The sequence below is a fragment of the Mesorhizobium sp. ESP-6-2 genome (assembly GCF_020164675.1).
GTDB lineage: Bacteria > Pseudomonadota > Alphaproteobacteria > Rhizobiales > Rhizobiaceae > Mesorhizobium.
In genome coordinates this window covers 112,817-335,993 of record NZ_JAIUGT010000001.1, presented here as the reverse complement: position 1 = coordinate 335,993, position 223,177 = coordinate 112,817, and the positions used below count along the sequence as shown (strand labels likewise).

Annotated in this window: 218 protein-coding genes, 1 tRNA gene, 1 other RNA gene, 2 pseudogenes and 1 riboswitch (2 of these 223 cut by a window edge); of the genes and pseudogenes, 130 read left to right on the top strand and 92 right to left on the bottom strand. The window is 64.1% G+C overall.

The features are described from left to right. Together LB532_RS01645 and LB532_RS01640 are read left to right on the top strand one after the other, a co-directional pair. Positions 1 to 3,486, top strand: partial view of an NAD-glutamate dehydrogenase gene (locus LB532_RS01645; RefSeq protein ID WP_140641111.1) — the 3' portion only. Its footprint begins 1,347 nt before the window's first position; the window shows 3,486 of its 4,833 coding nt (coding positions 1,348-4,833); its start codon lies beyond the left edge, outside the window; it ends in the stop codon at positions 3,484 to 3,486. Between the two features lie 279 nt (positions 3,487 to 3,765). Beyond that, the gene (locus tag LB532_RS01640; protein ID WP_140641113.1) at positions 3,766 to 5,142 is read left to right on the top strand and encodes an MFS transporter; all 1,377 of its coding nucleotides are present in this window, start codon (positions 3,766 to 3,768) and stop codon (positions 5,140 to 5,142) included. Positions 5,143 to 5,182: 40 nt separating this feature from the next. Here LB532_RS01640 and purH read toward each other — a convergent pair whose 3' ends face one another. The 4 genes from purH to htpX form a co-directional block, all read right to left on the bottom strand. Continuing rightward, positions 5,183 to 6,799, bottom strand: a complete 1,617-nt coding sequence (gene purH / locus LB532_RS01635; protein WP_140641116.1) for a bifunctional phosphoribosylaminoimidazolecarboxamide formyltransferase/IMP cyclohydrolase — start codon at positions 6,797 to 6,799, stop codon at positions 5,183 to 5,185. Between the two features lie 90 nt (positions 6,800 to 6,889). Next, positions 6,890 to 8,614: a heparinase II/III family protein gene (locus tag LB532_RS01630; protein WP_140641118.1), complete on the bottom strand. Its 1,725-nt coding sequence runs from the start codon at positions 8,612 to 8,614 to the stop codon at positions 6,890 to 6,892. Positions 8,615 to 8,863: 249 nt separating this feature from the next. Then, a complete protein-coding gene (locus LB532_RS01625; protein ID WP_181169418.1) occupies positions 8,864 to 10,246 on the bottom strand; it encodes an RsmB/NOP family class I SAM-dependent RNA methyltransferase in 1,383 nt (460 codons plus the stop codon). Further along, positions 10,243 to 11,256: a zinc metalloprotease HtpX gene (gene htpX, locus LB532_RS01620; RefSeq protein ID WP_140641122.1), complete on the bottom strand. Its 1,014-nt coding sequence runs from the start codon at positions 11,254 to 11,256 to the stop codon at positions 10,243 to 10,245. The genes LB532_RS01625 and htpX overlap by 4 nt, the downstream gene beginning before the upstream one ends. A 118-nt stretch (positions 11,257 to 11,374) precedes the next feature. Here htpX and LB532_RS01615 point away from each other — a divergent pair, with 118 nt between their 5' ends. Beyond that, positions 11,375 to 11,593, top strand: coding sequence for a DUF1674 domain-containing protein (locus LB532_RS01615; protein ID WP_140641124.1), 219 nt, complete (start codon positions 11,375 to 11,377; stop codon positions 11,591 to 11,593). A 164-nt stretch (positions 11,594 to 11,757) separates the two neighbouring features. Here the strand turns inward: LB532_RS01615 and LB532_RS01610 are convergent, their stop codons facing one another. After that, positions 11,758 to 12,423, bottom strand: a complete 666-nt coding sequence (locus tag LB532_RS01610; protein ID WP_140641126.1) for an HAD-IA family hydrolase — start codon at positions 12,421 to 12,423, stop codon at positions 11,758 to 11,760. A gap of 214 nt (positions 12,424 to 12,637) precedes the next feature. Here LB532_RS01610 and LB532_RS01605 point away from each other — a divergent pair, with 214 nt between their 5' ends. From LB532_RS01605 to LB532_RS01595, 3 genes are all read left to right on the top strand, one after another. Further along, complete coding sequence (locus LB532_RS01605; RefSeq protein ID WP_140641128.1) at positions 12,638 to 13,507, top strand: transglutaminase-like domain-containing protein; 870 nt, start codon at positions 12,638 to 12,640, stop codon at positions 13,505 to 13,507. Between the two features lie 289 nt (positions 13,508 to 13,796). Continuing rightward, a complete protein-coding gene (locus LB532_RS01600) occupies positions 13,797 to 15,275 on the top strand; it encodes a TadE/TadG family type IV pilus assembly protein (RefSeq protein WP_140641130.1) in 1,479 nt (492 codons plus the stop codon). A 365-nt stretch (positions 15,276 to 15,640) separates the two neighbouring features. Beyond that, the gene (locus LB532_RS01595; protein ID WP_140641132.1) at positions 15,641 to 16,903 is read left to right on the top strand and encodes an SAM-dependent methyltransferase; all 1,263 of its coding nucleotides are present in this window, start codon (positions 15,641 to 15,643) and stop codon (positions 16,901 to 16,903) included. Here LB532_RS01595 and LB532_RS01590 read toward each other — a convergent pair whose 3' ends face one another. Continuing rightward, entirely contained in the window at positions 16,904 to 17,644 is a 741-nt protein-coding gene (locus LB532_RS01590; protein WP_140641134.1) for an MOSC domain-containing protein, read from the bottom strand. A gap of 8 nt (positions 17,645 to 17,652) precedes the next feature. Then, complete coding sequence (acs, locus tag LB532_RS01585; RefSeq protein WP_140641136.1) at positions 17,653 to 19,608, bottom strand: acetate--CoA ligase; 1,956 nt, start codon at positions 19,606 to 19,608, stop codon at positions 17,653 to 17,655. Positions 19,609 to 19,911: 303 nt separating this feature from the next. Between acs and LB532_RS01580 the strand changes: the two genes are divergently transcribed. After that, the gene (locus LB532_RS01580; RefSeq protein ID WP_140641138.1) at positions 19,912 to 20,184 is read left to right on the top strand and encodes an usg protein; all 273 of its coding nucleotides are present in this window, start codon (positions 19,912 to 19,914) and stop codon (positions 20,182 to 20,184) included. A 232-nt stretch (positions 20,185 to 20,416) separates the two neighbouring features. Here the strand turns inward: LB532_RS01580 and LB532_RS01575 are convergent, their stop codons facing one another. Beyond that, on the bottom strand, positions 20,417 to 21,451 hold the full coding sequence (locus LB532_RS01575; protein WP_140641140.1) for an aldo/keto reductase: 1,035 nt from the start codon (positions 21,449 to 21,451) through the stop codon (positions 20,417 to 20,419). A gap of 58 nt (positions 21,452 to 21,509) precedes the next feature. Next, positions 21,510 to 22,691: an MFS transporter gene (locus tag LB532_RS01570; protein WP_224556310.1), complete on the bottom strand. Its 1,182-nt coding sequence runs from the start codon at positions 22,689 to 22,691 to the stop codon at positions 21,510 to 21,512. Between the two features lie 124 nt (positions 22,692 to 22,815). Between LB532_RS01570 and LB532_RS01565 the strand changes: the two genes are divergently transcribed. Further along, positions 22,816 to 23,721: a LysR family transcriptional regulator gene (locus tag LB532_RS01565; RefSeq protein ID WP_140641160.1), complete on the top strand. Its 906-nt coding sequence runs from the start codon at positions 22,816 to 22,818 to the stop codon at positions 23,719 to 23,721. 115 nt (positions 23,722 to 23,836) lie between these two features. Here the strand turns inward: LB532_RS01565 and LB532_RS01560 are convergent, their stop codons facing one another. After that, complete coding sequence (locus tag LB532_RS01560; protein ID WP_140641162.1) at positions 23,837 to 24,886, bottom strand: aldo/keto reductase; 1,050 nt, start codon at positions 24,884 to 24,886, stop codon at positions 23,837 to 23,839. Between the two features lie 389 nt (positions 24,887 to 25,275). Continuing rightward, positions 25,276 to 25,926: a YggS family pyridoxal phosphate-dependent enzyme gene (locus LB532_RS01555; protein ID WP_140641164.1), complete on the bottom strand. Its 651-nt coding sequence runs from the start codon at positions 25,924 to 25,926 to the stop codon at positions 25,276 to 25,278. A gap of 153 nt (positions 25,927 to 26,079) precedes the next feature. On the opposite strand from LB532_RS01555, the gene leuS reads away from it, so the two are divergent. From leuS to LB532_RS01540, 3 genes are all read left to right on the top strand, one after another. Next, entirely contained in the window at positions 26,080 to 28,704 is a 2,625-nt protein-coding gene (leuS, locus tag LB532_RS01550; protein WP_140641166.1) for a leucine--tRNA ligase, read from the top strand. Next, positions 28,691 to 29,269, top strand: a complete 579-nt coding sequence (lptE, locus tag LB532_RS01545; protein ID WP_140641168.1) for an LPS assembly lipoprotein LptE — start codon at positions 28,691 to 28,693, stop codon at positions 29,267 to 29,269. The genes leuS and lptE overlap by 14 nt, the downstream gene beginning before the upstream one ends. Before the next feature lie 261 nt (positions 29,270 to 29,530). After that, the gene (locus LB532_RS01540) at positions 29,531 to 32,077 is read left to right on the top strand and encodes a DNA translocase FtsK (RefSeq protein ID WP_140641170.1); all 2,547 of its coding nucleotides are present in this window, start codon (positions 29,531 to 29,533) and stop codon (positions 32,075 to 32,077) included. Between the two features lie 78 nt (positions 32,078 to 32,155). Here the strand turns inward: LB532_RS01540 and fsa are convergent, their stop codons facing one another. Further along, positions 32,156 to 32,812 (bottom strand): fructose-6-phosphate aldolase, encoded by a 657-nt coding sequence (gene fsa, locus LB532_RS01535; RefSeq protein WP_140641172.1) that lies wholly within the window; start codon positions 32,810 to 32,812, stop codon positions 32,156 to 32,158. Between the two features lie 90 nt (positions 32,813 to 32,902). Between fsa and LB532_RS01530 the strand changes: the two genes are divergently transcribed. From LB532_RS01530 to LB532_RS01495, 8 genes are all read left to right on the top strand, one after another. Beyond that, positions 32,903 to 35,086 carry a primosomal protein N' gene (locus LB532_RS01530; protein WP_140641174.1) on the top strand — a complete coding sequence of 728 codons (2,184 nt, stop codon included), beginning with the start codon at positions 32,903 to 32,905 and terminating at the stop codon, positions 35,084 to 35,086. A gap of 47 nt (positions 35,087 to 35,133) precedes the next feature. Then, on the top strand, positions 35,134 to 35,829 hold the full coding sequence (locus LB532_RS01525; RefSeq protein ID WP_140641176.1) for an aspartate/glutamate racemase family protein: 696 nt from the start codon (positions 35,134 to 35,136) through the stop codon (positions 35,827 to 35,829). Between the two features lie 95 nt (positions 35,830 to 35,924). Beyond that, positions 35,925 to 36,320, top strand: a complete 396-nt coding sequence (locus LB532_RS01520; RefSeq protein ID WP_140518245.1) for a DUF4345 family protein — start codon at positions 35,925 to 35,927, stop codon at positions 36,318 to 36,320. 235 nt (positions 36,321 to 36,555) lie between these two features. Further along, positions 36,556 to 37,116, top strand: coding sequence for a F0F1 ATP synthase subunit delta (locus tag LB532_RS01515; protein WP_140641178.1), 561 nt, complete (start codon positions 36,556 to 36,558; stop codon positions 37,114 to 37,116). After that, positions 37,116 to 38,645: a F0F1 ATP synthase subunit alpha gene (gene atpA, locus LB532_RS01510; RefSeq protein ID WP_140550779.1), complete on the top strand. Its 1,530-nt coding sequence runs from the start codon at positions 37,116 to 37,118 to the stop codon at positions 38,643 to 38,645. The genes LB532_RS01515 and atpA overlap by 1 nt, the downstream gene beginning before the upstream one ends. 46 nt (positions 38,646 to 38,691) lie before the next feature. Next, positions 38,692 to 39,576 carry a F0F1 ATP synthase subunit gamma gene (locus LB532_RS01505; protein ID WP_140641180.1) on the top strand — a complete coding sequence of 295 codons (885 nt, stop codon included), beginning with the start codon at positions 38,692 to 38,694 and terminating at the stop codon, positions 39,574 to 39,576. A 70-nt stretch (positions 39,577 to 39,646) separates the two neighbouring features. Beyond that, positions 39,647 to 41,233 carry a F0F1 ATP synthase subunit beta gene (gene atpD / locus LB532_RS01500; protein ID WP_181169419.1) on the top strand — a complete coding sequence of 529 codons (1,587 nt, stop codon included), beginning with the start codon at positions 39,647 to 39,649 and terminating at the stop codon, positions 41,231 to 41,233. 112 nt (positions 41,234 to 41,345) lie between these two features. Further along, the gene (locus LB532_RS01495; RefSeq protein ID WP_140641182.1) at positions 41,346 to 41,753 is read left to right on the top strand and encodes a F0F1 ATP synthase subunit epsilon; all 408 of its coding nucleotides are present in this window, start codon (positions 41,346 to 41,348) and stop codon (positions 41,751 to 41,753) included. A gap of 53 nt (positions 41,754 to 41,806) precedes the next feature. Here LB532_RS01495 and LB532_RS01490 read toward each other — a convergent pair whose 3' ends face one another. Beyond that, positions 41,807 to 43,297: a mannitol dehydrogenase family protein gene (locus LB532_RS01490; protein WP_140641184.1), complete on the bottom strand. Its 1,491-nt coding sequence runs from the start codon at positions 43,295 to 43,297 to the stop codon at positions 41,807 to 41,809. A gap of 359 nt (positions 43,298 to 43,656) precedes the next feature. Here LB532_RS01490 and LB532_RS01485 point away from each other — a divergent pair, with 359 nt between their 5' ends. The 7 genes from LB532_RS01485 (at position 43,657) to LB532_RS01455 (ending at position 49,332) form a co-directional block, all read left to right on the top strand. Continuing rightward, positions 43,657 to 44,634: a TRAP transporter substrate-binding protein gene (locus LB532_RS01485; protein WP_140641186.1), complete on the top strand. Its 978-nt coding sequence runs from the start codon at positions 43,657 to 43,659 to the stop codon at positions 44,632 to 44,634. Positions 44,635 to 44,713: 79 nt separating this feature from the next. Further along, on the top strand, positions 44,714 to 45,265 hold the full coding sequence (locus LB532_RS01480; protein WP_140550947.1) for a TRAP transporter small permease: 552 nt from the start codon (positions 44,714 to 44,716) through the stop codon (positions 45,263 to 45,265). Further along, positions 45,266 to 46,546 carry a TRAP transporter large permease gene (locus tag LB532_RS01475; RefSeq protein ID WP_140560745.1) on the top strand — a complete coding sequence of 427 codons (1,281 nt, stop codon included), beginning with the start codon at positions 45,266 to 45,268 and terminating at the stop codon, positions 46,544 to 46,546. 8 nt (positions 46,547 to 46,554) lie between these two features. Beyond that, positions 46,555 to 47,331 (top strand): FadR/GntR family transcriptional regulator, encoded by a 777-nt coding sequence (locus LB532_RS01470; RefSeq protein ID WP_140525004.1) that lies wholly within the window; start codon positions 46,555 to 46,557, stop codon positions 47,329 to 47,331. A 22-nt stretch (positions 47,332 to 47,353) separates the two neighbouring features. Continuing rightward, positions 47,354 to 48,205: a 5-dehydro-4-deoxy-D-glucuronate isomerase gene (gene kduI / locus LB532_RS01465; protein WP_140641188.1), complete on the top strand. Its 852-nt coding sequence runs from the start codon at positions 47,354 to 47,356 to the stop codon at positions 48,203 to 48,205. Next, on the top strand, positions 48,202 to 48,966 hold the full coding sequence (kduD, locus tag LB532_RS01460; protein ID WP_140641190.1) for a 2-dehydro-3-deoxy-D-gluconate 5-dehydrogenase KduD: 765 nt from the start codon (positions 48,202 to 48,204) through the stop codon (positions 48,964 to 48,966). Before kduI ends, kduD begins: the two co-directional genes overlap by 4 nt. Before the next feature lie 27 nt (positions 48,967 to 48,993). Then, positions 48,994 to 49,332, top strand: coding sequence for a cupin domain-containing protein (locus LB532_RS01455; protein ID WP_140525007.1), 339 nt, complete (start codon positions 48,994 to 48,996; stop codon positions 49,330 to 49,332). 238 nt (positions 49,333 to 49,570) lie between these two features. On the opposite strand, the gene LB532_RS01450 is transcribed toward LB532_RS01455, so the two are convergent. Then, positions 49,571 to 50,992, bottom strand: a complete 1,422-nt coding sequence (locus LB532_RS01450) for a coniferyl aldehyde dehydrogenase (protein ID WP_140641192.1) — start codon at positions 50,990 to 50,992, stop codon at positions 49,571 to 49,573. Positions 50,993 to 51,183: 191 nt separating this feature from the next. On the opposite strand from LB532_RS01450, the gene recQ reads away from it, so the two are divergent. After that, the gene (gene recQ, locus LB532_RS01445; RefSeq protein WP_140641194.1) at positions 51,184 to 53,025 is read left to right on the top strand and encodes a DNA helicase RecQ; all 1,842 of its coding nucleotides are present in this window, start codon (positions 51,184 to 51,186) and stop codon (positions 53,023 to 53,025) included. Positions 53,026 to 53,130: 105 nt separating this feature from the next. On the opposite strand, the gene LB532_RS01440 is transcribed toward recQ, so the two are convergent. Next, positions 53,131 to 53,220, bottom strand: a tRNA-Ser gene (locus LB532_RS01440). Between the two features lie 574 nt (positions 53,221 to 53,794). Here LB532_RS01440 and LB532_RS01435 point away from each other — a divergent pair. From LB532_RS01435 to LB532_RS01425, 3 genes are all read left to right on the top strand, one after another. Then, positions 53,795 to 54,463: a 50S ribosomal protein L21 gene (locus tag LB532_RS01435; RefSeq protein WP_140517511.1), complete on the top strand. Its 669-nt coding sequence runs from the start codon at positions 53,795 to 53,797 to the stop codon at positions 54,461 to 54,463. 100 nt (positions 54,464 to 54,563) lie between these two features. Beyond that, positions 54,564 to 54,833: a 50S ribosomal protein L27 gene (rpmA, locus tag LB532_RS01430; protein ID WP_140493012.1), complete on the top strand. Its 270-nt coding sequence runs from the start codon at positions 54,564 to 54,566 to the stop codon at positions 54,831 to 54,833. Positions 54,834 to 54,970: 137 nt separating this feature from the next. Next, positions 54,971 to 55,558, top strand: a complete 588-nt coding sequence (locus LB532_RS01425; protein ID WP_181169420.1) for a GNAT family N-acetyltransferase — start codon at positions 54,971 to 54,973, stop codon at positions 55,556 to 55,558. Between the two features lie 151 nt (positions 55,559 to 55,709). On the opposite strand, the gene LB532_RS01420 is transcribed toward LB532_RS01425, so the two are convergent. Continuing rightward, positions 55,710 to 56,579 carry an endonuclease/exonuclease/phosphatase family protein gene (locus tag LB532_RS01420; protein ID WP_140641218.1) on the bottom strand — a complete coding sequence of 290 codons (870 nt, stop codon included), beginning with the start codon at positions 56,577 to 56,579 and terminating at the stop codon, positions 55,710 to 55,712. A 128-nt stretch (positions 56,580 to 56,707) separates the two neighbouring features. Between LB532_RS01420 and obgE the strand changes: the two genes are divergently transcribed. The 5 genes from obgE (at position 56,708) to LB532_RS01395 (ending at position 62,349) form a co-directional block, all read left to right on the top strand. Then, entirely contained in the window at positions 56,708 to 57,739 is a 1,032-nt protein-coding gene (gene obgE, locus LB532_RS01415; RefSeq protein WP_140641220.1) for a GTPase ObgE, read from the top strand. A gap of 7 nt (positions 57,740 to 57,746) precedes the next feature. Then, the gene (gene proB / locus LB532_RS01410; protein ID WP_140641452.1) at positions 57,747 to 58,886 is read left to right on the top strand and encodes a glutamate 5-kinase; all 1,140 of its coding nucleotides are present in this window, start codon (positions 57,747 to 57,749) and stop codon (positions 58,884 to 58,886) included. A gap of 3 nt (positions 58,887 to 58,889) precedes the next feature. Beyond that, entirely contained in the window at positions 58,890 to 60,176 is a 1,287-nt protein-coding gene (locus LB532_RS01405) for a glutamate-5-semialdehyde dehydrogenase (RefSeq protein ID WP_140641222.1), read from the top strand. 185 nt (positions 60,177 to 60,361) lie between these two features. After that, complete coding sequence (locus tag LB532_RS01400) at positions 60,362 to 60,949, top strand: nicotinate-nucleotide adenylyltransferase (protein ID WP_140641454.1); 588 nt, start codon at positions 60,362 to 60,364, stop codon at positions 60,947 to 60,949. Positions 60,950 to 61,050: 101 nt separating this feature from the next. Further along, positions 61,051 to 62,349: an MFS transporter gene (locus LB532_RS01395; RefSeq protein WP_140641224.1), complete on the top strand. Its 1,299-nt coding sequence runs from the start codon at positions 61,051 to 61,053 to the stop codon at positions 62,347 to 62,349. On the opposite strand, the gene LB532_RS01390 is transcribed toward LB532_RS01395, so the two are convergent. Further along, entirely contained in the window at positions 62,350 to 63,201 is an 852-nt protein-coding gene (locus LB532_RS01390) for a mechanosensitive ion channel family protein (RefSeq protein ID WP_140641226.1), read from the bottom strand. It lies immediately after the preceding gene. Positions 63,202 to 63,443: 242 nt separating this feature from the next. Between LB532_RS01390 and rsfS the strand changes: the two genes are divergently transcribed. The 10 genes from rsfS (at position 63,444) to LB532_RS01340 (ending at position 73,022) form a co-directional block, all read left to right on the top strand. Then, positions 63,444 to 63,821 carry a ribosome silencing factor gene (gene rsfS / locus LB532_RS01385; RefSeq protein WP_135902362.1) on the top strand — a complete coding sequence of 126 codons (378 nt, stop codon included), beginning with the start codon at positions 63,444 to 63,446 and terminating at the stop codon, positions 63,819 to 63,821. Positions 63,822 to 63,896: 75 nt separating this feature from the next. Then, positions 63,897 to 64,379 carry a 23S rRNA (pseudouridine(1915)-N(3))-methyltransferase RlmH gene (rlmH, locus tag LB532_RS01380; protein ID WP_140641228.1) on the top strand — a complete coding sequence of 161 codons (483 nt, stop codon included), beginning with the start codon at positions 63,897 to 63,899 and terminating at the stop codon, positions 64,377 to 64,379. 167 nt (positions 64,380 to 64,546) lie between these two features. Next, complete coding sequence (locus LB532_RS01375; RefSeq protein ID WP_140641230.1) at positions 64,547 to 65,896, top strand: murein hydrolase activator EnvC family protein; 1,350 nt, start codon at positions 64,547 to 64,549, stop codon at positions 65,894 to 65,896. A 1-nt stretch (position 65,897) separates the two neighbouring features. Further along, a complete protein-coding gene (locus LB532_RS01370) occupies positions 65,898 to 67,229 on the top strand; it encodes a S41 family peptidase (RefSeq protein WP_181168618.1) in 1,332 nt (443 codons plus the stop codon). 198 nt (positions 67,230 to 67,427) lie between these two features. Next, positions 67,428 to 68,603, top strand: a complete 1,176-nt coding sequence (locus tag LB532_RS01365) for a divergent polysaccharide deacetylase family protein (RefSeq protein ID WP_140641232.1) — start codon at positions 67,428 to 67,430, stop codon at positions 68,601 to 68,603. Between the two features lie 30 nt (positions 68,604 to 68,633). Continuing rightward, the gene (locus tag LB532_RS01360; protein ID WP_140641456.1) at positions 68,634 to 69,155 is read left to right on the top strand and encodes an RNA pyrophosphohydrolase; all 522 of its coding nucleotides are present in this window, start codon (positions 68,634 to 68,636) and stop codon (positions 69,153 to 69,155) included. 91 nt (positions 69,156 to 69,246) lie between these two features. Beyond that, the gene (alr, locus tag LB532_RS01355; protein WP_140641235.1) at positions 69,247 to 70,386 is read left to right on the top strand and encodes an alanine racemase; all 1,140 of its coding nucleotides are present in this window, start codon (positions 69,247 to 69,249) and stop codon (positions 70,384 to 70,386) included. Positions 70,387 to 70,661: 275 nt separating this feature from the next. Further along, positions 70,662 to 71,084 carry a nucleoside diphosphate kinase regulator gene (gene rnk, locus LB532_RS01350; RefSeq protein ID WP_140641237.1) on the top strand — a complete coding sequence of 141 codons (423 nt, stop codon included), beginning with the start codon at positions 70,662 to 70,664 and terminating at the stop codon, positions 71,082 to 71,084. A 14-nt stretch (positions 71,085 to 71,098) separates the two neighbouring features. After that, the gene (locus LB532_RS01345; RefSeq protein WP_140641239.1) at positions 71,099 to 71,641 is read left to right on the top strand and encodes a nucleoside-diphosphate kinase; all 543 of its coding nucleotides are present in this window, start codon (positions 71,099 to 71,101) and stop codon (positions 71,639 to 71,641) included. Between the two features lie 124 nt (positions 71,642 to 71,765). Then, positions 71,766 to 73,022 carry a D-amino acid dehydrogenase gene (locus tag LB532_RS01340; protein ID WP_140566787.1) on the top strand — a complete coding sequence of 419 codons (1,257 nt, stop codon included), beginning with the start codon at positions 71,766 to 71,768 and terminating at the stop codon, positions 73,020 to 73,022. A gap of 237 nt (positions 73,023 to 73,259) precedes the next feature. Here the strand turns inward: LB532_RS01340 and LB532_RS01335 are convergent, their stop codons facing one another. Beyond that, on the bottom strand, positions 73,260 to 74,141 hold the full coding sequence (locus LB532_RS01335) for a LysR family transcriptional regulator (protein ID WP_140550806.1): 882 nt from the start codon (positions 74,139 to 74,141) through the stop codon (positions 73,260 to 73,262). A gap of 222 nt (positions 74,142 to 74,363) precedes the next feature. Here LB532_RS01335 and LB532_RS01330 point away from each other — a divergent pair, with 222 nt between their 5' ends. Continuing rightward, entirely contained in the window at positions 74,364 to 75,860 is a 1,497-nt protein-coding gene (locus tag LB532_RS01330; protein ID WP_140641241.1) for a CoA-acylating methylmalonate-semialdehyde dehydrogenase, read from the top strand. A 582-nt stretch (positions 75,861 to 76,442) separates the two neighbouring features. Further along, complete coding sequence (locus tag LB532_RS01325; protein WP_140641243.1) at positions 76,443 to 76,739, top strand: hypothetical protein; 297 nt, start codon at positions 76,443 to 76,445, stop codon at positions 76,737 to 76,739. Positions 76,740 to 76,823: 84 nt separating this feature from the next. Here the strand turns inward: LB532_RS01325 and LB532_RS01320 are convergent, their stop codons facing one another. Next, positions 76,824 to 77,468: a GntR family transcriptional regulator gene (locus tag LB532_RS01320; RefSeq protein ID WP_224556308.1), complete on the bottom strand. Its 645-nt coding sequence runs from the start codon at positions 77,466 to 77,468 to the stop codon at positions 76,824 to 76,826. Positions 77,469 to 77,584: 116 nt separating this feature from the next. Between LB532_RS01320 and LB532_RS01315 the strand changes: the two genes are divergently transcribed. The 13 genes and pseudogenes from LB532_RS01315 to LB532_RS01255 all read left to right on the top strand — a co-directional run bounded on the left by LB532_RS01315 (position 77,585) and on the right by LB532_RS01255 (position 92,473). Then, positions 77,585 to 78,478, top strand: coding sequence for a dihydrodipicolinate synthase family protein (locus LB532_RS01315; protein ID WP_140641247.1), 894 nt, complete (start codon positions 77,585 to 77,587; stop codon positions 78,476 to 78,478). 48 nt (positions 78,479 to 78,526) lie between these two features. Beyond that, positions 78,527 to 79,819 (top strand): NAD(P)/FAD-dependent oxidoreductase, encoded by a 1,293-nt coding sequence (locus tag LB532_RS01310; RefSeq protein WP_181169422.1) that lies wholly within the window; start codon positions 78,527 to 78,529, stop codon positions 79,817 to 79,819. Between the two features lie 16 nt (positions 79,820 to 79,835). Then, the gene (locus tag LB532_RS01305; protein ID WP_224556307.1) at positions 79,836 to 80,837 is read left to right on the top strand and encodes a 4-hydroxyproline epimerase; all 1,002 of its coding nucleotides are present in this window, start codon (positions 79,836 to 79,838) and stop codon (positions 80,835 to 80,837) included. Positions 80,838 to 81,172: 335 nt separating this feature from the next. Then, on the top strand, positions 81,173 to 82,075 hold the full coding sequence (locus LB532_RS01300) for a branched-chain amino acid ABC transporter permease (RefSeq protein WP_140493067.1): 903 nt from the start codon (positions 81,173 to 81,175) through the stop codon (positions 82,073 to 82,075). 91 nt (positions 82,076 to 82,166) lie between these two features. Further along, a pseudogene (livM, locus tag LB532_RS01295) lies at positions 82,167 to 83,678 on the top strand (high-affinity branched-chain amino acid ABC transporter permease LivM); the annotation flags it as partial. Beyond that, positions 83,678 to 85,180 carry an ATP-binding cassette domain-containing protein gene (locus LB532_RS01290; RefSeq protein ID WP_140641255.1) on the top strand — a complete coding sequence of 501 codons (1,503 nt, stop codon included), beginning with the start codon at positions 83,678 to 83,680 and terminating at the stop codon, positions 85,178 to 85,180. The pseudogene livM and the gene LB532_RS01290, both read left to right, overlap by 1 nt. Then, on the top strand, positions 85,180 to 85,908 hold the full coding sequence (locus tag LB532_RS01285) for an ABC transporter ATP-binding protein (RefSeq protein ID WP_140493077.1): 729 nt from the start codon (positions 85,180 to 85,182) through the stop codon (positions 85,906 to 85,908). The genes LB532_RS01290 and LB532_RS01285 overlap by 1 nt, the downstream gene beginning before the upstream one ends. A gap of 17 nt (positions 85,909 to 85,925) precedes the next feature. After that, positions 85,926 to 86,273: a DUF6867 family protein gene (locus LB532_RS01280; RefSeq protein ID WP_140493080.1), complete on the top strand. Its 348-nt coding sequence runs from the start codon at positions 85,926 to 85,928 to the stop codon at positions 86,271 to 86,273. A gap of 137 nt (positions 86,274 to 86,410) precedes the next feature. Next, the gene (locus LB532_RS01275) at positions 86,411 to 87,529 is read left to right on the top strand and encodes a branched-chain amino acid ABC transporter substrate-binding protein (protein WP_140641257.1); all 1,119 of its coding nucleotides are present in this window, start codon (positions 86,411 to 86,413) and stop codon (positions 87,527 to 87,529) included. 266 nt (positions 87,530 to 87,795) lie between these two features. Then, a complete protein-coding gene (pyc, locus tag LB532_RS01270) occupies positions 87,796 to 91,254 on the top strand; it encodes a pyruvate carboxylase (RefSeq protein WP_140641259.1) in 3,459 nt (1,152 codons plus the stop codon). A gap of 166 nt (positions 91,255 to 91,420) precedes the next feature. After that, a complete protein-coding gene (locus LB532_RS01265; RefSeq protein ID WP_140493089.1) occupies positions 91,421 to 91,681 on the top strand; it encodes a DUF2312 domain-containing protein in 261 nt (86 codons plus the stop codon). A gap of 32 nt (positions 91,682 to 91,713) precedes the next feature. Next, complete coding sequence (locus LB532_RS01260; protein ID WP_140641261.1) at positions 91,714 to 92,154, top strand: DUF4268 domain-containing protein; 441 nt, start codon at positions 91,714 to 91,716, stop codon at positions 92,152 to 92,154. 7 nt (positions 92,155 to 92,161) lie between these two features. Continuing rightward, a complete protein-coding gene (locus LB532_RS01255; RefSeq protein ID WP_140641263.1) occupies positions 92,162 to 92,473 on the top strand; it encodes a hypothetical protein in 312 nt (103 codons plus the stop codon). 63 nt (positions 92,474 to 92,536) lie between these two features. Here LB532_RS01255 and msrB read toward each other — a convergent pair whose 3' ends face one another. The 5 genes from msrB to LB532_RS01230 form a co-directional block, all read right to left on the bottom strand. Continuing rightward, entirely contained in the window at positions 92,537 to 92,941 is a 405-nt protein-coding gene (msrB, locus tag LB532_RS01250; protein ID WP_140641265.1) for a peptide-methionine (R)-S-oxide reductase MsrB, read from the bottom strand. Between the two features lie 113 nt (positions 92,942 to 93,054). After that, entirely contained in the window at positions 93,055 to 93,852 is a 798-nt protein-coding gene (locus LB532_RS01245; RefSeq protein ID WP_140641267.1) for an MBL fold metallo-hydrolase, read from the bottom strand. Between the two features lie 24 nt (positions 93,853 to 93,876). Beyond that, entirely contained in the window at positions 93,877 to 95,067 is a 1,191-nt protein-coding gene (locus tag LB532_RS01240) for a vWA domain-containing protein (protein WP_140641269.1), read from the bottom strand. A 7-nt stretch (positions 95,068 to 95,074) separates the two neighbouring features. Then, positions 95,075 to 95,521, bottom strand: a complete 447-nt coding sequence (locus LB532_RS01235; protein ID WP_140628055.1) for a GNAT family N-acetyltransferase — start codon at positions 95,519 to 95,521, stop codon at positions 95,075 to 95,077. A gap of 92 nt (positions 95,522 to 95,613) precedes the next feature. Continuing rightward, positions 95,614 to 96,453: an AAA family ATPase gene (locus LB532_RS01230; RefSeq protein ID WP_140641271.1), complete on the bottom strand. Its 840-nt coding sequence runs from the start codon at positions 96,451 to 96,453 to the stop codon at positions 95,614 to 95,616. Positions 96,454 to 96,612: 159 nt separating this feature from the next. Between LB532_RS01230 and ssrS the strand changes: the two genes are divergently transcribed. From ssrS to LB532_RS01210, 4 genes are all read left to right on the top strand, one after another. Then, positions 96,613 to 96,768, top strand: a non-coding RNA gene (gene ssrS, locus LB532_RS01225) — 6S RNA. A gap of 95 nt (positions 96,769 to 96,863) precedes the next feature. Continuing rightward, positions 96,864 to 97,451 (top strand): 5-formyltetrahydrofolate cyclo-ligase, encoded by a 588-nt coding sequence (locus tag LB532_RS01220; RefSeq protein ID WP_140641272.1) that lies wholly within the window; start codon positions 96,864 to 96,866, stop codon positions 97,449 to 97,451. A gap of 62 nt (positions 97,452 to 97,513) precedes the next feature. Continuing rightward, a complete protein-coding gene (locus tag LB532_RS01215) occupies positions 97,514 to 98,338 on the top strand; it encodes a YmdB family metallophosphoesterase (protein WP_140641274.1) in 825 nt (274 codons plus the stop codon). A gap of 71 nt (positions 98,339 to 98,409) precedes the next feature. Further along, positions 98,410 to 99,171, top strand: a complete 762-nt coding sequence (locus tag LB532_RS01210) for a TerC family protein (protein ID WP_140641276.1) — start codon at positions 98,410 to 98,412, stop codon at positions 99,169 to 99,171. Positions 99,172 to 99,221: 50 nt separating this feature from the next. Here LB532_RS01210 and LB532_RS01205 read toward each other — a convergent pair whose 3' ends face one another. From LB532_RS01205 to LB532_RS01195, 3 genes are all read right to left on the bottom strand, one after another. After that, positions 99,222 to 99,689, bottom strand: a complete 468-nt coding sequence (locus tag LB532_RS01205) for an SRPBCC family protein (protein WP_140641278.1) — start codon at positions 99,687 to 99,689, stop codon at positions 99,222 to 99,224. Positions 99,690 to 99,893: 204 nt separating this feature from the next. After that, positions 99,894 to 100,283: a VOC family protein gene (locus tag LB532_RS01200; protein ID WP_224556306.1), complete on the bottom strand. Its 390-nt coding sequence runs from the start codon at positions 100,281 to 100,283 to the stop codon at positions 99,894 to 99,896. A gap of 17 nt (positions 100,284 to 100,300) precedes the next feature. Continuing rightward, positions 100,301 to 100,783 carry an SRPBCC domain-containing protein gene (locus tag LB532_RS01195; RefSeq protein WP_140641280.1) on the bottom strand — a complete coding sequence of 161 codons (483 nt, stop codon included), beginning with the start codon at positions 100,781 to 100,783 and terminating at the stop codon, positions 100,301 to 100,303. 51 nt (positions 100,784 to 100,834) lie between these two features. Here LB532_RS01195 and LB532_RS01190 point away from each other — a divergent pair, with 51 nt between their 5' ends. From LB532_RS01190 to LB532_RS01180, 3 genes are all read left to right on the top strand, one after another. Continuing rightward, the gene (locus tag LB532_RS01190; protein ID WP_140493140.1) at positions 100,835 to 101,158 is read left to right on the top strand and encodes an ArsR/SmtB family transcription factor; all 324 of its coding nucleotides are present in this window, start codon (positions 100,835 to 100,837) and stop codon (positions 101,156 to 101,158) included. A gap of 207 nt (positions 101,159 to 101,365) precedes the next feature. Further along, on the top strand, positions 101,366 to 102,115 hold the full coding sequence (locus tag LB532_RS01185; RefSeq protein ID WP_140493143.1) for a YebC/PmpR family DNA-binding transcriptional regulator: 750 nt from the start codon (positions 101,366 to 101,368) through the stop codon (positions 102,113 to 102,115). 12 nt (positions 102,116 to 102,127) lie between these two features. Continuing rightward, positions 102,128 to 102,424, top strand: coding sequence for a SelT/SelW/SelH family protein (locus LB532_RS01180; protein WP_140641282.1), 297 nt, complete (start codon positions 102,128 to 102,130; stop codon positions 102,422 to 102,424). A gap of 248 nt (positions 102,425 to 102,672) precedes the next feature. Here LB532_RS01180 and LB532_RS01175 read toward each other — a convergent pair whose 3' ends face one another. Continuing rightward, positions 102,673 to 103,152 carry a DUF1772 domain-containing protein gene (locus tag LB532_RS01175; protein ID WP_140641284.1) on the bottom strand — a complete coding sequence of 160 codons (480 nt, stop codon included), beginning with the start codon at positions 103,150 to 103,152 and terminating at the stop codon, positions 102,673 to 102,675. Between the two features lie 220 nt (positions 103,153 to 103,372). Between LB532_RS01175 and LB532_RS01170 the strand changes: the two genes are divergently transcribed. Then, positions 103,373 to 104,029 (top strand): TetR/AcrR family transcriptional regulator, encoded by a 657-nt coding sequence (locus tag LB532_RS01170; RefSeq protein WP_140641286.1) that lies wholly within the window; start codon positions 103,373 to 103,375, stop codon positions 104,027 to 104,029. 73 nt (positions 104,030 to 104,102) lie between these two features. Here LB532_RS01170 and rpmE read toward each other — a convergent pair whose 3' ends face one another. Continuing rightward, positions 104,103 to 104,324, bottom strand: a complete 222-nt coding sequence (rpmE, locus tag LB532_RS01165) for a 50S ribosomal protein L31 (RefSeq protein WP_006327661.1) — start codon at positions 104,322 to 104,324, stop codon at positions 104,103 to 104,105. A 208-nt stretch (positions 104,325 to 104,532) separates the two neighbouring features. On the opposite strand from rpmE, the gene LB532_RS01160 reads away from it, so the two are divergent. After that, complete coding sequence (locus tag LB532_RS01160) at positions 104,533 to 106,332, top strand: ABC transporter transmembrane domain-containing protein (RefSeq protein WP_140641288.1); 1,800 nt, start codon at positions 104,533 to 104,535, stop codon at positions 106,330 to 106,332. Between the two features lie 18 nt (positions 106,333 to 106,350). Here the strand turns inward: LB532_RS01160 and LB532_RS01155 are convergent, their stop codons facing one another. Then, positions 106,351 to 107,838 (bottom strand): carboxypeptidase M32, encoded by a 1,488-nt coding sequence (locus LB532_RS01155; protein ID WP_140641290.1) that lies wholly within the window; start codon positions 107,836 to 107,838, stop codon positions 106,351 to 106,353. Between the two features lie 142 nt (positions 107,839 to 107,980). Here LB532_RS01155 and LB532_RS01150 point away from each other — a divergent pair, with 142 nt between their 5' ends. Continuing rightward, positions 107,981 to 108,334, top strand: coding sequence for a DUF1304 domain-containing protein (locus LB532_RS01150; RefSeq protein WP_140641292.1), 354 nt, complete (start codon positions 107,981 to 107,983; stop codon positions 108,332 to 108,334). A gap of 77 nt (positions 108,335 to 108,411) precedes the next feature. On the opposite strand, the gene LB532_RS01145 is transcribed toward LB532_RS01150, so the two are convergent. The 9 genes from LB532_RS01145 to LB532_RS01105 form a co-directional block, all read right to left on the bottom strand. Then, on the bottom strand, positions 108,412 to 108,837 hold the full coding sequence (locus LB532_RS01145; protein WP_140641294.1) for a hypothetical protein: 426 nt from the start codon (positions 108,835 to 108,837) through the stop codon (positions 108,412 to 108,414). Positions 108,838 to 109,087: 250 nt separating this feature from the next. Then, a complete protein-coding gene (locus tag LB532_RS01140) occupies positions 109,088 to 110,119 on the bottom strand; it encodes a peptidoglycan -binding protein (RefSeq protein ID WP_140641296.1) in 1,032 nt (343 codons plus the stop codon). Position 110,120: 1 nt separating this feature from the next. Then, positions 110,121 to 111,146, bottom strand: coding sequence for a MotA/TolQ/ExbB proton channel family protein (locus LB532_RS01135; protein WP_140493167.1), 1,026 nt, complete (start codon positions 111,144 to 111,146; stop codon positions 110,121 to 110,123). Positions 111,147 to 111,250: 104 nt separating this feature from the next. Next, positions 111,251 to 111,937: a PAQR family membrane homeostasis protein TrhA gene (gene trhA / locus LB532_RS01130; RefSeq protein ID WP_140641298.1), complete on the bottom strand. Its 687-nt coding sequence runs from the start codon at positions 111,935 to 111,937 to the stop codon at positions 111,251 to 111,253. Positions 111,938 to 112,061: 124 nt separating this feature from the next. After that, positions 112,062 to 112,862, bottom strand: a complete 801-nt coding sequence (locus LB532_RS01125) for an inositol monophosphatase family protein (RefSeq protein WP_140641300.1) — start codon at positions 112,860 to 112,862, stop codon at positions 112,062 to 112,064. 87 nt (positions 112,863 to 112,949) lie between these two features. Next, entirely contained in the window at positions 112,950 to 113,516 is a 567-nt protein-coding gene (gene efp, locus LB532_RS01120; RefSeq protein ID WP_140493174.1) for an elongation factor P, read from the bottom strand. 146 nt (positions 113,517 to 113,662) lie between these two features. Continuing rightward, entirely contained in the window at positions 113,663 to 114,703 is a 1,041-nt protein-coding gene (locus LB532_RS01115; protein ID WP_140641302.1) for a tetratricopeptide repeat protein, read from the bottom strand. A gap of 1 nt (position 114,704) precedes the next feature. Continuing rightward, complete coding sequence (locus LB532_RS01110; protein WP_140641304.1) at positions 114,705 to 115,352, bottom strand: thiamine phosphate synthase; 648 nt, start codon at positions 115,350 to 115,352, stop codon at positions 114,705 to 114,707. A gap of 130 nt (positions 115,353 to 115,482) precedes the next feature. Beyond that, the gene (locus LB532_RS01105; RefSeq protein ID WP_140641306.1) at positions 115,483 to 116,388 is read right to left on the bottom strand and encodes a DMT family transporter; all 906 of its coding nucleotides are present in this window, start codon (positions 116,386 to 116,388) and stop codon (positions 115,483 to 115,485) included. A gap of 128 nt (positions 116,389 to 116,516) precedes the next feature. Between LB532_RS01105 and LB532_RS01100 the strand changes: the two genes are divergently transcribed. The 3 genes from LB532_RS01100 to LB532_RS01090 all read left to right on the top strand — a co-directional run bounded on the left by LB532_RS01100 (position 116,517) and on the right by LB532_RS01090 (position 118,660). Next, positions 116,517 to 116,957, top strand: a complete 441-nt coding sequence (locus LB532_RS01100) for an Lrp/AsnC family transcriptional regulator (protein ID WP_140641307.1) — start codon at positions 116,517 to 116,519, stop codon at positions 116,955 to 116,957. An 87-nt stretch (positions 116,958 to 117,044) separates the two neighbouring features. After that, positions 117,045 to 117,773, top strand: coding sequence for a class I SAM-dependent methyltransferase (locus LB532_RS01095; protein WP_140641309.1), 729 nt, complete (start codon positions 117,045 to 117,047; stop codon positions 117,771 to 117,773). Between the two features lie 116 nt (positions 117,774 to 117,889). Next, a complete protein-coding gene (locus LB532_RS01090) occupies positions 117,890 to 118,660 on the top strand; it encodes a sulfite exporter TauE/SafE family protein (protein ID WP_140641311.1) in 771 nt (256 codons plus the stop codon). Between the two features lie 21 nt (positions 118,661 to 118,681). Here the strand turns inward: LB532_RS01090 and LB532_RS01085 are convergent, their stop codons facing one another. Further along, positions 118,682 to 119,233 (bottom strand): DUF2269 family protein, encoded by a 552-nt coding sequence (locus LB532_RS01085; RefSeq protein ID WP_140641313.1) that lies wholly within the window; start codon positions 119,231 to 119,233, stop codon positions 118,682 to 118,684. A 328-nt stretch (positions 119,234 to 119,561) separates the two neighbouring features. On the opposite strand from LB532_RS01085, the gene LB532_RS01080 reads away from it, so the two are divergent. The 5 genes from LB532_RS01080 (at position 119,562) to ruvB (ending at position 123,179) form a co-directional block, all read left to right on the top strand. After that, positions 119,562 to 119,942, top strand: a complete 381-nt coding sequence (locus tag LB532_RS01080) for a cbb3-type cytochrome c oxidase subunit I (protein WP_140550847.1) — start codon at positions 119,562 to 119,564, stop codon at positions 119,940 to 119,942. Positions 119,943 to 120,325: 383 nt separating this feature from the next. Next, positions 120,326 to 120,859, top strand: coding sequence for a DUF1465 family protein (locus LB532_RS01075; protein ID WP_140641315.1), 534 nt, complete (start codon positions 120,326 to 120,328; stop codon positions 120,857 to 120,859). A gap of 92 nt (positions 120,860 to 120,951) precedes the next feature. Beyond that, entirely contained in the window at positions 120,952 to 121,464 is a 513-nt protein-coding gene (ruvC, locus tag LB532_RS01070) for a crossover junction endodeoxyribonuclease RuvC (RefSeq protein WP_140641317.1), read from the top strand. 13 nt (positions 121,465 to 121,477) lie between these two features. Further along, positions 121,478 to 122,098, top strand: a complete 621-nt coding sequence (gene ruvA, locus LB532_RS01065; RefSeq protein ID WP_140550849.1) for a Holliday junction branch migration protein RuvA — start codon at positions 121,478 to 121,480, stop codon at positions 122,096 to 122,098. Positions 122,099 to 122,141: 43 nt separating this feature from the next. Beyond that, complete coding sequence (gene ruvB, locus LB532_RS01060) at positions 122,142 to 123,179, top strand: Holliday junction branch migration DNA helicase RuvB (protein WP_140641319.1); 1,038 nt, start codon at positions 122,142 to 122,144, stop codon at positions 123,177 to 123,179. Positions 123,180 to 123,285: 106 nt separating this feature from the next. On the opposite strand, the gene LB532_RS01055 is transcribed toward ruvB, so the two are convergent. After that, positions 123,286 to 124,554: a glycoside hydrolase family 5 protein gene (locus LB532_RS01055; RefSeq protein ID WP_140641321.1), complete on the bottom strand. Its 1,269-nt coding sequence runs from the start codon at positions 124,552 to 124,554 to the stop codon at positions 123,286 to 123,288. A gap of 57 nt (positions 124,555 to 124,611) precedes the next feature. Here LB532_RS01055 and ybgC point away from each other — a divergent pair, with 57 nt between their 5' ends. The 10 genes from ybgC to ftsH all read left to right on the top strand — a co-directional run bounded on the left by ybgC (position 124,612) and on the right by ftsH (position 134,994). Further along, positions 124,612 to 125,082: a tol-pal system-associated acyl-CoA thioesterase gene (gene ybgC, locus LB532_RS01050; RefSeq protein WP_140641323.1), complete on the top strand. Its 471-nt coding sequence runs from the start codon at positions 124,612 to 124,614 to the stop codon at positions 125,080 to 125,082. 268 nt (positions 125,083 to 125,350) lie between these two features. Further along, positions 125,351 to 126,061 (top strand): protein TolQ, encoded by a 711-nt coding sequence (gene tolQ, locus LB532_RS01045; protein ID WP_140550852.1) that lies wholly within the window; start codon positions 125,351 to 125,353, stop codon positions 126,059 to 126,061. Positions 126,062 to 126,072: 11 nt separating this feature from the next. Beyond that, positions 126,073 to 126,525: a protein TolR gene (gene tolR / locus LB532_RS01040; protein WP_140493239.1), complete on the top strand. Its 453-nt coding sequence runs from the start codon at positions 126,073 to 126,075 to the stop codon at positions 126,523 to 126,525. Positions 126,526 to 126,532: 7 nt separating this feature from the next. Next, a complete protein-coding gene (locus tag LB532_RS01035; RefSeq protein ID WP_140641325.1) occupies positions 126,533 to 127,687 on the top strand; it encodes an energy transducer TonB in 1,155 nt (384 codons plus the stop codon). A gap of 41 nt (positions 127,688 to 127,728) precedes the next feature. After that, complete coding sequence (tolB, locus tag LB532_RS01030) at positions 127,729 to 129,039, top strand: Tol-Pal system beta propeller repeat protein TolB (protein ID WP_140641326.1); 1,311 nt, start codon at positions 127,729 to 127,731, stop codon at positions 129,037 to 129,039. 163 nt (positions 129,040 to 129,202) lie between these two features. Then, on the top strand, positions 129,203 to 129,457 hold the full coding sequence (locus tag LB532_RS01025) for a four helix bundle protein (protein ID WP_246674452.1): 255 nt from the start codon (positions 129,203 to 129,205) through the stop codon (positions 129,455 to 129,457). A gap of 220 nt (positions 129,458 to 129,677) precedes the next feature. After that, positions 129,678 to 130,184 carry a peptidoglycan-associated lipoprotein Pal gene (gene pal, locus LB532_RS01020; RefSeq protein WP_140641328.1) on the top strand — a complete coding sequence of 169 codons (507 nt, stop codon included), beginning with the start codon at positions 129,678 to 129,680 and terminating at the stop codon, positions 130,182 to 130,184. A gap of 212 nt (positions 130,185 to 130,396) precedes the next feature. Next, positions 130,397 to 131,518, top strand: coding sequence for a tol-pal system protein YbgF (ybgF, locus tag LB532_RS01015; protein WP_140641330.1), 1,122 nt, complete (start codon positions 130,397 to 130,399; stop codon positions 131,516 to 131,518). A gap of 58 nt (positions 131,519 to 131,576) precedes the next feature. Then, positions 131,577 to 132,935 (top strand): tRNA lysidine(34) synthetase TilS, encoded by a 1,359-nt coding sequence (gene tilS, locus LB532_RS01010; RefSeq protein WP_181169426.1) that lies wholly within the window; start codon positions 131,577 to 131,579, stop codon positions 132,933 to 132,935. A 133-nt stretch (positions 132,936 to 133,068) separates the two neighbouring features. Next, positions 133,069 to 134,994, top strand: coding sequence for an ATP-dependent zinc metalloprotease FtsH (ftsH, locus tag LB532_RS01005; protein ID WP_140493260.1), 1,926 nt, complete (start codon positions 133,069 to 133,071; stop codon positions 134,992 to 134,994). Positions 134,995 to 135,434: 440 nt separating this feature from the next. Here the strand turns inward: ftsH and LB532_RS01000 are convergent, their stop codons facing one another. After that, on the bottom strand, positions 135,435 to 136,277 hold the full coding sequence (locus LB532_RS01000) for a hypothetical protein (protein WP_140641332.1): 843 nt from the start codon (positions 136,275 to 136,277) through the stop codon (positions 135,435 to 135,437). A 368-nt stretch (positions 136,278 to 136,645) separates the two neighbouring features. Here LB532_RS01000 and glmM point away from each other — a divergent pair, with 368 nt between their 5' ends. The 5 genes from glmM to serA all read left to right on the top strand — a co-directional run bounded on the left by glmM (position 136,646) and on the right by serA (position 143,164). Continuing rightward, positions 136,646 to 137,998: a phosphoglucosamine mutase gene (glmM, locus tag LB532_RS00995; RefSeq protein WP_140550858.1), complete on the top strand. Its 1,353-nt coding sequence runs from the start codon at positions 136,646 to 136,648 to the stop codon at positions 137,996 to 137,998. 246 nt (positions 137,999 to 138,244) lie between these two features. After that, positions 138,245 to 139,078, top strand: a complete 834-nt coding sequence (locus LB532_RS00990) for an outer membrane protein (protein WP_140493269.1) — start codon at positions 138,245 to 138,247, stop codon at positions 139,076 to 139,078. Positions 139,079 to 139,263: 185 nt separating this feature from the next. Further along, positions 139,264 to 140,028, top strand: a complete 765-nt coding sequence (locus tag LB532_RS00985) for an outer membrane protein (protein WP_140641334.1) — start codon at positions 139,264 to 139,266, stop codon at positions 140,026 to 140,028. 202 nt (positions 140,029 to 140,230) lie between these two features. Next, positions 140,231 to 141,406: a phosphoserine transaminase gene (locus tag LB532_RS00980; protein WP_140641336.1), complete on the top strand. Its 1,176-nt coding sequence runs from the start codon at positions 140,231 to 140,233 to the stop codon at positions 141,404 to 141,406. Between the two features lie 159 nt (positions 141,407 to 141,565). Further along, positions 141,566 to 143,164, top strand: coding sequence for a phosphoglycerate dehydrogenase (gene serA / locus LB532_RS00975; RefSeq protein WP_140641338.1), 1,599 nt, complete (start codon positions 141,566 to 141,568; stop codon positions 143,162 to 143,164). Between the two features lie 334 nt (positions 143,165 to 143,498). On the opposite strand, the gene LB532_RS00970 is transcribed toward serA, so the two are convergent. Then, entirely contained in the window at positions 143,499 to 144,401 is a 903-nt protein-coding gene (locus LB532_RS00970; protein WP_140641340.1) for a DMT family transporter, read from the bottom strand. Positions 144,402 to 144,614: 213 nt separating this feature from the next. On the opposite strand from LB532_RS00970, the gene LB532_RS00965 reads away from it, so the two are divergent. Together LB532_RS00965 and LB532_RS00960 are read left to right on the top strand one after the other, a co-directional pair. Beyond that, positions 144,615 to 145,913: an adenylosuccinate synthase gene (locus LB532_RS00965; RefSeq protein ID WP_140493285.1), complete on the top strand. Its 1,299-nt coding sequence runs from the start codon at positions 144,615 to 144,617 to the stop codon at positions 145,911 to 145,913. A 74-nt stretch (positions 145,914 to 145,987) separates the two neighbouring features. Further along, a complete protein-coding gene (locus LB532_RS00960) occupies positions 145,988 to 147,673 on the top strand; it encodes a hypothetical protein (RefSeq protein ID WP_140641342.1) in 1,686 nt (561 codons plus the stop codon). Here LB532_RS00960 and LB532_RS00955 read toward each other — a convergent pair. From LB532_RS00955 to LB532_RS00940, 4 genes are all read right to left on the bottom strand, one after another. Continuing rightward, positions 147,642 to 147,884: a CcdB family protein gene (locus LB532_RS00955; protein ID WP_246674453.1), complete on the bottom strand. Its 243-nt coding sequence runs from the start codon at positions 147,882 to 147,884 to the stop codon at positions 147,642 to 147,644. The genes LB532_RS00960 and LB532_RS00955 overlap by 32 nt on opposite strands. An 83-nt stretch (positions 147,885 to 147,967) precedes the next feature. Further along, positions 147,968 to 148,210: a type II toxin-antitoxin system CcdA family antitoxin gene (locus LB532_RS00950; RefSeq protein WP_140641344.1), complete on the bottom strand. Its 243-nt coding sequence runs from the start codon at positions 148,208 to 148,210 to the stop codon at positions 147,968 to 147,970. A 57-nt stretch (positions 148,211 to 148,267) separates the two neighbouring features. After that, on the bottom strand, positions 148,268 to 150,085 hold the full coding sequence (locus tag LB532_RS00945) for an ABC-F family ATP-binding cassette domain-containing protein (RefSeq protein WP_140641346.1): 1,818 nt from the start codon (positions 150,083 to 150,085) through the stop codon (positions 148,268 to 148,270). 1 nt (position 150,086) lies between these two features. Further along, the gene (locus LB532_RS00940; protein ID WP_140641348.1) at positions 150,087 to 150,731 is read right to left on the bottom strand and encodes a thiamine diphosphokinase; all 645 of its coding nucleotides are present in this window, start codon (positions 150,729 to 150,731) and stop codon (positions 150,087 to 150,089) included. A gap of 88 nt (positions 150,732 to 150,819) precedes the next feature. Further along, a riboswitch (TPP riboswitch) is annotated at positions 150,820 to 150,935 on the top strand. Between the two features lie 42 nt (positions 150,936 to 150,977). Here LB532_RS00940 and thiB point away from each other — a divergent pair. The 4 genes from thiB to LB532_RS00920 all read left to right on the top strand — a co-directional run bounded on the left by thiB (position 150,978) and on the right by LB532_RS00920 (position 156,330). Beyond that, positions 150,978 to 151,976: a thiamine ABC transporter substrate binding subunit gene (gene thiB / locus LB532_RS00935; RefSeq protein WP_140641350.1), complete on the top strand. Its 999-nt coding sequence runs from the start codon at positions 150,978 to 150,980 to the stop codon at positions 151,974 to 151,976. A gap of 237 nt (positions 151,977 to 152,213) precedes the next feature. Then, on the top strand, positions 152,214 to 153,827 hold the full coding sequence (gene thiP / locus LB532_RS00930) for a thiamine/thiamine pyrophosphate ABC transporter permease (RefSeq protein WP_140641354.1): 1,614 nt from the start codon (positions 152,214 to 152,216) through the stop codon (positions 153,825 to 153,827). Then, a complete protein-coding gene (thiQ, locus tag LB532_RS00925) occupies positions 153,827 to 154,609 on the top strand; it encodes a thiamine ABC transporter ATP-binding protein (RefSeq protein WP_140641356.1) in 783 nt (260 codons plus the stop codon). Before thiP ends, thiQ begins: the two co-directional genes overlap by 1 nt. Before the next feature lie 257 nt (positions 154,610 to 154,866). Continuing rightward, positions 154,867 to 156,330, top strand: a complete 1,464-nt coding sequence (locus LB532_RS00920) for a M48 family metalloprotease (RefSeq protein ID WP_140641358.1) — start codon at positions 154,867 to 154,869, stop codon at positions 156,328 to 156,330. Positions 156,331 to 156,375: 45 nt separating this feature from the next. Here the strand turns inward: LB532_RS00920 and LB532_RS00915 are convergent, their stop codons facing one another. Then, positions 156,376 to 157,242 (bottom strand): RNA polymerase factor sigma-32, encoded by an 867-nt coding sequence (locus tag LB532_RS00915; RefSeq protein ID WP_140641360.1) that lies wholly within the window; start codon positions 157,240 to 157,242, stop codon positions 156,376 to 156,378. A gap of 319 nt (positions 157,243 to 157,561) precedes the next feature. Between LB532_RS00915 and LB532_RS00910 the strand changes: the two genes are divergently transcribed. The 3 genes from LB532_RS00910 (at position 157,562) to LB532_RS00900 (ending at position 159,912) form a co-directional block, all read left to right on the top strand. After that, positions 157,562 to 158,335: an amino acid ABC transporter substrate-binding protein gene (locus LB532_RS00910; protein WP_140641362.1), complete on the top strand. Its 774-nt coding sequence runs from the start codon at positions 157,562 to 157,564 to the stop codon at positions 158,333 to 158,335. Positions 158,336 to 158,443: 108 nt separating this feature from the next. Next, entirely contained in the window at positions 158,444 to 159,124 is a 681-nt protein-coding gene (locus tag LB532_RS00905; protein WP_140550874.1) for an ABC transporter permease subunit, read from the top strand. Next, entirely contained in the window at positions 159,121 to 159,912 is a 792-nt protein-coding gene (locus tag LB532_RS00900) for an amino acid ABC transporter ATP-binding protein (protein ID WP_140641364.1), read from the top strand. The genes LB532_RS00905 and LB532_RS00900 overlap by 4 nt, the downstream gene beginning before the upstream one ends. A 186-nt stretch (positions 159,913 to 160,098) precedes the next feature. On the opposite strand, the gene LB532_RS00895 is transcribed toward LB532_RS00900, so the two are convergent. The 6 genes from LB532_RS00895 to LB532_RS00870 form a co-directional block, all read right to left on the bottom strand. Next, complete coding sequence (locus LB532_RS00895) at positions 160,099 to 160,680, bottom strand: CarD family transcriptional regulator (protein ID WP_006327799.1); 582 nt, start codon at positions 160,678 to 160,680, stop codon at positions 160,099 to 160,101. A gap of 367 nt (positions 160,681 to 161,047) precedes the next feature. After that, positions 161,048 to 161,386 carry a ferredoxin FdxA gene (fdxA, locus tag LB532_RS00890; protein WP_140493333.1) on the bottom strand — a complete coding sequence of 113 codons (339 nt, stop codon included), beginning with the start codon at positions 161,384 to 161,386 and terminating at the stop codon, positions 161,048 to 161,050. Positions 161,387 to 161,593: 207 nt separating this feature from the next. Then, a complete protein-coding gene (locus LB532_RS00885; protein WP_224556303.1) occupies positions 161,594 to 161,989 on the bottom strand; it encodes an RNA-binding S4 domain-containing protein in 396 nt (131 codons plus the stop codon). 14 nt (positions 161,990 to 162,003) lie between these two features. After that, positions 162,004 to 165,336, bottom strand: a complete 3,333-nt coding sequence (locus tag LB532_RS00880; RefSeq protein ID WP_140641366.1) for a helicase-related protein — start codon at positions 165,334 to 165,336, stop codon at positions 162,004 to 162,006. Positions 165,337 to 166,053: 717 nt separating this feature from the next. Continuing rightward, positions 166,054 to 166,779 carry an acetoacetyl-CoA reductase gene (gene phbB / locus LB532_RS00875; protein WP_140627981.1) on the bottom strand — a complete coding sequence of 242 codons (726 nt, stop codon included), beginning with the start codon at positions 166,777 to 166,779 and terminating at the stop codon, positions 166,054 to 166,056. 119 nt (positions 166,780 to 166,898) lie between these two features. Next, a complete protein-coding gene (locus tag LB532_RS00870; RefSeq protein ID WP_140641368.1) occupies positions 166,899 to 168,083 on the bottom strand; it encodes an acetyl-CoA C-acetyltransferase in 1,185 nt (394 codons plus the stop codon). On the opposite strand from LB532_RS00870, the gene LB532_RS00865 reads away from it, so the two are divergent. Together LB532_RS00865 and phaR are read left to right on the top strand one after the other, a co-directional pair. After that, positions 168,064 to 168,261: a hypothetical protein gene (locus tag LB532_RS00865; protein WP_140641370.1), complete on the top strand. Its 198-nt coding sequence runs from the start codon at positions 168,064 to 168,066 to the stop codon at positions 168,259 to 168,261. The genes LB532_RS00870 and LB532_RS00865 overlap by 20 nt on opposite strands. A 117-nt stretch (positions 168,262 to 168,378) precedes the next feature. After that, positions 168,379 to 168,987: a polyhydroxyalkanoate synthesis repressor PhaR gene (phaR, locus tag LB532_RS00860; RefSeq protein ID WP_140493348.1), complete on the top strand. Its 609-nt coding sequence runs from the start codon at positions 168,379 to 168,381 to the stop codon at positions 168,985 to 168,987. A 24-nt stretch (positions 168,988 to 169,011) separates the two neighbouring features. Here phaR and LB532_RS00855 read toward each other — a convergent pair whose 3' ends face one another. Then, a complete protein-coding gene (locus LB532_RS00855; protein WP_140641372.1) occupies positions 169,012 to 170,154 on the bottom strand; it encodes a citrate synthase in 1,143 nt (380 codons plus the stop codon). 91 nt (positions 170,155 to 170,245) lie between these two features. Between LB532_RS00855 and LB532_RS00850 the strand changes: the two genes are divergently transcribed. The 5 genes from LB532_RS00850 to LB532_RS00830 all read left to right on the top strand — a co-directional run bounded on the left by LB532_RS00850 (position 170,246) and on the right by LB532_RS00830 (position 178,124). Next, on the top strand, positions 170,246 to 171,334 hold the full coding sequence (locus tag LB532_RS00850) for a citrate synthase/methylcitrate synthase (protein ID WP_140641374.1): 1,089 nt from the start codon (positions 170,246 to 170,248) through the stop codon (positions 171,332 to 171,334). Positions 171,335 to 171,545: 211 nt separating this feature from the next. After that, positions 171,546 to 172,676: a patatin-like phospholipase family protein gene (locus LB532_RS00845; protein WP_140641376.1), complete on the top strand. Its 1,131-nt coding sequence runs from the start codon at positions 171,546 to 171,548 to the stop codon at positions 172,674 to 172,676. A 769-nt stretch (positions 172,677 to 173,445) separates the two neighbouring features. After that, positions 173,446 to 174,618: an efflux RND transporter periplasmic adaptor subunit gene (locus tag LB532_RS00840; protein ID WP_140641378.1), complete on the top strand. Its 1,173-nt coding sequence runs from the start codon at positions 173,446 to 173,448 to the stop codon at positions 174,616 to 174,618. A gap of 75 nt (positions 174,619 to 174,693) precedes the next feature. Then, a complete protein-coding gene (locus LB532_RS00835) occupies positions 174,694 to 177,870 on the top strand; it encodes an efflux RND transporter permease subunit (protein WP_140641380.1) in 3,177 nt (1,058 codons plus the stop codon). A 95-nt stretch (positions 177,871 to 177,965) separates the two neighbouring features. Next, positions 177,966 to 178,124, top strand: a complete 159-nt coding sequence (locus LB532_RS00830; RefSeq protein ID WP_140493366.1) for a DUF3309 family protein — start codon at positions 177,966 to 177,968, stop codon at positions 178,122 to 178,124. Positions 178,125 to 178,180: 56 nt separating this feature from the next. Here the strand turns inward: LB532_RS00830 and LB532_RS30295 are convergent. From LB532_RS30295 to LB532_RS00805, 4 genes and pseudogenes are all read right to left on the bottom strand, one after another. Then, positions 178,181 to 178,701, bottom strand: a pseudogene (locus LB532_RS30295) (oxidoreductase); the annotation flags it as partial. Between the two features lie 37 nt (positions 178,702 to 178,738). Next, the gene (locus LB532_RS00815; protein ID WP_140641382.1) at positions 178,739 to 179,920 is read right to left on the bottom strand and encodes an MFS transporter; all 1,182 of its coding nucleotides are present in this window, start codon (positions 179,918 to 179,920) and stop codon (positions 178,739 to 178,741) included. A gap of 129 nt (positions 179,921 to 180,049) precedes the next feature. Then, positions 180,050 to 180,358, bottom strand: coding sequence for a DUF1244 domain-containing protein (locus LB532_RS00810; protein WP_140641384.1), 309 nt, complete (start codon positions 180,356 to 180,358; stop codon positions 180,050 to 180,052). A gap of 10 nt (positions 180,359 to 180,368) precedes the next feature. Next, positions 180,369 to 181,166 (bottom strand): N-formylglutamate amidohydrolase, encoded by a 798-nt coding sequence (locus LB532_RS00805; protein WP_140641386.1) that lies wholly within the window; start codon positions 181,164 to 181,166, stop codon positions 180,369 to 180,371. Positions 181,167 to 181,436: 270 nt separating this feature from the next. Here LB532_RS00805 and LB532_RS00800 point away from each other — a divergent pair, with 270 nt between their 5' ends. Together LB532_RS00800 and pyk are read left to right on the top strand one after the other, a co-directional pair. Beyond that, positions 181,437 to 181,901: a DUF1036 domain-containing protein gene (locus LB532_RS00800; RefSeq protein ID WP_404928014.1), complete on the top strand. Its 465-nt coding sequence runs from the start codon at positions 181,437 to 181,439 to the stop codon at positions 181,899 to 181,901. Next, positions 181,898 to 183,331: a pyruvate kinase gene (gene pyk, locus LB532_RS00795; protein ID WP_140641388.1), complete on the top strand. Its 1,434-nt coding sequence runs from the start codon at positions 181,898 to 181,900 to the stop codon at positions 183,329 to 183,331. Before LB532_RS00800 ends, pyk begins: the two co-directional genes overlap by 4 nt. A gap of 6 nt (positions 183,332 to 183,337) precedes the next feature. Here the strand turns inward: pyk and LB532_RS00790 are convergent, their stop codons facing one another. The 14 genes from LB532_RS00790 to LB532_RS00725 form a co-directional block, all read right to left on the bottom strand. Further along, complete coding sequence (locus tag LB532_RS00790) at positions 183,338 to 183,808, bottom strand: hypothetical protein (RefSeq protein ID WP_140641390.1); 471 nt, start codon at positions 183,806 to 183,808, stop codon at positions 183,338 to 183,340. Between the two features lie 51 nt (positions 183,809 to 183,859). Then, complete coding sequence (locus LB532_RS00785; RefSeq protein ID WP_140641392.1) at positions 183,860 to 184,927, bottom strand: alpha/beta fold hydrolase; 1,068 nt, start codon at positions 184,925 to 184,927, stop codon at positions 183,860 to 183,862. A gap of 90 nt (positions 184,928 to 185,017) precedes the next feature. Next, complete coding sequence (locus tag LB532_RS00780) at positions 185,018 to 185,656, bottom strand: tetratricopeptide repeat protein (protein WP_140641395.1); 639 nt, start codon at positions 185,654 to 185,656, stop codon at positions 185,018 to 185,020. A 109-nt stretch (positions 185,657 to 185,765) separates the two neighbouring features. Continuing rightward, positions 185,766 to 185,891 carry a type B 50S ribosomal protein L36 gene (ykgO, locus tag LB532_RS00775; RefSeq protein ID WP_040974291.1) on the bottom strand — a complete coding sequence of 42 codons (126 nt, stop codon included), beginning with the start codon at positions 185,889 to 185,891 and terminating at the stop codon, positions 185,766 to 185,768. Positions 185,892 to 186,164: 273 nt separating this feature from the next. Next, complete coding sequence (locus LB532_RS00770; RefSeq protein WP_140641398.1) at positions 186,165 to 187,241, bottom strand: 5-(carboxyamino)imidazole ribonucleotide synthase; 1,077 nt, start codon at positions 187,239 to 187,241, stop codon at positions 186,165 to 186,167. Beyond that, positions 187,238 to 187,735: a 5-(carboxyamino)imidazole ribonucleotide mutase gene (gene purE / locus LB532_RS00765; protein ID WP_140641400.1), complete on the bottom strand. Its 498-nt coding sequence runs from the start codon at positions 187,733 to 187,735 to the stop codon at positions 187,238 to 187,240. The genes LB532_RS00770 and purE overlap by 4 nt, the downstream gene beginning before the upstream one ends. A 94-nt stretch (positions 187,736 to 187,829) precedes the next feature. Beyond that, positions 187,830 to 188,726 carry an anti-sigma factor family protein gene (locus LB532_RS00760; RefSeq protein WP_140641402.1) on the bottom strand — a complete coding sequence of 299 codons (897 nt, stop codon included), beginning with the start codon at positions 188,724 to 188,726 and terminating at the stop codon, positions 187,830 to 187,832. Continuing rightward, a complete protein-coding gene (locus LB532_RS00755; protein WP_140641404.1) occupies positions 188,723 to 189,262 on the bottom strand; it encodes a sigma-70 family RNA polymerase sigma factor in 540 nt (179 codons plus the stop codon). Before LB532_RS00755 ends, LB532_RS00760 begins: the two co-directional genes overlap by 4 nt. Positions 189,263 to 189,667: 405 nt before the next feature. Beyond that, the gene (locus LB532_RS00750) at positions 189,668 to 190,873 is read right to left on the bottom strand and encodes an aminotransferase class V-fold PLP-dependent enzyme (RefSeq protein ID WP_140641406.1); all 1,206 of its coding nucleotides are present in this window, start codon (positions 190,871 to 190,873) and stop codon (positions 189,668 to 189,670) included. 24 nt (positions 190,874 to 190,897) lie between these two features. Then, positions 190,898 to 191,359, bottom strand: coding sequence for a RidA family protein (locus tag LB532_RS00745; protein ID WP_140550900.1), 462 nt, complete (start codon positions 191,357 to 191,359; stop codon positions 190,898 to 190,900). 38 nt (positions 191,360 to 191,397) lie between these two features. Then, positions 191,398 to 192,192: an amino acid ABC transporter ATP-binding protein gene (locus LB532_RS00740; RefSeq protein ID WP_140641408.1), complete on the bottom strand. Its 795-nt coding sequence runs from the start codon at positions 192,190 to 192,192 to the stop codon at positions 191,398 to 191,400. Positions 192,193 to 192,194: 2 nt separating this feature from the next. After that, positions 192,195 to 192,845 (bottom strand): amino acid ABC transporter permease, encoded by a 651-nt coding sequence (locus LB532_RS00735; protein ID WP_140641410.1) that lies wholly within the window; start codon positions 192,843 to 192,845, stop codon positions 192,195 to 192,197. Between the two features lies 1 nt (position 192,846). Next, positions 192,847 to 193,512 (bottom strand): amino acid ABC transporter permease, encoded by a 666-nt coding sequence (locus LB532_RS00730; protein WP_140500485.1) that lies wholly within the window; start codon positions 193,510 to 193,512, stop codon positions 192,847 to 192,849. A 97-nt stretch (positions 193,513 to 193,609) separates the two neighbouring features. After that, entirely contained in the window at positions 193,610 to 194,491 is an 882-nt protein-coding gene (locus LB532_RS00725; protein ID WP_140550903.1) for a transporter substrate-binding domain-containing protein, read from the bottom strand. A 128-nt stretch (positions 194,492 to 194,619) separates the two neighbouring features. Between LB532_RS00725 and LB532_RS00720 the strand changes: the two genes are divergently transcribed. After that, positions 194,620 to 195,414 (top strand): IclR family transcriptional regulator, encoded by a 795-nt coding sequence (locus LB532_RS00720; protein WP_140641412.1) that lies wholly within the window; start codon positions 194,620 to 194,622, stop codon positions 195,412 to 195,414. Positions 195,415 to 195,416: 2 nt separating this feature from the next. Here the strand turns inward: LB532_RS00720 and LB532_RS00715 are convergent, their stop codons facing one another. Continuing rightward, on the bottom strand, positions 195,417 to 195,620 hold the full coding sequence (locus tag LB532_RS00715) for a YdcH family protein (RefSeq protein ID WP_140550905.1): 204 nt from the start codon (positions 195,618 to 195,620) through the stop codon (positions 195,417 to 195,419). Positions 195,621 to 195,859: 239 nt separating this feature from the next. On the opposite strand from LB532_RS00715, the gene LB532_RS00710 reads away from it, so the two are divergent. The 4 genes from LB532_RS00710 to LB532_RS00695 all read left to right on the top strand — a co-directional run bounded on the left by LB532_RS00710 (position 195,860) and on the right by LB532_RS00695 (position 199,529). Next, positions 195,860 to 196,039 (top strand): YdcH family protein, encoded by a 180-nt coding sequence (locus tag LB532_RS00710; RefSeq protein ID WP_097571999.1) that lies wholly within the window; start codon positions 195,860 to 195,862, stop codon positions 196,037 to 196,039. A 562-nt stretch (positions 196,040 to 196,601) separates the two neighbouring features. Next, a complete protein-coding gene (ispG, locus tag LB532_RS00705) occupies positions 196,602 to 197,852 on the top strand; it encodes a flavodoxin-dependent (E)-4-hydroxy-3-methylbut-2-enyl-diphosphate synthase (protein WP_140517596.1) in 1,251 nt (416 codons plus the stop codon). Between the two features lie 5 nt (positions 197,853 to 197,857). Beyond that, positions 197,858 to 198,706 carry a lytic transglycosylase domain-containing protein gene (locus tag LB532_RS00700; protein ID WP_140641414.1) on the top strand — a complete coding sequence of 283 codons (849 nt, stop codon included), beginning with the start codon at positions 197,858 to 197,860 and terminating at the stop codon, positions 198,704 to 198,706. A gap of 85 nt (positions 198,707 to 198,791) precedes the next feature. Beyond that, positions 198,792 to 199,529, top strand: a complete 738-nt coding sequence (locus LB532_RS00695) for a class I SAM-dependent methyltransferase (protein WP_140641416.1) — start codon at positions 198,792 to 198,794, stop codon at positions 199,527 to 199,529. A 106-nt stretch (positions 199,530 to 199,635) separates the two neighbouring features. On the opposite strand, the gene LB532_RS00690 is transcribed toward LB532_RS00695, so the two are convergent. The 5 genes from LB532_RS00690 to LB532_RS00670 all read right to left on the bottom strand — a co-directional run bounded on the left by LB532_RS00690 (position 199,636) and on the right by LB532_RS00670 (position 204,587). After that, positions 199,636 to 201,975, bottom strand: a complete 2,340-nt coding sequence (locus tag LB532_RS00690; RefSeq protein ID WP_140641418.1) for a response regulator — start codon at positions 201,973 to 201,975, stop codon at positions 199,636 to 199,638. Positions 201,976 to 202,154: 179 nt separating this feature from the next. Then, positions 202,155 to 202,397 (bottom strand): hypothetical protein, encoded by a 243-nt coding sequence (locus LB532_RS00685; protein WP_140641420.1) that lies wholly within the window; start codon positions 202,395 to 202,397, stop codon positions 202,155 to 202,157. A 13-nt stretch (positions 202,398 to 202,410) separates the two neighbouring features. Beyond that, positions 202,411 to 202,629, bottom strand: a complete 219-nt coding sequence (locus LB532_RS00680; protein ID WP_140517598.1) for a hypothetical protein — start codon at positions 202,627 to 202,629, stop codon at positions 202,411 to 202,413. Between the two features lie 214 nt (positions 202,630 to 202,843). Continuing rightward, entirely contained in the window at positions 202,844 to 203,599 is a 756-nt protein-coding gene (locus LB532_RS00675) for an SDR family oxidoreductase (protein WP_140641422.1), read from the bottom strand. Between the two features lie 70 nt (positions 203,600 to 203,669). Beyond that, positions 203,670 to 204,587 carry a polyprenyl synthetase family protein gene (locus LB532_RS00670; protein ID WP_140641424.1) on the bottom strand — a complete coding sequence of 306 codons (918 nt, stop codon included), beginning with the start codon at positions 204,585 to 204,587 and terminating at the stop codon, positions 203,670 to 203,672. A 78-nt stretch (positions 204,588 to 204,665) separates the two neighbouring features. Here LB532_RS00670 and LB532_RS00665 point away from each other — a divergent pair, with 78 nt between their 5' ends. The 8 genes from LB532_RS00665 (at position 204,666) to LB532_RS00630 (ending at position 210,455) form a co-directional block, all read left to right on the top strand. Then, positions 204,666 to 205,427, top strand: a complete 762-nt coding sequence (locus tag LB532_RS00665) for a biosynthetic peptidoglycan transglycosylase (RefSeq protein WP_140641426.1) — start codon at positions 204,666 to 204,668, stop codon at positions 205,425 to 205,427. Positions 205,428 to 205,569: 142 nt separating this feature from the next. After that, positions 205,570 to 205,752, top strand: coding sequence for a 50S ribosomal protein L32 (gene rpmF, locus LB532_RS00660; protein WP_008834724.1), 183 nt, complete (start codon positions 205,570 to 205,572; stop codon positions 205,750 to 205,752). Positions 205,753 to 205,977: 225 nt separating this feature from the next. Continuing rightward, a complete protein-coding gene (locus tag LB532_RS00655; RefSeq protein ID WP_224556411.1) occupies positions 205,978 to 206,595 on the top strand; it encodes an Lrp/AsnC family transcriptional regulator in 618 nt (205 codons plus the stop codon). A gap of 2 nt (positions 206,596 to 206,597) precedes the next feature. Then, positions 206,598 to 207,455, top strand: coding sequence for a transporter substrate-binding domain-containing protein (locus tag LB532_RS00650; protein ID WP_140641430.1), 858 nt, complete (start codon positions 206,598 to 206,600; stop codon positions 207,453 to 207,455). Between the two features lie 102 nt (positions 207,456 to 207,557). After that, entirely contained in the window at positions 207,558 to 208,217 is a 660-nt protein-coding gene (locus LB532_RS00645; protein WP_140641432.1) for an amino acid ABC transporter permease, read from the top strand. After that, positions 208,214 to 208,888: an amino acid ABC transporter permease gene (locus LB532_RS00640; protein ID WP_181169424.1), complete on the top strand. Its 675-nt coding sequence runs from the start codon at positions 208,214 to 208,216 to the stop codon at positions 208,886 to 208,888. Before LB532_RS00645 ends, LB532_RS00640 begins: the two co-directional genes overlap by 4 nt. Before the next feature lie 31 nt (positions 208,889 to 208,919). Then, positions 208,920 to 209,873: an agmatinase gene (locus LB532_RS00635; RefSeq protein WP_140562415.1), complete on the top strand. Its 954-nt coding sequence runs from the start codon at positions 208,920 to 208,922 to the stop codon at positions 209,871 to 209,873. Positions 209,874 to 210,053: 180 nt separating this feature from the next. Then, positions 210,054 to 210,455 (top strand): hypothetical protein, encoded by a 402-nt coding sequence (locus LB532_RS00630; protein ID WP_140641436.1) that lies wholly within the window; start codon positions 210,054 to 210,056, stop codon positions 210,453 to 210,455. Between the two features lie 2 nt (positions 210,456 to 210,457). On the opposite strand, the gene LB532_RS00625 is transcribed toward LB532_RS00630, so the two are convergent. The 3 genes from LB532_RS00625 to LB532_RS00615 form a co-directional block, all read right to left on the bottom strand. Beyond that, on the bottom strand, positions 210,458 to 210,889 hold the full coding sequence (locus LB532_RS00625) for a GlcG/HbpS family heme-binding protein (RefSeq protein ID WP_140562417.1): 432 nt from the start codon (positions 210,887 to 210,889) through the stop codon (positions 210,458 to 210,460). Positions 210,890 to 211,078: 189 nt separating this feature from the next. Then, positions 211,079 to 211,312 (bottom strand): hypothetical protein, encoded by a 234-nt coding sequence (locus LB532_RS00620; protein WP_140500515.1) that lies wholly within the window; start codon positions 211,310 to 211,312, stop codon positions 211,079 to 211,081. Between the two features lie 76 nt (positions 211,313 to 211,388). Next, positions 211,389 to 211,910, bottom strand: a complete 522-nt coding sequence (locus LB532_RS00615) for a winged helix-turn-helix transcriptional regulator (protein WP_140641438.1) — start codon at positions 211,908 to 211,910, stop codon at positions 211,389 to 211,391. Positions 211,911 to 211,999: 89 nt separating this feature from the next. Here LB532_RS00615 and LB532_RS00610 point away from each other — a divergent pair, with 89 nt between their 5' ends. Both LB532_RS00610 and LB532_RS00605 read left to right on the top strand, forming a co-directional pair. Beyond that, complete coding sequence (locus tag LB532_RS00610; protein ID WP_140641440.1) at positions 212,000 to 212,884, top strand: alpha/beta fold hydrolase; 885 nt, start codon at positions 212,000 to 212,002, stop codon at positions 212,882 to 212,884. 50 nt (positions 212,885 to 212,934) lie between these two features. Then, positions 212,935 to 213,591 carry a glutathione S-transferase family protein gene (locus LB532_RS00605; protein ID WP_140641442.1) on the top strand — a complete coding sequence of 219 codons (657 nt, stop codon included), beginning with the start codon at positions 212,935 to 212,937 and terminating at the stop codon, positions 213,589 to 213,591. A 35-nt stretch (positions 213,592 to 213,626) separates the two neighbouring features. On the opposite strand, the gene LB532_RS00600 is transcribed toward LB532_RS00605, so the two are convergent. From LB532_RS00600 to LB532_RS00590, 3 genes are all read right to left on the bottom strand, one after another. Beyond that, positions 213,627 to 213,890: an ArsR/SmtB family transcription factor gene (locus LB532_RS00600; protein ID WP_140641444.1), complete on the bottom strand. Its 264-nt coding sequence runs from the start codon at positions 213,888 to 213,890 to the stop codon at positions 213,627 to 213,629. A 31-nt stretch (positions 213,891 to 213,921) separates the two neighbouring features. Beyond that, the gene (locus LB532_RS00595; protein WP_140500523.1) at positions 213,922 to 215,169 is read right to left on the bottom strand and encodes an MFS transporter; all 1,248 of its coding nucleotides are present in this window, start codon (positions 215,167 to 215,169) and stop codon (positions 213,922 to 213,924) included. Positions 215,170 to 215,253: 84 nt separating this feature from the next. Continuing rightward, a complete protein-coding gene (locus LB532_RS00590; RefSeq protein ID WP_140500525.1) occupies positions 215,254 to 215,448 on the bottom strand; it encodes a DUF1192 domain-containing protein in 195 nt (64 codons plus the stop codon). Positions 215,449 to 215,569: 121 nt separating this feature from the next. Between LB532_RS00590 and LB532_RS00585 the strand changes: the two genes are divergently transcribed. From LB532_RS00585 to LB532_RS00575, 3 genes are all read left to right on the top strand, one after another. Next, positions 215,570 to 216,580, top strand: coding sequence for an NAD(P)H-quinone oxidoreductase (locus tag LB532_RS00585; RefSeq protein WP_140641446.1), 1,011 nt, complete (start codon positions 215,570 to 215,572; stop codon positions 216,578 to 216,580). A gap of 196 nt (positions 216,581 to 216,776) precedes the next feature. Next, the gene (locus LB532_RS00580) at positions 216,777 to 216,917 is read left to right on the top strand and encodes a DUF1127 domain-containing protein (RefSeq protein WP_140500528.1); all 141 of its coding nucleotides are present in this window, start codon (positions 216,777 to 216,779) and stop codon (positions 216,915 to 216,917) included. Positions 216,918 to 217,242: 325 nt separating this feature from the next. Continuing rightward, positions 217,243 to 217,938 (top strand): DUF1013 domain-containing protein, encoded by a 696-nt coding sequence (locus LB532_RS00575; RefSeq protein WP_140550924.1) that lies wholly within the window; start codon positions 217,243 to 217,245, stop codon positions 217,936 to 217,938. Between the two features lie 63 nt (positions 217,939 to 218,001). Here LB532_RS00575 and LB532_RS00570 read toward each other — a convergent pair whose 3' ends face one another. The 4 genes from LB532_RS00570 to LB532_RS00555 form a co-directional block, all read right to left on the bottom strand. Continuing rightward, positions 218,002 to 218,721, bottom strand: coding sequence for a helix-turn-helix transcriptional regulator (locus LB532_RS00570; RefSeq protein ID WP_140500532.1), 720 nt, complete (start codon positions 218,719 to 218,721; stop codon positions 218,002 to 218,004). An 89-nt stretch (positions 218,722 to 218,810) separates the two neighbouring features. Continuing rightward, complete coding sequence (locus LB532_RS00565) at positions 218,811 to 219,248, bottom strand: hypothetical protein (protein WP_224556300.1); 438 nt, start codon at positions 219,246 to 219,248, stop codon at positions 218,811 to 218,813. 55 nt (positions 219,249 to 219,303) lie between these two features. Then, the gene (locus tag LB532_RS00560; protein ID WP_140644399.1) at positions 219,304 to 219,894 is read right to left on the bottom strand and encodes a type 1 glutamine amidotransferase family protein; all 591 of its coding nucleotides are present in this window, start codon (positions 219,892 to 219,894) and stop codon (positions 219,304 to 219,306) included. A 149-nt stretch (positions 219,895 to 220,043) separates the two neighbouring features. Then, positions 220,044 to 220,211: a hypothetical protein gene (locus LB532_RS00555; RefSeq protein ID WP_140550927.1), complete on the bottom strand. Its 168-nt coding sequence runs from the start codon at positions 220,209 to 220,211 to the stop codon at positions 220,044 to 220,046. A 149-nt stretch (positions 220,212 to 220,360) separates the two neighbouring features. On the opposite strand from LB532_RS00555, the gene LB532_RS00550 reads away from it, so the two are divergent. Then, positions 220,361 to 220,540, top strand: coding sequence for a hypothetical protein (locus LB532_RS00550; RefSeq protein WP_181165425.1), 180 nt, complete (start codon positions 220,361 to 220,363; stop codon positions 220,538 to 220,540). Between the two features lie 76 nt (positions 220,541 to 220,616). On the opposite strand, the gene LB532_RS00545 is transcribed toward LB532_RS00550, so the two are convergent. The 3 genes from LB532_RS00545 to LB532_RS00535 form a co-directional block, all read right to left on the bottom strand. Beyond that, positions 220,617 to 221,333, bottom strand: coding sequence for an SGNH/GDSL hydrolase family protein (locus tag LB532_RS00545; protein ID WP_140644397.1), 717 nt, complete (start codon positions 221,331 to 221,333; stop codon positions 220,617 to 220,619). Between the two features lie 99 nt (positions 221,334 to 221,432). Further along, entirely contained in the window at positions 221,433 to 222,164 is a 732-nt protein-coding gene (locus LB532_RS00540) for a DUF899 domain-containing protein (protein ID WP_140644395.1), read from the bottom strand. Between the two features lie 166 nt (positions 222,165 to 222,330). Beyond that, positions 222,331 to 223,177: the 3' portion of a class I fructose-bisphosphate aldolase gene (locus LB532_RS00535; protein ID WP_224556297.1), read on the bottom strand. It continues 179 nt past the right edge of the window; 847 of the gene's 1,026 nt are visible here — the last part of the coding sequence; its start codon lies off the right edge, out of view — the gene reads right to left on this strand; the stop codon is at positions 222,331 to 222,333.

Sequence of the window (223,177 nt, the reverse complement as noted above, 5' to 3'; positions counted from 1 at the left end):
CCGGCCTTCCCGGAAGGCGGGCTGGCGCGCGTGCATTTCATCATCGGCCGCTCCGGCGGCAAGACGCCGAAGGTCGAACAGGCAACAATCGAGGCGGCGATCCGCGACATCGTGCGAACCTGGGAGGACGCCCTCTCCGAGGCGGCGGAAACCAGCGGCAGCGATCCGGCGCTGAAGAGGATCGCGGCACGATTTCCGGAAAGCTACCGGGACTCCTTCAGCGCCGGTGTGGCGCTGGTCGATGCCGGGCGTATCGCCAAGATCAGCGCCAGCAATCCGATCGCCATCGATTACTATCGCCATGCCGAGCAGAAGCCGCACCAGGCGGCATTGAAAATCTATCACCATGGCAGCCCGGTGGCGCTGTCGCGGCGCGTGCCGGTGCTGGAAAACATCGGCTTCCGCGTCATCAGCGAGCGCACCTTCGAGGTCGGCGACGACAAGGCCGGGACTAGCGGCCAGCCCGGCATGATCAATAGGGATCAGCCCGGCACCGTGTTCATCCACGACATGGAGCTGGAGAACAGCTACGGAAAGCCGATCGACCTCAGCAATGGCGGCGCGCTGTTCGAGGACGCATTCCTGTCGGTGTGGCGCGGCGACGTCGACAATGACGGCTACAACGGCCTTGCCCAGACCGCAGGCCTGTGGTCGGGCGAAATCACCATCCTGCGCGCCTATGGCCGCTATTTGCAGCAGGCCGGAATTCCGCAGAGCCAGGATTTCATCGCCGCGGCCCTCAACCGCTATCCCGAGATCGCACGCGGCCTGCACGCGCTGTTCATCGCCCGGCTCGGGCCGACGGCCGAGACGGAAGGCGTGGTGGCGGCAAAGCATCTCAAGGCCAAGATCAGGGACGCACTGGAAGACGTTCCCAACATCGATGACGACGCCATCATCCGCCGCTACCTCAATCTCATCGAAGCCTCGCTGCGCACCAATCATTTCGTTGCCGATACGAAAGCCAAGGGCCAGTCGCTGGCGATCAAACTCGATTCGCGTTCGGTCGACGGATTGCCCGAGCCGCGACCGTGGCGGGAAATCTTCGTCTATGGCTCGGAGGTCGAGGGCGTGCATCTGCGCTTCGGTCCGGTGGCGCGCGGCGGCCTGCGCTGGTCGGACCGCGCCCAGGATTACCGCACCGAGGTGCTCGGCCTGGTCAAGGCACAGCAGGTCAAGAACGCGGTCATCGTGCCGGTCGGCGCCAAGGGCGGTTTCTATCCGAAGAAGCTGCCGATGAGCGCCGGCCGCGACGCCATCTTCGAAGCCGGCACCTCGGCCTACAAGAACTTCGTCTCCAGCCTTTTGTCGATCACCGACAATATCGGCCTCGACGGCGTCATCCCGCCGGCCGGCGTTGTCAGGCGCGACCAGGACGACCCCTATTTCGTCGTTGCCGCCGACAAGGGCACGGCAACTTTCTCCGACACCGCCAACGCCATCAGCGAAAGCCATGGCTTCTGGCTTGACGATGCCTTCGCCAGCGGCGGTTCGGCCGGCTATGACCACAAGAAGATGGGCATCACCGCCAAGGGCGCGTGGGAGGCGGTCAAGCGACATTTCCGCGAGATGAACCGCGACATCCAGACCACGCCCTTCTCCGTCGTCGGGGTGGGCGACATGTCGGGCGACGTGTTCGGCAACGGCATGCTGTTGTCGCCGAAGACAAGGCTGATAGCCGCCTTCGACCACCGCGACATCTTCATCGATCCCGATCCCGACATGGCGGCATCAATGGCCGAGCGCCAGCGCATGTTCGCTCTTCCCCGTTCGAGCTGGCAGGACTACGACAAGAGCAAGCTGTCCGAGGGCGGCGTCATCGTGTCGCGCGGCCAGAAATCGATCACCTTGCCGGCCGCTGCTGCTGCTGCGATCGGCCTCAACAAGACGACCGCCACGCCGGTCGAGATCATGAGCGCCATCCTCAAGGCGCCCGTCGACCTCTTGTGGTTCGGCGGCATCGGCACGTATTTGCGGGCCTCGACCGAGACCAATGCCGAGGTCGGCGATCGCGCCAACGACGCCGTCCGCATCACCGCGCTCGACGTGCGCGCCAAGGTGATCGGCGAGGGCGCCAATCTCGGCGTGACGCAGCGCGCGCGCATCGAATTCGGCATGAATGGCGGCCGTTGCAACTCCGACGCCATCGACAATTCGGGCGGGGTCAACTGTTCCGACGTCGAGGTCAATATCAAGATCGCGCTGGCGTCCGCCATGCGCAAAGGGTCGCTGACCCGCCCGGCGCGCGACAGGCTTCTCGCCGAGATGACCGGCGAGGTCGGCGAGCTGGTCCTGTCCAACAACTACCAGCAGACGCTGGCGCTCTCCATTGCCCGCAAGCGCGGCCTCGCCGACATCGCTCACCAGGCCCGCTTCATGTCGGCGCTGGAAGCACGCGGCCTGCTCGACCGCACGGTCGAGACGCTGCCCTCGCCGGCGGCCCTTGCCGAACGCGAGGCGCGCGGCGAGCCGCTGACCAGGGCCGAGCTCGGCGTGCTGCTCGCCTATGCCAAGATCGTGCTGTTTTCCGACATCGTCGCAAGCGACGTGCCTGACGAGCCACATTTCGACCGCGACCTGATGGGTTATTTCCCCGACCGGATGGCGAAGAAATATGCCGCCGAGATCCACGGCCATCGCCTGCGCCGCGAGATCATCGCCCGCGTCGTGGCCAATGAGCTGGTCAACCGGGGCGGTCCATCCTTCGTCAACCGGTTGCGGGAAGCGACGGGGCGCACCGCCGCCGACGTGGTGCGCACCTTCGCCGTGGTGCGCGACGGCTTTGCCTTGCCGGCGCTCTACCGCGAGATCGACGCGCTCGACAATCAGATCGACGGCCAGATGCAGCTCGATCTCTACCAGGCGGTCAGCCGGCTGATCTACGTGACCAGCGGCTGGTACTTGAAGAACGACGCCGGCACGGCGCCGCTTGCCCAGCGCATCGCCGAATTGCAGGAGGCGCGCAAGGCGCTGGAGCCGAAACTCGTTTCGCTGCTCCCCGATTATTCGCGCGAACGGATCGACGAGAAGCGGCATGGACTGTTCAAGGCCGGAGCGCCGGACAGGCTGGCAGCGCAGCTGGCGCTGGCCGATGTGGCGGAGCTGATCCCCGACATCGCGCTGACGGCGCGAACGGCAGGCGCCGACATCGTCGCCGCGGCGAAGGCCTTCTTCGCGGTCAGCGACGCCTTCCGTATCCCGCGCGTCGAGGAGGCGGCCCGCTCCATCACACCGGCGGACTATTACGACCAGCTCGCCCTGTCGCGCGCCACCGACACGATCGGGACCGCGCGGCGCGGCATCGCGGTGGCGGCACTCGTGAACCACGCCGGGGCAGCCGACCCGGTGGCGGCGTGGCTGGAGGCCGGCGGGGAGAGGATCGGCCGCACCCGCGAACGGCTGCAGGCGCTGACCGAGGGCGGCGACATCACCGTGTCGCGGCTGTCGGTGGCATCGGGCCTGATGAGCGATCTGACAGGGATGTGAGTCATAGCTTGGTAGGTCGGCGCCGCCCCTCATCCGCCTGCCGGCACCTTCTCCCCGTATAGGACGGGGAGAAGGGAGCTTGCCGTATCGCCGGCACCCTTCTACGGAGTTGGCCGTTGGCGAAAGTCGCGAATGAGAGTCTTTCTGCCCGTTCTGTACGGGGAGAAATGCCCGGCAGGGCATGAGGGGCTGGGCGGCGCTTGTTCGTTTGCATGACCAGCGGAAAACATGCAGACATGGGGTGAACCGCCCAACGAAACGAAGGCGACCGGAGGGGACATGGCCGAAGTAGCAGTGCAGCGGGCGTCCGGGCGCGGCATCTGGGGGTGGATGTTGTTCGACTGGGCTGCGCAGCCCTTCTTCACGGTCGTCACCACCTTCATCTTCGGCCCCTATTTCGTTTCGCGCATGGCCAGCGATCCGACCACCGGCCAGGCCGTCTGGGGCTACGGCATCGCCGCGGCCGGACTGGTCATCGCCGTGCTGTCGCCAATCCTCGGCTCGATCGCCGACCAGACCGGGCCGCGCAAGCCGTGGATCGCCTTCTTCGCCGCGGTCAAGATCGCCAGCCTGGTCCTGCTCTGGCTCGCCGCGCCCGGCTCGAACCTGTTCCTGATCGTGGCATTGTTCTCGCTGGCCTCGGTGGCGGCTGAATTCTCCACCGTCTTCAATGATTCCATGATGCCGCGCCTGGTGCCGAAGAGCGAGATCGGCCGCATCTCCAACATGGCCTGGGGGCTTGGCTATCTCGGCGGCATGATCGCGCTGATCTTCGTCGTGCTGTTCCTGGCCGGATCGCAGGAGACCGGCAAGACCATCATCGGCCTCGACCCGTTGTTCGGACTGGACCCGAAGCTCGGCGAGGATGCTCGCGCCACCGGGCCGCTATCGGCCGGCTGGTATTTCCTGTTCATCCTGCCGATGTTTCTCTTCACTCCCGATGCCATCAAAGGCATCCCGATCAGGCCTGCGGTGCGCGAAGGCCTGTCGGAGCTGAAGTCGACCTTGGCCGAGGTGCGCAGGCGCGGCGGCATCTTCCGCTTCCTCGTCGCCCGCATGATCTATCAGGACGGCGTCAATGCGCTGCTGGCGCTCGGCGGCACGTTCGCGGCCGGCATGTTCCACTGGTCAATCACCGAGATCGGCATGTTCGGCATCATCCTCAACGTCGTCGCCATCTTCGGCTGCTGGATCGCCGCGCGGCTCGACACCGCGCTCGGCTCCAAGGCGGTGGTGATGATCACGCTGGTCATGCTTTCCGTGGCCACCATCGGCGTGGTCTCGACCGGCCCCGGCTTCACGCTGCTCGGGCTTATCCAGCTCTCGACCACCGATTCCGGGGGCCTGTTCGGCACCGCTGCGGAAAAGGCCTACATCCTCTACGGATTGCTGATCGGGCTCGCCTTCGGGCCGGTGCAGGCGTCATCGCGGTCCTACATGGCGCGCAGCGTCACGGCGTCGGAATCCGGCCGCTATTTCGGCATCTATGCGCTGGCCGGGCGCGCGACCAGTTTCCTGGCGCCGTTCCTGGTGGCGACCATCACGGCGGTGAGCGATTCGGCGCGGCTCGGCATGGCGGTTATCATCCTGTTCCTGGCCATAGGCATGGCGATCCTGATCAGGACGCCGTATCCGGCGGACCGGGCGGCGGAGTAGCGCTCTTCCTTCTCCCGCAAGGGGAGAAGGGAAGAAGTGCTCAATGCCTGAAGTGTCTCACGCCGGTGAACACCATCGCGATACCGTGTTCATCCGCAGCGGCGATGACGTCGTCGTCGCGCATCGAGCCGCCGGGCTGGATGACGGCGGTGGCGCCGGCCTCGATGGCCGACAGCAGGCCGTCGGCGAAGGGGAAGAAGGCATCGGAGGCGACGACAGAGCCTTTGGTCAGCGGCTCTGCCCGGCCTGCCGCTTCCGCGGCGTCGAGTGCCTTGCGGGCAGCGATGCGCGAGGAATCGACGCGGCTCATCTGGCCGGCGCCGATGCCTACCGTGGCGCCGTCCTTTGCGTAGACGATGGCGTTCGACTTGACGTGCTTGGCGACGCGGAAGGCGAATTTCAGGTCGGCCAGTTCGGCCGGCGTCGGCGCCCGTTTCGTCACCACCTTGAGTTCGAGGTCGTCGACGACGGCATTGTCCCTGCCCTGCACCAGCAGGCCGCCGGCAACGGATTTGACGGTTGTGCCGATCGCGCGCGGATCCGGCAGGCCGCCGGCGACCAGCAGGCGCAGGTTCTTCTTCGCGGCTACGATCGCTGCCGCTTCGTCGGTGGCGCCTGGCGCGATAATGACTTCGGTGAAGGTCTTCACGATCTCTTCGGCCGCCTCGGCGTCGAGGACGCGATTGACAGCGACAATGCCGCCATAGGCCGAGACCGGATCGCAGGCCAGCGCCCTGGCGTAGGCGGCTTTCAGCGTCGAACCCTCGGCGACGCCGCACGGGTTGGCATGCTTGATGATGGCGACGGCGGCCGAGCGCGCCGGGTCGAACTCGCCGGCCAGCTCGAAGGCGGCGTCGGTATCGTTGATGTTGTTGTAGGAAAGCTGCTTGCCCTGAAGCTGGCGCGCGGTGGCCACGCCCGGCCGCTTGTCGCCATTGACGTAGAAGCCGGCGCCCTGGTGCGGGTTCTCGCCATAGCGCATCACAGTCTCCAGCCTGCCGCCGAAGGCGCGCCAGGTCGGGTGCTCGATCTCCAGCGCCTCGGCGAACCAGCCCGAGATTGCGGCGTCATAGCTGGCGGTGCGGGCAAAAGCCTTGGCCGCGAGCTTCTTGCGGAAATCCAGCGAAAGCGAGCCGATATTCATCTCCAGCGCATTGAGCACGGAGGCATAGTCGCCGGGATCGGTGACTATGGCGACATAGGCGTGGTTCTTGGCCGAGGCGCGGATCATCGCCGGGCCGCCAATGTCGATGTTCTCGACGATCGCCGCGTAGTCGGCGCCGGAGCGGCGGACTTCCTCGAACGGATAGAGATTGGAGACGACCAGGTCGATCGGCTCGATGCCATATTTGTGCATCGCCGCGGCGTGCTCGGGATCGTCGCGCACGCCGAGCAGGGCGCCATGTACCGACGGATGCAGGGTCTTGACGCGGCCATCCATGATCTCGGGAAAGCCGGTGAGCTCGGAAACGTCGCGAACCGCCAGGCCCGCATCGGCGATCGCTTTTGCCGTGCCGCCGGTCGACACCAGCTCGACGCCGGAAGCGGCGAGCGCCCTGGCGAGATCGATGAGGCCGGTCTTGTCGAAGACGGAGAGCAGCGCGCGACGCACGGGAACGAGGTCGGGAGCGGGAATGTTCTTGGCGGCGACGGCCATGGGCGTGCTTTCACGGCTGGAGGGGCAGGCCCGCGCCGTATCATATGAGATCAGGAAATCAAGGCGCAAGCTCGGTCAGCGCAGGCGCGGTCAGTCGTTTTCGGGATACCCGGCGATAGAGGTGCGGGTGAGCTGCCAATGGATTTCGGCGATGTCGGACGGCTTGAAGGCAAGCACGATCTGCCGGCTGCGGCGCGGGCCGCCGAGACCGGCGAAGTAGATCGATTCCTCGACCTCCGGCACCATCTCGGTGCAGGTGAACACCCAGCTGTCGGCCTGCTCGGCGGTCAGCACCAGGCGGTCATGCTCGTCCTGCAAAAGGTTGATGTCGGGATGGACGTGGAAGCGCACGGTGACGAAATCGCGGCCATTGTTGCGGATCGCCGCACCTCCAGGACGCAGGAAGCGGTCCCTGCCGGTCAGCACATTGCCGTTCGAGGACAGTTTCAGCTCGCGCTCGTGGAGGAAACCGAAGCGCTGGATATAGCCGTCATGGCGGGCGATGAAGCCTTGAACGCCCTTCTGGTCGATACGCTTGCACTGCACATGCTGCGGGCCGCCGATCAAAGGTGACCCCAGAAGATCGTTGATGCGCAGCGAATGGCTGAACCGCGCCGACGAGGTGTCGTTGATGGTGGCGGTCGAGTGCGCGGCAGTGGCGCGGGCCAAGGGCCGGAATTCGGCGGCGCCATAGGTGTCGATGCCGGCATTGACGATGTAATGCTGGCGGCCCGACGACAGCTCGAACGCAAGGCAGCTGGCATGGGCGGCATTGGAGACGTGGACGGGCGGCGGCAGGCCGGTGTCGGCGATGACGGTGACGCCACCCATGGACAGCCGCTCATAGCCCGAATGCGGTGCATGCAGCAGCGGCGAGCCGGCGGTGTCGTCGTGGCGCAGGATGCTGGCGATGCGGTCATGGATGGTGGCGCCCATGCCGTTGAAGCGGGCGAGGCTGCCGTCCTGGTGGCGAAAGAAGCGCAGCGCCGGCAGCATCCTGTCGATGGCGCCGATCAGGGCCTGTGGCGGCGCTTCCGCCTGGTTGGCGTAGGTCTGCCGCAGCGGCAAAAGGTCGGCGAGGATTTCCAGCACCGCCATCGGGTTGCGCGAGATGTGGCCGCCATCGGGAAGGATCTGGCGGTCGAGTTCCTCGGCGAGGTTGCGGGTGGCGCCGCGCAGCGCCGATGCGGGCGCCGGCAGCGACAGGGCGGCGAAGGCGAGGGCGATGCGGGCGCGCAGCCTGTCCTTGCCGTCAGGCATTTCGCGCGCCATCGACCTGAGGTAGCGGATCTGGACGGCCAGCGATTTCAGGAAGGCGCGGTAGAACGGGAATTCAGCGCCTTGCAACACGATAGAGGAATGCTGCAGCCAGGCGATGATGCGCTTGGCGGCCGTGCCGGGCTCCCAGGCGATGCCGGAAATGTTGTTTCCATGCGTGGCGATCCAGTCGGACACCAGCGCACGCGCATTGGCGGCGGCAAGCTCCGTGCCGGCGGCGCGCATGTGTCGCAGCCAGCGAAAGCCATGCAGCGTCTTCTGCCAGCCGTAATTGGGAACGCTGATCTGGAAGGGCGACTTGCCGCCGGTCTCGACCATATGTCCCGACAAGGGATAACGGCCATAGTAGATCTCGAGCGCGATCTGGGGATCGGCCAGCCGCAGGTCCGGCGGCGCGATCAGGACCCGTTCGGGGGTGCGGCCGGAATAGCGCCAGCGATAGACCGGTCCGGCACGCAGGCGCCGGCGCGTTTTGCGCCAAAACTCCTTCGCGACAAGCGCCCACAGACGCGTCGTGTTGCCGGCAGCAAGTGCCAAAACCCCTCCTGATCGTCCTCTATCCCAACGGCAAGCTTATCTGATTCAACGATTCATGCGAAGGCGAATTCCCGCGAGCGGTGACGCTCCGCCTGGCTTGGCCGCGGATGCTCCCCAAAAAAGTCAGCAACTTCCTAGGCTTAACCCCCAGAGCGGTTCAGCGCCCGATGGGCATCCATACTCCGCTCCAGATCCTTGTTCCACGCAATTCCGGGCGGAGAATCGTCACGCAGCTTTCATGGACCTGCCTTAGCCGGCGCGGCGCATGCGCGCGGCGAAAAAACCGTCGAGACCGGAACGTTGCGGCGAGCCGAGATCGAGGTCGGCTGGTGTGGTGCGCAGCGTCCCTTCCTGCGTCAGGAAGGGATCGATGCCCGCGATCTCTCCGGCGCGAAGCGGGTCGGCAACGACGCCAGGCGTGGCGGCGAGGAAGGCACGGTAAAGCTCCTCGCCTTCGAGCGGGTCGAGCGAACAGTTCGAAAAGACGATCTTGCCGCCCGGCTTGACCAGGGTGACGGCGCGCGCGAGCAGCCGGCGCTGGAGATCGGCGAGCTTCTCGACATCAGCCATCGTCTTGGTCCATGGCACGTCGGGATGCCGCCGCACCGTGCCGGTCGAGGAGCAGGGCGCGTCGAGGAGGACGGCGTCGAACAGCTCGCCCGGCTCGTACTGGAGAAGGTCGGCCTGCACGATATCCGCCGACAGGTGGAGACGTTCGAGATTCTGCGCCAGCCGCGCCAGCCGGTTCTTCGAGGTGTCGACCGCGGTGACGCGTGCGCCGGCCACGATCAATTGGGCGGTCTTGCCGCCGGGCGCGGCGCAGAGATCGGCGACGCGAAGCCCGCCGACATCACCGAGCAGCCGGGCAGGCAGGCCGGCTGCGGCATCCTGGACCCACCAGGCGCCTTCGGCGAAGCCGGGCAGTTCGGTGACCGGGCCGGCAAGCTTCTCCACCCGAATCGTGCCGGTCGGCAGGACAATACCGCCGAGCCTTTCGGCCCAGTGCTCCGGATCGGCCTTGACCGAGAAGTCGACCGGGGCCTCCTGGCGGTGGGCGGCGAGTATCCGTCTGGCCTCGTCCACGCCATAGGCGGCCTTCAGACGGTCGGAAAACCATTTCGGCGCTTCGTCGGTGGTAGCAAGGGCCTCTGGAAGTTCAGATTCCTTGACCCGCGCGAGCGTGCGCAGCACACCGTTGACCAGGCCGGCAAAGCGCAATGTGCGCGGATCGGACTTGGCATGGGTGACGGCGAGGTCGACCGCGGCGCTGTCGGGAATGTCGAGGAACAGGATCTGCGCGGCCGCCACATGCAAAATATGCGACAGCGCAGTGGCATTGGCCGGCAGCGGTTTCTCCAGACGCCGCGCCAGCAGCCCGGCAATGGTCATGCGGTAGCGCAGCGCGGTGACCAGAATGGCGCGCACGAGACCGCGATCGCGCAGGTCTAGCGCCTTGTATTGCGGATGGCCGTTCTCATGGTCGGTCAGGCCATCCAGAGGCGTCCTGGCATCGACGACGGCGGCCAGCAGCCGCGCAGCCGCCTTGCGGGCGGCAAGGCCGGCAACGAACTCGCCGTCCTTGTTGTGTTCCTGACCACCTGTGCGTCGAGGTGCTCTGCCCGCCACGCTCACGACCACGGGCCCTTGGGCCCGGTCGGATTGCGACCCCACGGATTGGATTTGGGCTCTGCCGGCGGTTCCGGCGCGGCCGGCTTGCCCCACGGTCCTGCCGATTGCGGCTCGTCGGCCTGCGGCGGCACTGGCGCCTGGCGCTGCGGGGACCGCGATGCGCCCCCGCCCATGCGCTGCGCCATCGCTTGCAGCGCGGCGATGCGATTCTCGGTGCTCGGGTGGGTGGAGAACAGACTGTCCATGCGCTCGCCGTGCAGCGGGTTGATGATGAAGAGATGAGCCATCGCCGGGTTACGCTCGGCATCCGGGTTGGGTATGCGTTCGGCGCCCCGGGCGATCTTGTCAAGCGCCGAGGCCAGCCAGAGCGGGTGTCCACAGATTTCGGCGCCGCGCCGGTCGGCCTCGTATTCGCGGGTGCGGCTGACCGCCATCTGCACGATCATCGCGGCAAAGGGCGCCACGATCATCGCCGCCAGCACGCCGACAAAGCCGAACGGGCTGTTGTTGTCGCGGTTGCCGCCGAGGAAGAAGGCGAAATTGCCAAGCATCGAGATGGCACCGGCGAAGGTCGCGACAATCGTCATCGTCAAGGTGTCGCGGTGCTGGACGTGGGCGAGCTCGTGCGCCATCACCGCGGCCACTTCCTCATGCGTCAGCCGTTGCAAAAGGCCGGTGGAAGCGGCGACCGCCGCGTTCTGCGGGTTGCGGCCGGTGGCGAAGGCGTTGGGCTGCGGATTGTCGATCAGGTATGTCCTAGGCATCGGCAGGCCTGCCTGCTTGGCCAGTGCCTGCACGATGGCGTAATATTCGGGCGCGTTCTTCTCGTCGACCTCGACGGCGCGGTTCATCGACAGCACCATCTTGTCGGCGTTCCAGTAGCTGAACAGATTGGTGGCGGCGGCGATCAGGAAGGCGATCATCATGCCGCCCGTGCCGCCGATCAGGAAGCCGACGCCCATGAACAGCGCGGTCATCGTGGCAAGAAGCATGGCGGTGCGAAGTGTGTTCATCGTCTGCTCCCGTCCAAGTCGTGATGTAAGGGGGTCGATCCTCGTGGGCTCATCGCTATATGATGGGAAACGCCGGTACCCGTTTCAATCGGCCTGTTTCAATCCGCCGGAATATCGCATGAACAACGAGACCAGTAAAACGCCTGCCACGGATGACGACGCGCGGCTGAAGACGCTGACGCCCGCCGCCCGCCGCGCGCTTGAAGAGGCCGCGGCGCGGCGCGAGAACTACCGCCGCAAAGAAGCGGCGGTGCCGAAGGAAATCGGCGGCCGCGGCGGCAAGGAGCCCGGCCGCTACGGCGACTGGGAGGTCAAGGGCCTGACCAGCGATTTCTAAGATATGCTGAGATTCAGGTGAGGCCGGCCTGCAAGCGTTGGTTTCCTGCGCTTCCGGTGCTCACGTACTTTAGTACGCTCCGCTCCGCTTCTCGGAAACCATCGCTTTCGACTCGGCCTGACCTGAATCTCAACACACTTCGAGAGGGCGTTGCATTACAATCTTTAGGCGGCGCTGAGTTGCGGCTCGAGCGCGATCCAGCCGCGCTCGTCGACGGTGACGCCGATGGCGTCGTAGCCAGCGATCGCGGCATGCTGCGTCGCCAGGGGATGCCGGTGCGTAGCGTTTATGACCATGACCGCTGCGCCCGCCGCCTCGGCCGCCGTGATGCCCGCCGGGGCATCCTCGAACACGAGGCAATCGCGCGCATCGACGCCGAGCCGCGTCGCGCCGAGCTGAAAGCAGTCGGGCGCCGGCTTGCCGCGCGAAACATCTTCCGCCGCGATCAGCACGGCCGGGACGGGGATGCCGGCAGCCCTCATGCGCAAGAGCGCCAGTTCCCGCGGCGCCGAGGTTACGATCGCCCAGCGCTCCGGCGGGAGCGCGTTGAGAAACGCGGCGGCGCTGGCGATCTGAACAATGCCCTCCAGATCGGCGGCTTCGGCCTTGAGCAAGAGGTCGGCCTCATGCGCCGGATCGACGCCGGGGAGCGCCAGACCCGCGATCGTCTCGATCGCCCGCACGCCATGGATCGTCGGCAGGAAGGCGGCGACGTCGAGCCCTTGCCGCCGCGCCCAGTCGCTCCACACCCGTTCGGCCGAGGCAATGGAATTGATGAGCGTGCCGTCCATATCGAAGAGGAAGGCGGCGAATTTTCTGCCTGCGTACATGATTTTCCTTGATTTCGGGGAGGGTCTTTCGAGGGAGCGCCGATAGTAACGTCCCGGCACCGGCATTGGAAGCCGCGCGGCCTCCTTTTCGGCCATTTCCCCTTTTCGGCCAGTCCCCTTTTCGGCAAGTCCCTTTTCCGCAAGTCAGGGAACCGCGATCCGCCTCCGGCGTTTCAACTTCGCTGCTTTTCCACGACCATCGAAGGGGGACGCGATGCTGATTCGGCTCGGCTACGAAATGGCCATTGAATGCGCTGGAGCCACGCCGGTGATTTCGCTGCTCGAGATTCACAGGGACAGGCAGGCCGACATCAAGCGGCAGACGCGCATGCTGACGTCGCCCGCGGTTTCGACCAGGCTCTACAGCGATCTGCATGGCAATTCGTGCCGCCGCTTTACCGCACCCGCCGGCACTTTTCGCATCCTCTACGATGCCGTGGTCGAGGACAGCGGCGAGACGGACGAGGTCAACACGCTGGCACGCGAGGTGCCGGTGGCCGAGCTGCCCGACGAGGTGCTGTTTTATCTGCTGGGCAGCCGCTATTGCGAGACCGATCACCTGAGCCAGCTCGCCTGGGAGCTTTTCGGCCGTTTGCCGTCCGGCTGGGCGAGGGTGCAGGCGATCGTCGATTACGTCCACAACCGCCTGTCCTTCGGCTATGGCTATGCCCGCTCGACCCGCACCGCGGCGCAGGCCCATGAGGAGCAGGTCGGCGTCTGCCGAGACTTCGCCCATCTGGCGATCACGCTCTGCCGCTGCATGAACATTCCGGCACGCTATGTGAATGGCTATCTCGGCGACATCGGCGTGCCGGCCGATCCGGCGCCGATGGATTTCTCGGCCTGGATGGAAGTGTTTCTCGACGGCAAGTGGTACACGTTCGACCCCCGCCACAATGTTCCGAGGATCGGCCGCATCGTCATCGCGCGCGGACGCGATGCCACCGACGTGCCGTTGCTGCACAGTTTCGGCCCGCACCGGCTCAGCCTGTTCAAAGTGTGGACCTACGAACAGGAGAACAATCTGTTCAACCCGCCCTACCACGCCATCGACAGGACGGTCACCGCGCAGATGCTGGCCTGATCCAGGTTTCCATGCATCCATACTGCCTCGCATTGGCACAGGTGCCGCTGTGCCGTGGCGGGACACGGCGCGCGCCCTGTGCCGCCACATGCAGGATTTAGGTAAGCGCTTGGTAAATGCCGCCCGAACGCAAGCATCGGCGTTTACCGATCATTTACCTTTCCATTCTTGAAAGCAAAGCAAAAACAATAATCTAGTCCCTCATGCGCGGCCGCTGACCGCGCCCGGCCGGAATCCTGCATCGATCCGGTTGCCCGGCGACGAGGCCGGGGCGAGCGGAGAGAGAACGATGCGGATTTTCGGGGGCCTTGTGGACGCGGCTGGCGATTTTGCCAGGCATCGCGGCGGGAATTTCGCCATCCTGTTCGGATTCGCCGCCTCGGTCCTGGCACTGGGCGTCGGCTTCGCCGTCAACATCACCCAGCTCTACAATGCCAAATCGAGTCTGCAGAGCGTGGTCGACGCCGCGGTGACGTCGACCGCGCGGGACCTGACGACCGGCGTCATCAAGGAAGCCGATGCCAACAAGTCGGTGCAGGCCTTCCTCGACGCCAACAGCACGGCCGGCATCCTGCAGGCTAACCAGATCGTGCTTGACAGGCTGACAGTCGACAGGACCGCCAGGACGGTGCAGGCGGACGCCCATGTCGACGTCGCCTTCTATTTCCCGCTGTTCGGCACGCGCGACATGCAGCGCGTTCCCGCCTCGACGACGGCGCTCTATTCCGACAAGCAGATCGAGGTGGCTATGATGCTCGACATCACGGGCTCGATGGCGAAGCGGGGCAAGGTCGACAAGATCGGCGATCTGAAAGCAGCTGCGAAAAACGCCGTCCGGACGATGCTCCAGAACCAGGATCCGAAGAACCCCCGCATCCGCGTCGCGATTGTGCCTTACGCATCCGGCGTGAATGCCGGCAAGCTGGCCGAAAACGTCTATGCCGAGAAGCCGGCGAGCTCTGAGCTGCCACCCGTGGCCGGCAGTTCGCTTCTTGTCGCCAAGACGGGCAAAAATTTGCTGCCGTCCTTCAGCGACTACATTTCCATTGTTGGCGCGGCGATGCCACGCCCCGATAATTGCGCCACGGAGCGCAAGGACAAAAATGGCGATGCGGATTTGACTGCCGACGGCCCAGATACGGTTCGCACGGACAAGAACGGCAAGAAGTACTACGCCCTGGTCAACCGGGATGATCATCTCGATGGCGGCGGAATGAACAAGTGCCCCGATGCGGAAGTGATCCCGCTGACCGCCGATTCCGGCGCATTGCTTGATTCGATCGACGACTTCCAGGCTGAGGGTTATACCGCCGGCGCGATCGCCATTCAGTGGACCTACTATATGCTGTCGCCGCAATGGCGCGCTGCGATCAAGAATGCCGGCCTCGGCAACGGCGCCTCGGACGTCAACGCGAAGAAGATCGCCAAGGTCGCGATCCTGATGACCGACGGCCAGTTCAATACCGCCTTCGCCGGTGCCGGGGGCCGCTACAACAGCCAGGGCAATCTTGCGCGCGGCAACGCCGAAACGCTGTGCGGCAACATGAAAAATGACGGCATCGAGATTTTCACCATCGGCTTCGACCTGAACAACAAGGACATGTCGGCACCCGAGCGGGATCAGGCAAAGGCGGTGCTGAAGGACTGTTCGTCGAAAGATGCCTCCACCGCTCAAAAACATTATTTCGAAGTGTCGACCGGGGTGGAATTGGACGCCGCCTTTCAGGAAATCATCCGCAACACCGAAAAGGTCGCGCTGACCCAGTAAGCCGCACAAGGAAAAGGCCGCCGCTTCTTTCGAAGCAGGCGGCCTTCCGTGTTTCCGTCCATGGCGCGGCTCCTGGCGGCAACCCGAGGGGTCGCCCGCCGCGCATCTCGCGCCTTAACGGGAAGACTGCTTCCCGAAAGTGCAATCCGCTGAGGCCACGTTCTGGAAAACGAAATCACTCGACATCGGATCACCTCCTTTCAGTTTGTTGAACATGCACTGATGATGGGGTGCGTTGCAGCAAAAGACAAGACGCCGGATGGAAAAAGACGTTTTCCCGGCTTGGCCGCGTCCTTTCGTGCAAGCGGGTTGCGGCCAGCGGTTCAAGCGGACAAGATCGGCCTACCGAATTCAGGGGGGACGGCATGGACGCTACCGAAAGAGCAGCACGCATCGTTCGCACGGTCGTCGAGGCGTTGAAGCCGGGCTTTGCCGTCAGGCTTTGGACCGGCGAGCGCATCGGTCCGGCCGGCGGCCCGGTGCTTGCCATCAACGACCAGGACATCGTCTGGCAACTGGCCCGCCGGCCAAATTTCTCGACGCTGGTCGAGATGTGGATTTCCAAGGCGGTGGATGTGGAGGAGGGGTCGCTGTTTGATCTCTATGCGCTGCCTTCGCAGGGCAAGCTGCGGTTCAACGCGCTGCCGAAGCTCGCGATCATGCGCGACCTGCCGGCCGTGCTGTTCTCGCGAAGGCAGATGACGCAACGCGCCGATCTCGCCGGGCAAAATCCCTTTGTCAGCGGCTCCAACAAGCAGGCGATCCAGCATCATTACGACATATCGAACGCCTTCTACGGGCTCTTCCTCGACGAGCGCATGGTCTACAGCTGCGGGTATTTCAAGGATTTCGCCAACGACATCGACCAGGCTCAGGCCGACAAGCTCGAGCATATCTGCCGCAAGCTCCGGCTGAAGCCCGGCGACCGCCTGCTCGATATCGGCTGCGGCTGGGGCGCGATGCTGATCCATGCGGTGAAGCATCATGGCGTCATCGGCCATGGCGTCTCGTTGTCGGAGGCCCAGACCGGGCTCGCGCGCGAGCGCATTCGGGCCGAGGGGCTGGAGGACCGGATCACCATCGAGATAAAATCCTATGCCGAGCTCACCGGAAGCTTCGACAAGATATCCTCGATCGGCATGTTCGAGCATCTGGGGCTGGCCAATCACGCCGCCTATTTCTCGACCGTCCATCGCCTGCTCAAGCCGGGCGGCATCTATCTGCATCATGCCATCACCAGGCGCAGCAAGGGCAGCATTAAAAAGACCTTGCGCAAGGGCTCGGAATACAAGGCGCTGATCAAATACATCTTCCCGGGTGGCGAGATCGACACGATCGGCATGACGTGCGGCAACCTGGAAGCACACGGCTTCCTCGTCCACGACGTCGAGAATCTACGCGAGCACTATGCCCGCACCTGCCGGCTGTGGGCAGAGCGCCTGCATGCGCGCTTCGACGAGGCCATCGCCGAGGTGGGAGAAGCCAAGGCGCGGCTGTGGCTGCTTTACCTGGCCGGCTGTTCGATCGCCTTCGATCGCGCCTCGGCGCAGATTTTCCAGACGGTCGCCACCAGGCGGACGCGGGGCCCGAGCGGCCTGCCGCCGACGCGGGCGGACCTTTACCGCTAGTCAGGCGAATCGCATCCCGTCGCCGACCTTGACTTTGGCCGCGCGGTCGACCGTGCAGTAGACGCCGAGATTGTGCGCGTTATGACGCACCAGATTGCGCAATATCGCCGGATCGTTGTCGAAACCGTCTTGGGCGATGATGGTGAAGCCGCAGCGGCGGCACGGCTCGGAGATGGTCAACAGCAGGTCGCCGACGGCCAGCTTCCTGCCGATCCATTCGGTTTCGGGAAACGAGCCTTCCACCGCCGCCATGTCGACGACGATGTTGGGGCGAAAGCGGCGCGGGTCGGGAGTGCCTTGCGGGTGCAGCGCCTTTAGGCGCGCCAGGGAGGCGGTGGTCAACAGATGGATCGGCGCCTTGCGGTAGCGCGCCTCGGTCAACGGGCCGGTATAGGCCGGCGGAGCGTTCTCCAGGCCGAACGGACGGATCGAGGCCGGAAAGCCTAGATAGTCGGAAACGGCACGGTCGCTTTCGGCGCCGGGCGCCGCCAGCCAATCTGCGCCGGGAATCGCGATCTCGAGCCTGCGGTCGCCCGTCAGCCGGGTGCGGATGCGCGGCACGTTGTGCCACTTCGGCTCGCGATCGGGACGGGCGATCTCATTGTCGGAGGCATCGACCAGGCCGAACATGCGGTCGCCTTCGATGCTCTCGGTGCCGACCGCGATCGTCTCCAGGCGTTCGCCGGCAAGCGAACTCGCCGGATAGCGCCAGAGTTCGGCAACGCTGCCTATCGCGGCCATGGCCGGCGTCAGCCTTTCTTGTTCTGGCGGTTGGCGACGAGGTCGTCGACGACGGCCGGATCGGCGAGCGTCGAGGTATCGCCAAGGGCGCCGAAATCGTCCTCGGCAATCTTGCGCAAGATGCGCCGCATGATCTTGCCCGAGCGGGTCTTGGGCAGGCCCGGTGCGAACTGGATCTTGTCGGGCGTGGCGATGGCGCCGATCTCCTTGCGGACATGGGCGAGGAGTTCCTTGCGCAAGTCCTCGCTCGGCGTCTCGCCGGCCATCAGCGTGACGTAGCAGTAGATGCCCTGGCCCTTGATTTCGTGGGGATAACCGACGACGGCGGCTTCCGAAACCTTGTCGTGGCTGACCAATGCGGATTCGACCTCGGCCGTGCCCATGCGGTGGCCGGAGACGTTGATGACGTCATCGACGCGGCCGGTGATCCAGTAATAGCCGTCGGCATCGCGGCGGCAGCCGTCGCCGGTGAAGTACTTGCCCTTGTAGGTCGAAAAATAGGTCTGCACGAAACGGTCGTGATCGCCATAGACGGTGCGCATCTGGCCGGGCCAGGACTCGGTGATGCACAGATTGCCGTCGGCCGCCCCTTCAAGCACCTTGCCCCCGCCGTCAACCAGTTGCGGCTTGACACCGAAGAAGGGCCGCGTGGCCGAGCCGGCCTTGAGGTCGGTGGCGCCCGGCAACGGCGTGATCATGATGCCGCCGGTCTCGGTCTGCCACCAGGTGTCGACGATCGGCACCTTGGCGTTGCCGACGACGTTGAAATACCACTCCCATGCCTCCGGATTGATCGGTTCGCCGACCGAGCCCAGCACGCGCAGCGATTTGCGCGACGCCTTTTTCACGTGGTTGTCGCCGGCGCCCATCAGGGCGCGCAGCGCCGTCGGCGCGGTGTAGAAGATGTTGACCTGGTGCTTGTCGATGACTTCCCAGAAGCGCGACTGCGAGGGGTAGTTGGGCACGCCCTCGAACATCAGCGTGGTGGCGCCGTTGGCGAGCGGCCCGTAGACGATGTAGCTGTGGCCGGTGACCCAGCCGACATCGGCGGTGCACCAGTAGATGTCGCCATCATGATAGTCGAAGACATATTGGTGCGTCATCGAGACGTAGACGAGATAACCCGCCGTGGTGTGCAGCACGCCTTTCGGCTTGCCGGTCGAACCCGACGTATAGAGGATGAACAGCGGGTCCTCCGCCTTCATCTTCTCCGGCTTGCACTCAGCCTTAACGGTCGCGGCCTCTTCGTGGTACCAGACGTCGCGACCCGGCGCCCAGCCGATCTTGCCGCCGGTGCGGCGGACCACCACCACCTTTTCGACCCTGGTGCCGGCTTTTGCCGCGATCTCGATTGCCTTGTCGGTGTTCTCCTTCAAGGGGATCGGCTTGCCGCCGCGCAGGCCCTCGTCAGCGGTGATGACGATGGTCGACTTGCAATCGTCGATGCGGCCGGCGAGCGCGTCAGGCGAGAAGCCGCCGAAGACGACCGAATGGATGGCGCCGATACGCGTGCAGGCGAGCATCGCATAGGCCGCCTCCGGGATCATCGGCATGTAGAGGGTCACGCGGTCGCCCTTCTTGACGCCGTGCTTCTTCAGCACGTTGGCGAAGCGGCAGACATGCGCATAGAGCTCATTGTAGGTGATCTTGCGGTCGTCGTAGGGGTTGTCGCCTTCCCAGATGATGGCGGTCTGCTCGCCGCGCTTCTTCAGGTGGCGGTCGATGCAGTTGTAGGAAACGTTGGTCTGGCCGTCCTCGAACCATTTGATCGAGACCTTGCCGTCGAAGGAGGCGTTCCTGACCTTGGAGAAGGGTTTGAACCAGTCGATGCGCTTGCCGTGCTTGCCCCAGAACCTGTCCGGATTCTTCACGCTGTCGGCGTACCATTTGAGATAGGTGTCGTTGTCGATCAGCGCATTCTTCTTCCAGGCCGGCTGAACGCGGTGGACATGAACCTCGGACATTCCTGCTTTTCCTCCCGAAACCGACGCCGGCTTGAAACGCCAGCGGGATCGCGGCGACGCGGCCGCGAATTCGCGCGCATTATTAACAGTTCCGCGATGACGGCAACATTAGACGTTGGGTTTGCGCGGCGGGATGCCGCACATGGGCCCGCGGCTGCTGTCAGCACTTGCACCGAACGGCTGCTAACTTCATGTTTTCGCGGGCTAAAGCCGGTTTCGATCAAGAAAAAATCAATAGACGGTTAAGCAACCGCGCGCACAATCGGTTGTTGGGAGGAAGGAGAATCAACCCGGGGAGCAAAAATGCGCGACCAGCTTGAAATGGACCTGATGCTGCGGGGCTATGGCCTGACCACGGCCAATATCCTTTATCATTTCCCAGACCATCCGCATCTCTTGCAGAGCTTCATATGGCAGGACTACGACATCGCGCCGAAGTTTCCGGTGCTGGTCCGCTTCATCGAGTTCTGGAAGACCAAGCTCGAGGGGCCGCTGCATTCGATCAGCTACACGCACCAGAAGCTGATCGCGCCCAACGAGTGGCGCAAGGTCGACGGCGAGTTCGTGCTGCATTAGGGGCGCTGCTTCGAGGTCGTGACATCGGCGCTCTACGGCGCTCCCCTCTGTCCTGCCGGACATCTCCCCCCCACATGGGGAGATCGGCAGCTTTGCTAACAGCGCTATCCCTTCACGTTGGAAATTGGCGAAAGCCGAGGTGACATCCAATCTTCCCCTTGTGGGGGAGATGTCCGGCAGGACAGAGGGGGGCGCTGCCCCGCTAACCTTCGGCTCTAGCGGTCGGACACGCTCAAACCGCTGGCGGGCTCAGCCGGGCAAAGCCCTCCTGGCGGCGATAGGGAAAATAAGGGTAGGGCGCGGTGACTTCGCTTGCCGCATCGAGTTTCCCGATCTGCTCCGGCGTCAGGGTCCAGCCGACGGCGCCCAGGTTCTGGCGCAACTGCTCCTCGTTGCGGGCGCCGATGATGACGGATGACACGGTCGGGCGCTGCAACAGCCAGTTGATGGCGATCTGCGGCACGGTCCTGCCTGTCTCCTGCGCCACCGCATCGAGGGCCTCCATGACCCGGTAGAGGTGCCCGTCCTCGACCGGCGGTCCGAAGCTCGCGGTGTCGTGCAGCCGGCTTTTGTCGGGCAATGGCTGGCCGCGACGGATCTTGCCGGTCAGGCGGCCCCAGCCGAGCGGGCTCCAGACCAGCGCGCCGACGCCCTGGTCGAGGCCGAGCGGCATCAGCTCCCATTCATAGTCGCGACCGACCAGCGAATAGTAGACCTGATGCGCGACATAGCGCGGATAGCCGTGCCTGTCGGCCAGCCCGAGCGACTTCATCACCTGCCAGCCGGAGAAATTGGAGACGCCGACATAGCGCAATTTGCCGGCGCGCACGAGGCCGTCCAGCGTCGACAGCACTTCCTCGATCGGCGTGCCGGCATCGAAGGCATGCAGCTGCAACAGGTCGATGTAATCGGTGCCGAGCCGCTTCAGCGCGGCGTCGACGGCCTTGATCAGCCGCGAACGCGAGGAGCCATAGTCGGCCGGCCCGTCGCCCATCGGCAGCGAGGTCTTGGTCGAGATCAGCACGCCATCGCGCCGGCCCTTGATCGCCTCGCCGAGCACGTCTTCCGAGGCGCCGTTCGAATAGACATCGGCGGTGTCGAATAGATTGACGCCGGCCTCAAGGCAGATGTCGACCAGCCGCCGCGCTTCCCTGGCGTCGCTGTTGCCCCACGCGCCGAACAGCGGGCCGGAACCGCCGAAGGTTCCCGCTCCGAACGACAGCACCGGCACTTTCAGGCCCGATGCGCCAAGATTTCGATAATCCATTTTCTTACTCCTGATGGTTTGGAAAGAAGTCGAATCGATCCGGCTTTGCCGGCGAGCTTCACGACCGGACGCAGACAGGCGCGCCGAGCGCGGTGCCGCGGTCGAGACGCAGGGCCAGTCCCCCCACGGCGAGTGCCGCGACCGGCAGCAGCGCGGCGACCCAGGTGAGCGAACCCAGGCCAAGACCTTGGGCGATGACCACGCCGCCGAGCCAGGCGCCGGTGGCATTGCCGAGGTTGAAGGCGGCGATGTTGAAGGACGAGGCGAGGCTCTGGCCAGCACCTTGTGCCTTTTCCAGCACCCACATCTGCAAAGGCGCCACAGTGGCGAAAGCGGCGGCGCCCAGCAGGCCGACATAGATCACGGCAAACACCTGGCTGTGGATAGCGACGCTCATGGTCGCCAGCACCAGGGCGAGCACCACGAGACTGCCGAGCACCGCCGGCACCAGCCAGCGGTCGGCGATCTTGCCGCCGGCGATATTGCCGGCGATGAGGCCGCCGCCGAAGACGAGCAGGATCGGCGAAACGGCCGCTTCCCTGAAGCCGCTGATCTCGGTCAGCAACGGCGCGATGTAGGTGAAGACGGCGAAGACGCCGGCATAGCCGAGAACGGTGATGGCGAAGCCGAGCAGAACCGGCGTGCGGCGCAGCACGGCGAGATCGGCGCGCAGGTCGCTCTTCTCGGGAGTTGCTTGGCTGCGCGGCACCAGTGCCAGGATGACGGCAAAGGCCGCGAGACCGACCGCGGTCACGGCCCAGAAGGTGGCGCGCCAGCCGAAGGCCTGGCCGAGCCAAGTGCCAAAGGGAACGCCGAGAATGTTGGCGATGGTCAAGCCGGTGAACATGAGCGCGATCGCCGACGCCTTCTTGTTGGGCGCGACCAGTCCGGTGGCGACCACCGAGCCGACGCCGAAGAAGGTGCCATGGGCAAAGGCGGTGATGACGCGCGCGCCCATCAGCGTCCAATAATCAGGCGCCAGCGCACAGGCCAGATTGCCAAGGGTGAAGATCGCCATCAGCGCCAGAAGCACCGTCTTGCGCGGCCAGTTGCCGGTGGCGATCGTCAGCAGAGGTGCTCCGATGACGACGCCCAGCGCATAGCCGGAAATCAGTTGGCCGGCGGCCGAGATCGAGACGCCGAGATCTTTGCTGACGTCGATGAGCAGGCCCATGATGACGAATTCGGTGACGCCGATGCCGAAGGCGCCGGCGGCGAGAGCATAGAGAGCGAGAGGCATGATGTTTCCACTTCGGCGGTGACGGGCGCGCTGTCCAGGCCGCGCCCCGACCGGGAAGATCGTGTGGCCATGCGATGTGAACCAGACTTGCTCCAGGCATACTTTCTGTGAAATAGATTCACAGATGGCGAGATCCGACATCAACCGTTCCGGCGAGATCGAAGTGTTTGTGCGCGTCGTCGAGGCGGGCAGCTTTTCGGCGGCGGCACGTGCCTTGCGCATGACTCCGTCTGCGGTGAGCAAATTGATCGCGCGGCTGGAGGCCAGGCTCGGCGCGCGGCTGGTCAGCCGCTCGACGCGCAAGCTGCAACTGACGCCGGAAGGCACTGCTTTCTACGACAGCGGCATGCGCATCCTCGCCGACTTGGACGCAGCCGAGCGCGAGGCGGCCGCCGGGGCGGCGCCGCGCGGCCGGTTGAGGGTCAACAGCTACGTGCCGTTCGGCCACCACCGGCTGATGTCGTTGCTGCCTCGGTTTCTCGAACGTTATCCCGAGATTTCCGTCGACGCCGTGCTGACAGACAGCGTGATCGACCTTCTGGAGGAGCGCGCCGATGTGGCGATACGCGCCGGACCCTTGCGCGAGTCACGGCTGGTGGCGCGCAAACTGGGGCAGAGCCGGATGGTGCTGGTAGCAGCACCATCCTATGTCGAAGCGCGTGGGACGCCGCGCACGCTGACCGATCTCGGACGTCACAATATGCTGGCCTTCGGCTTTGCGCGGCATATAGACGGCTGGCCTTTTGTCGAGGCGGCAGGTGCGCCGGTCATCGTCCCGGTTGTCGGAAACGCAACGCTGACCGACGGCGAGGCGATGCGGCGGATGGCGCTGGCGGGAGGCGGAATCGCTCGGCTGGCGCGCTGGCATGTCCAGCCGGACATCGACGCGGGGGCATTCGTCCCGTTGCTGGAGGAATTCAACCCAGGCGACGAGGAGGCCACCCATGCCGTCTATGTCGGCCAAGGCAAGCATCTGCCTGCGCGGGTGCGGGCCTTTCTCGATTTTCTCTCGGAGGTCGTTCGCCTCTAACTCTTTGTTTTGACGCGATTCTGGACAGAAAAACCGCACACACTTTTCTTGGAATTGCTCTAACCGAGAAGCCGCGTACCTAAGGCACGCGGCTTCGAAGCAGGCTCGAAAACGATCAGGCCTTCGGCACGAACGGCACCGGACGCCGGCCGGCGGCCTGCCGCTCCAGCATCCAGCCAGGATATTCGGCCGGCAGCGCGCTCACCTCGTCCAGTCTGGCAAGATCATCGGTATCAAGTTTGAGGTTCGTGGCGGCAAGATTCTGTTCGAGCTGATCCATGCGGCTGGCGCCGATGATCACGCTCATCACGAAGGGCTTGGCCAGGACATAGCCGAGCGCCACGGTGGCGACGCTGACGTCATGCTTTTTGGCGATCTCGCGCATGACCGCGACCGCCGCCCAGGCGCGGTCCTCGTTGACCGGTGGGAAGTTGAAGGAGGCGCGGCGGCCCTCGCCATTGCCTGGCGCGCCGGGGCCGTATTTTCCGGACAGCAGGCCGCCGGCCATTGGCGACCAGACCATAAGACCGAGCTTCTCTTCGTTGATCAGCGGTACGATCTCGCGCTCGAGATCACGACCGGCGATCGAGTAATAGGACTGGATGGTTTCAAAACGGGCAAAGCCCTTGCGGTCGGCTATGCCGAGCGCCTTGGCGATGCGCCAGGCCTGCCAGTTGGAGACGCCGACATAGCGGACCTTGCCGCTGGCAACGAGATCGTCCAGTGCCCGCAACGTTTCGTCGATTGGCGTCACCGCGTCGGTTCCGTGCAGCTGATAGAGATCGATATGATCGAGCTGCAGCCGTTCCAGGCTGGCATCAACCGAATCCATGATGTGGCCGCGCGAGGAGCCGCGCTGGTTCGGGCCTTCGCCCATGGCGCCGTGAACCTTGGTGGCGATGACCACGCTCGACCTGGCAACGCCGAGGTCCCTGAGCGACTGGCCGAGCAGGCGCTCGGATTCGCCGAAGGAATAGACATCGGCCGTGTCGAAGAAATTGACCCCGGCGGCGAGCGAGCGGCCGACGATCTCGTTGACGCCTTTCTGGTCGAGGCTGGCGATCAGGCCCCATTGGGCATTCTGGCCGGCCGCGCCGAAGGTCATGGTGCCGAGGCAGAGTTCGGAGACGAACAGGCCGGTATTTCCGAGCTGGTTGTAGCGCATGGCGAAAGCTCCAGAGATTTGTGATGACACAAAACAAATAGGAACGGTACGTTTCGTTTCCAGCACTGGCATAATCAGCCAGTTGAACTGGACCACTCTTGCCGGTGATAGGAACTATCGGAGAATGGACCGCTCGGATCATTGGGTTCGGGCGGCGATTGACCTCCTCGACAAATTCGTCATCCCAGACGGGGCCGGAGAGAAGATATTGCGGTTTGCGGCCCCTTTTTCGCGCGACTGTCTTACCAGCTTCGAGAGATTGTTTCTTGCGTCCCGCAAGTGCCTGTTCAAGAAGACTCCTCGCTTAATTCGCAAGATGTGTTCAGTCCGTCTGTGTATCATAGGCTTAGTACTCACAGACGACAGGACCACCCCACGGCGGCCGGTGTTTATCGACTGCCGAAGATCGCCGAACCAACCCTGACACTGGTGGCGCCGAAGGCTATAGCCGTCTCGTAATCGCCGGACATGCCCATCGACAGTTTGGCGACGCCTGCCTCCCGCGCCAATTTTTCCAGCAGGGCGAAATGCGGGCCGGGGTTCTCGTCCGCCGGCGGAATGCACATCAGGCCTCCGATGGCGAGGCCGTGGACATCGCGGCAGCGGGCGACGAAGGTCATGGCCTCGCGCGGCTCGATGCCGGCCTTCTGCGGCTCGGAGCCGGTGTTGACCTGGACGTAGAGTTTCGGTGCCCGGCCTTGCCGGGCGATCTCCTTGGCGAGTTCGGCGGCAATCTTCTCGCGATCGACCGTCTCGATGACGTCGAACAGCGCCACGGCTTCCCTGGCCTTGTTCGATTGCAGCGGTCCGATCAGATGCAGTTCGACATCGGGGAAAGCCTCTTTCAGCGCTGGCCACTTGCCTTGCGCTTCCTGCACGCGGTTCTCGCCGAAGACGCGCTGGCCGGCCTCGATGACGGGCCTGATGTCGGCGGCGTCAAAGGTCTTGGAAACGGCGACCAGCGTCACTGCGCCAGCCTCGCGCTCGGCGGCGGCGATCTTCGCCTTGACCGCGAAAAACTGCTGAACGGCATCGCCCATGTCCAAATCCCGCTGTTTTGACCGCGTTTTTTCCAGACGCGATACCCATATGGTTGACGGGTTTGCCAAACCATGGTGAACACCCGGACCACATCCAATGGACTGCCGAGCTGTCGCCCGCAGTCCGCATGCTTTTTAAGTGAAAAACGTCCCATGGCAACCGAACGATACAATCCGCGCGCGTCAGAGCCCAAATGGCAGAAGGCTTGGGCCGACAGGAAGCTTTTCGAGGCGCACAACGATGATCCGCGCCCGAAATACTACGTGCTGGAGATGTTCCCCTATCCATCGGGACGCATCCATATCGGCCATACGCGCAACTATACGATGGGCGATGTGGTGGCGCGCTACAAGCGGGCCAAGGGTTTCAACGTGCTGCATCCGATGGGCTGGGACGCTTTCGGCATGCCGGCCGAGAACGCGGCGATGCAGAACAAGGTCCATCCCAAGGAATGGACCTATCAGAATATCGCCACCATGCGCGAGCAGCTCAAGGTCATGGGCCTGTCGCTGGACTGGGCGCGCGAATTCGCGACCTGCGATGTCGACTACTACCATCGCCAGCAGATGCTGTTCCTCGACTTTGTCGAGAAGGGCCTGGTGACGCGCAAATCCTCGAAGGTCAATTGGGATCCGGAGGACATGACGGTGCTCGCCAACGAGCAGGTCATAGACGGGCGCGGCTGGCGCTCGGGCGCGCTGGTCGAACAGCGCGAGCTGACGCAATGGTTCTTCAGGATCACCGATTTTGCGCAGGATCTCCTGGATTCGCTCGATCGCCTCGACGAATGGCCCGAGAAGGTCAAGCTGATGCAGCACAATTGGATCGGCCGTTCGGAAGGCCTGCTGATCCGTTGGCCGCTGGCGGCTCCCGTCGCCGGCGAGCAGGAGCTGGAAGTCTATACGACCAGGCCCGACACCATCTTCGGCGCCTCCTTCATGGCGGTCGCCGCCGACCATCCGCTGGCCAGGAAGGCCGCCGAGACCAATCCGGCGCTGGCGAGCTTCATCGACGAGGTCCGCCATATGGGCACTTCGGTGGCGGCGCTGGAGACGGCCGAGAAGAAGGGCTTCGACACCGGCATCCGTGTCGTGCATCCGTTCGACGAGAACTGGACGCTGCCGGTCTACGTCGCCAATTTCGTGCTGATGGACTACGGCACCGGCGCCATCTTCGGCTGCCCGTCCGGCGACCAGCGCGACCTCGACTTCGCCAACAAATACGGCCTGCCGGTGATCCCGGTGGTGATGCCGGAAGGGGCTGATCCCAAGACCTTCCAGGTCATCGAGGAAGCCTATGTCGACGATGGCGTGATGATCAATTCGCGTTTCCTCGACGGCATGAAGCCGGCTCGCGCTTTCGACGAGGTGGCGAAGCTATTGGAGCAGAAGACGATCGGCAACCGGCCGATGGCCGAGCGCAAGGTCAACTTCCGCCTACGCGACTGGGGCATTTCGCGCCAGCGCTACTGGGGCTGCCCGATTCCGATGATCCATTGCGAGGATTGCGGCGTGGTGCCGGTGCCGAAGGCAGACCTGCCGGTGAAGCTGCCCGACGATGTCGAGTTCGACCGCCCAGGCAACCCGCTGGACCGCCACCCGACCTGGCGGCATGTCAAATGCCCGCAATGCGGCAAGGACGCGCGGCGCGAAACCGACACGATGGACACGTTCGTCGATTCGTCCTGGTATTTCGCCCGCTTCACCGCGCCCTGGGCGAACGAGCCGACCGACCCGAAGGCGGCGAACGAGTGGCTGGCCGTCGACCAGTATATTGGCGGCATCGAGCACGCGATCCTGCATCTGCTCTATTCGCGCTTCTTCACCCGGGCCATGCGCGAGACCGGCCATCTCGATCTGGCCGAGCCGTTCAAGGGCCTGTTCACGCAAGGCATGGTGGTGCACGAGACTTATCGCGTGGGATCGGCATCGAACGGCCGCTGGCTGGCGCCCACCGAGGTGCGGCTGGAGGACGTCGACGGCAAGCGCCGCGCCATCGAGATCGCCACGGGCGAGACGGCGGAGATCGGCTCCCTGGAAAAGATGTCGAAGTCGAAGAAGAACACGGTTAGCCCGGAAGACATCACCGACGGCTACGGCGCCGACACCGCACGCTGGTTCATGCTGTCGGATTCACCGCCCGAACGCGACGTCGAATGGACCGACGATGGCGCCGCCGGCGCGCATCGCTTCATGCAGCGCATCTGGCGCCTGGTCTCGACCGCGGCCGAATCGCTGGCCGGCAGCGCACCCATAGGGGGCGGTGGCGGTGAAGCCGGGGCGGTTTCCAAGGCCACGCACAAGATCCTGAAAGCGGTCGGCGAGGACATCGAGAAACTCGCATTCAACCGCGCCATCGCCCGCATCTACGAACTCGCCAACGTGCTGACCACGCCGCTCAACGACGTGGCCGAAGGCAAGGCCGATGCCGCGCTCAAAGGCGCCTGCCGGGAGGCCGTGGAGGTGCTCGTGCACCTGATCGCGCCGATCATGCCGCATCTGGCCGAGGAATGCTGGGAGGCGCTCGGCGGCGCCGATCTGGTCGCCGAACGGCCGTGGCCGATCTTCGATCCGGCGCTGGTCGTCGACAATGAGGTCACCTATCCGATCCAGGTCAACGGTAAGAAGCGCGGGGATTTGACAATTGCCCGCGACGCGGACCAAGGTGCGGTCGAAAAAGCCGTGCTCGCTCTCGACTTCGTGCAGAAGGCGCTCGAAGGCAAGGCTCCGCGCAAGGTGATCATCGTGCCGCAGAGGATCGTCAATGTCGTTGCCTGATCGGGAAAAGACAGAGCTGAGCCGTTTGCTGCGCCGTGCCGCGCTTGCCGCCCTTGTCGGCTCGCTTGCGCTCGTTTCGGCGTGCCAGGTGCGGCCGCTCTACTCGAGCGCGCCGCTGTCGACCGGCTCGAGCGCCAATGCCGAACTGGCATCGATCGCCGTCAAGCCGGTCAGGACGCGTTACGGCCAGCAAGTGCGCAACAACCTGATCTTCGGATTTGGGCGCGGCGCCGGCGAACCGGCCTCGCCGGCCTACTCGCTCGATCTCGGCGTGACCGAAGCCGTTGAATCCTCGGCGCTCGTGCAGGTCGGAACCGATCAGGACGAGCCGACCGCCGGTTCGGTGACGCTGACCGCCGGCTACACGCTGACCGATGCCAAAACCGGCGCGGTGATCGCGACCGGCAGGCGGGCGATCACTTCGTCCTTCGACAGGCCGCGCCAGGAATTCGCCGCGTACCGGGCACAGATCGATGCCGAGAACCGCGCCGCGCGCGAGCTTGCCAACGCGCTGCAACTGTCCATAGCCCAGGATCTCGCACGGCACGGCAAGACGGCCGGTTAGCGCCGCTCTTCGTTTCACGGTAACATCGCAATCTGGTGCCTGGGCCGCCTTTGCCACGTCCCCCGAGCCAAATCTCCGCTCGGCTTTGGTCAAGGCGCGCGGGTGAGTGCACGATCGTGGGATGACGATCAGCCGCACGGATCCGAACGTCCGACACCGCTGCGAAAGTCACGCTTCGCCGCTCCGGAGGGGCCGACGGGAAGCAACTGTTAACCACTCGCTCTCTATTGCTCAGCAGACATTTCAGCGTGAGTCTTGAGCATGGAATCCAAGCGTTTTCCTCGGGTCAGTTCATTGAAGGCAGCGTCGCCCGATGACCCCGGGATGAAGCGTTTCAGGGGTGTGGACAACAAGGCTGACAGCCAGCGAGCAGGAGCCGGCCATTCCCCATCCCCTGTTGATCTCGGCGGCAACGAAAGCCCTGCCTGGCAAGAGTATTTCTTCCTGGCGCCCAATGTGCGGTTTACGCGCACGCCAGACTATGAAACCAGCACGCGCCGTCCGCGGGACGAGGCGATTGCCGTCGAGCAAAGCGAATCACCAGCACCGCAGGCGCACGGCCAATCCACCGCGGCTGGGACGTCTTCATCGGCGCCGATACCAAGCCGAAATCTTTCTTCAGGCGCCGCCAGGCCGCCCCTGGGCAACAGAGCCGTGGTGCAACCGGCCCCGGCGCCGGTTCCGTCAGGGCATGCCGGCGAAAACGTGCGGGCCGCCGCTACGCCTGCGGGCAACAGGATGAGTGCGGGGCGGGCGTCCGCACCGGCAGCGTCCGCCCAAGCAGCGACAGCCCCGGTCAAGACGACGGGCCGTGAAAATGTGCGCTGGCCCTATCTGTCGGATCACGTCTTTTTCGAGGTCATGGCGCCCTATTTGGTCGAAGGCCCGTCACCCGCGCCGCGGGCCGTTCCGGTTGCGCGCACGACCGCGCCTGTGGTCACCGAGCGGATCGACAACCGCCCCGCGCCAACGGCCGATCCGACCGCGCTGTTCCGTGTCATTGAATGCCTTCCCGGGTCGCCAGCTTCGTCCGTCGCGCCGGATGTCCGTCCGGCCAACTCCAACCAGGCCGCGGTTCAGCCAGAGGCGAACCGCGTGCCGCAGCAAGCCCGGGCGAAGGCCACAATTCCCGCCGTCGCAAGCAATGCCGTTCCGGCACAGGTCACGCAAAGTCTGGAGCAAGCCGTCCCGGCTCCGGCCGCGCGCGCATCGTCGCGAGCACCACTGGTCGGCAGGATCGTGCCGACCGCGACGGGCGAGGCGTACGAACTTCCCTCGGAAGAATTGTTGCAGCAGCCGCCGGAGGGACAAGGCTTCTACATGTCGCAGGAGCGGCTCGAGCAGAATGCCGACCTTCTGGAAAGCGTGCTCGAGGATTTCGGCGTGCGCGGCGAGATCATCCATGTTCGGCCCGGCCCGGTCGTCACCCTCTACGAATTCGAACCGGCGCCGGGCGTGAAATCCTCGCGCGTCATCGGTCTTGCCGACGACATCGCCCGCTCCATGTCGGCGATCTCGGCGCGCGTTGCCGTCGTGCCTGGGCGCAACGTCATCGGCATCGAGCTTCCGAACGAGGCGCGCGAAACCGTCTATTTCCGCGAGCTGATCGAATCGGAGGGCTTCCGCAAGACCGGCTGCAAGCTGGCGCTCTGCCTCGGCAAGACGATCGGCGGTGAGCCTGTGATCGCCGAGTTGGCGAAGATGCCCCACTTGCTGGTTGCCGGCACCACCGGTTCCGGCAAGTCGGTTGCCATCAACACGATGATCCTGTCGCTGCTCTACCGGCTGAAACCGGAGGAATGCCGGCTGATCATGGTCGATCCCAAGATGCTAGAACTCTCCGTCTATGACGGCATCCCGCATCTTCTGACGCCCGTCGTCACCGATCCAAAAAAGGCCGTCACCGCGCTCAAATGGGCGGTGCGGGAGATGGAGGACCGCTATCGCAAGATGGCGCGGCTCGGCGTGCGCAATATCGACGGCTACAATCAACGCGCCGCCGCTGGCCGCGAAAACGGCGAGACGGTCGTCATGACCGTGCAGGCGGGCTTCGAAAAAGGCACCGGCGAGCCGCTCTTCGAGCAGCAGGAAATCGACCTCGCGCCAATGCCCTATATCGTCGTCATCGTCGACGAGATGGCCGACTTGATGATGGTCGCCGGCAAGGAGATCGAAGGCGCCATCCAGCGCCTGGCGCAGATGGCGCGCGCGGCCGGCATCCACCTGATCATGGCGACGCAGCGTCCCTCGGTCGATGTCATCACGGGCACGATCAAGGCCAATTTTCCGACCCGGATTTCCTTCCAGGTCACCTCCAAGATCGACAGCCGCACCATCCTTGGCGAGCAGGGCGCCGAGCAGCTGCTCGGCCAGGGCGACATGCTGCATATGATGGGTGGCGGGCGCATCGCCCGCGTGCACGGCCCCTTCGTTTCCGACGTGGAGGTCGAGCATGTCGTGGCGCATCTGAAGGCGCAGGGTCGCCCCGAATACCTGGAAACCGTGACGGCCGACGAGGATGAAGAGGAAGACGACGGCGATGAGGGCGCGGTCTTCGACAAGGGCGCCGTTGCGGCGGAGGACGGCGATTCCAGCTATGACGAGGCGGTCAAGGTGGTGTTGCGCGACAAGAAATGTTCGACGTCCTACATTCAGCGCCGCCTCGGCATCGGTTATAACCGCGCCGCCTCCCTGGTCGAGCGCATGGAGAAGGAAGGTCTGGTCGGCGCACCGAACCATGTCGGCAAGCGCGAGATCATCATGGGCCGGCGCCCGCCAACCGCGCCTGGCGAGGACGGCACGGACTGACCGGCTCGCTGGCTTCGATCCGCAGCGCAGAAAAAAGGCCGGGGTGCCCGGCCTTTTTCGTATCGGAGATAGGTTCGCTCAGCCGATCTTCTGGCCGGTCTTGGCCCAGTCGGCGAGGAAGGCGGCAAGGCCCTTGTCGGTCAGCGGATGGTTGACCAGCGCCTTCAGTGTCGCGGGCGGCGCGGTGACGACGTCGGCGCCGATGAGCGCCGCCTGCTTGACGTGGTTCACGGTGCGCACGGAAGCGGTCAGGATCTCGGTCTGGAAATCGTAATTGTCGTAGATCTGGCGGATCTCCTGGATCACTTCCATGCCGTCGGAGCCGGTATCGTCGACGCGGCCGACGAAGGGCGAGATGAAGGAGGCGCCTGCCTTGGCGGCGAGCAGCGCCTGGTTGGCCGAGAAGCACAGCGTGACATTGACCATGCGGCTCATCTCGGTGCGGATCGTCTTGCAGGCCTTCAGTCCGTCCAGTGTCAACGGCACCTTGATGGCGACATTCGGCGCGATCTTGGCCAGCACCTCGGCCTCGGCCATCATCTGCTTGTATTCGGTCGCCACGACTTCGGCCGAAACCGGACCTTCGACGATGTCGCAGATCTGCTTGGTGACCTCGGAGATCTTGCCGCCCGATTTGAGAATCAGCGACGGGTTGGTGGTGACGCCGTCGAGCAGCCCCAGATCGATCAGTTCGCGGATTTCCTTGATGTCGGCGGTGTCGGCAAAAAATTTCATGGCGGTCTCCTGACGATTTCCTCGTGCTTGGGAAAGCACGTTCAGCGTTGCCCTTTGATCTAGAGCAAAGTCGGGGCAAGGTCACGCCTCATGATCGAAGATTCGCCCTTTGTCGCAGCCGCACCGGTGCTGGTGCCGATGCCGGCCGAACGCCCCTACACCTATGCCGTGCCCGCCGGCATGCGGGTGGTGCCGGGCTCGATCGTGCGCGTGCCGCTCGGGCCTCGCCAGGTCGCCGGCATCGTCTGGGACGGCGCGGTCGAGACGGTCGACGCGAAAAAGCTGCGCCCGATCGAACAGGTCTTCGACTGCCCGCCGATCGATCGGGCGATGCGCCGTTTCGTCGACTGGGTAGCGCAGTATACGCTGTCGGCGCCGGGCATGGTGGCGCGCATGCTGCTGAGGGCGCCGGAGGCTTTCGATCCGGAACCTTGGATCGAGGGGTTGCAGCGAACCGCGGCGGTTCCGGACCGGATGACGGATGCGCGGGCCCGCGTGCTGGAGACGGCCGACGGCGGACTGGCCTGGACGCGATCCGGTCTGGCCCATGCGGCCGGCGTGTCGTCGACGGTAATCGAAGGGCTGAAGGCGCAAGGCGTGTTCGAAACGGTGATGATCCCGCCGCGGCCCGTGGTGGCGGAGCCTGACCCAGCCTACGCCACGCCGGAATTGATGCCCGACCAGAACGAAGCCGCACGGCTGCTGCGCGCCAATGTCGCGGGCGGCGGCTTCAACGTCGCACTGCTCGACGGCGTCACCGGTTCGGGCAAGACGGAGGTTTATTTCGAAGCGGTGGCGGCGGCACTCGACCGGGGCAAGCAGGTGCTGATCCTGCTGCCTGAAATCGCATTGACCCATGCTTTCCTGGAACGGTTTCAGCAGCGTTTTGGCGCCAAACCCGCCGAATGGCACTCCGACCTGCCGCCGAGGATGCGCGAACGCGTCTGGCGGCAGGTGGCGGAAGGCGGCGTGCGGGTCGTGGCCGGCGCACGCTCGGCGCTGTTCCTGCCGTTCAAGGAGCTTGGCCTGATCGTCGTCGACGAGGAGCACGACCCCGCCTACAAGCAGGAAGACCGCGTCTTCTACAATGCCCGCGACATGGCTGTCGTGCGCGGCCATATAGGCGGCTTCCCTGTGGTGCTGGCATCGGCGACGCCATCGGTCGAGAGCCGCGTCAATGCCAGCCAGGGCCGCTACGCCAGGGCGGTGCTGTCCGCCCGCTTCGCCGAGGCGGCACTTCCCGATCTGAAAGCGATCGACATGCGGCGCGCGCCGCCGGCGCGCGGCGGCTTCCTGTCGCCGGTGCTGATCGACCACATGCGCCGGACGCTGGAGAGGAAGGAACAGTCGCTCTTGTTCCTCAACCGGCGCGGCTATGCGCCGCTGACGCTGTGCCGCGTCTGCGGCCACCGCTTCGGTTGCCCGGTCTGCTCGGCCTGGCTGGTCGAGCACCGCTTTCGCGGCCAGCTCGTCTGCCACCATTGCGGGCACAATGAGCGCCGTCCGGAAGCCTGTCCGGAATGCGGCACGCTCGATCATCTGGTCGCCTGCGGGCCGGGCGTCGAGCGCATCGCCGAGGAAGTCGTCACGCATTTCCCGGATGCGCGCACCATCGTCTTGTCGTCGGATCTGATGGGCGGCGTGCGGCGGCTGCGGCTGGAGCTGGAAGCCATCGCCAATGGCGAGGCCGACATCGTCATCGGCACGCAGCTCGTCGCCAAGGGTCACAATTTCCCCAACATGACCTTGGTTGGTGTCGTCGACGCCGATCTCGGCCTTGCCAATGGCGACCCGCGCGCCGCCGAGCGCACTTTCCAGCTGCTCAGCCAGGTGACCGGCCGCGCCGGGCGCACCGGCAAGAAGAGCCTCGGCCTGCTGCAGACCTTCCAGCCCGACCATCCGGTGATGCGGGCGATCGTCTCCGGCGATGCCGACGCTTTCTACGAGCGCGAGATTTCCGAGCGCGAGCGGGCGGCTCTGCCGCCCTTCGGCCGGCTGGCCGGCGTCATCGTAAGCGCGGTGACGCGGGCGGAAGCCGAGGGTCATGCACGCGGCCTGCGCCGTGCCGCGCCCGAGGCATCCGACCTGTTCGTGCTCGGGCCGGCCGAAGCGCCGCTGTCCCTGCTCGGCGGCCGTCACCGCTTCCGCTTGCTGATCCAGGGCGAGCGCCGCGCCGACATGCAAGGGTTTATCCGAACCATGCTGGCCAACGGGCCAAAGCAACGCGGCTCGGTGCGGGTGCAGGTCGATATCGACCCGCAGAGCTTTTTGTAAAACGGGATCTCAACCATGGCCGCCGCTGCGAGAGAAAAGGAGATCACATGAAAACTCTTGGGTTGCTCGGCGGCATGAGCTGGGAATCGACCGACATCTATTATCGCCTGCTCAACGAGATCGTGCGCGAGCGTCTCGGCGGACTGCATTCGGCGAAATTGCTGCTGTGGTCGTTCGACTTCGCCGAGATCGCCGAGCGCCAGCACCAGGGGGATTGGGACGGCGCCGGCGTGCTTTTGGTCGATGCCGCGCGCAAGCTCGAGTCAGCCGGCGCGGAAGGCCTGCTTTTGTGCACCAACACCATGCACAAGCTGGCCGACCAGGTGCAGGCCCCGGTGTCGATCCCGCTGATCCACATCGCCGACGCCACCGCGGCCGCGATCAAGGCAGCCGGCATGCGGCGCCCGGCGCTGCTGGCAACGCGGTTCACCATGGAGCAGGATTTCTATAAGGACCGGCTTGTCGACAAATATGGATTGCAGCCGATCGTGCCGGACCGGGCAGGGCGCGACATGGTCCATCGCATCATCTATGACGAGCTCTGCCAGGGCATCGTCGCCGAGGCATCGAAAGCCGCCTATATCGCCGAGATCAGCCGCCTGCGGCGCGAAGAAAATATCGACAGCGTGATCATGGGCTGCACCGAAATCACCATGCTGATCGGCCAGCAGGATTTCGACATTCCGGCCTTCGACACCACGCGCATCCATGCCGAAGCGGCTATCGCCTTCGCGCTCTCTTGATGCGTTTGGCCTAAAGTGCCGGCCGCCATCTGGCGCGCGGCTTTTCCTCCGTTAGAATACCCGCGATTTCAGAGCGGCATTTACGAGGGGACACTATGGATTTTGCGTTTCCGTGGCCGGTGAGCCAGGGGGAATGGCTGGCCTGGTCGAGCGCCGTCGTCACGGTGCTGCTCGGCCTGGTGCTTTTCCTGGCGCCGGGGCTTGCCTTCCGCATCCTGCGCTTGCAGGTCAAGCCGGAGAAGGCAGCGGCGATCGCCGAAGGGCGCGGCCGCATGTCGGGCTTCTATCTCGGCGTCGGCCTGTGCTGCATCCTGCTGGCGCAGCCGCTGATCTACATGGCGCTCGGCTTCTCCTGGCTGTTCACCGCCTTCGGCCGGTTGCTGTCGATGATGTCGGATGGCGCCAACACGCCCTTCAACTGGGTTTCCATCGTCGTGGAACTGGCGCTGGCGGCGTTGCCGCTTGCCTTTGCCTTCGGCTTCCTGCCGTGAATCCACAGGCAATCCAGGGACTTCGTCCCCGGATGCGACAATAGTGCCTGAAAACCATGCGGAACGACGCATTGCGGTCTTAAAAGGCCTGTGCTAGACGGCAATCGACTTTCGGCCGGGGATAGCGGAAGCCGCGCCTCCGTGCTTGAAAAAATGCAGTAAGGTCAAAGATTTAGCCAGAGTTTTCGCTCGCGCCAACAATCTGCGGCCTGTCAGACAAGAGAAAAGACGGTCCGTGGCCCAATCGTCATCGCCAATCTCAGGTGTCGCAGAACGCTATGCGGGTTCGCTGTTCGAACTGGCATCGCAGGCGAATTCCGTCGCCAAGGTCGAAGCCGACCTCAACAGTTTCGAGGCGATGCTCGCGGGCAGCGCCGACTTGACCCGGCTGATCAACAGCCCGGTGTTCTCCAGCGAGGACCAGGCCAAGGCCATCGCGGCCATCGCCGACAAGGCCGGGATCACCGGCCTGACCGGCAATTTCCTGCGCGTCGTCGCCAAGAACCGCCGGCTGTTCGCCGTGCCCGGCATGATCAAGGCATTCCGGCAGATCGCCGCCGAACATCGCGGCGAGACGGCCGCCGAGGTAACGTCGGCACATCAACTGACCGCTGCCCAGCAGACCGAACTCAAGGCGGCGCTGAAGAGTGTTGCCGGCAAGGACGTTTCCATCTCCGTCACCGTCGATCCGTCGCTGCTCGGCGGGCTGGTGGTCAGGATGGGCTCGCGCCAGATCGATACGTCGCTCAAAACCAAACTCAATTCGCTCAAGCTTGCACTGAAAGAGGTCGGCTGATGGACATCCGCGCCGCGGAAATTTCCGCAATTCTGAAAGACCAGATCAAGAATTTCGGCAAGGAGGCCGAGGTCTCCGAAGTCGGACAGGTGCTGTCCGTCGGTGACGGTATCGCCCGCGTCTACGGTCTCGACAATGTCCAGGCCGGCGAGATGGTCGAATTCCCCGGCGGCATCCGCGGCATGGCGCTCAACCTCGAAGCCGACAATGTCGGCGTCGTCATCTTCGGCGCCGACCGCGACATCAAGGAAGGCGACACCGTCAAGCGCACCGGCGCCATCGTCGACGTTCCGGTCGGTCCGGGCCTGCTCGGCCGCGTCGTCGATGCGCTCGGCAATCCGATCGACGGCAAGGGCCCGATCAAGGCGACCGAACGCAAGCGCGTCGACGTCAAGGCGCCTGGCATCATTCCGCGCAAGTCGGTGCATGAGCCGATGTCGACGGGCCTCAAGGCCATCGACGCGCTGATCCCGGTTGGCCGCGGCCAGCGCGAGCTGGTCATCGGCGACCGCCAGACCGGCAAGACCGCCATCATCCTCGACACGATGCTCAACCAGAAATCGGTGCACGACAACGGCCCCGAGAAGGAAAAGCTCTACTGCGTCTACGTCGCCGTCGGCCAGAAGCGCTCGACCGTGGCGCAGTTCGTCAAGGTGCTGGAAGAGCGCGGCGCGCTCGAATATTCGATCATCATCGCCGCCACCGCTTCCGATCCGGCGCCGATGCAGTTCCTGGCGCCGTTCGCCGGCTGCACCATGGGCGAGTATTTCCGCGACAACGGCATGCATGCGCTGATCAGCTACGACGATCTGTCGAAGCAGGCCGTCGCCTATCGCCAGATGTCGCTGCTCTTGCGCCGCCCGCCGGGCCGCGAAGCCTATCCGGGCGACGTCTTCTACCTGCATTCGCGCCTGCTCGAGCGCGCCGCCAAGCTCAATGACGACATGGGCAACGGTTCGCTGACGGCGCTGCCGGTCATCGAAACGCAGGCCAATGACGTGTCGGCCTATATCCCGACCAACGTGATCTCGATCACCGACGGCCAGATCTTCCTCGAAACCAACCTGTTCTTCCAGGGCATCCGTCCGGCGGTCAATGTGGGCCTGTCGGTGTCGCGCGTCGGCTCCTCGGCGCAGATCAAGGCGATGAAGCAGGTTGCCGGCTCGATCAAGGGCGAGCTCGCGCAGTACCGCGAAATGGCGGCCTTCGCGCAGTTCGGCTCGGATCTCGACGCCGCCACGCAGCGCCTGCTCAACCGCGGTTCGCGTCTGACCGAGCTCCTGAAGCAGCCGCAGTTCTCGCCGCTGAAGACGGAAGAGCAGGTCGCGGTGATCTTCGCCGGCGTCAACGGCTATCTCGACAAGCTGCCGGTCAACCAGGTCGGCAAGTTCGAGCATGGCCTGCTCAGCCACATGCGTTCGGCCGGCAAGGACGTCCTCGATGCCATCCGCAAGGAAAAGGCGCTGTCGGACGATCTGCGCGGCAAGCTGAAGGCCGAGATCGACGCTTTCGCCAAGACCTTCGCCTGAGCGAAGCGCCAGGCCGGATGAGACAAGACGGGATCAGGTTTGAAGCATGCCTTCATTAAAAGACCTTCGTAACCGTATCGCCTCGGTCAAGGCGACGCAGAAGATCACCAAGGCGATGCAGATGGTCGCCGCGGCGAAGCTGCGCCGTGCACAGGAGGCTGCGGAAGCGGCGCGGCCCTATTCGGAGCGCATGGGTTCCGTGCTGGCCAACATCACCCAGGCGATCGGGGGCGGTGGCGATGCCCCGGCGCTGATGACCGGCACCGGCAAGGACGACGTGCACCTGCTCGTCGTCTGCACCGCCGAGCGCGGCCTGTGCGGCGGCTTCAATTCGCAGATCGCCCGCCTTGCCCGCGACCACATCCGCAAGCTCCTGGCCGACGGCAAGCAGGTCAAGATCATCTGCGTCGGCAAGAAGGGTTTCGATATCCTGCGCCGCGACTATGCCTCGATGATCCTCGACCGGATCGACCTGCGCGAGGTCAAGACGCTCGGCTTCGTCAACGCCGATGCGATCGCCAAGAAGGTCATCCACCTCTTCAACGAGGGCGGCTTCGATATCTGCACGCTGTTCTATTCGCAGTTCAAGTCGGTGATCAGCCAAGTCCCAACCGCGCAGCAAATCATTCCGGCCGCCGAGCCCCCGGCCGCGGCCGAGTCCACGGATGGCGGCAACGCCGTCTACGAGTACGAGCCGGAGCCGGGCGAGATCCTGTCGGACCTTATCCCGCGCAACATCGCGGTGCAGATATTCCGCGCGCTGCTTGAAAACGCGGCGGGCGAGATGGGCGCCAAGATGAGCGCCATGGACAATGCCACGCGCAACGCCGGTGAGATGATCAACAAGCTGTCGATCACCTACAACCGCCAGCGCCAGGCGCAGATCACCAAGGAACTGATCGAGATCATTTCGGGCGCCGAGGCGCTCTAGGCACGGTTTCCCGGGGTCAACGACCTCGATCCGACCGCGCGAGAAACAAAGGACGAAAAGGGTAAAGACGATGGCGAAAGCAGCGACCCCCAAGACTGCGGCTCCCAAGGCAGCAGCCCCGGCCAAGGCGGCACCGGCAAAGGCTTCGGCCGCGGCAGCTAAGGCGGCTCCGGCCAAGAAAGCGGCAGCGCCGACCAGGGCCGCCGCGGTAAAGACCCCGGCCGTGGCCAGCAAGGCCACCGGCATCGTCGGCCAGGTCCGGCAGGTCATCGGCGCCGTGGTCGACGTGCAGTTCGGCGATCACCTGCCGCCGATCCTGAATGCGCTCGAGACCACCAATGTCGGCAACCGCCTGGTTCTCGAAGTTGCCCAGCATCTGGGTGAAAACACCGTGCGCTGCATCGCCATGGATTCCACCGAAGGCCTGGTGCGCGGCCAGGAAGTGCGCGACACCGGCGGCCCGATCGCCGTGCCGGTCGGTCCGGGCATGCTCGGCCGCATCATCAACGTCATCGGCGAGCCGGTCGACGAAGCAGGCCCGGTGGACGCGGTCGAGCTGCGTTCGATCCACCAGCCGGCCCCGGCCTATATCGAACAGTCGACGGAAGCACAGATCCTGATCACCGGCATCAAGGTGCTCGACCTGCTCGCGCCCTACGCCAAGGGCGGCAAGATCGGACTGTTCGGCGGCGCCGGCGTCGGCAAGACCGTGCTGATCCAGGAACTGATCAACAACATCGCCAAGGCGCATGGCGGCTATTCGGTGTTCGCCGGCGTCGGCGAGCGCACCCGCGAGGGCAACGACCTCTATCACGAGTTCATCGAATCCGGCGTCAACAAGAAGGGCGGCGGCGAAGGCTCCAAGGCGGCGCTGGTCTATGGCCAGATGAACGAGCCGCCGGGCGCGCGTGCCCGCGTCGGCCTGACCGGCCTGACGGTCGCCGAATATTTCCGCGACCAGGGCCAGGACGTGCTGTTCTTCGTCGACAACATCTTCCGCTTCACGCAGGCTGGTTCGGAAGTGTCGGCGCTGCTCGGCCGTATCCCGTCGGCCGTGGGCTACCAGCCCACGCTCGCCACGGACATGGGCGCCCTGCAGGAACGCATCACCACCACCACCAAGGGCTCGATCACCTCGGTGCAGGCCATCTACGTGCCGGCCGACGACTTGACCGACCCGGCGCCGGCGACCTCGTTCGCCCACCTCGACGCGACGACGACGCTCAACCGCTCGATCGCCGAAAAGGGCATCTATCCGGCCGTCGATCCGCTGGACTCGACCTCGCGCATGCTCGACCCGCTGGTGGTCGGCGAAGAGCATTATGCTGTCGCGCGCCAGGTGCAGTCGATCCTCCAGCGCTACAAGTCGCTGCAGGACATCATCGCCATCCTGGGCATGGACGAACTGTCGGAAGAGGACAAGCAGACTGTGGCTCGCGCCCGCAAGATCGAGCGTTTCCTGTCGCAGCCCTTCTTCGTCGCCGAAGTGTTCACCGGCGCGCCGGGCAAGCTGGTCGACCTCGCCGACACCATCAAGGGCTTCAAGGGCCTCTGCAACGGCGACTACGACCACCTGCCGGAAGCCGCTTTCTACATGGTCGGCGGCATCGAGGAAGCGGTCGAGAAGGCACAGCGTCTCGCGGCTGAAGCGGCTTAATCAAGGGAATAGGGAGCAGTCAGTAGTCAGTAGTGAATGGCAGGCAGGTGACCGGGGCAGTTGCCCTTTCTCCTTACCTCCCTACTCACTATTCCCTACTCGCTAAATCGACATGGCAGAAGCTTTCAAGTTCGAACTGGTCTCGCCGGAGCGCCTGCTGGTTTCCGCAGAGGTCGAGGCCGTCGTCATTCCGGGTGCCGAGGGCGAGATGACCGTGATGGCGCATCACGCACCGGTCATGACCACCATCAAGCCGGGCGTCGTCACGGTGAAGGCCGCATCAGGCGGTGAAGAGCGTTACGTCGTCTTCGGCGGGTTCGCCGACATCGTTCCGGCCGGCTGCACGCTGCTGGCGGAGTCGGCTGTCGCGGTGAAGGATGTCGACCGCGCGGATCTCGCGCGCCGCATCCAGGAAGCCAGGGAAGACGCCGCCGACGCCAAGGACGACCAGTCCCGCACCAAGGCCGAACAATTCCTCAGCCAGCTCACCACGCTGGAAGGCGCGATCCTGCCGGCTTGAGGCTGGCACCAATAGTCGACTGAAAAGCGAGGCCTTGCCTCGCTTTTTTGTTTTTAAATGCCCAATGCCGCGAAGGCCTGAGCCGGTCCGCCACGGCGCAACTGCTCGAGATGGACGGCCGCAAGGTCCATCAATCCTGGCCGCTCAGGCGCCCCGGTCGCGAAGCCGGCGAGATCGAACACTGAAGCGACGGTTTCGGCAGCGGGCAGATTCCGGTCAATGATCGCCGTCATCGGCATGTCGAGCGGATCGGTGAAATGGCCGTCGGGCAGGAATTTGCCGCGCGCTTCGCAGGCGGCGATCCAGGCGGCGACCGCCAGCATGAGATGCCTTGGTGGGGCGCCTGAATGGAGGCGCTCGATCGCGGAGGCAATGATGCGCTGCGGCAGTTTCTGGCTGCCGTCATTGGCGATCTGTGCGGTGCGGTGGGCAAGTGCTGTGTTGGAGAAACGCTGGGCAAGCTCTGCCGTATAGCTCGCCGTGTCCAGGCCGGCATCGGTGGGCAGCGTCGGGATTGCCTCGGCCCAGAGCGCATCGACAAAGCGCCTGATCGCCGGATCGGCGAAGGCGCGGTCGACGGTGGCGTGTCCGCTGAGCAGGCCGAGATAGGCGATGGCCGAATGCGCTCCATTGAGCAGCCTCAGCTTCATGTCCTCGAAGGGCCTGACATCCCCGACCATGGTGACGCCGAACTTTTCCCAGGCCGGGCGGCTTGCCGGAAAATTGTCTTCGACCACCCACTGACAGAACGGCTCGGTCATGACCGGCCAGGCGTCCTCGACGCCGAGCTCGAGAGCGATCCGCTCCCGGTCGGCATCGGTCGTGGCCGGCACAATGCGGTCCACCATGCTGGAGGGAAACGCGACCTCGTCGGCGATATGGCCCTTAAGCCTGGTCGCGCCTTTCTCCCCGAGGCTGGCATCGCGCAGCGTGGCGAATTCCACCAGCAGCCTGTGCAAGGTCGCGCCGTTGGCAGGCAGGTTGTCGCAGCAGAGCACCGTGAAGGGCTGCAAGCCGGCCGCGCGACGGCGTGCAAGCGCCTCGGCCAGAAAACCGTGCGCGGTCTTCGGCAGATGCGGGTTCGCCAGATCGTGGACGATGTCCGGGTGGGCAGCGTCGAGCCCGCCGCCGGCGGCCCGCAGATAGGCTTTCTCGGTGATGGTCAGCGTCACGATGCGGGTGCGCGGATCAGTCAACGCGGCCAGCACCGCGGCGGGATCTTCCGGCGCCACCAGCATCGCGCCGATGGAGCCGATGACATGAAGCCTTTCCTCGCCACCGCTGCGGATCGCCAGCGTGTAGAGCCCGTCCTGCGGCGCCAGCGCATCGCGCGTGTCGGCACTGCGCAGCGACACGCCGACGATGCCCCAATCCGTCTCTCCAGCACTCAGGCAATCGTCGACATAGGCTGCCTGGTGGGCGCGATGAAAGGCGCCGACCCCCAGATGCACGATGCCTTGCGTGACCGATGCGCGATCAAAACGCGGCAGGGCGATCCTCGCCGGCAAGGTCGCGATCGTATCCTTCGAAAGACGCCTGTTCATTGCTGTGCGAAGTCCCCGATTGGCTTTGGGAGCCGCCCCATAAGGTCGGCGAAGGAGAAACGGCAGCGGCGTAACATTCACTGCCGTCCGGCACAATGGCCGGTTCCCGCTCCAAAGTCATCATACAACAATCCATTTTTTGTATGTTGACATTATTTCCTCGCGACCCTACCGATAGCGCCTCTTGGGAGGACCACCGTGGCACTGACTGATGCGGATTTGCTGCTCAGCACCGACGCGCGTCCACGCTCGCTCGCCCGCACCGGATGCTGACCGAATGGCCAGGATGAGCAGGGATGACAGGCTGGTGATGCGCCGGCTCTGAGCCGGCGCCTTGATTTTAAAAAAGGGAGGAAGTCATGTTGCATTTTTCGAAATTGACCGCGGCCACATTCGCGTTCGGCTCGCTGCTGATCGGCATCGCCAACGCGCAAACAGTGCTGCGGTCGGCCGACACGCACCCCGACGGCTATCCGACGGTCGAGGCGGTGAAATACATGGGCGAGTTGATCAAGCAGCGCACCGATGGCCGCTATTCGGTCGAGGTCTATCATTCGGCGCAGCTCGGCGAGGAGAAGGACACGATCGAGCAGACCCAGACCGGCGTCATCGACCTCAACCGTGTCTCGATGGGGCCGTTCAACGGCATCGTGCCGGAAACCGCGGTGCCGTCGCTGCCCTACATATTCCGCTCGGTCGAACATATGCGCCATGTCATGGACGGGCCGATCGGCGACGACATACTGAAAGCCTTCGAGGCACATGACCTGGTCGGTCTGGCCTTCTACGATTCCGGCGCGCGCTCCTTCTACAACACCAAGAAGGACATCGCCTCGATCGCCGACCTGAAGGGCATGAAATTCCGCGTCATCCAGTCGGACGTGTTCGTCGACATGGTCAACGCACTGGGCGCCAACGCCACGCCAATGGCTTATGGCGAAGTCTATTCGGCACTTGAGACCGGCGTCATCGACGGCGCGGAAAACAACTGGCCGAGCTTCGAATCCGCCAAGCACTATGAGGTCGCCAAGCACTACACGCTCGACCAGCACCAGATCGTTCCGGAGGTGCTGGTGATGGCGAAGGCGAGCTGGGACAAGCTCTCGCCGGAAGACCAGACGGTCGTGCGCCAGGCGGCCAAGGATAGTGTCGTCAAGATGCGCGAACTGTGGGACGCGCAGGAGAAGAAATCCCGCGACATCGTCGAAAAGGCAGGCGTCAAGGTCAGCGAGATCGACAAGCAGCCGCTGATCGACGCGATGAAGCCGGTCTACGACAAATACCTGTCGACGCCCGAGCTGAAGGACCTCGCCGCCCGCGTCCAGGCGACCAAGTGAAGTTGGCCGCGGGGCGGACAATGCATGCCGTCCCGCGCCTTCGTGACCGGCCGGCGATCGGGAGGATCAGATGACGACAATGACAAGCAGCGCGGCGCCGCCACGGTTCAGCGTCGTGCTTTCGAGGATCTGCGACGGGGCGCTCTACCTGGCTGGCATCGGGCTGGTCGCCATGACCGCGCTCGTCGCCTATCAGGTCTTCTTCCGCTTCGTGCTCAATTCGTCGCCGAGCTGGACCGAAACCAGCGCCATCATGCTGATGAACTGGTTCATCTTCCTCGGCGCCGCCGTCGGGGTGCGGGAGAACTACCATATGGGGTTCGACGTGCTGCTTTATATCCTGCCGAAAGGCAGCAAGGGAGCGTTGCGCACGCTGTCCGACCTGATCGTGCTCGGCTTCGGATTCGGCATGGTCTGGTACGGCTGCAAACTTGTCGGCCTGACCTGGCACACCATCATCCCGGCGCTCGAGCTGCCGGGTGGCTTCGACTATCTGCCGCTGGTCGCCGGCGGGGTGCTGATCTGCCTGTTTTCGGCCGAGCGCATCGCGCTGCGCTGGTCGGGCGTCGATATCGACAAGGACATCAATCTCGAGGACGTGCCGGAGATGCCGGCGGTGCAGGAGGCCTAGATGGAGCTCTGGATCCTGTTCGGCGTCTTCACGCTGCTGATGTTCGGCGGCACGCCGATCGCGTTCTGCCTCGGTGCGGCATCCTTCGCCACCGTGCTCTATCTCGGCCTGCCGCCCCTGGTGGTGTTCCAGCAGATGAAATCGGGCATGAGCGCGTTCTCCCTGATGGCGATCCCATTCTTCATCTATGCCGGCGATCTGATGGTGCGCGGCGGCATAGCGCAGCGCATCGTTTCCTTTGCCGGCTCCCTGGTCGGCCATGTCCGGGGCGGCCTCGGCCAGGTCAACATCATCGCCGGCACGCTGTTCGGCGGCATTTCCGGCTCTGCCGTGGCCGAGGCCGCGGCCGTCGGCGGGCTGATGATCCCGCAGATGAAGGCACGCGGCTACGGCGCCGACTATGCCGTCAACGTCACCTCGATGGCGGCGCTGATCGCGCTGCTTCTGCCGCCATCGCAGAACATGATCATCTATTCGATCGCCGGGGGCGGCAAGATCTCGATCGCCGACCTGTTCACCGCCGGCATACTACCGGGCCTTTTGTTCGCCGCCTCGCTGATGGTCACCGCCTATTTCGTCGCCCGCAGCCGCGGCTACCCGGTCGAGGCCTTCCCCGGTTTTTCGCGCGTCGGGCAGCTGGCGCTCATCGCTATTCCCGGACTGCTCCTGATCGGCATCATTTTCGGCGGCGTCCGCTCCGGAATCTTCACAGCGACGGAGAGTTCGTGCATCGCCATTCTCTACGCCTTGCTTGTTACCGTCCTCGTTTACCGCTCGATGGGCTGGAGCGATTTCGTCCACGCCACCAAGGGCGCCGTGCGCACCACTTCGATGGTGCTCTTGATCATCGGCACGGCGGCTTCTTTCAGCTGGCTGATGGCCTATCTCAAAGTGCCGGTGCTGCTGATCGCCGGCATGAATGCGATCTCCACCGATCCGCTGGTCGTGCTGCTGCTGCTCAATGTCCTGATGCTGGTGCTCGGCACCTTCATGGACATGGGGCCGATGATCATCATCTGCACGCCGATCTTCCTGCCGCTGGTCACGCATTATGGCGTGGATCCCGTGCATTTCGGCGTCATCACCATCCTCAATCTCGGCATCGGGCTGAACACGCCGCCAGTCGGCACGGTGCAGTTCGTCGCCTGCGCCGTCGGCAAGATCACGGTCTGGGAAGCGATGCGCTCGATCTGGCCGTTCTATGGCGCCGGTATCGTGGTTCTCGGGCTGGTGACATATATTCCGGCCATCTCGCTCTGGTTGCCGAGCGTGTTCAAATAGAGGACGACATGGCATTGGATAGCGCAACCGACCTCAGGGTCGAGAGAAAACCCAAACTGTCGGAGACCGTCGTCGCGGCAATCCGCAGGCAGCTTCAGGCCGGCGAGATCCTGCCCGGCCACAAACTGCCGACCGAGGGCCAGTTGACCGAAACCTTCGGCGTCAGCCGCACCGTGATCCGCGAAGCCCTGGCCAAGCTCGCCGCCGACGGCCTGGTCGAGCCGCGGCAGGGCGCCGGCGTCTTCGTCACGGAGCACATCTCGACGATGTTCGGGGCGCTCGCGGCCGATATGGGCAGCAAGGATTCGATCGCGCTCAACGTGCTCGAAGTGCGGCTCGCCATCGAGATCGAATCGGCCGGGCTTGCCGCCATCCGCCGCAACGCGGCCCAGGAGGCGGCGATCCAGGAAGCCTTCTTCGACTTCGAACGGCTGCTGCTCGCCAGCGAGCCGACCGGTCCGGCCGACCTCGCCTTCCATCGCGCCATCGCCAGCGCCACCAACAATCCTTTCTATGTCGAGATGCTCGACGTGCTCGGCCGGCGCGCCATTCCGTGCGACGTGACCTCGCCCTGGTCGACCGAGCTTGTGCAGTCCGACAGCTATCAGCGCGGGCTGCAGCGTGAGCACCTGGTGATCCTGAACGCGATCACATCGGGCGACGCCGAAGCCGCGCGCGAGGCGATGCGCACGCATCTCTCGGCCAGCCAGCAGCGCTATCGCGAGCGCCTGCACGCGCGGCAGGTCTATTATTCCGACTCGGTCAAGGCGGCCGGCGGCGAATGACCCTTCTCAAGTCAGGACAGCAATGAGCCAGAATCATACCGACTATACATCGCGCTTTGCCATCGACCCCGCCGCCGCCGCGGCCATGGGAACCGACGAGTTGCGCCACAATTTCCACATCGAGGACCTGTTCCAGCCCGGCCGCGTCGGCCTGACCTACACACATTACGACCGCATGATCGTCGGCGGCGCGATGCCGGCCGGCGCGCCGCTTCGGCTGGAGGCAATCAAGCCGACCGGAACGAAAGGCTTTCTCGATCGCCGCGAGTTGATCGCCGTCAATATCGGCGGCGCCGGCACGATCGAAGCCGGCGGCCAGATCCACGAGCTGCAGGCGCGCGACATGCTCTATCTCGGCATGGGCACGCAGGACGTGTCGTTCGCCTCAGTCGACAAGGCGGCGCCGGCGAAATTCTATCTGCTCAGCGCGCCGGCGCATCAAACCTTTCCCAGCCGGCTGATCCGCATCGGTGACGCCAGGCGTCTCGATCTCGGCAGTAAGGAGGCCTGCAACGAACGCTCGATCTTCCAGTTCATCCATGCCGACGGGGCCAAGACCTGCCAACTCGTCGTCGGCATGACACAACTTGCGCCGGGCTCCATCTGGAACACCATGCCATGCCATGTGCACGACCGGCGCATGGAGGCCTATCTCTATTTCGACCTGCCGGAGGCGGCGCGCGTCTTCCACTTCATGGGCGAGCCGGACGAGACCCGCCACATCGTCATGCGCAACGAGGAGGCCGTGCTATCGCCGGGCTGGTCGATCCATTCGGGTGCCGGCACGTCGAACTACGCCTTCATCTGGGCGATGGCCGGCGACAATGTCGACTACACCGATGTCGATCCGGTGGCGATGGAAGAGCTGCGGTGAGCGATCTCTCCGCCTTCAGCCTGGCTGGCAAACGCATCCTCGTCACCGGCGCCAACACCGGCATCGGCCAGGGCATCGCCGTCGCGATCGCGCGCGCCGGCGGCACGGTCGTCGGTGTCGGCCGTTCCTCGATGGATGAGACGGCCGCAAGGATCGCTGCGGCGGGCGGGCGGTTCGAGGCGGTCGTAGCCGACCTTGCCGACACATCCGCCGCAGGTCCGATGCTGGAGCGCGTGTGGGACGAAAGCGGGCCGCTCGACGGGCTGGTCAACAATGCCGGCATCATCCGGCGCGCCGATGCCGTCGACCTCTCGGAAGCCGATTGGGACGAGGTGCTCGACCTCAACCTGAAGACGGCGTTTCTGCTGTGCCAGTCCTTCGCCAGGCGCGTTCTTGCCGGCGCTCGGCGCGGCAAGATCGTCAACATCGCCTCGGTGCTGAGTTTCCAGGGCGGCATCCGCGTCGCGTCCTACACCGCCTCGAAACATGGCGTGCTTGGCATCACCCGGCTGCTTGCCTGCGAATGGGCGGAAAAAGGCATCAACGTCAACGGCATCGCGCCGGGCTATGTCGAAACCAACAACACACAGGCGCTGCGTGCCGATCCCGACCGCAGCGCCTCGATCCTGGCGCGCATTCCGGCCGGCCGCTGGGGCCGGCCGGAAGACATTGGCGATGCGGCGGCCTTCCTGCTGGCGCCGGCGTCGGACTATATGCATGGCGCGGTGGTGCCGGTGGACGGCGGCTGGCTGGCGCGGTGAGGATTTGTCTCGACGAGGAATATTGGGATGAGCGAAACGAAAATCTTCTCGCAGGCCGGCGCAGGCGCCTGGACGGCGACGCCCGACGGCAACAGGCGGCGCGTTCTCCTGCACACGGATGAACTGATGATGGTCGAGTTCGCTTTCGACAAGGGCGGCGTCGGCGCCCTGCATTCGCATCCGCATGTGCAGGCAAGCTACGTCGCCGAAGGCCGTTTCGAAGTGACCATCGACGGCCGGACCGAAATCCTCGAGACAGGCGGCAGCTTCATCGTGCCGTCCGGCCTGGTGCATGGCGTCAAGGCGCTCGAAGCCGGCCGGCTGGTCGACAGCTTTACGCCGCACCGCGCCGATTTCCTCGCCTGAGGGCCGGCCATGCGATGAGCGACAGGCGCTCATTTTGAAGCGCTGTTTCCAAATGAAAAACCCGCGCCTCCGGAGAGGCGCGGGTCTGTTGCCTGGGCGCTTGCGCGCCGCGGTACTCGAAACGTGGCCGCAGGAGATGGAGCCTGCCGCATCATGGTGAAGATAGGCTTAACGCGCGGACGCCATGTGATCGCGCCGCCACGTGATCGCGTCGCCCGCGGCGGGCGGTGCACGGCGTTCAAGTTATCTGCCTGAGCAGGCCGAAAAGCCGTTCGAAGGTCTTGCCATAGGGCGGACGCAGAAGGCTTCCCGCGCTCAAGCGCGACTGCAGGAAAACCGGCTTCTCCTTGCTGAAGGTACGAAAGCCCCATTCCCCGTGATAGGCGCCCATGCCGCTGGCGCCGACGCCGCCAAAGGGCTGGTTCTCCTGCACCAGATGCAGCATGCAATCGTTGATGGTGACGCCGCCGGCGACGGTCTCGTGCAGGATGCGTTGCCGGTTACCGCCGTCTCGCCCGAACCAGTAGAGCGCCAGCGGCCGGTCGGCCCGGTTGACGTGAGCGATGGCGTCGTCGATTCCGGCATATTCGAGGATCGGCAGCACCGGCCCGAAAATCTCCTCGCGCCTCAGCCGCAGGTTGGGATCGGGCTTGACTACCAATGTCGGCGGCAGCTTGCGGCTATCCGCGCCGAACGCCTCGCCGGCCGGGTTGATTTCGGTGACATCGGCGCCGGCGGCGCGGGCCTCCGCGATCATGGCCCGCAGGCGCTGATAATGCCGGTCGCTGACGATGGCGGTATAGTCCGGATTGTCGCGCAGGCTGGGGTAGAGCTTCGCCATAGCCGCCGCGAGTTTCTCTGCCACGATGCCTGACTGTCCCTTGGGCACCAGCAGGTAGTCCGGCGCGATGCAGGTTTGCCCGGCATTGAGGAGCTTGCCATAGGCGACGCTGGCCGCCGCGGCATCGAGGTCGCATGAAGGGTCGAAGATCGCCGGCGACTTGCCGCCGAGTTCCAGCGTAACCGGGGTCAGGTTGGCCGCGGCGGCCAGTGCGACCTGGCGGCCGACGGCCGTCGAACCGGTGAACAGCAGGTGATCGAAAGGCATCGACACGAAAGCCTTGCCGACCTCCGCATCGCCGGTGATGACGCCGAGTTCGTCCGGTGCGAAATGCTCGGCGGCCAGGCGCGCCAGCAGCGCTGAAAAGGCGGGCGTCAATTCGGAGGGTTTGACCAGCACGCGATTGCCGGCGGCGAGCGCCGCGGTGACCGGCGCGACGGCGAGCTGGAAAGGATAATTCCAGGGCGATACGATGCCGACAACCCCGAGCGGCTGCGCGACGAGCCGGTTCCTGCCCGGCAGGAACGGCAAGGTGGTGGCGACGCGGCGTTCCCGCATCCAGCCTTTCAGGTGGGACAGTGCGTGGCGGATGCCGGCCCGCACCACGAACAGTTCGGCAAGGCGGGTCTCATGAGCCGAGCGGCCGCCGAAGTCGGTATCGATTGCCGCGCAGATGTCGGCCTCATGCTTTTCCGTGAGCGCCAGCAGCCGGGCGAGGCGATCCTTGCGGACATCGAGGCCCGGAAAGGGCTGCGCCTCGAATGCGGCGCGCTGCTGCTTGAAGCGCTCGCCGAGAGCGTCCTGTCTGGTCTGCAGCATCGCTCCCTCCCTGATCGCGCCCGGGCAAGCTTACATCGCAGCGCCTGAGGGAATCCAGCAGGGGTGCTGATGTCCCTAGGGAAGGCGCGAATTGGAGCCGGTGGACATGCCACCCCGCGCATCCGCGGATAGCGTTCCGGCGATCTTCGCTTTAAGAACGTAGCCTCAGCCAAACCGGGGACTATTGCGAGATGCCAATATCGACGGCGAGCGTTCCGCCGGATGCACCAGACCCCAAGCAACGCGTGTTGAAGGACGTGTTCGGCTTCGACGATTTTCGTCCCGGCCAGGCCGAAATCATGGACGCGTTGCTGGGCGGACGCCATGTGCTGGCCGTCATGCCGACGGGTGCGGGCAAATCGCTCTGCTACCAGGTTCCGGCGCTGGTCCTGGGCGGCCTCACCATCGTCGTCTCGCCGCTGGTGGCGCTGATGCAGGATCAGGTCGCGGCGTTGCGCCTTGCCGGCGTGGCGGCCGATACGATCAACTCCTCGATCGAGCGCGAGGCCAATGTCGCGGCATGGCGCCGTGTCGCCTCCGGCCAGACGCGCCTGCTCTACCTCGCGCCGGAGCGGCTGATGACGGAGCGGATGCTCGACGCGCTGGCCAGGCTCGACGTCAGCCTGATCGCCATCGACGAGGCGCATTGCATCTCGCAATGGGGGCCGGCGTTCCGGCGCGAATATGAGGATCTGTCGCGGCTGCGCTCGATTTTCCCGCAAGTGCCGATCATCGCGCTGACGGCGACGGCGGACGAGGCTACCCGCACCGATATCGAAGCGCGTCTGTTTGCCGGGCGCGCCGAAACCGTGGTGCTGGGTTTCGACCGGCCGAACATCAAGCTTGCTCTCGAGGCCAAGCAGGACAGCAAGCGCCAGTTGCTGCGCTTCGTCGAGCGTCACCCGGGCAAAAGCGGCATCGTCTACTGCCTGTCGCGCAAAAAGACCGAGGAGATGGCGGCCTTCCTCGAGAAGAACGGCATCACCGCGCTCGCCTATCACGCCGGGATGAGCAAGGAGGCGCGTGAGGCGAACCAAAACGCTTTCATGACGCTCTCCGGCGTCGTCATGGTGGCGACCATCGCCTTCGGCATGGGCATCGACAAGCCCGACGTCGCCTACGTCTTCCACACGGACCTGCCGGGCAGCCTCGAAGCCTATTATCAGGAGATCGGCCGCGCCGGCCGCGACGGGCGAGCGGCCGAGGCGCATATGCTCTACGGGCTCGGCGATATCCGCATGCGGCGCCTGTTCATCGATGACGAAGAGTCATCACCTGAACACAAGAGGCGCGGGCATCGCCGGCTCGATACGTTGATCGGCTATTGCGAGGCGGTACAGTGCCGCCGCCAGATCCTGCTCGGCTATTTCGGCGAACAGGCAGCGCCCTGCGGCAATTGCGACAACTGCCTCGACCAGGCGCCGCGTGCCGATGGCGGAGCGGAAGCGCGAATCATCCTGACGGCGGTCGCGCAGACCGGCGAGCGCTTCGGCGCCGCCCATGTCATCGACATACTGCTCGGCCACGAGACGGAGAAAGTACTGGCGAGAGGCCATCAAACGCTGACCAGTTTCCGGGCCGGCGCGGCGCACAGGAAAACGGTCTGGCTGTCGCTTATCCGGCAACTGGTCGCCGGCGGATTCCTTGTGCCGGATCCGGACGGCCATGGCGGCCTCGCCATTTCCGAAAGCGGCCGCGCTCTCGGGCGCGGCGAGGTTGCGTTCCACTACCGCGTCGAGACGCGGGACCCTCTCGCGCGCGGCAGGAAGCGTTCGGGGGAAAGATCCGCCGCCAGCGCCGAGGGTGTGGATGCATCGCTGCTGGCCTCGCTAAAGGCGCTTCGGCTGCGGCTGGCGAAGGAGCGGCAGGTCCCGGCCTATGTCGTGTTCTCCGACCGCACGCTGATCGACATGGCCGAACGCCGCCCGCGCGACCTCGACGCATTCGCCGAGGTGAATGGCGTGGGAGCGGCGAAGCTTAGGGAATTCGGGGAGATCTTTCTGGGCGCAATCGCGGGACATCATCCGAATTGAGCGGAACCGGTTGGGGCGTCACGCTCAGGCTACAGCGGGCAAACTGTTACCCATGTCTCCGGTATAAACCGTAACCTATATGTCCGGAACGGACCCGAAGCAGGATGGCGGAGAGGGAGGGATTCGAACCCCCGATGGGCTTGCACCCATGCCGCATTTCGAGTGCGGTGCATTCGACCACTCTGCCACCTCTCCGCGGTCATGGTCGGCCGTTGCCGGCGCGGCGCACTAGATAACGGCTGAACGGGCAGGTTACAAGGCCAAATCCGCCGGAAACTCAGCTTGCGTCAGAGGCTGGCCCGGAGCGACGCCGTCCCGACCGCGGTGGACGATGCCAGCCACTTCGCCGGCCAGGAATCCGGCCTCGACTTCGAACTCGGGTTAACGAGGCGTGGGGACGCCAGTCTGGCAGCGCCGGCGACCTCCCAATAGGAATTTTTTCTTAACGGGGTGAAGGCAGCTATGGTAGATATCTGGTTATGGTGCTGAGTTGCGCCAGGGACCCGCCGCACAGGCGGGTTTTTCCGTTCAAGGCTCCATCACCAGCGCGCCGTCGAAAGATCCGAAGGAACCCGTTAGCCCGGATTCGTTGCCCTGAGAATCTGGCCGTTTGCCTTGACTCGCAACAAACCTTCGGTTAGGGACAGCGCGCAATCGGCGTGGAGGGTTCTTCCGCGCCGCTTGTTTTTTGAACCCGCAGACTGACAAAAAGACGGCCGAACCGCCACAGGCGGTTCATCGAGGCCGACCGAACAGCGAAAGGCAAAAAATGTTCGCAGTCATCAAAACGGGCGGCAAGCAGTATCGCGTCGCCGCCAACGATCTCCTGAAGATCGAAAAAGTCGAAGCCAATGTCGGCGATATCGTCGAGATCGGCCACGTGCTCGCGCATGGCGAGGGCGAGAATGTCACGTTCGGCGCGCCGTTCGTCGACGGCGCGGTTGTCACCGCCGAAGTCGTCGAGCAGGGCAAGAACCGCACGGTCATCGCCTTCAAGAAGCGCCGCCGCCAGAATTCGCGCCGCAAGATCGGCCATCGCCAGTTGCTGACCACGGTCAGGATCTCCGAGATCCTGCTGGGTGGCGCCAAGCCGGCCAAGAAGGCCGCTGCCAAGGCGGAAGCCAAGGCCGAGGTAGCCGCCGACGCGGCGCCGAAGGAAGCCAAGGCCAAGAAGGACGCCCCGAAGGAAGAGGCAAAGGCCGAGACCGCGGCAGCGCCGCTGTTCAAGGCGCCGAAGGGCGAGCCGGACGATCTGACCGTGATCAAGGGCATCGGCCCGGTCGCCGCCAAGGATCTCAACGAACAGGGCATCATCACCTTCGCGCAGCTCGCCAAGCTGACCGAGAAGGATGTGGCCAAGATCGACGAGAACATGCCGTTCAGCGCCGACCAGATCAAGGACTGGCGCGAGCAGGCCAAGGAACTGGCGAAGAAGTAAGGCGAACCGGCGCGAAACGTCGCCGGATCGGACTTGAAACGGAACGCGAACGCGTTCATAAGACCATTCAAGCGCCCCTGGGCGCATCGGAGTTAGTTAGATGGCACACAAGAAAGCTGGCGGCTCGTCGCGCAACGGTCGCGACTCGCATTCCAAGCGTCTGGGCGTGAAGAAGTTCGGCGGCGAAGCCGTCATCCCGGGCAACATCATCATTCGTCAACGCGGCACCACCTGGCATCCCGGCGTCAATGTCGGCATGGGTACCGACCATACGCTTTTCGCGCTCGAAGCCGGCGCCGTGACGTTCAACAAAAAAGCCAACGGCCGAACCTACGTATCGGTCAACCCGATTACCAAAGCAGCGGAGTAGCCGGTTCCGCACCACAACACCGGCAGCCCATCTCGGGAACCGGTGTCTGGAAGCCAGAAGGTTTGGCAAAGCCAGGAAAAGGATCAAGGGAGATGGGTTTCCATCTCCCTTTTTTCTTGTGCCTGGAGGACTTTGACATGGTTGCCGAAGCGGAAGACTCAGAAGACGAAAGTTATGCGATCGATTGCCCGGTGCTGGTCACCGAGCGGCTGGTGATGCGGGCTCCGTGCGAAAGCGACATCGCGCAACTGGTCGAGCTCGCCGACAACCGTCATATCGCCGAGATGCTGGCGCGCATGCCGCATCCCTATGGCGAGGCCGAGGCACGCGCTTTCCTGGCCATGACCAAGTCGCGCCGCGCCGGCATCGCCTATGCGCTGACGCTGGCCGGCACCGAAACCTTCGTCGGCTGCGCCGGATTGAACACCACCGACCGCGGACTGGAGCTCGGCTACTGGATCGGAGAACCCTACTGGAAGCGCGGCTTCGCCACCGAGGCGTCGCACGCCCTGGTCGATCTCGCGTTCCAGCGGACAAACATCCAGGTGCTGCATGCCTCGACGCGGGTCATCAATCCGGCCTCGCGCCGGGTGATCCACAAATGCGGCTTCCAGTATGCCGGCCAGGGCATGCTGAACTCGATCGTCGCCGGCCAGGTGCCGGTCGAGCGCTACAGGCTGGACAGGAAGACGTGGACCAGCCTGCGAAACTGGGTGCATTTTTGATGTGTGCCGATATTCAGCTGAGGCCGGCCTGCGAAGGGCGGCTTCACGTGCTTGAAGTACGCTCCGCTCCGGTTCTCGGAAGCCACCATTCTCGGCGCGGCCTGACCTGAAGCTCAACACATATCGGGTACGGCCAGATCGAGAACTGGGCTCAGCCCAGTTCGGCCCATACCGGCAGATGGTCCGAGCCAACAGCCTTTCGGTCGACCCACAGGCGCTTCAGCGACCGGGCAAGCGAGGCGCTGGTGAAGATATAGTCGATGCGCTTGTGGCGGTCGGTATTGCCGGGGTTCTTGGGGTCGACCCAGCTGACGAGATCGTCGCCGGCGACATTGAGACGCAGGGCGGCATCGACGGCGAAGTCGGCGGTCAGCGGCATGCCGAATTCGTGGTCCGGCCGGCCGGCGAGTTCGACATATTCGGGCGATCCGGCCAGCATGTTGAAGTCGCCCATGCCGACGAAGGCCTCGGGGTGCGGCAGTTCCGGCAGGCCGATCTCGGCGACGCCGGACAGCGCGCCGCCTTCAAGCGCATAGTTCAACAGGCGCCGGCGCAGGAACTGGATCTGGCTGGCGCGTTCGAGCGGGCTGCGGTGATCGAGATGGATGGAATAGAAGCGGATGAAACCAAGCGGCGTCTCGATCAGCGCCTCCAGCGCGCCGCGCTGGAAGTTCATCATCTCGAAGCTGCGGCTGCGCGGCAGGAGCAGGTTGCGCGACAGATGAATGGGCGTCTTCGACAACACCATGTTGCCGAGCTGGAAGGTGGCGGTGATGGCGCGGCCGTTCTCGATGCGCGAGCCGATATTGGCCTCGAAATTGCTGCCATAGACGGCGAAATAGTCGGGCAGCGCTTCGCCGATCTCGGCGACCATGTCGCGTCCGCCGTTCCGGGGATTGTTGCGGGTGACCTCCTGCAGCGCGATCACGTCGGCACCGCGCACGGCATCGGCGATACGCCCGACATCGTACTGCCCATCGAGGCCGATGCCGTACTGGATGTTGTAGGTTACAAGCTTCATGCCGACATCTCCGGCCAACCCACGCGGCCACTGTCACAAAACGGCCTCGCCCTTCGCCGCGCCTTGGTTTAGAGCAAGGCGCAAGGTTTAGAGCAATGCCGCAAGGCCAATAAAGAAACTGCTGTCCGATGAAATTTCTCGATCAAGCCAAGGTTTATGTCCGCTCCGGCGACGGGGGCGCGGGTTCCGTGTCGTTCCGGCGCGAAAAATTCATCGAGTTCGGCGGACCGGACGGCGGCGATGGCGGCCGCGGCGGCGATGTCTGGCTGGAAGCGGTCGACGGGCTGAACACGCTGATCGACTACCGCTACCAGCAGCATTTCAAGGCCAAGACCGGCACTCACGGCATGGGCCGCAACATGACCGGCGCCAAGGGCGCCGACGTCACACTGAAAGTGCCGGCTGGGACGCAGGTGTTCGAAGAGGACAACGAGACGCTGATCTGCGACCTCACCGTGGTCGGCCAGCGCTTCCTGCTGGCCAAGGGCGGCAATGGCGGTTTCGGCAACCAGCATTTCAAGACCTCGACCAATCAGGCGCCGCGCCGCGCCAATCCGGGTCAGCCGGGCGAGGAGCTCAACATCTGGCTCAGGCTGAAACTGATCGCCGATGCCGGGCTGGTCGGGCTGCCCAATGCCGGCAAGTCGACCTTTCTCGCCGCCGTCACCGCCGCCAAGCCGAAGATCGCCGACTATCCCTTCACCACGCTGCATCCCGGCCTGGGGGTGGCACGCATCGATGCGCGCGAATTCGTCATCGCCGACATTCCCGGCCTCATCGAAGGCGCGCATGAGGGCGTCGGCATCGGCGATCGCTTCCTTGGCCATGTCGAGCGCACGCGCGTGCTGCTGCACCTGGTGTCGGCGCAGGAGGAGAACCCCGGCAAGGCCTACAAGACCGTGCGCGCCGAACTCGAAGCCTATGGCCATGGCCTGACCGGCAAGGTTGAGATATTGGCCCTTTCGCAGGTCGACACGCTGGATGCGGATGAGCGCAAGAAGAAGGTCGCGTCGCTGAAGCGCGCCGCCGGCCGCGCGCCGATGCTTCTGTCGGCGGTCACCGGCGAAGGGGTCGAAGCGGTGCTGCGCGCGCTCATGGCGGTGGTGGCCGAAGCGCGCGACGCGATCGCGGCGCCGGTCGACACGCGCTGGGAAAAATAGCATGACCGTGCAGTCGCTGAAGAAATACCGGCGCATCACCGTCAAGATCGGTTCGGCGCTTCTGGTCGACCGCACCGCCGGGCTGAAGCGCGACTGGCTGGCCTCGCTGGCCGACGACATCGCCGTGCTGGCTCAAGGCGGCGCGGAAATCCTGGTCGTGTCGTCGGGCGCCATCGCGCTTGGCCGTACCATTCTTGACCTCGGAAAAAGGGCGCTGAAGCTCGAGGAGAGCCAGGCGGCGGCCGCCGTCGGCCAGATCGCGCTGGCCGGCGCGTGGTCGGACGCGCTTGGCAAGGGTGGGTTGAAATCGGGCCAGATCCTGCTCACGCTTGGCGACACCGAGGAGCGCCGCCGCTACCTCAACGCCCGGGCGACGATCTCGACGCTCTTGAAGATGAAGGCGGTGCCGGTCATCAACGAGAACGACACCGTGGCGACCTCCGAGATCCGCTATGGCGACAATGACCGGCTGGCCGCGCGGGTGGCGACGATGATGGGCGCCGACCTTTTGGTTCTGCTCTCGGATATCGACGGTCTCTACACCGCGCCGCCGGCGCGTGACCCGGAGGCCAAATTCGTCGCGGTGGTCGATCGCATCACGCCTGAGATCGAAGCGATGGCGGGCGCCGCGGCTTCCGAACTGTCGCGCGGCGGCATGCGCACGAAGCTCGACGCCGGCAAGATCGCCACCGCGGCCGGCACCGCCATGGTCATTACCGCCGGCACGCGGCTTTCGCCGCTGATGGCGATCGAGCGCGGCGAGCGCGCCACCTTCTTCCGGCCGAGCGCCAACCCGGTGAAAGGCTACAAGAGCTGGATCGCCGGCCAGCTCGAACCGGCGGGAAGGCTCACCGTCGATGCCGGCGCCGTCGGGGCGCTGACATCGGGCAAGTCGCTGCTGCCGGCCGGTGTCAAGCTGGTCAGCGGCAATTTCTCGCGCGGCGATACGGTGGCGATCCTGTCGCCCGAGGGTCGCGAGATCGCTCGCGGGCTGGTTGCCTATGATGCCGCGGATGCCGTAAGGATCGCAGGCCTGAAGACAACCGAAATCGAGACCGTGCTCGGCTACGAGGCGCGTTCGGCGATGATCCACCGCGACGACCTTGTGGTCAGCCTCGCGGGCGACCAAGTAACGAGCGGAGGATGAGCCATGCTGAAGCTGCATGAAAAATCCCAGAACGATACAGTGGCGACGATGGCCGACCTCGGCCGCCGTGCCCGCGCCGCCGCACGACCGCTGGCCATCGCCACGACAGCCGCCAAGAACGCGGCACTTGCCGCCATGGCGGAGGCGATCACCGCCCGCGAGCGAGCCATACTCGACGCCAATGCCATCGACATCGCGAACGGGCATGAAGCCGGTCTGTCGGCGTCCTCCATGGACCGGCTGAAGCTCAATCCAGCCCGCATCCGCGCCATGGCCGAAGGCATTCGCGAAATTGCCGAACTCGGCGATCCCGTCGGCGACGTGATCGCCAGTTGGGAGCGGCCGAACGGCCTCAGGATCGAACGCGTGCGCACGCCGCTCGGCGTCATCGGCGTCATCTATGAGAGCCGGCCGAACGTCACGGCGGATGCCGGCGCGCTCTGCCTCAAGGCCGGCAACCCGGTGATCCTGCGCGGCGGCTCGGATTCGCTGAACTCGTCGTCGGTGATCCACGCCTGTCTGGTCGACGGCTTGAAGGCAGCCGGCCTGCCGCAGGACGCCATCCAGCTTGTGCCGACCGCCGACCGCGCCGCCGTCGGCGAAATGCTGAAAGGCCTCGGCGGCAATCTCGACGTCATCATCCCGCGCGGCGGCAAGAGCCTGGTCGAGCGGGTGCAGACCGAGGCAAGGGTGCCGGTCTTCGCGCATCTGGAAGGCATCTGCCATCTCTATATCGACCGCTCGGCCAAGCTCGACATGGCGGTCGGCATCGCCGTCAACGCCAAGATGCGGCGCACCGGCGTCTGCGGCGCTGCCGAAACGCTGCTGGTCGACCGTGCGGTTGCCTCCACCCACCTGGTGCCGATCCTCGATGCCTTGCGCGCCGCCGGCTGCGAGATCCATGCCGATGCCGAGGTGCTGAAGCTGTTCTTCGACGCCAAGCCGGCGACCGATGCCGACTGGCTCACCGAATATCTGGACGCCATCATCGCGGTGAAGCTGGTCGACGGCGTCGATGACGCGATCGAGCATATCGAGACTTTCTCCTCACACCATACCGAGGCGATCGTCGCCGAGGACGCGCAGGCGGTGGAACGGTTCTTCAACGAGATCGACTCGGCGATCCTGTTGCACAACGCCTCAACCCAGTTCGCCGATGGCGGCGAGTTCGGCATGGGCGCCGAGATCGGCATCGCCACCGGCAAGATGCACGCGCGCGGGCCCGTTGGCGTCGAGCAGCTGACCTCGTTCAAATACCGCGTGCGCGGCTCGGGACAGGTGAGGCCTTGACGCTTTTCGTCCAAAGGGCCTGAAGCTTGCGCCCAGCCACCCCCCTCCGTCCTGCCGGACATCTCCCCCGCAAGGGGGGAGATTGGCTGACATTTTTGGTTTCGCCGATCTCCGGCAGGACGGAGGGGGGTGCCTAGCGAATGCTTTCCCTGCCTGAGCAACCTATCCCGTCCAGCTATCTCAAAATGCCGCATGCCGGCAAAGGCCTTGCCATCGGCCTGTTCGGCGGCTCGTTCAATCCGCCGCATGCCGGCCACGCGCTGGTCGCCGAGATCGCGCTCAGGCGTCTGGCGCTCGATCAGTTGTGGTGGATGGTCACCCCGGGCAATCCGCTGAAGAACACGCACGAGCTGGCGCCGCTGGCCGAACGGCTGCGCCTGTCCGAACGGATCGCCAAGAACCCGAAAATCAAGGTCACCGCCTTCGAAGCGGCGCATCATGTGCGCTACACCGCCGATGCGCTGGCGCTGGTCAAGGCGCGCAATCCCGGCGTCGACTTCGTCTGGATCATGGGCGCCGACAGCTTGCGCGATTTCCATCGCTGGCAGCGCTGGCGCGAAATCGTCATGACTTTCCCGATCGCGGTCATCGACCGTCCGGGCGCGACGCTGTCGTTCCTGTCGTCGGTCGTGGCCAAGACCTTCGACTATGCCCGCGTCGACGAAGGCGATGCGCCAAGGCTCGCGCGCATGAAGGCGCCCGCGTGGACCTTCATCCACGGGCCGCGCTCGTCGCTGTCGTCGACGGCCATCCGCAAGCAGGCGAAGGGCTGATCGTCACGCACAGCGCCCTTCCTCGCAAGGAAGGAAGGCAAGTCCGGCAATGTCGCTTTTGCGGCGGCCTTTCGTCATCGAATGGATGATCTTGCGCTGATATGACCACTCTCGTGAAAAACCAAACCGAAGCGGAACCGAGGCACGGCGACACGCCCACGCCGCTGATCGCGATTGCCAGCGTCGTGGTGTCGATGGCGCTGATCGCCATCGGCAACGGGCTGATGTTCGCCTACATCCCCGTCCGGCTCGGCGTCGAAGGCTTAGATCCGACCTGGGCCGGTCTGATCGTCACCGGCCTGTCGGCCGGTGGTCTTGCCGGCTGCATCCTGACTGGACCGCTGGTGCGCAGGGTTGGCCATGCCCGCGCCTTCATGGTGCTGTCAGCGCTGATCGCGCTGTCGAATGCCGCAATCGGCGCCGGGCCGCACCCCCTGTTGTGGATCGCGGCTCGCGCGCTCTACGGCTTTGCCATATGCGGGCTTTTCATCGTCGCGCAGAGCTGGCTCAACGATGCCGTCGCCAACGCCATACGCGGCAGGGTAATGGCCGTCTTCTACGTTGCCTATGTCGGCGGGCTCGGCATCGGCTATGCGACGCTGGCGCTGGTCGATATCAGGACGGCGGATGCATCGCTGATCGGCATAGCCTTCACCGCGCTATCCATCCTGCCCGTCGGGATGACCCGGCTGGCCCAACCGCCGGCGCCACAGGCGGCATCGGTGGCGCTGCGCCGGGCCTGGCGGATTTCGCCGGTCGGCGTCGCCGGCATGCTGGCGGTCGGTGGCCTGTCCATGTCGATTTCCGGCTTCGCGCCGATCCACGCCACCGCGAAGGGGTACAGCCAGGCCGACGTGGCGCTGCTGCTGTCGGTGATGCCGCTCGGCACACTGATCCTGCAGGTTCCGCTCGGCTGGATTTCCGACCGCACCGATCGCCGCTATGTGCTGGTCGCGGCATCCGCGATCGCGGCGGCGGCAGGGATGTTTGCGCTCGGCTTCGACGGCGGTACGCTGGCGATGCTGCTGGTGATCTATGTGATGTGGGACGGCGCCTCGGAATCGATCTACTCGTTGGCCAGTGCGCACGCCGCCGACCGCGCTGGCAAGGACGACATGGTGGCGCTGTCGAGTTCGCTGTTGTTTGCCTGGTCGCTGTCCGGCTTCATCGTGCCGGGCATCGTGACCGCGCTGTCGGCCGCCTTCGGCACGCAGGCCTTCATCTATGTGACTGTGGTCATCGCCTGCGTCTTCTGCCTGTTCGCGCTTTTGCGCGTGTTCACCACGCGGCCGGTGCCGGCAACCGAAACCGGCAACTTCGCGCCGATGACGGCGCAGGCGCCACTGCCGGTGGAACTCGCCTTCGCGCCGGACGAACAGCACCGGCAGAGGAGCGATTGACTATTGCCGGCGGGTTTCGGGCGCCGGGGCCTGCGGTGGCGGCAGCGGGATCGATATGCGTTCGCGGTCGAACTCCTGCTTGGCCCGCTTGGTGAGATCGGCCTGGGCGGCGAAGAAATCCGCCGATGATGTCCAGTAACGCAAGGTGATCGAGACGGTGCTTTCGCCCAATGCCGCGACAAAGGCGGTCGGCGCCGGCTCACGCCTGATGCGGCGCTCGGCGGCGGCGATCGCAAGCAGCGTCTTCTGGGCGCGGTCGATGTCGTTCCAGGAGCCGATCGAGAGCGTGATGTCGCCGCGCCGCACGCCGTTGCGCGAAAAATTGCGCACCGGCTGGTTCCACAGCGTCGAGTTGGGCGCCAGGATGTAGACGCCTTCGGCGCTCCGGAGCTTGGTGGCGAAAAGGCCGATTTCCTCGATCGAGCCGGCAATGGACCCGACTTCGACGGATTCGCCCATGCGGAACGGCCGCAATGCCAAAAGCATGATGCCGGCGGCAATGTTCTGCAGCGTGCCTTGCAGCGCCAGGCCGATGGCCAGGCCGATAGCGCCGATCGCGGCGATGATCGAGGCCGTCTGCACGCCGAACTGGCCGAGCACCATGATGACGACGAGGACGAGGATGGCGTAGCGGACGATCTTGGAAAAGAAGTGCCGCAGCGTCTGGTCAAAGCCATGGATGTGGCCCAGGCCGGCAAAAATCGAACGCTCGGCAAAGCCGGCGACGATGTAGCCGACAACCAGAAGGATGACGGCGCCGACCGCCGAAAGGGAATAGGAGACAATGAGTGCGCTGAGCTGCGAGAGCCCCGCCTGGACGGTCAGGAGGGCATTTTGCGGGTCGATCGGCATAATGGGATTCCGGTTGATCAATCAGCCGATAACCCCTGCGGAACACCTGGGTTCCGATCTTTTGCGTGTCGCGCGGAACAAGCGGGGGCTCAATGAGTTCGCATGGAAGCAGGGCTCCGTCTTGAAACTGCAACGGAACTCTGCCTATCTAAGCGGTGTCACCTGCTTTCAGGGGTGATTTGGTTGTTCTTGCTGCGAAAGGAAATACACTGAGAACAGCACTGCGGAAGAAGGCCGACATCGTGCCTTCGCCGGCCGGGATCAGCGTAAACGACGCCGTGTCCCGCGCCATCAAGACAGTCCTTGCCAGTCTGGAAGACTCCAAGGCCGAAAACATCGTCTCAATCGACATTCAGGGAAAATCGAGCCTCGGCGACTACATGGTCGTCGCGTCGGGCCGATCGCACCGTCATGTCTCGGCTGTTGCCGACCATCTCCTCAAGGCGTTGAAGGATGCCGGCCTCGGCACGGCGCGCGTCGAGGGGCTGTCCGGCGCCGACTGGGTCCTGATCGATTCAGGCGACATCATCGTCCATGTCTTCCGCCCCGAAGTCCGCGAATTCTACAATCTCGAAAAGATGTGGCAGGCGCCAGACCTCGAGGAAGAGACCTTGCACTGAGCCGGTTGGTTTGGATGCGTGCCGTGTTCCAGGACGATTTCGGGCGACACGCATCGGCGGCCCTCTGAGGCTAGGATGAAGATTACCGTTCATGCCGTGGGCCGGATGAAAAGCGGCCCCGAGAGAGAACTCGCCGACCGCTATTTCGAGCGTTTCTCCAAGAGCGGCCCGGCTGTCGGCCTCGAATTCTCCGGCATCGCCGAGATCACCGAAGGCCGCGCCCAGAACGCCGATGAACGTCGGCGCGATGAAAGCGCGAGGCTGCAGGCCCAATTGCAGCCCGGCTCGGCGCTGGTCCTGCTCGACGAGCGCGGCAAGAACTTGTCCTCGGAAGATTTCGCCGGCCGCATCGGCCAGTTGCGCGACGCCGGCCGCAGGGCGCTGGCGCTGGCCATAGGCGGCGCCGATGGCCACGATCCGTCGCTGCGCAGCCAGGCCGAGCTGGTAATATCTTTCGGTGCGCTGACATGGCCGCACCAATTGGTGCGGGTGATGCTGGCAGAGCAGCTCTACAGGGTCTCGACGATCCTGTCCGGCCACCCCTATCACAGAGCCTGAAGGTCGCATCGCACCGAATTCCGCCCCAATGCCGCGCAAGATCACGGCTTCGGGCCGGCTTTCCCTATTTTGCTCACCGGTGTGCGAAACCGCTGCACAGTTTTGGGCGATGCGCATTAATATGGTTGATGGTTCGTTAACGAAGCCGCAGATAGAGTCCATCCCGCATGGCTGAAGGCTGGAAATCGACGACGGGCTCATCGACAGCGGGCTCCTGGCGCGCGCGCTGCGGTATCGCGGCGGCGGTGGTCATCCTGTCGCTCAATGCCGCGTGGGCCGAGAACACGCTCGACACGGCCCCCGATCCGGACCAGAGCCGTGCCGAATACGAACAGATATCCAAGGAGATAAACCTGTCGTCCGAGCGGCTGGCCAAGCTGGCCGCCGACATCGCCGCGGTCAAGAAGGACCACGCCTCGATCACCGCCGCGCTGATCCAGTCGGCGATGACCGAGCAGAAGCTTGGCCAGGACATCGAGGACATCGGCGCCAAGCTGGAAGGGCTGAAGACCCAGCAGCAGAAGATCCGCGCCTCGCTGATGGCGCGGCGCGACGTGCTGGCGGAGGTGCTGGGCGCATTGCAGCGCATGGGGCTGAACCCGCCGCCGGCGATCCTGGTCAAGCCGGAGGACGCGCTGTCGTCGGTGCGCAGCGCCATTTTGCTTGGCGCCGTGGTGCCTGAATTGCGCCAGCAGACCGACAGGCTCCTGGCCGACCTCAAGGAGCAGACGAGGGTGACGGCCTCGATCGAGGCCGAGCGGGCACGGCTGACGGCGGCGGTGGGCGAGCAGACGGCGGAGAAGAAGCGGCTCGGCATGCTGCTGGAAGCCAAGCAGAAGCTCGAAGCCGACACGCAGGCGCAGTTGTCGGCCGAGCGACAGCATTCCGAGGCGCTCGCGGCCAAGGCCAGCAGCCTGAAGGAATTGATCGCCTCGCTCGAAGCGCAGGCCGAACGCAACCGCAAGGCCGCAGATGCCGCAAAGGCCGCGGATGCCGGCCAAGCCGGCGGCGACAAGGCGGGCGGCGACATGACGGCGTCGCTGCCGGTCCCCGAAGCCAACCGGCTTGCCGCGGCGGCACCCTTCTCGGCGCTGCAAGGACAGATCGCGCTGCCGGTCATCGGCCGCATCAAACGCAGGTTCGGCGCCGAAGACGGTAACGGCGCGGTGATGCTCGGGGACATGGTTGCGACACAATCGGGCGCCATCGTCACCGCGCCGGCGGATGGGAATGTGCTTTATGCGGGGCCGTTTCGCTCCTACGGTCAACTCTTGATCCTGAATGCCGGCGACGGTTATCATGTCGTCCTGGCGGGGATGAGCAGAATCAGCGTCGCCACCGGCCAATCAGTGCTCGCAGGAGAGCCGGTCGGTGCGATGGGAGAGGCCCGGGTGGCAAGCACCTCGGCTTCGAAGAATGGAAATGCCACGCCGGAGCTCTATGTCGAGTTCCGCAAGGATGGAAAACCCGTCGATCCGGCCCCATGGTGGGCGGACCGTTTTTCTGGAAGGACGTGAAATGATGCGGAAACTGTCGCTTCTGTTTGCCGGTGCGCTGATGGGCGCGTCCGCCATGAGCCTGGTCTATGGCGCGCCCGGCTCGGCAGCGAACGCTGCGGGGTCGGAGACCTACAAGCAACTGGCGATCTTCGGCGATATCTTCGAGCGGGTGCGGGCGCAGTATGTGACGCCGCCCGACGACAAATCGCTGGTCGAGAACGCCATCAACGGCATGCTTGCCTCGCTCGACCCGCACTCCTCGTACATGAACGCCGAGCAGGCGCAGGACATGCGCGTGCAGACCAAGGGTGAGTTCGGCGGCCTCGGCATCGAGGTCACCATGGAGAACGACCTGGTCAAGGTGATCACGCCGATCGACGATACGCCGGCCGCCAAGGCGGGCGTGCTGGCCGGCGATTACATCGCCAAGATCGACGGTGAGGAGGTTCGCGGCCTGACGCTGAACGATGCGGTCGACAAGATGCGCGGCCTGGTCAACACGCCGATCAAGCTCACCATCCTGCGCCAGGGCGCCGACAAGCCGATCGAGCTGACGGTGGTGCGCGACATCATCAAGGTCAAGGCGGTCAAGTTCCGGGTCGAGAACGACATCGGCTACATGAAGATCACCTCCTTCACCGAAAAGACCTATGACGACCTCGAGAATGCCATCGACACCATCAAGAAGCAGGTGCCGAACGACAAGCTCAAGGGCTACGTGCTCGATCTGCGCCTCAATCCCGGCGGTCTGCTCGACCAGGCGGTAAGCGTATCGGACGCCTTCCTCAACCGCGGCGAGATCGTGTCGACGCGCGGCCGCGATCCGAAGGATGTCACCCGCTTCGACGCCAAGTCCAAGCAGGTCGACGATATCGGCGGCAAGCCGCTGATCGTGCTGGTCAATGGCGGATCGGCCAGTGCGTCCGAAATCGTCGCCGGCGCGCTGCAGGACCTGCGCCGCGCCACGGTGGTCGGAACGCAGTCCTTCGGCAAGGGTTCGGTGCAGACCATCATCCCGCTTGGCGAGAATGGCGCGCTCAGGCTGACGACGGCGCTCTATTACACGCCGTCCGGCAAGTCGATCCAGGGCAAAGGCATCACGCCCGACATCAAGGTCGACCAGCCGCTGCCGCCGGAACTGCAGGGCAGGGACCTGACGCGTGGCGAATCCGACCTCAAGGGGCACATCAAGGGTGCCGACGAGAGCTCGACCGGTTCGGGCTCGGCAGCCTATGTGCCGCCGGATCCGAAGGACGATCTCCAGCTCATCTATGCCGAGCAGCTTCTGCGCGGCCAGAAGACCGATCCGTCCTTCCCGCCCAATCCGCAGAAGGCCGTCCTCAACCAGTAACAGGTGGCGGCCAACAACGGATCTGGCCGCCCGATGGAAGCAATGCGATGCTGCCGGGACCGAAAGGTTCCGGCAGTTTGATTCGGGGGCAAGGCGAATCCCTCGATACAGGGCGCCAGGGGTGCGCCGGGATGAAGAATTCGCGCATGTCTCTTCGAAAGGGTTCCATGTTCGAAGCCATGCGGACGGGGACAGGGCTTGGCTGATATCGGCAAGGACATCGAACGACCGCTCGGGCTGACTGTCCGTCCGCCGCGCACCGCCGGCAAGGTCAGCGCGGGTGCGCTCGTGGCTGCGTTCGTCGTGCTGGCGATTGTCGGCGTCTCCGGCGCCATCGCGCTCAGGGACAAGCCATTCCGCAAGCCCCAGGAAGTCGCCGTTTCGACCCCGAAAGTGGTGCCGGAGCCGACCGCTGCGCCGTCCGCTTTGGCGCCGGTCACGACGCCAAAGGCGGAAATGCCGGCCAAGCCCGGAGGCCCGCAGATCATCCATGTGCAGACGGAGGAAGGCGATGGTCCGCCCAAGGCGGCAATCGTCATCCATGATCCGTCGACCATCGGCCAAAACCTGAAGATCGCGCATATTCCCGACAGGGCGCTGATCGAGGCCAGCGATGCCGGCCCCTTGCCGATGCGCGCCGCCGACGGAAGGCGGCCCTTCGATGTCTATGCGCGGCCATGGTCTGGCGCGCGCGGCGCCCGCGTGGCGATCGTCATCGGCGGGCTCGCGGTTTCACAGACCGGCACCCAGGCGGCCATTGCCAAGCTGCCGGCAGAAGTGACGCTGGCCTTCGCGCCGCAAGGCAACAGCATCGGCCGCTGGATGCAGGCCGCCCGGCAGAGCGGCCACGAGATCGTCATGCAGGTGCCGCTCGAACCGTTCGACTATCCCAACGTCAACCCCGGGCGCAACACGCTGACGGTGGCGGCGAGCGCCGAAGAGAACCTGAAGAGCCTGCACTGGGCGCTGTCGCGGACGACGAACTATACCGGTGTTATGAACTATATGGGCGCGCGGTTCTCCGCCGACCCGGCGGCAATGGGGCCGTTCATGGCCGAGCTCGGCAAGCGCGGGCTCGCCTATATCGACGACGGCTCGTCGGCACGCAGCCTTGCGCCGGATCTGGCGCTGAAGGACGGCGTGCCCTTCGTCGCCGGAGACACGGCGATCGACGCCGTGCAGGATCGCGGCGCCATCCTGAAGAAACTGGACAGCCTGGAGGCGACCGCCCGTGCCAAGGGCACTGCGGTCGGCATCGGCTCCGCTTTCGACCTGACGGTCGATACGGTGTCGTCATGGGCGGCCGAGGCCAAGAAACGCGGCATCGAGATCGTGCCGATTTCAGCGGTGGCGGTCGATCCGCAAAAGGGCTAGCCACCGGGAAACAGCTTGAAAGACTGAATGATGCCGAAGACGAAGAAGGTCGACCGCGAGACGCTGCCCTACCGCCCCTGTGTCGGGCTGATGATCCTCAACGACGAGGGCCTGGTCTGGGTCGGCCATCGCATCGCCGAGCCGGACAGTGAATTCGCCGGCACCACGCAGCTCTGGCAGATGCCGCAAGGCGGCATCGACAAGGGCGAGGAGCCCCTGCAGGCGGCGGAGCGCGAGCTTTATGAGGAGACCGGCATGCGCAGCGTCTCGCTGCTAGCCGAGGCGCCGGACTGGATCAACTATGATCTGCCGGACAACCTGGTCGGCGTCGCCTTCAAGGGGCGCTATCGGGGCCAGACGCAGCGATGGTTCGCTTTCCGCTTCCATGGCGATACCAGCGAGATCCAGATCAATCCGCCGCCCGGCGGCCACACCGCCGAATTCGACAAATGGTCGTGGCGGCCGATGCAGGAGCTGCCCGACCTGATCGTGCCGTTCAAGCGCAAGGTCTATGAAGACGTGGTGACGGCGTTCCGTCACCTTGTGCCATAGCTGGACGGGCCGCGGCGCCGGTTCAAACGCCCCCGGTTGCCGCCCCGGTTCGACCGTCTTATTGATGTCCATCCGTCACAGAAGGGCCGCCATGCACGACGCCCCCAAAAGATCGCTGCCCGAGGAAGCCGACGCCACAAGCGAGGCTGCTGCCGGGGCCATCCTCACCATCGACCTTGGCGCGGTCCGCGAAAATTACCGGCGGCTGAAGGCGCGGCTGGGTGGCGTGCGCTGCGCAGGCGTGGTCAAGGCCGACGGCTACGGTCTCGGCGCCGCGCAAGTGGCATCGGCGCTGATGAAGGAAGGCTGCGACATCTTCTTCGTGGCGCTGCTGTCCGAAGGTATCGCGCTGCGCAAGGCGGTGGGGGCCGGACCGGACATCTACGTGCTGAACGGGCTGCCGCCGGGTTCCGAGCCGGAAGCGGTGGCGGCTGGCTTGTGCGCCGTCATCAACAGTGGCGCACAGTTGGAAGCCTGGCGCGCAGCGGCACACCGCGCCGGGCGCCGGCTCCCGGCTGCCGTCCAGGTCGACAGCGGCATGTCGCGGCTTGGGATGGCGCCAGCCGAGGTCGAGGCGGTGGCCGGGGATGTCGGCGCTTTCGATGGCATCGACGTCAGATATGTAATGAGCCACCTGGCCTGCGCCGATGAACCGCGCCACCCGGCCAATGAACAGCAGAGGCTGGCATTCGAGGGGTTGCGTGCCATGCTACCCGTGGCGCCGGCCTCGCTTGCCAACTCCTCCGGTATCTTTCTAGGCCCGCCCTATCATTGCGATCTCGCCCGGCCCGGTGCCGCCCTCTACGGCATCAACCCGACGCCTGGCGAATCCAACCCGATGCTACCCGTGGTCGGGCTGCAGGCCAAGGTGGCGCAGACGCGCAGTGTCCAAAAGGGCACTGGCGTCGGCTATGGGCACAGCTACCATGCGCAGGGCCCGCTCAGCCTGGCGACGATTTCATTCGGCTATGCGGACGGCTGGCTGCGCCGCTCCGCGTCGGCCGCATGGTTCGAGGCGGTGCGCCTGCCTTTCCTCGGGCGCGTGTCGATGGATTCGATCATTCTCGACATTTCCGCCTTGCCGCCCGGCCGGCTCGGAGAGGGCGACCTGGTGGAGTTGCTAGGGCCCTCACAGAGCGTCGACGATGCTGCCGACCATGCCGGCACCATCGGGTATGAAATCCTGGCCAGCCTCGGAACGCGTTTTCACCGGCGCTATCTGGGCGGTTGAGCGGTTTGGCCGCGCTTGACAAGCGGGTGCCATTCGGCAAGCTTTGGCACATGAGCAAGCTCGCTTATATCAAAACCTTCTTCAGGGTCTGCCCGATCGCGGGATCGTAGCCCCGGCGCGGCCGCCTTCCGGCGTCCGTCCGTACCGGGGCATCCATACATCCACAATCGCCATCAAGTCGAACAGCCCTTCGCGGCTGCCGGCCTTTCATCACGCCGCCGCCAGCGCGCCGGCAGGCGCGCATCCGCTCGATGCGCCGATCCATGAGGTTTGCCATGCAACACGCAAAAGAACTGCGTCCAAACAGCCATATTCTGATCAGCGACGCCGACCATGACAGGCTGACGGGCCTGGCGAGGGCTTTGCTCGATCGCGCGCCCGAGACGGCCGAGGAGCTGCTTTCGGAAATGGACAGGGCCGTCGTCAGGAGCGCGGCGGCGATGCCGGCCGGTGTGGTGCGAATGGGTTCGACGGTGATCGTGCGCGGCGAAAGCGGCGACGCCCAGTGCATCATGCTGGTCTACCCGGGTGAGGCCGACATCGCCGAGAACCGGATCTCGGTGCTGACGCCGATGGGAACCGCGCTCATCGGCGCCAGCGTTGGGCAGGCGGTTTGCTGGAACGGTCGTGGCGGTCGGGAACTGTCAGTGACCGTCGAGGCCGTCGATGAGCCGGCTTCCGGCCCGCAACGAGCTTGATGGCGGAGGCGGTGATGACGAGCACGAATTGCTGCCTGACGACGAAGGACTTCGCCGTCCTCGAAGTCATGCTGGAGCGCCGGCGGGCATTCGCGGATCCGATCGTGCGCATGCTCGAACACAAGCTTTCACGCGCCGATGTCGTGCCGATCGATTCGGTCGGCCCCGACATCGTTACGCTGAACAGCAGGGTGGTGTTCGGCGTCGATGCCGGTCCCGCCGAGACGCGAACCCTGGTGCAGCACGAGGTGCGCGGGCCGGTCGGCTCCAGCCTGTCGGTCGCAACGAGGCGCGGGCTCTGCATGCTTGGCATGGCGCAAGGCCAGACGGCAATGGTCGAACATGCCGACGGCAGGCGGGAGTCGATCCTGATCAAGGCCGTGCTCTACCAGCCGGAAGCTGCCCGGCGCACGATCAGGCAGAAAGACCAAGCTGACGCGCGGCGACCGCACGGGCTCAGGCTCGTCTACAGTGCCGCAGCCGATTGGCGGCCTCTTGGCGAGACGGCCGGAATGCGGCAGACAGAAGAAGACGACCCCGGTCCCTCGGCGGCGTGAATGGGCAACAGCGCGTGGTCTCGAAGATCGACATCGATTTTCGCTTGGGATCATGCGCAAACCGAAAAATACGGCCGCGTCCACGGGCGTCCTGAGGACGCTCGGCGCGGCAAGGAGTGAATGAATGAAAATCATGGTGCTGGGCAGTGGCGTGATCGGGGTGACCACGGCCTATTATCTCGCCGAGGCTGGCCACGAGGTGACCGTGATCGACCGCCAGAAAGGGCCGGGACTGGAAACCAGCTTCGCCAATGCCGGCGAGATTTCGCCCGGCTATGCCTCGCCTTGGGCCGGGCCCGGTATCCCCCTTAAGGCCATCAAATGGCTGCTGATGAAGCATGGTCCGCTGGTGGTGCGGCCGGCCTTCGATCCGCATATGTGGACGTGGCTGGTCAAGATGCTGCGCAACTGCACCGCCGAACGCTACGCGGTCAACAAATCGCGCATGGTGCCGCTGGCCGAGTACAGCCGCGACACGCTGAAGGCGCTGCGCGAGGCGACCGGCATAGCCTATGACGAGCGGACGCAGGGCACGCTGCAGCTGTTTCGCACGCAAAAGCAGCTCGACGGCACATCAGGCGATGTCGAGGTGCTGAAGAGATATGGCGTGCCCTACGAAATCCTCGACCAGGACGGCTGCATCGCGGCGGAACCGGCTCTGGCCGCGGTGCGCGAAAAATTCGTCGGCGGCCTGAGGCTGCCGGGCGACGAGACCGGTGACTGCAAGATGTTCACCGACAGGCTGGCCGAGCTTTGCGTGGCACGCGGGGTCAAGTTCGAATACGACACGACGATATGGCGCGTCATCCGCAGCCGCAACCGCGTCAACAATATGAGCACCAGCAAGGGCTGGCTGACCGCCGACGCCTATGTGATGGCGCTGGGCAGCTATTCGGCGGACTTCATGCGCCGGATGAAGCGGCCGATTCCGGTCTATCCGGTCAAGGGCTATTCGATCACGGTGCCGATCAAGGATGCCGCCGCCGCACCGGTGTCGACGGTGATGGATGAAACCTACAAGGTCGCGATCACGAGGCTCGGCGATCGCATCCGCGTCGGCGGCACGGCCGAGATTTCCGGCTTCGATCTCAGGCTGCACGAATCGCGACGGCGCACGCTCGAACACTCGGTCGGCGACCTGTTCCCGGGAGCCGGGGCCATGCGGGAGGCGACGTTCTGGTGCGGGCTGCGACCGATGACGCCGGACGGGCCGCCGCTGATCGGGCGCACGGAGCTTTCCAATCTCTACCTCAACACCGGCCATGGAACGCTCGGCTGGACCATGGCCTGCGGCTCGGCCAAGGTGCTGGCCGACATCATCTCGAACAAAGTGCCCGATATCGACGCCCGCGCGCTGGCACAGGAGCGTTATCTGAAATAGAGCCGCTCGCTCGCCATCGGCGGGCGCGGCCAGCGGATATCGCGTCAGAACGCCTGTTTCACCCAGCCCTCGTCGAACAGCAGCCGGTAAGCCCACGGAATCGTCACGTCGGTGGCGACCGGGTTGGACTGGGCGAGATACTCGTCATAAATCGGTTTCATCCTGGCGTAGAAGGCGGGTCGAGCACCATCACGCCGTTCTCCGAGTCGTGGAAGAAGCTGCGATGGCCAACATGCGTCAGACGAAAAGATTTCTCTCCCGCTCCACCGCCTTTGTAATGAAGGAGGCAACGATCTGGACGCGGCGCAGCGGCCTGACCGATTCGTGATAAACCAGCCAGTAGGCACGGCGGATGGGCGCCACCACGTCGACGGCCACCAGTTCCGGCATCGAGCGGGCGACGAAAGTGTGCAGGATGCCGATGCCGGCCCCCGACCGCACCGCTTCGGCCTGCCCGAGCGCGGAGGAAATGGCGAAGCTGGTGCGCCAGTCCGCGCTGAATTCGGCGGCGTAGTCGAGCGATGGGCTGACGATGAGGTCCGGCACATAGCCGATCAATGTGTGCCGTCCCAGTTCGGCAGCGGTCTGGGGCAGGCCGTGGGCCTCAGCATAGGCACGTGAGGCAAACAGGCCGAGCGAGTAGTCGACCAGCTTGCCCGCTACCAGCCGGCCCTCGGTCGGCCGCTCGACGGTGATGGCAATGTCGGCCTCGCGGCGAGACAGGGAGAAGGAGCGCGGCACCGGTACGAGCTGAATCGTCAATTCACGGTGCAGCGCGGTCAGTGCGCCGAGGCGCCGGGCGAGAAACGCGACGCCAAACCCGTCCGGCGCGCCGATCCGCACCGTGCCCGAAACGTCGTCGCCTTCGCCCGATATTGTCGAGCGGGCGGCGATCATATCGCCCTCCATGCGCTCGGCGATGTCGAGGAACCGCTCGCCGGCGGGCGTCAGCTCACTACCGGTGGTCAGCCGGCGAAAGAGTTTCGTGCGCAGTGCGTCCTCGAGCGCGGCGATGCGGCGGGAGACGGTGGCGTGGTTGAGCTCCAGGCGCTTCGCCGCGCCAAGGATTTGCCCGGCGCGCGCAACGGCCAGAAAGATGCGGACGTCATCCCAGTTCATGGGGATGGTCCGGATGACAATTTCCAATGTCGCGTTCTGTGGTGAAGGAACTCAACCTGCCAATCCTTGGACGTCGTCTTTGTGACCCCTCCCATTTGCGAGAATTGATGCTCTCCCGTCAACCGCTGTCCATTTTCCGCACAACGGTTGCGTTCTCCCTCGCGTTGCCATCCGCGTGCCAAAGGCGGACAATGCACCATCATAAACACAGGGAGAGATATCATGATCGAATACGGTCATTTCATCGGCGGCAAGCGTGTCGCCGGCACCAGCGGCCGCAAGCAGGACGTGATGCAGCCGATGGACGGCTCCGTGCGCGGCACGGTGGCGCTGGCCTCGCAGGCGGAACTGCGCGCGGCGGTCGAGAACGCCAAGGCGGCGCAGCCGAAATGGGCCGCGACCAACCCGCAGCGCCGCGTACGCGTCCTGATGAAGTTCCTTGAACTGGTCGCCCGCGACTATGACGAACTGGCCGACATCCTGGCGCGCGAGCACGGCAAGACGATCGCCGATGCCAGAGGCGACATCCAGCGCGGCCTCGAAGTGGTCGAGGTCTGCATCGGCGCGCCGCACATGATGAAGGGCGAATTCACCGACGGTGCCGGCCCCGGCATCGACGTCTATTCGATGCGCCAGCCGCTCGGCGTCGTCGCCGGCATCACGCCGTTCAACTTTCCGGCGATGATCCCGCTGTGGAAGATCGCGCCTGCGATCGCCTGCGGCAACGCCTTCATCCTGAAGCCCTCCGAACGCGACCCGGGCGTGCCGATCCGCATCGCCGAGCTGTTCATCGAGGCGGGCCTGCCTGCCGGTATCCTCAACGTCGTCAACGGCGACAAGGAAGTCGTCGACGCCATCCTTGACGATCCCGACATCAAGGCCATCGGCTTCGTCGGCTCGACACCGATCGCTCACTACATCTATTCGCGCGGCACCGCGTCGGGCAAGCGCGTGCAGTGCTTCGGCGGCGCCAAGAACCACATGATCATCATGCCCGACGCCGACATGGACCAGACCGTCGATGCGCTGATCGGCGCCGGCTACGGCTCGGCCGGCGAGCGCTGCATGGCGATCTCGGTGGCCGTTCCGGTCGGCAACGACACCGCCAACCGGCTGATGGAAAAGCTGGTGCCGCGCGTCGAAAGCCTGAAGGTCGGGCCCTCGACAGATTCCGCCGCCGATTTCGGCCCGCTGGTCACCGCCCAGGCGCTGGAGCGGGTCAAGGGCTATGTCGACACCGGCGTCAAGGAAGGCGCCAAGCTGGTCGTCGACGGCCGCGGCTTCAAGATGCAGGGCTATGAAAACGGCTACTATATGGGCGGCTGCCTGTTCGACAACGTCACGTCGGACATGCGCATCTACAAGGAAGAGATCTTCGGGCCGGTGCTGTCGGTGGTGCGCGCGCCGACCTACGAGAACGCCATCAAGCTCGCCAACGACCACGAGATGGGCAATGGCGTCGCCATCTTCACCCGCGACGGCGACGCCGCGCGCGACTTCGCCTCGCGCGTCCAGGTCGGCATGGTCGGCGTCAACGTGCCGATCCCGGTGCCGATCGCCTACTACACGTTCGGCGGCTGGAAGGCATCGTCCTTCGGCGACCTCAACCAGCACGGTCCGGACGCGTTCCGCTTCTATACCAAGACCAAGACGGTCACCTCGCGCTGGCCGTCCGGCATCAAGGACGGGGCCGAGTTCGTCATCCCGACGATGAACTAGCCGGACGCTTGTCCGACTGCGCGTCCTCGCCTTCGGCTGCGGGCGCGCGGGCAGGCACCAAGGACGGGGCCGAGTTCGTCATCCGACGATGAACTGACCGGACGGTTTCCTGCTTGCGCGTCCTCGCCTTCGGCTGCGGGCGCGGGCCGGCATCAAGGACGGGGCCGAGTTCGTCATCCCGACGATGAACTGACCGGACGGTTTCCTGCTTGCGCGTCCTCGCCTTCGGCTGCGGGCGCGGGCCGGCATTAAGGACGGGGCCGAGTTCGTCATCCCGACGATGAACTAGCCGGACGCTTGTCCGATTGCGCGTCCTCGCCTTCGGCTGCGGGCGCGCGGGCAGGCACCAAGGCCGGGGCCGAGTTCGTTATTTCGACGATGAACGGACCGGACAAGAAAATCGACGCTCAAGGCCCGAGTCCCCGGACTCGCGCCTTTTTCATTGCAAACATCAATGTGATGGAACCAGCGAGGGGCGCGGAGACTTAGGGCTGCAATCCTGCCGTGAGGAGGCATGGCAGCCAACCAAGGCGCCGACGGCTGACCGTTAGCATTGCATCGTCGGGCGTAAGGAGGTGTCCGATGACACAACGTCTCATGCTAACGCTGTGCGCCGTTGCGGCGCTCTCGGTAGGCCCGGCGCATGCAGCCGGCCAATGTGCGGCACGCGCCGACATCGTCAAAGCGCTCGGCGAGAATTTCCACGAAAGCGAGGCCGGGCGTGGCCTGATCAATCCCAATGTGGTGCTTGAGGTGTTCGTTTCCGAACAGGGCAGTTGGACCGTCCTCGCCTCCGACACCAAGGGCCAGAGTTGCATCCTGTCCGTGGGCGAGGGCTGGGACAGCCCGACGATCAAGGCGGCCTTGCCAGGAGCGTGAGCCGCATCGCGTCGAAGCGGTTCAGCCTACGCGTAGTCTTGGGCATGCACTGTCCCGAACCGAGGTCGGTGTCGGCGGCATACTTCAACGTGTGGCGGCCGCCTCGGCATGGCCGCGTAGCAATGCCATCAGCCGCTTGGCATCCTTTGCGGCGGCTTCCTCGTCACCGTCGACAATCGAGCGGATCAGCGCGACGTGATGCTCGGCCGATTCCGCCAGGCCGGTATCGGCCTTGTAGCGGAACCAGAAGCGGCGGCTGTGGGTCTGCAGCGGGGCGGCCAGCCTGGCCGCGAACGGATTGTCGGCAGCCCGTGCCAGCGCCTCGTCCAGCATCTTGTCTGCCTGGATGAAGGCAAGCACGTCGCCGGAGATGACAGCCTTCTGCATGGCAAGCGCGGCATCGTGGAAGAGGTCGGCTGCGTCGCGGGTGACGAAGCGCGCCGCAGAGCGGGCCAGCACCACCTCGACGCCGCGGCGCGCATCGATGACGCGCAGCCAGTCGCCGGGGTGCAGCGGCGCGACGGCAATGCCTGCGCGTGGCCGCACGTCGAGCAATCCTTCCCAGGCCAGCCTCTGGATCGCCTCGCGCACCGGCGTACGGCCGAGCGCCAGCTTCTCGATCAGGCCGCCTTCGGTGACGAAACTCGCCGGCGCCAGTTCGAGCGTGACAATCATATGCTCGAGCATGCGGTAGGCCTTGGTCGCAGCCGGCTCGAACGCAGTGCTCATTTCCATGGATATCAAAGGCGGTCTCCTGATATATTTTGCATATATCATAGGGGAATCCGTGTTGACAGCGGCTTTCTTAATAGATATACGCCTGATATATCAGAGGAGCGATGACCATGTGGACCGGAGTTTTCCCAGCCGTCACGACTAAATTCACCACGGACGACCGCCTCGACCATGCCGAGATGGAGCGCTGCTTCGGCTTGCAGATGGAGGCCGGCTGCGACGGCATCATCGTCTGCGGATCGCTCGGCGAAGGGCCGATGCTGTCGCATGACGAGAAAATCGAAGTGCTGAAAACCGCGCAGAAGGTGGCTGGCAAGAAACCGGTGCTGCTGACGGTGAACGAGGCCGGGACGCGCGAGGCCGCCAGCATCGCCCGCCGCGCCGCCAAAGAAGGCGCCAACGGCCTGATGGTGGTGCCCAGCCCGATTTACCATACCAATGCGGAAGAGACGGTGGCGGCGCTGCGCGCCGTCGCGAAGGCCGGCGACTTGCCGGTCATGATCTATTCCAACCGGCTCGCCTACCGCGTCGATGTTACCGTCGACCAGATGGAGGAGCTGGCGTCGGACGAGCGCTTCGTCGCCATCAAGGAATCCTCCGACGACATCAGGCGCTCGACCGAGATCATCAATCGCCTGGGCGGCCGCTACGACCTGTTCACCGGCGTCGACAACCTTGCTTTCGAGGCGCTGTCGGTGGGCGCCATCGGCTGGGTGGCCGGCCTTGTCACCGCCTTCCCGCGCGAGACGGTGGCGATTTACCAGCTGATGAAGCAGGGCCGCCGCGAAGAGGCGCTCGCCATCTATCGCTGGTTCCGGCCGCTGCTTGACCTCGACGTCTCGACCTATCTGGTGCAGAACATCAAGCTTGCCGAGGTGTTCGCCATTCAAACCAACGACCGCGTCCGCATGCCGCGACAGCCACTGTCGGGCGAGCGCCGCAAGGCGGTCGAGAAGGTCGTCAAGGACGCACTGGCGGTGCGGCCAATACTGCCGGCGTTCTGAGGCTTTCTTCCGAGAGGCGGCGCCCACGTGACAGGAAGTTCCAAATCGATGGAAGCACGGCGGCGCCCCGCCCTGCGGGCGTCTTCTCCCCGTGAACAGGGAGAAGGAATGGATATCGCCATCGTCGGCGGCGGCATCATCGGCATCTGCGCGGCGGCGTTTCTTGCCGAGGCGGGGCGAAACGTCACGGTCTACGACCGCACCGGCATCTGCGAGGAGACGAGCTCCGGCAATGCCGCGGCCTTCGCCTTTTCGGACGTGCTGCCACTGGCGCACAAGGGCATGATCCGGCAATTGCCGAAATGGCTGGCCGATCCGCTCGGCCCGCTCGCCATCCCGCCCGCCTACCTGCCGAAGCTGCTGCCCTGGCTGATCCGCTTCTGGCGTGCCGGCTCGGCGAAGCACTACGAGGCTGGCCTGGCGGCGCAGGCCGCAATGATGGCGCTCGCCGAGGCCGAATGGATTGATCTGCTCGACCGCTCCGGCACCAGGCGGATGCTGCGCGAGGACGGTTCGCTCGAACTCTATGAAAGCGAGGCCGAATTCCAGGCTTCGCTGTCCGGCTGGGCGGCGCGCCAGCGCTTCGGCATCGGCTTCCGCCATGTCGGCGGCGAGGAGCTGGCGGAGCTGCAGCCCGGCCTGTCACCGCGTTTCGGCAAGGGCACGTTCGTGCCGGGCTGGAAGACGGTCGCCGATCCAAAACTGCTCGGCAAGGCGATCTGGGAGTATGCGCAATCCAAGGGCGCGCGGTTTGAGAAGGCCGGCGTCGCCGGCGTCGCCGCGGACGGGAACGGCGCGACGTTGAGGCTGGCCGACGGTACGACGCGGCAAGCCCGGCACCTGGTCATCACCGCCGGTGCCTGGTCGCATCTGCTGGCGCGGCAGCTCGGCGATCGCATTCCGCTCGAAACCGAGCGCGGCTACAACACGACGTTGCCAAAGACCGCCTTCGAGGTGAAGCGGATGCTGATCTTCTCCGGCCAAGGCTTCGTCATCACGCCGCTCGACACGGGCCTGCGCATCGGCGGCGCGGTCGAGCTCGGCGGCATCGAGCGGCCGCCCAACTACGCGCGCTCGAAGGCGCTGCTGCGCAAGGCTCAAGACTTCCTGCCGGGCCTCGATCCTTCGGGCGGACGCGAATGGATGGGGTTTCGTCCCTCGCTGCCGGATTCATTGCCTGTCGTCGGCCGCGCATCGGGAAGCCGGCCGGTGGTCTACGCTTTCGGCCACGGCCATCTTGGCCTGACCCAGGCTGCTGCGACGGGACGGTTGATCCGCGAGCTTGTCCTGGGGCAGACTCCGCCGATCGACGTGGCCCCCTTCAGTCCACAACGGTTTTGAATTTTCGAGGAGCGTCATGGCCAGGAATTCCTTCTTCTGCATCGACGGCCACACCTGCGGCAACCCGGTGCGGCTGGTCGCCGGCGGCGGCCCGCTGCTCCAGGGTTCGACGATGATGGAGCGGCGCGCGCATTTCCTGGCCGAATATGACTGGATCCGCACCGGCCTGATGTTCGAGCCGCGCGGCCACGATGTGATGTCCGGCTCGATCCTCTACCCGCCGACGCGCGAGGATTGCGACATCGCCATCCTGTTCATCGAGACCTCGGGCTGCCTGCCAATGTGCGGCCACGGCACCATCGGCACGGTGACGATGGCCATCGAGCACGGGCTGATCAAGCCTAAGACGCCCGGCGTGCTCAGGCTCGACACACCGGCCGGCCTGGTCATCGCCGAATACAAACAGGTCGGCGAATATGTCGAGGAGGTGCGCATCACCAACGTGCCCTCCTTCCTTCATGCCGAGGGCCTGACGGTCGAATGCCCCGGGCTCGGCGAGATCGTCGTCGACGTCGCCTATGGCGGCAATTTCTACGCCATCGTCGAGCCGCAGAAAAACTATCGCGACATGGCAGACCATTCGGCGGGCGACCTCATCGCCTGGAGCCCGGTGGTGCGGCAGCGGCTCAACGAGAAATACTCTTTCGTGCATCCGGAGAATCCGGGCATCAACCGGCTGTCGCACATGTTGTGGATCGGCGAGCCGACGGTGGCGGGTGCGGACGCGCGCAACGCGGTCTTCTACGGCGACAAGGCGATCGACCGCTCACCGTGCGGCACGGGCACCTCGGCGCGCATGGCGCAGCTCCACGCCAAGGGCAAGCTCAAGGCCGGCGATGCGTTCGTCCATGAATCGATCATCGGCTCGCTGTTCAAGGGCAAGGTTGAAAAGGACGTCACGGTCGCCGGCAAGCCGGCGATTATTCCCTCGATCGGCGGCTGGGCGCGCATGACCGGGCACAACACGATCTTCATCGATGACCGCGATCCGTTCGCACACGGCTTCGTCGTCAAATAGTCGATTCATCACGCTGCGGAAGGTCGGGAAGGACAAAAAGGATTGCTGTCACGAGCGCAACAAATCGTCTCATCAACTTATTTTGACGGCGATTTCTTCGAAATGGAGCGCATGATGACGCTTAATCGTCAAAGACATTGCGTTATGCCAATGATAGGGTCCGCGATAGTCCAGGGGGCGGGTGCGAAAGAACGGGCAATCGAACGGCGTGTAGTCGGAAACACGCATGACGATCAAAAAATGACGTTGCAATCCCGCCTCGAAACTTTACGACTAGGGGAAATACGAAAAGGAATGCGTCTGCATGGGCGACATTCCAGGGGAGCCATGTACACATGCAGTATTTTGTCCAGCAGCTTATCAATGGGCTGACGCTGGGATCGATCTATGGGCTGATCGCGATCGGCTACACGATGGTCTACGGCATTATCGGCATGATCAACTTTGCTCATGGCGATATCTTCATGGTGGGCGCTTTCACGGCGCTGATCGTTTTCCTCATCCTGGGTGCCTTGTTCTATTCGGTTCCCGTGGTCATCGCGCTGCTGGTGATGATGATCGTGGCGATGCTGCTGACCAGCCTCTACAACTGGACGATCGAGAAGGTGGCCTACCGGCCGCTGCGCGGCTCGTTCCGGCTGGCGCCGCTGATCACCGCCATCGGCATGTCGATCGCGCTGTCGAATTTCGTGCAGGTGACGCAAGGCCCGCGCAACAAGCCGATCCCGCCGATGGTGTCGAAGGTCTACAACATCGAAGGCATCAGCGTGTCGCTGAAGCAGATCATCATCGTCGTCGTCACCGCGCTGCTCTTGGTGTTGTTCTGGTACCTGGTCAACAAGACCTCGCTTGGCCGGGCGCAGCGCGCCTGCGAGCAGGACCGCAAGATGGCGGCGCTGCTCGGCATCGATGTCGACCGCACCATCTCGATCACCTTCATCATGGGCGCCGCACTTGCCGCCGTCGCCGGCACGCTGTTCCTGATGTATTACGGCGTCATCGCCTTCTCGGACGGCTTCGTGCCCGGCGTGAAGGCATTCACCGCAGCGGTGCTGGGCGGCATCGGTTCGTTGCCGGGCGCGGTCCTGGGCGGCCTTTTGATCGGCTTCATCGAGAGCATGTGGTCGGCCTATTTCTCGATCGACTACAAGGATGTCGCCGCCTTCTCGATCCTGGCCATCGTACTGATCTTCCTGCCTTCCGGCATTCTCGGCCGGCCAGAAGTCGAAAAGGTCTGAGATCATGGCCGTCACCGTATCTCCCGAGCGCGACACCGTCGCCGCCACGCCCATGCAGCGCGCCTTGCGCGAGGCCTTCTATGCCGGTGCCATCGCGCTCGGCCTGTTCGTGCTGTTCATCGGGCTCAAGACCGACCAGAACATCTCCAACGAGCTGATCCTGGTGCAGCGCTGGGGCCTGCTCGCCGCAGTGGTCATCGCCACGGCCGTCGGACGCTTCCTCTATGTCGCCTACGGCCAGCCCTTTTTGGCCAACCAGAAGATCGCCGACGTCGCCACCGGTTTGCTGCCGGCCAGCGTGGCGTCGCGCTTCTTCCTCTTTCCAGCCTTCATCATCGCCGTCATCGTCGCAGCGCTGCTGTTCGTCTTCAGCAGGTCTCTCGCCGGCTGGGTAGGGGCGGAGCCGGCCGGCTATCTGCAATTCCTGCGTGCCCTGGCGGTCATCTACGCGCTGGCCTGCGTGATCTATTATTTCCGCGGCTTCATCCATGCCAACTTCACAAAACTCGGCATTGCCGCACTGGTGCTCTATCCGATCATTGTCGTGGGCATGCTGTCGCTGATGTCGTGGTCGCTCGTCGGCGGGCTGCAAGGGTCGCTGAAATGGGTCGACAATTTCGGCATCCAGATCCTGATCTATGTCATGCTGGCCTGGGGGCTGAACATCGTCGTCGGCCTGGCCGGCCTGCTCGACCTCGGCTATGTCGCCTTCTATGCGGTCGGCGCCTATGCCTATGCGCTGCTCGGCACGCAGTACGGCCTCTCCTTCTGGATCCTCCTGCCGGCCGCAGGCGCCATGGCCGCCTTCTGGGGCGTGCTGCTCGGCTTTCCGGTGCTGCGCCTGCGCGGCGACTACCTGGCCATCGTGACGCTTGCCTTCGGCGAGATCATCCGGCTGGTGATCATCAACTGGCGCGAGGTGACCAACGGCTCGGCAGGCATTTCCGGCATCCCGAAGGTCACCTTCTTCGGCCTGATGAGCTTCAACGTCTCGGACCCGAACTACATCGGCAAGGTGCTGAACATTGCGACGTCGAGCGCCTATTACAAGATCTTCCTCTATTACCTGATCCTGGGGCTGGCGCTGCTCACGGCTTTCGTCACGATCAGGCTGAGGCGCATGCCGGTCGGCCGCGCCTGGGAAGCCTTGCGCGAGGACGAGATCGCCTGCCGCTCGCTCGGCATCAACACCACGACCACCAAGCTGACGGCCTTTGCCACCGGCGCCATGTTCGGCGGTTTTGCCGGCTCGTTCTTCGCCGCCCGGCAAGGCTTCGTGAGCCCCGAATCCTTCGTCTTCCTGGAATCGGCCATCATCCTGGCCATCGTCGTGCTTGGCGGCATGGGATCGCTGGTCGGCATTGCCGTTGCGGCTCTGGTCATGATCGGCGGCACCGAGGTGCTGCGCGAACTCGACTTCCTCAAGCAGGTCTTCGGACCCGACTTCACGCCGGAACTCTACCGTATGCTGCTGTTCGGCATGGCCATGGTGATCGTCATGCTGTGGAAGCCGCGCGGCTTTGTCGGCAGCCGTGAGCCGACCGCCTTCCTCAAGGAGCGAAGGGCTGTCTCCAGTTCCTTCACCAAGGAGGGGCACGGCTGATGAACGCGAACCCCTCCATGAACGACGCCATCCTGAAGGTCGAACACCTGTCGATGAAGTTCGGCGGCCTGGTCGCGATCGGTGACCTGTCCTTCACCGCCAGGCGCGGCGAGATCACGGCGCTGATCGGGCCCAACGGCGCCGGCAAGACCACCGTGTTCAACTGCATCACCGGCTTCTACAAGCCGTCGGAAGGCATGATCACGCTCACCCGGCAGGACGGCTCGAGCTACCTGCTCGAACGGCTGCCCAACCATGAGATCCCGGCGCGCGCCAAGGTGGCGCGCACCTTCCAGAACATCCGCCTGTTCTCGGGCATGACGCTGCTCGAGAACCTGCTCGTCGCCCAGCACAACAAGCTGATGAAGGCTTCGGGCTATACGGTGCTCGGCCTGTTCGGCTTCAGCGGTTACCGCAAGGCCTCGGCCGAATCCGTCGAACTCGCCAAGCACTGGCTGGAAAAGGCCGATCTGGTCGACCGCGCCGACGATCCGGCCGGCGACCTGCCCTATGGCGCGCAGCGGCGCCTCGAGATCGCGCGCGCCATGTGCACCGGCCCCGAGCTTTTGTGCCTCGACGAGCCCGCCGCCGGCCTCAATCCAAAGGAATCGGCCGCGCTCAACGACCTGCTGATGGACATCAAGAACAACACCGGCACCTCGATCCTGCTGATCGAGCACGACATGTCGGTGGTCATGCAGATCTCCGATCACGTCGTGGTGCTGGAATACGGCCGCAAGATCTCCGACGGCAATCCGCAGTCGGTGCGCACCGATCCGCGCGTCATCGCCGCCTATCTCGGCGTCGACGACGAGGAGGTCGAAACCGTGCTGACCGAAGTCGGTGACGAGGACGTCATCGAGCAACTCGATACCGGTCCCGATGCCGCGCATGGTCCGGGAACATCGTCGTCCTATCTCGCCGGCCCGGTGAGCGACACGGTCGGCCACAGCGAAGGCGAGCGCATCACGGTATCGAAGGGCGCCTCGAAGGCGGCGCAGGTCGATGCGCGGGCGGCGAGCGTTGCAAGCAAGGCTGTCGCGCCAACACCTGCTTCGCGGGCCAAACCGGCTGCGAAGCCGGCCGCCAAAGCGGCCGTCAAGACAGGGGCCAAGACGCCGGCCGCGAAGGCCGCCGGGATCTCGAACCGCCTCGCGGCACCCCGCGGCGGCAAAGCCGACAATCTCACCCGCATCAAGGGGATCGGCGCGGTCAACGAGAAGAAGCTCAACGAACACGGCATCTTCCACTTCGACCAGATCGGCGCCTGGAAGAAGGCCGATGTCGAGGCCGTCGAAGCGTATCTCGCCTTTGACGGACGCATCGCCCGCGAAGAATGGGTCAAGCAGGCCAGGCTGCTTAGCCAGGGCAAGGATACGGAATTCTCGCGCCGCGTCGACGCCGGCAAGGTGGCGACGAGCCATGCTTCCGGTAAGCAGGCAGCAAAGCCCGCGACAGGAGCGGGCAAGCCCGTTCGGGCCAAGCGCGGAGGGGGCAAGTGATGGCCGGGAAGACTCTGCTCGATATCAAGGGCGTGCAAACCTATTACGGCAACATCCGCGCGCTGAACGGCGTCGACGTCACCGTCAACGAGGGCGAGATCGTGGCGCTGATCGGCGCCAACGGCGCCGGCAAATCGACGCTGATGATGACCATTTTTGGAGCGCCGCGCGCCCGCGCGGGCACCATCACCTTCGCCGGCGCCGACATCACCCAATTGCCGACGCACGAGATCGCGCGCTTGCGCATCGCCCAGTCGCCGGAAGGCCGCCGCATCTTCCCGCGCATGACGGTGATGGAAAACCTGCAGATGGGCGCCAGCCTCGACAACCTCAAGCACTATGACGAGGACGTCGAGAAGGTGTTCGCGCTGTTCCCGCGCCTGAAGGAGCGCATCGCCCAGCGCGGCGGCACTCTGTCGGGCGGCGAGCAGCAGATGCTGTCGATCGGGCGCGCGCTGATGGCGCGGCCGAAGCTGCTTCTTCTCGACGAGCCGTCGCTCGGTCTTGCGCCGTTGATCGTCAAACAGATCTTCGATGCCATTCGCGAGCTGAACCGCACGCAGGGTCTGACCGTGTTCCTGGTCGAGCAGAACGCCTTCGGCGCGCTCAAACTCGCGACGCGCGGCTATGTCATGGTCAACGGCAATGTGACCATGAGCGGCACCGGCAAGGAACTGCTCGCCAATCCGGAAGTGCGCGCCGCCTATCTCGAAGGCGGCCATCACTGAGTTCAGGAGTCCTTACCATGCAAGGCATTCTCTACGAGGAACCGTCCATCTGGCAGTTCTTCTTCGTCACCTGCCTGCTCGGCGGCTGGGCGGCCTGGATGACCGGCAAGGCCAGCGCCCAGACCTGGCGCAGCTTCGTCCAGCTGTTCGCCTATCTGCTGGGTCTCGGCATCGGCATCCGCTTCATCCACCACGCGCTGTTCAACGGCACGATGTTCTCGCTGCATTACTATGTCGTCGACACCATCGTGCTGATGATCCTCGGTTTTGTCGGCTATCAATACACACGAACCAACCAGATGGTGACACAGTATAATTGGCTCTACGAAAGAGCTTCAATCTTGAGCTGGAAACCGAAAGGTTGACGTTCATCATTAACGCCGTTTCGGGGATGAATCGGCGTGACAAGTGCCTGAAAATCGGCAAACTATGCTTTCTGCGATAAGGGTGGGCATCGCATGAAAGCTTCATCCACGCCCACTCCGTTAATGGGAGCGTTTAAATGAAAAAATCACTTTTGTCCGCCGTCGCCCTGACCGCGCTGATCGCGTTCAGCGGCAATGCGTGGGCTGATCTAATGGTCGGCGTTGCTGGCCCGATCACGGGTCCGAATGCCGCCTTCGGCGCACAGTTGCAGAAGGGCGCGGAGCAGGCGGTCGCCGACATCAATGCGGCGGGCGGCATCAATGGCGAGCAGATCAAGCTCGAAGTCGGCGACGACGTCTCCGATCCGAAGCAAGGCATCTCGGTCGCCAACAAGTTCGTCGGCGACGGCGTCAAGTTCGTGGTCGGCCACTTCAACTCGGGCGTCTCCATTCCGGCGTCGGAAGTCTACGCGGAAAACGGCATCGTCGAGATCACGCCTGCCGCGACCAACCCCCAGTTCACCGAGCGCGGCCTGTGGAACGTGTTCCGCACCTGCGGACGCGATGACCAGCAGGGCGGCATCGCCGGCGCCTATCTGGCGGCCAATTTCAAGGACGCCAAGATCGCCGTCGTGCATGACAAGACCACCTACGGCCAGGGCCTTGCCGACGAGACCAAGAAGGCGATGAACGCCAAGGGCGTGACGGAAGTCATGTATGAAGGCGTCAACGTCGGCGACAAGGACTTCTCGGCGCTGATCGCCAAGATGAAGGAAGCCGGCGTTTCCATCATCTACTGGGGCGGCCTGCACACTGAAGCCGGCCTGATCATCCGCCAGGCGGCCGACCAGGGCCTCAAGGCCACGCTGGTTTCCGGCGACGGCATCGTGTCGAACGAACTGGCTTCGATCGCTGGCGACGCGGTCGCGGGCACGCTCAACACGTTCGGTCCGGACCCTCGCCTGATCCCGGCGAACAAGGAACTGGTCGAGAAGTTCCGCGCGCAGGGCTTCGAACCGGAGGCCTACACGCTCTACTCCTATGCCGCCATGCAGGCGATCGCCGAGGCAGCCACCGCTGCCAAGTCCAACGACCCGCAGGAAGTTGCCAAGGCGCTGCATGAGAAGGGTCCGTTCAAAACCGTGCTCGGCGACCTCTCCTACGATGCCAAGGGCGACCCGACGCTGCCCGGCTACGTCATGTACGAGTGGAAGAAGGGCGACGACGGCAAGTACACCTACGTCCAGAAGATGTAAGCCTGTCGGCATTGACTTCACGGAATGCCCGGCGCCTCGCGCCGGGCATTTTCTTTTACGGAAGCAACGATCGCGCGTTTATGGCTCGCGACGCTTTCCGTTTTGGAGCCAATAACGACTTTCTGCTGATGTTCAGCCGTCCTATTCAGGGCGAAGAATCGATTTTAAATCGGTTTAGACGCGCGTCAAATTTTGTTTGCACTGCAGCATTTTCACGCTAATCATGGCGCCGCTTGCTCTTCCCTTCCGCTGCTGGAGCCCAATCCTTGGCCATCACCAAGATCCTCGTCGCCAACCGGTCCGAAATTGCCATCCGCGTGTTCCGCGCGGCCAATGAACTTGGCCTTAAAACGGTGGCGATCTGGGCCGAGGAGGACAAATATTCGTTGCATCGCTTCAAGGCCGACGAGAGCTACCAAGTCGGGCGCGGGCCGCACCTCAACAAGGACATGGGGCCGATCGAAAGCTATCTCTCGATCGAGGAGGTGATCCGCGTCGCCAGGCTGTCGGGCGCCGATGCGATCCACCCCGGCTACGGGCTGCTTTCGGAAAGCCCCGAATTCGCCGAGGCCTGCGCCGAAGCCGGGATCACCTTCATCGGGCCCAAGCCGGAGACGATGCGCCGGCTTGGCAACAAGGTCGCGGCGCGCAATCTGGCCATCGAGGTCGGGGTACCTGTCATTCCCGCCACCGATCCGTTGCCGGACGACATGGAGGCGGTCAAGAAACTTGCCACGGAGATCGGCTATCCCCTGATGCTGAAGGCTTCCTGGGGCGGCGGCGGCCGCGGCATGCGCGCCATCCGTGCCGAGGCCGATCTCGCCCGTGAAGTCACGGAGGGCAAGCGTGAGGCGAAAGCCGCCTTCGGCAAGGACGAGGTCTATCTCGAAAAGCTGATCGAGCGCGCCCGCCATGTCGAAGTGCAGATCCTGGGCGATACCAGTGGCAATGCGGTGCATCTGTTCGAGCGCGACTGCTCGATCCAGCGCCGCAACCAAAAGGTCGTCGAGCGGGCGCCCGCGCCCTATCTCAGCGAGGAGCTGCGCCAGGAGCTGTGCAGCCATGCGCTAAAGATCGCGCGCGAAACCAGCTATATCGGCGCCGGCACGGTCGAGTTCCTGCAGGACGCCGACACCGGCAAGTTCTATTTCATCGAGGTCAATCCGCGCATCCAGGTCGAGCACACCGTCACCGAACAGGTGACAGGCATCGACATCGTCAAGGCGCAGATCCACATTCTCGACGGCTTCGCCATCGGCACGCCGGAATCGGGCGTTCCGGCACAAAAGGACATCAGGCTGAACGGCCACGCCCTGCAATGCCGCATCACCACCGAGGATCCCGAGCACAATTTCATCCCGGACTATGGCCGCATCACCGCCTATCGCGGCGCCACCGGCTTCGGTATCCGCCTCGATGGCGGCACCGCCTATTCGGGCGCGGTCATTACCCGCTTCTATGACCCGTTGCTGGAAAAGGTGACCGCATGGGCGCCGACGCCGGCCGAGACGATCGCACGCATGAACCGGGCGCTGCGCGAATTCCGCATCCGCGGCGTGGCCACAAACCTGACTTTCCTCGAAGCGATCATCAATCACCCGAGCTTCGCCGACAATTCCTACACGACCAAGTTCATCGACACGACGCCGGAGCTGTTCGAGCAGGTCAAGCGCCAGGACCGCGCCACGAAGCTGCTCAACTATCTTGCCGACGTCAGCGTCAACGGCCATCCCGAGACGCGCGGCCGGCCGCAGCCGAAAGCCGATGCCGCCGCACCCGTGGTGCCCTACCTCAACGGCAATGTGCCGGGCGGCAGCAAGCAGAAGCTTGACGTGCTCGGTCCGGAAAAATTCGCCGCCTGGATGCGCACGCAAAAAGAGGTGCTGGTCACCGACACGACGATGCGCGACGGCCATCAATCCCTGCTGGCGACGCGTGTGCGCACGCACGACATCGCCGGCATAGCGGGCACCTATGCGCGTGCCCTGCCGCAGTTGCTTTCGCTTGAATGCTGGGGCGGCGCCACCTTCGACGTCGCCATGCGCTTCCTCACCGAGGATCCCTGGGAGCGGCTCTCGCTGGTACGCGAGGCGGCGCCCAACCTCCTGCTGCAGATGCTCCTGCGGGGCGCCAACGGCGTCGGCTACACCAACTATCCCGACAATGTCGTGCAGCATTTCGTCAAACAGGCGGCATCAGGCGGCATCGACCTGTTCCGGGTGTTCGATTGCCTGAACTGGGTCGAGAACATGCGCGTCGCCATGGACGCCGTCGGTGCCGAGGGCAAGCTGATCGAGGCGGCGATCTGCTATACCGGCGATATTCTCGATCCCACGCGGGCGAAGTACGACCTGAAATATTATATCGGGCTGGCGAAAGAGCTCGAGGCGGCCGGCGCCCACATCATAGCGGTCAAGGACATGGCCGGGCTGTTGAAGCCGCGCGCCGCGCGCGTGCTGTTCAAGGCGCTGCGCGAAGCGACAGACCTGCCCATCCATTTCCACACACACGATACATCGGGGCTCTCAGCGGCAACGGTTCTGGCGGCGGTGGAGAGCGGCGTCGACGCCATCGACGCGGCGATGGATGCGTTCTCCGGCAACACCTCGCAGCCCTGCCTCGGCTCTATCGTCGAGGCGCTGAAGGGCACCGAGCGCGATCCTGGGCTCGACCCGCAATGGATCCGGAGGATTTCCTTTTACTGGGAAGCGGTGCGCAACCAGTATGCCGCCTTCGAAAGCGACCTCAAGGGGCCGGCGTCGGAAGTCTACCTGCACGAGATGCCGGGCGGACAGTTCACGAACCTCAAGGAACAGGCGCGTTCGCTTGGGCTGGAGACGCGCTGGCACGAGGTGGCGCAGACCTATCATGACGTCAATCTGATGTTCGGAGACATCGTCAAGGTGACCCCGTCGTCCAAGGTGGTCGGCGACATGGCGCTGATGATGGTCAGCCAGGATCTCACCGTCGCCGACGTCGAGAACCCGGCCAGGGACATCGCCTTCCCGGACTCGGTCGTCTCGATGCTGCGCGGCGATCTCGGCCAGTCGCCTGGCGGCTGGCCGCAGGCGCTGCAGAAGAAAGTGCTGAAGGGCGACAGGCCGATCACGGCGCGGCCGGGCTCGCTGCTGAAGCCGGCGGACCTCAAGGCCAGCCGCAAGGAGATCGAACGGAAGCTCGAGCGCAAGCTCAGCGAGTACGAGTTCGCTTCCTGGCTGATGTATCCGAAGGTCTTCTCGGACTTCGCGGCTGCGCAGGAAACCTACGGTCCCGTCAGCGTGCTGCCGACGCCGACCTATTTCTACGGCATGAAGCCGGAAGACGAGGTGTTCGTCGACATCGAGAAAGGCAAGACGCTGGTCGTACGCTGCCAGGCGATCGGCGACGTGGACGACAAGGGCATGGTCACCGTGTTCTTCGAACTCAACGGCCAGCCGCGCCGCGTCAAGGTGCCCGACCGGGCGCATGGCGCGTCCGCCGCGAAAGCAAGGCGCAAGGCCGAACCCGGCAACGAGGCGCATGTCGGGGCGCCGATGCCGGGCGTCGTCTCGGCGCTGGCGGTGGCCGCCGGCCAGGCCGTCAAGGCCGGCGACGTGCTGCTCTCCATCGAAGCGATGAAGATGGAAACGGCGCTGCATGCCGAGCGTGACGGCACGGTCGCCGAGGTGCTGGTCAAGGCCGGCGACCAGATCGATGCCAAGGACCTGCTGATCGCCTTCAATTGAGAGCTCGCAAGAGAAAGCCACAGACTATCGGCTTCTGTCGGCAGCCCTGACGGCCTGTTCGATAACCGCTTGACCCGCGGTCCCTGGTCGGGCATCGAACCGCAGAAATTTGCGGCGGCACGGTTCCCCGAGTCGCGGCGAAGCATCGATTTTTTTGGAGAAAGACATGGCCGACGATATCACAGAGACCAGCCAGACTGTTGCCGCCGGCCAGTTGCGTGCCTTCATCGAGCGCATCGAGCGGCTCGAGGAGGAGAAGAAGACCATTTCTGACGACATCAAGGAAGTGTTCGCAGAGGCCAAGGGCACCGGCTTCGACACCAAGGCGATGCGCGCGATCATCCGGCTGCGCAAGAAGGACCAGGCCGAGCGCCAGGAGGAGGAGTCCATCCTGGACCTCTACAAGGCCGCCCTCGGCATGGTGTAAGGCGAGGCATCTCGTGACGTCCGGGGTCGGCGATGAGTGAGTTCGACTTCGGTGGCCGAAGGGCCTCGGAGTTCCGCCAACGCGGCTTCTGGACGCTGTTTGCCGAGCGTCACCCGGAAGAAAGAACCCGGCTGGCGAGGCGAGGGCCCTGGTTCTGGCAGCGCGGGCTGCCGGAATTTGCGCTGGTGCTCTCCATGTATGTGGCGCCGAGCGAGAATGTGGTCGGCGTCTTCTTCGGCCGTAACGAGAAGCTTGGCGCAACCGATGTCTGGGTGCGCCTCAAGCCGTTTCAGCCGGCGATCGAGGAACGGCTGAAGCTCAGGCCGGAGCAGAGCGCACAAAACCTCGGCATCAATTCACAGTGGCGGGTCAACTGTTTTGCCGAGGACAATTGGCCGGCCATGACCGACTGGCTGGTCACCGAATGCTCGCGTTTCGAGCGCGCCATCACCGAAGTTCTGGGGCAGGGATAGGTATCCGGTGTTGCCGGGGGTCGTCAGATCCTTCTTTCGCTCACGCTGGCTCGGCCAGGTGCGGCTCGACCGGCTGTTCTGGCGCGATATGGTGCTCGTCGGCACGGCGATCAACATTGCATCGTCCGTGGCGGCGCTCATTCTGCTGGGGTTGAAGATGCCGCTCGGTCTTGTGCTGGCGGTGCATTTCGCGCCGGTGCCCTACAACATCTTCCTGACTTCGGCCGTCTGGCGGACGGCGGAGCGAACCGGCGGCGCCAAGGCCTCCCTTGCTATGCTGGGTTCGGCGCTCTGGCTGATCGCAACAGTCGTCGCCTGATGATGCTGCACGAAAAAGGGCGGCTGGAGCCGCCCTTCGCAGGAAGCGTCGGCGAGGCCTCGCTCAGGCCGCCGGCTCGAATCTCAGCGCCACGCCGTTGATGCAGTAGCGCAGCCCGGTCGGCGGCGGGCCGTCCTCGAAGACGTGGCCGAGATGGCTGCCGCAGCGAGCGCAATGGCATTCCGTGCGGACCATGCCGTAGCTGCGGTCCGTCGTGGTCTCGATGGAACCGGGAACGGGGTCGTTGAAGCTCGGCCAGCCGGTGCCGCTCTCGAACTTCAGCTTGGATTCGAACAGCGGCTGGTCGCAGCCGACGCAAAAGAAGGTGCCTGCGCGCTTTTCGTGAAGCAGCGCACAGCTGCCCGGGCGTTCGGTGCCATGGTTGCGCATGACGGCATATTGCTCAGGCGTCAGCCGGGCGCGCCATTCGGCGTCGGTGCGGGTGATGGGATAGGTGTGGGTGTCCATGCAGAAAACTCCTCGGCCTTGACGGCTCATTGTTGATTGCAATCTCTATTCGCAACAAGATAGGCGTTTGTTACGGGATTTGCCCGCATTTTCGAGCGCTCCGCCTGCGTTCCTCACGCGATCGCCGCAAGATAACGCGCAACGGAGGCCGCCAGCGCCTCTTTCGCGCCACCGACAACGTTCTGGTTCCACCACGCGCCGTAGATGTCATCGAATGTGAAAGGCTCCAGCGCGGCCGCGATGTGGCGCACGGCGACCGCGTTGAGCGGGATGTAGTTGGGATAGCTGTACATGAAGCTGACGTGGCGGCGGGTCGGCGTCACCTGCAAGATATCGCCGGCCAGCAGAGCATTGCCGCCTTCGCGCTTCCAGTGCAGCACCTGGCCGCCAGCAAAGTGACCGCCGCAGCGGATGAGCGTCAACGCCGGGTTCAGGCCCAGTATCTCGCCTTGCCAGCTGACGATCGACGGGTGCGGCCGCATGATCCACTGCCGGTCGTCGTCATGGAGATAGATCGGCACGCCGCCAAATGCCTCACTCCATTCGACCATCACCGAATAGTAGTGGCAGTGCGAGATGGCGATCCCGGCAAGGCCGCCGCGGCGATTGATCTCGGCCACCGCCTCATCAGTCACCATCGAGATGCAGTCCCACAGAACGTTGCCGTGCGGCGTCTGCGCCAGCAGTGCCCGCTGACCGATGGCGAAGCGCGGCTCGATGCCGAAGGCGAGAACGCCGGCATCATCCTTCATCACGAGCCGATGCCCGGCGGCGAGCTCTTCCGGTGTGGTCCAGGCCTGGCCTTCCCAGCGCACATATTGCCGCTCGTCCTCGCAGATCGGACAATGCCGCGGGGGCGCTCCGCTCTGCGCGAACTGGACACCGCATTGCAGGCAGAGGAAACAGGTCATGGGACCTCCCGTCATTGTCCCGGCTCAATGCTTGCGCGACAATTGCCTGGTGGCGCTTTCCAGTCCGGCGAGCGTCAGCGGAAACATGCGGCCGCCGAACATGTCGCGGATCATAGCGATCGAATGGGTGAAACCCCAGTTCTTCTGGCTTTCGGGGTTCAGCCATACCGCGTTCGGCCACTGCCGCAGCAGGCGGCCGAGCCAGACGGCGCCCGCCTCCGGGTTCCAGTGCTCGACCGAGCCGCCGGGATGCGCGATCTCGTAAGGGCTCATCGAGGCATCGCCGACCACGATCACCTTGTAGTCAGGTCCATATTTGTGGAGGAGATCTGATGTCGGGATCGTTTCGGCATGGCGGCGGCGATTGTCCTTCCACACGCCCTCGTAGAGGCAGTTGTGGAAATAAAAATATTCGAGCTGGCGGAATTCGGCGCGGGCGGCCGAGAACAATTCCTCGACGCTTCTGATGTGGTCGTCCATCGAGCCGCCGACATCGAAGAACATCAAAAGCTTCACCGCGTTGCGCCGCTCTGGCCGCGTCTTGACGTCGAGATAACCGTGCTCGGCGGTGGCGTGGATGGTGCCGGGCAGGTCGAACTCCTCCTCGGCGCCTTCACGCACCCAGCGGCGCAGCCGCTTGAGCGCGATCTTGATGTTGCGGGTGCCGAGCTCGACGGCGTCGTCGAAACTCCTGAACTCGCGCCTGTCCCAGACCTTCGCGGCCCGGCGGTTGCGGCTCTCATGCTGGCCGATGCGCACGCCTTCGGGATTGTAGCCATAGGCGCCGAAAGGTGAGGTGCCGCCAGTGCCGATCCATTTCGAGCCGCCTTGGTGGCGGCCTTTCTGTTCCTCGAGCCGCTGCTTCAGCGTCTCCATCAGCTTCTCGAAACCGCCGAGCGCCGCGACCAGCTTTTTCTCTTCCTCGGTCAGGTGCTTTTCGGCCAGCCGGCGCAGCCATTCCTCGGGGATATCAGCGACGTTGACGGCATTCGGACCGCTGAGCGCCTCCACACCCTTGAAGACATGCGCGAACACCTGGTCGAAGCGGTCGACATGGCGCTCGTCCTTCACCAGCGCGGCGCGAGCGAGGTAGTAAAATCCTTCGACGTCATAGTCGACCAGCCCGGCCTCCAGCCCCTCCAGCAGCAACAGATATTCCCTGAGCGAAACGGGAACGCGCGCTGCCTTCAGTTCAAGGAAGAAGGGGATGAACATTTTCTATCTATAGAAGATCATATTCGATGAAGCCGGTGCGGCGCGCGACATGGTCATAGAGCTTGCGCGCCGTGGCGTTGGTTTCGTGCGTCATCCAGTAGACGTTCCTGACGCCGATCTTGCCGGCTTCCTGCTTCACGGCCTCGATCAGCGCGGCGCCAATCCCCTTGCCGCGCACTTCGGGGTCGGCGAACAGATCTTGCAAGTAGCAGTTGTTTTTCTCAGACCAGCAAGAGCGATGGTACAGGTAATGGGTGAGGCCGACAGCCTTGCCGTCGAGGAGGGCGATGAAGCCCTTCGGTTCGAACTCGCCTTGCGTGAACAGGCGCTTCCAGGTGACCTCATAGACCTCTTGCGGCAGCTTCGTCTCGTAGAAGGCAAGGTAAGCGGTCCACAGCCGACGCCAGTCGGCGTGGTCGGATTCTGCGAGCGGGCGGATAGTGATCTCGGCCATTTCTTTCCCTCTGAACGGTTCTGGTCGAAGCTGCCTTGCTCTTCGGCCGGCGGCAACGGTCCACAAGCGGGGAAAGCGCTACTGCTGCCGTCCTACCCTTGCCGTCTCGCCATGAAGGCCAGCTGTTCGAACAGATGCACGTCCTGCTCGTTCTTCAGCAATGCGCCATGCAGCTTGGGCAGCGCGTTCTTCGGGTCGGCGCGCAGATCCTCGGGCGCGATGTCGTCGGCGACCAGCAGCCTTATCCAGTCGAGCGCCTCGGAAGTCGATGGCTTCTTCTTCAGCCCCGGTACGTCGCGGATCTCGTAGAACTGAGTGAGCGCCGCCCGCACCAGATTCTGCTTGATGCCGGGATAGTGGACATCGACGATTCTGTGCAGTGTCTCGATGTCGGGAAAGCGGATGTAGTGAAAGAAGCAGCGACGCAGGAAGGCGTCGGGCAGTTCCTTCTCATTGTTGGAGGTGATGATGACGATCGGCCTCACTTTGGCGCGGATCGTCTCGCCGGTCTCGTAGACGAAGAACTCCATCCGGTCGAGCTCCTGCAAGAGGTCGTTGGGGAACTCGATATCGGCCTTGTCGATCTCGTCGATCAGAAGCACGACTTTCTTGCCGGCCGCGAAGGCCTCCCACAATTTGCCGCGCTTGATGTAATTCTTGATATCGTTGAACCTGATATCGCCAAGCTGGCTGTCGCGCAACCGCGACACGGCATCGTACTCGTAGAGGCCCTGCTGCGCCCGCGTCGTCGATTTGACGTGCCATTCGATGAGTTCCAGCCCGAGTGCAGCCGCCACCTGCCTGGCAAGCTCCGTCTTGCCGGTGCCGGGCTCGCCCTTGACCAGCAGGGGCCGTTCCAGCGCGATCGCCGCGTTGACCGCCACCATCAGATCCTTGTCGGCGACGTAGGCCGCCGTGCCTTCGAAACGCATTTTTGCTCCTTGGTTCAGTACGGACGACCGTAAGGAGACGGCTTGGCCCGTGCAAGGGTGGGTTGGTGGCGGCGAAGTGTGAAGCCGGCAGGGAAAGAGCACTAACTCTCTGGCGCCGACTCTCTGGCGCTTGGGAGGGCATCGGCCTATATTGGGGCTGACGGTCTGCGCTTCCCGGCAGGAGACACTTTTCCCCGGGGCCTTAACGATCCTTAGGGAGCTGTCCCTGGGAAGACCCGTGGGTTTTCTCACACGGCGCCCACCTACTTTGTAGGCACCCGGGATCGACCTCTCCACCGGTTGTGTGGATCGTCACTTATTAGCCACATCCACGTATTTCGTGGATCATGCGATGGAAAACGTCGCTCCCAAAACGTCCATTCAGGTCTGGCTTTTTCTAGCGTCTGCGCATGGCATCCTTAAAAGACCTGAAAAAACAGCTGCGCAAGGAAGCACTTGGCCGCCGCGACGCGCTCGATGAATTCTGGCGAGTGGAAGTCGCGCTCGATATGGCCGAAACCGCGCGCGACCAGCTTGCCATCGAGCCAGGCCAAATCGTGTCCGGCTTTTGGCCGATGCGCTCGGAAGTCGATGTCCGGCCGCTGATGTTCGCCTTGCGCGAAAAGGGCGCACGGCTCTGCCTTCCGGCGATCCTCGACAAGACGACCATCGTCTTTCGCGAATTGGTACGCGGCGCGCCGATGATCGATATGGGATTTGGGACCGTCGGGCCGCATGAGGAGGCCGAAGTTCTTGACCCCTCCGTCATGCTGGTGCCGCTCGCCGGCTTCGACGCGCGCGGCCACCGCATCGGTTACGGCGCGGGCTATTATGACCGTGCGATCGCCAAGCTTGTCGACAAGGGGCATGCGCCCCGGCTGATCGGCATTGCTTTCGACTGCCAGGAAGTGACGATGGTTCCCAATGAGGACCACGACGTCATCATCCCGGAAATACTGACCGAGAGCGGGTTGCGCCGGTTCGCGCCAGAATTGTAAATAGTTCTTTGGAACGCATGATCTTTGCCGAAAGTCATGCCACTTTTCGGGATCAGGCGTAGATGAGACTTCTCTTTCTCGGCGACATGGTCGGCAAGACAGGCCGCACGGCGGTGTGGGAACAACTGCCGGGCCTGATCTCGGACTTCAGGCTCGATTTTGTCATCGTCAACGGCGAAAACGCGGCCGGCGGCTTCGGCATCACCGAGGAGATTTTTCGCGAGACCATCGCGGCCGGCGCCGATGTCGTCACCACCGGCAACCATGTCTGGGACCAGCGCGATGCGCTCGCCTTCGCGCCGCGCGAAGAGCGCTTCCTGCGCCCGTCCAATTTTCCGAAGGGCACGCCCGGGCGCGGCTCGGGCGTCTACATTGCCAGGAGCGGCGCGCGCGTGCTGGTCGCCAACATCATGGGCCGGGTGTTCATGCATCCCGAGCTCGACGATCCCTTCCAGGCCGGCGAGCGCGAGCTTGCCGCCTGTCCGCTCGGAGAGCAGGCGGATGCCGTGGTCATCGATTTCCACGCGGAGGCGACCTCCGAAAAAATGTGCTTCGCGCACTTCGTCGACGGCCGTGCCAGTCTCGTGGTCGGCACCCACACCCACCAGCCGACCGCCGATCACCATATCCTCAATGGCGGCACCGGCTACATTTCCGACGCCGGCATGTGCGGCGATTACGATTCCTCGCTCGGCATGGACAAGGAGGAGCCGCTCAATCGGTTCCTGTCGAAGGTGCCGAAGGGCCGTTTCGAGGCCGCGACCGGGCCGGCGACATTGTGCGGCGTCGGCGTCGAAATTTCCGACCGCACCGGCCTGACCGAGAAGATCGCGCCGTTTCGCCGCGGCCCGCGACTGGAGGAAACCGCGCCGTCTTTCTGGTCGTGACATTGATATAGCGACCAGCAGTTCCTAACTGCCGGCGACACCTGCTTCAGATCGTAGAGGGGACGACCTCCATGCAGCTTATGGAATTCCTGGCGCCGCACTTCGCCTTCGTGTCCGACCCCACCGCGTGGGTCGCGCTGTTGACCCTGGTGGTGCTCGAGATCGTGCTCGGCATCGACAATCTGATCTTCATCTCGATCCTGACCAACAAGCTGCCGGAAGCACAGCGGGCCCGTGCCCGCCGGCTCGGCATCTCGGCGGCGCTGGTCATGCGTCTGGTGCTGCTCGCCACCATCTCGATCATCGTCCAGCTGACGGCGCCGGTGTTCACGGCCTTCGGCCACGGTTTCTCCTGGCGCGACCTGATCCTGATCGCCGGTGGCCTGTTCCTGGTCTGGAAGGCAACCAAGGAAATCCACCACACGGTCGATCCGCAGGATCATCAGGACACGATGGTGGGCGCGCTGCAGCTCAGCCTGGCCGGCGCCATCTTCCAGATCCTGTTGCTCGACCTCGTCTTCTCCATAGATTCCATCATCACCGCGGTCGGCATGACCGACGAGATCGCGATCATGTATATCGCCGTGATCGTGGCGGTTACGGTGATGATGCTGGCGGCCACGCCCCTGGCGAACTTCATCGCCAGGAACCCCAGCATCGTCATGCTGGCGCTGGGCTTCCTTTTGATGATCGGCATGACGCTGATCGCCGACGGCATGGGCTACCATGTGCCCAAGGGTTACATTTACGCCGCCATGGGTTTCTCGGCACTTGTCGAAGGGCTCAACATGCTGGCGCGCAACCGCAAGAAGGCGAAGTCCGGCGGGAATTGAGTCTGGTGCTTGCTGTCGAGTAGTCCCGCCAGCGTTTCGGTGTAGAAGAGCTAGCCCGCCGGCACGCCCTTGGGGTGACGGTCGCCGATCAGATCAAGCGTCAGGCCCTGTTCAAGCCAGGCCTTGGCACCGGCGAGCACCAGCGAGAAGCCGTTGGTTGAATCGACCGCCTGTTTCACCTGTTCGTCGCCATTGCCGGCAAAGCCGAAGTTGCGAACCTCGAGAAAGGTTGCATCGCCTGGCATTTCGGTGAAGGTCCACACCACCGTCGCCGGTGGATCGTTCCATTGCATGACGATCTTTTCGTTACGGACGATTTCGTTGACGACCGCCGTCGTCGAGACGCCGTACATGCGCCACTCCCACTGAACCGGCCTGCCGCCGTCGAGCCGGCCGCTGGAATGGGTGAACCAGAACTTCGTAGTGATCGCCGGATCGACGATGGCCTCGAAAACGTCGGAGACCGGCCGCCGGATCAGCATGGCGGCTTCGGCCGTCGGTGGCTCGCGGATTTCCATAGCGTTCTCCTCTTCCGAATACGCCTTCACCAGGCGTCGGGCTCCCGCACCATGTGAACGACGTGGCGGGGCTGGTGATTCAAAAACCGCGGAAGCCGTCTCCCAGCGGCTCGATGGCATCGCATCGCTCGACACCGGCGAGATGATCGGCGGCGCCCGGGAAATCCCCGGTGAACAGTTCCAGCCGGCCTGGCTCGGGTCTTGCTATGGCAGATTGATCTGCCAGGAAACGCCGAACCTGTCGTTCAGCCAGGCAAAACGGCGGCTGAAGCCGTAATTGCCGGTCGGCATCAGAAACGTGCCGTCTTTGGACAGGGCCTCGACGATACGTTCCAGCTCGTCTTCGGTGGAACAGTCGACGAAGAGCGAGACCGACGGCGTGAAGGTGAAGGCGTGGCGAACCGGGCTGTTGAAGATCATAACCTCCGTGCCGCCGATGGATGCGCGAGCCAGCTTGACTGCCCCTTCGGGTCCCTCCTCGCCTGCACCGTAGCGCGTGAGGTCGAGGACGCGGCTATCCGGAATGGTCTCACAATAGAAGGCCATGGCTTGCTCGGCCTTGCCTTCGAACATCAGGAACGGGGTTACTTTCACGGCAGGCCTCCCTTCGCTCAAATGTTGGTCTCGTTGGCAGGCTCGCCCTTCATCTCGCTGCGATAGTAGCCGTCGCGCAGATTGATGCCGTATTCGACATAGGCCTTCATGCAGGCCAGCATCTGCGACCAGCCCTCGCAATTGAGATAGGACTTCCGCAGGCCGACTTCGCCTTCTTGCCAGCCACTCTCGGCGATGGTGACGAAGGTACCGCCATCGTCGAGCGGCTCGAAATTCATCTCGATGCGGGTCTTGTAGGCCGGCTTTCCCTCTTCGTCGGTGGCATCCCAGCGCAGCACGATGCGGCTGTACCTGACGATTTCGTCGACTTCGACCGGCACCTTGCCCCACCACACGACATTGGCGCCCGGCACCAAGGGCGCGCTGGCACCGCCGATGGTGGTGAAATAGGAGCTGAGCTTCTTCGGATTGACGACCGCGTCGAAGACGTCGGCGACCGGTTTGCCGATGCGTCCTGAAACCCTGAATCCAAGAGACATATCCACAGCTCCTTCCTTGATTGATAGGAGCTTATGTTATAAAAAAATAACATGTCAAGCCGATCGCAAGACGACAATGTTTTCAAGGCGCTGGCGCATCCGCGCCGGCGCGAGATGCTGGATCTGCTGAAGGACGCGCCAAAGACGACCGGCATGCTGTGCGAGGCATTTTCCGATGTCGACCGCTGCACCGTCATGCTGCACCTCAAAGTGCTGGAAGAGGCCGATCTCATCGTGGCGCGGCGCGAGGGGCGCGAGCGCTGGAACCATCTCAACGCGCTGCCGATCAAGCAGATTCACGACCGCTGGATAAGCCAGTACGCCGGCCATGCGCTTAGCATCATAGACCGGCTGAAATCCGATCTGGAGGGGTGAACGGCCGTCACGGCTTTGCCATGCGTGGCAAAGCGCGGCGCGGCTGGACGAATTGAGCCGATTTATCTATAAGCCAGCCATTCCGACAAAGAGCGCCATACGTCCATCGGACGCAGCAGGGACGTTCTGACATTTTGAATTCGAGCATTGCGGAAGGCGGGTCATGCATCGCCGCGCAATGCTCTAGCCGAACACGACAGGGGTGCCATGGCTGGCCATTCACAGTTCAAGAACATCATGCACCGCAAGGGCCGTCAGGACGCGGTGCGGTCGAAAATGTTTTCCAAGCTGGCGCGCGAAATCACCGTCGCGGCCAAGAGCGGGACGCCCGATCCGTCGATGAATCCGCGCCTGCGCCTTGCCGTGCAGAACGCCAAGGCGGTGTCGATGCCGAAGGACAACATCCAGCGCGCCATCAACAAGGCGTCGATGGGCGACGCCGAAAATTACGAAGCCGTGCGTTACGAGGGCTACGGTCCCGGCGGCGTCGCCGTGATCGTCGAGGCGCTGACCGACAATCGCAACCGCTCGGCTTCGAATGTGCGCGCCGCCTTCACCAAGGCCGGTGGGGCGATGGGCGAAACCGGCTCGGTGTCGTTCATGTGGGATCGGGTCGGCGAGATCTATTATCCGGCATCGGCCGGCAGCGCCGACAAGGTCATGGACGCGGCGATCGAAGCCGGCGCCGATGACGTGGAGTCGGACGAGGAAGGTCACACCATCTATTGCGCCTTCGAAAACCTCGGCGAGGTGTCGAAGGCACTGGAAGCCTCTCTCGGCGAGGCGGAATCGGTGAAGCCGATCTGGAAACCGCAGAACAATGTTCCGGTCGACGAAGAACGCGCCCAGTCGCTGATGAAGCTGGTCGCCACGCTCGAGGACGACGACGACGTTCAAAGCGTCTACGCCAATTTCGAGGTCGACGAGGAGACCATGGCCAAGCTCAGCGCTGCGTGAGCAAAGCCTGACATGACCGAAAAACCGCTGCCCACCATCCGCATCACCTATTGCACGCAGTGCCAGTGGTTGCTGCGTGCCGGCTGGATGGCGCAGGAACTGCTGTCGACATTCGGCGTCGATCTGGGCGAGGTGACGCTGGTGCCCGGCACCGGCGGCGTCTTCACCATAAGCTGCAACGAGGTGCTGGTCTGGGATCGCAAGCGCGACGGCGGCTTTCCGGATGCGGCAAAACTCAAGCAACTGGTGCGCGACGTCATCGACCCGGACCGCGATCTCGGTCATGCCGATCGCAAGGCGAAGAGCTGAGACTTTTCGCGGAAGCCGAACGTCATTTTCCTCGCCTCTGCCCGAAAATCGCGCCGATCCCGGCGCCGATTGCTATGCCCATGCCGATGCCGACGGCAAGGTCATCCATCGCTGCGCCACAGACAGCGCCGAGGCCGATCCCCGCGGCCAATGCCCAAGGCCATGGTGGAATACGGGTCGTTCACGGCGCGTCTCCCGACAAACAGGCCTCCGTCGCCGCGATGCCGAACGCGGCGGACCGAGACATGTCAATGCGCGGCGAACCAGAAGGATGCCAGCGCGGCGATGGCGGTGATGGCGCGCACGTGGTTCCACATCACCCAGTCCCTGAGATAGGTGGTCCATACAGCAGCGCCGTTGCTGCTCGCCGGATCGACGGCGGCCAGCGCGTCGTTGAGCGGCACGTTGAAAACCATCGTCACGATCGGGTTGCCGACGAGATAGATGACTGCGCCGGCCAATAGCCAGAAGGAGCCTGGCTGCTGCCAGCCGATGATGGCGCCGGCGATCAAGACAAGGCAGATCAGGCCGGTGCCGAACAAGGCGGTCATGAACATCGGCGTGATGACGGTGATGTTGATCGAGTTCATGGCGGCGATGCCGCCCGCGGCAGGCAGGCGAGCCATTGCCGGCATGACGAAGTTGGAAAAGGCGAAGAACACGCCGCCGACAACGCCCGAGCCGATAGCGGCGATGAAGATGAGGGTGGGAAGTAGTTTCGCGATCATGTCAGTTGCTCCAGATGCCGGTTGCGGCGGTTCAGTCGCAATGGGCAGAAAGGTTTTGGGGGGTGGCCGGGCACCCGTTCGACGCCTTCAAATCAATTATCCCGTTTGCTTCTTTCAGAACATGAGGAATCCTCATATTTGCAAAACGTGATAAACTCTCGTATTTTGCGAGTCAAGTCATTTCTGGGTGGCATTACCGCCCGGCGTCTGTTGAAGAGCCATGGAAAAAACCGCCACGTCCCCACAGGAACAGGTCGCCACGCCACGCCGCGCGCCGAGCCAGCAGCGCAGCCGTGAACGGGTCGAGCGCATGCTCGCCGCCGCCTCGGCGCTGATTGCCGAGCAAGGCAGCGATGCCATGCGCATGGGCGAGGTGGCGAAGCGGGCTGGGGTGTCGATCGGCTCGCTCTACCAGTTCTTTCCCGACAAGCGGGCGATCGTCTGGGCGCTGGCCGAGCGCTACACCGCCGAGAGCCAGGCCTGCATTTCAGCCTCGCTCAAGGACGTCGGCGACGCCGAGGGCCTTCGGCAGGCGTTCTCGGAGCTGGTGGACATTTATTACCGTCTGTTTCTCGACGAGCCGGTGATGCGCGATATCTGGTCGGGCACGCAGGCGGACAAGGCGCTGCGCGAACTGGAGCTTGCCGACAGCCGTGCGAACGCCGAATTTCTCACTGCGGCGCTCAAGCGCCTGCGGCCCGATGCCGATGCCGTCGCGCTGGAGACGACGGCGTTTCTCGTCTGGCAAATGGGCGAGGCCGCCATGCGGCTGGCGATCTCGGTCGAGCGGCAGGAGGGCGACAGACTGGTTGCTGCCTACAAGCGCATGGCGCTCCGGGAATTGCTGGCGGAACAGGATGCACGGGCAGCGCGCTAGAATGAGTATCCATCTAAGCACAAAAAACCCGCCACGAGGGCGGGTTCTCTGGTCTGCGAAAAGCTGATGTGGCCTAGAGGCCGAAACCTTCGAAGCGCTTCTTGAACTTCGACAGGCGGCCGCCGCGATCGAGCAGGGTCTGCTGGCCGCCGGTCCAGGCCGGGTGCGTGGTCGGGTCGATGTCGAGGTTCATCGTATCGCCTTCCTTGCCCCAGGTCGAACGGGTCATGTACTCGGTGCCGTCGGTCATGACGACCTTGATGGTGTGGTAGTCGGGATGGATATCGGTCTTCATGGCTCGGTTCCTGGCTTGCCGGGCGCGGCTGACGGGCTGAAAGCCTGCGTCGATGCGCCCCTTTTTAAAACTCGAAGCCGCAGCTATTGAGGAGCCACGGCTTCTAAAACGGTCGGCGAGCCTATACATCAGCCGGAATTGAATCACAAGGCCGCGGCAAGCGCATATTGAGGCGCATAGCTGAAGGCGGCCAAGAGGAAAGACCAGGATGGCGCAAACCAGCAGCGCAGACGAGCGCCGGCGCTCGCTCAAGCCGCTCAGGCGCCTGTTTCCCTACATCGGCCGCTACCGCACATTGGTGGCGGGCGCCGTCATCTCGCTGATCATCGCGGCGGTGACGACGTTGGCGCTGCCGCTGGCGGTACGGCGCATGATCGATCATGGTTTCACGCCGTCCGGTTCCTCCTTCATCGCCGAATATTTCGCCGCGCTGGTGGCGATGGCCGCGCTGCTGGCGGCGGCATCGGCGGGCCGCTACTATTTCGTCATCACGCTCGGCGAGCGCGTCGTCGCCGATATCAGGCGCGATGTCTTTGCCCATGTGACGAAACTGTCGCCGGCCTTCTTCGACACTGCCCAGTCGGGCGAGATCGTGTCGCGGCTCGCCGCCGACACCACGCAGGTCAAGTCGGCGGTCGGGGCGACCGCTTCGGTGGCGCTGCGCAATGTCATCCTTGGCCTCGGCGCGGTCGCGATGATGGTCTTCACGAGCCCGAAACTGTCCGGTCTGGTCATCGCAGCCATTCCAATCATCGTGCTGCCGCTGGTCGCCTTCGGCCGCTCGGTGCGGCGCAAGTCAAGGCAGGCGCAGGACACGCTGGCCGATGCCACCGCCTATGCCAGCGAGCAGATCGGCGCGGTGCGCACATTGCAGGCCTTCACCAATGAGACGCTGGTCACCGGGCGTTTTTCGGGTGCGGTGGAGGCCGCCTTCGAGGCCGCGCGCGCCTCGATCTTCGCGCGCTCGTTCCTCACCTTCTTCGCCATTTTCACGATTTTCTCCTCGGTCGTGGCGGTGCTGTGGTTCGGCTCGCGCGACGTGCTCGACGGCAATCTGTCGCCGGGCACGCTCGGCCAGTTCCTGCTCTATTCGGTATTCGCCGCCGGTGCGCTCGGCGCGCTATCGGAGGTCTGGGGCGAATTGGCCCAGGCAGCAGGTGCCGCCGAACGGCTAACGGAAATCCTGGCCGAGGAGCCGGCGATCGTGGCGCCTGCCGATCCCAGGCCGCTGCCGGTGGCGAGCAAGGGAGCGATCAGCTTCGAGGCGGTGTCCTTCTCCTACCCGGCCCGGCCCGACCGCGCCGCCGTCCACGGCCTGAGCTTCTCGGTCAAGCCTGGCGAGACGGTGGCGATCGTCGGTCCCTCGGGAGCGGGCAAGAGCACGGTATTCTCGCTGATCCTGCGCTTCTACGATCCGGAGACCGGCAGGATCCTGATCGACGGCGTCGACATCCGCGAAGCCGATCCCGTTTCGGTCAGGCAGCGCATCGCCATCGTACCGCAGGACGTCACCATCTTCGCGGCCAGCGCGCGCGACAATATCGGCTTCGGCCGGCCGGGCGCCAGCGGGGCCGAGATCGAGACAGCGGCGAAGGACGCGCTGGCCGACGAATTCATCCTCAAGCTCGAGAAGGGCTATGACAGCCAGGTCGGCGAGCGCGGCGTCACGCTGTCGGGCGGGCAACGCCAGCGGGTGGCGATCGCGCGCGCCATCCTGCGCGACGCGCCGATCCTGTTGCTCGACGAGGCGACCTCGGCACTCGACGCCGAAAGCGAGACGCTGGTGCAAATGGCGCTGGAGCGGCTGATGCGGGGCCGCACCACAATCGTCATCGCGCATCGCCTGGCGACGGTGCTGAAGGCCGACCGTATCCTGGTGATGGATGGCGGCCGCATCGTCGAGGAAGGCACGCATCAAAGCCTGGTGACCAAAGGCGGCATCTATGCCCGGCTGGCCAAGCTGCAGTTCGAGACCGGTGCCAGCGCCTTCAGGGGCGCGGCTGAGTAACGGCTACGCTGGGCGTGCTCACGCGGCTCCATAACGTTTGCGCAGGTGGTCGGTGAAATAGACGGCATTGAGCTTTTCACCGGTGGCGCGCTCGAGCAGGTCGGGCGTCGACCAGCGCGAGCCCTGCGACCATATGTTCTTGCGGCGCCAATCGTTGATGGCACCGAAATTCCCCTTGGCAAGATCGTCATCGGCCGACGGATGCTCCCGTGTCAGCGCAGCCCATTGCTGCGCCGCCATCATGGCGCCCAGCGTGTAGGACGGAAAGTAGCCAAAGGCGGCAGCAGGCCAATGCACGTCCTGCATCGGCCCGTCCGCGGGATTGTCGATGGTTGAGAGGCCGAGATAGTCGCGCATCCTGGCATCCCAGGCCTCGGGCAGGTCGGCCACCTCGATCTTGCCGGAGACGAGCTCCTGCTCCAGCTCGTAGCGCAGGATGACATGAAGCGGGTATGTCACCTCGTCGGCATCGACACGGATCAGGCCGCGCTCGACATGGTGGACATGCGGCAGGATGTCGTCGAGCGACCAGGCTTCGCCGAGATGCTTTTCCACGACCGGCAATGCCCAACGCCAGAAGGCGGGATTGCGCCCGATCTGCTTTTCAACGAACAGGCTCTGGCTTTCATGCACCGCCATGCCGCGCGCCTTGCCGAGCGGCCAGTGCGACCAGGCCTTCGGCAGGTTCTGCTCGTAGAGTGCATGCCCGGTCTCGTGCAGCACGCCCATCAGCGCCGACAGGAAATCGGACGTCTTGTAGCGGGTGGTGATGCGCACGTCGCTCGGCACACCGCCGCAGAACGGATGGTGCGACACCGACAGCGAGCCGTGCGTCAGGTCGAAGCCGACCGCCGCCATCATGGCGAGGCCGAGTTCGCGCTGCCTGTCGACAGCATAGGTTCCCGAAAGCGGCTTCAGAGGGCGCTTGCGCAGCCGCGCTTCCTGCACCGCCAATGCTTCCGGCACGAAAGCCCTGAGAAATGTCCTCAGCTCGGTGAAGACAGGCGTGATATCCGCGGCGCGGTTGCCGGGGTCGTATTGCTCCATCAGCGCGTCGTAGGGGGCGAGGCCGAGAATGTCGGCGCGTAGGGCCGCCTCTTCGCGCACCAGCGCCACGACGCCCTCAAGCGCCGGCAGGAAGCCCGCCCAGTCGTTCTTGGCCCGCAGGTCGCGCCACAACTGCTCGCAGCGCATGCGGGCGGTCGTCTGGCGTTCGACGAATTCGACAGGCAGGCAGGTCAGGTTGGTGTAGTGCCGCCGCAGTTCGGCCAGCGCCGCCCACTGTTCATCGTCAAGCGCTTCGCCTTCGGCGGCGGCGATCCAGTCCGCTATTTCCGGCGCGGTCGCCCTGGTGTGGTACATGCCGGCAAGTGCCGCCATGGCCTCGGCGCGCTTCTCGCCGCCGCCAACGGCCATGTGGGTCGCTTCATCGGCGCCGAGGATGGCCAGCGCGTGCTCCAGGGCTTCGAGCTTGTGGCCGAGGTCATCGAGTTTTTGAAAGGACATGGCGGCTTCCGTGATTGGGGACGGGGCGAAAAGATACCAACGCCTGAGCGTTTGCAACCCTCACGCGCCGTCCGGCAGATGCGCCTTGCGCTGGCGAGCCGACGCGTGGAATGCTGGCCATGACACATCACGGGGGAACACAATGATCGGCAACATCCTGGTCGGGCTGGTGGCCTTGATCCATGTCTATATCGTCTATCTGGAGATGGTGCTCTGGGACACGCCGCGCGGGCACAAGGCATTCCGGCTGACGCCGGAATTCGCCAGCGCCTCGAAGGTGCTTGCCGCCAATCAGGGGCTCTACAACGGCTTTCTCGCCGCCGGCCTGATCTGGGCGCTCTCCCTCGGCGCGGCCGGGTTCCAGGTCAAGGTCTTCTTCCTGCTCTGCGTGGCCGTTGCCGGGCTCTACGGGGCGGCAACGGTCGGTCGCAAGATCCTGTTCGTGCAGGCCGCGCCGGCAGCGGCTGCCTTGGTCGCGGTCTGGCTCGGCTGGTGAGGAAAAGAGGCGCCTGCGAGATCGGGTCCCGTAGACGCCAGGTGGTCCCTTCCTCTTGGGCCGCGATCAGAACGGCCTCAGCCGTTCGGATAGTTCCCGCCGTCGGCGCCGTCGCCCATCAGGAAGCCGCTGCCGACGTCGACCCTCAGCCGCTGGTCGACATTGTCGAGACGGCGCAGCAGGTCATGATATTGTGCGGCCGGTATCCTGCCGTGATCCGACGAGGCAATCTTCTCGGCCGCCTGACCTATGCGAGCGGTGCGCATCTCCAGGCGCTCCGCCGCGGCCGGGGTGATGTTGTTGGCCTGTCTGGCGGTGATTATGCCCTGATGGACGCCTTGAACCTGTTCAATGAGAGCCTCGACACGCGGGCCGGTCATGTCGGTCGGGTCGGTCGCGTCGAGCGCGCCCCTGTGGTGACCCGCGGCGTAGGCGCCGGCAAGGGGGGCGGCGACAAGAATTGCGGCAAGGGTTGCAGTCTTGAGAGATGCTGAAGAGCGCATGACGGCGCCTCCTTTTTGCTGCGGAAAAGAACGGCCCTGCGTTCCGCTTCCGGACGATGCGGGCCGTCCAGTTCCGTCGCGTCGCGATGGGAGGCATCGCCGGCGGTTCTCGGCCCTGCGCGACACGCTAGGAGCGCTCCGTGGCGAAGTGTAATTAAAAAAAGATAATCTTTTCAGGCCTTGCCGGTGCGCACCTGCGCCCTAGAGTTGAGCCGGCGAACAAATTCGCGTGAGATCGCGTGATGATGGATCACCGTTCGGTGAGCTTCAGTTCGATCCGGCGGTTCTTGTTGCGCGCCTCTTCGGTGTCGGCGGGGTCGAGCGGCTGGAACTCGCCGAAGCCGGCGGCGACCAGCCGGTTGGCCGGCACGCCGTTCTCGATCAGGAACTTCACTACGGAAGTCGAGCGCGCCGTCGACAGCTCCCAATTGTCGCGATAGCGACCGGTGCCGGACAACGGCTTGTTGTCGGTATGGCCATCGACGCGCAGCACCCAGTTGATCTCCGGGGGGATCTCCTTCTGTAATTCGATGATGGCGTCCGCAAGTTTCTTCATCTCGACCTTGCCGGCATCGTTGATCACCTCCGAGCCGGTCGGAAACAACACTTCCGACTGGAAGACGAAGCGGTCGCCGACGATGCGGATGTTCTCGCGGTCGGCGAGGATCTCCCGCAGGCGGCCGAAGAAGTCGGAGCGGTAGCGGTTGAGTTCCTGCACGCGCTGCGCCAACGCCACGTTGAGGCGGCGGCCAAGGTCGGCGATCTTGGTGTTGGAATCGCGGTCGCGGGCCTCGGAGACATTGAGCGCATCCTCGAGCGCGCCGATCTGCTTGCGCAAGGCCGCGATCTGCTGATTGAGGATCTCGACCTGGCTCAGCGCCTGCTGGCTGATCTGGCGCTGGCTGTCGAGCTCGCCCGTCAGCGCCGCCGCGCGCTGGTTGGCTGCATCACCGGCGCCCGCACCTTGCGCCAGCAACTGCTGGAGCCGGCTCTTCTCCGCCTCCGCCGCCGACAGCGATGCCTGCAGATTGGCGAGCGAATCCTCCTTGTCCTGCGTCGTGGAACGCTCCAGCGCCAGAAGCTGCGTCAGTTCGTTGATCTGCGAATTGAGGCGGTTGAGCACGGCGTCCTTGCCGGAGATTTCGCGGCCGAGCAGGAACTGCGCCAACACGAAGACGGTGAGCAGGAACATGATGGCCAGAAGCAGCGTCGACAGCGCGTCGACGAAGCCCGGCCAATAGTCGATACGGCGGTCGGCACGCCGGCTCCTGGCGAGCGCCATGCTAGTGCACCCCGGTCTTCTTCAGGGCGTCGGCGATCTTTTCCAGCGTGTTGCGCATCGCCTTTTGTTCATCCGACTGCGCTTCGACCCAGTCGCGCATGATCTGCTGCTCGGAGCGCATGTTCTTGACCAGGCCGGAAATGCCGTCGGCGAGATTGGCCATGGCGGTGGCAACGCGCGGATTGGAACCGCCGCCATTCTCCTGCATGCTGCGCAGCCGCTCCGACAGCAGGCGGATTTCGTCGGAGGGCTCGGTCCGGACCGCATCGGAGACGACGATGTCGGACGACAGGTCGGTGACCGAGGACAGCCAGTTCTCCAGCTCGGTGTAGAAGCGCGTCTGGGCGCGGCCGGCCTGCAGGTCGAGGAAACCGAGAACGAGCGAGCCGGACAGGCCGAACAGCGAGGACGAGAAGGCCGTGCCCATGCCGGCGAGCGGCGCCGACAGCCCTTGCTTCAGGGAATCCAACACAGCGGCGGCGTCGCCCGTGCCGGGATCGAGTGACTCGATTGTCTCGCGGATGGAGCCGATCGTGTTCAGCAGGCCCCAGAAGGTGCCGAGCAGGCCAAGGAACACCAGGAGGCCGACGAGGTAGCGCGAGGTGTCGCGGCTTTCATCGAGGCGCGTGGCGATGGAATCGAGCATGGTGCGCATCGAACTGGTCGAAAACGCCATGCTCGACGAGCGGCCGATCATCGCCTTCATCGGCGCCAGCAGCACTGGTTCGGTGATCTCGGAGCCAGCGCGGAACGAGTTGACCCAGCGCACTTCACGAAACAGCCGCCCGACCTGGACGAAGGCCAAAAGGATGCCGACGGCAAGCACGCCGATGATCAGGCCGTTGAGCCCCGGATTGGTGACGAAGGCGGTCGAGATCTGCCGGGTCAGGATCGCTGCGATGAAGGCGACGATGGCCAGGAAGATGACCATGGTCAGCAGGAAGACCTGCGGGCTCGACAATTTATGTGGGTCGTAGATCAGCACGTCGGAGCGCCTGCCCATGCCGAAGGATCTGAGAAAAGCCATCCGTGCCCCGTTTCCGATGCCACTGCCGCCGATCACGTGCCCGCGACTCTAAACGGAATTGTGACCAAATTGAATGGTGCTTGGCAATATAGCCGCAAGCGGCTTTACAGGCGATTGATGACCAGACAATCGACCATCGCCGCCAGATGCAGGCCGGCGCCAGTGACGACGAAGCCGTGCCACAGCGCATTGTGGAAGCGCAGCCCTTTCCAGGCGAAGAAGATGACGCCGCAGGAATAGACGACGCCCCCGGCGACAATGAGCACGATCGAGGTGGTCGGCAGAGTCTCGACAAGCGGCTCGACCAGGACGATGCCGCTCCAGCCGATGGCGAGATAGAAGACAATCGCCAGCCGGTCGAAGCGGCCGGGGAAAAACACCTTTATGGCGATGCCGATAATGGCCGCGGTCCAGACCAGGACGATCATCCAGCCGGCCAGCGCCGAGCCGTCGAGCTGCGCGAGAAAGGGCGTGTAGGTGGCGGCGATCAGCAGATAGATCGCAGCGTGGTCGAAACGCCGCAAAATCCACTTCACCGGCGAGGTCACCGGCCATAGATTATAGGTCAGCGACACCGAGAGCACGGTGAGCAGCGATACGACATAGAAAGCGGCGGCGATGTATTCACCCGGTCCGACCCGGGAGGCGGCCAGCGCCAGCAGCGCCGAACCGGCCGCGATCGCCAGCACGATGCCGATGGCATGGACGATGCCGTCGGCGATCATCTCGGCACGCGAATAGTGCCATCGTCCGACAAAGGGAATCTCGATCTGCGGCGGCGTCTTGATCATCATCGTCCTGCGTCAACCCTATCTGGGCAAGCGCCGGACAGTATTTCAAGCTTTGTTTGCCGTTTTGCGACTGCGGCGCTTCAGCGCGGCGGGGATTTGATTTTACACTACGCTTTTTCCTGCTTCAGCGGGCAGCGAGGGGCTTTTTCACGGTTTTCAGGAGCGCGCGCTGGATGATCTCGTTGCCGGCAACGACCGAACCGTTGTCGAGCATGTCCTGGCCGCCGTCCATGTCGGAGGCGAACCCTCCTGCTTCACGGATCAGCAACAGGCCGGCTGCGATGTCCCAGGGCGACAGGCCGACTTCCCAGAACCCGTCCATGCGGCCGGCGGCGACGTAAGCGAGATCGAGCGAGGCCGAACCCAGGCGCCGGACGCCGGAAACCTCGGCCATGACATTGCGCAATTCGATTAGGAAATTGCCATGCTGGCCACGCCCCAGATGCGGCACGCCGCAGCCGATGACGCTGTCGATGAGCTTGGTGCGGCCGGCGACACGCAGGCGGCGATCGTTCATGAAGGCGCCGCCGCCGCGTTCGGTCGTATAGAGCTCGTCCATGGCCGGATTGTAGATGACGCCGGCCACGATCTGGCCCTGGCGCTCGAGCGCGATCGAGACAGCGAAAAGCGGAATGCCGTGCAGGAAATTAGTGGTGCCGTCGAGCGGATCGACGATCCAGCGGTGCTGGCTGTCATCGCCGGTGATCGTGCCGCGCTCTTCCATCAGGAAGCCGTAACCGGGCCGCGCCTTCGACAGTTCGGCAAAGACAATGTCCTCGGCCTTGCGGTCTGCCTGGCTGACATAGTCGCCCGGTCCCTTCATCGAGACCTGCAGGTTCTGGACCTCGCCGAAATCGCGCGACAGCGAGCGGCCGGCCTTCATTGCGGCCTGGACCATGACGTTGAGAAGGGCTGAGCGTGCCATCGTAACTCTTCCTGCTGCCCGCGCTTTAACCTTTATCTTGATGCATGTCGGCGACCCGAGACCTGGGCCACCTTTGGGCGACCTGCATCAGTCGGCGCGGCGCATATAAGTGATTTCATTGGTGTCGACGACGATGCGTTCCCCCGCGCCGATGAAGGGCGGCACCAGCACGCGAATGCCGTTTTCCAGCACCGCGGGCTTGTATGAAGAGGCCGCTGTCTGGCCCCTTACCACCGGGTCCGCCTCGGTGATGGTCAGCGTCACCTGGTCGGGGAGCGAAATACCGATCGGCCTTTCCTCGTAGAGCTGGACCGTCACCATCATGCCGTCCTGCAGGAAAGCGGCGCGGTCGCCGACGAAATCCTTCGCCAGCTCGAGCTGCTCGTAGCTTTCGGTGTCCATGAACACCAGGGCGTCGCCCTGCTCGTAGAGGAAGGAAAAATCCTTGAGATCGAGCCGGATCTGCTCGACCGTCTCTGCCGAACGGAAGCGCTCGTTCAGCTTGGTGCCGTTGATGAGGTTCTTCAATTCGACCTGGTTATAGGCGCCGCCCTTGCCCGGCTTGACGGTGTTGGTCTTGACGGCCACCCACAGGCCGCCATCGTGCTCGATGACGTAGCCGGGACGAATTTCGTTGCCGTTGATCTTGGCCATGATGATGTGATCCGGGAATGAGATTTTTTTCGCGGGACAAGCGATTTCGGGTCCCCAAGACCACAAAACACCCAAAGAGGCAAGGGAGTGGGGCAGGATCGGCCGAGTTACGGGGGCGACGCGCCGGCCGATTTCGCCAACCGCCATCAAGGCAAGCGGTTCGCCTTCTGCAATGCCTGCTTGGTCTGGTCGTCGCTCAGCCCTTGCAGGAAATCGTCCATCTCGGGGTCGATGAGGCCGGCGCGGCGGGCGACGACGTACCAGGCGCCGGCAAGCACGAGGTCCGGCTCGGTGCCGATGCCTTGCATATAGAGTTTCGCCAGGCGGTTCTGGGCGGCGACATTGCCGCCTTCGGCGGCCTGCTTCATCCAGCCGAAGGCGGATTTCAAATCACGCCCGCCGCCGCGGCCCTCGATCATCCAGGTGGCGAGGTCGAGCTGCGCGGTGTCGTAGTTTTGCCGCGCGGCCTGAGCCAGCAGGCGCCGGGCCTGGGCGTCGTCGCGCGATTTGCCGCCTACGCCGTTGGCATAGATCTGCGACATCGCATACTGGGCGTCGGCGAGGCCGGTCGCCGCGGCGCGCTCGTAATAAGTCACGGCCTTGGCGATGCCGGCATCGCCGGGGTCCTGCTGGACCAGCATCTGCGCGAAATTGAATTGCGCCAGCCGGTTGCCCGCTTCGGCGGCGGCCTGCATCAGCGCATAGGCTTCCTTTTCGTCCTTTTTGACGTAGCGGCCGTCGAGCAGCATCAGCGCATATTGGAACTGCGATTCCGGAACCCCTTGCTCGGCGGCGGCGGCATACCATTTCGCCGCTTCGGCCGCGTTGAGGGGCACACCCAGTCCGCGCGACAGGATCTCGGCCACCAGCGTCTGCGCCGCCGGGTCGCCGTTTTGCGCGCGCACCAGCGCGAGATTGTAGGCGGTCTTGTAGAGCCCGCGCTGGAAAGCGCCGTAGGCCGCATCCGCCGGCTTGGCGCCGAAGCGGTCGGGATTGATCGCGTCGGCCGAAGGCAATGGCGCTGGCTCAGCGGTGGTGGCGGGCTGCGGCAACTGCTTTTCGATCGGCTTGTCGGTATGCACGCCGGCATCGGGCTTAGGGTGCGGCGAAGGATTCGTTTCGGCGGCAGCGGCCTGGATCATGACCGCGGCAAGCAGGGCCTGAAGGGGAAGCCTTGCGGAAGACACGTCAGTCCTCGAAACGCGGTGCGGTTTCGTCGAGCAGCGCATTGGCCTGCGCGATCGCCGCTTTGGGATCGACGCCGTCGGCGAACACCGCACTCGACAGCGCGACGAATTCGGCGCCCGTATCTGCGACGGTTTCGATCGAAGCGAGCTCCGATCCGGCCATGACGATGCAGGGGATCTGGATCATCTGCGCCCACCATTGCCCCAGCGCCAGGTTGCGCGGATGCGGATCGGGTTTGTTGTCGTAGCCGAAGCGGCCGAAGAAAATATAGTCGGGCCTGACTTCACCGAGTTCGAGCGCGTCATCACGCGTCTTGGCGCCGCCGGCGCCGACCATCATCTTTGCCTGGAAATGCTCGACCGTCTCGGCGAGCTCGGCCTTGGAGACCTCGACATGGATGCCGTCGGCCTGGATACGCCCGGCGATGCGCGTATCGCCGGCAATGACGACCGCGATGCCGGCCGCCTGTGCCGCCGGGACGATTTCGGCGGCGAAGGCCTGGAAGGAGGCTTCGTCCATGTCGTTCTGCGGCAGGATCAGCGAGGCGACGTCGCCGCCCTCGAAGGCCGAGACAATATGGGCGGCCGGCACGCCAGACGGCGCGATCAGCACGATGCGGCAGCGATTGGGGGGCGTTGCGTCGTTCATGGTCTTCGATCCCGGGTTTCGCCTATGCCGGGCGAAGATGGTTGGATTGCGGCATAGAGCAAAGTGCCCGCTTTGAACAGGCGGGCGGGCGGGATCGCTATCTTGACCGCCGAGGCGCCGGCGATTGGCGTTACTCGATCGGGTGCGGACCTGCCGCGGCAGGCTTCGGCTTCCACAATGTCCAGCCGAGATTCATGCCGGCGGCCGCGATCAGGATGGCGGCGGCGCCGACGAGCTGGCTGAGGTGCAGGCGATGGCCGAATGCCGTGACGTCGACCAGGATCGCAACGATCGGATAGATGAAGGACAGCGATCCCTGCAGATGCGTCGGCAGCTTCTGGATGGCGCCATACATCAGGATGTACATCAGGCCGGTGTGGACGATGCCGAGCGTTGCCAGCATGGCCCAGCTCCGGGCGTCGGTCGGAAGATGCGAGAGATTGGCGAAGGGCGCCAGCATCAACACGCCGACACAGACCTGGACGAGCGCGATGAGATGCGGCGCCGTGCCCTTGAGCTTCTTGGTGACGATGGCAGCGACGGCCCAGAAGAAGGCAGCGGCCAGCGCCATGACGATGCCGGCGAAATAGTTTGTGCCGACTTCGCCGGCGTCGGGGGCGGCCTCGACGATCAGCACCATGCCGGCGAAGGCGATTGCCAGCCAGGTCAATTTCGTCAGGGTCAGCCGCTCGCCGAAGAAGAGCGCGCCGAAGCCGACCAGCATGAAAGGCTGGGTATTGTAGACAGCGGTGGCGATCGAGATCGACGCGCGCGAGAATGCGCTGAACAGCAGCAGCCAGTTGACGACGATGGCAGCGCCACCGAGGGCCGCGAAGACGAAAACGCGAAGCGACAGCCAGTTGCGCAAAAGGCCGAGGCCGGCGCAGATGAAGAGCAGCGTCACCGCGCCGAAAGCGCAGCGCCAGAACACCACATCCATGATAGGCTGGCCGGACAGGACAACGAACCATCCGATCGTTCCCAGGATCGCCATTGCGGCGGACATTTCGATCGTCCCACGGACTGTATCGTTCACGGCAAACCTCCGAAGCGTTGCGGGCATAATCTCATGCGGCTCAAGGGGTTTCCATGAAACTAGAAAGGCGATAAGCTGTTTTCTCCTAATTTAAACAGGCATCGCGCTAGAAATCCTGAGAATGTAAAATGCTTGACGAGCTCGACCGGCGCCTCCTCGAAATCCTGGTGAGGGATGCGCGGACTTCGCTGAAGGAGCTGGCCGGCCAGATCGGGCTGTCGTCGCCGAGCGTTTCGGAGCGGCTGAGGCGGCTCGAGGAGCGTGGCGTGATCAGGGCTTTCACCGTCGAGATCGACCCGCTGGCGCTCGGCTATACATTGCAGGCGATCGTGCGCATCAAGCCGCTCCCGGGCAAGCTGCACATCGTCCAGAAGCTGATCGAGGAGACCGCCGAATTCGGCGAATGCGACAAGGTGACGGGGGACGACTGCTTCGTTGCCAGGCTGTTCGTGCGTTCGATCGGCGACCTCGACGGTATCCTCGATCGCATCGCCGACAAGGCCGAGACCAGCACCGCCATCATCAAGGCTCAGCCGATCCGGCGGCGGCCGCCACCGCTCGGCGCATGACCGGTCCGCGTTTCTTGACTCTGCCTGCCGGTGGTGGAAATGCGTGGCGGCTCCGCCAGTCAGGCATATGAACAACGAGGAAGGAACATGGCGCAGAATGTCTACGATCAGCCGGATTTCTTCGCAGGCTACAGCCAGCTCGGCCGGTCCGTCGAAGGGCTGGACGGCGCCGTCGAGTGGCCGGCGCTGCGCGCGATGCTTCCCGACGTCGGCGGCTTGCGAATCGTCGATCTTGGTTGCGGTTTCGGCTGGTTCTGCCGCTGGGCTCTTGAACACGGGGCCAAGGAGGTTCTGGGTCTCGACCTGTCGGAAAAGATGCTCGCCCGGGCGCGTGCCGCCGGCCCGGATGCCGGCATCGTCTACGAACGCGCCGATCTCGATGAACTCAGCATGCCGCGGACGGCTTTCGATCTCGCCTACAGCTCGCTTGCCCTGCACTATGTCAGCGATGCCGCGCGGCTGTTCCAGACCGTGCATCAGTCCCTGGTCCCCGGCGGGCATTTCGTCTTCTCGACGGAGCATCCGATCTATATGGCGCCGAGCCATCCCGGCTGGTCTGTCGATGCCGAAGGCCGCAAGACATGGCCTGTCGACCGGTATCTGGTGGAGGGACCGCGCAAGACAGACTGGCTGGCCAAGGGAGTTGTGAAACATCACCGCACCATCGGCACCACGCTCAACACGCTGATCCGGTGCGGCTTCACCATCGAGCATGTCGAGGAATTCCGTCCGACGGACGCGCAGATCGCGGCCAAGCCCGAACTGGCGGAAGAGCTTGAGCGACCGATGTTCCTGCTGGTCTCGGCCCGGCGATAGATCAGAGCAGAATGGGCCGGCCTTGCTGTGGCGACGCCCACATTTGCTGTCGCTCCGCTCGGGAATCTGGGCTATTCAGGCGTTGACGCGCTTCTCTCCAGACCAGTCCCTCCTCCATGTCAGGCCTGCTTTCCGATCCGTGGTTCTATGCGGCCGCCGTCCCGGCGATCATTCTGGTCGGCCTGTCCAAGGGCGGATTTGGCGGTGCGGTCGGTTTCGTCGGCGTGCCGCTGATGGCGCTGACCATGCCGCCGGTGCAAGCGGCGGCCATCCTGCTGCCCATCCTGTGCCTGATGGACATCGTTTCGGTATGGACGTGGTGGGGCGTCTATAACAGAAAGGTGCTGGCCGACATGATGCCCGGCGCGGTGATCGGCATCGGTCTCGGTTGGCTGACGGCCGCACTGGTCACCGAGGAGGTGGTGCGGCTGATCGTCGGCGCCGTCGCCATCATTTTCGTGCTGCGCTGGCTCTATCTGAAGTACCGCCACGGCGCCGACCATGCGGCGCAGCCCAACCGCGTCGCCGCGGCCCTCTGGGGTACGGTCGCCGGCTTCACCAGCTTCGTCGCCCATGTCGGCGGCCCGCCCTTTCAGGTCTACGCGCTGCCGATCCGGCTCGACCCGAAGGTGTTGTCTGGCACGGCGGCGATCTTCTTTGCCGCCACCAACGCGCTGAAGCTCGTTCCCTATTTCGCGCTCGGCCAGTTCGACAGCACCAATCTGACCGCGTCGGCGGTGCTGATGCCGCTGGCGCCGCTATCGACCATCGCCGGCGCCTGGCTAGTGCGCCGCATGCGTCCGGAGATTTTCTATCCCTTCACCTATGCGACGGTGGCGGTCGTCGCGGTGAAGCTTCTGTGGGACGGGATCGCCGGCCTGATGTAGCCGCGACCGTTTTCGCCTGCCTCAGGCGACGCCCGGCACCATGCGCCTTGGCCGGCCGAGCGCCAGGGTGGCGCCAGCCGCCAACACAAGCACCATGGCGGCAAGGACCGTGAAGTCGTCGATGGTCGGCTTCAGCACCATGTCGGCGATGATGACCAGCATCATCGCATAGTCGAAGCGCGCCGCCCGCAGGATGCGCTGGCCATAGGCTAGGGCGGCCGGCGTCACGCCATCCCTGGCGATCATCGCGCCCATGCGGTCGGCGCTCGGCTTGAAGACGAACATGCCGATTGAAAAGGTGGTCGCGTAGCCGGCAAGACCGATCAGGATCCACAGTTGCGAGAAGCCGACCCAGAACCAGCACATGATCAGCCCGAAGGCCAGTGTCAGCATCGACATCGGCGCGAAGAAGCGGTTTCCCAATTCGCCCGTGGCCCGCATTGCCTGCAGCGTTCCCTGGATGTTTCCCGAGCGGTCGGCAAGCGTCGCCAGCACCATCAGCGCGAAGCCGCCGCCGACCCACAGGGTCGCCGAAAGTATGTGCAGCAATTTGACGATGGAATACCAATCCATGGCTTTCTCCCCGGTGCCTGATGTAGCGAAGGAAGCGAGCCGTCGCCCCCCCCACCGCTTCGATGGCCAAGCGTGTATCGCCGCGCCTGTTTCGGAACGATGTCGTGAAAAAACCAGTTCTGTTTCAAGTGCCGGATAACGTAAGGAGCCGCTGATATTGCGAGCGCGCCATCCGGTTTTCTGCCATTATGAGCGGCGTCCGGGGGCGCGACATCGTCCAGAAACAGTGCCGATGCTAGTGCGCCCGCGCCGGGAGCCCGGTGGCGAGAGCAATCGCCTGACGATCAACCCTTTCCCGAACACGGGAAAGGCAACTCGGGGGAAAGATATGCAAGGGGTAGCACGGAATTTCTTCACGCTGGCCGTTATCTATGCGCTGTGCGGCATGGCGCTCGGCCTGTACATGGCGATCAGCCAGGACCATGGCCAGATGCCGACCCACGCCCATACGATGGTCGCTGGATGGCTGATGTCGGCGGTCTTCGCCTTCTTCTATCACCTGTTTCCGGCGGTCGGACAGAAGACGGTTGCCGTCGTTCACTTCTGGCTGACCGCAATCAGCGGCATCGGCCTCTTGATCGGGCTCTACTTCCTGCTTGGCGGCAACGCCGCGATCGAACCGCTGGTGGCGGCGTCTTCGATGGGTTTCTACGCGGCCTTGCTGCTGTTTGCCTTCATTGCCTTGCCGGCGGTGTGGAAAACGGCCTGAGTCGAGGCTCGGCACATCCTTCAGGAACTGTGCTGTTACGGCACAGTGGCGCGGGGTTCGCTCAAAAAACATCGGCGCCGTTAAGGGTTCATTAAGCTTTACAGGCGTTTACTATGCGCATCCAGTGATCTGGATTCTTACCGAGTGGTTGGAGCCACTTTGTTTGACGCCTCCCTGTTAAACTCCTGAGAGCCGCCTTATCCGCGGCTCTTTTTTTGTCCGCTTTCCAGCGACACGGTCCGCGCCGGATCGCGTTAACCTTCTGTTAAACATATGCTTGCCTTCACCCCGGACGAAGCGCATTTTCAAGCTTCAGTTCTATAGGGTTCCGGGTGTATCGGCAGTAAGCCGAATCGGCCGGTTGCAAGTGCAGGGGCGCATCGATGAACGAGCCTTCGAAGGGCAGCGCGAAAACCGTCAAGCTGGCGGAACGTCGGGTCTTTTCGCACTCCTTCAAACCGCTCTACCAGGAAGGCATGGGGCTGGTCGAACAGGCGGCGGAGTATCTCGACGGCCAGGGCCGGGCCGAGGCCAAGAAGCTGTCGCGGCTGGCGGCCACGCTCTATGCGGCCGAATCGATGCGGCTAACCACAAGGCTGATGCAGGTCGCCTCGTGGCTGCTTCTGCAGCGCGCCGCGAATTCCGGCGAGATGACCCGCGACCAGGTCGCGTCGGAAAAGTCCAAGGTGCGCCTCGACACCGCCTCCGCCCATGACGAGGCGGCCGGCTGGGCCGAACTGCCCAAGGATTTCCTCGACCTCGTCAACCGGTCGCTGCGCCTGCAGGCACTGGTGCGCCGCATGGACGAGGAGATCTACGGCGCCGGCGCGGTGGTCGACATGCAGCCCATGAGCCGCCGGCCCAATCCGGTCTCGGACCAGATCAGCCTGCTCAATACGGCTTTCGCCCGCAACTAGGGGTTCGGAGCATTTCTGGCTCCGGCAGGCTGCTGTTTCCGGTTTGTTCACATTTCGCTGGCATCGCTGTCTCCGGGAGGTAGAGTAACCGGATGGGGGACGCGATTCGCATCATCGGTATCGATCCGGGGCTCAGGCGCACCGGCTGGGGTATTGTCGAAAGCCTCGGCAATTCGCTGCGCTTCGTCGCGTCCGGCACGGTGCGTTCCGAAGACAAGGCGGCGCTGGCAACGCGGCTTTGCCAACTGCATGACGGGTTGGCTGAAATCCTGCATTCCGCCATGCCGCATGAGGCGGCCGTCGAACAGACCTTCGTCAACAAGGATGCGGTGGCGACGCTGAAGCTTGGCCAGGCGCGCGGCATCGCCATGCTGGTGCCGGCACGCGCCGGCCTGGTCGTTGCCGAATATGCACCCAATGCCGTCAAGAAGGCGGTGATCGGCGTCGGCCATGGCGACAAGAAGCAGATCCACATGATGGTAAAGGTGCTGCTGCCGAAAGCGACCTTCGACACCGAACATGCCGCCGACGCGCTCGCCATAGCCATTTGCCACGCGCATCACCGGCAAAGCGTCGCCTATCGGATGACGGCATTGGCATCGTGAGGGATTGTTCGGCATGATCGGCAAGCTCAAGGGTACGCTCGACGAGATCGAGGAGGACCACTGCCTCGTCGACGTGCATGGCGTCGGCTACGTCGCCTACTGCTCGGCGCGCACGCTTGCCGCGCTGCCTTCGCCCGGCGAAGCGGTGGTGCTGTTCGTCGAGACCTATGTGCGCGAGGACATGATCCGGCTCTACGGCTTCCAGTCGGTGCTGGAGCGTGAATGGTTCCGGCTGTTGATGAGCAATGTGCAGGGCGTCGGCGCCAAGGTGGCGCTGGCCATCCTGTCCACGCTGGCGCCGGCCGACCTTGCCAACGCGATCGCGCTGCGCGACATCGCCATGGTCTCCCGCGCGCCCGGCGTCGGCAAAAAAGTGGCCGAGCGCATCGTTACCGAATTGAAGAACAAGGCGCCGGCCTATGCCGGTGCCGCCTCGGGCACGATCGGCTTGAAGCAGGAGCTCGGCGAAGGCGTGGCAGCCGCGCCGATCACAGACGCGGTCTCGGCCCTAGTCAATCTCGGTTATTCCCGCGACACCGCCGCCAATGCGGTGGCGGCGGCACTGAAGACGGCGGGCGAGGAGGCGGACGCGTCGAAGCTGATTCGCTTCGGGCTCAAGGAACTGGCGCGGTGAGCGCACGCTTGTCCGGTTCCCGGCCATATGCAAGGAAGGCGGCATGAGCCTTTCCCCCCGTCTGATCGCTCCCGAAAAACGCGGCGAGGATGCCGATCAGAGTTTGCGGCCGCAGACGCTTGACGATTTCGTCGGCCAGGCGGCGGTGCGGGCCAACCTCAAAGTATTTATCGAGGCCGCCAAGGGCCGCAAGGAAGCGCTCGACCATGTGCTGTTCGTCGGCCCTCCCGGACTCGGCAAGACGACGCTGGCGCAGATCATGGCGCGCGAGCTCGGCGTCAACTTCCGCTCGACCTCCGGACCGGTCATCGCCAAGGCCGGCGATCTCGCCGCACTCCTGACCAATCTCGAGGAAGGCGACGTCCTGTTCATCGATGAGATCCACAGGCTTAACCCGGCGGTAGAAGAGATCCTCTATCCGGCGATGGAGGATTTCCAGCTCGACCTGATCATCGGCGAGGGACCGGCGGCGCGCTCGGTCAAGATCGACCTTGCCCGTTTCACGTTGGTGGCCGCCACCACGCGGCTCGGCCTGCTCACCAATCCGCTGCGCGACCGCTTCGGCATCCCGGTGCGGCTCAACTTCTACACGGTCGAGGAACTGGAGCAGATCGTCCGGCGCGGCGCACGCATCCTGCAAATGCCGCTCGGCGATGACGGCGCGCTGGAGATCGCGCGGCGCGCGCGTGGCACGCCGCGCATCGCCGGCCGGCTGTTGCGCCGCGTGCGCGATTTCGCCTCGGTCGCCGGCGATGGTCATGTGAACCGCTTGATCGCTGACGAGGCCTTGAGCCGGCTGGAGGTCGACGCGCTCGGTCTCGACGCGCTCGACCGCCGGTATCTTTCGATGATCGCGCGCAATTTCGGCGGCGGGCCGGTCGGCATCGAGACGATCGCCGCCGGCCTGTCCGAGCCGCGCGACGCCATTGAGGACATCATCGAGCCCTATCTCATCCAGCAGGGTTTCATCCAGCGCACGCCGCGCGGCCGTGTGCTGACCGCCAATGCCTGGCGCCATCTTGGCCTCGACGCGCCGAAGGACCTGGCGCAACAGCAGATCAATTTGTTTCAGGAAGAATAGCGGCCCCGGCGGCGGCGTTCGGGCCGGCGATCGAGCGTCCGCAACCGCTTTGCGGCGTGCGACCGGAGATCTTGCTGATCGGTCCCGGCGCGTTGAGCAATGGCGCTCAGTGAAGCGACCGGATCACGTCCAGCACATCGGGTTCGGCCTTTTCGCCGTTGAAAGCATCGACGATGCCGAAAGCGCCGCCGTAACTCCACACCGACCAGGAGAAGCCATGCGCCTCGGCGCGCGCGATCATGTCCCGGACATAGGCGGCGCGATATCCGGCCGGCATCACATGGGAATTGCCGTATTCCTGGCGGATCATGCCGAACTCGCCCAGCGTGACGTTTTCCGGCTTGATGCCGTTGGCCTTCGTCCAGGCATCTACGGCCTTGAACGGGGCGTCCATGAGACCAAGCAGCTTAGCGTCGGTGTCCATGCTGGCGACCTGCTCGTCGAGATAGGCAAGCAGCCCGCCCTGCCGCGCCCAGGGCGCCTCGGCCTTGATCCTGGCGCGGATGGTGTCGAGCGTGACGTCGAGCTCAGCCCGCGGCACCGCGGTCAGCGGGTAGGGCAGGCCAGTCACATAGGGAATGAAATCGCCGGCCCAGGTCGCGCCCTGATGGGTAAGCAGGAACGGATCGTAGGAATGAAAGCTCCAGATGACGTTGTCGTCCGGAATCGCCTTCGGATCGATTTTTTCCAGCGACGACGCCGCGGAATAGCAGGCCCCGGTCAGAACAAGCGTCAATCTCGTCGCCGAAGAGCGCGCCGCGGCGAACAATCTCTGCTGGCGTTGCGGCCACAGGCTGGTGCCGTCGGCGTCGCAGTCGACGATCGGTTCGTTCATCGGTTCGAAAGCCACTTGCGCCGGATCTTCCCCGGCGAGCGTGTGCGCCATCTTGCGCACCATCTCGACATAGGCATCGAATGTCACCGGGTTGTTCATCACCTCGGCCATGCCGATCTTGCGCCCGCCGCCGGCGGGGATCAGATGCATGTCGACGACAACCTTCAAGCCGGCGCGGTTGATCATGCGGACAGAGTCCAGCACGCTGGCATAGAGATCGTCGCGCAAGGCCATCGTGTTTTCGGAAAGGAAGGGCGAAGGATCGACCGGCATGCGCAGGAAATCGAAGCCTGCATCCTTCAAAGCCTCGAGATCGTCGTCCTTGAGAAATTTGCGCCATTCCGGGTAAGGCAGGATGGCCTTGGCGTCGCCCCACTGGTCTTCGCCTGGCCAGGTCACCCACTGGTCGAGATTGAGCCCGCGCTTCATGGAGAAGGCCGCGGCCTGGCCCGGCTCGGCCAGAGCCATCACGACGAACAGAGCCATCACCACGAGCAGCGCCGTCGCCAAGGTCTTGATCATCGCCGTCAACAGTGCCATCCGATGCCATGTCACGCGCGGCACAGGTGCCTTGCCGCGACTGAAAAAGGAAGCGCAATGGACGATCATGGTGAATCCGCGACCTTGCTGGCGGGGATTTCCGGTGCGCTGACGCCGTTCGGCCACCGGCTGATGGCGCGGGTCTACTATGCCGACACCGATTTCTCCGGTGTCGTCTACCACGCCCGCTATCTCGAATTCCTTGAGCGCGGCCGCTCCGACTATCTGAGGCTGAGCGGGGTGCACCACACCGAACTTGCCGATGGCAAGCATGGCGAAAGAATTGTCTGGGTGGTGCGTCGCATGGAGATCGACTTCCGCATCCCGGCCCGCATGGACGACATCCTGACGATCGACACCCGGACCGAGGAAATTTCCGGCGCGCGCATCTTCATGGCCCAGCAGCTCAAGCGCGGCGACGAGGTGCTGGTCGAGGCCAGGGTGGAGGCGGCGATCATCGGCGAGAACGGCCGGCCACGCCGCTTCCCCAGGGAGTGGATCGCAGCGTTCATGCCTAAGGCGGGCTAAAAGGGTCGGCGCCGTTGGTATCGCCGGCGCCGGCTTGAAGCGCGGCGATGCGCCGCGCCTGATCGACTAACCCATCCTTAACCATAACGGTTCATGAAGAGATTGGTGAAGATTGGCGCTATACGGCGCCTTCCTTTCACCAACATTTGCCCCGAAAAGGCCGCGAAAGGCACGTTTTGGGGTTGTTCCGGTAGCTTCGTGCGAACCGACCACAAGGGATGCCAGGGGCCAGCCGCCAGCTTCGCCCGGAAATCTTAAGGACGTTACGATGGAAAATATCGCACTCGCCGAACCGGGCGCGCAATTATCGATTTGGGCGCTGTTCATGCAGGCCAGCTGGGTGGTCAAGCTTGTCATGATCGGTCTGCTCTGCGCCTCGGTCTGGACCTGGGCAATCATCGTCGACAAGCTCGTATCCTATGCCCGCATGCGGCTGGCGCTGAACCGGTTCGAGCAGGTATTCTGGTCGGGGCAGTCGCTGGAGGAGCTTTACCGCACGCTTGCCGACCGCAAGACATCGGGCATGGGCGCCATCTTCGTCGCCGCCATGCGCGAGTGGAAGAAGAGTTTCGAGAAGGGCGCCAAGTCGCCACTCGGCTTACAAACCCGCATCGACAAGGCAATGGACCTGGCGCTGACCCGCGAGATGGAGAAGCTCGAAGGCCGCCTCGGCTTCCTCGCCACCACCGGCTCGGCGGCCCCGTTCATCGGCCTGTTCGGCACCGTCATCGGCATCATGACGTCGTTCCAGGCGATCGCCGGCTCCAAGAACACCAGCTTGTCGGTGGTCGCGCCCGGCATCGCCGAGGCGCTGCTGGCGACCGCCATCGGCCTGCTCGCCGCCATTCCGGCTGTCATCGCCTACAACAAGCTGTCATCGGATGCGAGCAAGATCGCGGTGCGCATGGAAGGGTTCTCCGACGAGTTCTCCGCCATACTCTCGCGCCAAATCGATGAAAAAGTAGCGCCGAAGGCCTGAGGAGTAAGCCGATGGGAATGTCCGTAGGCATGGCTGGACGCGGCGGGCGCGGCCACAGGCGGCGCGGCCGCCATCATGGCCTCATCGCGGAAATCAACGTCACGCCGATGGTCGACGTGATGCTGGTGCTGTTGATCATCTTCATGGTCGCGGCGCCGCTGTTGACGGTCGGCGTGCCGATCGATCTGCCGGACACGCAGGCCAAGGCGATGAATGCCGACACGCAGCCGATCACCGTTTCGATCAATGCCGCCGGTCAGATCTATCTCCAGGAAACCGAAATCCCGATCGAGGAATTGGTGGCGAAGCTGCAGGCGATCTCGAAGACCGGCTATGACGAGCGCATCTTCATCCGCGGCGACAAGTCCACCGACTACGGCACGGCGATGAAGGTGATGGCCCGCATTTCGGCCGCCGGCTACAAGAATATCGGCCTGGTTTCACTGCAGGAACAGGATCAATAGACCCACTATGAGGACCGGCCTCACCACATCGGTGATCATGCATGCGGCGCTGATTGGCTTCGGCCTGTTCACGCTGTCGGCACCGGCCGCGCTTCCGTCGGCCGACGTCGAGTCGGTCGCTGTCGACATCGTTCCGATCGAAGCCACTGCCCAGGTGCTGCAGGGCGACAAGAAATCGGTGGTGCATGAAAAGCCGGCTCCCTTGCCCACGCAGCGTCCCGATGTGGTGGCGGATGCGCAGAAGGTCGGCGAGAACAGCGTCGATACCGACAAGCCGGTAACGCCCGAGGCCAAGCCGAAGCCGGTCGACATGACGTCGGCTCCGCCGCCGGCGCCAACGCCGATCGAAAAGCCGAAGACCGAGGACGTGCCGAAGCCGCAGGAAAAGCCCAAGCCGACGCCGGCCACGGAAGTGGCTCCCGCGCCGCAGCCCAAGGAAGAGGTCAAGCCCGAGCCGGTCAAGCAGACCGAGCCGAAGCCGGCGCCAGCCAAGGAGCCGACGCCCGCACCGCCACAGGACAAGACCGCGGCCATCGAGCCGACGCCCGAGGTGAAGCCGGACGCGGTCGCCCAGGCAATCGCCAAGGACCAGCCTGACGATGCCCAGCTGCCGGACTCCGCGCCCGCGCCGCAGGCGCGGCCGAAGCCGCAGCCGGCACAGGCCGAAAGCGCCAAGGCGCCGGAGCGCAAGGACGCCGACAAGCCGGTCAAGGAAGCTTCATCCAAGCCGAAGTCGGACGACAAGCAGTTCAATTCCGACGAGATCTCGGCCCTGCTGGACAAGCAGAAGCCCTCCGGCGGCGGCGCCAAGCGTTCGACACAGCAGGCTTCGCTCGGCGGCGAGAAGGACCAGGGTCAGAAGCTGTCGAGATCAGAACTGGGCGCCCTGTCGGATCAGCTTGGCGGTTGCTGGACATTGCCGGCGGGGCTGGAGGGCTCGGAGAATTTCGTCGCCGTGGTCATGTTCAACCTCGACCCCTCGGGCAAGCTGGATGGCCGGCCCACCGTCGAGAAATCGAGCGGGAATCGCCAGTTCGATGAAAGCGCCGTGCGTGCGGTTCAGAAATGCAACATGGCCGGCCTTCAGGTTCCGGCGGGCAAACAGGACATCTGGGCCCAGGTCCGTGTCACTTTCGATCCGAGGGAAATGCTTGGCCTTTGAGGCCTGCCCTCCGCAGAATCAGTGAAGAGAAGCGAGAAGACATGAAATTCATCCTCAAGCCGCTCCTGATGGTCGCGATAGTAGCGCTGGGCTCGATGGCCGGCGCCGTCATGCCTGCGTGGGCGCTCGTCGAAATCAACGTCAACAAGGGCAATGTCGAGCCGCTGCCGATCGCCATCACCGATTTCCAGTCGGGCGATGGGCTTGGCGCGCAGATTTCCGGCATCGTCACCGCCGACCTGAAGCGCTCGGGCCTGTTCGCACCGATCGACAAAAGCGCCTTCATCGAGAAGATCGCCAATCCTGACGCAGCGCCTCGCTTTGACGACTGGAAGGTGATCAATGCCCAGGCGCTGGTCACTGGCAGCGTCAGCAAGGAGGCCGACGGGCGCATCCGCGCGCAGTATCGGCTGTGGGACACGTTCGCGGGACAGCAGATGTCGGGCGAACAGTTCTTCGCCAACGACGCCAATCAACGGCGCGTCGCTCACATCATCGCCGACGCCATCTACGAGCGGCTGACCGGCGAGAAGGGTTATTTCGACACGCGCGTCGTTTTCATCGACGAGTCCGGCGCCAAGAACGCGCGCAAGAAGCGCCTCGCCATCATGGACCAGGACGGTGCCAATGTGCGCTATCTCTCGGACGGCAGGGCGATCGTCTTGACGCCGCGCTTCTCGCCGAACCGGCAGGAAATTACCTACATGTCCTATGAGAGCGGCCAGCCGCGGGTGTATCTCCTGCAGATCGAGACCGGCCAGCGCGAACTGGTCGGCAATTTTCCGGGCATGACGTTTGCGCCGCGCTTTTCGCCGGATGGGCAGAAGGTGATCATGAGCCTGCTGCGCGACGACGGCAATTCCAACATCTTCGCCATGGACCTCAGGAGCCGCTCGACGACCCGGCTCACCAACTCGACCGCCATCGACACTTCGCCTTCCTATTCGCCAGACGGCAGCAAGGTGGTGTTCACCTCCGACCGCGGCGGCCGCGCGCAGATCTATGTGATGGGCGCCGACGGTTCGGGCCAGACCCGCATCTCCTTCGGCGACGGGGTCTATTCGACGCCGGTGTGGTCGCCGCGCGGCGATCTCATCGCCTTCACCAAGCAGACCGGCGGCGAATTCCAGATCGGCGTCATGAAGACCGACGGTTCGGGCGAGCGCATCCTGTCGTCCGGCTTCCAGCAGGAAGGACCGACCTGGGCGCCGAACGGCCGCGTGCTGATGTTCTTCCGCGATTCCGCCGGCGGCCCGAAACTGGTTTCTGTCGATCTCACCGGCCGCAACGAGCAGTCGATCCCGACCGCGAACTTTGCCTCCGATCCGGCCTGGTCGCCGCTGCTGGAGTGAGAGGAATTGGAGAAATGAAGAAAATGAAGAATTGAGGGATGGAGAGAGAAGCGGGCTACATCAAGCGCGCGAAGGATTTGGATGTGTATAGGCACGCTTATGCGGTTTCCCTTGACGTCCACACAACGCCACGCTTGTTTTTCCGAAAATGGAACAATACGCGTTGGCTGACCAAATGCGGCGATCCAGCAAGGCGATCTGTGCCAATCTGGCTGAAGGATTCGCCAAACAGACCCATTCCAGGCCCGAATTTGCGCGTTTCATTTCGATGGCCATGGGATCATGCAGCGAAGTAGAGACATGGATTTCGTATGCGTTCGACCTTGGCTACATCACGCACGCGCAGCGCGATGAATGGCGGCAATCCTATGTCCATATCTATGGAATGCTGGTGAATCTCAGGAAGAAGTTGAAATGACCCTTTCCTCATTTCTTGAATTCCTCAATTCTCCATTTCCACCCCTTTGTCGCGTTTTGGCCGCATTTCCGCCTAGGGTCCGCGCCAACTGTGACCCGGATGAAAGGCTGCGGACGGGCAGCCCTAAACCAAATTTTAACTGTGTTTCTTGAATGCCGGTTAACCCAAACGTGGTTACTGGGTGATCAACGAAATCACTCGAATGCGAAGGAGAGGCGGCATGGGCCGTATCGCAGCACTTACCAGAAACCCGGCCATGATCGCGCTGGTGGCAGCACTTGCCATCACCGGCTGCGCCTCGAAGAAGACGCCCAACAGCGCTGCCGATCTCGGCCTCAACGGCGCCGGTGCCGCAACGCCTGGATCGGCGCAGGACTTCACCGTCAATATCGGCGACCGCATCTTCTTCGACACGGACTCCTCCTCGATCCGCGCCGATGCTCAGACGACGCTGTCGCGCCAGGCGCAGTGGCTGAACCAGTACAAGCAGTATGCGATCGTCGTCGAAGGCCATGCCGACGAACGCGGTACGCGCGAATACAATCTGGCGCTCGGTGCCCGCCGCGCCGCCGCAACGCGCGACTTCCTGGTCTCCAAGGGCGTCTCCGCCAACCGCCTGAAGACCATTTCCTACGGCAAGGAACGGCCGGTCGCGGTGTGCGACGACATCTCCTGCTGGTCGCAGAACCGCCGCGCGGTCACCACGCTCAGCGGCGCCGGTTCCTGACATTTTCGCGCCTCGAGCGACACGCGAAAAACACGACCGGCAAAAATGCAACACAGGTTTGCGAAAGGCGGCTGAAAGGCCGCCTTTTTCATGTTTGGCCCCTTCAAACAAAATTTGGCCGAAGTCTCGCGTCCTGCTATGAGCCGAGGGCGCTTGGCTGGTCCCATACCGATTGGAAGGCGCGAACAAGCTAACGACACGGCGAGAGGCATATGCATTTGAGATCAGTTCTGAGCGGCACGCTTGCGCTGCTGCTCCTTTCAGGCGTCACCGCGATGGCGGGTGGCTTAGGGACTGATGGCACGGGACAGCCAGCCGACAGCGGCTTTTCCTTCCATCTGCCCAGCATCGAGTTGCCTGGCATTTTCGGCGAAAAGAAGAAGTCGGACCAGGTTCAGTTCGCGCAGCAGTCGACCGGCACAGGCGCCACCGGGCTCGAGGACCAGCTACGCCAGATGAACGGCAAGATCGAGGAGCTCAACTTCCAGATCCTGCAGATGCAGGAGCAGATCCGCAAACAGCAGGAAGACAACGAGTTCCGCTTCCAGCAGCTCGAAGGCGGCACGCAAGGCGCGCAGCAGCCGGCCGGACCGAAGAAGTCGCAGGCCGCGCCCGCAGACGGCGACAGCAGCGTGGCCGAGGCGCCGGCCGCGCAACCGCCCGCCGACGCCGGTAGTCAGGCGGCGGCCGGCCAGTCGGCTGGCGGCGGCCAGAGCGTCGAGGACGTCATCGTCGAATCCTCCAACGGCGATCCGGGCAAGGTGATCCCCGGAACGGGAGCGCCCGAAAAGACCTTCGGCAGCATCACCGTCGACAAGAACGGCAATGTGGTCGATGCCGGCGGCAGCACGCAGGCGACCGCGCCGGCGCAGGATGTCGCTCCAGCCACCGGCGCTCCGGCGAAGGGGGGCAAGTCCGACGGCACGGTGGTTGCGGCGCTGCCTTCCACGAACGATCCCGAGGAGCTCTACCGCAACTCCTACCAGTTCATCCTGTCGGGCGACTACGGCACCGCCGAACAGGGTTTTCGCGACCACATCGCGCGTTTTCCCCGTGACGCCAAAACGGCGGATGCGCACTATTGGCTGGGCGAATCGCTGCTTGGCCAGCAGAAATACCGCGATGCCGCGGAGGTCTTCCTCGCCGCCAGCAAGGACTATCCCAAGGCCAAGAAGGCCCCTGACATGCTGCTGAAGCTCGGCGTGTCGCTGGTCGGCCTGAAGCAGCACGACGTGGCCTGCGCCACCTTCAGCGAGGTCGGCAAGCGCTACCCCGACATTTCCAACACGCTCAAGGAGCGTGTGAAGCAGGAAAAGGCCCTGGCGGCGTGCTAGCCCTTCTCCTGCCTGCCGTTGCCTTGCCCTCGGAGCCGCGTTCGGGCGACATGCATTGATGCTCGACACCGAGCCTGATCTTTCGAAAGACCTTTTTTCGCACATCGACTTTACCAGCGGCGCCGTTGCGGCCGTATCCGGCGGCAGCGACTCGACCGCCCTGCTTCTCCTTCTCAAACGACATCTCGACCGAACCGCGCCGTCCGCGAAGCTGCTGGCGGTGACGATCGACCACGGTTTGCGGCAGGGCGCGGCGGCCGAAGCGGAGGCGGTGGCCAGGCTTTGCGCCGCGCACGCCATCGCGCACCGCATCGTCGCCTGGTCCGGACGCAAGCCGTCGACCGGGCTGCCGGCCGCCGCGCGGGAGGCGCGTTATCGGCTGCTGGCCGATGCGGCGCGGGCGGAAGGCCTCGGCCTGATCGTGACCGGTCATACAGCGGACGACCAGGCCGAGACGGTGCTGATGCGGCTAGTCCGAGGCAAGGGCGCCCGCGAGGAAGGGCGCGGCCTTGCCGGCATGGCGCCGGCCACCTTGCACGACTGGCACGAATGGATCGTGCGGCCGCTCCTTGGCATTCGGCGCGCGGCCCTGCGCGACTTCCTGCGGCGCAAGCATGTCGGCTGGGCCGAGGACCCGACCAACGCCGACGCGACCTTCGAGCGACCGCGCATGCGGGCGGCACTGGCCGGCGCGGACGGCGCGCAGCGCATCGATGACGCATTGACGCTGGCGGCGCGCGAGAGCGAGGCGCGCAGCCGGCTTGGCGTCCGCGCCGCGGATTTGATCGCGCGCTTCGCCAGCCTGCCGGTGCCGGGTCTTGTCCGCCTCGATCCGACCCTGCTTTCGGCCGGCGACGATCCGGCGGCCGTCTATGCGCTGCGCATCCTCCTTGCCACAAGCGGGGGCGTTGAGTTTCTGCCGGACCAGGCGCGATGCGAGGCGCTGTTCGGTGGGCTGAAGGCTGGATTTCTTTGCGCCACATTGTCGCGGACGGTGGTCGATTCCAGGCGCGCCGGCATCTTTCTGCACCGCGAGACGCGAGGCTTGCCGCCTGTGGTCGCGGCCACCGGCGGGCTGCTCTGGGACAGCCGCCGGAACATCACGTTGGACGACGGCGGCAGTGCATTGTTGATCGCGCCGTTCGGGGCAGCGGCGGTGAAGCGTCTGGCAATCGCGGAAGGCGAGACGCCGCGCAGCCTCGTGCGCGCCGCGCTGGCCTGCGAGCCGGCATCGCGGCAGGCCGTTGAAAACCTTGGCCTGCCTCAAGGTGGGCAGGCATCGCGGGGGTTCACGGCACAGGCCGTCGTCGCCCCCTTTGCCCGCTTCCTGCCGTCCTTCGACCTGGCGCCAGCGCGGGCCGTCGCCGAATTGATCGGCGCACCGGCGCTTCCCGCCGCGCCTTTCAACCGGCCATAGCGCCGGTCGGTCGTGGGCGAAAGCTTAACCCAGACGTGCTGTTCTGCTTGGCAAGGGGGGGCGCTCTCCCTATGTTAGGCTCAAGTTTCCTCTCACGACGCGTGTCCGCCCGCGGACGCCAACGGGACAATTGATGAATCCGAACTATCGCAACCTCGCGCTCTGGGCGATCATAGCGGTCCTGCTCATCGCCCTCTTCAATCTGTTCCAGACGCCGCAGACGCGTGGGGCTTCGAGCGATGTGCCTTATTCGCAGTTCCTGCAGGATGTCGCGGCGGGCCGGGTCAAGACGGTGACCATCGCAGGCGCCCGCATCTCCGGCACCTACACCGACAATTCGAGCGGCTTCCAGACCTATTCGCCCGGCGATCCGTCGCTGGTTTCGCGACTGCAGGACAAAAACGTCACCATCAATGCGCGGCCAGAGACCGACGGTTCAAACTCGCTGTTCGGTTACCTGATCTCGTGGCTGCCGATGATCCTGATCCTCGGCGTATGGATATTCTTCATGCGCCAGATGCAGTCCGGCTCCGGCCGCGCCATGGGCTTCGGCAAGTCGAAGGCCAAGCTTCTGACCGAGGCGCATGGCCGCGTCACCTTCCAGGACGTCGCCGGCGTCGACGAGGCCAAGGAAGACCTGGAGGAAATCGTCGAGTTCCTGCGCGATCCGCAGAAATTCCAGCGGCTCGGCGGCAAGATCCCGCGCGGCGTGCTCTTGGTCGGCCCTCCGGGAACCGGCAAGACGCTGCTCGCCCGCTCGGTTGCCGGCGAGGCCAACGTGCCGTTCTTCACCATTTCGGGTTCGGACTTCGTCGAGATGTTCGTCGGCGTCGGCGCATCCCGTGTGCGCGACATGTTCGACCAGGCCAAGAAGAACGCGCCCTGCATCATCTTCATCGACGAAATCGACGCGGTCGGCCGCCATCGCGGCGCCGGCCTCGGCGGCGGCAATGACGAGCGCGAGCAGACGCTGAATCAGCTGCTGGTCGAGATGGACGGCTTCGAGTCCAACGAAAGCATCATCCTGATCGCCGCCACCAACCGGCCCGACGTGCTCGACCCGGCGCTGCTGAGGCCCGGCCGTTTCGACCGCCAGGTGGTGGTGCCGAACCCCGACATCGTGGGACGCGAGAAGATCCTGAAAGTGCATGTGCGCAACGTGCCGCTGGCGCCCAATGTCGACCTCAAGGTCGTCTCCCGCGGCACGCCGGGCTTTTCCGGCGCCGATCTGATGAACCTCGTCAACGAAGCCGCCCTGATGGCGGCGCGGCGCAACAAGCGCCTCGTCACCATGGCCGAGTTCGAGGACGCCAAGGACAAGATCATGATGGGCGCCGAGCGCCGCTCCTCGGCGATGACCCAGGCCGAGAAGGAGTTGACCGCCTATCACGAGGCCGGCCACGCCATACTGGCGCTCAACGTGCCGTCGGCCGATCCGCTGCACAAGGCGACAATCATCCCGCGCGGCCGCGCGCTCGGCATGGTCATGCAGCTGCCGGAAGGCGACCGCTATTCGATGAGCTACAAGTACATGATCTCACGGCTTGCCATCATGATGGGCGGCCGCGTCGCCGAGGAGTTCAAGTTCGGCAAGGAGAACATCACGTCGGGCGCTTCCTCCGATATCGAGCAGGCGACCAAGCTGGCGCGTGCCATGGTCACGCGCTGGGGCTTCTCGGACAAGCTCGGCCATGTCGCCTATGGCGACAATCAGGAGGAAGTGTTCCTCGGGCATTCAGTGGCGCGCACGCAGAACATCTCGGAAGAAACCGCGCAGATCATCGACGCCGAAGTGCGCCGCCTGATCGACGAGGCCTATTCGACCGCGAGGTCGGTGTTGACCAAGAAGAAGAAGGAATGGATCGCGCTGGCGCAGGGCCTGCTCGAATACGAGACGCTGTCGGGCGACGAGATCAAGCAGCTGATCGCCGGCGAGAAGCCCGCGCGCGACCTCGGCGACGACACGCCGCCGAGCCGTGGTTCGGCCGTGCCGAAGTCGGGCCGCCGCAAAAAGGGTCCTGAGCCCGAAGGCGGCATGGAACCGCAGCCGTCGAGCTGAACCCGGCCAAGAACAAATTGAGAAACGCCGCGGTTCGACCGCGGCGTTTCTGTTTGGGCAGGCTGCCGAGTTTCTCCGTGGCCTGCGCCTGCAAGGTTGGTTAGGCGATTGGCGGAAGCCGGCGTGACAGCCAATCTTCCCACTTCGTGGAAGATGCCCGGCAGCTCAGAGGGGCAGCGTCCGCCGACAAATCGAGGTTGGGCCTTCCGGCTGCGGGAGGATCTCTCTTGCCGTTCGATTCCTCGAGCCACCCTCGCCCAGCTTTTCGCGAATGCAAGGCAACCTAGCCGGAGCAGGCAACGATCCTTCGTGCCCTCTGGCCTGCCGGCCATCTCCCCCAGGAGGGGTCGCCAACGGCGCGCTTTCGAACGGCACGGATGGGAAAAGGCCCGCGAACCTTGCGGCTCGCGGGCCTTACTTTCCTCAAATAGTGCTGTCGCTCAGCTCTTCAGCTTGGCATTGCACAGGCTGTAGAAGCCGCCGCCCTTCTGGATCCACTTCAAGCCGCCAAGCGTGTTGGCGTCCTTGTTGGCATAGTACTGCTGGAGGCAGGTATGCATGCGGGCCTTGGCCGGGGTTTCGGTGGCGAATTTCGGCGAGATCGCGGTCGGGAAACTCACGCCCTTCGGCGCAGCGACAGTCGGCTTTGCCGGCTCCTTGGTGTAGGTCGCCTCTGTTGGAGCCGGGACGGTGTCATCGTCCGACGCGCTGGCGCCGCATTCGGCCTTGCGGAAGTCGTTCCACTTCATGCCGTTGAGCGTATTGGCGGTCTTGGCGGCCTGGTACTTGCTGCTGCAGTCGGCCATGCTCAGGCCCTTGCCCGCGCTGTCGGTCGCCGCAGCCGTGGTTGCCGCCTTGGTGGTCGCCGGCTTGGTGGCGGCGGCAGCGGATGCGCCGGCGCCGCATTCGCTCTTGCGGAAGTCGTTCCACTTCATGCCGTTGAGCGTGCCGGCAGCCTTGGCCGCCTGGTATTTGGTGCTGCATTCCTTTGCGGTCAGGCCTTTCGCTCCGTCGTCGTCGGCGGCGGCCGCAGCCTTGGTCGCCTTCGTATCGGCCGCCTTGGTGTCCGCTGCTTTGGCGTCGGGCTTGGCCGCCGCGGCGGCATCAGTGCCGCACTGCGCCTTGCGGAACTGGTTCCAGGTCTGGCCGGCAAGTGTCCCTGCGTCCTTGGCCGCGTTATACTTCGTGCTGCACTCGGCCATCGTCAGCGCGTTGGCTGGCGCGGCCAGGAATAGCGTCGCGACCGCAAGGCCGGTCAAAGTGGCAAGTCGGTGGATGAGCATGGCGTTTCTCCGTTGCAGCAGCCCATTATACGTCCCTGCAAATCAATAACGCTCAACGGTCGGTTGCGCCAGATGCTAAGTGGCGTATACATCGCCGAAACCCGGCTTCTGCCGACAAGGTGATGAAATCGTTGCCTGTTGCCGGCTCGAAGACAAGAATTTACGGGTAAATCCATGTCGAATGCTCCAGAGGCGTGGTATATTGTGGCAAGGCAGCGCCGTCACGCTAGGTTGCGCCAGTCTGTGTGCAATGCACAACAAGGGTTTTCTAAAGGATTGGTAACAGATAATCACGAAATGTGATCGTAGTGCGCCGGCCAATTATGGCATGACGTACCGGGCGAGAACCACCGGGGACACTGACTAACATGGCAGGAAATTATTTCGGCACGGACGGTATTCGCGGGCGCGCCAACAAGTTTCCCATGACGGCGGAGATCGCGATGAGGGTCGGCATGGCGGCCGGCCTGTCCTTCCAGCGCGGCAGCCATCGTCACCGTGTGGTGCTCGGCAAGGACACCAGACTTTCCGGCTACATGATCGAGAACGCCATGGTGGCGGGCCTCTGCGCCGCCGGCATGGACGTGTTCCTGCTCGGCCCCATCCCGACGCCGGCGGTCGCCATGCTTGTGCGTTCGCTGCGCGCCGATATCGGCGTCATGATCTCGGCCTCGCACAATCCTTATTACGACAATGGCATCAAGCTGTTCGGTCCCGACGGCTACAAGCTCTCCGACGAGATCGAAGAGCGCATCGAGAGCATGCTGGACAAGGATATCGAACTGGCACTCGCCGATTCCGACGGGCTTGGTCGCGCCAAGCGCGTCGATGGCGTGCATGACCGCTATATCGAGTTTGCAAAACGCACCTTGCCGCGTTCGATGTCGCTTTCAGGTTTGAGGATCGTCGTCGATTGCGCCAATGGCGCCGCCTACAAGGTTGCCCCCGAGGCGCTTTGGGAGCTGGGCGCCGAAGTGGTGGCCATCAATGTCGAGCCCAACGGCTTCAACATCAACAAGGAATGCGGCTCGACCCATCCGGCGGGCCTGCAGAAGAAAGTGCACGAGGTGCGCGCCGACATCGGCATCGCGCTCGACGGCGATGCCGACCGTGTCGTCATCGTTGACGAGAACGGCGCGATCGTCGACGGCGACCAGATCATGGCAATGATCGCCGAGTCCTGGCACCAGAGCGGGAGGCTTGCCGGCGGTGGCGTCGTTTCGACGGTCATGTCCAATCTCGGCCTCGAACGCTTCCTCGGCGACATGAAGCTGCAATTGCACCGCACCAAGGTCGGCGACCGCTATGTCGTCGAGCATATGCGCGCGCACGGGCTCAATGTCGGCGGCGAGCAGTCGGGCCACATCGTGCTGTCGGACTTCTCAACCACGGGCGACGGCCTGGTTTCGGCGCTGCAGGTGCTGGCCTGCATCAAGCGGCAGGGCCGGCCGGTCAGCGAATTGTCGAAAAAGTTCGAGCCGGTGCCGCAACTCCTCAAGAACGTCCGCATCGCCGGCGGCAAGCCGCTCGAGGCAGCTCCGGTCAAGGCTGCGATCGAGGACGCCCGTCAACGCCTCGGCAAGGCGGGGCGACTCGTCATCCGGCCGTCCGGCACCGAGCCGCTGATCCGTGTCATGGCCGAGGGCGACGACCCGCAGCTGGTCGAGGCCGTCGTCAACGACATCGTCGAGGTCATCTCGGAAACACGCAGCGCCGCCTGATCTCAGGCGCATCCGGAGGGCCGACGCCGCTCTGATTGCTTCGAAGCCCGCCCGTCCGGCGGGCTTTTGTTTGCCTGCGGACTGGCTCGTGACACGTGGAACCATTCGAATTCCTCAAATGCTGGAGAGTCGTAGTTAATAGACAGGGTTAAATGCCTTTTAACCTTTGCAATTCATTATCCACGCCTGAAAGCCAATCTCATTCGGACGCGACCGCTGTTCCGAAGGTTTCTAGGGGTGACAAGCATGTTCAATACAGCAAGAAAGGCCCTGTTCGCCGCGCTGTTCGCGGGCCTTGCATGGCCGGTGTTCGCGGCCGACCTTCCGGAGCCGGTGGTCGAAGAGGCACCGCCGCCGGTGTACGAGCAGCCGGTCGATGTCGGCGGCTGGTACATTCGCGGCGATCTCGACTATCACAAGTCGAAAGTGCGCGGCATCGATTACACGACCTACACAATCGATCCGTGTAATTGTAACGTCATTCCCGGCGACAGGAGCTTCGATTTCGGCAAGCTCAAGGGCGGCTTCTCGCTCGGCGCCGGCGTCGGCTACAAGATCAACGATCATTTTCGTACGGATTTGACCGCCGATTACTGGTTCAAGTCGAACTTCGACGGCGGAACTTCGGACGCTTTCTCGACATCGACCGAAGTGTCGAAAATGAGCGCCTTGCTGCTGCTGGCCAACGCCTATGTCGATCTCGGCACCTATCACGGCATCACGCCCTATGTCGGCGCCGGCATCGGCGGCGCGCATGTCAGATGGGACGATGTCAGGGATCCGAACACCACCGAGTTCAACCCCGGTGCGAAAAGCTGGCGCTTTGCCTACGCGCTCATGGCCGGCGCTTCCTACTGTCTGACCGACAAGCTGATCCTGGACGCGGGTTATCGCTACAGCCACATCCAGGGCGGCCGCATGTTCGAGTGGGACATCAGCAGCGCCGGGCCGGGCTTCGACCGTGGCATCGACACGCATGAGGTGCGCGGCGGCCTGCGCTACCAGTTCGGCGGCAATAACGGTTGCGCCGCGCCGACGGTGGCCTATCAGCCCGAACCCGAGCCGATCTACACCAAGTAACATCCGACCCTCCAACGGCCCGAAATCGCCCGGCATCAGCCGGGCGGTTTTCGTTTGTCGGGCTGCCCGAAAGTCAATTCGCTAACGCTCTGTTAGCCTTAACCCCGACTTAACCACTATGGTTAACAATGCTCCCTGAAACGATGGCTGCCGTCTGGTGGCGCCGAAATCGGGAGCAGGGGATCATGAAACTCATATCGTGTCTGGCGCCGGTGCTTGCCACATTCGCCATCATGCCGCTGACGCCTGCGCTGGCCGCCGACTATGATCCGCCGGTCTATGTCGACCAGGCCCCCGACTACGTGCCGGTCGAGGTCGGCTCGGGCTGGTATCTGCGCGGCGATGTCTCCTACCTGGTAGAGAAGAGTTTCAAAAATGAGGATTTCGCCTTCACGCCGGCGAGCTTCGACAACGAGGAAGACCCGATCTTCGCCAGCATCGGCTTCGGCTACCACTTCAACGACTATCTGCGCGCCGATCTCAATCTCGGTTACCTGCCCGGCAACAAGATCGGCATTGGCTATGATGATTCAGCGACTGCGGCAGAGGCGACCCTGGCGTCGGCGTCCCTGAAGAACTATGCCTTTTCAGGCATGCTCAACGGATATGTCGACCTTGGTACTTATGTCGGCATAACACCCTATCTCGGCGCCGGCATCGGCATCGTCAGGAGCACGCACAAGCTCTCGGCGAGCTATTTCACCGACAATGGCGATCCAACCGACGACTTCGGCCTGAGTGACGACAAGACCAAATATTCCTTCGCTTACACGCTGAATGCCGGCCTTGCCTATCAGGTGTCGAAGAATGTTTCCGTCGATCTCGGCTACCAGTATTTCTCGGCGCCCGATGCCGAATATGTGACGGCCGAGAGCTTGACCTCGTTTCCGGTCCACAAGGGGATCAGCAATCATCAGGTCAAGCTCGGGCTACGCTACGATCTCTGGTAGCAGGCTGGCATACATGAACCCTGGCGGCGGATCTCTTCGGTCCGCCGTTTGCGTTTGAGGCTCACGAGATCCTGATCGCGGATCGCCAGTATCCTGCCCGCGACAAAAACTTTCCCCTTGACGCCCGAAGCCCGAGCGCATATCGCCGTCCGTGGGCCACCCCTCCCCAACGAGGGGCCACTATCTGGAAGGATAGACCACGATGACGACGCATACGAAGCCCGGACTCCGTCCGGCAAACCCCAATTTTTCCTCAGGTCCCTGCGCGAAACGTCCCGGCTGGTCGGTCGAGGCGCTGAAAGCTGCCGCACTCGGCCGTTCCCATCGCGCCAAGATCGGCAAGACCAAGCTCGAACAGGCGATCGCGCTGACCCGCGAAATTCTCCAGGTTCCTGCCGACTACCGCATCGGCATCGTGCCGGCGTCCGACACAGGCGCCGTCGAGATGGCACTTTGGTCGCTGCTGGGCGAGCGCGGCGTCGACATGGTCGCCTGGGAGAGTTTCGGCTCCGGCTGGATCACCGACGTGGTCAAGCAGTTGAAGCTTGCCGATGTGCGCAAGCTCGAGGCCGGTTACGGCGAACTGCCGGATCTCGGCAAGATCGATTTCGACCGCGACGTGGTCTTCACCTGGAACGGCACGACCTCGGGCGTGCGCGTGCCGAACGGCGGTTTCATCCCGGCCGATCGCAAGGGTCTGACCATCTGCGACGCGACGTCGGCCGCCTTCGCGCAGAAGCTCGATTTCGAGAAACTCGATGTCGTGACCTTCTCCTGGCAGAAGGTGTTGGGCGGCGAAGGCGCGCATGGCATGCTGATCCTGTCGCCCCGCGCCGTCGAGCGGCTGGAGAGCTATAAGCCTGCATGGCCGCTGCCGAAGATCTTCCGCCTGACCTCGGGCGGCAAATTGATCGAAGGCATCTTCAAGGGCGAAACCATCAACACGCCGTCGATGCTGTGCGTCGAGGACTATCTCGACGCGCTCAACTGGGCGAAATCGATTGGCGGCCTCGATGCGCTGGTCGCCAGGGCCGACGCCAACGCGGCCGTGCTCGACCGTTTCGTCGCGAAATCCTCCTGGCTGGGCCATCTCGCCGTTGAGCCGGCGACGCGGTCGAACACGTCCGTCTGCCTGTCCTTCACCGATGGGCAAGTCGCGGCACTCGATGCCGACGCACAGGCGGCCTTCGCCAAGGGCCTGGTTTCGGTACTCGACAAGGAAGGTGTCGCCTATGACATCGGCTCCTATCGCGACGCGCCGCCTGGCCTGCGCATCTGGTGCGGCGCAACGGTCGAGACCTCCGATCTCGAAGCTCTGCTGCCCTGGCTCGACTGGGCCTTCGCCGGTCAGAAGGCGTCGCTCAAAGCAGCGGCCTGAAACTCAACAGTTATTTTCTGGAACACCCCTCATCCGGCCGCTTCGCGGCCAGCTTCTCCCACAAGGGGAGAAGGATCGGCGCCTCACATTCTCCCCTTGTGGAGAAGGTGCCTGAGCGAAGCGAAAGCGGGTGTGAGGTAAGCAACAAGGACCAATCCCATGCCTCGCGTTCTCGTCTCGGATAAACTTTCCACCACCGCCGTTCAGATCTTCAGGGATCGCGGCATCGAGGTCGACTATCTCCCTGATCTCGGCAAGGACAAGGAGAAGCTGCTTGAAGTGATCGGCCAGTATGACGGCCTCGCCATCCGCTCGGCGACCAAGGTTACCGAGAAGCTGATCAATGCCGCCACCAGGCTCAAGGTCGTCGGCCGCGCCGGCATCGGCGTCGATAATGTCGACATACCGGCGGCCAGCCGCAAGGGCATTATCGTGATGAACACGCCGTTCGGCAATTCGATCACGACGGCCGAGCACGCGGTAGCGATGATCTTCGCGCTCGCCCGCCAGATCCCGGAAGCCAACGCCTCGACGCATGCAGGCAAATGGGAAAAGAACCGCTTCATGGGCGTCGAGATCACCGGCAAGACGCTCGGTGTCATCGGCTGCGGCAATATCGGCTCGATCGTCGCCACGCGCGGCGTCGGCCTGAAGATGCATGTCGTCGCCTTCGATCCATTCCTGTCGGACAAACGCGCCGAGGAACTCGGCGTCGACAAGGTTGAACTGGACGAGCTCTTCGCGCGCGCGGACTTCATCACGCTGCACACGCCGCTGACCGACAAGACGCGCAACATCATCGATGCCGCCGCGATCGCCAAGATGAAGGACGGCGTGCGCATCATCAACTGCGCCCGTGGCGGGCTGGTCGTCGAAGCCGACCTGGTGGCGGCGCTGAAGAGCGGCAAGGTGGCCGGCGCCGGCATCGACGTGTTCGAGGCCGAGCCGGCCGAACAGAACGCATTGTTCGGCATGGAGAATGTGGTGGCCACCCCCCATCTCGGCGCCTCGACCGCGGAGGCGCAGGAGAATGTCGCGCTGCAGGTCGCCGAACAGATGGCGGACTACCTGATCAAGGGCGCCGTCTCCAACGCCATCAACATGCCGTCGATCACCGCGGAGGAAGCGCCGCGGCTCAAACCCTTCGTCAAGCTCGCCGAAGTGCTTGGCGCCTTTGTCGGCCAGGTCACCGAGGACCCGATCAAGGAGGTGGAAATCCTGTTCGATGGCTCGACCGCGACGATGAATACGCGCGCGCTGATCAGCGCGGCCCTCGCCGGGCTGATCAGGCCGCAGGTCGCCGACGTCAACATGGTGTCGGCGCCGATCATGGTGAAGGAGCGCGGCATCATCGTTGCCGAGGTCAAGCGCGACAAATCGGGCGTGTTCGACGGCTATATCAAGCTGACGGTCAAGACCGAGCATATGACGCGCTCGATCGCCGGCACTTGCTTCTCCGACGGCAAGCCGCGCTTCATCCAGATCAAGGGCATCAATCTCGATGCCGAGGTCGGCCAGCACATGCTCTACACGACCAATGCCGACGCGCCGGGCATTATCGGCCTGCTCGGCACGGTGTGCGGCGAGAACGGCGTCAACATTGCCAACTTCCAGCTCGGCCGCAACCGGCCGGGGGGGGATGCCATCGCACTGCTCTATCTCGACGCACCGTTCCCGGAAAAAGTGCTGGAGCAGGTGCGGGCGCACAAATCGATCGATTCGGCCAAGCGGCTACAGTTCGACGTCGGTGGGGTGTAAGGCCCCACACGGGCCGCACCCAGCATCATCGCGACGTCCCGCGTGCCGGCGAGCATAGGGGACGTTCCGGCGCCGGCTCAACCGTCCGGCGGATTTGCGCCCGTTGCTGCCGACGGCACATCGGGGTGTCCCGACTTGATCATCCCCAAACGGATGTTTGCCATTCGCATGCCCACGGCTGAGCCGCCGTGGCTGCATTGCACCCCGGGAGATCGCCGACGTGCTGACTTCCGTGCGCGGCAGCTGGGGCAATTCCGTGCCTGCGGTCTCCTCCGACGACTTAGCGGCGGTGCGCAAGGCATTGCTGCGACAAGGCCGCAAGGGCGGCCAGCATTCAGCTCGGTCCCGGTATCGCCATCTTGCGGCCGCTATATTCGGCAAGCGCGATGCCGCCCAGCACGAGGACGAGCGCCAACGCCTGGTAGAGCTGGAATGTCTCGCCGACGATCAGCACCGAAAGCAGGGTGCCGAAGATCGGCACCAGGTTGATGAACAGGCCGGCCCGGTTGGCGCCGATCAGCTCATTGCCCCTGATGTAGAATATCTGCGAGACGACCGAGGCGCCGATCGCAGTATAGACGATCACCGCCCAGCCGCGCGCGTCGGGAACGATGACCTTGCCGGCCGCGATTTCCCATAGGAAGAACGGCAGCGAGGTGATGAGCGCGGCGAGCGACATGGCCAACATCAGGCTCTGCCATTGCATGGCCGGCTTCAGCCGCAATCCGACCGAATAGCCGCTATAGAGAATGACCGCGACCAGCATGATGGCGTCTCCGAAATTGAGCTCCAATGTCAGCAGCCGGCGCGGATCGCCGTGGCAGGCGGTCAGGATGACGCCGAAGATCGTCAGCACCACGCCGGCGATCTGCGCCCAGTTCACGCGCAGGCGGAAGAAGATGAAATTGGCTACGATGATCAGGATAGGCATTGCCGCCTGCTCGATCGAAACGTTGATCGCGGTCGTGTAATTGAGCGCCGTATAGAAGATCGTGTTGAACAAGGTGAAGCCGCTGGCGCCAAGTGCGGCGAGCACGAACCAGTGCCTGCGCACGACGGGCCAATCTTTTTTCAGCGCATTCCAGCCGATCGGCAGCAGGATCGCTACCGCCAGCACCCAGCGCAGGAAGACCAGCGTCATCGGCGAGACGTGATGGACCGCCAACTTGCCGGCCACCGAGTTGCCGCCCCAAAGCAAGGTGGTGAGCAGCAGGAACATGTAGGCGCTTCGGTGCATGGCGGGTCGCAGCGGGAAGAGGTGAATGGGGCGTGCCTGCCGGCCTATTGCCCCCGCCTGGACAAGTAAATGATGTCAAAGCTGAAAATTGTTGTGCCTCAGGCCATTTTCGGCGGCAAAGAAAGGTCGCATCGGCCTGCTCTTGACGTTATAGAGGCCTGTCGTTTCGAACCGTATTCAAGCCGCGCGGCGGCGCCTCGAAGGAAAAGAAACATGGCCAATGTGGTGGTCGTCGGCTCGCAATGGGGTGACGAAGGCAAGGGCAAGATCGTCGACTGGCTGTCGGAGCGCGCCGATGTCGTGGTGCGTTTCCAGGGCGGCCACAATGCCGGCCACACGCTGGTCGTCGATGGCAAGGTCTACAAGCTGTCGCTGTTGCCGTCGGGCGTCGTGCGGCAGGGCAAGCTGTCCATCATCGGCAATGGCGTCGTCTTCGATCCGCACGCATTCGTCGCCGAAGTGGCGAAGCTCAAGGGGCAGGGCGTCGAGGTAACGCCGGAGCGCCTGAAAATAGCCGAAAACACAGCGCTTATCCTGTCCCTGCACCGGGAACTGGACGGCTTCCGCGAGGACGCCGCCTCAAATTCCGGAACCAAGATTGGCACGACCCGCCGCGGTATCGGCCCCGCCTATGAAGACAAGGTGGGCCGGCGCGCGGTGCGGGTGATGGATCTGGCGGATTTGGAAACACTACCCCTGAAGGTCGACAGGCTGTTGACGCATCACAATGCACTGCGTCGCGGACTTGGCCATGCCGAAGCCACGCATGACGCGGTCATGCAAGAGCTGACCTCGGTCGCCGGCGAAATCCTGCCCTACATGGACCGGGTCTGGAAGGTGCTCGACGACAAGCGCCGGGCCGGCGAGCGCATCCTGTTCGAGGGCGCCCAAGGCACGCTGCTCGACATCGATCATGGCACCTATCCGTTCGTCACCTCGTCCAACACCGTCGCCGGCCAGGCGGCAGCCGGTGCCGGCGTGGGCCCGGGCGCCATCGGCTATGTGCTTGGCATCACCAAGGCCTATACGACGCGCGTCGGCGAAGGTCCGTTCCCGACCGAGCAGCAGAACGAGATCGGTGAATTCCTCGGCACGCGGGGCCATGAATTCGGCGTCGTCACCGGCCGCAAGCGCCGCTGCGGCTGGTTCGACGCGGTGCTGGTGCGCCAGGCCGTCGCCGTCAACGGCATCAAGGGCATCGCGCTGACCAAGCTCGACGTGCTCGACGGGCTGGACGAGATCAAGGTCTGTACCGGCTACCGCCTCGACGGCGAGACGATCGATTATCTACCCGCCAGCCAGGGCGCGCAGGCCCGCGTCGAGCCAATCTACGAGACGCTGGAGGGGTGGAAAGGCACCACCGCCGGCGCGCGCAGCTGGAACGACCTTCCAGCCCAGGCCGTCAAATATGTCCGCCATATCGAGGAGTTGATCGGCGCGCCGGTCGCGCTCCTCTCCACCAGCCCGGAACGGGACGACACGATACTTGTGACCGATCCGTTTCAAGACTAGTTTCTCAAGCCTTTCCGGGCGTTGCGGCTGATTTGCGGAGGCCGGTCCGGAGCACAATACAGGTCGACTGACGCATGGCGAAAGATTTCGTTTCTGCTCTGAGGGATACGATAAACAATTTTGGCGATCCTACGCCGGAGCTGCGGGCCAAAGTCTACGACAAAGCGCGCTCGACGATTGCAAAGAAGATTGCCGAGCGCGAGCCGCCGCTTTCGCCGTCGGATGCCGAAAGGCAGAAGCGCGGCCTGGAAGACGCCATATCGAGGCTCGAGCGCGAATATGCCAAAAGCGTGCCGGAGAGCGATCCGCTTGCGGAACTGGAACACATATTTTCCTCCATCGACCGCAACAAGAACCAGTCGACCCATACCAAGCAGCCGGTAAAGGCGAAGCCGGCCTGGCCGGCAGCGCCCGCCCCGAACGCTGAACCCTATAAGCCTGCGCCCCCCGCTCCGAAGCCTGACATCTCCAGGCCCGCATCGCCGACCGCCGAGGTCGAGTCGAACTGGCAAAAGCCCGTACCGGTGCAGCCGGCCCCGGAGTTCGACGACAGGGCTCAGCCTGGTCTGGACGCGGGTCAGGACGACGAGCATGCCGATGTCTTTGCGAGCGACGAAGAGCCTGCGACCGCCGACACTTTCCAGCGCCTGCGTCCGGCTGAACGCAAGCGCAGCTATGGCGGGCTGATCGCCGCTGCGGTTGCGTTGCTGGTCATTGCCGGCGGCGGCTATGGCATCTGGCTAAACAAGGATGCCTTCGGCAAGCTTCTGGGTCTGGGCGCCGGCAGCAAGGTCGCGAAGACCGAGCCGGTCAAATTGACACCCGCCAAACCGGCGAGCGATGCGGCGGCAACGCCCCCGGCACCTGCGGCCAGCGGTGCCGAGCCCGAAGGGACACCGAAGTTCACTCAAAGACTGACACCGCAAGGAAGCGAGGTCGATCCTGGCCCGGCCGGCGGACAGAGCGGCGTGGGCGAGGGCGAGTCCGTCGCGGCGCTGACGACGCCGCCTTCAGCCACGACCGCCCCGGCCTTGTCGGCTCCGGCAGGAGGCACGCCGGCCGCAGGCGCGCCCGCCGGGACCACGCCCCCTGCACCGGGCGCTGCGCCAACGGCGCCACCCGCCAATGGAACGGCACCCGCGGCGCCGGCTGACAACGCCGCCACGCCGCCCGCGCCGGCCGGTGCGCCGACGCAAACCTCTCTGCCGGTCGGCCAGAAGGCGATCTTCTACGAGGAGCGCACCAGCACCGCGCAGGGTTCGGCCGAGCCGGGCAACATCGTCTGGTCGCTGGTGCAGGAATCGCCCGGCGGCGACCTGCCGCCTGAGCCGGCGATCCGCGCCGAGGCGACCATTCCTGGCAAGGACATCCAGTTGCGTATGACCATCCGCCGCAACACTGACCAGACGCTGCCGGCCAGCCACATCATCGAGATGATCTTCCTGACGCCCGACGGTTTCGAAGGCGGCGGCGTCGATAACATCCTGCGCGTGGCCATGAAGAGTTCCGAGCAGGACGCCGGCAGTCCGCTGATAGGCATTCCGGCCAAGATCGCCGACGGCTTCTTCCTCGTCGCGCTCAACGACACCAAGGCAGACGAGGACGCCAACCTGACCTTGCTTCGGGGACAGGACTGGATCGACGTGCCCGTCGTCTACAAGACCGGACGACGAGCGTTGCTGACGATGGAAAAAGGCATTCCCGGCGAGAAGGTGTTCGACGAGGCCATCAAGGCCTGGCAGGCGAAGACGGCCGGCTGAGGTAAAGTCGACGTCGGTCAGAAACCCTGGAACAGCATGTCGAGCGCGGAGACGATGTCGTCGTGATGCCTGGAGAGATCCCCTTGGCATCCGGCAATTCGGAGGCCGTCAAGGCCGACATGAACTGGGTGACCATTACATGATCCTTGCCATCTATAGGGAAGGTCGGGTTCAGTCGGCAGCCGGGAACCGGGGCTATATCAGACGGCATCAGTGGAATGACCACTCTCGTGCTCAGCCGCTCAAGAAGATAACCGTTGCCATCGCTATTCCGATAAAGATCGTAGCGTGCCATCAAAACAGCCGGCGTTTGGCCAATGGCAACCCGTTGCGCTCGACATAAGCGTTCGAGCGTTCGATCGCTTCCTTGTTCTCTTCCTGCCACCGACGCGTTTTTTCCACCGCGATGGCCTTTGCGATACCTGCCTCGGCGGCGCGGGAGAGATTGATGCCCAACGCTTTGGCGTCGTTGATCAGCTGAGCGTCAATGGATGTGTTGACCGACTTTCGCTGAGGCTTTGGCGTCGATTGAAGCACGGAGAGAGCCCTCTTTTATGCGCATAATAGAGGCGCATAACGTAGCGCATGCAATGCTCACCCCTCCATCTCCTCGCGCAACATCTCCAGTTCGAGCCACTCTTCCTCCAGTGCCGCCAGTGTCGCGCGCTCCTTGTCGAGGGCGGCGATGGTCTTCTGGAACGAGGCCGGATCGCGCTCGTAGTAGGCGGGATCGGCGATGTTGTTCTCCAGCCGTGAGATCGAGGCTGTGACCGCCTCGATCTTCTTGGGCAGCGATTCCAGCGCGAATTTCTGCTTGAACGAGAGTTTTTTTGCCGGGGCTTTGGCGGTGGCGCTGTCCGCCTTGGCCGTCGGGGCCTCGCTTGCATCCGCCTTCGCCCGCGCCTTGCGGTCATCGAGCCTGGTGCCGCCGCGCTGCGCCAGCATGTCGGAATAGCCGCCGGCATATTCGACCCAGCGACCGCCGCCGTCCGGCGCGATCACGCTGGTCACGGTGCGGTCGAGGAAATCGCGGTCGTGGCTGACCAGGATGACCGTGCCGGCAAAGCCGGCGACCAGTTCCTGCAGCAACTCCAGCGTTTCCATGTCGAGATCGTTGGTGGGCTCGTCGAGCACCAGAAGGTTGGCCGGCCGCGCCAGCACACGCGCCAGGATCAGCCGCGCGCGTTCGCCGCCGGAAAGCTCGCGCACCGGCGTGCGCGCCTGTTCCGGTTTGAACAGGAAATCCTTCATGTAGGACACGACGTGGCGCTGCTCGCCATTGATGACAAGGTTCTCGCCGCGCCCGTCGGTGAGATATTGCGCCAGCGTCTCCTGCGGATCGACCGCCTCGCGCTTCTGGTCGAGCGTGGCGATCTCCAGATTGGTGCCGAGCCGCACCGAACCGGCGTCCGGCTGCAACTCCCCGGTCAGCATCTTCAGGAGCGTCGTCTTGCCCGCGCCGTTCGGCCCTACCAGGCCGACGCGGTCGCCGCGCTGGATGCGGGTCGAGAATCCCTTGACCACGGTAAGATCGCCAAAGCTCTTCTCGATGTTCCTGGCCTCGATCACCAGCTTGCCGGATTCGGCGGCGTCGCTGGCCACCATGGTCGCGGCCCCTTCGGCGCCGCGATGGCCGCGAAAACGCTGGCGCATGGTCTGCAATTCGCCCAGGCGGCGCATGTTGCGCTTGCGCCGCGCGGTCACCCCATAGCGCAGCCAGTGTTCCTCGCGCACGATCTGGCGGCCGAGCTTGTGCTGTTCGCGCTCTTCTTCCTCAAGCACCTGGTCGCGCCATTCCTCGAACTGGCCAAAGCCCTTATCCAGCCGGCGCGTCTGGCCCCGGTCGAGCCAGACGGTGGCGCGCGAGACGCGCTCGAGGAAACGGCGGTCGTGCGAGATGACGATGAGAGCCGAGGAGGTGCGGACGAGCTCCTCTTCCAGCCATTCGATCACCGAGAGATCGAGATGGTTGGTCGGCTCATCGAGCAGCAGGATATCGGGCTCGGGCGCCATGACCCGGGCAAGGGCGGCGCGCCTGGCCTCGCCGCCGGAGAGGTCGCCTGGCCGCTCCTCGCCGGAGAGGCCGAGATGCTCCATCAGGTAACTGGCGCGATAAGGATCGTCGGCGGGACCGAGCCCGGCCTCGACATAGGCCCGCACGGTCGCGAAGCCGTCCATGTCGGGCATTTGCGGCAGATAGCGGACGGTCGCCGATGGCTGGCGGAACACCTCGCCGTCCTGCGGCTCGATCAGCCCGGCGGCGATCTTGAGCAGCGTCGACTTGCCGGACCCGTTGCGGCCGACCAGCGCAATCTTGTCGCCGGCCGACGCTGCCAAGCCGGCGCCGTCGAGCAGGGGCGTGCCGCCGAAGGTCAGTTTTATTCCGTCGAGATTGAGAAGAGGCGGCGCCATATCAGCTTTCTGGCAAGGGATAGGGATGGGCGAGCAGCAGCGCGCGGCCCGCTCCCAGCGCGATCTCCAGCCTGCCCTTGACCTCGTTGGAGATGGTCAGCGACGAGCCGAACGCGACCGTGACGCGGTCAAGCGGCCATTTCGCGCCGGCGACGGTCAGCCCGGCAAGCTCGGAAAAACCCAGGATCGAGAACAGGGTGCCGTCGGGATAGTCGAAGCGGGCCGTGCCGTGCGCCAGGGGCACGCCTTCCTGCGCGCCGCTGGTCAACAGCACCTTTGTCCCGGCCCCGGCATGCCGCAGGGCGAGCGCCATGTGCAGGAAGGCATGGTCGGCGCGCTTGCCGCCGAAGGCGCCGGCAAGCACGAGGCTGGTCGCGCCGCGCTCCAGGGCGGCCGATATCGCGAGTTCGCCATCGGTGGCGTCCTTCTCTGCCGGAAAGGTTCGGCGCGGCACAGCAGCCAACTCATCCGGCAGGCCGGCGGGCACGGAATCGAAATCGCCGACCCACAGTTCCGGCACAAGGCCGAGCGTCCTCGCATGGCCGATGCCGGCATCGGCGGCGATGACGCGGGTTCCCTCGACCTGACGGTCGAGCCGTGGCGTGCGGATGAGATCGCCGCCAAGCAGGATGGTGAATGTGCTCATATCGTGTGGCCCTTACCAGCCCGGCGGCGGAAACGGAAGGCCGGCAAACAGCCACTTGCGCGGTTCACCGGCCGGGCCTATGTGTCGAGGCGCTCTAACGGGGTGCCGGACGCGATATTTCGCGGACCGGCTGAGAGGCAGTTTCGCCAACCCGCTGAACCTGATCCGGTTTGTACCGGCGGAGGGATTAGACGTTTCGGACAGTCCGACGCCTCAATTCCTTTAACGCGAACGAAGGAGGCGCCGATGCGCACGCTTTTATACGCCCTTGTCTCTGCAATGGTCGTGGTTCTCTCCGGGCCGGCCTTGGCCAAGGACAGGCTCACCGTCTACACCTATGAGAGCTTCACCGCCGACTGGGGTCCCGGCCCGGTGGTGAAGAAGGAATTCGAGGCCGAATGCGGCTGCGATGTCGATTTCGTCTCGGTCGCCGATGGCGTCGCGCTGCTCAATCGCGTCAAGCTGGAGGGGGCCGCGACCAAGGCCGACATCGTGCTTGGGCTCGACACCAATCTCACCGCCGAGGCCAGGGCCACTGGCCTGTTTGCACCGCATGGCGCCGTGACCGGGCTCAATGTGCCGGGCGGCTGGAACGACGACGTCTTTGTCCCGTACGACTATGGCTATTTCGCCGTCATCTATGACACGCAGAAGCTAAAGACGCCGCCCAAGAGCCTGAAGGAATTGGTCGAGGGCAGTGCCGACGACAAGATCGTCATCCAGGATCCGCGCACCTCGACGCCGGGCCTCGGCCTGCTGTTATGGGTGAAGTCGGTCTATGGCGACAAGGCGCCGGAGGCCTGGGCCAAGCTCAAGGCGAAGGTCTTGACCGTGACGCCGGGCTGGAGCGAGGCCTACGGCCTGTTCACCAAGGGCGAGGCGCCGATGGTGTTGTCCTACACGACCTCGCCCGCCTACCACATGATTGCCGAGAACACCGAGCGCTATCAGGCAGCTTCCTTCGAGGAGGGCGAATATCTGCAGGTCGAGGTCGCCGGCATCACCACGACGGGAGCCAAAAATCCGCTGGCGGAAAAGTTCATCGCCTTCATGACCGGGCCGAAATTCCAGGACGCCATCCCCGAGACCAACTGGATGTTCCCGGCCGGCAAGACCGACAAGCCGCTCAATCCGGCCTTCGACAGACTGGTCAAACCGACCAAGACCTTGCTGTTCAGTCCCGAGGAGGTCGCGGCCAACCGCAAGGCATGGGTGGATGAATGGCTCGCGGTGATGAGCAAGTAGCTTGGTCGTATGATCGAACGATGAGTGCTCTACGGCGCCCCCCTCTGTCCTGCCGGACATCTCCCCCACGAGGGGGGAGATTGGCCGTCACGACAGCTTTCGCCAATTGGCGACGTCACAGGAGAGGGTGGAGCGCTGAAGCAGCCAATCTCCCCCCAAGTGGGGGAGATGTCCGGCAGGACAGAGGGGGGCGCGAAGGAACGCGACGCTCGCTAAAGGTCCTTTGGGCGGCCCAGCGTGCAGCGCGCGTCTGACCCCCGCATCTCCGCTGGCATCCTCGCGCTTGCGGCGATTGCGCTGCTGATCGGCGGCGCGTTTGCGGGTCTTCTTTTCGAAGGCGCAAACAATTTCTCCGGAGCCTGGGCAGCCTTCGATCCTTATCTCCTGCGCGTCGTGCGCTTTACGTTGTGGCAGGCGGCGCTTTCGACGCTGCTGTCGGTGGCGCCGGCCCTGTTCGTGGCTCGCGCGCTGTCGCGCCATCCGCACTTTCGCGGCCGCGGCTTCATCCTCCAGCTCTTCGCCCTGCCGTTGGCGCTGCCGGCGATCGTGGCAGCGCTCGGCATCCTGGCGCTTTACGGCCGCGCCGGCTATTTCGCCGGCTTTCTTGGTGCCGTCGGCGGTTACCATTGGCCGGGCATCTATGGCCTCTCCGGCATCCTCGTTGCTCATGTCTTCTTCAACCTGCCGCTGGCCACGCGGCTGTTTCTCGAAGCGCTGCAAACCATCCAAGCCGACCAGTGGCGGCTGGCGAGCCAGCTCGGCATGGGTGCCGCACCGGCTTTCCGGCTGATCGAGTGGCCGACACTGCGCGCCGCTCTGCCGGGCGTCGCCGGCCTGGTGTTCATGCTCTGCATTACATCCTTCACGATCGTGTTGACGCTGGGCGGTGGCCCCAGCGCGACGACGCTGGAGGTTGGCATCTACCAGGCGCTGCGTTTCGATTTCGATCCCGCGCGTGCGGTGGCGCTGACGCTGCTGCAGATCGCGCTGACCTTTGTCGTGGTGCTGGCGTTGACGCGGCTCGGCGCCAACACCACCGGTGACGCCGATCTGCCGGTTGCGCCGCGCCGCTATGTCTCGGCCGGCAGGACCGAGACCGCGCTGAATGCCGCGCTCGTCGTGCTGGCCCTTTTGTTTGTCGCTGGGCCGATGACGGCGACGGTGATGTCAGGCCTCGGCGCTGACCTCGGCCGTCTCGCCGGCGAGACGGCCGTGCGGCAGGCGACGCTGACCAGCGCCGTGCTGGCCTTCCTGTCGGCGCTGCTGTCGGTTGCGCTGTCGCTTTCGCTCACCATGGCGCGCCGCGTGCTGAGCCTGAAGCGCCGCTCCGGTCCGCAGACCGTACTCGAACACGCCACCGACACCGGTGCCGGCTTCGTCCTGGTCGTGCCGCCCATCGTCATCGGCGCCGGCTGGTTCCTTCTGCTGCGCCATGTCGGCGATGTCTTTGCCATAGCCCCGGTCATGGTCGTCACCGTCAATGCAGTCATGGCGATGCCTTTCGCCATCCGTGCCATCCGCCCCGCCTACGATGCGGCGAGCGAGCGCCATGAGCGGCTCTGCGCGCTTCTGGGAATAGCGGGCTGGGCCCGGTTGCGGCTGGTCGACTGGCCGTCGCTGCGACGGCCGCTGGCCACCGCCTTCGCGTTTGCCATGGCGCTGTCACTTGGCGATCTCGGCGTCATCGCACTGTTCGGCAGTGATTCCGTGCAGACCTTGCCCTACCTTCTCCTGGCGCGCATGGGCAGCTACCGTACCGAGGACGCCGCCGGCCTGGCGCTGCTGCTCGGTCTGGTCTGCCTTGCGCTTGTGGTGGCGGCGAGCTGGCTGGGAAGGGGAGAACGAGATTGATGGCTGCGGGCGCCACCAATGGTGCGAAAAGGGGAGTCGAGGTGCGGCTGGACTCGGTCTCGTTCAGCTACGGCGATGCGCCGCTTATTTTCGATGTCGATTTCGCCGCGTCGAAAATCACCGCCATCATGGGGCCGAGCGGTTCGGGCAAGTCGACGCTGCTCAATCTGGTGGCGGGCTTCGAGACGCCGCAGTCCGGCCGTGTGCTGATCGGCGGCGCCGATGTCGGCGCGGCGCCGCCTTCGGCGCGGCCGGTGTCGATGGTGTTCCAGGAAAACAATCTTTTTGCCCATCTTTCGGTCGAAGAGAATGTCGGGCTCGGCCGCTCGCCCTCGCTGCGGCTGACCGAGGCCGACCGCGCTGATATCGCGGAGGCGATCGCGCGCACCGGCCTCGCGGGCAAGGAAAGACGCCTGCCGCGCGAACTTTCGGGAGGCGAACGCCAGCGTGTCGCATTGGCGCGCGTGCTGGTTCGCAACCGCCCGGTGCTTCTTCTGGACGAGCCTTTCGCTTCACTCGGACCGGCCTTGCGCGACGACATGCTCGATCTTGTCGCCGACGTGCATGCCGAGCGGGGCATGACGCTGCTGTTCGTCACGCACCAGCCACGGGACGCACGCCGTATTTGTGAGGAGGTGGTGTTCCTCGACAACGGCATGGTTGCCGCCAAGGGCAAGGCGGATGATTTCTTTGCCGGGGCTGGTCCTGAAGTTTTCCGGCGCTATGTTGGCACAAGCGCCTGGGAGGCTGGATCACGAGATATTGCCCGGAAGCGGACATAATTTACGCTCAAACCGGCTCCTGGCGACGGGGCGATTGCTTGCCATGACAGAGGTAGTGTGGCTAGGTCCGCCCCGTACCGGTCCGGTGCAGGCCGTGATTTGCCTGCAGCATCCGCCGCGCGTTGGTATGGCGTGGATGCTGTAATGCTTTGATTTGCGCATGAGCCCTTGCGAGGATCGCCCCGATTTTCGCGGGCATGCGCCAGACCCGAAAGGAAGCCGTTCTGCCGACCGGCACGGAAAGACCAAGAGGGAAAATGCTGGCGCGCTTTCTGGCGCTGGCCGGCTTTGTCGTGGCCCTGGCAAGCTGCCAGATGTTCACACCTCCGGAAGTCCAGGAATCCGGCTTCCAGCCTTCCGACAAACCGATCACGGTCGACAATGTCGCGGCCAATAACAAATTGGCCGAACTGGCCAAGGCGCAGCATCCACGCATCCTGGCGACCTATGGCGGCGAATATTCCGATCCCAAGCTCGAGCGCATGGTCGCCAAGGTCGTAGGCAGCCTGACGGTGGTGTCGGCCAATCCGACCCAGACCTATCGCATCACCATCCTCAATTCGCCCAACGTCAATGCCTTCGCGCTGCCAGGCGGCTATCTCTACGTCACGCGCGGCCTGCTGGCGCTGGCTAATGATTCGGCCGAGCTCGCCGCCGTCATCGCGCATGAGATGGGCCATGTCACCGCCAACCACGGCCTGCAGCGCCAGCAGCTCGAGGCCGAGGAGGGGCTCGCCACCAAGGTTGTTTCCGACGTGCTCGGCGACAGCCCGACCGCCAAGGCGGCGCTGATCCGCGGCAAGCTGAGGCTGGCGCAGTTTTCGCGCAACCAGGAACTGGAGGCCGACGCGATCGGCATCAAGTCGATCGGCGAAGCCGGCTACGATCCTTACGCCGCCGGCCGTTTCCTGCAGTCCATGTCGGCCTACACCGATTTCCGCTCGATCAGTGGCGCCACCGACGCCAGCCTCGATTTCCTGGCAACGCATCCCAATACGCCGCAGCGTATCGACCTTGCGCAACGCCATGCCCGCCAGTTCGGCCCGCCGGGCGTAGGCACCCGCGATCGCGACGCCTTTCTCGCCGGCATAGACGGCCTGCTTTACGGCGACACGCCGGAAGAAGGCTATGTGCGCGGCGAGACCTTTCTGCATCCGGGCCTGGGCGTGTCCTTCTCGGTGCCGGAGGGCTTCATCATCGACAATTCGGCCGCCGCCGTGACGGCGACCGGGCCGGGCGACATTGCGATCCGCTTCGACGGCGTGTCGATCGACAAGAACCGTGCGCTGACCGACTATATCAGGAGCGGCTGGGTGGCCGGTCTCGACGACGCGAGCGTCAGGCAGGAAACGATCAACGGCAACGAGGCGGCGACAGCGCATGCCGGTGCCGAAGGCTGGCAGTTCGATATCGCGGTAGTCCGCGCCGGCGGCCAGGTCTACCGGCTGCTGACGGCGGCACCGTCCGCCAGCACGTCGCTCGACACCGTGGCGCGTTCCGTCAGCGGCTCGTTCCGCATTCTGAGTGCCGCCGAAAAGGCGGCACTCAAGCCGCTGCATATCCGCGTCGTCACCGTCCAGCCGGGGCAGACGATGGGTTCGCTTTCGGCGCAAATGGTCGGCGTCGACCGCAAACTCGACCTGTTCCGGGTGCTCAACGCGCTGTCGCCGGGGGCTGCGGTTTCGGCCGGCGACAAGGTCAAGATCGTCACCGACAAATAGCCGATAGTCGGCGGTGACCCGCTCCCTCGTTTTCCTGGAATTGATTTAGGCGGCGGTGGCGAGGAATTCCGGGTTCTGCTTCACCAGCGCCACTTTCAGCTTTTCCATGGCGCGGGCCTCGATTTGGCGCACGCGTTCCTTGGAAATGCCAAGCGTCTCGCCGAGCGCTTCGAGCGTGGCGCCCTCGTCGCTCAGCCGACGTTCCTCGATGATGCGCAGCTCACGCGCGTTGAGTGCGGCAAGCGCCGCCTTCAGCCATATCGAGCGGCGTTCGATATCGATGGTGTCGCTGACGACCTCGTCGGGCAAGGGATCGCCCGACACCAGGAAGTCCATCCGCTCGGTCGCGCCTCCATCGTCGGCAAGCGGAACATTGAGGGAGGAGTCGGGCGCCGAGAGCCGCGAATCCATCAGCGCGACGTCGGCTTCGGAGACGCCGAGAGCCGCTGAAACCTCGCGGTACAGCGTCCTGTTCGACAGCGGCTCCGCGGCTCCGTTCGCCAGCCGGGCGCGCAGGCGGCGCAGGTTGAAGAACAGAGCCTTTTGCGCCGAGCTGGTGCCGCCGCGCACGATCGACCAGTTCCGCAGGATGTAGTCCTGCATCGAGGCCCGGATCCACCAGGTCGCATAGGTCGAAAACCGCACTTCGCGCTCCGGCTCGAAACGGGCCGCGGCCTCGAGCAGACCGACATGGCCCTCCTGGACCAGATCGCCAAGCGGCAGGCCGTAGTGACGGAATTTGGAGGCCATGGAAATGACCAGGCGCATATGCGCCACGGTGATGCTGTGCAGCGCGTTCTGATCGTTGTCCTTTTTCCAGCGCAGCGCCAGCCGCAGCTCCTCGTCGCGTTCGAGATAGGGAGCTCTCATTGCCGCGCGGACCATGATCCGTCCTGCCGTGTCTTCCATCATGAGGCGCTCCCTGGCTCAGGCGATACGGATGTTATTCGAAGCCCGGCAGCCGCCTCGACTTGAAATGACGGCGTCCTGCCCTACAACGAACGCAAAACGTGCCATGCGCGGGAAAGGTTCCGCCGCTGGCGGCGCTGCGTGGAAGCTGCGCGAAAAACTCCGGGCGGGTTCGAGACGCCGCCGGAAACGTCAGTTGTAGAATACGATTCCCAATGATTGATGTTTTTGAAATTCCATTCCTTATTTTTTCAACTTACATCTGTCAATTTCCAGCGCTCACACCATGCCGGATATCAGGCCAGGACGGGATCACAGAAAAATGAAATGGCTCAAGTCGCTCATCGTCGCCGGAACTTTGCAGGTTTTGGCTGTTACCGCAGGCTATGCCGGCGCCAATCTCGATCAGATCAAGCAGGCCGGCGTCATCAAGGTCGGCACGGAGGGCACCTACGCACCCTTTACCTATCATGATGCCGGCGGAGCGCTGGTCGGCTTCGACGTCGAAATCGCCAAGGCGATCGGCGACAAGCTCGGCGTGAAGGTAGAGTTCCTCGAGGGCAAATGGGACGGGCTGATCGCGGGCCTCGATGCCAACCGCTATGACGCGGTCATCAACGAAGTCGGCATCACCGACGCCCGCAAGGCGAAATACGATTTCTCCGACCCCTACATTGCCTCCAAGGCAGTGCTGATCGTGCGCGGCGACGACACCGACATCAAGAGCTTCGCAGATCTCAAGGGCAAGAAGTCGGCGCAGTCGCTGACTTCGAATTTCGGTAAGCTTGCCGAGGCCAACGGCGCCGAACTGGTCGGCACCGACGGGTTCGACCAGTCGATCCAGCTGCTTCTGACCGGCCGCGCCGACGCAACCATCAATGACAGCCTGTCCTTCCTCGATTTCAAGAAGCACAAGCCGGATGCCAATGTGAAGATCGCGGCCCAGGAAGAGAACGCCGATTATTCCGGCGTCATCGTTCGCAAGGGCGATCCGGAACTGGTTGCCGCGATCAACAAGGCGCTGGCCGACATCAAGGCAGACGGCACCTATCAGAAGATCGCAGACACCTATTTCGGCCAGGACGTTTCGAAGTAATTTACGGCCGGGCCGTTGGCGGCCCGCGCGACATCGCCCGGCGGCGGACCGTTTTGACGGCCCGCCGCCTTTCGCGTGATATACGGCAGTCGCAAGAAGGAGCCTTTTGTGCCGCACTGGCTGCAACTCATGCTGGAATCGCTGCCTTCGCTGCTGTGGGCGGCGTTGATCTTCACCGTACCGCTGACGCTCCTGTCCTTTGTGCTTGGCTTGAGCGTCGGTCTCGGAACCGCGCTGATCCGGCTCTTCGGGCCAATGCCCCTGGTCGCGGTGGCGCGTTTCTACGTCTGGATATTCCGCGGCACGCCGCTCCTGGTGCAGCTGTTCCTGATCTTCTACGGCCTGCCCTCGGTCGGCATCCTGCTTGACGCGTTTCCCGCGGCGTTGATCGGCTTCACGCTCAATATCGGCGCCTACTCGTCGGAAATCGTTCGCGCGGCGATAGGCGCGGTGCCAAAGGGGCAATGGGAGGCGGCCTATTCGATCGGCATGACCTGGAGCCAGGCGATGCGCCGCACCATCCTGCCGCAGGCCGGGCGCGTGGCGGTGCCGCCGCTCTCCAACACCTTCATCTCGCTAGTCAAGGACACGTCGCTGGCCGCCGCCATCACCGTGCCGGAAATGTTCCAGGCTGCGCAGCGCATCGTCGCCACCACCTATGAGCCGCTGATCCTCTATGTCGAGGCGGCGATCCTCTATCTGGCGATGAGTTCGGTGCTGTCGGCCTTGCAGACGCGGCTGGAGGCGCGGCTCAACCGCTATGGCGGCTTCCTGGAGGCGCGCTCGTGATCGACCTTGCCAACATCGAAAAGCGCTTCGGCGACAATCTCGTGCTGAAGGGCGTGACGGTTGCCATTGCCGAAGACAGCGTCACCGCGCTGGTCGGTCCTTCGGGTGGTGGCAAAAGTACGCTGCTGCGCTGCATCAACCTGCTTGAGATCCCAACCTCGGGCACAGTGCGTATCGGCGATCAGGCGCTGGAGTTCCATCCGGGAGCGAAGGTGGCGGCCCGGGACATTCAGCGGCTGCGGCTGCAGACCGGCATGGTGTTCCAGAACTTCCAGCTGTTCCCGCACCGCACCGCGATCGAGAACGTCATGGAAGGGCTGGTGACGGTGCTGAAGTGGCCCCAGGCACGGGCGCGCGAACGGGCGCTCGCGCTGCTGGAAAAGGTCGGCATGGCGCACAAGGTCGATGCCTGGCCGGCAACGCTGTCGGGCGGCCAGCAGCAGCGGGTAGCGATCGCCCGGGCGCTGGCGCCGTCGCCAAAGGTGCTTTTATGCGACGAGCCGACCTCCGCGCTCGACCCGGAACTGGCGCAGGAAGTCGTCGACGTGCTCGGCCGGCTCGCCAGCGAGGGGACGACGATGGTGATGGCCACGCACGATCTGCGGCTTGCTTCAAAGATCGCTCGCGAGGTGGTGTTCCTCGACGCCGGCATTGTCGTCGAAAAGGGCCCCGCGGCGGTGCTGTTCGGCAATCCGGAGCGCGAACGGACAAGGCGATTCATCGCGACGCTAAAGCAGGAAATGGCGGAGAAGGAGGGTGGGGGAGAAGGCGGTAATTTCTCGTCGTAGGCCTGCGCTGCCCTTGCCCCCCGCCGGGCATTTCTCCTCGTGAGCCGGCCGTCAGCCACGGTGTTTCTATTTCGATGGACGGCGATTGCACGCCGAGGGGCGTGCACCAACTTTCCAAATATTGCCTGCAAACAAAAAACCCGGCGCAAGGCCGGGTTTTCAAAAACTCAAAAGGCGCAGGGCACCTCAGGCAGCTTCTTCCTGCTCGGCTTCCTCATTGTCGGCCTTGGCGCCGCGCTTAGGGCCCTTGTTGAGATTGACCTCGATCAAACGCACGGCTTCGGTTTCCGACATGCGGTTGACCGCGGCGATCTCACGGGCCATGCGATCGAGCGCGGCCTCGTAGAGCTGGCGTTCGGAATAGGATTGCTCCGGCTGGTTGTCGGCACGGTAGAGGTCGCGAACAACTTCCGAGATCGAGATCAGGTCGCCGGAATTGATCTTGGCATCATATTCCTGCGCGCGACGCGACCACATGGTGCGCTTGACGCGGGCGCGGCCCTGCACGACCTTCAGTGCGCGCTCGACATAATCCTCTTCCGACAGCTTGCGCATGCCGATCGAGGTTGCCTTGGCGACCGGCACCTTGAGGCGCATCTTGTCCTTCTGGAAATCGATGACGAACAGTTCCAGCTTGTGCCCGGCCACTTCCTGCTCGTCGATCGAGACGATCTGGCCGACACCATGCGCCGGATAAACGATGTACTCGCCGGTCTTGAAACCGTGACGTGCAGCGGTGGACTTCTTCTGCGGGGTGATCGTTGCCATTACGCCCTGAACTCCTTGTTGTGGGCCGGCGGCGGTGCCGGCTGAACTCGCGCGATCGGGTTACCGATCATTAGCCGCACAACAGATGAACCCACCGGAAAAGCCGGGACCGGCAAACCGCACGATTGCGATCGCCTGGCCCAGATCGCTCTGGTCCGATATGGGATTTTCACCTTTCAGTGATTTGGGGCGTTAGCGCCATAAATCGACGTTGTGTCACCGGCATGTTTCGCTCATGTAACACAAAAAGTCGGAAGAATCAAGGTTTTGCTGCATAAGCGAAGGCCACAGGTTCACGCCGCCTGTCAAGGCGGTTAATAGGCCGTACCTCTTACGCCGCGTCATACCGGTTGAAACGGCAACGCTGTCAGTCGCCTTCTCCGGGTTCAGCCGAGAAATATTTCTCGAACTTGCCGGCCTCGCCATCGAAGGCCTTGGCGTCGGCCGGCGGCTCCTTCTTGGCGGTGATATTAGGCCATTTCTCGGCGTATTCGGTGTTTATCTGCAGCCATTTGTCGAGGCCCGACTCAGTATCGGGCTTGATCGCGTCGGCGGGGCATTCCGGTTCGCAGACACCGCAGTCGATGCACTCGTCGGGATGGATGACGAGCATGTTCTCGCCCTCGTAGAAACAGTCGACCGGACAGACCTCGATGCAGTCCATATATTTGCATTTGATGCAATTGTCGGTCACGACATAGGTCATCGATCTGCTCCGGGACGTCCCGTTTTTGTTGGCTTTTTCCGTGAGGTAACGCCTTTGGCGCTCGCTTGCAAGGGCGGCCATTCCGGCCATGCCGGCATTGCCGGAATGGAATTCCAACGGGTCGGCAATGGCGGGCATCGGTCATGTGCTCGGACCGTTGTGTCGGCGGCGTGGAGGAACATACATGCTCTCTCCGTGCATCGGCGGTCAGTCGTCGCCAAGCAAACGGTCGGTCTCGCGGCGCTCCTTCTTCGTCGGGCGGCCGCTTCCGGCCTCGCGCAGCCCTGGGATCGCGTCGGGAGGCGCCTCGCCCGTCGGCGCGGCAGGCGGCGACATGTCTTCGTAGAGCGTGCGTGCCTCCACGGCGGGGCCGCGCCGGCTTCCCGCATCGAGCACCTTCCAGATGAAGATGCGCCGCTCCAGCGTGATGGTCAGGACGTCGCCAGGCTTGACCAGGTCGGAGGCCTGCGCTGCTTTGTCGCGATTGATGCGCACCCGGCCGGCCACTACCAGTTTGACGGCCAGCGAGCGCGATTTCACCGCGCGCGAGAAGAACAGCCATTTGTCGATGCGCTGGCGGTCGGTGGCCATCGGGGCGACCATCGGATCCTGTGCGGCTACTTCTTCAGCTGGTCGCGCAAAGCGGCGAGCTTGGCGAAGGGAGAGTCGGGATCGAAGCGCGCCGGGCGCTCCTCGCGCGGTTTTGCCTGGAACGAGGGTTTGCCACCCTGCGGGCCGCCCTTGCCTTCCGGCCTGCCGCCCGGCCGGCCTTCACGGCGGTCAGAACGCTCGCCCTGCGGCTTGCTCTCCCGCCGTTCCCCGCCTTCGCCTTGCGGCCTGGGCTTGAACTTCGAGCGATCGAAACGCGGCTGGCCGGCGCCATCGCGGCGCCCTTCATGAGCGGGCCGGGTGCCGGGCTGGCCGCCAGCGGCATCCGCCGGGGCATCGGAGCGCGCCGCCTGGCCGTTGCGCGGCCGGGCGCGGTTCTCGTGGTGACGGTGACGAGGCCGCTGGTCGAAGCGGCCCTGCCGCCACAACAGGATCGGCTTAGGCTCTTCGGCTTCCGCGGCGGGCACGCCGGCTTCATCCTGTCCCTGTTGGGGAGCGTCGGCGCTGTCACCCCCCTCGCTTCGCTCCGCGACCTCCCCCGTCGAGGGGGAGGTGAGAGCGTCGGCGCTTTCGGCGGCAGGAGTTTCAAGCACGGCTTCTGCTACAGGCGCAACCCCTTCCGTAGCTTCGGCTGGAGCTTCGGGTTGTTCTTCCGCAACAGACTTGGCCGCTTCCGCAATGGGTTCAGCAGGAATTTCGATGGCGGTCTGGGCAGTCGCGGTTTCCGGATATTCCGCCGATGTCTCCGCAGGCGTATCCGTCGCAGCCGCCTCCGCCGCCTTGGCCCGCTCGGCGCGCGCGGTCTCTTCCGCTGCCAGCTTGGCCGCCACGGCTTCCCGGGCGGCATTGTCCTGCGCTTCCAGCCGTGCCTTGATTTCGGCCGCCGGCTTCGGCTCGGCACGATAGCCAAGACCTTTCAGGATTTCTTCCATGTCATCGGCCGTGGCGCCGAGAATCGACATCATCGGCGGCGTCACCATGAAAGACTGGCCGTCATAGGCGCCATCCGGACGCTGGCCGAGGCCGGGCTTCCAGTTGGTCGCCGGGCGGATCAGGTCGGCCAGCCGTTCCAGAATGTCGATGCGCACGGCGCGGCGGCCGAGATTGCGGTAGCCGGCAAGCTTGTAGAAGGCCTTGTCGAAAGCCGGATCGATGACCACCGAGGTGCGGCCCGATGCCAGCGCATGGACGACGTCGCCGAAGCCGGGCTTGTCCTTGCCGTCGTTTTTCAGCGCCCACAGCAACGTCACCAATCCCGCGGGCGCCGGCTTGATCAGCGCCGGCACGAAGACATGATAGGCGCCGAAGCGCACGCCCAGCCGGCGCAATGCCGCGCGGCCTTCCTGGTCGAGCGACTTCATCTCCTCGGCGATGTCGCGGCGATTGATAAGGCCGAAATTCTCGACCAGCTGGAAGGCAATGCCGCGGCCGATACCCGATATCTGCTCGGCATTCTTTAAATCGACCAGCGGCTTCAGCAGGGATTCGATCTGAAAATTGACGAAGCGCTCGGCGCGCGCCGCGACCTTGTCACGCGCTGGGCCGGTCAGTTGTTCGTCGGCCAAAAGCACCAGGCGAGGCTTCAGCGCGTCCTCGCCGGCCACCAGCGTGCCGATCGGCGCACCGATCCAGCGCAGCGTGCCGTCGGAGCCGAGCGCGATGTCCCCATTGGCGCAGGCGCCGAAGCGTTCGGCGCGTGCCTCGAACTCCGCCGCCAGCGCCTTCTGGGCGGCCGCGCGCACGGCCTTGGCGTCTTCGCCGCCAGCGCTCTGATCGGCGGTGAAACGGAACCCCTGCAACTCGCCGACATGGTGGCCTTCGACGAGGACGGTTCCGGTTGGGCTTATTTCGGCTTCAGGCATGGTATTTTCTCTAAGGCGCCGCATGAGGACGGAAGTCCTGCGGTCTACGAAGCGTTTCGTCAACCGCTCATGCAGCGCATCCGACAATCTGTCTTCGATTTCGCGCGTCTTTTCCTGCCAGTGTGCCTGATCGGCCAGCCAGCCGGGCCGGTTCGACACGAATGTCCAGGTGCGGATCTGGGCAATGCGGTGCGAGAGCGTATCGATGTCACCCTCGGTGGTGTCGGCGCGGCGCACCTGCTCGGCCATGTAATTCTCGTCGACATGGCCATGCCTGGCGAGGTCCATGTAGATCGACGCAATGAGGTCGGCGTGCTGGGCCGGGGCTATCTTGCGGTAGTCGGGAAGCGCGCAGGCCTCCCACAGCAGCGCGACGCGCCTTGCGTCGGTGGCGAGCGCCCTGATGTCCTCGTCACGCGAGAGGTGCTCAAGCGCCTGCGCATCGACTGCCGGCAGCGCGCGGGTCAGGCCCTCCACCGGGGCATTGGTCTCAATCGAGCGCTTCAGCGCGTCGAGGCTGGCGAAATTGAAACGCGCTGTGCGCCATTGCAGAACCTTCACCGGGTCGAAGTCGTGGCTTTCGATCTTCTTGACCAATTCCTCGTCCAGCGGGTCGACCTGGCCGGTGACGCCAAAGGTGCCGTCGCGCAGGTGCCGGCCGGCGCGCCCGGCGATCTGGCCGAGTTCGGCCGCCGTCAGGTTGCGATACTGGTAGCCGTCGAACTTGCGGTTCTGGGCGAAGGCGACATGGTCGAGATCGAGGTTAAGGCCCATGCCGATGGCATCGGTGGCGACGAGATAGTCGACGTCGCCCGACTGAAACAGCGCCACCTGGGCGTTGCGGGTGCGGGGCGAGAGCGCGCCAAGCACGACGGCCGCACCGCCCTGCTGGCGGCGGATCAGTTCGGCGATGGCATAGACCTCGTCGGCGGAGAAGGCGACGATCGCTGTGCGCCGCGGCAGGCGGGTCAGCTTCTTCGAACCGGCATAGGCCAGATGCGACAGCCGCGGCCGCGTCACCACCGAGACGCCTTTCAACAGGCGCTGCAAGATGCCGTGCATGGTGGCGGCGCCGAGCAGCAGCGTCTCCTGGCGGCCGCGCAGGTGCAGGATGCGGTCGGTGAAGATATGGCCGCGCTCGAGATCACCGGCAAGCTGCACCTCGTCGATGGCGACGAAGGCGGCATCGGTCTCGCGCGGCATGGCTTCGACGGTACAGACCGAATATCTGGCGTCTGGCGGCTGGATCTTCTCCTCGCCGGTGATGAGCGCCACCTTGTGGGCACCGACCTTTTCGCAGACGCGGGTATAGACCTCTCGCGCCAAGAGCCTGAGCGGTAGGCCGATGATGCCGCTTTCATGCGCCACCATTCGCTCGATGGCGAGGTGGGTCTTGCCTGTGTTGGTCGGCCCAAGCACGGCAGTCACGTCGCGACCCGACAGGATCAGCGGCTCGGTGGGTTTCGGATGGATGTTCATCGGCTCGGAAATAAGGCTTTCTGGCCTCTCATTGTCGGGAGCACGCCTCGGTCGGCGCGTATGACAGGCGACACATAGGGATTTCAGGCGCGAAGCGAAAGCGGAATGTTCCGCCGTCGGTTCGAAGCCGCCTCCGTCAAGCTTCGGTTCGGCTGCTGATTAAGGGTTGGAACGAGTCTGGAACGAATCGGCGACGAATCGCTGACTCACTCGGATTCAGGTTTTGTTCACGGCTAGATGTGGAGTTTTGGCTGATGATCCTTACCACATGCTGAATCACGGAATTGGCCCGATTCATGCTAGGCGAGAGCGCCGTTAACTTTTGCCGGCAAGGCCGCGCGGCAGCCCGCCTTGCTTCATCCAAGCTTATGAAATTGTTGATCTTTCTTAACAGAATTAACGGTTTGACAGGCGATTGCGGCTGCTCTCGTTAACGTTTCGGCCAAACATGGAACGAAAGGGCGACGAATCGGCGACGTCGGGATTTTCCCTGTTTGTTCACGACAAGATGTAGTGTTGCGCACAGGTTTTCCACCGACAATGCACAGCTTGTCCATGCAGTTTTGCACAATACCCGCTGGCGCCATTAACCTTTACGTGCCGGATTGGAACAGCAGACCGACAGCCATCATCGGACGGCGTCACGGACATGCCAAGCGGATGGCGAACGAGCCCTCCTTCAAATCGGCACCGGGAAGCCGGCAGCCCGGCGAGACCTCAGGCGAAGTACTGGCCGCCATTGGCGGTGATGGTCGATCCCGTGATGAAACCGGCGTCCTCGGAGGCGAGGAAGACGACGCAACGCGCGATCTCCTCCGGCTCGCCGAGGCGCCCGACCGGGATTTGCGGGATGATGCGTTCGTTGAGCACCTTCTCGTCGATCGCCCGGACCATTTCGGTGGCGATGTAGCCTGGGCAGATGATGTTGACGGTGATGCCCGCGCGGGCTCCTTCCTGGGCCAGAGCCTTCGAGAAACCGATGTCGCCGGCCTTGGCCGCGGAGTAGTTGACCTGGCCGGCCTGGCCCTTCTGGCCATTGATGGAGGAGATGGTGATGACGCGGCCGAACTTGCGGTCGCGCATGCCGCTCCACAGCGGATGCGTCATGTTGAAAACGCCGGAGAGATTGGTGTCGATGACCTCCTTCCATTGCTCGCGCGTTAGCTTGTGGAACATGGCGTCGCGCGTGATGCCGGCATTGTTGACCAGCACCGCGACCGGGCCTAGATCGGCCTCGACTTGCTTGATGCCGGCGGCGCAGGCGTCGTAGTCGGCGACCGACCATTTGTAGGTCTTGATGCCGGTTGTGGCCGTGAATTTGCTCGCCGCCTCATCATTGCCGGCGTAGTTGGCGGCAACCGAATAGCCGGCTTCCTTCAGCGCCATCGATATTGCCGCGCCGATGCCGCGCGATCCGCCCGTGACGATTGCAACCTTGGTCATGCGCTCCCTCCCTTTGGTTGGGAGAGTGAACAGGGAGCAGCGAATAACGAGTAGGGATCAGATATCCCGTTGCGCCGACGCCGTTCTTCCCTGTTCGCTACTCCCCATTTACTTCTCTTTTAGAGCGCTTCGACGCACATGGCGACGCCCATGCCGCCGCCGATGCACAGGGTGGCGAGACCCTTCTTGGCACCTCTTCGGCGCATCTCGTGGAGCAGCGTGTTGAAAATGCGCGCGCCAGAGGCGCCGATCGGATGACCGATGGCGATGGCGCCGCCATTGACGTTAACGATCGAGGGATCCCAGCCCATGTCCTTGTTGACCGCGCAGGCCTGCGCGGCGAAAGCCTCGTTGGCCTCGATCAGGTCGAGATCGCCGACCGACCAGCCGGCCTTTTCCAGCGCTTTTCGCGAGGCGGGAATCGGACCGGTGCCCATGATCGCGGGGTCAACGCCCGCGGTCGCCCAGGAGACGATGCGCGCCAGCGGGGTGATGCCCCGCCTGGCAGCTTCCGCTTCGCTCATCAAAAGCGCGCCGGCGGCGCCGTCGTTGATGCCGGAGGCATTGGCGGCGGTCACAGTGCCGTCCTTGTCGAAGGCTGGCTTCAGTTTGGTCATGGCATCCAGCGTCGCGCCATGGCGGATGTATTCGTCCTGGTCGACAATTGTATCGCCCTTCTTGCCCTTGATGGTGAAGGCGACGATCTCGTCCTTGAACCGGCCCGCCTTCTGCGCGGCCTCGGCCTTGTTCTGCGAGGCCAGCGCGAACTGGTCCTGATCTTCGCGGGTGATCTGGAACTGACGCGCGACGTTCTCGGCGGTGTTGCCCATGTGATAGCCATTGAAGGCATCCCACAGCCCATCCCTGATCATGGTGTCGATCATCTTGTAGTCGCCCATCTTGACGCCAGCGCGCAGATGCTGGGCGTGCGGTGACAGCGACATCGATTCCTGACCGCCGGCGACGATCACCTTGGCATCGCCGGCGGCGATCTGCTGCATGCCAAGCGCAATCGCACGCAGGCCCGAACCGCACACCTGGTTGAGGCCCCAGGCGGTGGTCTCCCTGGGCAGCCCGGCGAGGATCGAAGCCTGGCGGGCGGGGTTCTGCCCCTGGGCCGCGGTCAGCACCTGGCCAAGAATGACCTCGTCGACCTCGGCCGCCTCGACGCCGGCGCGCGACAACAATTCCCTTACGACGACGGCGCCAAGCTCGTGCGCCGGGGTGGCGGCGAAAGCGCCGTTGAAGGAACCGACCGGTGTGCGCGCCGCGCTGGCGACGACGATGGCATTGGAAACGGGCATTCTGTTCTCCAAACTTCAAGCTGATGTTCTGTGGTTGAAGACTTTTCTTGCCCTTTCCAAATCGCGAGTCAAACCGGAAATCGGCAGGGCACCCATGCGTCGCAGGCAAGCTGCGCATGGCCGCGACATCAAGCTGTCCGCTGCTGCGCAGCATATTTCACCGGCCATGCAGCGATAATTAATCCCGCACTGCACAAACTGCTTGGAATTGTGACGCTTTTGCGCATATCCTTTGAACGGGCGCAATCGTTACCGGCGGCTTACTCAGGCGCGCCGGTGTCCGGGGAGGATGCAGATGGCTGCGAAAGACGATCCGATCGTCATCAAGAAATATGCCAATCGCCGGCTCTACAACACCGGCACCAGCACCTATGTGACGCTCGAGGACCTGGCCGAAATGGTCAAGAAGGGCGAAGAGTTCACGGTGCAGGACGCCAAGACCGGTGATGACATCACGCATCCGGTTCTGACCCAGATCATCTTCGAATTGGAGAACAAGGACGGGCAGAACATGCTGCCGATCCCGTTCCTGCGCCAGTTGATCGCCTTCTACGGCGACCAGATGCAGATGATCGTGCCGAGCTTCCTCGAACAATCGATGATCGCCTTCTCCAAGGAACAGGAGCGCTTCCGCGAGCAGATGAAGGGCGCCATCGGCAAGTCACCACTCGACATGATGAAGATGGCCACGCCGATCAAGGCGCTGGAGGAGCAGACGCGCCGCAACATGGAAATGTTCCAGAATGCCATGCGTCTGTTCACGCCTTTCCCGCCGGCAGGCTCGGCACCTGCGGCGGCCCCCGCCGAACCGGCCAGGAAGGAAACGCCGGAAAAACCCGACGATCTGCAGCAGTTGAAGGACCAGATCGCGGCCATGCAGCGCAAGCTCGACACCATGTCGTGAGGGCGCAGCGCTTTTCTTCCGATCCTACGGCAATAATCCCTCATAGCGACCGCGCGGCCTGATGCTGCCGCCGCTCGTTGCCTGTTCGACCATGTGGGCGGCCCAGCCAACGCTGCGCCCAAGCGCGAACAGCTGGAACGGCGCATCGCGCGGCAGGCCGAGGCTGCGCGTCAGAACGGCCAGGGCAAAGTCGACGTTCGGGCGGGCGCCGGTCGCGGCAATGGCGGCGATTTCCAGCGATCGCAATGTTTTGTCGGTGTTGTCGATGGCCGCCAAAAGCGCCGTGGCGCGGGGATCTCCTTCGGGATAGAGCGGATGGCCGAACGCTGGCAAAGGCCTATCGTGGCTGAGCCAGCGCCGGATCGCCGCATCGGCGCCGTGCCGCGCCGCATCGTCCGCGAGTTGCATCACCGCCTCGCTGGCGCCACCGTGCCGCGGACCGGAAAGTGTCGCCAGACCCGCGAGCAGGCAGGCGGCGGGCGAGGCTCCGGTCGAGGCCGCGACGCGCGCCGCGAAGGTCGATGCGTTGAGTTCGTGATCGGCAAGCAGCACAAGGGCGCGCCGGATAGCCTGCGCCCCGCCTTCATCCACCGACCAGCCTCGCGCCAACCGCAAGTGCAGGGGATCGGATCCCGCCGAGGCGCCAAGGGCGCCGGCCAGCACGCCGATCGCGCGCGCGGCGTCGGTGCACAGCGAGGCGGCGCCGCGTCCAAGTGAAGGCCGCCCCTGGCCGGCGAGCATGGCAAGTTGCATGAAGGCCGGGGCTCGGCCGAGTTGTTGGGATTGATCCGAGGCCGGGGCTTCGAAACTCACCGGCTCAGGCAGGGCCCACAGCACGGCGGCGGTCTCTTCGAGCGTCGCATGTTCGGACAGCGCAACGGCGTCACGGCCCCGATAGACAAGGTGCCCGTGCGAAACGGTCGAGATCGAGGTGACGATCGAGGGTTCGCCCCAGGCGATGGCGCTTTCGGCGATGGCCGATGGGCTGCGTCCGCGCGCTCTTCGCATCATCAAGGCCGCGATATCGTCGGCGCGATACTGGCTGCGGCGCGGATCGGCACTGTCCGGGCGCATGCCGATGCGCCCGCGACTGACATAGGCGTAGAGCGTCTGCGGACGCACCTTGAGCCGTTCCAGCGCTTCGTCCCGCGACAGCCATTCGGACATGTCGGCCCCATATTGATTCTATTGATCAAGATTGATGCGCGTGTTGCCCATCCTTATCCTTGATGTCGGAAAAGCTCAAGGAGACAAAGCCATGGCGAACGGGCTCGATGACGTGGTGGCGGCGGAAACGGTGCTGTCCGACGTGGATGGGCTGGGCGGCCGCTTGACGATCCGGGGGTATTCCCTGCCGGAACTGGCCGGGCGATGGAACTATCCGCAGGTCGTTCGCCTGCTTCTCAACGGCTTCTTCGACGACCTTCCCGGAGACGCGGAGCTGGCCGCGAAACTGGGCCAGGCGCGCGTCGAGGTGTTCGACCGGCTCTTGCCTTGCCTGCCCCTGCTGGCGCCGCTCGACGTCTATAGCGCCATGCGCGCCGGCATGGCGCTGCTGCCGGACGGCGAGACGCTGACGGACGCGCTTCGGCTGATCGCGGCGCCCGCCGTGCTGACGCCGGCGCTCTTGCGCATGCAGCGCGGCGAACAGCCGGTCGCGCCCGACGGGAAGGCCGATCATGCCGCCGATATGCTGAGGATGCTCGACGGTTCCGTGCCGACGCCGGCTCTGGCAAAGGCACTCGACACTTACCTCGTGACCGTCTGCGATCATGGCCTCAATGCCTCGACCTTCGCCACGCGCATCGTCGCCTCGACGCAGGCCGGGCTGACATCGTCGGTGCTGGCTGGCCTCGGCGCGCTTAAGGGGCCGCTGCATGGCGGCGCGCCCGGCCCTGTCATCGAGATGCTCGACGCCATCCAGGCGCATGGCGACGCCGCCGGCTGGCTGCGCGGCGAGCTCGCGCGTGGCGCACGCATCATGGGCTTCGGCCATCGCATCTACCGCGTGCGCGATCCGCGCGCCGATGTGCTGAAGGCGGTTGTGCGCCAACTCGGCGGGGAGGGCGAAACCGGCCGTCGGCTGGCCTTCGCCGAGACAGTCGAGCAGGCTGCGCTCGAGGCGCTTCGCATCGCCAAGCCGCAGCGCTCGCTGCAGACCAATGTCGAGTTCTACACCGCGCTGGTGCTGGAAGCGGCGGGTTTTCTCAGCCAAGCCTTCAGCAATGTCTTCGCGGCCGGGCGCGTCGCCGGTTGGGTAGCGCATGCGCGCGAGCAGCAGACGACGGGACGGCTGATCCGGCCGCTGTCGCGCTATGTCGGACCGATGCCGGACCTCGTCGCCTGAGCATCAAATCTGTTTGGAAGATACACCGCGCCCTCCGCCACAAGGCGGAGGTGTTTCCGCATGATCGAAATTTCATGCGATCACGCGACCGTGCTCGTGTTCTTGCCTTGGTGCGTCCTTATATGCTGCACTGCAACATAGGTCTGCCGTGACGCTGACGTCCCGATTCCCGGGCGCGCAATAAGTCAGGCACCGGGATCGACAGGAACGCATGACGAAGAACGGCAAGGCGGAGGAAGTAAAGAAGATCAACATCGCGCTTCAGGGCGGCGGTTCGCACGGGGCTTTTTCCTGGGGCGTGCTCGACCGGCTTCTGGAGGATGGCCGGCTGGAGATCGCGGCGGTGTCCGGCACAAGCGCGGGCGCGATGAACGCGGTGGCGCTGGCCGACGGGTTCGTTCGCGGCGGCATCGAAGGCGCCCGCAAGAAGCTCGACGACTTCTGGCATGCGGTGGCGGCGAAGGGCCGGTTCAGCCCGGTGCAGCGCACGCCGTGGGACGTCGCCTGGGGCAATTGGTCGATCGAGAACACGCCGGGCTATGTCTTCTTCGACACGATGTCGCGGGTGTTCTCGCCCTATGTCGCCAACCCGCTCGGCCTCAATCCGCTGCGCGACGTCGTTGCGCAGGAGATTGATTTCAAGAATGTGCATGCCTGCAAGTCGATGGAACTATTCATTTCCGCCACCAATGTCGAGACCGGACAGCTACGGGTGTTTTCCGATGGTGAGATCGACCTCGACACAGTGATGGCCTCGGCCTGCCTGCCGCAACTGTTCCGCGCCGTCGAGATCAAGGGCGTGCCCTATTGGGACGGCGGTTATGGCGGCAATCCGGCGCTCTATCCGTTCTTCAAAGCGGCTGCCACCGAGGACGTGCTTTTGGTGCAGATCAATCCGGTCGTGCGCGAGGGAACGCCTAAAAGCGCCAACGAGATCCAGAATCGCATTGACGAGATCACCTTCAACGCCGGGCTGCTGCGTGAATTCCGCTCGATCGCCTTCGTCAAGGAACTGATCGCCGCCGGCCGCCTGCCGCGGGGCGAGTACCGGGACATCCGCATGCACCGCATCGACGCCGACGAAGCGTTCAAGGACCTGTCGGCATCATCGAAGGTCAATGCCGAATGGGCATTCCTGGCTTATCTGCGCGATCTCGGCCGTACCGCCGCCAGCGACTGGCTGGAGGAGAACTATGATGCCGTGGGCAAGCGGCCGACGCTGGACCTCTCCGGCGAACTCGACGATGGCTTCAAGCCGGTGCGGGGGCCGGCACCTGGCCGACGGGTGAAGGAATTCCTGGCGGCGCGCAAGAGCCCCGAAGCGGAGCGCCGCCGGGCCTGAACCCGCATCCGTCACACGGGCATGATCTGCCGCGCGGCGCCAGCAAGTTCCTTCCAGCATCGGTAACAACCATCGCGTGTGAAGCGCGCATCATCATGCTGACGCCTGCTGCCAGTGTCGTGCGGGCGCCGCTGTTGGGCGCCATCCCTCGACCGTATCCTGAACGGTGACTGGCGGCGACGAATGCTGTCACCAACAGGGTCGGCAGGCGGTCTTTTGGGACTGTGTCATGTCTCAAATCTAGTCGGCGGGACCCATGGAGCACACGCATCGCGGCGACCCGCCTCGCTCTTGGAACATCTGGCTTGATCAAGAACCGGCAATTCGGATCTGAGTTGAACGGTTCGTTCTTCAAGCAATTCCAATGCGTTGCATGAAACGCCGTGCGCCGCGATGATCCATCAGGCAGAGGTCATCAGCATGCTCGAAACCCGCGCAGGGCGAAAAATCGTCCCGCGCCGGCATCGTGCCTCAGAGAGCAGACGCAGGCCCGTCGGCACCGGGCCTTTAACGGCCGATCATGGGCCGCCAGCGAGCCCCGCTAAAGCCGCACCCGCCTTAAGCAAAAAAACGTTTCGCGGCAGTCACACTCCGTCCGGCTTTGCAATGCTGCTGCAACTTTCCGACTGTATTGCGTTGCAAACTTGATGTAGAAGCGCGCTTCGCCGATCACGGCAATTTGAACACGGCCTGGCGCGCACCCATATCGGCGACGCGCTCCTCGATGAGGACGCAGTCCCGGCCAAACCCCGCAGTGGAAAAAACGACGATGCCGAAAATCAGGTTTCACAAGCTTGCTGCCATTGTTGTGCTCATCGGTTTCGCCGCCTGGATGGCGACGGGCGAGTTTTCCTCCGTTGGCAGTGCCGCCGACGCCCAGAAGGTAGCAGAGGCCGACAAGGCCAAGACGGCGGAGGCCGGCAAGCCGAACACGGCGCAAGCCGAGCCGAAGGCCGCGCCGCGGACCGTCGCGGTGGTGACGCCGCCGCGCAAGACCTATGCGCGCGCTATCCGCATTTCGGGGCTGACCGAGGCCGACAAGCGCGCGGTGCTGGCAACGCGCGTCGCCGGCGTCATCGACAAACTGCCGGTCAGCCAAGGCCAGCACGTCAAGACGGGCGACCTGGTTCTGATGCTGGCGGCCGAAGAGAAAATCTCGAATGTCGACAACGCCAAGCAGTTGCTGGCGCAACGCAAGGCCGAGCTCGACGCCGCCGAACGGCTGGCCAAGACCGGCAATCTGCCAAAGCTGCAGCTCGACACGGCGCGCTCGAATTTGACTGCGGCGCAATCGATGCTGGAGACCGCCCAGGCCGAGCTCGACCGCAACGAGGTCAAGGCGCCGTTCGACGGCGTCATCGACAGGGTGCCGGTGGAACTCGGCAGCTCGGTCATGCAAGGCGGCGAGGTGGCGACCATCCTCAAGCTCGATCCGGTGATCGCCCGCGGCGAAATCAGCGAACGCGACCTGCGCTATATCAAGATCGGCGAAGAGGCCAATGTGCGCCTGGTCAACGACCAGAAGGTCACCGGCACCGTGCGGTATATCAGCCGCGACGCCTCCTCGCAGACCCGCACCTTCCGTGTCGAAGTGGCGATCCCCAATGCGGATGGCAGCATCCCCGCCGGCATGACGGCCGAGATCACGCTCAGCGCCGAACCGACCGACGCGGTTCTGCTGCCGCGTTCGGTGGTGACGCTTGGCGACAAGGGCGATCTCGGCATCCGCGCCGTCGGCAGCGACGATAAGGTGGCCTTCTACCCGATCGACCTGGTGGACGACATGCCGAACGGCCTCGTGCTCGGCGGAATTCCGAAAGATGCGCGCATCATTGTCGCCGGCCAGGAACTGGTGAAGGAAGGCGACATCGTCAAGCCCGTCGAGGCCGACCAGGCGACCATCAACAAGCTGATCGGCGAAGCCACCGCCGGTACCCAGTAGCGCAAACCCTGGCGCCGGGATCTCCGGCGCCGCCCGCCAGTTCGCCGCTTCCGAAGAAACAGCAGGCATCAAGTCATGGATATCGTCAGACTCGCAATCCACAACGCCCGCCTCACAATATCCGCCCTGCTGTTCCTGCTGGCGGCGGGCTGGGTCGCCTATCAGTCGACGCCCAAGGAAGCGGAACCCGACGTTCCGATCCCGATGATGTATATCAGCCTGATCTACCAGGGCATTTCGCCGGAGGATTCGGAACGGCTTCTGTTGCGGCCGATGGAAAGCAAGCTGAAGAGCCTGAAGGGCCTCAAGGAGATGCGCTCGGCCGCCTTCCAGGGCGGCGGCTACGTGCTGGTCGAGTTCCAGCCGCAGACCAATCTGGCCACGGCGCTCCAGGACACGCGCAGCAAGGTGCAGGACGCCAAGGCCGACCTGCCGCAGGCGGCCGAAGAGCCGACGGTCAACGAGGTCAACGTCTCCGAGTTTCCGGTCCTCGTCGTCACTCTGTCGGGCGACGTGCCGGAGCGCGTGCTGACGGCGGCGGCGCGCGAACTGCGCGATCGCATCGAAGAGGTGCCGGGCGTGCTGGAAGGCTCGCTGCAGGGCGCGCGCGACGATCTGGTCGAAGTGGTCATCGATCCGGTGAGGCTGTCCTCCTACGGGCTGCAGCTCGACCAGCTGATGCAAGGCGTCGGCGCCTCCAACAGCCTGGTCGCGGCCGGCAATCTCGAAGGCTCGGAAGGCAAATACGCAGTCAAGGTGCCGTCGCTGATCGAGACGCCCGAGGACGTCGCCAACCTGCCGGTCGTCGCCACACCCAACGCCGTGGTGCAGGCCAAGGACATCGCCACCATACGCTCGACCTTCAAGGATGCCGAGACGGTCACTCGCCTCGACGGCAAGCCGGCTATCGCCATCGAGGTGAAGAAGCGCATCGGCGCCAACCTGATCGACACGCTGAACCATGTCAGGGAGGTGTCCGACACCTTCATCAAGACGATGCCCGAAGGCATGCATGTCACCTACACGCAGGACAAGTCGGTCTTTGTCAACCAGCTCTTGGGTGACCTCCAGAACCACGTCATGATCGCCGTGATCCTGGTGTTCATCGTCATTCTCTACGCGCTGTCGGGCCGCGCCTCGCTGCTCATCGGGCTGGCCATTCCATCGTCCTTCCTGATCGGCATATTGCTGCTTGCCATGATGGGCTACACGATCAACATGATCGTGCTGTTCAGCCTCATCCTGGCGGTCGGCATGCTGGTCGACGACGCCATCATCGTCACCGAGTTCGCCGAACGGCGCATGAGCGAAGGCATGCCGAAGGCGGATGCCTTCGCACTCGCCGCCAAGCGCATGGCCGGCCCGGTCATCGCGGCGACGATGACGCGCATCGCCGCCTTCTCGCCGCTCCTGTTCTGGCCCGGCATCATCGGCGACTTCATGAAATACATGCCGATCACGCTGATCGTCACGCTGTCGGCCTCGATGCTCTATGCGCTGGTGTTCGCGCCGACGCTGGGCGCGATCTTCGCCAAGGCGCCGAAGCATCACGAGGACGACAACCGCGACGGCTGGTACATGGCCATAGTCAAGCAGGCAGTGCGCTTCCCGATCACCGTCCTGGTGCTCACCGTGGCGCTGCTGTTCGGCGTCGGCTACGCCTATTCGAAATACGGCGCCGGCGTCGAGTTCTTCCCCAGCGTCGAGCCGGATTACGGCCTGCTCTACGTGCATGCGCGCGGCAATCTTTCGCTGGCCGAGATGGATGCCGCCACCAAGACAGCGGAGAACAGGCTGCTCGGCTGGCCGGGCGTGAAATCGGTCTATACCCGTGTCGGCAAGACTCAGGGCGGCGGCCAGGACATTCCCGAGGACGTCGTCGGCGTGATCCAGTACGAGTTCGTCGACTGGCGCGAGCGCAAATCCGCCAACCAGATCCTCAGCGACCTGCGCGGCGTCATGGCCGGCATTCCCGGCGTCGATGTCGAGGTGCGCGTGCCGGAGGCCGGTCCGCCGACCGGCAAGCCGATCCAGATCAGGCTTTCGGCCGCCGATCCCAAGGGGCTCGACGACAAGGCGCGCGCGGTGGCGGCGCGGATCGCCAAGGTGCCCAACGTCATCGACATTTCGGACGGCCTGCCGCCGCCCGGCGTCGACTGGGCGCTCGAGGTCGACCGCGCCAAGGCCGCCCAATACGGCATCAGCCCGACGTCGGTCGGCACCGTGGTGCAACTGGTGACCAACGGCTTGAAGCTGTCGGAATACCGGCCGGCGGGCGCCGACGATGCCGTCGACATCCGCCTGCGCCTTCCGGAAGACCGGCGCACGCTGTCGACGCTCGACGAACTCAGGGTGCAGACGTCGCAAGGGTCGGTGCCGATCTCCAACTTCGTCGTGCGCAAGCCCGAGCCGACGGTCGGCATCCTCAACCGCATCGACGGCGCGCGCACCGTGGTGGTGCAGGCCAATGTCGCCGCCGGCGCGCAGGTCGCCGCCGTACAGGAGCAGGTGACCAAGGCGGTCTCGGACATGGATCTCGGCAGCGGCATACGCTGGAAGCTCGCCGGCTCCAACGAGGACAGCGCGGAAGCGAGCGCCTTCCTCAGCAAGGCCTTCGGCGCGGCGATCTTCCTGATCTTCCTGGTGCTGCTGGCGCAGTTCAACAAGTTCACCAGCGTCTGGCTGGTGCTCTCCTGCGTGGTCATGGCGACGATCGGCGTGTTCCTGGGCCTGCTTCTGACAGGCGAGGCGTTCGGCATCGTCATGTCGGGCATCGGCGTCATCGCGCTGGCCGGCGTGGTGGTCAACAACAACATCGTGCTGATCGACACCTATGACCGGCTGCGCGAGGAGGGCTGGGACAAGATGGAAGCGGTGCTGCAGACCTGCCGCGAGCGTGCCCGCCCAGTGGTGCTGACGGCTGTTTCGGCTATCCTCGGCGTGCTGCCGATCGCCTTCGGCCTCGGCCTCGAGATCTTCCATCATGAGACGACGATCAACGCGCCGTCGACGCAATGGTGGATTTCGCTGTCCTCGGCGATCGTGTTCGGCCTGTCCTTCGCCACCGTGCTGACGCTGGTGGTGACGCCGTCGATGCTGATGGTGTTCACCCGCGCCAAGGTCAAGCCCGGCGCGCGGCGAGGGTGGTTCAGCCGGCTGTTGCGACGCGGCAAGGGAGAGATCTCGCCGCAGGAGCCAACGGCCGATGGCGACACCGAGCCGGCAATCGCCTTCCCGAAGGCCGCCGAATAGAGCGGTTTCGCAAGGTAGGTCAAAAGGCCGCCTGGGAACTACCGGGCGGCCTTTTGCATTGTTCCCTCGCATTCAACCAGACGGCGAGGGCTAAAATGACGATCAGTACGATTCTCATCATCATCCTGATCCTGATCCTGATCGGCGCGGTGCCGGCATGGCCGCATTCGCGCTCCTGGGGCTACGGGCCGTCGGGCATCGTCGGCGTCGTCCTCGTCGTGGTGCTTATCCTGCTTCTGATGGGCCGGATCTGACCGGCAACGATTTGCGGCCGGGCCTGCCGTTCTCATCTTTTCGGCACGCTCGGCAATCACGCTGCTTGGTGCCAGGCCGGCGCGACGGCGACGCCGATATGCTGCAAGGCTTCGTGCACCGCCTGGTCCAGAGGGGTGTGCGGGATTTTCACCAAGATCTCGTTCAGTCGCGCCGAGGCCAGCCGGTGCGCTTCGAAGCGCAGATAGGACATCGAGACGATCTCGCGCCACATCGCCACGAACGGGCTGCCGGCGCGCAAGCACCCACCAGGGCATCAAGCTTAGTTTAAGCTTGCGTCCGAGCGCCTTTCGGCGGCCGTCTTGATCTCGATGTCGGTGACGGCGTGGGCCGGAAAATTCAGCGCCTCGCAAGAGCCGAGCCTGTCGAGATTGCGCGCCAGCGCGACGAAACCGACAGCGAAATCCGGCAGATAGGCCCATTTATGCACCAGATCGGCCGGGCCAGGCGCAGTGTAGATGCCCTTGCTCATCTTGGCGGCCACGACGAGGTCGAACCAGGAGCCGTTGCGGTGCCGCCGAAGAAATCGCCGGCGCGCAGAATGATCGTGCGCATCCGACGCGTGGCGGATTTCCCTTCACGAGGAACTGAAACGCTATTCGGCCGGCGCCGCGTCGGGAGCAAATTCGGCGCGATGAGCCAATCCGGCCATCAGCAGGACGACGATCAGCAGGCCCGACATGGCGATGAAGATCGGGCCGAAGCTGGAATGCTCGGCGACAAAGCCGATCGCGGAGGGCGCCACGAGGATGCCGGAATAGCCCATCGTGGTGACCACGCTCATGCCGGTGCCCGACGACATGCCTTCCTGGTTGCCGCCGGCCGAAAAGATGATCGGCACCATATTGGCAATGCCGAAGCCGCACAGCGCGAAGGCCGAGATGGCAAGCCAGGGTGAGGGCGACAGGCCTGCGATCAGCATGCCGGCGGCAGCGATGATCGCCGAACCGCGCAACGTCGTCACGGCCCCGAAACGATTGCGCACGCCATCGCCGAAGAAACGCATGATCGCCATGACGCCGGAAAAGGCGGCGTAGGCGAGGCCGGCAATGGCGAGATCGGCGCCAAGTTCCTGCCTGAGATAAAGCGCTGCCCAGTCGAGCACGGCGCCTTCGGAGACCATCGTCAGCAGCGCCATCAGGCCGACGAAGTAGACCAGCGGGTTCCCCGGCAAGGTGAATTTATGATGCTCGGCAGCCTGCGGCCTGCCCTCGGCGACGATATAGGGCACCGCCGCCGCGATCGCCGCGAAGGCAAGCGCCGTCACCACCGCGGCATGGGCGAGGTGGCCGTAATTCTGGATGGCAAAGCCGCCAAGGGCACCGCCGGCGAAACCGCCTAGGCTCCAGAAGCCATGCGAGGAGGACATGATCGCGCGCGACAGCCGCCGCTCGACCACTACCGCATTGGCGTTCATGGCGACATCCATGCCGCCAATGGAGCCGCCAAAGATGAACATGGCGACGGCAGCCAGCGGCACGTTGGGCGCCAGCGCCACGACCAGCAGGCCGAGGCTGCCGCAGAGGCCAAACCAGCGCAGCACGGTGCGCGAGCCGTGTTTGGAGATCAGGTGCCCGCACCAGGTCATGGCGGTGACGGCGCCGGCGCCAAACAGCAGGATCAAAAGCCCCAGAGTGAACTTGGAAATATCGAGCCGGGTCAGGAACACCGGGATCTGCGGCGCCCAGCTGCCGGTCAGGAAGCCATTGGCGAGGAAGATGGCCGCCACGGCCCAGCGGCCGCGAATGGCGGTCTGCATTGCATTCGACGCGTTCATAGGCGAATCCGGTCAGAAAGTGGCTTTGCGCGGCAAATTAGATCGATTCAATTTCCAGTCAAGCGCTGCGCTCGGGAAGCATTTGGGCCAAACCGAAGCCTTGAGGTAATCGAGGACGTGAGAGACCACCTAGTGGTCTCTGGGTCGCCTGGTCTCGAACTCGGCCTTCTTGGCGTCGGAGGCTTCGGTCTGGTGTAGCGCCTGCCATTGTGCGTAAGGCATGCCGTAGACGATCTCGCGCGACTGGTCCTTACTGAGATCGACGCCTTCGGCTTCCGCGGCCTCGCGATACCAGTTCGACAGGCAGTTGCGGCAGAAGCCGGCGAGATTCATCAAATCGATGTTCTGCACGTCGCCGCGCTCACGCAAATGCGCCACCAGCCTGCGAAAGGCGGCGGCCTCGAAGTCACGTTTCTGTTCGTCGCTGAGTTCGGTCATCGAAACCTCCTCATAACGGCCCGGTGCGTGAGCCGAACATCTTCACTTTGTGTATATCGGGACGGCGATCGATCGCGTCAACGATCGGCGCCAGACGCTCAGCCCACGAAAGCGCATCCCCGCCGGTCGCGATCAGGTCCTGGCGGATTTCGATCAGCGCGTGGGCATAGCCGTTGACGATGGCGTGCCTGAACATGGTGTCGCCCCGCAGCGCGCCGTCATAGGGCTCGTTGTCGCCGACAACGAGGTTTTTGTCAGCGGCCAGCATGTCGATCAGCGGCCGCGCCACGCGGTCGTCGCGGTCCCACAGTACGCCGACATGCCACGGCCGCTGCCTGCCCTGCATGACCGGCGTGAAGGAATGCACGGAGAAGATGAACGGTGCCTTGCCGGAAGCCTGCGCGACCGAGGCGATCATGGCGCCGACGGCGTCGTGATAGGGCCGGTAGAAGCGATCAAGCCGTCTTTCGCGCTCTTCCGGGGCGAGGGGATAGTTGCCCGTCACGACGGTGCCGTCATAGAGCTGGCGGATCAGCGTCGGATCATCCTCGCCGCGATTGGGATCGATCAGCAGCCGCGAAAAATTGGCGAGCACCGCTGGCACGTCGAGCAAGGCAGCGAGTTCGCGCGTCACCGCCTCGACGCCGATGTCATAGGCGATGTGGCGGTCGAACGCGGCCGCCGGCAGGCCAAGGCTGCCATAGTCTTCAGGCAGGTCGCGTCGGGCATGGTCGGCAAGCAGCACCACGCCCCGCTTGCGATCGCCCTCGACGACATCGAAAGGCGCGAAAACTGTGGATCGGGTCATTGGCGGGAAAGGGTCTGTTCGCTGGCTTCGGGGGAGGATGCTATCGTCTTTCCACGAAGACGACGCGGGCGCAATGCCGTTGTTTGGCCAAGGTTTCCGCTGAAATCTGGCAAGGGGCGACGGATCGCGCGCCGGGAGCCTTCTTAAATCGATTGGAATTGGACAAAACGGCGCGTTGACATGCGCCCGGACTTTTCCGAAAAGGGGCGCAGAGAGATGCTGATGTGGTTCTTGAGGGGTTTCAGGATGAGTTCCGCCGGCGGGCGGCGCGTGCGCTTCGCCTTCGCCATGCCGCTCCTGACGCTCGCCGTGGGCTTGTCCGCGATGGTTGCGGCCTCGCCCGCACGCGCTGATTTCCGCGTCTGCAACGCGACGCAAAACCTGGTCGGCGTCGGCATCGGCTATCGTGCCAAGGCCGGCTGGATCACCGAGGGCTGGTGGCACATCGAAGGATCGAGCTGCAAGACGCTGATCGAGGGGCCGCTGTCATCAAGGTTTTACTATCTTTATGCAGAAGACGCCGAACGCGGCGGACGCTGGGACGGCCCGATCAACATGTGCGTGGCTGAAAAAGAGTTCAAGATCGCCGGCGTCACCGATTGCGTCGCCCGGGGCTTCCAGCGCGCCGGATTCCAGGAATACGACACGGGCGAGCAGGCAAGCTGGATGGTCCAGCTGACCGACGACCCCGCAACGGGAGGCGCACCAGCCGCCCCGGGAACAAACAGTCAATGAGACGCAGCCGCAAGGTCAAGATCCTAGCCACCATCGGTCCGGCCTCCTCTTCCGAGGAAATGCTGAAGAAGCTGTTCGAAGCGGGCGCCGATGTGTTCCGCATCAACATGAGCCATACGGATCACGAGTTGATGCGCACGCTGGTCGGACGCATCCGCGCCGTCGAGGAGACGGTCGGCAGGCCGATCGGCATCCTTGCCGACCTGCAAGGGCCCAAGCTGCGCGTCGGCAAGTTCGCCAACGGCAAGGAGGTGCTGACCGTCGGCCAGACCTTCACGCTCGACGACAATCCCGAGCCCGGGACCGCGGCCAGGGTCTATCTGCCGCATCCCGAAATCCTGAGTTCGGTCGAAGCCGGCCACCGGCTGTTGATCGACGACGGGAAGCTGGAGCTGAAGGCGGTGAAGGCCAATGGCAAGACCATCGTCTGCACCGTCGTTGCCGGCACGACGATTTCCGACAGAAAGGGCGTCAGCCTGCCCGATACCGACCTGCCGGTCGGCGCGCTGACCGAGAAGGACCGTAGGGATCTCGACGCGGTGCTCGCCACCGGTGTTGACTGGATAGCGCTGTCCTTCGTGCAGCGGCCGGAGGACCTTGCCGAGGCGCGCAAGATCGCGCGCGGCCGGGCGTTGATCATGGCCAAGATCGAGAAGCCGCAAGCGGTTGCCCGTCTCGCCGAAATCATCGAACTGTCGGATGCGCTGATGGTCGCGCGCGGCGATCTCGGCGTCGAGATGCCGTTGGAAGCGGTGCCCGGCATCCAGAAACAGATCACGCGCGCCGCGCGCCGCGCCGGCAAGCCGGTGGTGGTCGCCACGCAGATGCTGGAATCGATGATCACAGCGCCCGTGCCGACCCGCGCGGAAGTTTCCGACGTTTCGATCGCCGTCTTCGAAGGCGCCGACGCCATCATGCTTTCGGCCGAATCGGCCGCGGGCGCCTATCCGGTGGAAGCGGTGGCGATGATGAACCGCATCGCCACCAAGGTGGAAACCGATCCTACCTATGCCGGCATCATCAACGCCCAGCGTTCCGAGCCTGAAGCAACCGGCGCCGATGCGATCTCGCTGGCGGCCCGCGAGATCGCCGAGACGCTGAAACTGTCGGCGATCATCACCTACACGGCTTCCGGCACCACGGGCCTGCGCGCCGCACGCGAGCGCCCGCAGGTGCCGATCGTGGCCCTGTCGCCGATCGTCAACACGGCGCGGCGGCTGTCGCTGCTGTGGGGCACGCACTGCGTCGTCTCCCCCGATGCCACCGACCTCGACGACATGGTCGATCGCGCCTGCCGCATCGCGCTGGAAGAGGAATTCGGCAAGCCCGGCGACCGCGTCATCATCACCGCCGGCGTGCCGCTAAGGACGCCCGGTTCGACCAATATGCTGCGCATCGCCTATGTCGGATCGGACTTGGGCACCCGATAAGCGCCCCTAGGGCTTCACCGCGTCGCGATTTTGAGAGCTTGCTGCCGCTGCAGCGTGGTCTATACGCTGGAGAAACCGGGACGCGCGCGGGACCGGATCATATAGATACTGATCCGGCCCGTACATTTTGCGCTGGTTCAATTCTGCTGTGTCGAGCAGATCGAAATCGACCTTTGTGATCGCAGCGTGCCATCCCGCACTGTGCGATGCCCATCCTTTTCCGTGGTGCTCCAGGAGCCGCTCGCGGCTGGAATAGCCGTGGTAGTCGAAAGCGACGATGCCGTTCGTCACATAAATATGGTTGCCCGAAAAACCTTCGCCTGGGGTGATTCGCTCCGCGTAAAATCCTCCAAGAGGCGGATGGGTGAGAAAGACGCCCGCAAGAATGTGGCACGCGCCGTGCCCGAAAAAGATGCGATCCGGCAATGCCCATCGCTTCTGCGGATTTGTCTTTATGCCGTGTTTCAGGACGTACATGCCGCTCTGGCCCCATGCCGTTTGTCGATGACCGTTTCCGGAAGACGCACATCAGGTCGGCGCCAACTCCGCTTCGGGTTCCTTGAGGTCGGCGCATTCGCCGGCGCCATAGGCATCGCCGGCGATCCGCGCTTCCACCGCCCTTGCCATCGCCTCCAGATCCAGGCTCCTGCCGGCGACCTTCTCGATGGCGCCAACGACCAGATCAGACGCGATCCAGTCCGGCTTGTGGCCGAGATTGCGCACCCAGATGAGCTCGGCACCGGCAATGTTGCGCTCGAGGCCGACCGAATGGATATGGGCGTAGACGACCTTGTCTCGATCGCCCGAGATGACCACGGTCGGCGCCTTGATCTCGGCGTAGCGCGGCGCGGCCCCAAGGGCATAGCGGTAGAGGCCGGCGACATCGCTGGCATTTGCGCGGAAGGCCGACGGTCTCAGCACCAGCGGGATCGAGGCTTCGGCGACATAATTGTCCGGCACTTTGTTGGGCGAAAAGACGCAGGTCGTAGCCTCGGCGATCCGCAGAATTCCTGCCGGATAGCTCAGCGTTTCGGAGAACAGCCGGCCGATCACCGGAATGGTGGTCAGGTCGTAGTACCAGGCGGTTGCGCCGCCGGGCCACGGATGGGTCGCCGGTGCCAGGAATACCAGCCCGAGCGTCTTGTCGGCATGCTCGCGGCCGAAGGCGGTCGTTACCGCGCCACCGAAGGAATGGCCGACGATGATAGCCTGCTTCATGCCGAGATGGTCCATCAGCGCGGCGACGGTCTCGGCCTGCGACCACGGATCCTCGTTGTTGCCGGGCCCGCGTCCCGACCAACCGAATCCCGGCCGGTCGAAGAACAGCAATTCGGCGCGCCCTTCGAGCAGCGGCCTGAGCGGCAGCATCTGATCCCTGAGATTGGCGCTGGCGCCGTGGATGAAAACAACAGGCGGCAGGTCGGCCTTGGCGGGGCCAGGAACGTGGAGATAATGGATGCGTGCGCCATCGATGTCGACGAATTCGCCGACGGCCGGGTTGCGGCGCTCGATCAGCCAGGAGCCGACGCGGGTGATGCCGACAAAGCCAAGGACGAGCGCCAGAAGGAAGGCGAAGACGGCATAGAGCAGGTTCATGTGGGATATACGAGAGGCAGTAGGGCAGTTATTCCCGGGCGATCTTTTCCCTACTGCCTTACTGCCCTATTCCCCTACTGCCTTCCACTATCAAATGCCTTCGCCGGCGAGCTCTTCCGAAAGCGTGCCGACCTGGTCCTGGGCGCTGCGCAGCATCGGATAAATGGCAAGGACCTTCTGCCAGGCCTCGAGCGCCGATTGCTTGCGTCCGGTCACGGTCATGATCTGCGCCAGCCCCGACAGCGCGCCGAAATGGCGTGGTTCGAGTTGCAGCGTATGGTCGATGTCGGACATCGACTTGCCGTAGTTCTTCATCATGAAATGCACCGTGGCACGCCGGTTCCAGCCTTCGGCATAGGCCGGCTGCAAGGTGACCACCTGATCGAGGAAATCGAGCGCGACGTCGAACTTCTGGTTCTCGATCGCTTTTTGCGACCATTGCATCATCAGGTCGATCGAGGCGCTGCCCGACTGGGACCATTCGCTCCAGATGATGCCGGCGATACGCTCTGCCGCCTTTTCGTTGCGCTCGCGCTTGAGATCGGCAAACAGCTTGTCGAGTCGGGCCTCCCGGTTCATTGCGGGAGGCGCGGCTTCCGGCACTGGCTGGGCATCCGGAGGCGCCGGCTCCGGGGCCGCTTGCCCGGCCGCCCGATCATCGGCCCGAGCCGGCAACGAGACGGCGCTGCAATAGAGAAGGACCGTCAAAAATGCAAAAAGAAACCGCATCGCCCGAATCTAGTCCCGGGCGGCGGAACGTCAAACTGATTTTAGCGTGAAAGGCCGGCGGACCGACGATAAACACCAACTCCGAAGGCAAAAAGCCTCGCGACGAAGCTCAGCCCTGGCGCGCCTTGTAGCGCGGGGCGGTCTTGTTGATGATGTAGATGCGGCCCTTGCGGCGAACCAGACGGTTGTCGCGATGACGCGCCTTCAGCGCCTTGAGCGAATTCTTGATCTTCATGGTCTTGCCTGTCGGTGTGGACCCGGTCCGGGTCGAAATTTTAAGGCGCGCCAGAAGACGCGCCTTTGAACTGTGGGTGGCTCATAAACGAGGAGCCTTGTCCGTGTCAACCGCAAGCATGCCTGGTAGCGGAGATGAATGCCCGATGTCATCAAATATCCGCAATCGGCCAATGGCTCTGCACCGGCTGGTATGATGTGGTGGTCGCCACGTGACTTGGGAACGACATGCGCCGAGTTTTCCTGCCAGTAGCTCGCGGCGTCGAGATTGCTGTCAGGCGCGGCGGCTGATCCGGGTGAAATGGCCCATCTTGCGGCCGGGCCGCGCCTCGGCCTTGCCGTAGAGATGCAACATCAGGTCTGGCTCGGCCAGCAATTCCGGAACGCGCAAGATATCGTCGCCGATCAGGTTTTCCATCACGCAATCGGAATGGCGGTTCGGGCTGCCGAGCGGCAGTCCGGCGACGGCGCGGATGTGCTGCTCGAACTGCGAGACGATGCAGGCGGCTTCCGTCCAGTGGCCCGAATTGTGCACGCGCGGCGCGATCTCGTTGGCCAGCAGCGAACCGTCGGCCAGCACGAAGAACTCGACACCGATGACGCCGACATAATCGAGCGCCGACAGGATCTTTGACGCCGCCGCCCGAGCCGCCTCTGCTGTTCGAGGCGCGATCGCGGCCGGCACGGTCGATGTGTGGAGAATGCCGTTGCGGTGCACATTCTCGGCCGGATCGTAGGCGGCGACCGCGCCTTCGATGCCGCGCGCGGCGATGACGGAAACCTCGCACTCGAACGGCACGAAGCTTTCCAGGATCAGCGGCACGTTGCCCATGGCCTCGCAGGTGCCGGCAAAATCGCCCGCTTGCGTGTCGCGGAAGACGCGCTGGCCCTTGCCGTCATAGCCCATGCGCCGTGTCTTCAATATGCCGCTGCCGTCGAATGCCTTCAGCGCCGCCGTCAGCTCATCGTCAGTGTCGACCGGCCGGAAGTCGGCGGTCGCAATGCCAATACCGTTGAGAAATGTCTTTTCGTTCACCCGGTCCTGCGCCACGTCAAGCGCGCGCGGCGGCGGATAGACTGGCACTTTGGCGGCAAGCGCATTTGCCGCGGCAACCGGAACGTTCTCGAATTCGTAGGTGATGATGGCGCTTGCCTCGGCCAATTCGGCAAGCGCGGCGGGGTCGTCGTAGGCGGCCGTGACCTGACGGTTGGCGACCTGCGCCGCCGGGCAATCCGGCTGTGGCTCCAGCACCACGGTGCGGTAGCCGAGGCGGGCGGCGGCCATTGCCAGCATGCGGCCGAGCTGGCCGCCGCCGATGATGCCGATGGTCGATCCGGCGGGCAGGCTCACGGCGTGTCCGTGGGTTCGGCCGCGACCTTGGCGGTCTGCGACGCGCGCCAGGCATCGAGCCGCTGGGCAAGCTTGTCGTCGTTGAGCGCCAGCACGGCGGCCGCGAGAAGGGCCGCGTTGGCAGCACCCGCCTTGCCGATGGCCAGCGTCCCGACGGGAATGCCGGCCGGCATCTGGACGATGGACAGCAGCGAATCCTGTCCCGACAGCGCCTTGGATTCCACCGGCACGCCGAACACCGGCAGCGGTGTCATCGCCGCCGTCATGCCAGGCAGGTGCGCCGCACCGCCGGCGCCGGCGATGATGACCTTATAGCCGGCCGCCTTGGCGCCCTTGGCGAAGTCGTAGAGACGGTCGGGTGTGCGGTGCGCCGAGACAATCAGCCTGATGTGCGGGATGCCAAGCGCCTCCAGCGTCTCGGCAGCGTGGCGCATGGTCGCCCAGTCGGACTGGCTGCCCATGATGATAGCGACGTCGGCGCGTTGATCGTCCAAGCTTCTGCTCCCGGCGACAAAGGCGCGCCTTAGCGGAATTCGGCGGCGGCGGCAAGGATGCGGGGCATTGCCGGCGTCCGGCCGGAAAATCGGCTTACACCGCAGCCTTGCGGAAACGGGTGACGAAGTCGTCGAGTTCGGGCCGCTCCATGTCGGAGATCGCCCAGTAGGAGAAGGCGCCGTCGCTCCACTGCACCAGCGAAAAGCCGCCCGAGGAAAGATCGTCAGGCTCGCTGGTCTTGCCGCCCTGCTGCGGTTCGGCGACCAGCGTGATCAGATGCTCGCGGTGGCGGTAGACAAGGGCCGGCACCGGGCGGCCGGAAATCACCTCGACCCGGCCGCCGATCAGCGCAAAACCGTCCTGGGCAAGATCCGGTGCCGGCGGCGAAACGCCGATCCGGGCGTCGAGCCAGGGCTTTACCGTATGGCGGTCGGACGAGACGATGTCGATCGGGCTGGCGGCAAGCAGGCTGCGGCGATGGCCGCTGGCGACCGCCGCGGCAAAGCTGTCCGACGTGCCGTTGACCATCACCCACTGCGTCGCCCCGCTGGCCAACACCGCGCTGATCATGATCGAGGCGGCAAGAGCGCGCCAGTCGAACGAGCCGAAGCGGCGTGCTCGACTTGGCGACAGCCGCGTATCGGCGTTTCGCCTCTGGCCTCCCCCGCCCGGGGCAATCACCCCCGGGAGCGCCGTCGGGCCCTGCTGCGGCTTGGCCGTTTCGCCTGACGCCTGCTGCGCGGTGGCCGCAGTGCCAATGGCCGCGATGCGGGCGCGAAAGGCGGCGTCGACATCTGGGCGCGACAGGCGGCCAATTGCGCCCTGCAAGGCGACGATGCGGGCATGCTCCGAGGCAAGCCGCGGATCGGCCGCAATGCGCCGCTCAACCGCCAGCGCGGCGGCTGCATCAAGTTCGCCATCGACGAGGGCGTGGATCATCAGCCTGATGCCTTCCGGATCATTGGGCAGTCCATCGTCATGCATGGTCATGGCGCTCTCCCCAGGTCAGACATAAGCAGGCTCCGCGCGCGGGCCAGCCTGGACATCACCGTGCCCATCGGCACGCCGAGCATGGCCGCTATCTCGCGATAGCTGAGGCCGCTGATGTCGCGCAGCACAAGCGTCTCGCGAAACGGCTGCGGCAGGGCTGCTATCGCCGTTTCAAGCGCCACCGTGTCGGCCTTGGCGATCAGGCTTGCCTCCGGACCATATTCGTCCGGCACGCTGATGCCGTGTGCCGCCGCCATCTCGTCGAGATCGCCGAGATCACCGACGGCCAACATGCCGCGCGGCCGGTTGCGCGACATCCAGGTATAGGCGGTGTTGCGCACGATGGTCAGCAGCCAGGCACGGGCATTGCCGCCTGCATAGCCTGATATGCCCGCTTGCGCCTTTATGCAGGCGTCCTGCACGACATCCTCGGCATCGGCGCCATTGCCGGTCAACCAGCGGGCAAGCGCCAGCGCGTCGCCAAGATGCGGCAGCACCACCTCGCTGAAGCGCTCGGCTCCGGCCTTCTCGCTCAAAGCAGCACCATCCGATACTCCACGAGGAACAGGCCGTGCGCTTTCAAGCAATACCGGTGATCTCGCCCCGCCCGTGCGGGCGAAACCCTCGGCAACAGGCAAAGCCGCCTGCCGTGGCGAAAGTGGATTCATCTGCGTCACCAGTGTCAAGCGCAATGGGGAAGCCGTGCATCATGGGAGAGAGGCCGGCTAACGTCATGCGCTCCAGCACATGGCGGCCGCCGCCGCCGCGGCCGTGTTCGCTGTCGTTTTCATAATCACGGACATGCCGATCTCCTCAACGCCTGTAGCGGCCTATGTCGAGGAGACCCGTTGCGGCCGAGATTTATTCCCGCCGCGTACGCATCCGGCTGTTCACGGTCACGTGATCAGCCGGTGCTTTGGGTTCGTTGGTCCGCTTGGCGCTCAATCCGGCCAGCGCAAGGCGCCGGAAGAGTCCTTGCGAGCAATCTTCATGGCGTCGGCGGGCCGGTCCTTCGCGGTCAACAGGGCGCGCAGCCGTTCGGCGACGATCTCCGCCTCACCGGGATGAAGATTACAGGGGTCGAGGAAGAAATGGCCGCGTTCGACCTCGTGATTGCGCACGATGATGGGCGGCGATCCACCGGCAAGCGCCGAGGCAAGGCCGGCGGCGGTGAAGCGGCTTTCCGGCAGCACGAAGACCTGCAGGCGGTCGAGCGGGTTGGCGGTCGGATCGGGAATGATCTCCGCGCCAATGCCCGTAACACCTTGCAGAGCATCCTTCCACAGGTTGAGCGCGGCCTCTTCGCGCCGGCGGATGCCGGCGTGGTCGCGCTTCTCCCATGCCTCGAGCGCGGCCATGGTGCCGGCGATGCTTTCCTTGCCGACCTTCATGGCGCGGGCGACGCCGCGGTTCTGCAGATAGGCGGCGCGCACCAGATCCTTGCGTCCGGTGACGATGCCGCTGGTCGGGCCGCTCAGGAATTTGTGGCCGCTGTAGATGACGATGTCGGCGCCACGCGCCAGGAAGCCGCGCAGGTCATATTCGGAAGCCGCGTCGACGATCACCGGCACGCCCCTGGCGTGGCAGATTTCGCAGAATTCCTCCAGCGACAGCATGCCGTACTGCACGGTGTGATGCGCGACGACATAGAGGCCTGCCGCCGTTCGCTCGTTGATCGCGTCGCGCACATGATAGTCCTGCGTGACGCTGACCGTGCCGGCGGGCACCACCCTGGCGCCGGCAACTCGGACCGACTGGTCGATCGGGGCGCCGTAGTTGACGATGTGGCCAAGCTGGATGATCACCTCCGACCTGAGGTCGCCGGTGTCGTCCGGCAGGCGTTCGATGGCGAGCAGGTTGGTTCCCGTCATCGCGCCGGCGATCGCCATGGTGATGCCGCTGGCGCAGCAGGCGGTGATGAAGCCGGCCTCGCCACCGGTGAGGCGCGCGACGATGGCGCTTGCGGCGCGCTGCAGATCGTCCATTTCCACCCATTGCGATGCCATTTCAGACATCGCGCTGATCGCTTCAGGCACGATGATCGACGCACCGAGCGCCGTCATCGTGCCGGAGACGTTGATGATCGGGCGAAGGCCGAGCCGTTCGCGGATCGTGGTGTTGGAGCCGGTGTCTGAATAGGTTTTCATGTGAGCAATCCCGTGGATGACAGATCAGGCAGCGATCTCGACGACCGCTTCGATTTCGACGGTGATGTTTCCGGGCAAGGAGCCTACGCCGATCGCCGAGCGGGCATGCCCGCCGATCGTGGCGAAAACGTCGGCGAAAAGATCGGAGCAGCCATTCACCACTTTGGGGTGGTCGCTGAAGGTCGGCGTGGCGTTGACGAAGCCGAGCAGCTTGACGACGCGCACGATGCGGCCGAGATCGCCGGCGGCAGCATGCATGACGGCAAGCAGGTTGAGGCCGGTGAGGCGGGCATGCTGATAGGCCTGCTCCACTGTCACGTCCTCGCCCACCTTCCCGGTGCAGAGCGTGCCGTCGGCCCGCAGCGGTCCCTGGCCGGACAAGAAGATCAGCCGGCCGCTCTCGGCATGGGTGACGAAGTTGGCGATGGGCGTCGGCGGCTCGGGCAATGTGAGGCCGAGTTCGGCGAGCCTGGTGTAAGGCGTCATGGAAGAAGGCTCCTTGGGACGGCGTCAACCATCCAATGTCAGAAGTGCGAGGCGCGGAAGCGCGCCAGGAAATTGCGCAGACGCTCATTGTCGGCGTCCGCAGCAAGGATCTCCTTCGGGGGCCCGACCGCGCCGACGCCGCCATCGGCCATGAAGACGATGCGGCTCGAGGCGTCGCGGGCAAAGGCCATCTCATGCGTGACCATCACCATCGTCATGCCGTCCTCGGCGAGGCTGCGCACCACCTCAAGCACCTCGCCGACGAGTTCCGGATCGAGGGCGGAGGTTATCTCGTCTAGCAGCAGGATTTTCGGCCCCATGGCCACGGCGCGCGCAATGCCGACGCGCTGCTGCTGGCCGCCGGAGAGCTCCGCCGGCAGGCTGTCGGCCTTATGGGCAAGACCGACGCGGCCGAGCCAGTGTTCGGCAATCGCGCGCGCCTCCGCGGTGCTTTTGCCGCGCACCTTGGTGAGGCCGAGCATGATGTTGCCGGCGGCGGTGAGATGCGGAAACAGGTTGAAGCTCTGGAACACCATGCCGGTCTCGGCGCGCATCGCGGCAAGGTCGCGTTCGCTGCGGCGCTGGGGGGCCCCGGTTTCGCGGAAGCCGACCTCCTTGCCGTCGATGCGGATGGACCCGCTGTCATAGCTCTCCAGGAAGTTGACGCAGCGCAGCAGCGTGGTCTTGCCGCTGCCCGAGGGCCCGATGACCGTCACCACCTCGCCACGCGCCACGCGCAGGCTGACCGAGCGCAGGACCTGAACGGCGCCAAAGGATTTGGACACATCGCGGATATCGAGAAGGGCCGGGGCATCGTTCGAGCTTGTGGACATTGCTATTCCCGGATGAAGGAGAAACGCCGCTCCAGCCGCCGACTGGCAAGCGAAAGCGCATAGTTGACGGCGAAGTAGATGAGGGCGCCAAGGATGTAGAGCGGCATGGCCTCGTAGGTGCGGCCGATGACTTGGTTGATGGCCTGCATGAGATCGGTGATGCCGAGCAACGAGACCAGCGCGCTGCCCTTGACCGCGTCGGTGACGCCATTGATCCAAGGCGGCAGGAAACGCCTGAACGCTTGCGGAAAGATGACATGGGCCAGCCGCTGGCGGAAGGTCAGGCCGATCGCCATTGCGGCCTCCGATTGTCCCTTCGGGATGGAGCCGACGGCGCCCCGCAGGTATTCGACGACCTGGGCTGTCTTGAACAAGGTCAGCGCCAGCACGGCAGCCCAGAAGGACGGCAGGTGAAGCCCGACGGCCGGCATCCCGTAATAGACGAAGAAGATGAGCACCAGGATCGGTATGCCGCGAATGGTGTCGCTGAAGATGCGCACCGCCCAGCGCGCCGGCGCCGGGCCGTAGACCAGGCCGACGCCAAGGACGACGCCGGCGACGAGCGAGAACGTCACGACCAGCAGCGACACCCACAGCGTCAGGGCGAAACCCTGAGCAAGGAAAGGCAAGGCGTAGGCGATCTGGCTAAGCATGCTAGTGCACTACCTTGAACCAGCGTTCGACGAGCCGGAGCGCGTAAAGCAGGGCGTAGCCGGTCAACAGGTACATCGCCGTCACGACGAGATAGACCTCGACGATGCGGAAGGTGTTGAAGTTGATCCATTGCGCGCCGAAGGTCAGCTCGGGCACCGAGATGACCGAGGCGACGGAGGTATCCTTGAACAGCGATATGAAGGTGTTGGAAAGCGCCGGCAGCGTAATGCGCAGCATGGTCGGCAGGCGCACATGCAGCAGCCTTTGCCAGGGCGTCAGGCCAATCGCCTTGCCGGCGTCGAGCTGGCCGCGAGGAACCGCTTCGAGACCGGAGCGGAACACCTCGACCAGATAGGCGCCGCTGTAGAGCGCCAGCGTGGCGACGAACGAGGTTTGCGCGCTGTAAGCGATGTCGACCACGGTCGGCAGGCCGTAGAAGACGAGATAGACGAGCAGGATCAGCGGCACGTTGCGGATGAATTCGACGTAGGCGGCGATGATGCCGCGCACCATGCGTCCGGCCGACACGTACCAGACCGCCAGGACCAGGCCGATGACGATGCCGATGGCGATCGAGATGACGGCGAGTTCGAGGCTGAGCAGCAGGCCGCCCCACAGCTTGTCGAAATGCCGCCAGATCAGGTTGAAATTAAGCGCATAACCCATGCGTCGGCCTCAGTGCTCCCGATGTGACGCAAAGCTGGCCGCGTCGCCAGGAAAAAGGGCGGGAAGGGCGCCGGCGGCGCCTTTCCCGCCGATGACGTCAGATAACCGGGAAACCGGGGTGGCGCGCCGGCGGCTCCTGCCCGAAATAGTCCTTGAACGCGGCGTCATAGAGCGCCGTCTCATGGCCGAACATGGCGATGGTGAAGGTCTGGTTGACGAAGGTCAGCCAGTCGAGATCGCCTTGCCGGAGCGCTGCGCCATATAGCATCGAGTACCAGCTCTTGCCGGCATCGAAGTATTTGTCAGGATTGCGCGAGGCGAGCCAGCGCACGGTGGAGAGGTCGACGGCAGCGGCATCGGCACGCTTGGATTCCAATGCCTGCAGCACGTTGGCCTGTGTATCGATCTGCATCACTTGCGCCTCCGGCAAGGCAAAATGCACCGAAGATTCGGCGTCGACATTCTGCAGGATGGAAACGCGCGTCGCGGAGCCTGCGGCAAGCAGCTTGTCGAAGGTCTTGTTCTCGGCGCCGGGCAAAGTCAGCAAGGCGACGCCCTCGACGTAGTAGGGCCTGGAGAAGTTGATCAGCTGCGAGCGCTGCGCGGTCATGGTCATGAACTGGATGGTGATGTCGACCTTGTTCGTCGTTACGTTCGGAATGCGCTGCGCCGGGTCCTGCATGACGAACTCGACCTTGGCCGGGTCATCGAACAAACCCTTTGCGAGAATGCGCCCCATCGTGATGTCCATGCCGACGAGTTCGCCGGCATCGTTCTCGAAATGCCAGGGCGCATTGGTGCTTCCGGTGCCGACAATCAGCTTGCCGCGCTCCAGCACGGTGCGCAGCAGACTATCGGGCGCAGCCTGCGCCGCCGCCTTCTGGACGTCGACCGTTGCCGCCGCGCTCATGACGCCGGCCGTTGCCAGTCCGGCCATGCCCAGTTTCAGAAAATCACGCCTTTTGGATGTGTCGTTCACGGCGACCTCCTTTCGTGTTGTGTTCCCCTACGCACAGGCAATACACGCGCCCGGATCATTCAAAAATTGTCTCTTACAAGGGACGTGTGTATCCTGTACAAGACAGATACTAACATCAGGAATCGACAATGCAAGATGGCAGCGCCTTGGCGGTCTCAGCGGACGCAAAGATTTCGGCCTCTCGGGAGAAGGGCCTCAACCGGGTGCTCGAGATTCTGGAGTTCCTTCATTCGACACAGCGCGCCATCGGCATCGGCGACCTAGCCAAGGGGGTCAACGCGCCGCGTTCGACCACCTACACGCTGGTGCGATCGCTGGTCGATGCCGGCCTCCTGGAAATGGCCGGCGACGGCAACCGCGTCTATTTCGGCAAGAAGCTCTATCTCTATGGAATGGATTATGTGCGCGGTAACGACCTCTTGAGGCGAGGACGCCAGGAGGTCGACAACCTGTCGCGCGAGACCGGCGAGACGTCCGAACTGTGCATGCTGCAGAGCGGCCGCTACACGATCGTCCACTCGAGCCCGGGCACCCGGCCGTTCCGCATCAGCTCCGCCACCGGATTGCAGATCCCGCTGCCCTGGACCGCCTCAGGCAGGCTCCTGCTCGCCGGTCTCGAACAGGCCCGGATCGAGGCGATGATATCGGAAGACGATCTCATCCTGCCCGATGGCCGCAGATTGCGGCTGGACGATTTCATCGCCGACATAGCGACGGCGCGCGCCACCGGCTATTGCATCACTTCGGGGCTCGTCGACGCCTATACGAAATGCCTCGCCGCGCCGGTGTTTTCAGCTCCCGGCACGGTTGAAGCGACGATGTGCCTGGTGGTGCCCATCGACACGTCGCAGGACAAGACAGGTGAACTCCTGGCCCTGCTGCGCGAGCGCGCGGCGAGGCTTTCGATCGCGGCCTGGACCTGAAGTCAGGCGATGATATCCGGGATGATCTTGTCTTCCAGCTTCATCAGCCGGTCCTTCAGCGCAAGCTTCTTCTTCTTCATGCGCTGGATCTGCAGCGGGTCGCAGTTCATGGCGATCATCGCATTGATCGCGGCGTCGAAATCGGCGTGTTCCTGCTTCAGCCGGGAAAATTCGAGGCGAATATCGGCCTGTTCCTGATCGGACATTCTCTACCGTCTGCACGTCTGCGGCGCCCAAAACTGGGCCTGATTGGGCGGGGGCGGCTCGTTTTGCCACCGGCGCGCAGCCCATATCACATTTCACAGTGCCGTGGAATGCTACCACGGATCATTCGACATCGCTGCGCGAAGGTGGCACACTGTCATTGTGCCGTCACAGAGCGAGCCTGCGGTGGACGCGCCTTTGGCGGCTGCAATCGAGGAAACCATGAAAGGGAGAACCAATCATGTCTCTTGCATCCCATCTTGATGAGTTGCAGCGGAAACACGGCGACATCGAACGCGAGCTCGATGATGCGATGAATCATCCGTCGGTGGACGACCTCGAAATCGTGAATCTCAAGCGACGCAAGCTGGCAATCAAGGACGAGATTGAAAAACTGAGGGCCAAACCCACGACGCATTGACGCCCCACTGACATAACCGCTCACCATCCGGGTCTTTCCTGCCGGCGGCAATTGCCGCCGGACTGGTGGTTTTGATTTCCGTTTTCAGGTCGGCCATCACAGATATTCGTACCAGGCCGAGGCCTTCCGACTTCGGAATCCGAGGACGAGCAGGAGCGAAGCGCTTCGCGGGAATCCCTGAATCCATGCGGTAACTCTTGACCGAAGAGTGCAGCGGAGCAGAATTCTGCCTTGCCGTGGCGCTCTGAGGTCAGGGCTTGGATTCTGGGTCTGTGCTGCGTCGCTCTTCTCCTTGCTCCTCCCCGGAACTCATTCCCGGAATGGTGAAGCGATTGGGGGTCCGCCAATCGCCAGGTAGCCGATTGGCCAACGCAAGCGACCGGCAAAAATCGGGTGCCAAGGAACTGGCGGCGGGATCGATTGCGGCCAGTGGCGACCTGTCGCCATTGACAAGCCATCTTTGCTCCTCCACCTCATGCCCGGACTTCAGCGCATCGGCCCGGAGCGCGCTTTTGTGCGTCCAAGTGGACGCGCGGCGCCCCAGAGATTAAAGGCTGCCGGCATGACCGGATATTATTCCTTCCCCTTCCCGCGCCGCACCTCGGTTGGCGTCGATGTGGGCGGCGTGGTGGTTGGCGGCGGTGCTCCCGTCGTCGTGCAGTCGATGACCAATACGGATACCGCCGATGTCGACCAGACGGTCGCCCAGGTCGCGGCGCTGCATCGCGCCGGCTCCGAGATCGTGCGCATTACCGTCGACCGCGATGAAAGCGCCGCCGCCGTGCCGCGCATCCGGGAGCGGCTGGCGCGGCTCGGTATCAACGTGCCGATTGTCGGCGACTTCCACTATATTGGCCACAAGCTCCTGGCCGATCATCCGGCCTGCGCCGAGGCGCTGGCCAAATACCGCATCAATCCCGGCAATGTCGGTTTCAAGGACAAGAAGGACCGGCAGTTCGCGGCAATCGTCGAAATGGCGATCAAACATGACAAGCCGGTGCGCATCGGCGTCAACTGGGGCTCGCTCGACCAGGAACTCCTGACCCGGCTGATGGACGACAACCAGGCTCGCGGCTTTCCGTTGACCGCACAGCAAGTGACGCGCGAGGCGATCGTGCAGTCGGCCATCCTCTCGGCCGAGATGGCCGAGGAGATCGGCCTTGGCCGCGACAAGATCATTCTCTCGGCGAAGGTCAGCGGCGTGCAGGACCTGATCGCAGTCTACACCGAGCTCGCCAGCCGTTCCGACCATGCGCTGCATCTCGGCCTCACCGAAGCCGGCATGGGCTCGAAAGGCATCGTCGCCTCATCCGCCGCCATGGGCATCCTGTTGCAGCAAGGCATCGGCGACACAATCCGCATATCGCTGACGCCGGAGCCGAATGGCGATCGCACGCGCGAGGTGCAGGTGTCGCAAGAATTGCTGCAGACCATGGGCTTCAGGCAGTTCGTGCCGATCGTCGCTGCTTGCCCCGGCTGCGGCCGCACAACCTCGACCGTGTTCCAGGAACTGGCCCAGAACATCCAGGCCGATCTCAGGAAGAACATGCCGGCGTGGCGTGAGAAATACCCAGGGGTCGAGAACCTCAAGGTCGCGGTGATGGGCTGCATCGTCAACGGCCCGGGCGAGTCCAAGCATGCCGATATCGGCATTTCGCTGCCCGGCACCGGCGAGACGCCGACAGCCCCTGTCTTCGTCGACGGCAAGAAGGCGGCGACGCTGCGCGGACCGTCGATCGCGCAGGATTTCGAGAAGATGGTCGCAGACTATATCGAGCAACGATTTGGTCGCGGCAAGGCCGCGGCAGAGTAGGTCGAATGCTGCGCTTCCTCCCGGTGGCGCTGATCCTGCTGTGCGGGTGGCCGACCCTGGCCCAGGCCGATCCGCCGCAATCGGCCAAGCAGCGGCTGATCGACAAGGTCTGCAACCTGATCCAGGCCCATGCCGACCAGAACGGCTTGCCCAGGGATTTCTTCGCCCGGCTGATCTGGAAGGAAAGTCGGTTCGATCCCAACGCCGTCAGTCCGGTCGGCGCCGAAGGTATCGCCCAGTTCATGCCGGGGACCGCCAAGATGCGCGGGCTCGCCAATTCCTTCGACATCAACCAGGCGATCCCGGCCTCGGCGAAATACCTCGCCGAGATGAAGACCAGCTATGGCAATCTCGGCCTGGCGGCCGCCGCCTACAATGCCGGCGAAAACCGGGTCTCGCGCTGGCTGGGCTCGGGCGGCTTCCTGCCGATGGAAACCGAAAGCTATGTCTTCGACATTATGGGCGAGCCGGTCGATAAGTTCGCCGATCGCGCCTATGCCGGAAGCGTGCGACCGCTCGACGCGAAATCCGATTTCGTCGCGGCCTGCCGCAAGCTCCCGGTGATCATGTCGCGGACGGTGGCGATGGCTTCCATCAACATAAGGCCGTGGGGAGTCCAGGTGGCCGGCAATTTCCGCCGCAGCGCCGCGATCAACCAGTGGCTCAGGGTGAGGGGCCGCTTCCCGGCCCTGCTAGCCGGGCATGATCCGGTGGTCAGCCGGGTGCGGACGCCGATCGGCCGACGCGGCATCTACGCGGTCAGGATCGGGGTCGACGACCGTGCCGCCGCGGGCGCCATTTGCCAGAAACTGCAAAGTGTCGGCGGGGCATGCGTGGTGGTGCGCAACCGGTAGAGCCGCATGAGCGAGCTGGGTAACGCTTTGTTCGCCCGAATGCGTCTGTCGCATCCATCACAAATTTCGATTATAGGCGATCGCCATGACCGACAGACTCTACAGCGATCCGGATCTCGTCCAGTTTTATGATATCGAGAATAAAGGCGGCGACGATTTCAACTATTGCGTTGGATTCGCCGGCAATGCCCACTCGATTCTTGATCTCGGCTGCGGCACTGGGCAATTGGCCGCGGCCCTTAGTGAAGGACGCTCCGTCACCGGCGTTGATCCCGCGTCGGCGATGCTCGATGTCGCGCGCGGCAGGGCCGGCGGAGACAAGGTCGACTGGGTCGAGGCCGATGCTCGAACCGTTCGGCTTGGGCGGCACTTCGACCTAATATTGCTGACGGGACATGCCTTCCAAGTCTTCCTGACGGCCGAGGATCAAGCGGCGGTGTTGCGCACCATCGCAAATCATCTCGCTCCGGGCGGGCGCTTCATTTTCGACACACGAAATCCCGCCATGGAAGAATGGCGCGAATGGACGCCGCAGCGCTCCGAACGGATGGTGACGCATCTCAGCCTCGGCGCCGTCAAGACCTGGAATGATGTCGAACATGATGCCGCCACCGGCGTCGTCACCTATTCAACCTTCTATGAAATTCCGGGGGGCAGACAGGTGCTGGCCGCAGAATCGAAAATAGCCTTCCCCGACAAGGATGACCTTGCCGCGATGCTGGACGAGTCAGGCCTGCTGGTGGAGCAATGGCTCGGCGACTGGCGGGGCGAACCCTATGTCTCCACCTCGCCGGAAATCATCCCGATCGGCCGGCTGCGCTGATCTGGCTCCAGGCCGGGCGTGCTTAAAGCGCATCGAAACGACATGCTTTAAATGTTTGTTTTGCGCATGTCGTTGTCGCAAAACCGCTGCGCCCGTCAGTTCACATCTACGCCGTCTTCGCCACCACCGTTTCGCTGAGCCAGGTGCCGATCTTGGCGCCGAGGCGGTCGGGTGAAACCGGCTTCGGCAGATAATCGTCCATGCCGGCTTCGATGCACTTGTCGCGGTCGCCCTTCAGCGCATGCGCGGTGACGCCGATGATCGGGATGCGGCTGCCATCCGAGGCCTCCGTCGCCCGGATGGCGCGGGTCGCCTCGTAGCCGTTCATTTCCGGCATGGAGACGTCCATCAGGATCAGCCTCGGGCGCAGCGAGCGGTACATCTCGACCGCCGTGCGGCCGTTGCCGGCTATGCGATAGCTCAAGCCCAACCCGTTGAGGATTTGGCCGAACACCAGCTGGTTCACCTCATTGTCCTCGGCGATGAGGATGTCGATCGGACCGTTCGGCGCGACCGTCGGCTCCGGCACGGAGACGGCCGGCATTGCCGGGCCGCGGATGACGGTAAAGGCGGGCGGCGCCGCCTGCGGCAGGGCAGGTACCGGTTCGCGAACGAACTGCGCCCTGCCGAGCTGCGAGCGGGCTTTCTGGACGACCGAGATGACGGTGCCGAGCAGGACCGCGGAGCGTGCCGGCTTGGTCAGATGCGCGGCAATGCCGAAATCGATGATCATCTTGCCGAAATCGACCTGATCGACCGAGGTCAAGAGCACGACCGGTATGGCCGACAGCCGGCTGTCGGCGGCAATGGCTTTCGCGACATCGGCGCCGTTCATACCGGGCATCTGGTAGTCGAGGATAATGCAATCGACGGCGGCCCCCAGCTGCCAAGCGCGGTCGAGGAAAGCCAAGCCGACCGCACCGCTTTCGGCGGCGGCGCAGTCGAAGCTCCAGCTCCTGAGCTGTTCGAGCAGGATCTCGCGGTTGACCGGATTGTCGTCGATGACCAGAACGCGCGCGCCGGTGACGTCGACCGGCACGATCTCGTCGCGAGCCTCGGCACGATGCACGGGCAGGGGCACCGCGAACCAGAATACGGACCCGCGGCCGATCTCGCTCTCGACGCCGATCTTGCCGGCCATCAGGTCGACGAGGCGGGCGGCGATGGCGAGACCGAGGCCGGTGCCCTCGTGACGGCGGGTCGAGGAGCCGTCGACCTGGGCGAATTTTTCGAACACGTTCTGCAACTTCTCGGCCGGGATGCCGATGCCGGTGTCCTCGACGCGCAGCTTAAGCTGGACGACATCATTGACGGTTTCGCCGCCGACGTCGATCAACACATGGCCCTTCTCGGTGAACTTCACCGCGTTGCCGAGCAGATTGGTGACGATCTGGCGGAACCGCCCGGCGTCGCCGACGACGTAGGCCGGCAGGCGCGGGTCGACGCGCACGATCAGTTCGAGGTTCTTTTCGGCAACGTGGGCGGAGACGAGCGTGGCCACATCCTCGACCGCCTCGGCAAGGCGGAACGGCGCCGGGTCGAGCGTGAGCTGGCCGGCATTGATCTTGGAGAAATCGAGGATGTCGTTGATGATGGTGAGCAGCGCGTTGCCGGATTTGACGATGACGTCGGTGAAGGTCTTCTGGCGCGCGGTCAGCTCGGTCTTGGCCAGCAACTCGGCCATGCCGAGCACGCCGTTCATCGGCGTGCGGATTTCGTGGCTCATATTGGCCAGGAATTCCGATTTGGCGCGGTCGGCGGCCTCGGCCTTGAACAGCGACTCGGCGGATTCGGCGAAGGCCCGGCGGATGGCCTGCTCCATCGGCCGGAAGATCCAGAAAGCGGCGATGGAGAGCACCGCGAACAGCAATCCGCTCGCCCACAGCAGCAGCCGGTCACTGGAGGCGTCGGCCAAATGGCGCTCGTCGTCCATGGCGGTGCGGACGCGGACCAGCATCGGCTGGGCAAACAGGTCGTTCTGGTTGCGGATTTCGCGATAGCTCCACTCATCGACCTTTTGCGCCACCGACATGAGGTTGAAGTTTCGGACCATATCGCGCGGCGACCAGAACAGGTCGCCATTGACCGAAGCGGATTCGAGCTCGTTGACAGTCTTTGTCGACAGGCGTGGACGCAATGCGGCGATCTGGGCCGCAAGCGTCCCAATCTCGCGGGAGAGGCGTTCCGAATGGCCGCGCGCCGATGCGGCCAACGCATCGCGCGTCTCAGCGCGCCAGGCGGTTCCCGTCGTTTCGGCGAAGCTGGTCGCGTTGCGCAGGTCGCGAGTGAATATGACAAGGTTGCTGCTCAGCGCATCGACCTGGTGGCGGAAGGAATTGACACGATCAAGTGCAACCATGATCGCGAGCGAAGCCAACGCGAAGATCAGCAATCCTGAGAGATAACGGGTCCGGATGGACCGTATGAAGGAAGAATATTCCGGCATGCGCAACCCCAACACATACGCATTATTTTAACGGTCGGGATTACGCTTGATTTACATTAAGATTTCGTTCTGGCGACCGAGAATCTCGGACTCCCGCAGAGCCTCCCATGTATCCTCCCGGCTGCGCCGAGATGAAGGGCGGCGGCACTTCAAGGGACGGTCAAGCTTCGGGTGTTCCTTCAATCCGCGGGCCGTTTGTGATGCCGGGATTCCTGGTTCGAGCCGCGAAGCGTTTCGCGGTCGTCGGCATCGACCAGATCGACGTCGCCGCCCCTGAGCGCCTGGCCCTGCTGGCGAGCCGTTCTCTCCTGCTTCGATCGCTTCAGTTCGTCCTCGGCATTGAAATTCTTGTCCGCATTCTTGGTGTTCACCCGCTCCTCGATGATTTGCACCTGCTGTTCGTGGGTCTTCTTGCCGGTCATGGGATATCTCCCTCTATTTGTTCGTCCGGCCGGTCTGGTCGGGATTCACACCGCCTTGTGGGGTGGTGTCGTTCTCGACATCGCCCCGAAAAGTGTTTTCGCCATCGAGTTCCTCGTCGTCGTCAAGGATGTCGCCACCCTTGATGGTGCCTTTGGAAGCGCCGATGCCGGGGTCGTTGCGCAAGTCGCGATCGCTTGGCCTCGGCTGTTTGCGATGCTTGTTGTCGTTCATGGGTTGCCTCCTGCTTCTGGTCCCGAACGTCGCGACGGGTGCAATTGTTCCCGAAACACGAGTTCCCGAAACACCAGCTCCCGACGCACCAGTTCCCCACACACTCTGGCCGGGAACGAGGCCACGGCCGTGCTGCCACGAGTGACGTCGGCTCCGCGTCAACCGATTATCGATCGGGCAGCATTTGGCGCGCCGGCCTGTTCGGCGCGGCGGATCAGATCGACGCTGTGATGCCGCCGTCCACATAGAGAATATGGCCGTTCACGAAAGAGGAGGCGTCGCTGGCCAGGAAGATGCAGGCGCCGACCAGTTCCTCGACCTTTCCCCAGCGGCCGGCCGGCGTGCGCTTTTCCAGCCAAGTGCTGAACGCAGGGTCGGCGACAAGGGCAGCGTTGAGCGGCGTATCGAAATAACCGGGTGCAACGGCATTGCATTGCAGGCCGTGTTTGGCCCAATCCGTAGCCATGCCCTTGGTCAGGTTGCCAACCGCGCCTTTCGTTGCCGTGTAGGGCGCGATGCCCGGACGGGCGAGCGCGGTCTGCACGCTGGCGATGTTGATGATCTTGCCACGGCCACGGCCGATCATATGGCGCGCCACCGCCTGGCCGACATGGAAGACGCTGGCGACATTGGTCTGCAGCAGGCGCTCGAACGCATCGGCGGGAAACTCCTCGAGCGGCGCGCGGAACTGCATGCCGGCATTGTTCACCAAAATGTCGATCGCTCCGCCGCCCAGTTCGAAACGGTCGATCGCCGAGCGGACCGCTTCATGATCGGTAGCATCGAAGGCCAGCTTTTCCGCTCCGGGGATCTGCGTAACCGCCGCGGCGAGCCTTGCCTCGTCACGGCCGTTGAGGATCACTCTGGCGCCGGCTTCGGCCAAGCCCTTGGCCAAGGCGAAGCCTATGCCTTGCGAGGAGCCGGTTACGAGCGCGGTGCGCCCGCTGAGATCGAACAATTTGGCCGACATCGAACCTGATCCTCCCGATTGCCCTGTTAAACAGAAACCTTCACGCCAAGCCTCGGGGTCTGTCCCGATCTCAATTGTTGCGCGTCGCCACGAAGGTCGCGGCTGCTTTCAGCAGGCCGGCCTGCTCGCCATAGGGTTCGAGCAGCGCATGCGCCTGATGGACAAGGCCATGCAACTGGGCGCGTGCCCATGCCTCGCCGTGCAGCGCCACCAGCGTTGCCTTGCCGGCGGCAGCGTCCTTGCCCGTCGCCTTGCCCATCTGTGCGGCATCCGCGGTCAAATCGAGAAGATCGTCGGCAAGCTGGAAGGCAAGCCCGATCGCCGAGCCGAACTCGGCCAGTCTTTCGCGATCCCCGGCAGGCACGCCGGCGACGACCGCGCCCGCCTCGCAGGCAAAGCGGATCAGCGCACCGGTCTTCATCGCCTGCAGCCGGATGATCCCTGCCTCGTCAGGCGCGATGCGCTCGGCCTCGAGGTCCAGCGTCTGGCCGCCGACCATGCCGCCGGTCCCGGCGGCGCGGGCGAGCGCCAGCACAAGGGCGGCCCGCCGCTCCGCCGGCAGCGCCGTAGTCTCCTCGGCGAGGATGTCGAAGGCAAGCGTCAGCAGGGCGTCGCCGGCCAGGATGGCGGTCGCCTCGTCGAAGGCCCTGTGCACGGTAGGCTGGCCGCGGCGCAGATCGTCGTCGTCCATCGCCGGCAGATCGTCATGGATCAGTGAATAGCAATGCACGCATTCCAGTGCGGCCGCCACGCGCAGTGCCGCGTCGCCGTCGGCGGAAAACAGCGCCGCACTTTCCATCACCAGAAAGGGGCGCAGGCGCTTGCCGCCGTTGAGCACGCCGTGCCGCATCGCCGCCATAAGGCGCTCGGGCCGCGCGATCTCGCCCGTGAGCGCGCGGTCGGCGAGCAATCGCCGCAGCAAGGTCTCGACGGCGGCGGCCCGTGCAACGAGCGCCGTTTCGAACGCCATTTCGTCGTCATTCGTCATGGCCCGGACCGGTAGCCGACACTCAGACGTTGCGCAAGAAGACAAGCGCCATTATGCCGGGGGAGGGAGAGACACGGGTTGGGCGACTTGGCGGAACCGATCGTCGATCATGAAACCGAAAAGCTGGACATGGCGACGAGATCCCGTGGCGTGAACCGTCGTGCTCTCAAACGCTGGGTCCGGCGCGGTATCGTCGTGGCTGCCGTGCTGGCGCTTATCCCTACAGTGCTGACCTTCCTCTATCTGCCGTCTTTCGTGCATCCGGTGTCGACGTTGATGCTGAAGGATCTCGCCACCTTCTCCGGCTATGACCGCCGCTGGGTGTCGATCGACGACGTGGCACCGGTGCTGGCCAATTCGGTGATCATGTCGGAGGACGGACAGTTCTGTTTCCATCGCGGCGTCGACCTCGGCGAATTGCGGGGTGTCGTCGACGACGCGCTGGCAGGCGAAGGGGCGCGCGGCGCTTCGACCATCACCATGCAGACGGTGAAGAACCTGTTTTTGTGGTCCCGTCCGCTGGGCACGGTTCGCAAAGTCGTCGAGTTGCCGCTGGCCGTGTACTTCGATGCGGTGATGTCGAAGCGGCGCATCATGGAAATCTACCTCAACATCGCCGAGTGGGGGCCCGGCATATACGGCATCGAGGCGGCGGCGCGGCACCATTTCGGTATTTCGGCAAAACAGCTGTCGCGCCGTCAGGCCGCGCTGCTTGCCGTTAGCTTGCCAAATCCGATCGCCCGCAACCCGGCCAAGCCCGGGCCGGGGCTGAGGAGGCTGGCCAACCTGATCGAGCGGCGCGCCGGCCGATCCGGCGCTTATGTCGGCTGCCTCCAGTAGCCGACACAAAAAAATTCGCGGGCAGCGCTGGCCAAAACGGCACCGGGCGTGTATAGGCACCCGACTTTCTCAGATTCCGGCCCCTGACACGGCCCTTTCACGAGGGCGGGCGGGGCTTTTGACCATGTAGTGGAGCATATCCATGGCCGTTCCGAAACGAAAAACCTCTCCGTCCAAGCGCGGCATGCGCCGCTCGGCAGACGCCCTCAAGGCCCCGACCTATGTCGAGGACAAGAACTCCGGCGAGATGCGCCGCCCGCACCACATCGACCTGAAGACCGGCATGTATCGCGGCCGCCAGGTGCTGACGCCCAAGGAAAGCTGAGACCAGCTTTCCTGATGTTTGAGCTAAAAAGACCGGCCGCTGGCCGGTCTTTTTGCGTCTGTCGGACCCGACGACCGACAGCGTAGCTGCGTCTCCAGGCCTTGATCTCCGATCGGCCCGGACGCTGCCTCGTCGTGCATCCTCGAGGCATAGCCGATTACGTGCCGGACATCGCCTTCGACATCGCTCGACACGCCTTTTCCCAATGATCGAACCGTGAGCCCGATGCCCGGCACCCGCCGGAGGCAGCGTCGCTCGGTGTTTTTCGCAATCTGTGGGATTGCCATAGACGGTTTCTTATGTAATTTTCGAATTTATAGTCGGAAATCGACACAGATTGGGCATTCGATGTGGGATTTCGTCAGCACAAGTGATCTCGACGATACCGAGCAGGCCGTGCTTTCCCAACTCAAGGTCGATGGGCGGATGTCGAGCGTGGATATCGCCAAGCGGATCGGCGTCACCGAAGCAACGGTGCGGCGGAAAATGGCCCGTGTGCTCGACGACCCCGATATCTGCATCCAGGCGGTCGTGCGCCCTTTGCGCAGCGATGTCGGCATTGCGGCCATTGTCGGGCTCGACGTCGACCGCGAGCACATCATCAGCGTTGCTCGAAAACTATCGGAATACTCGTTCGTCGACAGCGTCTACGCCATGACCGGGCCGTTCGACATCATCATCCAGCTCACTTTGCCATCCACGACCAGCTTGCACGATTTCCTCGTCAGTGAACTGGCCAACGTTCCCGGGATCAAGGATTCCGAGAGCTACATGATCGGTCGCGTCTTCAAGCATAGCGGCCGGGCTTACCAGCACAGCAAAACCGAAGAAAAAAGAGGGTAACAATGGGTGAGTTTCTTTCCGCTTCGCGCCGCCGCGTCCTAGCCCTTCTTGCCGCCGCGCCGCTCCTCCTGCCGTTCGCTGCCACCGCCCATGCCGATGGGCTGGTCGATCAAATCAAGCAACGCGGCGCCATTCTCGTCGGAACCGAGGCGGCGTTCGAGCCGTTCGAATTCGTCCGCGACGGCCAGATCGTCGGCTATAACAAGGACATTCTCGACTATGTGGTCGGTCAGCTCGGCGTGAAGCTCGACCAGCTCAACCTGCCTTTCCAAGGCTTGCTGCCAGGGCTGCTGGCCAAGAAGTTCGACCTGATGGCAACCTCGACCGGCATCAACGCCGAGCGGGCGGCGAAATACGCCTACACGCGGCCGACCGGTTCTTTCGAGAACGTCGTCGTCGTGCGCGTCGACGAGGAGCGCATCAAGAAGCCGGAGGACATCAACGGCATGGTGGTGGCCACGCAACTCGCCTCCTCCGTGCAGCCCATCATCGAGGCCTATGACAAGGAGCTCAAGGATAAGGGCGGCAAGGGTGTCGGCGAGCTGAAGCTGTTCACCTCCTTCCCCGAGACCCATGTCGCTCTGGCCTCCGGCCAGGTCGACGCCATCGTCATCGCCTCGCCTTCGGCGGCCGTTCTGATGAAGAACGTTCCCGACACCTACAAGGTCGTCGGCTCGATCGGCGAATTCTCCTATCTGTCCTGGGTGGTGCGGCCGGAGGACAAGGACCTGCGCGCCTTCATCAACGCCAAGATTGGCGAGCTGAAGGATAGCGGCAAGCTGAAGGAGCTTCAGCTCAAATGGTTCGGGTTCGAGATGAAGACGCCCGACGAGGGCTATCTGCCGCCTGGCGCGCTCTAAGCCCGCCGACCAGGCGCCCGGTGCTGCCGGACCGGCGGTTCCAGTCATTGGACGCGCCGGTCTTGGATGGGCCGGACGTTCAGGGATCATTCGAGCTGAAAAATGTTCCATTTTTCCAAGACGCTGACCTTCCTGCCGGAATTCCTGGCCGGCGCCGGCATCACGCTGGGTGTCTCGGCGCTGGGGTTTCTGGTGGGCACATTGATCGGCTTCGGCCTGCTCGCATGCGGCAGGTCGCGCTGGCGCGTGATCCGCTGGATCGGCGCGCTCTACACCAGCTTCATCCGAGGCACGCCGCTGATCGTGCAGATCTTCATGGTCTACTACGTGCTGCCGGGCCTCGTCGGTATCGACCTGCCGCCGCTCCTGGCCGGCGTGCTGGCGCTCAGCTTCAACAGCGCGGCCTTCGTCGCCGAAATCCTGCGCGCCGGGCTGACGCGCATTCCCGCCGGCCAGTACGAGGCGGCCAAGGCGCTCGGGCTGAAGCCTGCCGTGACCTGGTTCAAGATCATCCTGCCACAGCTCTTCCGCGCCATTATCCCGCCGATGGTCAACGAGTTCACCATGCTGGTGAAGGCATCCTCGATCCTGTCGGTGATCGCGGTGGTGGAACTGACCCGCACCGCGCAGAACATCATGAACGTCACCTACCGGCCGGTCGAGGCCTTCTGCATCGCGGCGGTGCTGTATTTCGTCGTGCTGCTCTCATGCAGTCTGCTGACCAGGCATCTGGAATTCAAGGCGCGAGGCGCACGCGCATGAGCTTCGATTTTTCCGTCATAGCGGATAACTGGCACATACTCGCCAAGGGCTTCGGCAACACGGTGCTGATGTGCGCTGTCGCACTGCCGTTCGGCTTCGCGCTCGGTACCGTGCTGGCGCTGATCCGGCTGCGCGGCGGACGGGTGCCGGCGGCAATCGTCTCGGCCTATGTCGAAATATTCCGCAACATCCCGTTCCTGATCCAGATCTTCCTTTTGTTCTACGCCTTGCCGATGTTCGGTGTCAGGCTCTCCCCGGTGGTTGTTTCGATCGGCGCGCTGTCGGCCTATGCCAGCGCCTATTCCGCCGAGATCATCAGGGGCGCGATCCAGTCGATTTCGTACGGCCAGGTCGAGGCCGGCTACGCGCTGGGACTGCGCTACCTGACCATCTTCCGCACGATCCTGGTGCCGCAGGTGCTCGGCTACATCCTGCCCGCGGCCACCAATCTCACCATCACGCTGATCAAGGAATCGGCGATCCTGTCGGCGATCACCGTGCCGGAACTCACCTACATGGCCCAGAATATCATTGGCCGCACCTTCTCGCCGGTGGAAATATTCACCGCCATCGCATTGCTGTACTGGGGGCTGACGGCCTTCGTGGCAGCGATCTCGCGCAGCCTGGAGCATAGGCTGCAGCCCCATCTCGCAGCCCGCCGTGGCGCCTGATCCAAAAAAGCTTCAACGAAGAGGAGATCCCATGTCCAAACTCACCACCGCGCCGCGCGATGTCTTCCAGACATTCATGAACTTTCCGCTGGTCGAGGACCTCGACACGCTGAAGGCCGATGTCGCCATCATCGGCATGCCCTATGGCGATCCCTACACGATCGACGAGCTGATCAACGACCAGACCAATGCGCCGACCGCGGTGCGGCGCGCCTCGCAGCGGATCAGCCAGGCGCTCGACCGCTATGATTTCGACATTGGTGGGCCAGTCTTCGACGGCAAGGACATCAAGGTGGTAGACGTCGGCGACGTTCCCGGCGCGGCGGCCGATCATGTCGGGCACTACGGCAGAGCCGAAGCGGCGATCCGCAAGATCCGCGCCGCGGGCGCATTGCCGATCACAATCGGCGGCGACCACGGCATTCCGATCCCGATCTTCCGGGCGCTCGATGGCGAGGGCCCGATCACGCTGGTTCAGCTCGACGCCCATCTTGACTGGCGTGACAACGTCAACGGGGTCAAGGAGGGCTATTCCAGCACTATCCGGCGGGCCTCGGAAATGGCGCATATCAAGGATATTTTTCAGGTCGGCGTTCGCGGCCAAGGCAGCGCGCGCACCGAGGAGGTCGAGGCCGCCCGCGCCTATGGCGCCAACATCATCACCACCAATGAATGGCAGGACATCGGCACCGCCGCGCTCCTGAAGCGAATTCCCGACGGCGGCCGCTACTATCTCACCATCGATGCCGACGGCCTCGATCCGGCGGTGATGCCGGCGGTCGAGGGGCCACAGCCGGGCGGCGTCAGCTACCGGCAGACGATTGAGCTCATCAAGGGGCTGGTCGGCAAAGGAAGGCTGGTCGGCATGGATATCGTCGAGATCGCGCCGGCGCGCGACGTCAACGAGATCACCTCGATGACGGCCGGCCATATCATCCTCAACGTCATCGGCGCGGCCGTGCGCGCCGGCTACTTCAAGCGTTGAGCGCGAGCGGGGTGCGCGGTCACGCATCCCGCGGCTCGATTCAAAGATGTCGGCCGGACAACCGGCTGACATCGTTGTTGCATTCGGTCTTCTAGCGTGTTCGGGGCGTGCTGCGAAAATTCTTGACGGCGTGCCGCTGGCGCACTCTACAAAAGAGGTGCCCCCAAATGGAGACGCCAGATGTTCGGTGCCGTCCCGCTGCTGATCGTGCCTTTTGTTCTCTACAATCTCGGGCTGCTCGGAATATTCGGCAGCGGTGACGATCCGTGGGCGAGCGAGGTCTTTTCCGTCGGCATGATGTCGGGCGGGGTGTTCTCGATGACGCTCGGCGACCTGATAGTGCTGATCGGGCTCATCTTCCTCTTCGTCGAGATCGTGAAATCGGCGCGCACCACGAATGCCTCGATCATGGACCATCTGTTGTCGACGCTGGTCTTCGTGGCCTTCCTGGTCGAGTTCCTGCTGGTCAAGGGCGCCGCGCACTCGGTCTTCTTCACGCTGATGATCATCGCGCTGTTCGACGTGCTCGCCGGCTTCTCGGTGTCGATGCGGTCGGCGAGCAGGGATATCAACCTGAATTAACCTCAGCCCGGATCGGCGGTGAAGCCGGCGGCCTCGATGCCGGCGATGGCGGCGGCTTCGTCATTGTCCGAGCTGTCGCCGGAAATGCCGACGGCGCCTATGATGCTGCCTGCCTTGTCGCGGATCAGCACACCGCCCACGACCGGCAACACGCGTCCGCCCGAGACGTCGGAGATGCCGGTCATGAGATGCGGGCGCTCCTTGGCGAAGGCCTCGACGCGGCGCGAGCCCATGCCGATGGCGAGCGCGCCATAGGCCTTGCCGGCGGACATTTGCGGGCGCAGGAACGAGGCGCCGTCCTGGCGCTGGAAGGCGACGAGATGGCCGCCGGCGTCGAGCACCGAGACACCGAGCGGCCTGAGCTTGAGCTCCGCGCCCTTGGTGAAGGCGGCATCGATGATCTCGAGGGCTTTGTCGAGCGGCAGCGCGGTCATGGCAGTCTCCTGTTTTGAAACGGATATCATCGGCGGCCAGCCGGACGAGGCAACCCAGGTTCCGGTTGAAATTGCTTCGCGCTGGAAGCGGGATGATGGCACCGCAAATTCGGATCCGATGCCGCGATGCCAACACGATCAACGGCCAACGGCTCAGGGCCGGCAACGAAGCAACCGGGGAGCGGCGTGCTACTTCTTCTTGGCGCGGGCGGGCTTCTTGGCGGGCACTGCCGGCGCGTTGGCAAGGTCTTCGGCTTCCTTGGCCAGCCGCAGCGCCCGCAGCTTGTCGGTCTTGACCTTGCGAGCATCGCTCTCGGCGACATACTCGGCCATCGCCTTCTGTCGGACCGTGGCCGCTTCTTCCTGCTTCTTAAAGCGCAGATCGGCGCGCGCGCGGGCAGTATCCCTAGAGTTCTCAACCAAGAGTCTGTTCCAATCTCGTGACGTGATTTTCGGCCTCTTGTAGCAGAGCCGGCCACTCAACGGGGAAAATAGTTGGTCAAGCGGCCGGGTTGGCGCTGAGAGCATTGCTGGCGAGCACGGCTTCATAGGCGGTCTGCAGGGTCGCACGTACAGAAGGGCCGGACGCTGGATCGACGGGCGTGCCGAGATGCTCGTGGCGCAACTCGTCCATGAATTTCTCCCATAGTGGCGGCCCGCCCTTTTCCAGAAGCTCGGCGCGGATCGACAATTCCGCGCTGACCGGCAGCCAGACGCGGCCCCAGGCGCCGAGATGGGCCAGGATCGGCACCAGGGTGATCGCCATTTCGGTCAGGCTGTAGATCGCCTTCTGCTTGTGCGAGGGATCGTCGGCCTTGGTCAGCATGCCCAGATCCATCAGCCGCTTCAGCCGGTCGGCCAGTATGTTGGAGGCAATGCCTTCCATCGATCCGTTGAGCAATTCGCGAAAATGGCGCCTGCCGCCAAAAATCATGTCGCGAAGGATGATCAGGCTCCAGCGGTCGCCGAACACTTCCAGCGAGAGATTGATCGGGCAACCCGAGCGGCGATCGATGTTCATTCGATTTCTCCAAAACCGGTTGCATTATCGTATCGGTTTTATTATGGTGCAACCGATTGCAAAATGCAAGCAGATGAGGAGGCCACGCGATGAGGAAGACCGGACGCCCCGATATCATATCCGAAGCCTTTGGCGACCCCGCCGACCCCGCTCTGTTGCTGATCATGGGAGCGATGGCCTCAATGCTGTGGTGGCCGGAGGCGCTTTGCCGGAAACTCGCCGCCGCCGGACTGTTCGTGCTCCGCTATGATAATCGCGATACCGGCCGATCGACCAAATACCCGCCTGGAGAGCCACCCTACACATTCGACGACATGGCCGGCGATGCGATCGGCGTTCTCGACAGCCACGGCCTCGACAAGGCGCATATCGCCGGCATGTCGATGGGCGGCATGGTCGCGCAGCTTGTGGCACTCAAGCATCCGTCCCGCGTCGCGTCGCTGACCGTGATCAGCAGCTCACCGATGGGAGTGGACACCTCGAACCTGCCGCAGACCAGCGATGCCTATATCAAACATTCGGCTGAAGGCGCGCACATTGACTGGTCGGATCGCCGCCAGGTCATCGACTTCATGATCAAAGATGCCAGGGCAATCGCCAGCACAGCGCATCCCTTCGACGAGGGCCACATGAGAGCCTTTATCGAGCGGGACTATGATCGCTCCGGCGGTCTGCTCAGCGCGACCAACCATTTCCTGCTCAAGGGCGATAGCGACCGATGGAGGGGCCGACTGCACGGGATGAAGGCGCCGCTGCTGGTCATCCATGGTACGGCCGATCCCATCTTTCCGGTCGAGCATGGCGAAGCGCTGGCCGGGGCGGTCGCCGGCGCGAAACTCCTCCGGGTTGAAGGCGGTGGCCACGAACTGCATCCGGAGGATTGGGACGTGATCGTCGCCGGCATCGTCGCTCATACCCGGGCCAATTGGCACTCAAAGCGCGGTCCTGACGCCACAAGTTTGGACAATAGTTAAGTAAACACTTCAGTATTAGGTGACGTGAACCCCGAGACAGGTGAGCAAAAATGTCCCTGACGCTTCACTACCATCCGCTGGCCTCGTTCTGCTGCAAGCCGCTGATCGCGCTCTACGAGAACGGCACGCAGTTCGCGTCCGTCATCGTCGATCTCGGCGACCAGCAGTCGCGCGGGGCCTTCCTGGAGATAGCGCCTTCGGGCAAGATGCCCGCCTTGCGCGACGATGCGCGCGATCGCACCGTGCTGGAATCGACCATCGTCATCGAGTATCTGGCCGTGCACTATCCCGGGCCGGTCGAACTCGTCCCGGCCGATATCGACCTCGCCATCGCGGTTCGCCAGGCCGATCGCTTTTACGATCTCTATGTGCAGGAACCGATGCAGAAGATCGTCGGCGACCGGCTGCGCCCGGAAGGCAGGACCGATCCGTTCGGCGTCGAACAGGCGCGCGACCAGTTGCGCAATTCCTACGCGATCATCGAACAGGAGATGGCGTCGAGGACCTGGGCTGTGGGTGATGCCTTCACCATGGCCGATTGCGCGGCATCCCCGGCTCTGTTCTACGCCAACAAGGTCGAGCCGTTCGGCGACAGATATCCTGCCGTGAAGCGCTATCATGACCGGCTGTTGCAGCGGCCGGCCTTCATCAGGGTGATCGAGGAGGCGCAGCCCTATTTCGAGCTCTTCCCCTATAATGATGGCTGATCGTGGTCCTTGATCGGTCGTTTCAACAGGAACGATCAAGCCTGCCAGAATTGGTCGAGCCAGATGTTGAGCTTCAGGAAGCCGGCATTGCTCACCGTATAGACGCGCCGCGTGCCTTCGGCCTTGGCGTGGACAAGGCCGGCATCGAGCAACACCTTCAGATGCTGCGATACGGCCGGACGGGAGACCGGCAGCCCGGCTGCCAGTTGATTGACGGTTTTTGGACCGCGTCGAAGTTCTTCCAGGAGATGGCGCCGGTTGGGATCGGCGATCGCCATGAAGGCGTCGGAAAGCATCATGCCTCATTTGTGGGGCAAAGTTCTTCGCATCTCAACCGTTTGCTTCTGCTTTTCTTCTTGGGTCAAGCCGCAATGCTTCCGGCGTCACCGAACGGTCGGCGGGCTGCGTCTTGAAGGCATCGCGGTCCTCGATCGGCACCGGCGCGCGGCGGCTGATGCGCAGCAGCGTGTAGCCTGCCAGGGAAAGATGCGCGAACGCGGTCGCAAGGAACAGGCCCTCGGGGCGCATCCAGCCCATCAGGGCGGCCGCCAGCAAGGGTCCGATCATGGTGCCGAAGCCATAGAGCAGCAGCAGGCCGCCCGAAACCTTGACGAAGTCCTCGGCACTGGCGTGGTCGTTGGCATGCGCCACGGCGATCGAATAGAGCGTATAGGCGAAAGCACCGTAGGCGGCGGTGAAGACGATGACGAAGACGCCGGAGCGCGGCTCGAACAGGAAGATCAAGAGTGCGAACAGCGCCGCGCCGAAGGCGGCACCCGCCAGCACGAAGCGCCGGTCGGTCTTGTCGGAGAAACGCCCTGCCGGAAGCTGCATGGCGGCGCCCGCCACCACCACCAGGCTCATCATCAAGGCGATCTCGGCGGTGGAGATGCCGATGCGGGCGCCATAGACGGCGCCAAGCGTGCCCCATGCGCCGTTGGCGATGCCGATGAGGACGCAAGCGATGGCCGAGACCGGCGAGTTGGCGTAGAGCCCCTTGACGTCGAGCTTGACGTCCTGGAGCGGCTTGGGGTGCGAGGCGGTCGATACCGCGGTCGGGATCAGCGACAGGCAGAACAGGATGCCGGTGATCATGAAGAGTGAGGCCGATTTCACGTCGCCACCGGCCACGATCATCTGGCCGCCCATGATCGAGGCATAGGTGACCATCATGTAGAGGCCGAAGACGGTGCCGCGATTCTCGTTGGTGGCCTTCTCGTTCAGCCAGCTTTCGATGACCATGAAGGCGCCGGCCATGGTGAAGCCGGTGAAAGCGCGCAGCAGGATCCAGACATATTCGTCGATGACCAGTCCGGTGAGCAGCGCAACGATGGCGCCGGACGCGGCGAAGGCGCCGAAGGCGCGCACGTGGCCGGCACGACGCACGATACGTGGTGCAAAGAAGCAGCCGGTGACGAAGCCGCCGGCCCAGGCCGTGCCCATCAGGCCGAGCGATGCGGTCGAGAAGCCTTCCACCTGGCCGCGCAGGGGCAACAGCAGGCCGTGCAATCCCGACGCCGCCAAGAGGAAAGCGGTGCCGCGCAGCAGCGAAAGGATCGGTCTGTAGGCTGCGAGCATTTTTTGATCCGGCTGAAATCGAGGAGAGACGCAGAGTCTGAAGACAGTCGCATTCGGGCTTTTCGGAGGCGGGTCTTTTCGGCCTTATCCGCGGCGGAACAGCGCCTCGGCCGCGGATTTGGTGCTGTCCTTCGACTTGAGTTCAGCCTCCAGCCGGGCGATCTCGTCACGCAGGATGCCGATCCGTTCCGACAACTCGCCGACAGAGAGCAGCGACAGGTCCTGGCCGATCTCGTGCGGACGCGCCTTCTTCTTGGGTTCGTCGTCGAAGATCGCCATTTGTGCTCCTCCTCCGCCATACCGATTGGCCATTTGCCTGATTTGCCAATGAGCATACATAAGGCAGGGGCGTCGATGCAAACGGCCGGCAAGAATGCGGCGAGGAAAGACGGGAGACTTCATGGCGAGCGGATCTAAGATTCCGGCAAGGATGACGGCCATCGCGATCTCGGAGCCGGGTGGGCCCAGGGTGCTCAAACCGGAGACGCGCGATGTGCCTGTGCCCGGCCCCGGCGAGATATTGATCAAGGTGCGCGCCGCCGGCGTCAACAGGCCCGACGTGCAGCAGCGCAAGGGCGCCTATCCACCGCCGCCCGGCGCGTCGGACCTGCCGGGCCTGGAGGCGTCGGGCGAAGTGGCCGCGCTCGGCGACGAGATCTCTCGCTGGCGCCTTGGCGAGCGCGTCTGCGCGCTCACCCCCGGCGGCGGCTATGCCGAATATGTCAAGGTCCATGCCGGCAGCGTGCTGCCGCTGCCGGCCGGTTTCACCCACACGGAAGCGGCGGCCGTGCCGGAGAACTATTTCACCGTCTGGCACAATGTGTTCGAGCGCGGCGGCTTGAAGAAAGGCGAAACGCTGCTGGTCCATGGCGGCTCTTCGGGTATCGGCACGACGGCGATCCAGCTTGCATCTGCCTTCGGCGCCCATGTCATCACCACGGCCGGTAACAAGGAGAAATGCGATGCCTGCCTGAAGCTCGGCGCCGACCGGGCGATCAACTACCGCGAGGAGGACTTCGTCGCGGCGGTCAAGGAAGTGACGGGCGGCAAGGGTGCCGACGTCATCCTCGACATGGTCGGCGGCGACTATGTGGCGCGCAACTACGAGGCCGCGGCGGTCGAGGGCCGGATCGTCCAGATCGCCCTGCAAGGCGGCGCGGTGGCGAGCGCCGATTTCTCGAAAATCATGGTCAAGCGGCTTGTTCATACTGGTTCGACACTGAGGCCGCGCACCGTTGAGTTCAAGGCGGCGCTGGCAGCCGCGCTCGAAGCGCAGGTGTGGCCGTTGCTCGGCACGCGCCGGGTCGCGCCCGTCATGGACATGATCTTCCCGCTTGCCGATGCCTGGCGGGCGCATGAGCGTATGGAGGAAGGCGATCACATCGGCAAGATCGTGCTCGACGTCGGCTGACGCCAACATTGCCGATGCCCGGCTGGCCGAGGCAGGCTCATACCCGCGACCCCGGCCCCTGCCTGCAAGCTGAACAAAAGCTTAATGGTGCAATGCAGCATTTGCATCATTGCTATGCAAAATCAGCCATTCAAGTACCGCTCGATGATGACTATTTGAGCATCATCGAAACGAACACCCCGCTTGGAGGACTGACATGAACCCGATCCGCGCTTTCCGTAACTGGCGCATGTACAACGAGACCGTGCGCGAACTGAACCGCCTCAATGCGCGCCAGCTCAGCGATCTCGGCATCAACCGCGCCGACATCGAGAAGATCGCCCGCCAGGCGATCTGACTTCAGGAACCACCCCGCCGCGAGGCGGGGTCGCAAAGCAGAGCCGCCGCAGACGCTTGCTCGTCGCCGGTTCCGAACCCGCCGGACCTTGTCCGGCGGGTTTTGTCTTTCTGGATCCCAAACATATTCGCGGCGCCATTTCGTGCCGGTCCGTGATCGATCCGCCCCCGGTGTGGCTGCCAGATCGACGCGCGTTCCCAAAAACGCATTCCCAAAAACATTGCGGAACCGCCGGAGAGCGGTTATATAACCTGCGAATTTCCCATTTTGGTGGCTCTAAACCACCGCCCGCGCGGGAACGCGGGCGAACGAGAAGGATTTTTAAATGGCCAACACCCTGCTGATGCCCAAGGCGACCGCCGTCTGGCTGGTCGACAACACCGCGCTTTCCTTCGAGCAGATAGCACAGTTCTGCGGGCTGCATCCGCTCGAGGTCAAGGCGATCGCCGACGGCGAATCGGCGCAAGGCATCAAGGGCATGGATCCGATCATGACCGGCCAGCTGACCCGCGACGAGATCGCGCGTGCCGAGAAGGATCCGAACCAGCGGTTGAAGCTTTCGGACCCCAAGGTGCGGGTGCCCGAATCCAAGCGCAAGGGTCCGCGCTACACCCCGCTGTCGAAGCGTCAGGACCGGCCGAACGCCATTCTCTGGTTGGTGCGCAACCATCCCGAATTGAAGGACGCGCAGATCTCGCGCCTCGTCGGCACCACCAAGTCCACGATCGAGCAGATCCGCGAGCGCAAGCACTGGAACTCTGCCAACCTGCAGCCGATGGACCCGGTGACGCTCGGTCTCGCCTCGCAGATCGATCTTGACATGGAAGTCAACCGCGCGTCGCGCGGCCGCGAGCAGGCACAGCCGGTCGGCGACACACTGCTGCCGGCGGCGCTGACCGAGCGCCTGGTTCCGGCTCCCGAAAAGCCGAAGGACGAAGATGCCGAACTCGACGCCAACGCCGTGTTCGCCAAGCTCTCGGCTCTGAAGTCGAAGGACAAGGATAACGACGACGAGGAGTAGAATTCTCGTCAATTCGACCGAAAAGCCCGCTTCGAGCGGGCTTTTTTACGTGGTCGGGAGATTTCAGCTTCGCGCCGCGCGGTCCGGCGCCATGCCGTAATCCTCGCTGCGTTCCACCGCCCGGTAAAAATCGGCGAGCTGCTTGCCGCGCTCCGGCTTGAAGACGCGGCCTGCGATGACCACCGAGGCGATGCGATCGATGCGGAAGGCGCGGAAATCGTCGCGCATCTCGCACCAGGCGACCAGCGTCCACACCTTGCCCCAGAACCAAAGGCCCAAGGGCCTGATGTCGCGGGCGGTGCCGCGGCCAGCTTCGTCCGAATAGTCGATGGTCAGCACCTGGCGCTTCTCGATGGCGCGCTCGATCAGGTCGATCGCCTCGCGCGCGGCGTCGCTCACCACCCACATCGGCGTGTGGATCTCGGTGCGGGCGATACGGTCCTTTTCGGCATCGGGCAGCACTGCGCCGATCTTGACCAAAGCCTCATCAGCAGCCCGGGCCATGGCCGCACCGCCAAAGGCACGCACCATGCGGGCGCCGGCGACCAGCGCCACGATCTCGTCACGCGTGAACATCAGCGGTGGAAGGTCGAAACCCTCCCTCATCATGTAGCCGACGCCCGCTTCCCCGTCGATCGGCACTCCGGTCGACTGCAGGTCGGCTATGTCGCGATAGATGGTTCGCTCGGAAACCTCGAGCCATGTGCCAAGCTTCTGCGCGGTGACCAGACGGCCACCGCGCAGATGCTGCACGATCTGGAAGAGCCTGTCGGCGCGTCGCATCGTATGGTCCCTCGATGTTGTTTCTGTGCATGTCGCCCAAAACCGGTTCCCACTTTTGGGCTGCATGCATCGTGTTCTTGCGCATGCCTTTATTCCGAAACCGCAGAACACTCGGCGGCATGCATCGTGGTTTCGGGCCTTCGCACTTGCGCTGCGCGGCCACAAATCCCGCGCCGAAGCACAATTTCCTCGTTGTCGGCGTCATCGGCATCGAGCCAGAAGGGCGCTACATCGCTCAGCGTCATGCCGCGCCCGAGATCCTCAATGGCTGCTTCGGCAACGGTACGCCGATGATAGCCCATCGCGACCGGGCATGTCACTTCGGCGCCACGTTCAAAGGCAAGCGCCGTGCGCAGCGCGCGAACGTCCGTCTCGACGCCTTCGGGAACCGAACGGATGAACTCGTCGACCTGCCGCGCCGTCGGCACCAGCATCGTCTGGTCTTCGACTCCATCTCCCACCGTGCGCGGGGCCGGTTTGATGCCGTTGACCCTCGGCGTGTTCAATCTGTCGGTCCAGCTCTTCATCGCTCGTCCTGTTCACCGCTCGCATCTATGGCATGGCGCTCCTGACACCATTCTGTCAGGAGGGTTCAGCATACTCCCTGGCGAATAGCGTCCGCATCTCGGCAAGTTCGCCGTTTCGTTCAGGATAGAGCGTCTTCAGGAAGGCCAGCGCGAAGGTGCCGGGCGCCGAACCTGGCGCGGAAACGATTTTGCCGTCGGACACGGCATGCGGCACGTCCTGATAATTGTGATCGCCGGCATAGCCAGCAATGTGGCGATTGATCCAGTCACGGCCATTGCTGGTGTGCCTCGCCTTCTCGAACATGCCGGCTCGGGCCAGCGCCAGCGTTCCGGCGCAGATACCGCCGACGACACCATCCCGCCTCGCGACATCTCTGAGCAATTCCGCCACCTCGGGCGGCGTCTCGCCCGCCCATCGGTCGGAGCCAATGACCGCGATTGCATCGAGATCGGCATTTTCATCGGCGCGGGCCGAGCGGTCGGGCGTCAGCCGGAAACCGCTGATCCCGCTCACCGGCCTGCCGTCCGGCGTCAGCGAAACCGCGCGGGCGCCGAACCATTCGACGGCAGATGCCGCCAGCAGGCCATATTCCCAGTCGGCGAAGCCTTCGATGAACAAAAAGCCAATCGTCTTTTGCTCAGGCATGCACTTGCTCCGTCTCCAGATGCGCGGTCTCAAGTGACAGGCCGCACTCGTTCAGTTCGCCTTCGCCGGGAATTGCGTTACTTGCTTGCCTGGGCTTGATATCTGGGTGCGGCAATCCCGGCCTCCAAGCTTTGCCTGAAAAAATCGCCTCAATTGTCGCGGATATGAAGACCATCATACATGTCCGGCCAGCCGATATCCTTGCGGACGTCCGCCGGCAATGCATTCAGGAACCGCCGGGTGCGGATCTCATTGCGCATCGTGCGCACCTTGCCGACATAGTGCTTCATATTATGCAGAATGGTGAACCCGTTCATGGCTATCCTCCTCTTGCTTCGATGAGCCACTATCGCACACCCCTCCTGACAGCAGTCTGTCAGAGGGAGTCAGCCCGGCGAAGTAATGGCCGATCAGTGCCGGCATGGCCCGGTTCGGCGCTCGCGAGAGGCTTTGACAGCGGGTTCCGATGCTGGTCAAAGGCGGCATGTCGAAACTCCTCGCCCTCGTCATCCTTGGCATCATGGTCATCCAGTTGATCAAGCCGCTCGGCTGGCCGGGGCTGAAACGGCGCAGCGACTTCTGGAAGCTGGCGCTCCTGGCCATGGCGGCCATTTCGATAACGGCCGTGCTTGGACATTGGACGTAGCGCAGTTCCAGGAAGGTGTCTGGCGGTTTTCCGCCCGGAATGCGTAAGATGTCGGCCGGCACGCAGCCGGCGGCAATCACTCTTCGATCACGCAGCCGACGAGGTGCTCGGCCCAGGCCCGGTAACCGGCTTCCGAAGCATGAAATCCGTCCGAGGCGAAGCCGGCATCGGGATTGGTGATCGGCAAGCGCGGCGCCGGCACCGCGCCGCGTTCGAGGCAAAGACGTTCGCCCATCCGGTTCATTTCAACGGCGCGAACTTCCAGGATTCTGCCGAGCAGCGGCGGCATGGCTGGCGCTTGCGTGAACTCCAGCACAGGAGACCACACCACGCGGGCCTCAGGCCATTTGGCGCGCAGCGCGTAGAGCAGACCGCCGAACGCCTTCTTGAAGCGGGGCACGGAGTGGAAATTCTTGGTATCGTTGGTGCCAATGGCGAGCACGATATGCGTCCACGGATCGGCCGAGAGATTGGGCAGGACGTGGTCGCGGATCTGCCCAGAGGTCGCCGAATTGAACCCAGCGGCGCGCCAGCGCACGGCGCGGCCGGTTCGCTGCGAGATCAGGGCGGCCAGTTGCGCGGCCAGGCCATTCTCGGATTTTTCGATGCCGACCGAGGCGGCGGAGGAATCGCCCAGCACCAGCAGCCAGACCGCCGGCTGCCCGCCGGCTATCTCATGGATGACCGGGCCTTGCGCGGGCAGCATGCGCGAGGTGCGTCGGCGCACGCCAAGCCCCTGCCAGACATAGACAGGGAAGGCGAGCCAGGTGAGGAGAGCCGGAAAGCGTCGCATCGAGCAGCATTTAACGCATGTTGCGCCGGAGGTGAACGATCCTTGCACCGGTGGCGGACGCCTTCAAGCGTCCAATGTTCGATGGGATCGCTGAATGCCCTAAGCCCTGTCCGCTTGCGACCTGTTTCCATACTGGTCATGCAGCCGCACCCAGTCCATCAAGGTTCTGTAAGGGCCGGTCTCGTCGCGGCCTTTCGGCGCAAGGTCGAGATATTGATAGGCACCGATCAGCTGTTCGCTGCCGCGGGCGCGCGACATGAAGGTCAGAAAGATGTCGCCGGTCTCGTCGCGGTAAAACGCGGTGGTGCCGGGCAGGTCTTTCGATTTCAGAACGGGCGTCTCGAAATTGTAGATCGCTTCACCGGATGCGATCTGCTTGTCGGTGAACGACACCTGCATGTCGAAGTTGAAGTCCGAGGCATAGGATGAGACCCAGTCGAATTTCCAACCCATGCGCTCTCGGTAGGGCAGCAGCTCGGAGAGCGGCGCGCGTGACACCGCGACAAGCGACACGTCATGATGTCTCAGATGCTGATTGGCGCCGTCGATGTGGTCGGCGACGAACGCACAGCTTTCGCAATGATGGGTCGAGCCGGGCCCGAACACGAAATGATAGACGATCAGCTGGCTGCGGCCGGCGAACAGTTCGGCCAGGCATCTTGGACCCTGCTCGGTTTCGAAGACGTAGTCCTTTCTCACCTTCAGCCAGGGCAATTCGCGCCGTTCCGCCGCGATGCGCTCGCGAAATCGCGTCAATTCCTTCTCGCGCGCCAGATGAGTTTTGTGCGCCTGGAACCAATCCTCGCGTGAAACGACCTTGTTGCGGTGCATGAACCTCTCCCTGGCTTCATCCCAAGGACGTTCGGGACGGGCGTGAGCCGACATCGCGCCGGCTGCGCTGGAGAGAAATAGGGATGGAGGCGCTTTATCCCAAGTCCGGCGGAGCGCAGCAAAACCCGGGCGCATGGCCCGGGTCCGATAGAGACGGAAACCGTGGTCAGGCAGCCTGCTCCAGGCTCGGCTTCCATTGTCCAAGCGCCGCCAGATGGTTCATGTGGGCGCGGTGGGTGAAGGCGGCCTGGCCCGCGGCAACGTTGGATGCCTTGCCGCTCCAGGCCTTCTGCGGGGCAGCCTGCAGGGCGCGGCCATAGGAGAAGGTCAGCTTCCACGGATGCGGGCCGATGGCGTTGATGGCATTGAGGTTGGCGGTCGCTTCCTCGTCCTCTTGGCCGCCGGACAGGAAGGCTATCCCCGGCACCGCCGCCGGCACGGCCTCGCGGAACAGTTTTATGGTCTTTTCCGCGACCTCTTCAGGGCTGCTCACCGCGCCCGACTTCCTGCCCGCCAGCACCATGTTGGGCTTCAGGATCGTGCCTTCGAGCACCACCCGGGCCGCGTAGAGCTCGTCGTAGAGCTTCGTCAGCGTCGCCCTCGAGATTTCATAGCACGTGTCGATGTCGTGGGCGCCGTCCATCAGCACTTCCGGCTCCACGATCGGCACGATGCCGGCTTCCTGGCAAAGGGCCGCATAGCGGGCGAGCGCGTGGGTGTTCGCGCTGATCGAGGTGACTGACGGCACGCCCTTGGCCGTGTCGATGTCGATCACGGCACGCCATTTGGCGAAGCGGGCGCCGAGCTTGTAATAGTCGGCGAGCCGCTCGCGCAGGCCGTCGAGGCCCTCCGTGACCGTGTCGCCGGGAAAGCCGGCCAGAGGCTTGGCGCCGGCATCGACCTTGATTCCGGGAATAGCGCCTGAAGCCTTGATGATATCGACCAGCGGCGTGCCGTCGGCCGCTTTCTGGCGAATGGTCTCGTCATAGAGGATGACGCCGGAAATATACCTG

What these genes read in the sequence shown, in the direction of transcription:
- LB532_RS01175 (WP_140641284.1), bottom strand. Translation starts at nt 103,152, where the DNA reads ATGATCGCGAAACTACTTCCCACCCTCATCTTCATCGCCGCTATCGGC.
- trhA (WP_140641298.1), bottom strand. Translation starts at nt 111,937, where the DNA reads ATGATCAAGACGCCGCCGCAGATCGAGATTCCCTTTGTCGGACGATGG.
- LB532_RS01470 (WP_140525004.1), top strand. Translation starts at nt 46,555, where the DNA reads ATGGCATTGGATAGCGCAACCGACCTCAGGGTCGAGAGAAAACCCAAA.
- LB532_RS01100 (WP_140641307.1), top strand. Translation starts at nt 116,517, where the DNA reads ATGCTTGACGAGCTCGACCGGCGCCTCCTCGAAATCCTGGTGAGGGAT.
- ykgO (WP_040974291.1), bottom strand. Translation starts at nt 185,891, where the DNA reads ATGAAGATCAAGAATTCGCTCAAGGCGCTGAAGGCGCGTCATCGCGAC.
- LB532_RS01555 (WP_140641164.1), bottom strand. Translation starts at nt 25,926, where the DNA reads ATGGGCGATGCCGTTCAGCAGTTTTTCGCGGTCAAGGCGAAGATCGCC.
- LB532_RS01420 (WP_140641218.1), bottom strand. Translation starts at nt 56,579, where the DNA reads ATGAAGCTTGTAACCTACAACATCCAGTACGGCATCGGCCTCGATGGG.
- LB532_RS01155 (WP_140641290.1), bottom strand. Translation starts at nt 107,838, where the DNA reads ATGTCCTTTCAAAAACTCGATGACCTCGGCCACAAGCTCGAAGCCCTG.
- LB532_RS00960 (WP_140641342.1), top strand. Translation starts at nt 145,988, where the DNA reads ATGGCGAAAGATTTCGTTTCTGCTCTGAGGGATACGATAAACAATTTT.
- LB532_RS00915 (WP_140641360.1), bottom strand. Translation starts at nt 157,242, where the DNA reads ATGATGGAAGACACGGCAGGACGGATCATGGTCCGCGCGGCAATGAGA.
- LB532_RS01230 (WP_140641271.1), bottom strand. Translation starts at nt 96,453, where the DNA reads ATGCGTTTCGAAGGCACGGCGGCCTACGTCGCCGACAAGGATCTGATG.
- LB532_RS00655 (WP_224556411.1), top strand. Translation starts at nt 205,978, where the DNA reads ATGCCCGGCACCCGCCGGAGGCAGCGTCGCTCGGTGTTTTTCGCAATC.
- phbB (WP_140627981.1), bottom strand. Translation starts at nt 166,779, where the DNA reads ATGACCAAGGTTGCAATCGTCACGGGCGGATCGCGCGGCATCGGCGCG.
- LB532_RS00870 (WP_140641368.1), bottom strand. Translation starts at nt 168,083, where the DNA reads ATGCCCGTTTCCAATGCCATCGTCGTCGCCAGCGCGGCGCGCACACCG.
- ruvC (WP_140641317.1), top strand. Translation starts at nt 120,952, where the DNA reads ATGGGGGACGCGATTCGCATCATCGGTATCGATCCGGGGCTCAGGCGC.
- LB532_RS01340 (WP_140566787.1), top strand. Translation starts at nt 71,766, where the DNA reads ATGAAAATCATGGTGCTGGGCAGTGGCGTGATCGGGGTGACCACGGCC.
- ispG (WP_140517596.1), top strand. Translation starts at nt 196,602, where the DNA reads ATGACCGGATATTATTCCTTCCCCTTCCCGCGCCGCACCTCGGTTGGC.
- serA (WP_140641338.1), top strand. Translation starts at nt 141,566, where the DNA reads ATGCCTCGCGTTCTCGTCTCGGATAAACTTTCCACCACCGCCGTTCAG.
- LB532_RS01170 (WP_140641286.1), top strand. Translation starts at nt 103,373, where the DNA reads ATGGAAAAAACCGCCACGTCCCCACAGGAACAGGTCGCCACGCCACGC.
- LB532_RS00550 (WP_181165425.1), top strand. Translation starts at nt 220,361, where the DNA reads ATGCTGGTCAAAGGCGGCATGTCGAAACTCCTCGCCCTCGTCATCCTT.
- LB532_RS01160 (WP_140641288.1), top strand. Translation starts at nt 104,533, where the DNA reads ATGGCGCAAACCAGCAGCGCAGACGAGCGCCGGCGCTCGCTCAAGCCG.
- LB532_RS00580 (WP_140500528.1), top strand. Translation starts at nt 216,777, where the DNA reads ATGAACCCGATCCGCGCTTTCCGTAACTGGCGCATGTACAACGAGACC.
- LB532_RS01215 (WP_140641274.1), top strand. Translation starts at nt 97,514, where the DNA reads ATGAGACTTCTCTTTCTCGGCGACATGGTCGGCAAGACAGGCCGCACG.
- LB532_RS01530 (WP_140641174.1), top strand. Translation starts at nt 32,903, where the DNA reads ATGATCGAAGATTCGCCCTTTGTCGCAGCCGCACCGGTGCTGGTGCCG.
- LB532_RS00650 (WP_140641430.1), top strand. Translation starts at nt 206,598, where the DNA reads ATGGGTGAGTTTCTTTCCGCTTCGCGCCGCCGCGTCCTAGCCCTTCTT.
- LB532_RS01595 (WP_140641132.1), top strand. Translation starts at nt 15,641, where the DNA reads ATGGACGCTACCGAAAGAGCAGCACGCATCGTTCGCACGGTCGTCGAG.
- htpX (WP_140641122.1), bottom strand. Translation starts at nt 11,256, where the DNA reads ATGAACACACTTCGCACCGCCATGCTTCTTGCCACGATGACCGCGCTG.
- LB532_RS00850 (WP_140641374.1), top strand. Translation starts at nt 170,246, where the DNA reads ATGGCGAACGGGCTCGATGACGTGGTGGCGGCGGAAACGGTGCTGTCC.
- LB532_RS00565 (WP_224556300.1), bottom strand. Translation starts at nt 219,248, where the DNA reads ATGAAGAGCTGGACCGACAGATTGAACACGCCGAGGGTCAACGGCATC.
- LB532_RS00700 (WP_140641414.1), top strand. Translation starts at nt 197,858, where the DNA reads ATGCTGCGCTTCCTCCCGGTGGCGCTGATCCTGCTGTGCGGGTGGCCG.
- LB532_RS01125 (WP_140641300.1), bottom strand. Translation starts at nt 112,862, where the DNA reads ATGGCACGCTCAGCCCTTCTCAACGTCATGGTCCAGGCCGCAATGAAG.
- LB532_RS00785 (WP_140641392.1), bottom strand. Translation starts at nt 184,927, where the DNA reads ATGAACCTGCTCTATGCCGTCTTCGCCTTCCTTCTGGCGCTCGTCCTT.
- LB532_RS01210 (WP_140641276.1), top strand. Translation starts at nt 98,410, where the DNA reads ATGCAGCTTATGGAATTCCTGGCGCCGCACTTCGCCTTCGTGTCCGAC.
- LB532_RS00610 (WP_140641440.1), top strand. Translation starts at nt 212,000, where the DNA reads ATGAGGAAGACCGGACGCCCCGATATCATATCCGAAGCCTTTGGCGAC.
- LB532_RS01450 (WP_140641192.1), bottom strand. Translation starts at nt 50,992, where the DNA reads ATGCTGCAGACCAGACAGGACGCTCTCGGCGAGCGCTTCAAGCAGCAG.
- LB532_RS01085 (WP_140641313.1), bottom strand. Translation starts at nt 119,233, where the DNA reads ATGGATTGGTATTCCATCGTCAAATTGCTGCACATACTTTCGGCGACC.
- LB532_RS01455 (WP_140525007.1), top strand. Translation starts at nt 48,994, where the DNA reads ATGAGCGAAACGAAAATCTTCTCGCAGGCCGGCGCAGGCGCCTGGACG.
- LB532_RS00745 (WP_140550900.1), bottom strand. Translation starts at nt 191,359, where the DNA reads ATGACGCCTTACACCAGGCTCGCCGAACTCGGCCTCACATTGCCCGAG.
- LB532_RS00670 (WP_140641424.1), bottom strand. Translation starts at nt 204,587, where the DNA reads ATGACGAATGACGACGAAATGGCGTTCGAAACGGCGCTCGTTGCACGG.
- LB532_RS01035 (WP_140641325.1), top strand. Translation starts at nt 126,533, where the DNA reads ATGAGGACCGGCCTCACCACATCGGTGATCATGCATGCGGCGCTGATT.
- acs (WP_140641136.1), bottom strand. Translation starts at nt 19,608, where the DNA reads ATGTCCGAGGTTCATGTCCACCGCGTTCAGCCGGCCTGGAAGAAGAAT.
- LB532_RS00845 (WP_140641376.1), top strand. Translation starts at nt 171,546, where the DNA reads ATGACGAAGAACGGCAAGGCGGAGGAAGTAAAGAAGATCAACATCGCG.
- LB532_RS01600 (WP_140641130.1), top strand. Translation starts at nt 13,797, where the DNA reads ATGCGGATTTTCGGGGGCCTTGTGGACGCGGCTGGCGATTTTGCCAGG.
- LB532_RS00735 (WP_140641410.1), bottom strand. Translation starts at nt 192,845, where the DNA reads ATGCTTAGCCAGATCGCCTACGCCTTGCCTTTCCTTGCTCAGGGTTTC.
- LB532_RS01080 (WP_140550847.1), top strand. Translation starts at nt 119,562, where the DNA reads ATGCAAGGGGTAGCACGGAATTTCTTCACGCTGGCCGTTATCTATGCG.
- LB532_RS00630 (WP_140641436.1), top strand. Translation starts at nt 210,054, where the DNA reads ATGTTCGGTGCCGTCCCGCTGCTGATCGTGCCTTTTGTTCTCTACAAT.
- LB532_RS00625 (WP_140562417.1), bottom strand. Translation starts at nt 210,889, where the DNA reads ATGACCGCGCTGCCGCTCGACAAAGCCCTCGAGATCATCGATGCCGCC.
- LB532_RS01275 (WP_140641257.1), top strand. Translation starts at nt 86,411, where the DNA reads ATGAAAAAATCACTTTTGTCCGCCGTCGCCCTGACCGCGCTGATCGCG.
- rpmE (WP_006327661.1), bottom strand. Translation starts at nt 104,324, where the DNA reads ATGAAGACCGATATCCATCCCGACTACCACACCATCAAGGTCGTCATG.
- LB532_RS00720 (WP_140641412.1), top strand. Translation starts at nt 194,620, where the DNA reads ATGCAAGATGGCAGCGCCTTGGCGGTCTCAGCGGACGCAAAGATTTCG.
- ruvA (WP_140550849.1), top strand. Translation starts at nt 121,478, where the DNA reads ATGATCGGCAAGCTCAAGGGTACGCTCGACGAGATCGAGGAGGACCAC.
- thiQ (WP_140641356.1), top strand. Translation starts at nt 153,827, where the DNA reads ATGGCTGCGGGCGCCACCAATGGTGCGAAAAGGGGAGTCGAGGTGCGG.
- efp (WP_140493174.1), bottom strand. Translation starts at nt 113,516, where the DNA reads ATGGCCAAGATCAACGGCAACGAAATTCGTCCCGGCTACGTCATCGAG.
- recQ (WP_140641194.1), top strand. Translation starts at nt 51,184, where the DNA reads ATGCCAATATCGACGGCGAGCGTTCCGCCGGATGCACCAGACCCCAAG.
- LB532_RS01075 (WP_140641315.1), top strand. Translation starts at nt 120,326, where the DNA reads ATGAACGAGCCTTCGAAGGGCAGCGCGAAAACCGTCAAGCTGGCGGAA.
- LB532_RS01310 (WP_181169422.1), top strand. Translation starts at nt 78,527, where the DNA reads ATGGAAGCACGGCGGCGCCCCGCCCTGCGGGCGTCTTCTCCCCGTGAA.
- LB532_RS00855 (WP_140641372.1), bottom strand. Translation starts at nt 170,154, where the DNA reads ATGTCCGAATGGCTGTCGCGGGACGAAGCGCTGGAACGGCTCAAGGTG.
- LB532_RS00545 (WP_140644397.1), bottom strand. Translation starts at nt 221,333, where the DNA reads ATGCGACGCTTTCCGGCTCTCCTCACCTGGCTCGCCTTCCCTGTCTAT.
- LB532_RS00690 (WP_140641418.1), bottom strand. Translation starts at nt 201,975, where the DNA reads ATGCCGGAATATTCTTCCTTCATACGGTCCATCCGGACCCGTTATCTC.
- LB532_RS01300 (WP_140493067.1), top strand. Translation starts at nt 81,173, where the DNA reads ATGCAGTATTTTGTCCAGCAGCTTATCAATGGGCTGACGCTGGGATCG.
- LB532_RS01610 (WP_140641126.1), bottom strand. Translation starts at nt 12,423, where the DNA reads ATGTACGCAGGCAGAAAATTCGCCGCCTTCCTCTTCGATATGGACGGC.
- LB532_RS01190 (WP_140493140.1), top strand. Translation starts at nt 100,835, where the DNA reads ATGTCAAGCCGATCGCAAGACGACAATGTTTTCAAGGCGCTGGCGCAT.
- LB532_RS01475 (WP_140560745.1), top strand. Translation starts at nt 45,266, where the DNA reads ATGGAGCTCTGGATCCTGTTCGGCGTCTTCACGCTGCTGATGTTCGGC.
- LB532_RS01315 (WP_140641247.1), top strand. Translation starts at nt 77,585, where the DNA reads ATGTGGACCGGAGTTTTCCCAGCCGTCACGACTAAATTCACCACGGAC.
- alr (WP_140641235.1), top strand. Translation starts at nt 69,247, where the DNA reads ATGCACGACGCCCCCAAAAGATCGCTGCCCGAGGAAGCCGACGCCACA.
- LB532_RS01615 (WP_140641124.1), top strand. Translation starts at nt 11,375, where the DNA reads ATGAACAACGAGACCAGTAAAACGCCTGCCACGGATGACGACGCGCGG.
- LB532_RS01370 (WP_181168618.1), top strand. Translation starts at nt 65,898, where the DNA reads ATGATGCGGAAACTGTCGCTTCTGTTTGCCGGTGCGCTGATGGGCGCG.
- ftsH (WP_140493260.1), top strand. Translation starts at nt 133,069, where the DNA reads ATGAATCCGAACTATCGCAACCTCGCGCTCTGGGCGATCATAGCGGTC.
- rpmF (WP_008834724.1), top strand. Translation starts at nt 205,570, where the DNA reads ATGGCCGTTCCGAAACGAAAAACCTCTCCGTCCAAGCGCGGCATGCGC.
- LB532_RS00585 (WP_140641446.1), top strand. Translation starts at nt 215,570, where the DNA reads ATGGCGAGCGGATCTAAGATTCCGGCAAGGATGACGGCCATCGCGATC.
- LB532_RS01290 (WP_140641255.1), top strand. Translation starts at nt 83,678, where the DNA reads ATGAACGCGAACCCCTCCATGAACGACGCCATCCTGAAGGTCGAACAC.
- obgE (WP_140641220.1), top strand. Translation starts at nt 56,708, where the DNA reads ATGAAATTTCTCGATCAAGCCAAGGTTTATGTCCGCTCCGGCGACGGG.
- LB532_RS01330 (WP_140641241.1), top strand. Translation starts at nt 74,364, where the DNA reads ATGATCGAATACGGTCATTTCATCGGCGGCAAGCGTGTCGCCGGCACC.
- LB532_RS01280 (WP_140493080.1), top strand. Translation starts at nt 85,926, where the DNA reads ATGCAAGGCATTCTCTACGAGGAACCGTCCATCTGGCAGTTCTTCTTC.
- LB532_RS01325 (WP_140641243.1), top strand. Translation starts at nt 76,443, where the DNA reads ATGACACAACGTCTCATGCTAACGCTGTGCGCCGTTGCGGCGCTCTCG.
- leuS (WP_140641166.1), top strand. Translation starts at nt 26,080, where the DNA reads ATGGCAACCGAACGATACAATCCGCGCGCGTCAGAGCCCAAATGGCAG.
- LB532_RS00965 (WP_140493285.1), top strand. Translation starts at nt 144,615, where the DNA reads ATGGCCAATGTGGTGGTCGTCGGCTCGCAATGGGGTGACGAAGGCAAG.
- LB532_RS00780 (WP_140641395.1), bottom strand. Translation starts at nt 185,656, where the DNA reads ATGCGGTTTCTTTTTGCATTTTTGACGGTCCTTCTCTATTGCAGCGCC.
- LB532_RS00605 (WP_140641442.1), top strand. Translation starts at nt 212,935, where the DNA reads ATGTCCCTGACGCTTCACTACCATCCGCTGGCCTCGTTCTGCTGCAAG.
- LB532_RS01490 (WP_140641184.1), bottom strand. Translation starts at nt 43,297, where the DNA reads ATGAACAGGCGTCTTTCGAAGGATACGATCGCGACCTTGCCGGCGAGG.
- LB532_RS00990 (WP_140493269.1), top strand. Translation starts at nt 138,245, where the DNA reads ATGTTCAATACAGCAAGAAAGGCCCTGTTCGCCGCGCTGTTCGCGGGC.
- LB532_RS00835 (WP_140641380.1), top strand. Translation starts at nt 174,694, where the DNA reads ATGGATATCGTCAGACTCGCAATCCACAACGCCCGCCTCACAATATCC.
- LB532_RS00710 (WP_097571999.1), top strand. Translation starts at nt 195,860, where the DNA reads ATGTCTCTTGCATCCCATCTTGATGAGTTGCAGCGGAAACACGGCGAC.
- LB532_RS00940 (WP_140641348.1), bottom strand. Translation starts at nt 150,731, where the DNA reads ATGAGCACATTCACCATCCTGCTTGGCGGCGATCTCATCCGCACGCCA.
- LB532_RS01575 (WP_140641140.1), bottom strand. Translation starts at nt 21,451, where the DNA reads ATGGATTATCGAAATCTTGGCGCATCGGGCCTGAAAGTGCCGGTGCTG.
- LB532_RS00945 (WP_140641346.1), bottom strand. Translation starts at nt 150,085, where the DNA reads ATGGCGCCGCCTCTTCTCAATCTCGACGGAATAAAACTGACCTTCGGC.
- LB532_RS01435 (WP_140517511.1), top strand. Translation starts at nt 53,795, where the DNA reads ATGTTCGCAGTCATCAAAACGGGCGGCAAGCAGTATCGCGTCGCCGCC.
- LB532_RS00590 (WP_140500525.1), bottom strand. Translation starts at nt 215,448, where the DNA reads ATGGCGATCTTCGACGACGAACCCAAGAAGAAGGCGCGTCCGCACGAG.
- rlmH (WP_140641228.1), top strand. Translation starts at nt 63,897, where the DNA reads ATGAAGATTACCGTTCATGCCGTGGGCCGGATGAAAAGCGGCCCCGAG.
- pyk (WP_140641388.1), top strand. Translation starts at nt 181,898, where the DNA reads ATGAGACGCAGCCGCAAGGTCAAGATCCTAGCCACCATCGGTCCGGCC.
- kduI (WP_140641188.1), top strand. Translation starts at nt 47,354, where the DNA reads ATGAGCCAGAATCATACCGACTATACATCGCGCTTTGCCATCGACCCC.
- tolR (WP_140493239.1), top strand. Translation starts at nt 126,073, where the DNA reads ATGGGAATGTCCGTAGGCATGGCTGGACGCGGCGGGCGCGGCCACAGG.
- LB532_RS01265 (WP_140493089.1), top strand. Translation starts at nt 91,421, where the DNA reads ATGGCCGACGATATCACAGAGACCAGCCAGACTGTTGCCGCCGGCCAG.
- LB532_RS01245 (WP_140641267.1), bottom strand. Translation starts at nt 93,852, where the DNA reads ATGACCTGTTTCCTCTGCCTGCAATGCGGTGTCCAGTTCGCGCAGAGC.
- LB532_RS00645 (WP_140641432.1), top strand. Translation starts at nt 207,558, where the DNA reads ATGTTCCATTTTTCCAAGACGCTGACCTTCCTGCCGGAATTCCTGGCC.
- LB532_RS01485 (WP_140641186.1), top strand. Translation starts at nt 43,657, where the DNA reads ATGTTGCATTTTTCGAAATTGACCGCGGCCACATTCGCGTTCGGCTCG.
- LB532_RS00715 (WP_140550905.1), bottom strand. Translation starts at nt 195,620, where the DNA reads ATGTCCGATCAGGAACAGGCCGATATTCGCCTCGAATTTTCCCGGCTG.
- LB532_RS00980 (WP_140641336.1), top strand. Translation starts at nt 140,231, where the DNA reads ATGACGACGCATACGAAGCCCGGACTCCGTCCGGCAAACCCCAATTTT.
- LB532_RS01220 (WP_140641272.1), top strand. Translation starts at nt 96,864, where the DNA reads ATGGCATCCTTAAAAGACCTGAAAAAACAGCTGCGCAAGGAAGCACTT.
- lptE (WP_140641168.1), top strand. Translation starts at nt 28,691, where the DNA reads ATGTCGTTGCCTGATCGGGAAAAGACAGAGCTGAGCCGTTTGCTGCGC.
- LB532_RS01090 (WP_140641311.1), top strand. Translation starts at nt 117,890, where the DNA reads ATGTCAGGCCTGCTTTCCGATCCGTGGTTCTATGCGGCCGCCGTCCCG.
- LB532_RS00575 (WP_140550924.1), top strand. Translation starts at nt 217,243, where the DNA reads ATGGCCAACACCCTGCTGATGCCCAAGGCGACCGCCGTCTGGCTGGTC.
- fdxA (WP_140493333.1), bottom strand. Translation starts at nt 161,386, where the DNA reads ATGACCTATGTCGTGACCGACAATTGCATCAAATGCAAATATATGGAC.
- LB532_RS01205 (WP_140641278.1), bottom strand. Translation starts at nt 99,689, where the DNA reads ATGGAAATCCGCGAGCCACCGACGGCCGAAGCCGCCATGCTGATCCGG.
- LB532_RS00740 (WP_140641408.1), bottom strand. Translation starts at nt 192,192, where the DNA reads ATGTCCACAAGCTCGAACGATGCCCCGGCCCTTCTCGATATCCGCGAT.
- tolB (WP_140641326.1), top strand. Translation starts at nt 127,729, where the DNA reads ATGAAATTCATCCTCAAGCCGCTCCTGATGGTCGCGATAGTAGCGCTG.
- LB532_RS01480 (WP_140550947.1), top strand. Translation starts at nt 44,714, where the DNA reads ATGACAAGCAGCGCGGCGCCGCCACGGTTCAGCGTCGTGCTTTCGAGG.
- LB532_RS01345 (WP_140641239.1), top strand. Translation starts at nt 71,099, where the DNA reads ATGACGAGCACGAATTGCTGCCTGACGACGAAGGACTTCGCCGTCCTC.
- LB532_RS00595 (WP_140500523.1), bottom strand. Translation starts at nt 215,169, where the DNA reads ATGCTCGCAGCCTACAGACCGATCCTTTCGCTGCTGCGCGGCACCGCT.
- ruvB (WP_140641319.1), top strand. Translation starts at nt 122,142, where the DNA reads ATGAGCCTTTCCCCCCGTCTGATCGCTCCCGAAAAACGCGGCGAGGAT.
- ybgC (WP_140641323.1), top strand. Translation starts at nt 124,612, where the DNA reads ATGGACGATCATGGTGAATCCGCGACCTTGCTGGCGGGGATTTCCGGT.
- LB532_RS00790 (WP_140641390.1), bottom strand. Translation starts at nt 183,808, where the DNA reads ATGTACGTCCTGAAACACGGCATAAAGACAAATCCGCAGAAGCGATGG.
- LB532_RS01240 (WP_140641269.1), bottom strand. Translation starts at nt 95,067, where the DNA reads ATGTTCATCCCCTTCTTCCTTGAACTGAAGGCAGCGCGCGTTCCCGTT.
- LB532_RS00885 (WP_224556303.1), bottom strand. Translation starts at nt 161,989, where the DNA reads ATGGTCGCCCCGATGGCCACCGACCGCCAGCGCATCGACAAATGGCTG.
- LB532_RS01180 (WP_140641282.1), top strand. Translation starts at nt 102,128, where the DNA reads ATGACCGAAAAACCGCTGCCCACCATCCGCATCACCTATTGCACGCAG.
- phaR (WP_140493348.1), top strand. Translation starts at nt 168,379, where the DNA reads ATGGCTGCGAAAGACGATCCGATCGTCATCAAGAAATATGCCAATCGC.
- LB532_RS01285 (WP_140493077.1), top strand. Translation starts at nt 85,180, where the DNA reads ATGGCCGGGAAGACTCTGCTCGATATCAAGGGCGTGCAAACCTATTAC.
- LB532_RS00810 (WP_140641384.1), bottom strand. Translation starts at nt 180,358, where the DNA reads ATGACCGAACTCAGCGACGAACAGAAACGTGACTTCGAGGCCGCCGCC.
- LB532_RS00750 (WP_140641406.1), bottom strand. Translation starts at nt 190,873, where the DNA reads ATGAAAACCTATTCAGACACCGGCTCCAACACCACGATCCGCGAACGG.
- LB532_RS00815 (WP_140641382.1), bottom strand. Translation starts at nt 179,920, where the DNA reads ATGAACGCGTCGAATGCAATGCAGACCGCCATTCGCGGCCGCTGGGCC.
- LB532_RS00880 (WP_140641366.1), bottom strand. Translation starts at nt 165,336, where the DNA reads ATGAACATCCATCCGAAACCCACCGAGCCGCTGATCCTGTCGGGTCGC.
- LB532_RS00555 (WP_140550927.1), bottom strand. Translation starts at nt 220,211, where the DNA reads ATGAACGGGTTCACCATTCTGCATAATATGAAGCACTATGTCGGCAAG.
- LB532_RS01605 (WP_140641128.1), top strand. Translation starts at nt 12,638, where the DNA reads ATGCTGATTCGGCTCGGCTACGAAATGGCCATTGAATGCGCTGGAGCC.
- LB532_RS01150 (WP_140641292.1), top strand. Translation starts at nt 107,981, where the DNA reads ATGATCGGCAACATCCTGGTCGGGCTGGTGGCCTTGATCCATGTCTAT.
- LB532_RS01110 (WP_140641304.1), bottom strand. Translation starts at nt 115,352, where the DNA reads ATGAACGACGCAACGCCCCCCAATCGCTGCCGCATCGTGCTGATCGCG.
- ybgF (WP_140641330.1), top strand. Translation starts at nt 130,397, where the DNA reads ATGCATTTGAGATCAGTTCTGAGCGGCACGCTTGCGCTGCTGCTCCTT.
- LB532_RS01335 (WP_140550806.1), bottom strand. Translation starts at nt 74,141, where the DNA reads ATGAACTGGGATGACGTCCGCATCTTTCTGGCCGTTGCGCGCGCCGGG.
- LB532_RS01505 (WP_140641180.1), top strand. Translation starts at nt 38,692, where the DNA reads ATGCCTTCATTAAAAGACCTTCGTAACCGTATCGCCTCGGTCAAGGCG.
- LB532_RS01195 (WP_140641280.1), bottom strand. Translation starts at nt 100,783, where the DNA reads ATGTCTCTTGGATTCAGGGTTTCAGGACGCATCGGCAAACCGGTCGCC.
- LB532_RS00830 (WP_140493366.1), top strand. Translation starts at nt 177,966, where the DNA reads ATGACGATCAGTACGATTCTCATCATCATCCTGATCCTGATCCTGATC.
- LB532_RS01390 (WP_140641226.1), bottom strand. Translation starts at nt 63,201, where the DNA reads ATGCCGATCGACCCGCAAAATGCCCTCCTGACCGTCCAGGCGGGGCTC.
- LB532_RS00865 (WP_140641370.1), top strand. Translation starts at nt 168,064, where the DNA reads ATGGCATTGGAAACGGGCATTCTGTTCTCCAAACTTCAAGCTGATGTT.
- LB532_RS00635 (WP_140562415.1), top strand. Translation starts at nt 208,920, where the DNA reads ATGTCCAAACTCACCACCGCGCCGCGCGATGTCTTCCAGACATTCATG.
- LB532_RS01520 (WP_140518245.1), top strand. Translation starts at nt 35,925, where the DNA reads ATGGATTTTGCGTTTCCGTGGCCGGTGAGCCAGGGGGAATGGCTGGCC.
- LB532_RS00540 (WP_140644395.1), bottom strand. Translation starts at nt 222,164, where the DNA reads ATGCACCGCAACAAGGTCGTTTCACGCGAGGATTGGTTCCAGGCGCAC.
- LB532_RS01140 (WP_140641296.1), bottom strand. Translation starts at nt 110,119, where the DNA reads ATGGCGCTCGCCAGGAGCCGGCGTGCCGACCGCCGTATCGACTATTGG.
- LB532_RS00615 (WP_140641438.1), bottom strand. Translation starts at nt 211,910, where the DNA reads ATGAACATCGATCGCCGCTCGGGTTGCCCGATCAATCTCTCGCTGGAA.
- atpA (WP_140550779.1), top strand. Translation starts at nt 37,116, where the DNA reads ATGGACATCCGCGCCGCGGAAATTTCCGCAATTCTGAAAGACCAGATC.
- LB532_RS00920 (WP_140641358.1), top strand. Translation starts at nt 154,867, where the DNA reads ATGCTGGCGCGCTTTCTGGCGCTGGCCGGCTTTGTCGTGGCCCTGGCA.
- LB532_RS01055 (WP_140641321.1), bottom strand. Translation starts at nt 124,554, where the DNA reads ATGGCACTGTTGACGGCGATGATCAAGACCTTGGCGACGGCGCTGCTC.
- LB532_RS00955 (WP_246674453.1), bottom strand. Translation starts at nt 147,884, where the DNA reads ATGCCGTCTGATATAGCCCCGGTTCCCGGCTGCCGACTGAACCCGACC.
- LB532_RS01540 (WP_140641170.1), top strand. Translation starts at nt 29,531, where the DNA reads ATGGAATCCAAGCGTTTTCCTCGGGTCAGTTCATTGAAGGCAGCGTCG.
- LB532_RS01145 (WP_140641294.1), bottom strand. Translation starts at nt 108,837, where the DNA reads ATGCGCTCTTCAGCATCTCTCAAGACTGCAACCCTTGCCGCAATTCTT.
- LB532_RS00895 (WP_006327799.1), bottom strand. Translation starts at nt 160,680, where the DNA reads ATGGCAACGATCACCCCGCAGAAGAAGTCCACCGCTGCACGTCACGGT.
- LB532_RS01580 (WP_140641138.1), top strand. Translation starts at nt 19,912, where the DNA reads ATGCGCGACCAGCTTGAAATGGACCTGATGCTGCGGGGCTATGGCCTG.
- LB532_RS00570 (WP_140500532.1), bottom strand. Translation starts at nt 218,721, where the DNA reads ATGCGACGCGCCGACAGGCTCTTCCAGATCGTGCAGCATCTGCGCGGT.
- LB532_RS01525 (WP_140641176.1), top strand. Translation starts at nt 35,134, where the DNA reads ATGAAAACTCTTGGGTTGCTCGGCGGCATGAGCTGGGAATCGACCGAC.
- tilS (WP_181169426.1), top strand. Translation starts at nt 131,577, where the DNA reads ATGCTCGACACCGAGCCTGATCTTTCGAAAGACCTTTTTTCGCACATC.
- LB532_RS01640 (WP_140641113.1), top strand. Translation starts at nt 3,766, where the DNA reads ATGGCCGAAGTAGCAGTGCAGCGGGCGTCCGGGCGCGGCATCTGGGGG.
- pal (WP_140641328.1), top strand. Translation starts at nt 129,678, where the DNA reads ATGGGCCGTATCGCAGCACTTACCAGAAACCCGGCCATGATCGCGCTG.
- LB532_RS00675 (WP_140641422.1), bottom strand. Translation starts at nt 203,599, where the DNA reads ATGTCGGCCAAATTGTTCGATCTCAGCGGGCGCACCGCGCTCGTAACC.
- LB532_RS00805 (WP_140641386.1), bottom strand. Translation starts at nt 181,166, where the DNA reads ATGACCCGATCCACAGTTTTCGCGCCTTTCGATGTCGTCGAGGGCGAT.
- LB532_RS00680 (WP_140517598.1), bottom strand. Translation starts at nt 202,629, where the DNA reads ATGAACGACAACAAGCATCGCAAACAGCCGAGGCCAAGCGATCGCGAC.
- LB532_RS01235 (WP_140628055.1), bottom strand. Translation starts at nt 95,521, where the DNA reads ATGGCCGAGATCACTATCCGCCCGCTCGCAGAATCCGACCACGCCGAC.
- LB532_RS01320 (WP_224556308.1), bottom strand. Translation starts at nt 77,468, where the DNA reads ATGAGCACTGCGTTCGAGCCGGCTGCGACCAAGGCCTACCGCATGCTC.
- atpD (WP_181169419.1), top strand. Translation starts at nt 39,647, where the DNA reads ATGGCGAAAGCAGCGACCCCCAAGACTGCGGCTCCCAAGGCAGCAGCC.
- LB532_RS00640 (WP_181169424.1), top strand. Translation starts at nt 208,214, where the DNA reads ATGAGCTTCGATTTTTCCGTCATAGCGGATAACTGGCACATACTCGCC.
- LB532_RS01375 (WP_140641230.1), top strand. Translation starts at nt 64,547, where the DNA reads ATGGCTGAAGGCTGGAAATCGACGACGGGCTCATCGACAGCGGGCTCC.
- fsa (WP_140641172.1), bottom strand. Translation starts at nt 32,812, where the DNA reads ATGAAATTTTTTGCCGACACCGCCGACATCAAGGAAATCCGCGAACTG.
- LB532_RS00695 (WP_140641416.1), top strand. Translation starts at nt 198,792, where the DNA reads ATGACCGACAGACTCTACAGCGATCCGGATCTCGTCCAGTTTTATGAT.
- thiB (WP_140641350.1), top strand. Translation starts at nt 150,978, where the DNA reads ATGCGCACGCTTTTATACGCCCTTGTCTCTGCAATGGTCGTGGTTCTC.
- LB532_RS01565 (WP_140641160.1), top strand. Translation starts at nt 22,816, where the DNA reads ATGGCGAGATCCGACATCAACCGTTCCGGCGAGATCGAAGTGTTTGTG.
- LB532_RS01305 (WP_224556307.1), top strand. Translation starts at nt 79,836, where the DNA reads ATGGCCAGGAATTCCTTCTTCTGCATCGACGGCCACACCTGCGGCAAC.
- LB532_RS00910 (WP_140641362.1), top strand. Translation starts at nt 157,562, where the DNA reads ATGAAATGGCTCAAGTCGCTCATCGTCGCCGGAACTTTGCAGGTTTTG.
- LB532_RS01560 (WP_140641162.1), bottom strand. Translation starts at nt 24,886, where the DNA reads ATGCGCTACAACCAGCTCGGAAATACCGGCCTGTTCGTCTCCGAACTC.
- LB532_RS00840 (WP_140641378.1), top strand. Translation starts at nt 173,446, where the DNA reads ATGCCGAAAATCAGGTTTCACAAGCTTGCTGCCATTGTTGTGCTCATC.
- LB532_RS01135 (WP_140493167.1), bottom strand. Translation starts at nt 111,146, where the DNA reads ATGGCTTTTCTCAGATCCTTCGGCATGGGCAGGCGCTCCGACGTGCTG.
- LB532_RS01260 (WP_140641261.1), top strand. Translation starts at nt 91,714, where the DNA reads ATGAGTGAGTTCGACTTCGGTGGCCGAAGGGCCTCGGAGTTCCGCCAA.
- LB532_RS00985 (WP_140641334.1), top strand. Translation starts at nt 139,264, where the DNA reads ATGAAACTCATATCGTGTCTGGCGCCGGTGCTTGCCACATTCGCCATC.
- LB532_RS00730 (WP_140500485.1), bottom strand. Translation starts at nt 193,512, where the DNA reads ATGGGTTATGCGCTTAATTTCAACCTGATCTGGCGGCATTTCGACAAG.
- rpmA (WP_140493012.1), top strand. Translation starts at nt 54,564, where the DNA reads ATGGCACACAAGAAAGCTGGCGGCTCGTCGCGCAACGGTCGCGACTCG.
- tolQ (WP_140550852.1), top strand. Translation starts at nt 125,351, where the DNA reads ATGGAAAATATCGCACTCGCCGAACCGGGCGCGCAATTATCGATTTGG.
- LB532_RS01095 (WP_140641309.1), top strand. Translation starts at nt 117,045, where the DNA reads ATGGCGCAGAATGTCTACGATCAGCCGGATTTCTTCGCAGGCTACAGC.
- LB532_RS01495 (WP_140641182.1), top strand. Translation starts at nt 41,346, where the DNA reads ATGGCAGAAGCTTTCAAGTTCGAACTGGTCTCGCCGGAGCGCCTGCTG.
- purH (WP_140641116.1), bottom strand. Translation starts at nt 6,799, where the DNA reads ATGGCCGTCGCCGCCAAGAACATTCCCGCTCCCGACCTCGTTCCCGTG.
- LB532_RS01570 (WP_224556310.1), bottom strand. Translation starts at nt 22,691, where the DNA reads ATGCCTCTCGCTCTCTATGCTCTCGCCGCCGGCGCCTTCGGCATCGGC.
- LB532_RS01405 (WP_140641222.1), top strand. Translation starts at nt 58,890, where the DNA reads ATGCTGAAGCTGCATGAAAAATCCCAGAACGATACAGTGGCGACGATG.
- LB532_RS00560 (WP_140644399.1), bottom strand. Translation starts at nt 219,894, where the DNA reads ATGCCTGAGCAAAAGACGATTGGCTTTTTGTTCATCGAAGGCTTCGCC.
- LB532_RS01395 (WP_140641224.1), top strand. Translation starts at nt 61,051, where the DNA reads ATGACCACTCTCGTGAAAAACCAAACCGAAGCGGAACCGAGGCACGGC.
- LB532_RS01590 (WP_140641134.1), bottom strand. Translation starts at nt 17,644, where the DNA reads ATGGCCGCGATAGGCAGCGTTGCCGAACTCTGGCGCTATCCGGCGAGT.
- LB532_RS01425 (WP_181169420.1), top strand. Translation starts at nt 54,971, where the DNA reads ATGGTTGCCGAAGCGGAAGACTCAGAAGACGAAAGTTATGCGATCGAT.
- LB532_RS01185 (WP_140493143.1), top strand. Translation starts at nt 101,366, where the DNA reads ATGGCTGGCCATTCACAGTTCAAGAACATCATGCACCGCAAGGGCCGT.
- LB532_RS00970 (WP_140641340.1), bottom strand. Translation starts at nt 144,401, where the DNA reads ATGCACCGAAGCGCCTACATGTTCCTGCTGCTCACCACCTTGCTTTGG.
- LB532_RS00600 (WP_140641444.1), bottom strand. Translation starts at nt 213,890, where the DNA reads ATGATGCTTTCCGACGCCTTCATGGCGATCGCCGATCCCAACCGGCGC.
- LB532_RS01360 (WP_140641456.1), top strand. Translation starts at nt 68,634, where the DNA reads ATGCCGAAGACGAAGAAGGTCGACCGCGAGACGCTGCCCTACCGCCCC.
- rnk (WP_140641237.1), top strand. Translation starts at nt 70,662, where the DNA reads ATGCAACACGCAAAAGAACTGCGTCCAAACAGCCATATTCTGATCAGC.
- LB532_RS01400 (WP_140641454.1), top strand. Translation starts at nt 60,362, where the DNA reads ATGCCGCATGCCGGCAAAGGCCTTGCCATCGGCCTGTTCGGCGGCTCG.
- msrB (WP_140641265.1), bottom strand. Translation starts at nt 92,941, where the DNA reads ATGGACACCCACACCTATCCCATCACCCGCACCGACGCCGAATGGCGC.
- LB532_RS00760 (WP_140641402.1), bottom strand. Translation starts at nt 188,726, where the DNA reads ATGACCATGCATGACGATGGACTGCCCAATGATCCGGAAGGCATCAGG.
- LB532_RS01000 (WP_140641332.1), bottom strand. Translation starts at nt 136,277, where the DNA reads ATGCTCATCCACCGACTTGCCACTTTGACCGGCCTTGCGGTCGCGACG.
- glmM (WP_140550858.1), top strand. Translation starts at nt 136,646, where the DNA reads ATGGCAGGAAATTATTTCGGCACGGACGGTATTCGCGGGCGCGCCAAC.
- LB532_RS00685 (WP_140641420.1), bottom strand. Translation starts at nt 202,397, where the DNA reads ATGACCGGCAAGAAGACCCACGAACAGCAGGTGCAAATCATCGAGGAG.